The sequence below is a fragment of the Streptomyces sp. NBC_01454 genome, from assembly GCF_036227565.1.
Taxonomy (GTDB): Bacteria; Actinomycetota; Actinomycetes; order Streptomycetales; family Streptomycetaceae; genus Streptomyces.
Genome location: NZ_CP109460.1, coordinates 1 through 230,686, shown reverse-complemented (window position 1 = coordinate 230,686; position 230,686 = coordinate 1). Strand labels below are relative to the sequence as shown.

The following is a 230,686-nucleotide window of genomic DNA, read 5'->3' as shown; positions in this document are numbered from 1 at the left end:
GCTCCTCGCCACCTACGGCCAGGAACGGCCCGCGGAACGCCCGTTGTGGCTCGGCTCGGTCAAGTCGAACATCGGCCACACCCAGGCCGCGGCCGGGGTCGCCGGCATCATCAAGATGGTGCAGGCGATGCGGCACGGCGTGCTGCCCCGCACCCTGCACGCCGCGCAGCCGTCGCCGCACATCGACTGGTCGGCGGGGAACGTGCGGCTGCTGAGTGAACCGCAGGAGTGGGCACCGGGCGACGGCCCGCGCCGGGCCGGCGTCTCCGCCTTCGGCATCAGCGGTACCAACGCGCATGTGATCCTGGAGGCGCCGGAGTCGGAGCCGGAGCCGGTGGCCGTCGAGTCCGGCGCCGCGCCGCAGGACCGTCTGCCGGAGGGCGCTGCCGCTCCGGCGGCCGTCGTCCCCTGGCTGCTGTCCGCACGGGGCACCACGGCCCTGCGGGCCCAGGCCCGGCGGCTGGCCGCACACCTCGCCCGCAACCCCGGGCTCGCGCCCGCCGATGTCGCACTGTCCCTGGCCACCTCGCGCACCGCATTCGAGGACCGGGCAGCCCTCACCGGCCGGGACACCGGTGAACTGACCGAGGCACTCCGGGCGTTCGCGAAGGGCCGGGAGCACCCGAGGGTCGCTGTCGGCCGCGCCCGCCCCGGAAAGCTGGCCTTCCTCTTCCCGGGGCAGGGATCGCAGCGCGCCGGGACCGGACGGGACCTCTACGCGACCCACGACGCCTTCGCCGACGCCCTGGACGCGGCCTGCGCACACCTCGACGGCCACCTCGACCGGCCCCTGCGCGAGGTGCTGTTCGCCGAGCCCGGCACGCCCGACGCGGAACTGTTCGACCGCACCGTCTACACCCAGGCCGGACTGTTCGCCCTCGAAGTGGCCCTGTTCCGGCTGCTCGAAAGCTACGGCGTGCACCCGGACCTGCTGCTCGGCCACTCGATCGGTGAACTGGCCGCCGCACACGTCGCCGGGGTGTTCTCCCTGGCCGACGCCTGCCGCCTGGTCGCCGCCCGCGGCCGGCTGATGCAGTCCCTGCCCGCCGGCGGCGCCATGGTGTCCGTCCAGGCAGCCGAGGAGGACGTCCTGCCACTGCTCGCGCCATACGAGGAGCGGGTCGTGATCGCGGCGGTCAACGGGCCGGCCGCCGTCGTCCTCAGCGGCGACGACGACGCCGTCACCGAGGTCGCCGGACAGCTGACCACCGCGGGCCACCGCACCAAGCGGCTGCGGGTCAGCCATGCCTTCCACTCCGCCCACATGGACGCGATGCTCGACGAATTCGCCTCCGTGGCGGCCGAGTTGGCCTACCAGCCGCCGGCCGTCCCCGTCGTGTCGAACGTCACGGGTCGCCCGGCCACGGCCGAGGAGCTGTGCAGCCCCTCCTACTGGGTGCGGCACGTACGGCAGGCGGTCCGGTTCCACGACGGGACCCGGACCCTGGAAGAACTGGGCGCCCGGACACTGCTCGACCTCGGGTCCGGGGTGCTGACCGCCATGGCGGACGAGTGCCTCACCACGGACGGGATCGCCCTCGGCGCGCTGCTGCGCCGCGACACCGACGAGGCGGAGTCGCTCACCACCGCCCTCGCCCAGCTGCATCTGCACGGCCACGGCCCGGACTGGGACCGCTACCTCACGCCCACGGGCGCCCGGCGGGTGCCGCTGCCGACCTACCCGTTCCAGCGGCAGCGGTACTGGCTGGAGGCCGGCACCGACCTGACGGACGTCTCCGCCGCGGGACTGGAGGCCGCCGGCCATCCGCTGCTCAGCGCGGCCGTGCCGCTCGCCGGTTCCGACGGCGCCCTGTTCACCGGGCTGCTCTCGGCGGGCCGCCAGCCGTGGCTGGCCGACCACGCCCTGGACGGCACGCTGCTCTTCCCCGGCACGGGATTCCTGGAACTGGCCCTCCAGGCCTGCGCCCGGACCGGCGCCGGCCACGTGGAGGAACTCACCCTGCAATCCCCGCTGGTGCTCCCGGAGGACGGCACCGTGCAGCTCCAGCTCACCGTCGGGGACCTGGACGCGACGGGCCGCCGCGCGCTGTCCGTGCACTCGCGCCCCGCGACCCGCCCGGAGGACGAGGAAGCGCCCTGGACCCGGCACGCCGAGGGCACCCTCGCCGACGGCCCGCCCGAGACCGGGATACCCGCCGACCTCACCGCCTGGCCCCCGCCCGGCGCCGAGCCGGTCGACGTCTCCGACCTCTACGCGCGCACCGCCGCCAACGGCTTCGCCTACGGCCCCGCGTTTCGAGGTCTGCACACCGCCTGGCGCCGGGGCGACGAGGTGTTCGCCGAGGTCGCCCTGCCCGAGCAGTACCGCGACAACGGCTTCGTGCTGCATCCGGCGCTGCTGGACGCCGCCCTGCACACCGTCGCCCTGGCCGCCCCCGACACCGAACGGGCCGTACTGCCGTTCAGCTTCCGGGCGGTCACCGCGGCACCGGCCGCCCACCCGGATACCCTGCGGGTCCGTCTCGTCCGGCAGCCCGACGACACCTACGCGGTGCAGCTGGCCGACGCGTCGGGCGCCCCGCTCGCCGCGATACCGGCGCTCGTCCTGCGGCCCGTTGACCCCGCCCAACTGGCCGCCGCCGCACCCAGGTCGGCCGACCTGTACCGGATGGACTGGGCGGACCTGGCGCTGCACGGGCATCCGGCCGAGCCGTACGCGGTCCTCGGCACGGACGGGCTACCGGAGCTGCCCGAGGGGCACGGCACCCGGTATGCGGAACTGTCCGCGCTGGCCGCGGCCGTCGACGCCGGGGCCGAGGTGCCCGCAACGGTCCTCGTCGGCTGCCCGCCGACCGGGGGCGACCCGGCCGAGGCCACCCGACGGGCCGTGCACCACGCCCTGGAGGTGGCGCAGGCCTGGCTGAACGACGAGCGGTTCAGCGCCTCGCGGCTGGTCCTGTGCACCCGCGACGCCGTGGCCGACCGGGCCGGCGCGCCGGTCTCCGGACTGCCGCAGTCCGCCGTCTGGGGCCTGGTCCGCACCGCCAAGGCCGAGAACCCGGGCCGCTTCGCCCTGCTCGACCACGACGGCACGGCACCCTCCGCGGCCGCGCTGCCGGCCGCCCTGGCGACCGGCGAACCCGAGATCGCCCTGCGCGCCGGCACCGCCCGGGTGCCGCGCCTGGTACGGGCCCGCGCGGCCGAGCCGTTCCGGGGCCTCGGCGCCGGCGGCACGGTACTGATCACCGGGGCCGGCGGCATGCTCGGCCGGCTCGTGGCCCGTCATCTGGTCACGGCCCACGGCGTGCGCGGCCTGCTGCTCGCCAGCCGTCGTGGGCGGACCGCGGACGGGATGCCCGAACTGGAGAAGGAGCTGCGCGAACTGGGCGCGGAGGTCGACATCGTCGCCTGCGACCTCGCCGACCGGGACAACACCGCCCGGCTGCTGGCGTCCGTACCGGCCGAACGCCCGCTCACCGCGGTCATCCACACCGCGGGCGTGCTCGACGACGGGGTGCTCGGTTCCCTGACGCCCGACCGCATGGACACCGTGCTGCGGGCCAAGACGGACGCCGTCCTCCACCTCGACGAGCTGACCCGCGACCTCGACCTCACGGCGTTCGTTCTGTTCTCCTCGCTCGCCGGAACCTTCGGCGGCGTCGGGCAGGGCAACTACGCGGCGGCCAACGCGTTCCTCGACGCCTTCGCCCATGCCCGCCGGGCAGCCGGCCGGCCCGCCGTCTCCCTCGCCTGGGGCCTGTGGGCCGAACGCAGCGGAATGACCACCAAGCTGGACGAGAGCGACCTGCACCGGATGGCCCGGGGCGGGGTGCGCCCCATGCCGTCGGACCAGGCGCTGGCGTTGCTCGATGCCGCACTCGCCGCGGACGAGGCGTTCCTCGTCCCGGCCAGGCTCGACCTGGCGGCGCTGCAGGCCGCGGCCGGGGAGGTGCCCGCGCTGCTGCGGTCGCTGACCGGGACGCGGCCCCGCACCCCGGCCGGCCGGCCGGGCCCCGCGCCCGCCGCCGACGCCGCACCGCTCGGCACCCGCCTCGCCGCGCTGCCCGAGCGGGACCGGCACCAGGCGGTGCTCGATGCCGTCCTGGGCCAGGCCGCGCTGGTCCTGGGCCATGACTCGGCCGACGCGATCGACCCCGAGCGCGGCTTCCTGGAGCTGGGCTTCGACTCGCTGACCGCCGTCGAGCTGCGCAACCGCCTCACCACCGTGACCGGGACCAGGCTGCCCGCGACCCTGCTGTTCGACTACCCGGAACCGGGCGCACTCGCCGACCACCTGCTCGGCAGGCTGGCCGCCGCGGTGGAACAGCAGCCGGCCGCCGGCGATCCTGCCTCCGGTCCGCTCGACGCGTGGGAGGCCCAGACCGAGCGGCTCATGGACGACGCCGCCGCCCGGGCGGCGCTGCGCAGCCGGCTCCAGGGCCTCATGGACCGGCTGGACAGCCTTCCCGAGGACCCGGACACCGCGTTGGAGAGCCGGCTGGACCAGGCGTCGGACGACGAGCTGTTCGACTTCATCGAGCAGGAACTCGGCGGATCATGACGCGCTGAGCGCCCGCACACCGGCTCCGGCCGCCCGACGAGGGCTGCCGGAGCCGGTCTCGTCCGGAGCACGTACCGGGGGCCACCGTCCGCGGGCCGCGCTCCCGCACAGCGCACCGCCGGACGCCTCGGCGGATGCCCGGCAGCGCCCGTCGAGGCGGGCCGGACACCTCCTAGGGGTTCTCTTAGAGTCCCCGGCCAGCGCTCAATTCGGCCGACCGGCGGCCACAGAATGTGATCAGCGAGTAGAGATTCCAGCGTCGTGGTCGCCGGTGTGAGGCAGGCCGCCGGTCCGCCGAGCGGTCCGGGGAAGGGAGCTGAACGGTGAGCGAGGGAAAGCTCCGCGACTATCTGAAACGGGTGACGGCGGATCTCCACCGCACCGGCAAGCGGCTGCGCGAGATGGAGGCCCGCGAGCGCGAGCCCATCGCGATCGTCGCCATGAGCTGCCGCTACCCCGGCAATGTGCGCTCGCCCGAGGACCTGTGGCAGCTGGTCGCCGACGGCGCCGACGGCATCACGCCCTTCCCGGAGGACCGCGGCTGGAACGTGGACTCCCTCTACCACCCGGACCCCGCCCACCCCGGCACGTGCTACACCCGGGAAGGCGGCTTCCTCCACGACGCCGCCGACTTCGACCCCGACTTCTTCGCCATGTCGCCCCGCGAGGCGCTGGCGACCGACCCGCAGCAGCGCCTCCTCCTCGAAACGTCCTGGGAGGCCTTCGAGCGGGCGGGCCTGCGACGGCAGACCCTCAAGGGCAGCCCCACCGGCGTCTTCGTCGGCGTCATGTACAACGACTACGGCTCGCGGTTCACCGAGCCGCCCGCCGGACTCGAAGGACACCTCGGCAACGGCAGCGCCGCCAGCATCGCCTCCGGCCGGGTCGCCTACACCTTCGGCCTCGAAGGCCCGGCGGTGACCGTCGACACCGCCTGCTCCTCCTCCCTGGTCGCCCTGCATCTGGCCTGCAACGCACTGCGCCAGGGCGAGTGCTCCCTCGCCCTCGCCGGCGGTGTGACGGTGATGTCCACCCCCGTCACCTTCCTGGAGTTCAGCCGCCAGCGCGGGCTGTCCGCCGACGGCCGCTGCAAGGCGTTCTCCGACGACTCCGACGGCACCGGCTGGGGCGAGGGCGCCGGCATGCTGCTGCTGGAGCGGCTCTCCGACGCCCGCCGCAACGGCCACCGCATCCTCGGCCTCGTCCGGGGCACCGCCGTCAACCAGGACGGGGCGAGCAGCGGGCTGACCGCCCCCAACGGGCCGTCCCAGCAGCGCGTGATCCGCGCGGCACTCACCGCGGCGGGCCTCGCCACGTCCGACGTGGACGCCGTCGAGGCACACGGCACCGGCACCACCCTCGGCGACCCCATCGAGGCACAGGCGCTGCTCGCCACCTACGGCCAGGAACGGGAAGCCGGCCGCCCGCTGTGGCTCGGCACGGTCAAGTCCAACATCGGGCACACCCAGGCCGCGGCCGGGGTCGCCGGCGTCATCAAGATGGTGCAGGCGATGCAGCACGGCGTGCTGCCCCGCACCCTGCACGCCGAGCGGCCCTCCACCCACGTCGACTGGAGCGAGGGCGACGTCCGGCTGCTCACCGACGCCGTCGACTGGCCCGACACCGACCGCCCGCGCCGCGCCGGCATCTCGGCCTTCGGCGTCAGCGGGACGAACGCCCACGCCGTCCTGGAACAGGCCCCGCCCGCCGACACCGCACCGCAGGCCGACGGCCCCGACGCGGCGGAGCCCGCACCCCCCGCCGAGCAGCCCCCCGCCGAGCAGCCCGCCGCCGCGCCGCTCCCGGTCGTGCCCTGGGTGCTCTCCGCCCGCAGTGCGCCCGCCCTCCGCGCCCAGGCGGCCCAACTGCTCACCCACGCAGCCCAGTTGACCGACGCCCGCGCCGAGGACATCGGCGCCTCGCTGGCCACCACCCGTACCGCCTTCGAGGAACGCGCGGTGGTGCTGGGCGAGGACCGCGAGGAGCTGCTCCGGCACCTCGCCCGGTTCGCGCAGGGTGACGACACCGCGGCCGTCCGGGGCACGGCCGGCCGCGGCAAGACGGCGTTCCTCTTCGCGGGCCAGGGCGCCCAGCGCCTCGGGATGGGCCGTGATCTCCACGCGGCGTTCCCCGTGTTCGCGGCGGCCTTCGACGAGATCTGCGCCCACCTCGACCCGGAGCTGCCCCAGCCGCTCGCGGACGTCGTCTTCGGCCAGGACGCGGCCGCGCTGGACCGCACCGGCTTCACCCAGCCCGCCCTGTTCGCCTTCGAAGTGGCGCTCTTCCGGCTCGTCGCCTCCTGGGGGCCGGCCCCCGATTTCCTCCTCGGCCACTCCATCGGGGAACTGGCCGCCGCGCACGTCGCCGGCGTCCTCTCGCTGCCGGACGCCTGCCGTCTGGTGGCGGCTCGCGGCCGTCTGATGCAGGAACTCCCGGCCGGGGGCGCGATGTTCTCGCTCCGGGCCGCCGAGGACGAGGTGCTGCCGCTGCTGGCCGACGCCGGCGAACGGCTGAGCGTCGCCGCCGTCAACGGCCCCCGGATGACCGTCGTCGCCGGCGATGAGGAGGCGCTCGCCCCGCTCGTCCGGCACTTCGAGCAGCAGGGCGGCAAGGCCAGACGGCTCCGGGTCAGCCACGCCTTCCACTCCCCGCTGATGGCCCCCATGCTCGACGCATTCCGTTCCGTGGCCGAGAGCGTGACGTTCCATCAGCCCACCCTCCCGGTCATCTCCAATGTGACCGGGGAGCCGGCCACCGACCTGGGAACCGCCGACTACTGGGTACGGCACGTACGGGAGGCCGTGCGGTTCGCGGACGGCATCCGCGCCCTGGACCGGCGCGGCGTCACCCGCTTCCTCGAAATCGGCCCCGACGCCACCCTCACCGCCCTGGCCCAGGGCTGCCTCGACGCGGACCCCGGCCACCCCGGCCCCCTGCTCGTGCCCGCCCTGCGCAAGGACCGGGGCGAGGCCCACAGCCTCCTCACCGCGCTGAGCGCCCTGCACACCCGCGGCGCCGGCCCCGACTGGGACCGCCTCTTCCCCGGCGCCGACCGCGTCGACCTGCCCACCTACGCCTTCCAGCGCGCGCGCTACTGGCTGGCCCCCGAGGCGGCCCCCGCGCACCGCACGGGCGAACACCCCCTGCTCCCGACGGCCATCACCCTCGCGGACCGCAGCGCCGTCGTCTCCACCGGACTCCTCACCCCCTCCGCACACCCCTGGCTCGCCGACCGGGCACTCGACGGCCGCGTCCCACTCCCCACGAGCGCCTACCTCGACCTCGCCCTGCACCTCGGCGCGGTCGCCGGCTGTGAACACGTCGCCGCACTCACGGTGGACGCCCCCCTCGTCCTGTCCGAGCAGTCCGCCGTCGAGATCCAGGTGGTGCTCGACGCCGCCGCGGAACCGGACGGGCAGCGCACCCTCACGGTGCACTCCCGCCCCGCCGACCGGCCGGACGACGAGACTCCGTGGACGCGGCACGCCCACGGCACGCTCACCGCACAGCCGCCCCGGCTCCCCGGCCACGACCTGCGGACCTGGCCGCCCGCCGACGCCCGGCCCGTCGACACCGGCCTGCTCCGCGCGACGCAGGAAAGCGACGCGGCCCCGCACGGCCCGGGCACTGTATGGCGGCAGGGCGACACGGTGTTCACCGAGGCCGCACTGCCCGAGGACTACCGCGGCGACGCGGCCCGGTTCGCCCTCCACCCGGCGCTGCTCGACGCCGTGCTCCAGGCGCTCCCGGCGGCGGGACACCCCGACGCCGTCGCCGTGTCCTGGCGCGACTGCGTGCTGCACGCGGTGGCCGCGGAATCGGTGCGCGCCCGCCTCGCCCCCGCGGACGACGGTGGCCTGGAGCTCCACCTCACCGACGAACTCGGCGAGCCGGTCGCCTCGTTCGGCTCCGTCACGCCCGTACCCGCCACCGAGTTCGCACCCCCGCAGGACCCGGCCGGCCGCGACGATCTCTTCACCGTCGAGTGGACCGGGCTGCGGCCGCCCACCGCACGGCAGCGGCCCCGCCGGGTCGCCGTCCTCGGCGCGGAAGAGGCCGGGGCCGACGCGGACGCACCCGCGTTCCACCGTGAACTGGACGCGCTCGCCACGGCCGTGGAACAGGGCGCCGAGGTTCCTGACCTCGTCGTGGTGCCCTGGCGGACCGCCGAAGCCGCCGAGTCCGGTGAACCGGCCGACGCCGCCCACACCTCGGTCGTGGACGCCCTGACGCTGCTGCAGAACTGGCTCGCCCGGCCGGGCCTCGCCGACGCGCGGCTGGTCCTCCGCACCCGGGGCGCCGTCGCCACCGGCCCGGACGAGACCGTCACGGACCTGCCCGCCGCCGCGGTGTGGGGCCTGGTGCGCTCGGCGCAGTCGGAGAACCCCGACCGCTTCCTGCTGGTGGACGCCGACGCCGACACCGACCTGTCCGCCGCGGTCGTCGACGCGGCCATGGAATCAGGGGAGACCCAGCTCGCCGTTCGCGGCACGCGCCTTCTGGCCCCCCGTCTGACCCGGCTTCCCCCGCACTCCCGGACCACCGCGTCCACATCTCCCACGGCCGGAGCCCGCTTCGATTCGTTCCGTACCGTGCTGGTGACCGGAGCCACCGGGACCGTCGGCGCCGCCGTGACCAGACACCTGGTGACCGGCCACGGCGTACGGCATCTGCTGCTCGTCGGCCGACGCGGTGCCGCCGCGCCCGGCGCCGTCCAACTGGCTGAGGAACTGCGTGAGTTGGGCGTCCGGGTGACCCTTGCCGCCTGCGATGCCGCCGACCGCACGGCACTGGCCGACCTGCTGGCCACCCTCCCCGAAGCACACCCCCTGGGCGCCGTCGTACACGCCGCCGGGGTGCTCGACGACGGGGTGATCTCCTCCCTCACCCCCGAGCGGATCGCCACCGTCCTGCGCCCCAAGGCCGATGCCGCGGTCAACCTCGACCGGCTCACCCGGGACCTCGACCTGTCGGCCTTCGTCCTGTTCTCCTCGGCCGCCGCCACCTTCGGCGGCCCCGGCCAGGGCAACTACGCCGCCGGCAACGCCTTCCTGGAGGCGCTCGCCCACCGGCGCCGCGCCGAGGGCCGCCCGGCCCTCGCGCTCGGCTGGGGCATGTGGGCGGAGCGCAGCGAGATGAGCGCCCGCCTGGACGAGACGGACCGGCGGCGGATGGACCGTGGCGGCGTCGGCGCGCTGTCCACCGAGGCGGCGCTCGCCCTGTTCGACCGCTGTCTGGCCCAGGACCGGGCCGTTCCGGTCCCGGTGCCGCTCGATGTCGCCGCGATCCGCAGAAGCGGACCGGCGGTCGCCCCCCTGCTCCGGACGCTCGCCGGCCGCCCCGCCAAGCGGACCGCCGCCCCGGCGGCCGCACCCGGCAGCGACCCCGCGTCCCCGGCCGCCCACGCACTGGCCGCCCTGGCACCGCAAGAGCGCCACGCCCACGTCCTCGACCTGGTACGCACCGAGATCGCCACCGTCCTCGGTCACGCCTCGGCCGGGCGGGTCGACGCCGAGCGTGCCTTCGGGGACCTCGGCCTGGACTCCCTGACCTCCCTCGAACTGCGCAACGCCCTCGGCCGCCGCACCGGACTCAGGCTGCCGGCCACCCTGGTCTTCGACCACCCCACGCCCGCGGCCGTCGCCACCTATCTGCTGGCCGAACTACTCGGCGATGGCGAGGAGGTGGCGGCATCCGGAGCCGACCTCACCACGGCCGGTGAGCCCGTCGCGATCGTGGCGATGAGCTGTCGCTTCCCCGGCGGCCTGCGGACCCCGGAGGCGTTCTGGGAGTTCCTGGCCGCCGGCGGCGACGCCATCGGCGAGTTCCCCGACGACCGGGGCTGGGACACCGCGGCGCTCTACGACCCCGACCCGGAGCACGAGGGCACGACCTACACCCGCCAGGGCGGTTTCCTCACCGAGGCCGACCGCTTCGACGCCGGCTTCTTCGGCGTCTCACCCCGCGAGGCCCTGGCCATGGACCCGCAGCAGCGGATCCTGCTGGAGGTCTGCTGGGAGGCGTTCGAGCGGGCCGGTATCGACCCGCTGTCGCTGCGCGGCAGCCGTACCGGCGTCTTCGCCGGCACCAACGGGCAGGACTACACCACCGTCCTGGGCAACGCCGCCGAGTCCGTGGACGGATACCTGGGCACGGGCAACGCGGCGAGCGTGGTCTCCGGCCGCATCGCCTACTCCTTCGGCCTCGAAGGCCCGGCCGTCACCGTGGACACGGCCTGCTCCTCCTCACTCGTCGCCCTGCACTGGGCCGTCCGTGCCCTCCAGTCGGGGGAGTGCTCGCTCGCCCTGGCCGGCGGCGTCACCGTGATGTCCACACCCGCCGCGTTCCTGGAGTTCAGCCGCCAGCGCGGACTGTCCGCCGACGGCCGCTGCAAGGCCTTCGCCGACGGCGCCGACGGCACCGGCTGGGGTGAGGGCGCCGGCGTGCTGCTGGTCGAGCGGCTGTCCGACGCCCGGCGCAACGGGCACCCGGTGCTGGCCGTCGTGCGCGGCAGCGCCATCAACTCCGACGGCGCCAGCAACGGCCTCACGGCGCCCAACGGCCCCTCCCAGCAACGGGTGATCAGGGCCGCGCTCGCCGACGCCCGGCTCACGGCCGGCGACGTCGACGCCGTCGAGGCCCACGGCACCGGTACCACCCTCGGCGACCCGATCGAGGCACAGGCGCTGCTCGCCACCTACGGCCAGGAGCGCACCGGGGACCAGCCGCTGTGGCTAGGCTCGGTGAAGTCGAACATCGGGCACACCCAGGCCGCGGCCGGCGTGGCCGGGGTGATCAAGATGGTGCAGGCCCTGCGCCACGGCCTGCTGCCGCAGACGCTGCACCTAGACACGCCCTCCACCCACGTGGACTGGGCCGAAGGCGCCGTGGAACTGCTGGCTGCCCCCACCACCTGGCCCGACCACGGGCGGCCCCGCAGAGCGGCTGTCTCCTCCTTCGGCTTCAGCGGCACCAACGCCCATGTCATCCTCGAACACGTCACCCCCGAGACGGCCGGGCCCACCGACCCGGCCGACGTGACGCACCCGGCGCCGGGCACACAGGATGCCGCCGATGCCGCCCCGCTGGCCGTCGTCTGGCCGCTGTCGGCCCGCAGCCCCGAAGCGCTCCGCGCCCTGGCCACCGCCCTGCACACGCACGCCGCACACCACGCCGACCTGCCCGCCGCGGCCGTCGGCCACGCCCTGGCCACCACCCGCGCATCCTTCGAGCACCGCGCGGTCGCCCACGGCACCGACCGCGCCGGCCTGCTGACCGCCCTGAACGGGCTGGCCGCCGGTGAGCCGGCCACCGGAGCCGTGGACGGCGTTGCCCGGCCCGGCGCACGCACCGCCTTCCTCTTCACCGGACAGGGCGCCCAGCGCCCCGGCATGGGCCACGAACTGCACCGCACCTTCCCGGTGTTCGCCCAGGCCCTCGACGAGATCTGCGACCACTTCGCCGGCCATCTCGACCGGCCGCTGCGCGACGTCATGTTCCACGACACCGACGGACTGCTGCACCGCACCGCATACACCCAGCCCGCCCTGTTCGCCATGGAGACCGCCCTCCACCGCCTCGCCGAGAGCACCGGCCTGCACGCCGACCACCTGCTGGGCCACTCCATCGGTGAGGTGACCGCCGCACACGTCGCCGGCGTGTTCTCCCTGGCCGACGCCTGCGCCCTCGTCGCCGCCCGCGGCCGGCTCATGCAGGCGCTCCCGGAGACCGGCGCCATGGTCGCGCTCCAGGCGACGGAGGACGAGGTGCGCCCGCTGCTCGACGGGCTCGACCGGCAGGTCTGCATCGCCGCCGTCAACGGCCCCGACTCCGTCGTGATCTCCGGCGACCGCGCCGCGGTGACACGCATCGCCGACCGGCTCGCCGCCGACGGCCGCCGGACCAAGCAGCTCCAGGTCAGCCACGCCTTCCACTCACCACACATGGACCCGATGCTGGACGGGTTCCGCACCGTCGCCGAGACGCTCACCTACCACCCGCCGCGCCTCCCCGTCGTGTCCAACCTGACCGGCGAGCCCGCCACCGAACTGGACCTCCCCGACTACTGGGTACGGCAGGTGCGGGGAGCCGTCCGGTTCCACGACGGCGTCCGCGGGCTCGCCGCCCAGGGCGTACAGCGCTTCGTCGAGCTCGGCCCCGACGGCACCCTCTCCGCCATGACAGCCGCATGCCTGCCCCCCGACGCCACCGGCACGGCGGTCATCCCGCTCCTGCACGACCAAAAGCCCGAGCCGCACGCACTCCTCGACGGTCTCGCCCGCGCCCACGTCCACGGCGCCGACCTCGACTGGTCCGCCGTCGCCAACGCCCACCAGGGGCATCGGGCCGTCGACGGCCTGCCCACCTACCCCTTCCAGCGGCAGCGCTACTGGCCCACTCCCCGCGCCCACGCGACCGCCGGAATCAGCCAGGCCGGCCACCCGCTGCTGAGCGCCGCCGTCGAACTCGCCGACGGCAGCCGCCTGTTCACCGGCCGGCTCTCGGTCGCCGACCAGTCATGGCTCGCCGACCACGCCCTGGCGGGCACCGCCGTCGTCCCCGGCACGGCCTTCGTGGAACTCGCCGTCCTGGCCGGCGACCGGGCGGGCTGCCCCCGGGTGGCGGACCTGACCCTGGTCAGCCCGCTCGTCCTGCCCGAGGAGGACGCGGTGGACCTCCAGGCGGTCCTCGGCGCCGACGACGGGCAGGGCCGGCGCCCGTTCACCGTCCATGCTCGGCGCACCGACCCGGCTCCCGGCGAGCCCTGGACGCTGCACGCCACCGGCACCCTCACCGCAGCCCACCCGGAGCCCACGGCGCCCGCCCCGTCGGCATGGCCGCCCGCCGGCTCCGAGCCCCTCCCTGTCGAGGACCTCTACGCACAACTGAGCGCCGGCGGTTTCGACTACGGGCCGCTGTTCCAAGGACTGGGCGCCGCCTGGCGCCACGGCGACGGCATACACGCCGAGATCACCCTGCCCCCGCCCGCACACCAGGACGCGGACCACTTCGCCCTCCACCCGGCGCTGTTCGACGCCGCCCTGCACGCGACCGCGTTCCTGCCCACGGAGGACACCGACCACGGACGGCTGCCCTTCTCCTGGCGCGGAGTGCAGATCCACGCCACCGGTGCCACGCAGCTACGGGCCCGACTCGACCTGTCCGCACCCGACACCGTGTCCCTCGCCCTCACCGACACTGACGGCCGGCCCGTCGCCGACATCGAGGCGCTGACGCTGCGCGAGCTCTCCCCGGACCGCATCGCGCTCTCCGCCCGCTCCGCCGGCCCCCTCTACCACCTCGACTGGCCCGTGGCCCCCCTTCCCACGACGTCCCCCGAGGAGCCGGCCCGCCTCCTCGTCCTGGACAGCGAAGACCTCGCCGCCGACCTGGACGGCGCGGGCCTGCCCGCCACCCGGCTGACCGGCCCCGACCTCCAGGAGGCCACCGGCACCGTCCTCGTGGCGCTCCCCACCGCCGACCCGCACGAGGCGGCGACCGGCGCACTGGCGCTGGTCCAGCGATGGCTGGCGGACCCGCCCGCCGCGGCCCGCCTCGTCTTCGTCACCCGGGGCGCCGTCGACGCCCCCGGCACCACCCACCACGATGCCGCGGCCGCCCCCATCTGGGGCCTGGTGCGCTCGGCACAGTCCGAGCACCCCGGCCGGTTCGTCCTCGCCGACCTCGACGGCCAGGACGCCTCCTACGCCGCACTGACCGCCGCACTGGCCACGAACGAGCCGCAATTCGCCGTCCGCGGCGGCACCGTGCACCTGCCGAAGGTCGCCCCCGTCCACGCCGGCACGGCGCTGCGCGAGCCCGTCGACGGCACCGGCTGGCGCCTGGGCATGACCGGCAAGGGCACCCTCGACCACCTCACCCTCCTGCCCCACGACGACGCCGAACGGCCGCTGGAACAGGGCGAGATACGCCTCGCGGTCCGGGCGGCCGGGGTGAACTTCCGCGATGTGCTGAACGTCCTCGGCATGTACCCCGGAGACGCCGGCGCCTTCGGCCTCGAGGGCGCGGGCGTGGTCACGGAAACCGGCCCCGGCGTCATCGGATTCGCCCCGGGTGACCGGGTGATGGGGTTGTTCCCGTCCGCGTTCGGGCCGGTGGCGGTGGCGGATGAGCGGATGGTGGTCCGGGTTCCGGAGGGCTGGTCGTTCGCGCAGGCGGCGTCGGTTCCGGTGGTGTTCTTGACCGCGTACTACGCCCTGGTGGAGTTGGGTGGGGTGCAGGCCGGCGAATCCGTGCTGGTGCATGCCGGTGCCGGTGGTGTGGGGATGGCTGCGGTGCAGTTGGCGCGGTATCTGGGTGCGGAGGTGTTCGCCACTGCGAGCCCGGGCAAGTGGGGAACGTTGCGCGCGCTGGGCCTGGACGAGGCGCACATCGCCTCGTCGCGTGATCTGGACTTCGAGCGGTCGTTCCTGGCGGCGACCGGTGGCCGGGGCGTGGATGTGGTGCTGGATTCCCTGGCGCGGGAGTTCGTGGATGTGTCGCTGCGGTTGTTGCCGCGTGGTGGTCGGTTCCTGGAGATGGGCAAGACCGACATCCGTGATCCGGAGGAGGTTGCGGCCGGGTATGAGGGCGTGCGGTATCAGGCGTTCGATCTGATCGAGGCGGGGCCGGATCGGATCGGGGAGATGTTTGCGCATGTGCGGGAGTTGTTCGAGGGGGGTGTGCTGGAGCCGTTGCCGGTGACGGCGTGGGATGTGCGGAGGGCGCCTGAGGCGTTCCGGTTCCTGAGTCAGGCGCGGCATGTGGGCAAGGTGGTGCTGACGATGCCGGTTCCGCTCGATGCGGAGGGGACGGTGTTGGTCACGGGTGGTACGGGTGGTCTGGGTGCGTTGGTGGCCCGCCATCTGGTGGCCGAGCACGGGGTGCGGCATCTGCTGCTGGCCAGCCGTCGGGGCCCGGACGCCCCGGGTGTGGACGGTCTTCGTGAGGAGTTGGCGGGTCTCGGTGCCGAGGTGGAGGTCGTCGCGTGTGACATCGCCGATCGTGCGGCGCTGAGCGGTCTGCTGGAGGCGGTGCCGAAGCAGCATCCGCTGACGGCCGTCATCCACACCGCCGGCGTACTCGACGACACCGTCGTCACCTCGCTCACCCCACAGCGGCTCCACGCGGTCCTGCGCCCCAAGGCCGACGCGACGGTCCATCTGCACGAACTCACCCGTGACGAGGACCTGGCGGCATTCGTCCTCTTCTCCTCGACCGCGGGGGTGTTCGGCGCTCCCGGCCAGGCCAACTACGCCGCCGCCAACGCCTTCTGCGACGCCTTCGCCGCCGAGCGAAGGGCCGCCGGGCTGCCCGCCACCTCCCTCGCCTGGGGGCCGTGGTCCCGCACGACGGGCATGACCAGCGGACTCACGGAAGCCGATCTGCAACGCATGGCCCGTGCCGGGCTGCCCGCCCTGCCCGCCGACCGCGGACTCGCCCTCTACGACGCGGCGCTCGACCGGCCCGAGGCCGCGCTGCTGCCGATGCTGGTCGATCAGCGCGCCCTGGGCTCCGGCGGGCCTGTACCGCCCCTGCTGAGCGGCCTGTTGCCGACCGCGGCACGCCGCACCGCAGCGGCCGGCCCGGCACCGGCCGGACCGGGCTCCGCCGAGAGCCTGACCCGGACGCTCGCCACCCTGACCCGCGACGAGGCCCACCACGCCGTACTCGACGTGGTGTGCACCCAGGTCGCCGCCGTGCTCGGCCACGCCTCCGCGGCCGAGGTCGGTGACCAGCAGTCGTTCAAGGACCTCGGCTTCGACTCGCTGACCGCGGTGGAACTGCGCAACCGGCTCGGCACCGCGACCGGGGCCCTGCTGCCCGCCACACTCGTCTTCGACTACCCCACACCGCTGGCCCTCGCCGACCACTTGTGCACGGAACTCGTCCCCGAGCACCCCGCGGGGACGGCCGCCGCACCGGAGGACGAAGCGGCGGTACGCGACGCCCTCGCCGCCATCCCCCTCGCACGGCTGCGGGCGGCCGGGCTGCTGGACGACCTGCTGGCGCTGGCGCAGCCGGAACCGTCCGCCGCGGACCGCGAGCCGCAAGCCGATGACGCCCCCGACTCCGACGCCATCGAGAGCATGGAAGTCGACGACCTCGTGCGCCTCGCGTTCGGCGCCACGGACGGCTGAACACCGCCGTCCCGACGAAGCCACACCCCGAAGCCGGAATGATGGAGAGCTGACCAATGGCCACGTCCGCGGATCAGATCGTCGAAGCCCTCCGGGCCTCGCTGCGGGAGAACGACCGGCTGCGCAAGCAGAATCAGCAGCTGGTCGACGCCGCCGGTGAACCCCTCGCCATCGTCGCCATGAGCTGCCGCTTCCCCGGTGGCGTGCAGACGCCCGAGGAGTTCTGGCAGCTGCTCGCGGAGGGCACCGACGCGCTGTCCGACCTCCCCGCCGACCGGGGCTGGGACCTGGGCGCACTCGACGCGACGACCACCCGCGGCGGCTTCGTCCACACCGCCGACGAGTTCGACCCGCAGTTCTTCGGCATGAGCCCGCGCGAAGCCCTGGCCACCGACCCGCAGCAGCGGCTCCTGCTGGAGGTGTCCTGGGAGGCGCTGGAGCGGGCGGGCATCGACCCGATGACGCTGCGCGGCAGCAGGACCGCCGTCTTCGCGGGCTGCAGCAATCAGGAGTACGGCTCCGGGCTGCGCGGCAACGTCCCCGAGGGCGTCGAGGGGCACATTCTCACCGGCACCACGGGCAGCGTCGTCTCCGGCCGGATCGCCTACGCCCTCGGCCTCGAAGGCCCGGCGGTGACCGTGGACACGGCCTGCTCCTCCTCCCTGGTCACCCTGCACCTCGCCGCACAGTCCCTCCGCGCGGGCGAATGCGACCTGGCGCTCGCGGGCGGTGTGGCGATCATGTCCACCCCCGCCGCCTTCGTCGAGTTCGACCGGCAGGGCGGACTCGCCCGCGACGGCCGCTGCAAGCCGTTCTCCGACGACGCCGACGGCACCGGCTGGGGCGAGGGCGCCGGCATGCTGCTCGTCGAGCGGCTCTCCGACGCTCGCCGCAACGGCCACCCCGTGCTCGCCCTGCTCCGCGGCAGCGCCCTCAACCAGGACGGCGCCTCCAACGGCCTGACCGCCCCCAACGGCCCTGCCCAGCAACGGGTGATCCGCTCCGCGCTCACCGGCGCCGGACTGTCCGCCGCCGACGTGGACGCCGTCGAGGCCCACGGCACCGGTACGACACTGGGCGACCCCATCGAGGCGCAGGCGCTGCTCGCCACCTACGGCCAGGACCGCCCGGCCGACCGGCCGTTGTGGCTGGGCTCGGTGAAGTCCAACATCGGTCACACCCAGGCGGCCGCGGGCGTGGCCGGCGTGATCAAGATGGTGCTCGCCCTGCGGCACGGCGTCCTGCCGCAGAGCCTGCACGCCACCCGTCCCTCCACCCACGTGGACTGGTCGGCGGGCCGCGTCCAGTTGCTGACCGAGGCCGTGACCTGGCCGGACACCACCCGACCACGCCGCGCCGCGGTCTCCTCCTTCAGCATCAGCGGCACCAACGCCCACACCATCCTGGAACAGGCCCCGGAAGACCGGGACCGGACGCCGCAGGACGCTGAACAGCCCCCGGCCGAGGGGGAACAACCCGGGGCGGACGGGGAAACGGCCGCCGAAACCACCCCGCCCCCCACCGCGGCCCGCCTTCCGCACCTGCCGTGGGTGCTCTCCGCCCGCACCCCGGACGCCCTGCGGGCACAGGCCGGCCGACTGCGTGCGCACCTGGACAGCCACCCTGACACGGACCCGTACGATCTGGCCTACTCGCTCGCCACCTCCCGGTCGGCCTTCGAACACCGTGCGGTGCTGCTCGGCACCGACCCGGCCGCACTGCGCGGCGAGCTGACCACACTCGCCGAGGGGGGCCCGCACGCCGCGGGCGCCGTCAGCGGCTCCCCCCTCCGCGGCAAGACCGCCTTCCTGTTCACCGGCCAGGGCGCCCAGCGCCTCGGCATGGGCCGTGAGCTGTACGCGGCGTTCCCGGTCTTCGCCGAGGCCTTCGACGCCGCCTGCGCACACCTCGACCCGGAGCTCGAACTGCCGCTGCGCGACACCGTCTTCGGCGACGACCGGGCACCGCTGGACCGCACCGGCAACACCCAGCCCGCGCTCTTCGCCTTCGAAGTCGCCCTCTTCCGGCTGCTCACCTCCTGGGGCCTCAAGCCCGACGTCGTCATGGGCCACTCGATCGGCGAACTGGCCGCCGCGCACCTCGCCGGCGTGCTGTCCCTCCCGGACGCCTGCCGTCTGGTGGCGGCCCGCGGACGGCTGATGCAGGCGCTCCCGCCCGGCGGCGCCATGGCCTCCCTCCAGGCGACCGAAGCCGAGGTGCGGCCGCTGCTCGCGGACACCGCGGACCGCGTGAGCATCGCCGCGGTCAACGGCCCCGACGCCACCGTCATCGCCGGCGACGAAGCCGCCGTGGACACCCTCGCCGGCCACTTCCGGGACCTGGGACGCAAGGTCTCCCGCCTGCGGGTCAGCCACGCCTTCCACTCGCCGCTGATGGACCCGATGCTGGCGGACCTGCGCGCCACCGCCGACGCCCTCACCTACCGGCAGCCGCAGATCCCCGTCGTCTCCAACGTCACCGGCCGCCTCGCCACCGCCGACGAGCTGTGCAGCCCCGACTACTGGGTACGCCACGCCCGCGAGGCCGTGCGCTTCGCCGACGGCGTCCGCGCCCTCGCCGACCGCAACGTCACCCGGCTCGTCGAACTCGGCCCCGACGGCACCCTCACCGCACTGGCCGCGGCCTGCCTGCCCGACGGCGACCGTGTGCTGATCCCCCTCCTGCGCAAGGAGACCCCCGAAGCCCTCAGCCTGCTCACCGCGCTCGCCAGGCTCCACACCGCCGGCGTCCCCCTCGACTGGGCCGCCCTGCTGCCCGGCGCCCGCCGCGTCGACCTCCCCACCTACGCCTTCCAGCGCACCCGCTACTGGCTCCACGCCACCGCCCCCGAGGACACCCCCGCCGGCCGGCCGGCCGACTCCGCGTTCTGGACCGCCGTCGAGCAGCAGAACCTGCCCGAACTCGCCGACAGCCTCAGCCTCGACCGCTCCCTCCTCGAACCGGTCGTCCCCGCACTCGCGGCCTTCCACCGCGACCAGCAGCAGCACTCCACCGCCCGGTCCTGGCGCTACGCCGAACACTGGGAGCCCGTCGACCCCGGCCCCGCCACCACCGCACCGGCCCACTGGCTGCTCGTCGTCCCCGCCGCGGACCCCGAGCGGTACCACCACGTCGCCGACGCCCTCACCACCGCACTCGCCGCTCACGGCACGACCGTCACCACCCTGAGCCTGCCGCCGGACGCCGACGCCGACCACATCGCGCAACGCCTCGACGAGACCCGCGACCCGGACGGTGGCCCGGACGAGCTGAACGTCCTCTCCCTCCTCGGCCTCGGCACCGCCCGCGCCCCCCACCACCCCGACACCCCCGCCGCCCTCGTCCTGACCGGCGCGCTCGTCCAGGCACTGCTGCGCACCGACGCCCCCGTCCGGCTGTGGACCGCGACCCGGGGCGCCGTCAGCATCGGCCGCTCCGACCCGCTCAGCGCCCCCGAGCAGGCCACCGTCTGGGGCCTCGGCCGCAGCGCGGCCATCGAACACCCCGACCACTGGACCGGCCTCGTCGACCTGCCGGAACAGCTCGACGAACGAGCCCTGGACCGACTGTGCGCGGTGCTCCACAGCCCCGCTCACGCCACCGGCCACGACACCGGCCAGGACAACGAGTTCGCCCTCCGCGCCTCCGGCCTCTTCGTCCGCCGACTGATCCGGGCCCCCCGCCCCGAGCGGCCCCGTGACTCCTCCGCCTGGGCGCCGGACGGCACCACACTGATCACCGGCGGCACCGGCACCATCGGCTCCGCCCTCGCCCGCCAACTGGCCCGCGAAGGCGCCGCACACCTGCTGCTCATCAGCCGGCGCGGCCCCGACGCCCCGGGCGCCGAGGAACTCGTCGCCGAACTCACCGCACTCGGCACCCGTACCACCCTCGCCGCCTGCGACCCCGCGGACCGCGACGCACTGGCGCACCTCCTCGCCTCCCTCCCCGAAGACCAGCCCCTGACCAGCGTCTTCCACACCGCGGGCGTACTCGACGACGGCACCCTCGCCACCATGGACGCCGAACGGTTCGCCACCGTGCTCCGCCCCAAGACCGAGGCCGCCCACCACCTCCACGACCTCACCCGTGCACACGACCTGACCGCGTTCGTCCTCTTCTCCTCCATCGCCGGCACCCTCGGCGCGGCCGGCCAGGCCAACTACGCGGCGGCCAACGCCGGCCTGGACGCCCTCGCCCGGCACCGCCGCGCCCACGGCCTGCCCGCGACCAGCATTGCCTGGGGCCCCTGGGCACACGACGGCATGGCGGCCGACCCCACCCTGCGCGCCAAGCTCAGCCGCGCGGGCCTGCCGCCCATGGAGCCGGACACCGCACTGGTCGCCCTGCACCAGGCACTCGACCACGGCGAGAGCCACCTCGTCATCGCCGACATTGACTGGGAGCTGTTCCCCGCGGGCCGCAACGCGCTCTTCGGCAAGCTGCCCGAAGCCGCCGCCCAGAACCCCGGCCACGACACCCCGGCCGACGATGTCCGCAGCGTCCTCGCCACCCTGCGCACCTCCGCCGAACAGGAACAACACCTGCTCCGCCTGGTACGCCGGACCACCGCCGCGGTACTGGGATTCCCGGGCCCCGACGCTGTCGACACCACCCGCACCTTCCAGGAACTCGGCACCGATTCGCTCACCGCCGTCGAACTGCGCAACACCCTCTCCACGGCCGTCACCCTGCCCCTGTCCCCGACGCTCGTCTTCGACTACCCGACACCGCCGGCACTGGCGCGCCATCTGCGCGCCGAACTCCTCGGAGACCTCGGGGAGCAGCACACCGCCGCACTCGCGCTCCCCGTGCAGGCGGACGACGAACCGATCGCCATCGTGGGCATGGCCTGCCGCTACCCCGGCGACGTACGGTCACCGGATGACCTCTGGCAGCTGATCGCCGACGGCGGCGACGCCATCACCCCCTTCCCCGACGACCGGGGCTGGAAAATCGACGCCGTCTACGACCCCGACTCCGGCTGCCCGGGCACCAGTTACGTACGCGAGGGCGGCTTCGTCCGCAGCGCCGGCGACTTCGACCCCGGCTTCTTCGGCATTTCGCCTCATGAGGCCCTGGCCATGGACCCCCAGCAGCGGATGCTGCTGGAGATCTCCTGGGAAGCCATAGAACGGGCCGGCATCGCGCCACTGTCACTGCGGGGCAGCCGCAGCGGACTCTTCGTGGGCTGCGGCTACCAGGGCTACGGGTCGGGCCCTGTCGAGATGCCCGAGGAGATCCTGGGCCATCTGCTCACCGGAAGCTCCGGCGCCGTGGTGTCGGGCCGCGTGGCGTACGCCCTGGGCCTCGAGGGGCCCGCGGTGACCGTGGACACGGCATGTTCGTCGTCGCTGGTTGCCTTGCACCTGGCGGTGCAGTCCCTACGTGCGGGCGACTGCGACCTCGCCCTCGCCGGCGGCGTGACCGTGATGTCCACGCCCGGTGCGTTCATCGAGTTCAGCAGGCAGCGGGGCCTCGCCGCGGACGCCCGCTGCAAGGCGTTCGCGGACACCGCGGACGGCACCATCTGGGGTGAGGGCGCCGGGCTCGTGCTCGTGGAGCGCCTCTCGGACGCCCGGCGCAACGGCCACCGGGTGCTCGCGGTGGTCCGCGGCAGCGCCGTGAACCAGGACGGTGCGTCGAACGGTCTCACGGCCCCGAACGGCCCGTCCCAGCGGCGGGTGATCCGGCAGGCACTGGCCGGTGCGGGGCTCTCGACCTCGGACGTCGATGCCGTCGAGGGCCATGGGACGGGCACCACGCTGGGCGATCCGATCGAGGCCGAGGCGCTCCTGGCCACCTACGGCCAGGACCGCGACGAGGACCGGCCGTTGTGGCTGGGTTCCGTGAAGTCGAACATCGGCCACACGCAGGTGGCAGCGGGTATGGCCGGTGTCATCAAGATGGTGGAGGCCCTCCGGCACGGCGTCCTGCCGCGGACGCGGTACGCGGAGCAGCCGTCCTCGCACGTGGACTGGTCGGCCGGGCAGGTACGGCTGCTGGCCGAGGACGTGCCGTGGCCGGAGGGCGACCGGCCCCGCCGGGCCGGTGTCTCATCCTTCGGCGTGAGCGGCACCAACGCCCATGTCATCCTCGAACAGCCCCCCGCGTACGCGCCCCAGGACGCGTCCCACGAAGAACCCCAGGACGCACCCGCCCGGACGCCCGCACCGGCCCTCATACCCTGGGTTCTGTCCGGACGCAGCGAGGCGGCTCTCAGGGCGCAGGCCGAACGCCTGGCGGCGCATCTGACCGCCCACCCGGCACTCGACCCGCGGGATGTGGGACTCTCGCTCGCCACCACCCGATCGCCGTTCGAGCACCGAGCCGTCGTACTCGGGGAGGACCGGGAAACGCTGCTCGACAGCGTGCACGCCCTCGGCCGCGGTGAGCCACAGGGCAACGTCGCCACCGGCATGACCACCTCCGAAGGCAGCCTTGCCTTCCTGTTCACCGGGCAAGGAGCACAACGAACCGGAATGGGCCGGGAGTTGTACGCGGCCTTCCCGGTCTTCGCGGACGCCTTCGATGCGGTGTGTGCCCACTTCGACGGGCAGTTGGCGTCGCCCCTGCGGGACGTCGTGTTCGGCGACCATGACGATGCCGAGGCGCTGCATCGGACGGGGTTCACTCAGCCCGCGCTGTTTGCGGTGGAGGTGGCGCTGTTCCGCCTCGTCGAGTCCTTCGGTGTGCGCCCCGACCATCTGGTGGGTCATTCCATCGGTGAGTTGGTGGCTGCCCATGTGGCGGGGGTGCTGTCGCTGGCGGACGCCTGCCGCCTGGTGGCGGCGCGCGGCCGGTTGATGCAGGCGCTTCCGGCGGGTGGCGCGATGGTCGCCCTTCAGGCCGCCGAGGACGAGGTGTTGCCGCTGCTGGAGGGCCAAGAGGAGCGGGTGAGCGTGGCGGCGGTGAACGGTCCGCAGTCGGTCGTGATCTCCGGTGAGGAATCCGCCGTGGTGGAGATCGCCGGGCGTTTGGCGTCCGAGGGCCGGAAGGTGAAGCGGCTCAAGGTGAGCCATGCGTTCCACTCGCCGCTGATGGAGCCAATGCTCGACGAGTTCCGTACGGTCGCCGAAAGCGTGGCCTACGCGGAGCCCCGCATCCCGGTGGTCTCGAACCTGACCGGCACGCTCGCCACGCCGCAGGAACTGACGTCCCCCGACTACTGGGTGCGGCACGTCCGCGAGGCCGTCCGCTTCGCCGACGGCATCCGCTGGCTCGCGGACCACGAGGTCACCCGATACCTGGAGATCGGGCCGGCTGGCACGCTGACCGCCATGGCGCAGGGATGCCTGGACAGCGACGCGGGCGCGGCACCTCTCCTCGTCCCCGCCCTCCGCCAAGACCGTCCGGAGGCCACGGGGCTCCTCACCGCCCTCGGCCACGCCTATACCCGCGGCGTCCCCGTCGACTGGGCCACGCTCTTCGCCGGCACCGGCGTGCGGCAGGTCGAACTGCCCACCTACGCCTTCCAGCACCAGCGTTACTGGCTCGAGCTCACCCACACCCACGCCACCAATCTCGGTTCGGCCGGATTGCAGGCAGCCGAGCACCCCCTGCTCGGGGCCACCATGACACTCGCCGACTCCCACGCCGTCATCTTCACTGGCCGGCTCTCCGCGCAGGACCACCCGTGGCTGGCGGACCATGTCTTCGACGGCTCCCTCCTCGTTCCCGGTACGGCCTTCCTGGAACTCGCGTTCCGCGCCGCCGACCAGGCCGGTTGCGACCACGTCGAGTCGCTGACCATCGAAGCCCCCCTGGTGCTCCCGGAACACGAATCCGTCCAACTGCAAATGCGCATTGAGGAGCCGGACCTGCACGGCACCCGCGCACTCACCCTCCACTCCTGCCGCATCGGAAGCACCGGCGTCGCGGAGGAACCCTGGGTCCGGCACGCCACCGGCCTGCTCGGAGCGGCCGATCACCGCGAGACCTTCGACCTCGCCGTCTGGCCCCCGGAAGGAGCGCGGCCCGTCCCGACGGACGGTCTCTACGAGGCCTTCGCCGACGCCGGGATCGCCTACGGGCCCGCCTTCCGCGGGCTGCAAGCCGTATGGCGCAGTGACGCCGACGTCTTCGCCACGGTGGAGCTCCCGGAATCGCCGGAGGCATCGTCATTCGGGCTGCATCCCGCGCTGCTGGACACCGTCCTCCACGCCCTGGCGCTCGACACGGACGAGACCGCCGCCCTCGGACAACTGCCGGTCTCCTGGCAGGGCGTGAAGCTGTACGCCTCGGGAGCCACCGTGGTCCGGGCACGCATCTCCACGCATGCGGACGGCGCGGTGTCGCTCCAGCTGGCGGATGCCGTAGGACAGCCGGTGGCGGAGATCGCTTCCCTCACTCGGCAGGCGATGACGGCTGAGACGTTCAGCCGCGCCTGGCAGGGCAGCACCCACTCCGACGCCCTGTACCGGGTCGACTGGACCCGTGTGCCCGAGACCGCCGCGGAATCCGTCGACCTCATCGATCTCGCGGATCTCCATGACCTCGGCTCCGCACCGGACGATGCCATGCCCCCGTTCGTCACGCTGCGCCTCGACGACCTCACCGGAGAACCCGACGGAACTCCCGCGGCCGCACGGGCCGCCACGCATCGGGCGCTGGCCTGCATACAGGAATGGACGGAAGCCGAGCACCCCTCCGCCTCTCGACTCGTGGTGGTGACACGGAACGCCGTCCCGGCGGAACTGCAGCAGCCCGACCCCGCACAGGCCATGGTCTGGGGCCTCGTCCGAGCGGCGCGCGTCGAGCACCCCGACCGCTTCGTGCTCGTGGACGTCGACGGCACGGACGCCTCGCTGGCAGCGCTGCCGACCGCCCTGGCCTCGGGGGAGCCCGAACTCGCTCTGAGGGAAGGCACGGCCCATCTGCCGAGGCTGAGCATGAACATCCGGCGGGACGAGCTGTCGATACCGTGCCTGCCGCAGGACGGATGGTGCCTCGAAATCGCTGACGAGAGCACGCTGGAGGGCCTCCGCCTGGTGCGGCGCCCCGAGGCGAGGGACGAGTTGGAGCCCGGCCAGGTACGCATCGCGGTGCGGGCCGCCGGGCTGAACTTCCGTGATGTGCTCAACGTCCTCGGCACGTACCCGGGCGACGCGGAGGCATTGGGCCTGGAGGGCGCCGGCGTCGTGACCGAGACGGGCCCCGGTGTCGTGGGCCTGGTGCCGGGTGACCGGGTGATGGGGTTGTTCCCGTCCGCGTTCGGGCCGGTGGCGGTGGCGGATGAGCGGATGGTGGTCCGGGTTCCGGAGGGCTGGTCGTTCGCGCAGGCGGCGTCGGTTCCGGTGGTGTTCTTGACCGCGTACTACGCCCTGGTGGAGTTGGGTGGGGTGCAGGCCGGCGAATCCGTGCTGGTGCATGCCGGTGCCGGTGGGGTGGGGATGGCTGCGGTGCAGTTGGCGCGGTATCTGGGTGCGGAGGTGTTCGCCACTGCGAGCCCGGGCAAGTGGGGAACGTTGCGCGCGCTGGGCCTGGACGAGGCGCACATCGCCTCGTCGCGTGATCTGGACTTCGAGCGGTCGTTCTTGGCGGCGACCGGTGGCCGGGGCGTGGATGTGGTGCTGGATTCCCTGGCGCGGGAGTTCGTGGATGTGTCGCTGCGGTTGTTGCCGCGTGGTGGTCGGTTCCTGGAGATGGGCAAGACCGACATCCGTGATCCGGAGGAGGTTGCGGCCGGGTATGAGGGCGTGCGGTATCAGGCGTTCGATCTGATCGAGGCGGGGCCGGATCGGATCGGGGAGATGTTTGCGCATGTGCGGGAGTTGTTCGAGGGGGGTGTGCTGGAGCCGTTGCCGGTGACGGCGTGGGATGTGCGGAGGGCGCCTGAGGCGTTCCGGTATCTCAGTCAGGCGCGGCATGTGGGCAAGGTGGTGCTGACGATGCCGGTTCCGCTCGATGCGGAGGGGACGGTGTTGGTCACGGGTGGTACGGGTGGTCTGGGTGCGTTGGTGGCCCGCCATCTGGTGGCCGAACATGGGGTGCGGCATTTGTTGCTGGCCAGTCGTCGGGGCCAGGACGCTCCCGGGGTGGACGCATTGCGGGAGGAGTTGGCGGGTCTCGGTGCCGAGGTGGAGGTGGCCGCGTGTGACATCGCTGATCGTGCGGCGTTGAGCGGTTTGCTGGAGGCGGTGCCGAAGCAGCATCCGCTGACGGCCGTCATCCACACCGCCGGCGTACTCGACGACGGCATGCTGTCCTCGCTGACGCCCGCCCGCATGGACGCCGTGCTGGCGCCGAAGGTGGACGCGCTGGTGCACCTGGACGAGCTGACGCGTGGCGCGGACCTGGCGGAGTTCGTGGTGTTCTCCTCGGTAGCGGGAACCTTTGGCAGCGCGGGCCAGGCCAACTATGCCGCGGCGAACGCCTTCGTGGATGCCCTGGTGTGCCGACGCAGCGGGTCGGGGCTGCCGGCGCGGTCATTGGCGTGGGGTGCGTGGGCTCCGGACGCGGGCATGACCGGCGAACTGAGCGAAGCCGACGTCCAGCGCATGGCACGCGGAGGCATCACTCCCTTCACTCAGGAGCGCGGTGTGGAGGCGTTCGACGCCGCTCGGCACGCCGCCGTACCCGTGGTCGTTCCGGTGCAGCTGAACCACACGATGTTGCGGGAGCAGCATGCCGCGGGCGTCCTACCGCCGCTCATGCGCGGCCTGTTGGGGAGGAGTGCGCGTCGTACCGCCGCCTCCTCGGCGGTGGCGCTGTCACCGGCGGACGCCCTGCGGTCCCGGCTCGCCCCGTTGTCCGAGGACGAGCGACGAGCCGCGCTCCTGGAACTCGTACGCACCCGGTCGGCACTCGTCCTCGGCCACCCGGGCCCCGAGGCGATCGAGCCCACCCGCGACTTCCGCGGACTCGGCGTCGACTCCCTGACCGCCGTGGAACTGCGCAATCATCTGCAGGCAGCCACGGGACTGCCGCTGCCCGCCACTCTGGTCTTCGACTACCCGTCTCCGCTGGTGGTGGCCCGCCACCTGGAAGCCGAGTTGTCCGACGGGGACGAGACGGCCGATGCGGGAGCCGTGGCTCCGACGGCGAGGGCATTGCCGGATGAGCCGGTGGCGATTGTGTCGATGAGTTGTCGGTTCCCCGGTGGGGTGGGGTCGCCGGAGGAGTTGTGGGGGTTGTTGGTTGAGGGTGGGGATGGTGTGGTGCCGTTCCCGGTGGATCGTGGGTGGGATGTTGAGGCGTTGTATGACCCTGAGCCGGGTGTGCCGGGGAAGGTGTCGACGCGTGAGGGTGGGTTTTTGCCGGGGGTTGATGGTTTCGATCCTGGGTTTTTCGGGATTTCGCCGCGTGAGGCGGTGGCGATGGATCCGCAGCAGCGTTTGTTGTTGGAGGCGTCGTGGGAGGCGTTTGAGCGGGCGGGGATTGTTCCTGGGTCGTTGCGTGGTTCGCGTACGGGGGTGTTTGCGGGGACGAATGGTCAGGATTACACGGGGTTGTTGGTGGCGTCGGGTGAGGAGGATTTGGGGGGTTATATCGGTACGGGTAATGCGGCGAGTGTGGTGTCGGGGCGGTTGTCGTACACGTTTGGTCTTGAGGGTCCTGCGGTGACGGTGGATACGGCGTGTTCGGCGTCGTTGGTGGCGTTGCATTTGGCGGTGCAGTCGTTGCGTGCGGGTGAGTGTGATTTGGCGTTGGCGGGTGGTGTGACGGTGATGTCGACGCCGGGGTTGTTTGTGGATTTCAGTCGGCAGCGGGGGTTGGCTGCTGATGGGCGGTGCAAGGCGTTTTCGGATGCTGCGGATGGTGCGGGGTTTTCTGAGGGTGTGGGTGTGTTGGTGGTGGAGCGGTTGTCGGATGCGCGGCGTCATGGTCATCGGGTGTTGGCTGTGGTGGCTGGTTCTGCGGTGAATCAGGATGGTGCGTCGAATGGTTTGACGGCGCCGAATGGTCCGTCGCAGCAGCGGGTGATCCGGCAGGCGCTGGCGGGTGCGGGGCTGTCGCCGTCGGATGTGGATGTGGTCGAGGCGCATGGCACGGGGACGTCGTTGGGTGATCCGATCGAGGCGCAGGCGTTGCTTGCGACGTACGGGCAGGATCGGGGCGGGGCGGGGCCGTTGTGGCTGGGTTCGGTGAAGTCGAACATCGGTCATACGCAGGCGGCTGCGGGTGTGGCGGGTGTCATCAAGATGGTGTTGGCGTTGCAGCACGGCGTGCTGCCGCAGACGCTGCATGTTGATGCGCCGTCGTCGCATGTGGACTGGTCGGCGGGCGACGTGCGGTTGCTGACGGAAGCTGTGGCGTGGCCGGAGGGGGAGCGTCCGCGCCGGGCCGGCGTGTCGTCGTTCGGCATCAGCGGCACCAATGCCCACACCATCATCGAAGAGGCTCCGGCGACCGACGACATGGCGGAGAGCGCGGACAGCGCGGAACCGCTCAAGCTGCCGGCAGTGCCCTGGGTCATTTCCGGACGCGACGAGGCCGGCTTGACGGCACAGGCACACCGGCTCCTGGCGCACCTCGACAAGTTCCCGCTCGATGCCTCCGACGTCGGCTATTCCCTGGCAACTTCGCGGGAGATATTCGACCACCGTGCTGTGCTGCTCGTCGACGATCACGAGTCGGCCGTACAGGGGCTGACCGCGCTCACCGAAGGCCGAAAAGCTGCCGGCGTGGTGCGCGGCACCAAGGGGCAGGGGCGGACCGCATTCCTGTTCACGGGGCAGGGCGCACAGCGATTGGGTATGGGCTGGGAGCTCTATGACACGTTCCCGGTGTTCGCGGACGCGTTTGACGCGGTGTGCGCGCACTTCGAGGGCGAGTGGGAGTCGTCGCTTCGGGGTGTGGTGTTCGGTGAGGATGCGGAGGCGCTGAATCGGACGGGGTTCACTCAGCCGGCGTTGTTCGCGGTGGAGGTGGCGCTGTTCCGGTTGGTGGAGTCGTTCGGTGTGCGGCCGGACTTCCTGGTGGGTCATTCCATTGGTGAGTTGGTGGCCGCGCATGTGGCGGGGGTGTTGTCGCTGGAGGATGCGTGCCGGCTGGTGGCGGCTCGTGGTCGGTTGATGGAGGCGTTGCCGGCGGGCGGGGCGATGGTGTCGCTTCAGGCGTCGGAAGCCGAGGTGTTGCCGCTGCTGGAAGGGCTTGAGCAGCGGGTGAGTGTCGCTGCGGTGAATGGTCCGCAGGCGGTCGTGGTGTCCGGCGAGGAGTCGGCGGTTGCCGAGATTGCCGGGCGTTTTGAGTCCGAGGGTCGGAAGGTGAAGCGGCTGCGGGTCAGTCATGCCTTCCATTCGCCGCTGATGGAGCCGATGCTGGAGGAGTTCCGGGCGGTCGCGGAGAGCGTGGTGTTTGCGGAGCCGCGTATCCCGGTGGTCTCGAATGTGACCGGCGAACTCGCCGGGCCGGGAGAATTGGCCTCCGCTGAATACTGGGTGCGGCATGTGCGTGAGGCTGTTCGTTTCGCTGATGGTGTGCGGTGGTTGGAGCAGCAGGGGGTGTCCCGGTTCCTGGAGATCGGGCCGGACGGCACCCTGACCGCCATGGCGCAGGCGTGTGCGGACAGCCCGGACCTGCTTCTGATGCCCGCGTTGCGGAAGGACCGGCTGGAGTCGGAAGCCCTGGTGGCGGCGGTCAGCGGCATGTTCGTCAAGGGTGCGGAGGTGCAGTGGGATGCGCTCTTCCCCGGGGCACGGCGGATTGATCTTCCCACGTACGCGTTCCAGCATGAGCGCTTCTGGCCGCGCACCCCGGGGACGGTGGCGCGCACCGTCGCGGCTCAGCCGGCGGACGACGGGGCCGCCTGGTTCTGGGAGGCCGTCGAGCGCGAAGACCCGGACGCCTTGGCCGGGGAACTGGAGATCGCCGGGGACGCCTCGTGGGATGAGGCTCTGAGCGCCCTGTCCACGTGGCGGCGGCAGCGGCGTGAGCGGTCGGCGGTGGACGGCTGGCGGTATCGCGTGCAGTGGAAGCCGGTGGGTGCGGAAGCCGGCGAGAAGCTGTCCGGGCGTTGGCTGGCGGTGGTTCCGGAGGGCGTGACGGAGTCGGGCTGGGCTTCTTCGGTGTTGGAGGGGCTGGCGGCGTGTGGTGTCGAGGTCGAGCGGGTGGAGTGCGGCCCGGACGTGGACCAGGGTGCGCTGGCTGAGCGATGTGCGGAGTTCACCGGCGAAGCCGTCGCGGGTGTGATGGTGCTGCCGAGCGGGGTGGCGGGGGAAGCCGCTGGTGGGGTGCCGGCGAGTGTGTGGTGGACGGCTGTGGTGGTGCAGGCGTTGGGTGATGCGGGTGTCGGTGGGCGTGTGTGGGTGGTGACGCGGGGGGCTGTGGCCGTCGGTGGGTCGGATGGTGGTCCGGATCCGGTGGGTGCGGCGGTGTGGGGTCTGGGTCGGGTGGCTGCTTTGGAGTTCCCGGATCGTTGGGGTGGTCTGGTGGATCTTCCGGAGGCCGTGGACCGTAGGGCTCTTGATCGGCTCGTTGGTGTTTTGGCTGATGGTGGCGAGGATCAGGTGGCGGTGCGGTCGTCGGGTGTGTTCGGGCGGCGGCTGGTGCACGCTCCGGCTCCGGTTGGGGATGCGGCTGGTGGTTGGCGGCCGCGGGGGACGGTGCTGATCACGGGTGGTACGGGTGTGTTGGGTGCTCGTGTGGCGCGGTGGGTGGCCGAGCGGGGTGCGGAGCATGTCGTCCTGACGAGTCGTCGTGGCTTGGAGGCTCCTGGTGCGGTGGAGCTGGAGGCGGAGCTGTCGGCGCTCGGTGTACGGGTGACGGTGGCGGCCTGTGATGTCGCGGATCGGGATGCGGTTGAGGCTCTGCTGTCCGGGTGTGCGGTGGACGCGGTGGTCCATGCGGCGGGTGTGGTGGATTCCGTGCCGTTGGGGGATGCGGGTGCGGAGCACTTCGCTGAGGTGATGGGGGCGAAGGTCGGCGGTGCGGTGGTGCTGGATGAGGCGTTGCGGGATCGGGCGTTGGATGCGTTTGTGGTGTTCTCGTCGATTGCTGGTGTGTGGGGGAGTGGTGGTCAGGCGGCATATGCGGCGGGGAATGCCTTCGTCGAGGGGTTGGTGGAGGCGCGTCGTGCGCGGGGTGCGGTGGGTTGTTCGGTGGCGTGGGGCCCGTGGGGTGGCGGCGGCATGCTCGACGCGGAAGGCGTGGAGGAGCATCTGCTGCGGCGTGGGCTGAGGGCGCTGGATCCGGTCCTCGCGGTGTCGGCTCTGGAGTCGGCGGTCGCCGCGGGTGAGGGTTCGGTGGTGGTGGCGGATGTGGCGTGGGAGCGCTTCGCTCCGGCGTTCACAGGTGCCCGTCCGAGCCCGTTGCTGGAGGACCTGCCGGAGGTCGCTGACGCCGTAGGTGGCACGTCCACGGAGGTGGCTGAGGGCGAGGGACAGTCCTTCGTCGACCGGGTCGCGGGAGTTTCCCCGGTGGAGCGCGCGCAAGCCGTACTCGATCTTGTACGTGGCCACACGGCTGCCGTTCTCGGGTTCCGGGAGATGAAGGCCGTGGAGCCCGTCAGGGCGTTCCGGGACCTGGGCTTCGACTCGCTCACCGCGGTCGAGCTGCGTAACGGGCTGAACGCCGAGACCGGGATGCGGCTCCCCGCCACCCTGGTCTTCGACTACCCCACGCCCCAGCTTCTCGCGGAGCATGTACACGACACCCTGTTCGGTGCCGCGGATGCCGAGCCGGAGGCCGCCGTACTCGCTGACCTGGACCGTCTCGCCAGCGCGATTTCAGGATTTTCCCCAGAGAACACCGCCAGGGGGCTCGTCGAGGCCCGCCTTCGGAGCATCCTGTCTGAGCTGGGCGGGGCGGCCGAGGCCGATGCGAAGTTCGCCGTGTCCCAGCAGCTGGATGCGGCCTCGGACGACGAGATCTTCGATTTCATCAATCAGGAGCTCGGTCGTTCCTGAACGCCGCTGGTGAACCGTTCCGGTCTACAACGTATGGGGCAAGTTCCACATGGCGAATGAAGAACGGCTTCGGGACTACCTCAAGTGGGTCACCGCGGACCTGCATGAGACCCGTCGGCGCCTGCAGGAGCTGGAGTCGCAGCAGCAGGAGCCGGTCGCAATCGTCGGGATGAGCTGCCGCTTCCCCGGGGGTGTGAGCTCGCCGGAGGAATTCTGGCGACTGCTGCACGGTGGAGAAGACGCCATCTCCGAGTGGCCGCAGGACCGTGGCTGGGATGCCGACGCGTTGTACGACCCGGAGGCCGAGGGGTCGGGCACGAGCTATTCGTGCAAGGGCGGTTTCGTCTACGAGGCCACCGAATTCGACCCCGGCTTCTTCGGGATCTCGCCGCGCGAAGCGCTCGCGATGGACCCGCAGCAGCGACTGCTACTCGAAGCCTCCTGGGAGGCCTTCGAAGGCGCCGGAATCGATCCCCTCGGGCTGCGGGGAAGCCGCAGCGGCATTTTCGTCGGGGCCAGCGGCCAGGAATACGGCGCCGGCCTTCGCGACATTCCCGACGATGTCCGCGGTCATCTGCTGACCGGCAACTCGACCTCGGTCGTGTCGGGTCGTGTCGCCTACACGCTGGGGCTGGAGGGCCCCGCGGTGACCGTCGACACGGCCTGCTCCTCCTCCCTCGTCGCGCTGCATCTGGCGTCACAGGCCCTCCGGTCCGGCGAGTGCACGCTCGCCCTGGCGGGCGGGGTGACCGTGATGGCCACGCCGGGCGCGTTCATCGAGTTCAGCCGGCAGCGCGGCCTGGCCGCCGACGGCCGGTGCAAGGCATTCGCGGAGTCCGCGGACGGCACGGGGTGGGCTGAGGGCGTCGGCATGCTGGTGCTGGAGCGCCTCTCGGACGCCCGACGGAACGGCCACCGGGTGCTGGCGGTCGTCCGCGGCACCGCCGTGAACCAGGACGGTGCCTCCAACGGTCTGACCGCGCCGAACGGCCCCTCGCAGCAGCGGGTGATCCGCCAGGCGCTCGGGGCGGCCGGCCTGTCGCCCTCCGACGTGGATGCGGTCGAGGCACACGGCACGGGGACGTCCCTCGGCGACCCGATCGAGGCGCAGGCGCTGCTTGCGACGTACGGTCAGGACCGGGCCGAGGACCGGCCGTTGTGGCTCGGTTCGGTGAAGTCGAACATCGGGCACACGCAGGCGGCCGCGGGTGCGGCCGGTGTCATCAAGATGGTGCTGGCGCTCCAGCACGGCGTGCTGCCGCAGACCCTGCATGCCGAGGAGCCGTCGTCGCATGTGGACTGGTCGGCGGGCAATGTGCGGCTGCTCACCGAGGCCGTCGGATGGCCGGAGAACGATCGGCCGGGGCGGGCGGCGGTCTCCGCCTTCGGCGTCAGCGGAACCAACGCGCACGCGGTGCTGGAACAGGCACCGGAGGCGGAGCCCGCACCCGAAGAAGACCAGAAGGACGACGCCGCCGCATCCGTGCGGCTGCCGGTGGTGCCGTGGGTGCTCTCGGCCCGCACGGACGACGCCCTCCGCGAGCAGGCCGGCAGGCTGCTCTCCCACCTCGACGCCCATCCCGGGCACGACATCCGCGACCTCGCCCGCTCGCTCGCCTCGACGCGTGCCGCACTGGAGAACCGCGCCGCCGTCCTCGGCAGCAGCAGCGCGGAACTCGTCGCGGGACTGCACACCCTCGCGCGTGGCGAGCACGCCGAAAACATCGTGCGGGGGACGGACCGTCCCGGCACGAAGACGGCCTTTCTGTTCACGGGCCAGGGCGCGCAACGTGTGGGAATGGGCCGGGAGTTGTACGACTCCTTCCCGGTCTTCGCCGCTGCGTTTGACGCCGTCTGTGCGCACTTCGACGGGGAGCTGGCCTCGCCTCTGCGGGATGTGGTGTTCGGCGACGACGCGGAGCGTCTGAACCGGACGGGGTTCACGCAGCCGGCGTTGTTCGCGGTAGAGGTGGCGCTGTTCCGGTTGGTGGAGTCGTTCGGTGTGCGGGCTGACTTCCTGGTGGGGCATTCCATTGGTGAGTTGGTGGCTGCGCATGTGGCGGGGGCGCTGTCGCTGGAGGATGCCTGCCGTCTGGTGGCGGCTCGTGGCCGGTTGATGCAGGCGCTTCCGGCGGGTGGCGCGATGGTCGCGCTGCAGGCTACCGAGGGTGAGGTGTTGCCGCTGCTGGCGGGCCAGGAGCAGCGGGTGAGCATCGCTGCGGTGAACGGTCCGCAGTCGGTTGTGGTCTCCGGCGAGGAGTCCGCGGTGGCGGCCGTCGCCGACCGCTTCGAGTCCGACGGTCGGAAGGTGAAGCGGCTCCGGGTCAGCCATGCCTTCCATTCGCCGCTGATGGAGCCGATGCTCGACGAGTTCCGTAGGGTCGCGGAGAGCCTGACATTCGAGGAGCCCCGCATCCCGGTGGTCTCGAACGTCACCGGCACGCTCGCCACGCCGCAGGAGTTGACCTCCCCCGCCTACTGGGTGCGGCACGTCCGTGAGGCGGTCCGCTTCGCCGACGGCATCCGCTGGATGACGGAGCACAGCGTCGCCCGGTTCCTCGAAATCGGGCCCGACGGTACGCTCACCGCGATGGCTCAGGCGTGTGGGGACGGCTCCGAGCAGGTGGCGGTCCCCGCACTGCGGAAGGACCGGGCTGAGGCACAGCACGTGGTGACGGCCCTTGCGCAGCTGCACGCTCACGGCGCGGTACTCGACTGGGCCGCGCTGCTGCCCGGGACCCGGCCCGTCGAACTGCCGACGTATCCCTTTCAGCGTCAGCGCTACTGGCTGGCGGCGACCGGGACTGCGGCCGAGCACGGCGCGGCACACGCGCTCGACGGAGCCGACGCCGAACTCTGGGACGCCATCGAGCGCGGAGACGCGGCGGCGCTGGCCGGGGAACTCGCGATTTCCGGTGATGCCCCGTGGGATGAGGCGCGGACCGTGCTGTCGTCGTGGCGGCGGCAGCGGCGTGAGCGCTCCGTGGTGGACGGCTGGCGGTACCGGGTGGAGTGGAAGCCGCTCGCCGCGCAGTCGGGCGGGGTGCCTGAGGGCCGTTGGATCGCGGTGCTGGCAGCCGGGGACGCGTACGCCGAGGCCGTGGTGGAGGGGCTGGCGGCGTGTGGTGTCCGGGTCGAGCGGGTGGAGTGTGCCGCGAGGGAGACGGACCGGGGGCTGCTCGCCGCGCGGGTGCGTGCGGCGGCCGGTGAGGAGCCGGTCTCGGGCGTGCTGGCGGTCGGATCCGCGGACGCGGTGCGGACCGCGGTCCTGGTGCAGGCGCTGGGGGACGCCGGCGTCGGCGGGCGACTGTGGGTGGTGACGCAGGGGGCCGTCGCGATCGGTCGGTCGGAGGATGGACCGGACCCGGTGCAGGCGGCGGCATGGGGCGTGGGCCGGGTGGCGGCGCTGGAGTACCCGGACCGTTGGGGCGGTCTGGTGGATCTGCCGGAGGCCGTGGACCGCAGGGCGCTCGACCGCCTGGCCGCGGTGCTCGCGCACGGCGCTGAGGACCAGGTGGCGGTACGGCCCTCCGGCGTGTTCGGGCGCAGGCTGGCGCACGCCACGGTCCCCGCCGGCGACGACACGGCCGACGGCTGGCAGCCGCACGGGACGGTGCTCATCACGGGCGGCACGGGCGCGCTGGGCGCCCGCGTGGCGCGCTGGGTGGCGGAACGCGGCGCTGAGCACGTGGTTCTGACGAGCCGTCGTGGCCCGGCGGCTCCCGGGGCGTCCGAGCTGGAGGCGGAGCTGTCCGCCCTCGGCGTGCGGGTGACCGTGGCGGCCTGCGATGTCACGGACCCCGACGCCGTCGAGGCACTGCTCACCGAGCACCCCGTGGACGCCGTCTTCCACGCCGCCGCGGTACTCGAGGACGGCGTACTCGACTCCCTCACCCCCGAACGGTTCGCCGCCGTCATGCAGGCCAAGGCCACCTCGGCCCTGAACCTGCACGAGTCGACCCGCGGCCGTGACCTGTCGGCCTTCGTCCTGTTCTCGTCCTTCGCGGGCACCATCGGCGCCGCCGGACAGGCCAACTACGCAGCCGCCAACGCCTACTTGGACGCCCTGGCCGAGCGGCGAGCGGCCGACGGCCTGCCCGCGACCTCCCTCGCCTGGGGGCCGTGGGGCGAGAGCGGTATGGCGAGCGACGAGGCGATGGCCGAGCGCATGCGCCGGGGCGGAGTGTCCCCGCTGCGGCCGGACCTCGCCGTCGACGCCATGGCGCACGCGATCCGCTCCCGGACACCCGGCCTGGTGATCGCCGACATCACCTGGGCGGACTTCCGTTCCGCCTTCGCCACGGTGCGCCCGAGCCCGCTGATCGGCGATCTTCCGGAAATCCGTACCGCGGTCGAGCTCGCCGCTGGGAACGAAGACGACGACCGCCAGTCCGACCTGCACCGGCAGCTCGCGGGACGGGAGCCGGCCGAGCAGGAACGCGTACTCACCGATCTCGTCCGGTCGTACGCCGCCGGAGTGCTGCATTACGCGGGACCCGGCGAGGTGCCGCCGAACCGGCCCTTCCGGGACCTCGGGGTCGACTCGTTGATCGCCGTGGAACTGCGGAACGCACTCAGCCTGGCCTGCGGCATCACACTGAGCGCGACGGTGGTCTTCGACTACCCGACGCCGACGGAACTGGCCGGCTTCCTGCGCACCCGGATCGCACCGGCGCATGCGGACGCCGAGCAGGCGGTGGCCCCCTCCGCAGTCGACGGAGACCCGCTCGTCATCGTGGGGATGAGCTGCCGCTTCCCCGGCGGCGTCGACTCCCCGGAGGCCTTCTGGCAACTGCTGTCGGACGGCGCGGACGCCGTCGGCGCATTCCCGGCCGACCGCGGCTGGGACCTGACGTCGGTCTACGACCCCGACCCGGACCACTCGGGAACCACCTACGTCAACGTCGGTGGCTTCCTGAAAAACGTGGACCGCTTCGAACCGGCCTTCTTCGGCATGAGCCCCCGGGAAGCGGTCGCCACCGATCCGCAGCAGCGGCTGCTGCTCGAAGTGTCCTGGGAGGCGCTGGAGCGCGCCGGCATCGATCCGCACTCCGTGCGCGGCAGCCGGGCGGGCGTCTTCATAGGCACCAACGGCCAGGACTATCCCGCGCTCCTGGCCCATTCCCCGGACGACTTCGACGGCTACATCGGCACCGGGAACGCCGCGAGCGTGGTCTCCGGACGAGTCGCCTACACGCTCGGCCTCGAAGGCCCGGCCGTGACCGTGGACACGGCGTGCTCGTCGTCCCTGGTGGCGCTGCACTGGGCGGCGCAGGCCCTGCGCTCCGGCGAGTGCGACATGGCGCTGGTGGGCGGCGTGACGGTGATGTCCACGCCCGGAGCGTTCGTGGAGTTCAGCCGGCAGCGCGGACTCGCCCCGGACGGACGGTGCAAGGCATTCGCCGCGGACGCCGACGGCACCGGCTGGGGCGAGGGCGTCGGGATGCTGCTCGTGGAGCGGCTGTCGGACGCCCGGCGCAACGGCCACCGGGTACTGGCCGTCGTGGCGGGATCCGCGGTGAACCAGGACGGTGCATCGAACGGTCTGACGGCGCCCAACGGCCCTTCCCAGCAGCGGGTGATCCGGCAGGCACTGGCGAGCGCCGGCCTGACCCCCTCGGACGTGGACGCGGTCGAGGCGCACGGCACGGGAACGGCCCTCGGCGACCCCATCGAGGCACAGGCCCTTCTCGCCACCTACGGCCAGGACCGTGAGGCGGACCGGCCGCTGTGGCTGGGCTCGGTCAAGTCGAACATCGGACACACCCAGGCAGCCGCGGGCGTCGCCGGTGTCATCAAAATGGTGCTGGCACTCCAGCACGGCGTGCTCCCGCGCACTCTGCACGTGGACGCGCCCTCGCCCCACGTGGACTGGTCGGAGGGCAACGTACGGCTCCTCACGGAGCCCGTCGCCTGGCCGCTCGACGACGAAGCGGCGGGCCGTGTCTGCCGGGCAGGTGTGTCCTCGTTCGGCATCAGCGGCACCAACGCACATGTGGTCCTGGAAAGCGCCCCCGAACCGCCGGCCACCGCCGACGCCCTCCAGGCCGCCGCGCCGGAACGCCCGTCCCTCACACCGCTGGTGCTCTCGGCACGCACCGAGGCCGCCCTCCGCGCACAGGCGGCTCGCCTGCGCACGGCGTATGAGGACAACCCCGCACTGGACCTGGCGGATGTGGGCTTCTCCCTCGCCACGACCCGCTCCCTGCGCTTCGACCACCGTGCGGTGGTCCTGGCGGACGACCCGGCCTCGGCAGTCCACCGCCTGACCGCGCTCGCCGAAGACCACAGGACCCCCGGCCCCGGCGTCATTCGTGGCTCCCAGGCAGACGGCCCGCTGGCCCTGCTCTTCGCGGGCCAGGGCGCGCAGCGGCTGGGCATGGGCCGGGAGTTGTACGACTCCTTCCCGGTGTTCGCGGACGCGTTTGACGCGGTGTGCGCGCACTTCGAGGGCGAGTGGGAGTCGTCGCTTCGGGGTGTGGTGTTCGGTGAGGATGCGGAGGCGCTGAATCGGACGGGGTTCACTCAGCCGGCGTTGTTCGCGGTGGAGGTGGCGCTGTTCCGGTTGGTGGAGTCGTTCGGTGTGCGGCCGGACTTCCTGGTGGGTCATTCCATTGGTGAGTTGGTGGCCGCGCATGTGGCGGGGGTGTTGTCGCTGGAGGATGCGTGCCGGCTGGTGGCGGCTCGTGGTCGGTTGATGGAGGCGTTGCCGGCGGGCGGGGCGATGGTGTCGCTTCAGGCGTCGGAAGCCGAGGTGTTGCCGCTGCTGGAAGGGCTTGAGCAGCGGGTGAGTGTCGCTGCGGTGAATGGTCCGCAGGCGGTCGTGGTTTCTGGCGAGGAGTCGGCGGTTGCCGAGATTGCCGGGCGTTTTGAGTCCGAGGGTCGGAAGGTGAAGCGGCTGCGGGTCAGTCATGCCTTCCATTCGCCGCTGATGGAGCCGATGCTGGACGAGTTCCGGGCGGTCGCGGAGAGCTTGGCCTACGCCGAGCCGCGTATCCCGGTGGTTTCGAATGTGACCGGTGAACTCGCCGCGGCGGAGGAGTTGGCCTCTCCCGACTACTGGGTGCGGCATGTGCGTGAGGCTGTTCGTTTCGCTGATGGTGTGCGGTGGTTGGAGCAGCAGGGGGTGTCCCGGTTCCTGGAGATCGGGCCGGACGGCACCCTGACCGCCATGGCGCAGGCGTGTGCGGACAGCCCGGACCCGCTTTTGATGCCCGCGTTGCGGAAGGACCGCTCGGAGACGGAAGCCGTGCTGACCGCTGTGTCGCATGTGTTTGTGCTGGGCACGGAGGTGGACTGGGGTACGTGCTTCCCGGTCGCCCGGCGGGTGGATCTGCCGACGTACGCGTTCCAGCGTGAGCGTTTCTGGCCGACGCCTGCACCTGCCGCCGACCCGACCGAGGGCTGGCGGTATCGGGTGGAGTGGAAGCCGTTGGTGGTGCAGTCGGGTGGGGTGCTGGGTGGTCGTTGGCTTGCGGTGGTGGGTGCGGGTGAGGTGTGGTCCGAGGCTGTGGTGGAGGGGTTGGCGGCGTGTGGTGTGACGGTGGAGCGGGTGGAGTGTGTCGCGGGGGAGGTGGATCGCGGGCTGTTGGCTGAGCGGGTGCGTGAGGTGGCTGGTGAGGAGCCGGTTGCCGGTGTGCTGGTGGTGGACTGCGCTGATGTGGCGCGTAGTGCTGTGATGGTGCAGGCGCTGGGGGCTGCGGGTGTTGGTGGGCGTGTGTGGTGGGTGACGCGGGGGGCTGTCGCGGTGGGTCGGTCGGATGGTGGTCCGGATCCGGTGGGTGCGGCGGTGTGGGGTTTGGGTCGGGTGGCTGCTTTGGAGCTGCCGGATCGTTGGGGTGGTCTGGTGGATCTTCCGGAGGCCGTGGACGGCGGGGTGCTTGACCGGCTGGTCGAGGTGCTCGCGCACGGCGCTGAGGATCAGGTGGCGGTGCGGGCTTCGGGTGTGTTCGGGCGGAGGCTGGGGCATGCGCCGGCTCCTGCTGGGGGCAGCAGTGTCGACGGTTGGCGGCCGCGGGGAACGGTGCTGATCACCGGTGGTACTGGCGCGCTGGGTGCTCGTGTGGCGCGTTGGGTGGCCGAGCGGGGTGCGGAGCATGTGGTGCTGACCAGTCGTCGTGGCTTGGAGGCTCCTGGTGCGGTGGAGCTGGAGGCGGAGCTGTCCGGGCTGGGTGTCCAGGTAACCGTGGCGGCCTGCGACGTCGCGGATCGCAGCGCGGTTGAGGAGCTGCTGTCGGGGTGTGCCGTAGATGCCGTCGTTCACGCGGCGGGTGTGGTGGATTCTGTGCCGTTGGGGGACGTGGATGCGGAGCACTTCGCTGAGGTGATGGGGGCGAAGGTCGGCGGTGCGGTGGTGCTGGATGAGGCGTTGCGGGATCGGGCGTTGGATGCGTTTGTGGTGTTCTCGTCGATCGCTGGTGTGTGGGGCAGTGGTGGTCAGGCGGCGTATGCGGCGGGGAATGCGTTTGTCGAGGGGTTGGTGGAGGCGCGGCGTGCGCGGGGTGTGGTGGGTTGTTCGGTGGCGTGGGGTCCGTGGGGTGGCGGCGGGATGGCCGGCACGGAGGGTGCGGAGGAGCATCTGCTGCGGCGTGGGCTGAGGGCGCTGGATCCGGCTCTCGCGGTGTCGGCTCTGGAGTCGGTGGTGGGTGCGGGTGAGGGTTCGGTGGTGGTGGCGGATGTGGCGTGGGAGCGCTTTGCTCCGGCGTTCACCGGTGCCCGTCCGAGTCCGTTGCTGGAGGACTTGCCGGAGGTGCGGGCGGTGTTGGCTGCCGGCGCCGGTGGTGAGGGTTCTGGCGCTGGTGTGGTGCGGGAGCGTTTGTCGGGGCTGTCGGTTGTGGAGCGGGAGCGGGCGCTGCTGGAGTTGGTGCGTACGCATGCCGCGGCGGTCCTCGGTTACCACAAGCCTGCTGACCTCGAAACCGGCGTCACCTTCCGGGACTTGGGCTTCGACTCGCTCACCGCGGTCGAGCTGCGCAACGGGCTGAACGCCGAGACCGGCCTTCGACTCCCCGCCACTCTGGTCTTCGACTATCCGACGCCGAGCGACCTGGCCCGTTTCCTGGACGATGAGTTGTTCGGGACCGGGACGGACCTGGCGGCCAGTCTGCCGGCGCTGGCGTCCACCTCGGACGATCCGGTGGTCATCGTCGGCATGAGCTGCCGGCTTCCTGGTGGGGTGGCCGGCCCCGAGGACCTGTGGCGGCTGGTGGCCGGCGCCGAAGACGCGATCTCCGGCTTCCCGACGGACCGTGGCTGGGACCTCGATTCCCTCTTCGGGAACGACGCCGACCAGGCAGGTGCGAGCCGAACGCGCGCCGGCGGCTTCCTGCGCGACGCCGCCCAGTTCGATCCGGCATTCTTCGGTATCAGCCCACGGGAAGCGGTCGCGATCGACCCGCAGCAGCGGCTGCTGCTGGAGATCTCCTGGGAAGCCCTGGAACGCTCCGGCGTCAGCCCCACGTCGGTCAAGGGCAGCCGTACCGGCGTGTTCGTCGGTGCCAGCGCTTCGGGCTACGGCGCAGGGCTGCGGGAGGCGCCGGAAGGGCTCGGCGGTCACTTGCTCACCGGAAGCTCGGGCGCTGTGGTGTCGGGCCGGGTGTCGTATGCGCTGGGCCTCGAGGGGCCGGCGGTCACGGTCGACACCGCGTGTTCCTCGTCGCTGGTCGCCCTGCACCTGGCCGCGCAGTCTCTGCGTTCGGGGGAATGCGACCTCGCCCTGGCCGGTGGTGTGACGGTCATGGGCAACCCCGGAGCCTTCGTCGAGTTCAGTCTTCAGGGCGGCCTTGCTGCTGATGGCCGGTGCAAGGCGTTCTCGGACGCTGCGGATGGCACCGGCTGGGCTGAGGGCGCTGGTGTGCTGGTGGTGGAGCGGCTGTCGGATGCCCGGCGCAAGGGTCATCGGGTGTTGGCCGTGGTGCGTGGCAGTGCGGTGAATCAGGATGGTGCGTCGAATGGTTTGACGGCGCCGAATGGTCCGTCGCAGCAGCGGGTGATCCGCCAGGCGCTGGCGGGCGCGGGGCTGTCGCCGTCGGATGTGGATGTGGTCGAGGCACACGGCACGGGGACGTCCCTCGGCGACCCGATCGAGGCGCAGGCGCTGCTTGCGACGTACGGTCAGGACCGGGACGGTGACCGGCCGTTGTGGCTGGGTTCGGTGAAGTCGAACATCGGGCACACGCAGGCGGCCGCGGGTGCGGCCGGTGTCATCAAGATGGTGTTGGCGTTGCAGCACGGCATTCTGCCCCAGACCCTGCATGCCGAGGAACCTTCCTCGCACGTGGACTGGTCCGCGGGCAATGTGCGGCTGCTCACCGAGGCCGTCGGATGGCCGGAGAGTGGCCGACCGGGGCGTGCGGCGGTCTCCGCCTTTGGCGTCAGCGGGACCAATGCGCACGTGGTCATCGAGCAGGCTCCGGTGGAGGAGGGCTCGGAAGCCGGACCGTTGGATGTGCTCGGCGGTGTGGTGCCGTGGGTGGTGTCCGCGCGGAGTCGGGAGGGGTTGCGGGCACAGGCGCAGCGGTTGTTGGCGCATGTGGAGGCCCGGCCTGAACTCGGCCCGTCGGAGGTGGGGTTCGCCCTGGCCACGACACGTTCGGCGTTTGAACACCGGGCTGTCGTTCTCGGCTCCGAGCGCACGGAACTCCTTGCAGGTCTCACCGCTATGGCAGAGGGAACTGCTGCGGTCAACGCCGTAACGGGTGCGGTGGACACCGGAGGCCGGCTGGCTCTGCTGTTCACCGGGCAGGGTGCGCAGCGGCTGGGGATGGGTCGGGAGCTGTATGACGCGTTCCCGGTCTTCGCCGATGCTTTTGACGCCGTCTGTGCGTACTTTGACGGGGAGTTGGTGACTCCGTTGCGGGATGTGGTGTTCGGTGAGGACGCGGAGCGTCTGAACCAGACCGGGTTCACCCAGCCGGCGTTGTTCGCCATCGAGGTGGCGCTGTTCCAGCTGGTGGAGTCCTTCGGCGTCCGGCCCGACTTCCTGGTGGGTCATTCCATCGGTGAGTTGGTGGCCGCGCATGTGGCGGGGGTGCTGTCGCTGGAGGATGCCTGCCGGCTGGTTGCTGCCCGTGGCCGCTTGATGCAGGCGCTCCCGGACGGCGGCGCGATGGTAGCGCTGCAGGCCACCGAGGATGAGGTGTTGCCGCTGCTGGAGGGCCAGGAGCAGCGGGTGAGTATCGCCGCGGTGAACGGTCCGCGGTCGGTCGTGGTCTCCGGTGAGGAGTCGGCAGTGGCGGCCATCGCCGGGCGCTTCGAGTCCGACGGCCGGAAGGTGAAGCGGCTCAAGGTGAGCCATGCTTTCCATTCCCCGCTGATGGAGCCGATGCTCGACGAGTTCCGCACCGTCGCCGAAAGCGTGACGTACGCCGAGCCCCGTATCCCGGTGGTTTCGAACCTGACCGGCACGCTCGCCACGCCGCAGGAGCTGACGTCCCCCGACTACTGGGTGCGACACGTCCGTGAGGCGGTCCGCTTCGCCGACGGCATCCGCTGGCTGGCGGACCACGAGGTCACCCGGTTCATGGAGATCGGGCCGGACGGCACCCTGACCGCCATGGCACAGGGCTGCCTCGACAGTGATGTGGACGCGGATCTGGATGCGGACCAGGTCCTCATCCCCACCCTGCGTGGCGACGACCGCGGCGAGATATCCGCGGTACTGTCCGCCGCCGGGCGCGCATTCGCCCACGGCATCACCATCAACTGGCAGACTTTCTTCCCGGCCACAGCCACTGCCACCGCCACAGCCACAGCCACCGAAAGCACCACCGACGCCGCACCCGCTCCCACCCCCGTCGACCTCCCCACCTACGCCTTCCAGCACCAGCGCTACTGGCTGGAGATTCCGTCCACCACCGCGGATGCCTCGTCGATCGGCCTGGCTGCGGCCGGGCACCCGCTCCTCGGTGCGGCGGTGTCCCTGGCCGGTGGCCATGAGGTCGTGCTGACCGGGCGGCTCTCGCCCCGCACACAGCCGTGGCTTGCCGAGCACCGTATTGCCGGCGCGATCGTCGTCCCCAGCACCGCGCTCCTGGAACTGGCAGTGCGCGCAGGGGATGAGGTCGGTTGCTCCCACGTCAGGGAACTCGCCCTCGAGGCACCGCTGGTGCTCGCCGAGGACGGTGCGGTGCAGTTGCAGCTCCGCATCGAGGACCCGGACGCGTCCGGAGACCGGGCGCTCGGTGTGTACGCGCGTCCCGCGGCGGCCTCGGCCGATGCGCCGTGGACGCGGCATGCGAGCGGTGTCCTGGCGGAGAGCGGCCCGTCGGAAACCTTCGACTTCGCTGCGTGGCCGCCGGCCGGCGCGGAGCCCGTGGACATCGACGACCTGTACGACGGGCTGGCGGCGGCCGGCTTCGACTACGGTTCGGCCTTCCGCGGCGTGCGGGCCGTTTGGCGGGGCGCCGACGGACTGTACGCCGAGGCCGAACTGCCGGAGTCCGCTGCGGCCGAGGAATTCGCCCTCCATCCCGCGCTGTTGGACGCGGCGCTCCATCCGCTCGGCCTCGGTCTGCTGGACGGTGTGGCGACAGAAGCCGTGCTGTTCGCGTGGAGTGGCGCCTCGCTGCAGGCGACCGGCGCGACCGCACTGCGGATCCGGCTGGCCCGCCGCGGGCCCGACGAGGTGTCCTTCCAGGCCGCCGACGGCACCGGGCAGCCGGTGATCGCGGTCGAGTCGATGCTGATGCGCAAGACCGGTGAGCTGCGGAACGACCGGACGCCGTCGCTGCCGGCTTCGCTGCTGCGTCTCGACTGGGCACCGATCGCCGTGGAACGGGCCGGGGAGTCGGACATCGGCGAGGACGCGGCAGCGGACGCCGATGTGCCGCGGCTGACCGTAGTGGGGAGCGACCCGCTGGGCCTGGCCGGGACACTGGGCACACACGCCGCCGAGGCTGTGGAGGCGGCCGCCGACTCCACGTCGGCTGGGACGGCCGCGACGACGGGCACGGTGCTCGTGACCGGTGTCACCACCGTGGCCGAAGCGCGCACCACCCTCAGCGCGTTCAGCGAACGGCTGGGGCAGGAGTCGGCGCCGGCCCGTCTGGTGTTCGCCACCCGAGGCGCCATCGCCCTCGGTGTGGAGGCACCGGACGCGGAGGCCGCCGCCCTCTGGGAAGAGCTTCGCGTGGTCCAGGCCGACTACCCGGGCCGGATCGTGCTCGTGGACGTCGATGACGACCTCGATTCCCACCGTGTGCTGCCGGCCGCGCTCGCCACGGACGAGTCCGAGCTCGCTGTCCGCAGGGGCGAGGTGTCGGCCGCGCGGCTGGTCAGGTGCGCATCGAGCGCCGCCACTGCCCTGGACGTGGAGCCCGGAGGAACGGTCCTGGTCACCGGCCCGTTCGCCGAACAGGTCGCCGCTGCCCTCGAATCCCAGGCAGACGTGCAGACCGTGGCCTACCCGGACCCGGACCCGGACCCGGACCAGGGCGGGGACGGAGCCGGAAACCAGGACGCGGCAGCGTACGCGGACGCCAGCCAGAATCCACACAGCCTGCAAGCAGCGATAGTCGCGGCCCAGGCAACCGGACGCCCGCTCAGCGCCCTCGTGCACACCGCCGACCTCGGCCGGAGCCGCGACGTCGAGACGGCTCGCGCCCTCGATGAGCTGACGCGCCGCACCGGCGCGGACGGCGCCCCGTCCGCGCTCATCCTCCTCGGCATCGGCGGCCCGGCCGGCGCTGCGTCGGGCGGGCAACTGGCCGCGCTCGCCCACCGCCGGGCCGGCGCCGGCCTGCCGGTTCTGGCACTGCTCCCGCCGTCCGGCGCCGCCCCGGGGCTGTCCGCGGTGTCGGTGGAGGAGACCGCGGCGCTGCTGGGCGCCGCCCAGGCCACGGGCCGGACGGTGCTGCGTCCCGCGCGGGTGGACCGCGCCGCGCTGCGCGGCTCCGCGGGCCCGCTGCCGGCCGTCCTCAGCGCGTTGGCACAGGGCTCCGGGCGACGGATCGCCACACGTGAGCAGGCCACCGCGGCCTCCGGCCTGGCGCGCCGGCTCGCGGGGAAGGGTGCGGCCGAACGCGGCCGCGCGCTGCTCACCGTCGTCCGTACCCAGGTCGCCCACGTCCTCGGCTATGCCGGCCCGGACGAGGTGGAGCCCTCCCGGAGCTTCACCGACCTCGGGTTCACCTCCCTCACCGCCGTCGAGCTGCGCAATCAGCTCAGGGCGGCGACGGGCATGGCACTGCCCGCCACGCTGGTCTTCGACTACCCGACCCCGGTGGGGCTCGCCCGCTACCTTGACGCGGAACTCACCGGAGAGACAGGTGACTTGGCGCCCGTAGCGTCCGGTGCGCCCGTCGACAACGACCCCATCGTCATCGTCGGGATGAGCTGCCGCTACCCGGGCGGCATCCGTACGCCCGAGGAGCTGTGGGAGCTGGTCGCCGCGGGTGGCGACGGCATCTCCCCGTTCCCCGCCGACCGGGGCTGGGACCTCGCCGGCCTGTACCACCCGGACCCGGACCACCCGGGCACCTGCTACACCCGCGAAGGCGGCTTCCTGCACGACGCCAGCCACTTCGACCCGGGCTTCTTCGGCATCAGCCCCCGCGAGGCGCTGTCGATGGACCCGCAGCAGCGGCTGCTCCTCGAAGCGTCGTGGGAGGCCCTGGAGCGCTCCGGAATCGATCCCGCGGCCGCCCGCGGCACCCTCACCGGTGTCTTCGCGGGCGTCACCTACCAGGACTACATCGGCATCCTCGGCGGAGCGCAGGAGAGCTTCGAGGGATATGTCGGCACCGGGAACTCGCCCAGCGTGCTGTCCGGGCGGATCGCCTACACCCTCGGCCTCGAAGGGCCGGCGGTCAGCGTCGACACCGCCTGCTCCTCGTCCCTGGTCGCCCTGCATCTGGCCGTCCAGTCGCTCCGTCAGGGCGAGTGCGATCTCGCGCTCGCGGGCGGTGTGACGGTGATGTCCACCCCCGGCTCGCTCATCGAGTTCAGCCGGCAGCGGGCGCTCGCCGAGGACGGCCGCTGCAAGCCGTTCTCGGCCGACGCCGACGGCGCGAGCTGGGCCGAGGGCGTCGGCATGGTGGCCGTCGAGCGGCTGTCCGACGCGCGGCGCAACGGGCATCCCGTCCTGGCCGTCATCCGCGGCAGCGCCCTCAACCAGGACGGCGCCTCCAACGGTCTCACCGCCCCCAACGGCCCCTCCCAGCAGCGCGTCATCCGCCGGGCACTGGCCGCCGCCGGTCTCGGCCCCCAGCAGGTCGACGCCGTCGAGGCGCACGGCACCGGGACCACCCTCGGCGACCCCATCGAGGCCCAGGCCCTGATCGCGGCCTACGGCCAGGACCGCGACGAGGACCGGCCGCTGTGGCTCGGCTCGCTGAAGTCGAACATCGGACACAGCCAGGCCGCCGCCGGCGTGGGCGGCGTCATCAAGATGGTGATGGCGCTGCGCAACGGGCTGCTGCCCAGGACGCTGCACGCCGAGGAGCCCAGCCCGCACGTCGACTGGACGGCAGGCCATGTACGACTGCTCAACGAGGCCGTCACCTGGCCGGACGCGGACGAGCCCCGCCGGGCCGGCGTCTCCTCGTTCGGGATGAGCGGTACCAACGCACACGTCATCGTCGAGGAGGCGCCCCGGCATCCGGCCCGGCCAGGCACCCCGGCGGTGTCCGCGCTGCCCGTCGTGCCGGTGCCCCTGTCGGCGCGCAGCGCGGAGGCGCTGCGCGACCAGGCCGCACGGCTGCGCTCCCACCTGCTCGCCCGGCCCGCCGAGTGCGACCTGGCCGGCCTCGGCTTCTCGCTCGCCACGACACGGTCCGCCTTCGAGCACCGGGCGGTGCTCGTCGCGGCCGACCGGGAGGACCTCGATCGCGGCCTGCGCGAGATCGCCGAGGGCGCGATGGTCTCCGACGTGCCCCGCGGCATCGCCCGCGACGGCAGCGCCCGCCCCGTCCTGGTCTTCCCCGGCCAGGGCAGCCAGTGGGCCGGCATGGCACGCGAACTGCTCGACACCGCACCGGTGTTCGCCGACCGACTGGCCGCCTGCGAACGCGCCCTCGCCCCCTTCGTCGACTGGTCGCTGACGGCCGTCCTGCGCGGCGACGCCGACGCAGCCGACCTCGAACGGGTCGACGTCATCCAGCCCGCACTGTGGGCCGTCATGGTCTCGCTCGCCGAGCTGTGGCGCTCCTACGGAGTCGAGCCCGACGCGGTCGTCGGACACAGCCAGGGGGAGATCGCCGCCGCCTGTGTCGCCGGGGCACTGACTCTGGACGACGGCGCGCGGGTGGTGGCCCTGCGCAGCCGGGCGCTGACCGCCGTCACGGGAAGCGGCGGCATGATGTCCGTCCAGCTGCCCGCGGACGCGGTGCGTGCGCGCATCGAGCCGTGGGGCGAGCGGCTGTCCGTCGCCGCCGTGAACGGCCCCGCCTCCGTCGTGGTCTCCGGTGCCGCGGACGCGCTCGACGAGCTGTTCGCCGCACTGACCGCGGACGGTGTGCGAGCCCGCAAGGTGTCCGTCGACTACGGCTCCCACTCGGCGCAGGTCGAGCCGGTACGGGACCGGGTCCTCGACGCCCTCGACGGCATCCGCCCGGCCGAGGCCGCCATCCCGTTCTTCTCCACCGTCACCGGCCAGTGGCAGGACACCACCGGCCTCGACCCCGACTACTGGTACACCAACCTGCGGCAGACCGTACGGTTCGAGGACGCCATCCGCGGCCTGGTGGCCGCCGGACACCGTGCCTTCATCGAGGTCAGCCCGCACCCCGTGTTGTCCGGCGGGATCCGCGACTGCGTGGACGCGCTCGGCACGGACGCCGCCGTGCTCGGCACCCTGCGCCGGGACGAGGGCGGCCTCGGCCGGCTCCTCACCTCCCTCGCCGAAGCACACGCACAGGGCGTGGCCGTCGACTGGAGCACCGTCTTCGCCGGCACCGGCGCACCCCGCGTCGACCTGCCGACCTACGCCTTCCAGCGTGCGCGGTACTGGCCCCAGGCACGCGAACTGACCGCCGCCGACGCCCAGGACGGGCCGCTGTCCGACGCTGTCGAAGCGAAGTTCTGGGAGAGCGTCGAGAAGGAAGACCTCCAGGCGCTGACCGACACGCTCCACCTGGACGGCAATCAGCCGCTGAGCGCCGTACTGCCCGCGCTCTCCTCGTGGCGCAGGAACAGCCGCGAGAAGTCCACCGTCGACAGCTGGCGCTACACCGTGCGCTGGTCACCGCTCGCCGAGCGCAGCGCCGCCGCCCTGCACGGCACCTGGCTGCTGGTGGGCCCCGCACCGGCCTCGGACGACGCCGCCGGGCGGGTCGCCGCCGTACAGGACGCCCTCACCGCACACGGCGCCCGGGTACGCCTCGTCGGCCTGACGCCCGAGGACGGCGGCAGCCGCGAGCGGACCGGCGCCCGGCTGCGCGAGGCGCTCGGAGACGACGACCTCACCGGAGTCCTGTCGCTGCTCCCGCTCGACGAGCACGCCCACCCCGACCACCCCGCCGTGCCCGTCGGGCTGTCCGCGACCCTGTCCCTGGTCCAGGCACTCGGCGACCTCGGCATCGGCGCGCCCCTGTGGTGCGGGACCCGTGGGGCGGTCGCCATCGGCCGCTCCGAGTCCGTCACCCACGCCTACCAGGCCCTGGTCTGGGGGATGGGCCGGGTCGCCGCGCTGGAGCACTCCGACCGCTGGGGCGGCCTCATCGACCTGCCCGAGACGCTCGACAAGCGGGCCGCCGACCGCCTCTGCGCCCTGCTCGCCGACCCGGACGGCGAGGACCAGATCGCCCTGCGCGGCTCCGGCGCCTACGGCCGCCGCCTGGCCCGCGCCCCGCTGGCCGGCACACCGCCGCAGCGCACCTGGCGCCCGCGCGGCACCGTCCTCGTCACCGGCGGCACCGGCGCCGTCGGCGGCCACATCGCCCGCTGGCTGGCCCGCGAAGGCGCCGAGCACCTGCTGCTCACCAGCCGCCGCGGCGCCGACGCCCCGGGCGCGGCGCAACTCGAAGCCGAACTCACCGCGCTCGGCTCCCGCGTCACCTTCGCCGCCTGCGACGTCGCCGACCGCGACGCGCTGCGCGACCTGCTGGCAGCCGTCCCCGAGCAGTACCCGCTCGACGCGGTGATGCATGTCGCGGGCTCCCTCGACGACGGTGTGATCGACTCCCTCGACCCCGGCCGCATGGACACCGTGCTGCGCGCCAAGGTCACCGCGGCGCTCAACCTCCACGAGCTGACCCGGGACCGGGACCTGTCCGCCTTCGTGCTCTTCTCCTCCACCTCCGGCACCATCAGCGGCCCGGGCCTGGGCAACTACGCCCCCGGAAACGCCTTCCTCGACGCCCTCGCCGACCGGCGCCGCGCCGAAGGGCTGCCCGCCACCGCCGTCGCCTGGGGCCACTGGTCCGGAGACGGCATGGGTGAGGGCGCCGTCGGCGACCGGCTCCGGCGCTACGGCGTGTACGACATGCAGCCCGAACTGGCCTGCGGCGCACTCCGGCAGGCCCTCGACCACGACGAGTCCTACGTCTCCGTTACCGACCTCGGCTGGGACAAGTTCACCCCCGCCTTCACCGCCCCCCGGCCCAGCGCCCTGCTGCGCGACCTCCCGGACGCCCGGCGCGTCCTGGAGACGGCGCAGGACAGCGACGACACCGGATCCGACGCCGCCAAGCTGCTCCAGCACCTCGCCGGCCTCTCCGGGGCCGATCGGGCCGCCATGGTCCTGGACGTCGTCCGCAGCTATGTCGCCACCGTGCTCGGCTACGCCGGACCCTCCGCGGTCGACCCCGAACGGGCCTTCAGCGACCTCGGGTTCGACTCGCTCAGCGCCGTCGAGCTGCGCAACGGCATGAACGGCATCACCGGACTGCGGCTGCCCGCGACCCTCGTCTTCGACTACCCCACCTGCGCGGTACTCGCCGACTTCCTGCTCACCGAACTGTCCGACACGGCAGCCCAGGACGGGTCCGCGCCGGCGCCGGCCGCCGTGACGGCAGGACAGGCGGGGCACGACGAACCGGTGGCGATTGTGTCGATGAGTTGTCGGTTCCCCGGTGGGGTGGGGTCGCCGGAGGAGTTGTGGGGGTTGTTGGTTGAGGGTGGGGATGGTGTGGTGCCGTTCCCGGTGGATCGTGGGTGGGATGTTGAGGCGTTGTATGACCCTGAGCCGGGTGTGCCGGGGAAGGTGTCGACGCGTGAGGGTGGGTTTTTGCCGGGGGTTGATGGTTTCGATCCTGGGTTTTTCGGGATTTCGCCGCGTGAGGCGGTGGCGATGGATCCGCAGCAGCGTTTGTTGTTGGAGGCGTCGTGGGAGGCGTTTGAGCGGGCGGGGATTGTTCCTGGGTCGTTGCGTGGTTCGCGTACGGGGGTGTTTGCGGGGACGAATGGTCAGGATTACACGGGGTTGTTGGTGGCGTCGGGTGAGGAGGATTTGGGGGGTTATATCGGTACGGGTAATGCGGCGAGTGTGGTGTCGGGGCGGTTGTCGTACACGTTTGGTCTTGAGGGTCCTGCGGTGACGGTGGATACGGCGTGTTCGGCGTCGTTGGTGGCGTTGCATTTGGCGGTGCAGTCGTTGCGTGCGGGTGAGTGTGATTTGGCGTTGGCGGGTGGTGTGACGGTGATGTCGACGCCGGGGTTGTTTGTGGATTTCAGTCGGCAGCGGGGGTTGGCTGCTGATGGGCGGTGCAAGGCGTTTTCGGATGCTGCGGATGGTGCGGGGTTTTCTGAGGGTGTGGGTGTGTTGGTGGTGGAGCGGTTGTCGGATGCGCGGCGTCATGGTCATCGGGTGTTGGCTGTGGTGGCTGGTTCTGCGGTGAATCAGGATGGTGCGTCGAATGGTTTGACGGCGCCGAATGGTCCGTCGCAGCAGCGGGTGATCCGGCAGGCGCTGGCGGGTGCGGGGCTGTCGCCGTCGGATGTGGATGTGGTCGAGGCGCATGGCACGGGGACGTCGTTGGGTGATCCGATCGAGGCGCAGGCGTTGCTTGCGACGTACGGGCAGGATCGGGGCGGGGCGGGGCCGTTGTGGCTGGGTTCGGTGAAGTCGAACATCGGGCACACGCAGGCGGCTGCGGGTGTGGCGGGTGTCATCAAGATGGTGTTGGCGTTGCAGCACGGCGTGCTGCCCCAGACGCTGCATGTTGATGCGCCGTCGTCGCATGTGGACTGGTCGGCGGGCGACGTGCGGTTGCTGACGGAGTCGGTGCAGTGGCCGGAGACGGGCCGGCCGCGCCGCGCCGGTGTGTCGTCCTTCGGCATCAGCGGCACCAACGCCCACACCATCCTGGAGGAAGCCCCGTCCGAGAACGCCACCTCTGCCGCGGACATCGACCCTGCCGAGGGCATCGACCCGGCCGAGGACGTCCGGGCGGCAGCGGAGACCTCTCCCGCCCCCTGGGTGATCACCGGTAAAACCAGGTCCGCCCTCCGCGCGCAGGCCGCCCGGCTGCTCGCACACGTGGAGACCTTCCCGGCCCTGCGCACCGCCGACGTGGGACTGTCGCTGGCCACCACCCGGTCGGTCATGGAACACCGTGCCGTGGTCCTCGGGACGGACCGGGACGAGCTGCTCCGCGGTCTGGCCGCCGTAGCGGCCGACGAAACCGCGCCGAACGCCCTCACCGGCACGGCAAAGGCTGACGGCCGGCTGGCACTGCTGTTCACGGGACAGGGCGCACAACGTCTCGGAATGGGCCGGGAGTTGTACGACGCGTTCCCGGCATTCGCGGACGCCTTCGACTCCGTCTGCGCCCACTTCGACAGCGAATTGGCATCCCCGCTGCGGGGTGTGGTCTTCGGTGACGAGGCTGATGGGCATGCCGAGGGGAATGCCGAGGCGCTGAACCAGACCGGTTTCACCCAGCCGGCGTTGTTCGCGACAGAGGTGGCGCTGTTCCGGCTGGTGGAATCGTTCGGAGTGCGGCCCGACTATCTGGTGGGACATTCCATCGGCGAATTGGCGGCCGCGCATGTAGCGGGCGTGTTGTCGCTGGAGGACGCCTGCCGTCTGGTCGCTGCCCGCGGCCGGTTGATGCAGGCACTCCCGGCGGGTGGCGCGATGGTCGCCCTTCAGGCCACCGAGGACGAGGTGGTGCCGCTGCTGGAGGGCCAGGAGCAGCGGGTGAGTATTGCCGCGGTGAACGGCCCCAAGTCGACCGTGATCGCCGGTGAACAATCCGCGGTGGCGGAGATCGCCGGGCATTTCGAGTCCGCGGGGAGGAAGGTGAAGCGGCTCCAGGTGAGTCACGCCTTCCATTCCCCGCTGATGGAGCCGATGCTCGACGAGTTCCGCACCGTCGCGGAAAGCGTGTCCTACGAGGAACCCCGTATCCCGGTGGTCTCGAATGTCACCGGCACGCTCGCCACGGCCGAAGAACTGACCTCCCCCGACTACTGGGTGCGGCACGTCCGCGGTGCCGTCCGCTTCGCCGACGGCGTCCGGTGGCTGGCGGAGCACGAGGTCACCCGGTTCCTGGAGATCGGTCCGGACGGCACCCTGACCGCCATGGCGCAGGGCTGCCTCGACGGCGACACGGACGCGGACCACCTCCTCGTCCCCGCCCTCCGCAAGGACCGTCCCGAGGCGACCGGACTGCTCACCGCCCTCGCCCAGGTGTTCACCGCCGGGACGCCGCTGACCTGGGAGGCCGCCTTCACGGACGGCGACGCCCGGCGCGTCGGTCTGCCGACCTACGCGTTCCAGCGGCACCGCTACTGGCCCAAGCCGCCCGTCCTGCCGACCGGCGACATCAGCTCGGCAGGACTCGGCTCGGCGGACCACCCCCTGCTCGGCGCGGCCGTCGAGGTGGCCGGTTCGGACTCCTTCCTCTTCACCGGGAGGCTGTCGCTGCACACCCACCCGTGGCTCGGCGACCACGCGGTGACCGGGACCGTCCTGTTCCCCGGCACCGGCTTCCTCGAGCTGGCCGTCCGCGCCGCCGACGAGGTGGGCTGCGACCGCGTGGACGAGTTCACCATCGCGGCGCCGCTCGTCCTGCCCGAGCGCGGCGCGGTGCAGCTGCAGCTCGCGGTGGAGCCGCCGGACGAGTCCGGACGGCGGACGCTGAACCTGTACTCGCGGCCGGAGGACGAGCTCGCCGAGCAGCCGTGGGTACTCAACGCCAGCGGCGTGGTGTCCACCGGAGCGACCGCGGACCAGGGCGAGCCGTACGACTTCACGGTCTGGCCGCCGCGCGACGCGGACGCCACCTCGGTCGACGACTTCTACGGCCGTTTCGCCGAGGCCGGCTTCGCCTACGGTCCCGTCTTCCGCGGACTGAAGGCCGTCTGGCAGCGGGGCGACGAGATCTTCGCCGAGGTCGGACTGCCGGAGGAGCACGACGGGCTGGCCGGCGCGTTCGGGCTGCATCCCGCGCTGCTCGACTCCGCGCTGCACGCGATGATGTTCGTGTCCATGGAGGATGTCGGCCGCGGCCGGCTGCCCTTCTCCTGGAACGGCGTCTCTCTGCGGGCCGCCGGCGCCAGCGCCCTGCGCGTCCGTCTGGTGCAGTCCGGGCCCGAGGCGGTCTCCCTCGAACTGGCCGACCCCGCGGGCGGCGCGGTCGCCTCCATCGAGTCCTTGACGCTCCGTCAGGTCTCCGGTGAGCAGGTGAGCGGTGGCGCGGCCCACCACGACGCGCTGTTCCAGGTGGACTGGAACACCGTGCCGATGCCCACCGCGCAGCCGGACGAGCAGTGGGCGGTCGTCGGGGACATGGCTCTGGCCGTGGCCCTGGACGGCGCCGGCGTACGGGTGGAGGCTACGGACAGCCTGAGCGAGCTCGCCGACGAGGTGCCCCCCGTGGTGCTCGTCAGCTCCACCAGTACGGACCCGTCCGACGCGGCCGCGGGGGCGCACACCGCCGCCCACGACACGCTCGCACTGCTCCAGACGTGGCTGGCCGACGACCGCTTCGCCGCCTCCCGGCTGGTCATCCTCACGCACGGCGCCATGAGCACCTCGGACGCGGACCACCCGGACCCGGCGCAGGCCGCCGTCTGGGGCCTGGTGCGGGCCGCCGGGGTCGAGAACCCGGGCCGGTTCACGCTCCTCGACCTCGACGGCACGGCGGCCTCGGCCGCGGCCGTGCCCGGCGCGCTCGCGAGCGGAGAGCCCGAGACCGCAGTACGGGCGGGAGCGCTGCACGTACCGCGGCTGGCCCGGGTCGCGTCCACGGAGGCGCTGCGCCGGCCCGACGCGGACGGGGACGCCTGGCGGCTCGACATCGCCGACAAGGGCACCCTGGACAACCTGCTCCTGACCGCATGCCCGGACGCGGCAGCCGAGTTGGAGGCCGGACAGGTACGCATCGGGGTGCGTGCGGGAGGCGTCAACTTCCGCGATGTGCTCAACGCGCTGGGGATGTACCCCGGTGAGGCCGGCGCACTCGGCAGTGAGGGCGCCGGGGTGGTGCTGGAGGTCGGTCCCGGAGTACAGGACCTGCAACCGGGTGACCGGGTGATGGGCATGTTCTTCGGCGCCTTCGGGCCCCTCGCGGTGGCCGACCGCCGGCTGCTGGCCCGCATACCCGAGGGCTGGTCGTTCGCACAGGCCGCCTCCGTTCCCGTCGTGTTCCTGACGGCGTACTACGCGCTGGTGGAACTCGGCGAGGTGCAGGCGGGCGAGTCGGTGCTGGTGCATGCCGCCGCGGGCGGTGTGGGGATGGCCGCGGTGCAGCTTGCCCGGCACCTGGGCGCCGAGGTGTTCGGCACCGCGAGCCCGGGGAAGTGGGAGACGCTTAGGTCGTCGGGTCTGGACGACGCGCATATCGCGTCCTCGCGTGAGCTGGACTTCGAGCCGTCCTTCCTCGCCGAGACCGGTGGCCGGGGTGTGGATGTGGTGCTGGACTCCCTGGCGCGGGAGTTCGTGGACGCCTCGCTGCGGCTGCTGCCGCGCGGCGGTCGGTTCCTGGAGATGGGCAAGACCGACGTCCGTGACCCGCAGGAGGTCGCGGCCGCGCACGAGGGCGTGCGCTACCGGGCGTTCGACCTCTGGGAGGCCGGGCCCGAGCGGATCGGGGAGATGCTGACCGCGCTCCTCGACCTCTTCGAGCGGGGCGCCTTGCGGCCCCTGCCCGTGACGGCCTGGGACGTACGCCGAGCGCCGGAGGCCTTCCGGTACCTCAGCCAGGCCCGGCACATCGGCAAGGTCGTCCTGACCGTGCCGGCTCCCCTCGATCCGCAGGGCACGGCACTGGTGACCGGTGGCACCGGCGGGCTGGGCGCGCTGGTGGCCCGGCATCTGGTGACCGAGCACGGAGTGCGCCACCTCCTCCTGGCCAGCCGGCGCGGCGCGCAGGCTCCCGGCGTCGACGCACTGCGCGACGAACTCGCCGCCCTCGGCGCCGAGGTCACCGTCGCCGCCTGCGACAGCGCCGACCGCGAGGCCCTGCGCGGACTCCTGGACTCCGTGCCCGAGCAGCACCCGCTCACCGCGGTCGTGCACACGGCCGGGGTGCTCGACGACGGCATCCTGTCCTCGCTGACACCACAGCGGCTGGACACGGTGCTCGCGCCGAAGGTGGACGCGGTGAGCAACCTGCACGAGCTGACCCGGCACGAGGATCTGGCGGCGTTCGTCGTCTTCTCCTCGGTGGCGGGGACGTTCGGCAGCGCCGGGCAGGCCAACTACGCGGCCGCGAACGCCTTCGTGGACGCGCTGGCCTGCCGGCGCGGTGGACTGGGCCTCCCCGCACAGTCGCTGGCGTGGGGCGCCTGGGCTCCCGGCGTCGGCATGACAGGCGAGCTCAGCGAGGTCGATCTGCAGCGGATGGCCCGCGGCGGCATGCTCGCGCTCACCCCGGAACAGGGGCTCGGCCTGCTCGACACCGCGCGGGACCTGGCCCGGCCGCTGCTGCTGCCGATGAACCTCGACACGGCGCCGCTGCGCGCCCACCCCGAGGCCGTACCGCCGCTGCTGCGCGGCCTGGTCCGGGCACCCGCCCGCCGCCAGACCGCGACCGCCGCCGCGGCGAAGGGAGCGGAAGCGGCGCAGGATCTCGCAGCACGACTGGCCGCACTGCCTCCGGCGGACCGCGAACAGTATCTGCTCGACCTGGTCTGCACTCAGGTGGCCCTCGTCCTCGGGCACGGATCCGCCGAGGACATCGAACCCGACCAGGCCTTCAAGGAACTGGGCTTCGACTCGCTGACGGCGGTGGAACTCCGCAACCACCTCAACGCGGCGACGCAGCTCAGGCTGCCCGCCACCCTCGTCTTCGACTACCCGACGCCGCTCGTCCTGGTCCGCCATGTCCTGGACGAGATCGACCTGCCCGAGATCTCGGGTGCGCAGCCGATCCTCGGCGAGCTCACCCGGCTGGAGGCGGCACTGGCCGGGGCCACGGTCGGAGACGAGGAACGGGCCGAGATCGCCGACCGGCTGCGGGCCCTGGCCGCGCACTGGCAGGGCGACGGCAAGCAGGAGCAAGGCGCGGATCCGTACGCGAAAACCGATGGGGACGACGGCGAACTGGCATCGGCATCGACCGCCGGCGAACTGTTCGACCTCATCGACAAGGAACTGGGAACGTCGTGACCGGACGCGGGGAACCGCTCGGCTCTGTTCGAGGATGTGACGTTGGTGGCTGCTGACGACGAGAAGTACATGGAGTACCTGAAGCGGGTGACGACCGAGCTTCGGCAGACCCGTCGCCAGCTTCGCGAAGCCGAGGGCAGAGACCAGGAGCCCATCGCCATCGTGGCGATGAGCTGCCGCTACCCCGGCAGCGTGCGTAGTCCGGAAGACCTGTGGCAGCTGGTCGCCGAAGGGGGAGACGCCGTCTCCGACTTCCCGGTCGACCGGGGCTGGGACGTCGACGCGGCCTATGACCCGGACCCGGACAAGCCGGGCTCGATCTCTGTGCGCGAAGGCGGCTTCCTCCACGACGCGGGGTACTTCGACCCGGCGTTCTTCGGGATGAGCCCACGGGAGGCACTGGCCACCGACCCGCAGCAGCGACTGCTGCTCGAAGTGGCCTGGGAGGCCTTCGAACGCGCGGGCATCGACCCCACGTCGGTGCGCGGTTCCAACGGAGGAGTGTTCGTCGGCGCCGCCACCTCCGGGTACGGCATCGGCGTCGCCGACCTCCCCGAAGGCGTCCAGGGGCTGCTCCTCGCCGGAAACGCCACCTCCGTGGCCTCCGGCCGGATCGCCTACACCCTCGGCCTCGAAGGCCCTGCCGTCACGGTCGACACGGCCTGCTCCTCGTCGCTGGTCGCCCTGCACTGGGCCTGCCACGCCCTGCGCCGCGGCGAATGCGACCTGGCGCTGGCCGGTGGCGTCGCCGTGATGTGCACCCCGGCCATGTTCTTCGAGTTCAGCCGGCAGCGCGGCCTGGCCGCCGATGGCCGCTGCAAGCCGTTCTCCGACGACGCGGACGGCACCGGCTGGTCGGAGGGCGCCGGCATGCTGCTCGTCGAGCGGCTCTCCGACGCCCGGAAGAACGGCCACCCCGTGCTGGCCGTCGTCCGGGGCACAGCCATCAACTCCGACGGCGCCTCCAACGGCCTGACCGCCCCCAACGGCCCCTCCCAGCAGCGGGTGATCCGCTCCGCGCTGTCCCGGGCGGGACTCTCGCCGAGCGATGTCGACGCCGTCGACGCCCATGGCACGGGTACCTCGCTGGGTGACCCCATCGAGGCACAGGCGTTGCTCGCCACCTACGGAAAGGACCGTGCGGACCACGGACCGCTCCAGCTCGGGTCGCTCAAGTCCAACATCGGCCACACCCAGTCGGCGGCCGGCGTCGGCAGCGTCATCAAGATGGTCATGGCGATGCACCACGGGTCGCTCCCCAAGACCCTCCACATCTCCGAGCCGTCCCGCCACATCGAGTGGTCCTCCGGCGAGGTCGAGGTACTGACCGAGGCGAGGCCCTGGCAGCACGACGGGCGCCCGCGCCGCGCCGGCGTCTCCTCGTTCGGCATCAGCGGCACCAACGCACACGCCATCCTGGAAGAGGCGCCGGCGGACGAGGAGGCCCCGGCACCGGACACCGACGGCGAGCCCGTCCGCACGCTTCCCCTCGTCCCCTGGGTGGTGTCCGCCCGCAGTGCGGCGGCTCTTCGCGCACAAGCGGCACAACTGCTGACGCGGGTCAAGCAGGACGAGCTGGACCTGACCGACGTCGGCCACTCCCTGACCACCACACGGACCGCGTTCGAACACCGCGCCGTGGTACTCGCCGAGGACCGGGCCGCGGCCCTGCGCGGCCTGGAGGAACTGGCCACCACGGGCATCGAGGGACCGAACACCGACGTGCTCGGCGGCCGCACGACGCGCGGTGCCACCGCCTTCCTCTTCACCGGCCAGGGTGCCCAACACGCCGGAATGGGACGGGAGTTGTATGCCGCGTTCCCGGCCTTCGCCGCGGCATTCGACGAGGCGTGCGCCCTCCTCGACCCCCAGCTGGAGCGCCCCCTGCGCGATGTCGTCTTCGGCGAGGCCCCCGATGTCGACGCCCTCCACCGGACGGCCTTCACCCAGCCCGCGCTCTTCGCCGTGGAAGTGGCGCTCTACCGGCTGATCGAGTCCTGGGGACTCAAGCCCAAATACCTGGTGGGTCATTCCATCGGCGAGTTGACGGCCGCACATGTGGCGGGCGTGCTGTCGCTGAAGGATGCGTGCCGGCTGGTCGCGGCCCGTGGACGCCTGATGGAGGCGTTGCCGGCGGGCGGGGCGATGGTCGCGCTGCAGGCCACCGAAGATGAGGTATTGCCGCTGCTGGAAGGGCTTGAGCAGCGGGTGAGTCTCGCTGCGGTGAATGGTCCGCAGTCGGTGGTGGTGTCCGGCGAGGAGTCGGCGGTTGCTGAGATCGCCGGGCGTTTCGAGTCCGACGGTCGGAAGGTCAAGCGGCTTCAGGTCAGCCATGCCTTCCACTCGCCGCTGATGGAGCCGATGCTGGAGGAGTTCCGGGCGGTCGCGGAGAGTGTGTCGTTTGCGGAGCCGCGTATCCCGGTGGTCTCGAATGTGACCGGTGAACTCGCCACGGCGGAGCAGCTGACGTCCCCTGACTACTGGGTGCGGCACGTGCGGGATGCCGTCCGGTTCGCCGACGGTGTCCGTTGGCTGGCAGAACACGGCGTGACGAGGCTCCTGGAGCTGGGCCCCGGAGGCACCCTGACCGCCATGGCACAGGCCTGCCTTGCGGACGCGGGGGACGAGGGCACCGAGCGGGTATTCCTCGCCTCTCTGCGGACAAACCGGCCCGAGACCACGTCGCTGATGTCGGCGATGGCCGGCGCCTTCGCTTCGGGCGCACCGCTCGACTGGTCGGCGTACTTCGCGGGCACCGGGGCGCGGCGGGTGGATCTGCCCACGTACGCGTTCCAGCGCGAGCGCTACTGGCTGGAATCGACGGGCGCCACACCTGAGCCGCACGAGCAGTCCGCCGTGGACGGCTGGCGGTATCGGGTGGAGTGGAAGCCGTTGGTGGTGCAGTCGGGTGGGGTGCTGGGTGGTCGTTGGCTTGCGGTGGTGGGTGCGGGTGAGGTGTGGTCCGAGGCCGTGGTGGAGGGGTTGGCGGCGTGTGGTGTGACGGTGGAGCGGGTGGAGTGTGTCGCGGGGGAGGTGGATCGGGGGTTGTTGGCTGAGCGGGTGCGTGAGGTGGCTGGTGAGGAGTCGGTCGCCGGTGTGCTGGTGGTGGACTGCGCTGATGTGGTGCGTAGCGCTGTGATGGTGCAGGCGCTGGGGGACGCCGGTGTTGGTGGGCGTGTGTGGCTGCTGACGCGGGGGGCTGTCGCGGTGGGCCGGTCGGATGGTGGTCCGGATCCGGTGGGTGCTGCGGTGTGGGGTCTGGGTCGGGTGGCTGCTTTGGAGTTCCCGGATCGTTGGGGTGGTCTGGTGGATCTTCCGGAGGCCGTGGACCGTAGGGCTCTTGATCGGCTCGTTGGTGTTTTGGCTGATGGTGGCGAGGATCAGGTGGCGGTGCGGTCGTCGGGTGTGTTCGGGCGGCGGCTGGTGCACGCTCCGGCTCCGGTTGGGGATGCGGCTGGTGGTTGGCAGCCGCGGGGGACGGTGCTGATCACCGGTGGTACGGGCGCGCTGGGTGCTCGTGTGGCGCGGTGGGTGGCCGAGCGGGGTGCGGAGCATGTCGTCCTGACGAGTCGCCGTGGCTTGGAGGCTCCTGGTGCGGTGGAGCTGGAGGCGGAGCTGTCCGGCCTGGGGGTTCAGGTGACGGTGGCGGCCTGTGATGTCGCGGATCGGGATGCCGTGCAGGAGCTGCTGTCCGGGTGTGCGGTGGACGCCGTCGTTCATGCGGCGGGTGTGGTGGATTCTGTGCCGTTGGGGGACGTGGGTGCGGAGCACTTCGCTGAGGTGATGGGGGCGAAGGTCGGCGGTGCGGTGGTGCTGGATGAGGCGTTGCGGGATCGGGCGTTGGATGCGTTTGTGGTGTTCTCGTCGATCGCTGGTGTGTGGGGGAGTGGTGGTCAGGCGGCGTATGCGGCGGGGAATGCGTTTGTCGAGGGGTTGGTGGAGGCGCGGCGTGCGCGGGGTGTGGTGGGTTGTTCGGTGGCGTGGGGTCCGTGGGCTGAGGGCGGCATGCTCGATGCGGAGGGTGCGGAGGAGCATCTGCTGCGGCGTGGGTTGAAGGCGCTGGATCCGGTCCTTGCGGTGTCGGCTCTGGAGTCGGTGGTGGGTGCGGGTGAGGGTTCGGTGGTGGTGGCGGATGTGGCGTGGGAGCGGTTCGCTCCGGCGTTCACGAGTGCCCGTCCGAGTCCGTTGCTGGAGGACTTGCCGGAGGTGCGGGCGGTGTTGGCTGCCGGCGCCGGTGGTGAGGGTTCTGGCGCTGGTGTGGTGCGGGAGCGTTTGTCGGGGCTGTCGGTTGTGGAGCGGGAGCGGGCGCTGTTGGAGTTGGTGCGTACGCATGCTGCGGCGGTTCTCGGTTACCGCAAGCCGGAGTCGCTTGAAGCGCGTTCTGCCTTTCGGGATTTGGGTTTTGATTCGCTGACTGCTGTGGAGTTGCGGGGCCGGTTGAACACGGAAACCGGTCTGCGGCTGCCCGCTACCGTCGTCTTCGACTATCCGTCGCCGGTCGCTCTGGCGCGCTTCTTGGGCGATGAGTTGTTCGGGACCGGGGCGGAGGCGGTATCCGGTCTGCCGGTGTTGGCTTCTGTCTCGGACGATCCGGTGGTCATCGTCGGGATGAGCTGCCGGCTTCCGGGTGGGGTGGCCGGTCCCGAGGACCTGTGGCGGCTGGTGGCCGGGGCCGAGGACGCGATCTCCGAGCTTCCCCATGACCGCGGCTGGGACCTCGATGCCCTCTATGACCCGACCCCGGGCCGGCCTGGGAAGAGCTACTCGCGCCACGGCGGATTCGTCAGCGGAGTCGACCAGTTCGATCCGGCGTTCTTCGGTATCAGCCCACGGGAAGCGGTCGCGATCGACCCGCAGCAGCGGCTGCTGCTGGAGACCTCCTGGGAAGCGCTGGAGCGTACCGGCATAGATCCGCAGACGTTGCGGGGGAGCCGGGCCGGGGTCTTCGTCGGTTCCAACGGCCAGGATTACCCTGCCCTACTGCTGAGCACTCCGGAAGGCCAGGACGGCTACCTCGGTACCGGGAACGCAGCAGCCGTGGTGTCGGGCCGGATCTCCTATGCGCTGGGCCTTGAGGGGCCGGCGGTCACGGTGGACACGGCGTGTTCCTCGTCGCTGGTCGCCTTGCACCTGGCGGTGCAGTCACTGCGCTCGGGTGAATGCGATCTGGCGCTGGCCGGTGGTGTGACCGTGATGTCGACGCCGGGCGCGTTCATCGAATTCAGCCAGCAGCGTGGCCTTGCTGCTGATGGCCGGTGCAAGGCGTTCTCGGACGCTGCGGATGGCACCGGCTGGGGCGAGGGCGCTGGTGTGCTGGTGGTGGAGCGGTTGTCGGATGCCCGGCGCAAGGGTCATCGGGTGTTGGCCGTGGTGCGTGGTAGTGCGGTGAATCAGGATGGTGCGTCGAATGGTTTGACGGCGCCGAATGGTCCGTCGCAGCAGCGGGTGATCCGACAGGCGCTGGCGGGTGCGGGGCTGTCGCCGTCGGATGTGGATGTGGTCGAAGCGCACGGCACGGGGACGTCGCTGGGTGATCCGATCGAGGCGCAGGCGCTGCTTGCGACGTACGGCCAGGACCGGGACGGTGACCGGCCGTTGTGGCTGGGTTCGGTGAAGTCGAACATCGGGCACACGCAGGCGGCTGCGGGTGCGGCCGGTGTGATCAAGATGGTGTTGGCGTTGCAGCACGGTGTGCTGCCGCAGACCCTGCATGCCGAGGAGCCGTCGTCTCATGTGGACTGGTCGGCGGGCAATGTGCGACTGCTCACGGAGGCTGTGGCGTGGCCGGAGGGGGAGCGGCTGCGTCGGGCCGGTGTGTCGGCGTTCGGCGTCAGCGGTACCAACGCGCATGTGGTGATCGAGCAGGCTCCGGTGGAGGAAAGCGCGGTAGCCCAGCAGGTTGGTGAGGTGGGTGTGGCGCCGTGGGTGGTGTCCGCGCGGAGTCCGGAGGGGGTGCGGGCGCAGGCGCAGCGGTTGTTGGCGTATGTGGAGGCCCGGCCTGAACTCGGCATGGCGGAGGTGGGGTTCGCCCTGGCCACGACGCGTTCGGCGTTTGAACACCGGGCTGTTGTCCTCGGCTCCGAGCGCGCGGAACTGCTTGCAGGTCTCACCGGCGTGGCGGAGGGGACTGCTGCGGTCAACGCCGTATCGGGTGCGGTGGACACCGGAGGCCGGCTGGCTCTGCTGTTCACCGGGCAGGGTGCGCAGCGGCTGGGGATGGGTCGGGAGCTGTATGACGCGTTCCCGGTCTTCGCCGATGCTTTTGACGCCGTCTGTGCGTACTTTGACGGGGAGTTGGTGACTCCGTTGCGGGATGTGGTGTTCGGTGAGGACGCGGAGCGTCTGAACCAGACCGGGTTCACTCAGCCGGCGTTGTTCGCGGTGGAGGTGGCGCTGTCCCGGTTGGTGGAGTCCTTCGGCGTCCGGCCCGACTTCCTGGTGGGTCATTCCATTGGTGAGTTGGTGGCCGCGCACATCGCCGGAGTGCTGTCCCTCCCGGACGCGTGCCGGCTGGTGGCGGCTCGTGGCCGGTTGATGCAGGCGCTCCCGGCCGGTGGCGCGATGGTAGCGCTGCAGGCCACCGAGGATGAGGTGCTGCCGCTGCTGGAGGGCCAGGAGCAGCGGGTGAGTATCGCCGCGGTGAACGGTCCGCGGTCGGTCGTGGTCTCCGGTGAGGAATCGGCAGTGGCGGCCATCGCCGGGCACTTCGAGTCCGATGGTCGGAAGGTGAAGCGGCTCAAGGTGAGCCATGCTTTCCACTCGCCGCTGATGGAGCCGATGCTGGAGGAGTTCCGGGCGGTCGCGGAGAGCGTGGCCTACGCCGAGCCGCGTATCCCGGTGGTTTCGAATGTGACCGGTGAACTCGCCGCGGCGGAGGAGTTGGCCTCTCCCGACTACTGGGTGCGGCATGTGCGTGAGGCTGTCCGTTTCGCTGATGGTGTGCGGTGGTTGGAGCAGCAGGGGGTGTCCCGGTTCCTGGAGATCGGTCCGGACGGCACCCTGACCGCCATGGCGCAGCTCTGTCTCTCGGCACCTGATCTGCTGCTGCTTCCCGTTATGCGGAAGGACCGCTCGGAGACGGAAGCCCTGCTGACCGCTGTGTCGCATGTGTTTGTGCTGGGCACGGAGGTGGACTGGGGTACGTGCTTCCCGGTCGCCCGGCGGGTGGATCTGCCGACGTACGCGTTCCAGCGTGAGCGTTTCTGGCCGACGCCTGCACCTGCCGCCGACCCGACCGAGGGCTGGCGGTATCGGGTGGAGTGGAAGCCGTTGGTGGTGCAGTCGGGTGGGGTGCTGGGTGGTCGTTGGCTTGCGGTGGTGGGTGCGGGTGAGGTGTGGTCCGAGGCCGTGGTGGAGGGGCTGTCGGCGTGTGGTGTGTCGGTGGAGCGGGTGGAGTGTGTCGCGGGGGAGGTGGATCGCGGGCTGTTGGCTGAGCGGGTGCGTGAGGTGGCTGGTGAGGAGCCGGTTGCCGGTGTGCTGGTGGTGGACTGCGCTGATGTGGCGCGTAGTGCTGTGATGGTGCAGGCGCTGGGGGCTGCGGGTGTTGGTGGGCGTGTGTGGTGGGTGACGCGGGGGGCTGTCGCGGTGGGTCGGTCGGATGGTGGTCCGGATCCGGTGGGTGCGGCGGTGTGGGGTTTGGGTCGGGTGGCTGCTTTGGAGCTGCCGGATCGTTGGGGTGGTCTGGTGGATCTTCCGGAGGCCGTGGACGGCGGGGTGCTTGACCGGCTGGTCGAGGTGCTCGCGCACGGCGCTGAGGATCAGGTGGCGGTGCGGGCTTCGGGTGTGTTCGGGCGGAGGCTGGGGCATGCGCCGGCTCCTGCTGGGGGCAGCAGTGTCGACGGTTGGCGGCCGCGGGGAACGGTGCTGATCACCGGTGGTACTGGCGCGCTGGGTGCTCGTGTGGCGCGTTGGGTGGCCGAGCGGGGTGCGGAGCATGTGGTGCTGACCAGTCGTCGTGGCTTGGAGGCTCCTGGTGCGGTGGAGCTGGAGGCGGAGCTGTCCGGGCTGGGTGTCCAGGTAACCGTGGCGGCCTGCGACGTCGCGGATCGCAGCGCGGTTGAGGAGCTGCTGTCGGGGTGTGCCGTAGATGCCGTCGTTCACGCGGCGGGTGTGGTGGATTCTGTGCCGTTGGGGGACGTGGATGCGGAGCACTTCGCTGAGGTGATGGGGGCGAAGGTCGGCGGTGCGGTGGTGCTGGATGAGGCGTTGCGGGATCGGGCGTTGGATGCGTTTGTGGTGTTCTCGTCGATCGCTGGTGTGTGGGGCAGTGGTGGTCAGGCGGCGTATGCGGCGGGGAATGCGTTTGTCGAGGGGTTGGTGGAGGCGCGGCGTGCGCGGGGTGTGGTGGGTTGTTCGGTGGCGTGGGGTCCGTGGGCTGAGGGCGGCATGCTCGATGCGGAGGGTGCGGAGGAGCATCTGCTGCGGCGTGGGTTGAAGGCGCTGGATCCGGTCCTTGCGGTGTCGGCTCTGGAGTCGGTGGTGGGTGCGGGTGAGGGTTCGGTGGTGGTGGCGGATGTGGCGTGGGAGCGGTTCGCTCCGGCGTTCACGAGTGCCCGTCCGAGTCCGTTGCTGGAGGACTTGCCGGAGGTGCGGGCGGTGTTGGCTGCCGGCGCCGGTGGTGAGGGTTCTGGCGCTGGTGTGGTGCGGGAGCGTTTGTCGGGGCTGTCGGTTGTGGAGCGGGAGCGGGCGCTGTTGGAGTTGGTGCGTACGCATGCTGCGGCGGTTCTCGGTTACCGCAAGCCGGAGTCGCTTGAAGCGCGTTCTGCCTTTCGGGATTTGGGTTTTGATTCGCTGACTGCTGTGGAGTTGCGGGGCCGGTTGAACACGGAAACCGGTCTGCGGCTGCCCGCTACCGTCGTCTTCGACTATCCGTCGCCGGTCGCTCTGGCGCGCTTCTTGGGTGATGAGTTGTTCGGGACCGGGGCGGAGGCGGTATCCGGTCTGCCGGTGTTGGCTTCCGTCTCGGACGACCCGGTGGTCATCGTCGGGATGAGCTGCCGGCTTCCGGGTGGGGTGGCCGGTCCCGAGGACCTGTGGCGGCTGGTGGCCGGGGCCGAGGACGCGATCTCCGAGCTTCCCCATGACCGCGGCTGGGACCTCGATGCCCTCTTCGGGAACGATGCCGACCACACAGGTGGGAGCCGAACGCGCGCGGGCGGATTCCTCTACGACAGCGGTGACTTCGACGCGGACTTCTTCGGGATCTCGCCGCGTGAGGCGGTCACCATGGACCCGCAGCAGCGGCTGCTGCTGGAAATCTCGTGGGAGGCGCTGGAGCGGGCCGGCATCGACCCGGCGGCGCTGCGTGGCAGCCGCACCGGGGTGTTCGCGGGAACGAATTACCAGGGATACGGCTCGGCCGCACACACCCTGCCCGAGGGCACCGAGGGGCAGCTGCTCACCGGCCACGCCACCAGCGTGACGTCCGGCCGGGTCTCCTACGCCCTCGGTCTCGAAGGCCCCGCCGTCACCGTCGACACGGCCTGTTCGTCGTCGCTGGTGGCGCTGCATCTGGCCGCCCAGGCCCTGCGGCTGGGGGAGTGCGATCTCGCCTTCGCGGGCGGGGTGACCGTGATGGCCACCCCGGGCGCCTTCGTGGAGTTCGGGCGGCAAGGGGGACTGGCCGGCGACGGGCGGTGCAAGGCGTTCTCCGACGACGCGGACGGCACCGGCTGGGGCGAGGGCGCGGGCATGGTCCTCGTCGAGCGGCTGTCCGACGCGCGGCGCAACGGGCACCCGGTGCTCGCCGTGCTCCGCGGCTCGGCGGTCAACCAGGACGGCGCGTCGAACGGTCTGACCGCCCCCAACGGGCCCTCCCAGCAGCGCGTCATCCGGGCCGCGCTCGCCAACGCCGGGCTCGACGCCCATGAGGTGGACGCGGTCGAGGCACACGGCACCGGGACGTCGCTGGGCGATCCGATCGAGGCCCAGGCGCTGATCGCCACCTACGGCCAGGACCGCGCAGCGGACCGGCCGTTGTGGCTGGGCTCGCTGAAGTCCAACATCGGACACACCCAGTCCGCCGCCGGCGTCGCCGGTGTGATCAAGATGGTGCTGGCCCTCCAGAAGGGCGTCCTGCCCCGCACGCTGCACGTCACCGAGCCGTCCTCGCACGTCGACTGGTCGGCGGGTGAGGTGCGTTTGCTGACCCGGGCCGTGGAGTGGCCGCAGCACGAACTGCCGCGCCGGGCCGCGGTGTCCTCGTTCGGGATCAGCGGCACCAACGCGCATGTGGTGCTCGAACAGTACGGGGCGGTTGACGGCGGGCCGGAGGGAGCCACTGCGCTCGACGGCGCCGTGTCCGCCGACGCCGTGCGGGCCGCGGACGACGGGGCCGGTGACCTGGCGGGGCCCGTGGTCTGGCCGCTGTCCGCCCGGTCCGGGGCCGCACTCCGCGACCAGGCGAAGCGGCTGCGCGCCCACCTCACCGACCGCCCGGACCTGCCGGTGGGCGACGTCGGGTACTCGCTCGCCACCACCCGGGCCGCCTTCGACCACCGGGCGGCGCTGGTCGCCGAGGACCGGGACGCGTTCCTGAAGGGCCTCGCCGCGCTGGCCCGCGGGGAGGACACGGCCGAGCTGGTGCGCGGCCACGCGGACACCGGCGGGAAGCTCGTCTTCCTGTTCAGCGGCCAGGGGTCCCAGCGCGCCGGCATGGGACGCGAGCTCCACGCGCGCTTCTCCGCCTACGCGGCGGCCTTCGACGAGGTCTGCGCGGAGTTCGACCGCCACCTCGAACGGCCGCTGCGCGAGGTCGTCTTCGCGGACGAGGGCACGCCCGAGGCCGCGCTGCTCGACCGCACCGCCTACACCCAGCCCGCGCTGTTCGCCGTGGAAACCGCGCTGCACGCGCTCGTCACGTCGTGGGGCATCCGGCCCGACGTCCTGATCGGCCACTCCATCGGCGAGCTGACCGCCGCGCATGTCGCCGGGGTGCTGACCCTGGAGGACGCGTGCCGGCTGGTCGCCGCCCGCGGCCGGCTGATGCAGGCACTGCCGGAAGGCGGCGCCATGATCGCCGTACAGGCCGCCGAGGAGGAGGTCTTGCCCCTGCTGGAGGGCCTGGCCGACCGGGCCGGGATCGCCGCGGTGAACGGGCCGTCGGCCGTCGTCGTCTCCGGGGCACAGGACACCGTCACCGAGATCGCGGCACAGCTGGCCGAGCGCGGGCGAAAGACTAGGCGTTTGCGGGTCAGCCATGCGTTTCACTCTCCACTGATGGACACGATGCTGGCGGAGTTCGGCGAGATCGCGCGGGGTGTGCGCTACGCACCGCCGCGCGTCCCCGTCATCTCCAACCTCACCGGGGAACCGGCGGCCGACGCCGACCTGACCTCGCCCGACTACTGGGTGCGGCATGTCCGCGAGGCCGTCCGCTTCTGCGACGGCGTCCGCCGGCTGGAGGCCGACGGCGTACGGACCTACCTGGAACTGGGGCCCGACGGTGCCCTCGCCGCCACGGCGTGGGAGAGCCTGCGCGAGCCCGGCGAGGAGGCCGCCGCGCTGCCCGTCCTGCGGCGCGAACGGCCCGAGGTGCGCAGCGCCCTGCTGGCCGCGGCGCGCCTGCACGTCCGCGGTCTCGGCACGGGGCCCGCCGCGCTGTACGGCGAGCACGCGCGCCGCGTCGAGCTGCCCACCTACGCCTTCCAGCGCAGCCGGTACTGGCTGGAGCCGGCCGGCTCGCGGACCGGGGTCGAGGCGGCACAGTCGATCGACGACCAGTTCTGGGCCGCCGTGGAGAGCGCCGACCCGGGCGAGCTGGCCGAGCGCCTCCACCTGGCCGGTGACGCTCCGCTGCGCGAGGTACTGCCCGCGCTGTCCTCATGGCGCCACCAGCAGCGCGAACGCACCGTCGCCGACGGCTGGGAATACCGGGTCACCTGGCGGCCGGCCGCCGACGCCCCGGCTCCCGTGCTCTCCGGCACCTGGCTGCTCGCCCACCCCGCGGGTCACGGCGGCCGTGCCTGGGAGACGGCGATCGCGGCCGGACTCACCGCCCACGGGGCGGCCGCGGTCGTCCCGTTCGAGGTCGACTGCGCCCGGGCCGACCGCAAGTCGCTCGCCGACCAACTGGGCACACTGCTGGGCGAGTCGGGCCCGGTGGGCGGGGTGCTGTCCCTGCTGGGCACCGACGAGGAACCGCACCGCAGCCAGCCCGCCACGCCCGGCGGACTCGCCGCGACCATGGCCCTCGTCCAGGCGCTCGACGACCTGGGCACCGGCGCGCCCCTGTGGTGTGCGACCACCGGGGCCGTCGCGGTACGCGAGGGCGAGGCCGTGCCGTCCCCCGTCCAGGCCGCCGTCTGGGGCCTGGGGCGGGTCGCCGCGCTGGAGCAGCCGCAGAGCTGGGGCGGTCTGGTCGACCTGCCCACCGGGCCCGATGAGCGGGCCGTTGAGCGGCTGTGCGCGGTCCTGGAGGCCGGTCCGGGCGAGGACCAGGTCGCCGTGCGCGGCTCGGGCGTGTTCGTCCGGCGGCTGGTCCGGGTCCAGGCCCCTGGTGCCGCACCCCATACCGACGAGCCGTGGGCGTGCGCCGGCACCGTACTGATCACCGGCGGCACCGGAGCGCTCGGCGCACACGTGGCCCGCCGGCTGGCCGACCGGGGCGCCGAGCACCTGATACTGGCGGGCCGGCGCGGCGCGCAGGCCGAGGGCGCGGCCGAGCTGCGGGCCGAACTCACCGCCCGGGGCACCCGGGTGACGCTCGCCGCATGCGACGCCGCCGACCGTGACGCGCTCGCGCGGCTGCTGGCCGAACACCCCGTCGATGCGGTGTTCCACGCCGCGGGCGTGCTCGATGACGGGCTGCTCGCCGGACTCGACGGGGCCCGCCTGGACGCCGTACTGCGGTCCAAGATGGCGGCCGCCGCGCATCTGCACGAGCTGACCGACGGCCTCACGGCGTTCGTGCTGTTCTCGTCCTTCGCCGGCACGGTGGGGGCGACCGGCCAGGCCAACTACGCCGCCGCCAACGCCTATCTGGACGCCCTCGCCGAGCACCGGCACGCCCTCGGCCTCCCCGCCACCTCCGTCGCATGGGGCCCATGGGCCGGCGCCGGAATGGCGGCCGGCAGCGCGGGCGACGAGCAGCTGGCCGAGCGCCTCACCCGCGGCGGTATGGCCACGCTCGACCCGCGGCTCGCGGTCGACGCGCTGGAGCGGGCCGTCACCCGTGGCGACACCACCCTGACCGTGGCCGACGTGGACTGGGCGCGCTTCGTACCCGGCTTCACCTCGGTGCGGACCAGCGCGCTCTTCGCCGAGCTGCCGGAGGCCCGGCAGGCGACCCCGGAACGCGAGTCCGCGGACAGCGACGGACCGGGCGGTCTGCGGACGGTGCGCGCACAGCTGGCCGGGCGGAGCGAGACGGACCAGGAACGCGTCCTTGTCACGCTCGTGCGCACCCATGTCGCCGGTGTCCTCGGGTACGACGCGGTGGACGCGATCGATCCGAAGCGGGCGTTCAGCGAGCTGGGCTTCGACTCGCTCATGGCCGTCGAGCTGCGCAACCGGCTCTGTCTGGCCACCGGCACCCAGCTGCCCGCCACGCTGCTGTTCGACCACCCGACCGCCGCGGCTCTCGCCCGCCATCTGCGCAAGCAGGTCGCGGCGGGGGACGCGGCCGGGGCGCTGCCCGCGCTCGCCGAGCTGGACCGGCTGGAGGACGCGCTCGCCGAGGTGGCGCAGGACGATCCGCAGCGGGCCAGGATCGCCTCCCGGCTCCAGATGCTGCTCGCCAAGTGCCACGAGCGGGAGGACACCGACACGGCGGCGAACGACGACGCCGGGGTGAGCGACCGGATCAACTCCGCCACCGCGGACGAGATCTTCGACTTCATCGACAACGACCTCGGCATGTCATGACACGCCGGCCGCAGGACCCCCGGAACCGCCACGTGGATGAGGGTGTATGAACGAACAGAAGCTCCTCGAGTACCTGAAGAAGGTCACCAACGACCTCCACCAGACCCGCCAGCGCCTCCAGGAAGTGGAGGCCGGGCGCCAGGAACCGGTGGCGATCGTGGCGATGAGCTGCCGTTTTCCCGGTGGGGTGGGTTCGCCGGAGGAGTTCTGGCGGCTGCTTACGGGCGGGGTGGATGCGATCGGTGAGTGGCCGGCGGACCGTGGCTGGGACGTGGAGGCGCTCTACGACCCCGAGCCGGGGATCCCCGGGCACAGTTACACCCGTGCCGGTGGCTTCCTCGACGATGTCGGCGGCTTCGACGCGGGCTTCTTCGGGATTTCGCCGCGGGAGGCGGTGGCGATGGATCCGCAGCAGCGGTTGCTGCTGGAGACGTCGTGGGAGGCGTTCGAGCGGGCCGGGATCGACCCGGCGGCGCTGCGTGGCAGCCGCACCGGCGTCTTCGCCGGCACCAACGGGCAGGACTACACCGCGCTGCTGCTCGGCGCCGCGGAAGGGCTCGAAGGCCACATCGGCACCGGCAACGCCGCCAGCGTGGTGTCCGGCCGGGTCTCCTACGCGCTGGGCCTGGAGGGTCCCGCGGTCACCGTCGACACCGCCTGCTCGTCCTCGCTCGTCGCCCTGCACCTCGCGGCGCAGGCCCTGCGGTCGGGGGAGTGTGACCTCGCGCTGGCCGGCGGGGTCACCGTGATGTCCACACCCGGCCTGTTCCTGGAGTTCAGCCGGCAGCGCGGACTGGCCGCCGACGGCCGCTGCAAGGCCTTCGCGGACGCGGCCGACGGCACCGCCTGGGGCGAGGGCGCGGGCATGCTCCTCGTCGAGCGGCTCTCCGACGCCCGGCGCCACGGGCACCCCGTGCTGGCCGTCCTGCGCGGCTCCGCCGTCAACCAGGACGGCGCGTCGAACGGCCTGACCGCCCCCAACGGCCCCTCCCAGCAACGCGTCATCTGGCAGGCGCTGTCCGGCGCGGGCCTGGCCACCGCGGACGTCGACATGGTGGAGGCCCACGGCACCGGCACGACCCTCGGCGACCCCATCGAGGCCCAGGCGCTCCTGGCGACCTACGGGCAGGACCGGGACGAGCGGCAGCCGCTGTGGCTGGGCTCGGTGAAGTCCAACATCGGGCACACCCAGGCCGCCGCCGGCGCGGCCGGCGTCATCAAGGTCGTGCTCGCCCTCCAGGAAGGGCTGATGCCCTCGACCCTGCACATCGACCGGCCCTCGTCACACGTCGACTGGTCGGCGGGGAACGTCGCGCTGCTTTCCGAGGCCACCGCCTGGCCCGACCAGGGGCGGCCGCGCCGGGCCGCGGTCTCCTCCTTCGGCGTCAGCGGCACCAACGCCCACGTCATCATCGAACAGGCCCCGGACCGGGAAGCCGCCCCCGAGGCCGACGACGTCCCCGACACGGACACCGCCGCCCAGGACCTCGCCTTCCCCCTCTCCGCGCGCACCGCGGAATCGCTGCGCACCCTCGGCGCCCGGCTGCACGAGCGGCTCTCCGGCCCGACGCCGCCGCCGCTGCACGACCTCGCCTGGTCGCTGGCCACCACCCGCACCACGTTCGAGCACCGGGCCGCCGTGATCGCCGCCGACCACGAGGAGCTGCTCCGCGGGCTGGACCTGCTCGCCCGCGACGTCCCGGCCCCCGGAGTGGTACGCGGCACGAGCGGCGGGGACGGCCGTACCGCTTTCGTCTTCCCCGGCCAGGGCTCCCAGTGGGCGGGGATGGCCACCGAACTCCTCGACACCGACGCGGAGTTCCGGGCCCGCTTCACCGAGTGCGCCGAGGCCGTGGAGCAGTTCTCCGGCTGGTCCCTCGACGAGGTGCTGCGCGGCGCGCCGGGAGCACCGTCCCTCGACCGCGTGGATGTCGTCCAGCCCGCCCTGTTCGCCGTGATGGTCGCCCTGGCCGGGCTCTGGCGCGCCCGGGGGGTGGAACCGGACGCCGTCGTGGGCCACAGCCAGGGTGAGATCGCCGCCGCCTGCGTCGCCGGGGCGCTGAGCCTGGAGGACGCCGCCCGCGTCGTCGTCCTGCGCAGCCGCGCGCTGACCGCGCTCGCGGGACGCGGCGGCATGATGTCCGTCCTGCTGCCGCTGCCCGAGGTGGAGGAGCGCCTCGCCCCCTGGGGCGACGCCATCTCCGTCGCCGCCGTCAACGGCCCCCGCTCCGTGGTCGTCTCCGGTGCGGCGGACGCCCTCGACGAGCTGTTCGCCGCGCTGGAAGCCGACGGCGCCCAGGTCCGCCGGATACCGGTGGACTACGCGTCCCACTCCGCACAGGTCGAGGAGATCCGTGAGCAGCTGCTCGCCGACCTCGCACCGGTGCGCCCGCGCAGCGGCGCCACCCCCTTCTTCTCCACGGTGACCGGCGACTGGATCGACACCGGCCGGCTCGACGCCGAGTACTGGTTCCGCAACCTGCGCCGGACCGTGCGCTTCGAGCACGCCGTCCGCTCCCTTGCCGAACAGGACTACCGCGCCTACGTCGAGACCTCCCCGCACCCCGTGGTGACGACCGCCGTTCGCGAGACGCTCGACGCACTCGACCTCGCGGACGCCGCCGTCGTCGGCACCCTCCGCAAGGGCGAGGGCGGCCGGCGGCGGTTCCTCACCTCCCTCGCCGAACTCTCCGTCGCCGGCGGGCCCGTCACCTGGCGCACCGTCCTCGACCCCGCCGGAGCCGGCACCGCCCGGCGGATCGCCCTGCCGACCTACCCCTTCCAGCGGCGCCGCTACTGGCCCGAGCCCGCCCCCGCACTGCGCGGCGGCCCGGGCGACGCCACCGACTCCCGCTTCTGGGAAGCCGTCGAGAGCGGCGACGCCGACACCCTCGGCGCCGCACTCGCCCTGGACCCGGCCACCCTCGACGCACTGCTGCCCGCACTGACCGACTACCGCCGGCGCCACCGCGAAGGGGCCCAGGCCGACTCGTGGCGCTACCGCATCACCTGGAAGCCCGTCCCCGCCGGCACCGCTCCCGCCCCCCTCCGCGGCACCTGGCTGGTGCTCACCCCCGGCGACCCCGCCCCGGCCGACGAACTGACGACGGCGCTCACCGCGGCCGGAGCGCAACCCGTCACCGTGCCCGTGGACGCCGAAGGCGACCGCGCCGCCCTCGCCGGGACGATCGGCGCGGCGTTGCGCGGCACGGCCGCCCCGGACGCGCCGCTGCCCCCGGTCTCCGGGATCGTCTCGCTGCTCGCCCTGGACGAGGACGAGCACGGAGCCCACCCCGGCCTGCCCCGGGGCTTCGCCGCCACCGTCGCCCTCGTCCAGGCCCTGGACGACCTCGGTGTCGAGGCCCCGCTGTGGTTCGCCACCCGGGGCGCCGTGGCCACCGATCCGCTGCGGGGCGTCACCGCACCCCGCCAGGCCCTGGTGTGGGGCTTCGGCCGAGTCGTCGCACTGGAGCAGCCGGAGCGCTGGGGCGGACTGCTCGACCTGCCCGAAACATGGGACCCGGCCGCGGCCACCGCCGTGGTCCGGGCACTCGCCGGCATCGGCGACGAGGACCAGCTGGCGATCCGCCCGCACGGCATCCTCGCCCGGCGGCTGGTCCGCGCCGCCACCGGCGCACTCGACACCACCCGGCGGTGGACACCCCAGGGCACCGTCCTGGTCACCGGCGGCACCGGCGCCCTCGGACGGCACGTGGCCCGCTGGCTCGCCCGCAACGGCGCACCGCATCTGCTGCTCGTCAGCCGGCGCGGCGCCGACACCGCCGGAACGGCCGAACTCGCCGCCGAACTCGCGGAGTTCGGCACCCGGACCGACTTCGCGGCCTGCGACATCGCCGACCGGGACGCGCTCGCGGCCCTGCTCGACACGATCCCCGCCGACCGGCCGCTCACCGCCGTCCTGCACACCGCTGCCGTCCTCGACGACGGGACCATCAACTCCCTGACCCCCGCCCAACTGGCCGGGGTACTCCGGGTGAAGGCCGGCGGCGCACGCAACCTCGACGAACTGACCCGGTCACACGACCTGTCGGCCTTCGTCCTGTTCTCCTCCACCGCCGGCATCATCGGCGCACCGGGCCACGCCAACTACGCCCCCGGCAACGCCTACCTCGACGCCCTGGCCCAGCAGCGCCGGGCCGCCGGGCACCGGGCCACCTCCGTCGCCTGGGGCCCCTGGGCGGAAGCCGGCATGGCCGAGGGCACCGTGGGTGAGCGACTCCACCGGCACGGCGTACGCGTCATGGACCCGCAGTCGGCCGTCGCCGCGCTGCAACGCGCCCTCGACCACGACGACACCACACTCGCCGTCACCGACATCGACTGGGACACCTTCACCCACGCCTACACCACGGCCCGCGCCCGGCCCCTGATCGCCGACCTCCCCGACGCGCAGCGGGCCCGAGCCGCCGCCGCACCGGCGACCGAGGAGACCACCGAAGGCCCCGCACTCGCCCGGCAGCTCGCCGCCCTGGACGAGGCCGAGCAGCGCCAGGCCCTGTCGGAACTCGTCCGCGCCCATATCGCCGCCGTCCTCAACCACAGCGATCCCGACGAGATCGCCCCCCACCGGGCCTTCCGCGAACTGGGCTTCGACTCCCTCATGGCCGTCGAACTCCGCAACGCGCTCAGCACGGCCATCGGCAGCCGCCTCCCGGCCACCCTCATCTTCGACCACCCGACCCCGGCGGCACTGGCCACCCGGCTGCGGACCGAACTGCACCTCGACGAGGCGCCGGCCCCGGCCGCCCAGGCCCCCGCCCGGGCCACCGTCCACGAAGACGACCCCATCGCCATCGTGGCGATGAGCTGCCGTTTCCCCGGTGGGGTGGGTTCGCCGGAGGAGTTCTGGCGGCTGCTCGCGGGCGGGGTGGATGCGATCGGTGAGTGGCCGGCGGACCGTGGCTGGGACGTGGAGGCGCTCTACGACCCCGAGCCGGGGATCCCCGGCCGCAGCTACACCCGTGCCGGCGGTTTCCTCGACGATGTCGGCGGCTTCGACGCGGGCTTCTTCGGGATTTCGCCGCGGGAGGCGGTGGCGATGGATCCGCAGCAGCGGTTGCTGCTGGAGACGTCGTGGGAGGCGTTCGAGCGGGCCGGGATCGACCCGGCGGCGCTGCGTGGCAGCCGCACCGGCGTCTTCGCCGGCACCAACTACCAGGACTACTCCTCCCGTTCCCTCGCCCCGGCACCGGACGCCGAGGCCCACCTCGGCACCGGCAACTCGGCGAGCGTCATGTCCGGCCGCCTCTCCTACACCTTCGGCCTGGAAGGCCCCGCGGTCACCGTCGACACCGCCTGCTCGTCCTCGCTCGTCGCCCTCCACCTCGCGGCGCAGGCCCTCCGCGCGGGCGAATGCGATCTCGCGCTGGCCGGCGGCGTCACCGTGATGTCCACCCCGGGACTCTTCCTGGACTTCAGCCGCCAGCAGGGCCTGGCCCCCGACGGCCGCTGCAAGGCGTTCGCCGACCGGACCGACGGCACCGGATTCTCCGAGGGCGTGGGCGTCGTACTGGTCGAGCGGCTCTCCGACGCACAGCGCAACGGCCACACGGTGCTGGCGCTGCTCCGCGGCTCCGCCGTCAACCAGGACGGCGCCTCGAACGGCCTGACCGCCCCCAACGGCCCTTCACAACAACGAGTGATCCGCGAGGCCCTGGCCGGCGCCGGCCTGTCCGGGACGGACGTCGACGCCGTCGAGGCCCACGGCACCGGAACGACCCTCGGCGACCCCATCGAGGCCCAGGCAATCCTGGCGACCTACGGCCAGGACCGGGAGACCGACCGGCCGCTGTGGCTCGGCTCCGTCAAGTCCAACATCGGGCACACCCAGGCCGCCGCGGGTGTGGCGGGCCTGATCAAGATGGTGCTGGCGCTCCAGCACGGCGCGCTGCCGCCCACCTTGCACATCGACCGGCCGTCGACCCATGTGGACTGGTCGGAAGGGAACGTACGGCTGCTCACGGACACCGTGGAGTGGCCCGACACCGACCGGCCGCGACGGGCGGGTGTCTCCTCCTTCGGTATCAGCGGCACCAATGTGCACGCGATCCTGGAACAGGCCCCGGCCGCCCCCACCCCGCCACCGGCCGGCACCCCGTCCGTGCCCGTCACCTGGACGCTCAGCGGCACCACCCGCGACGCCCTCCGCGCGCAGGCCGGCCGGCTGCACACCCACCTCGTGGACCGGCCCGAACTCGATCCGCGGGACGTAGGACTCTCCCTGGCCACGACCCGGTCCGCCTTCGAACACCGCGCCGCCCTCGTGGGCGCCACCCGCGACGAGCTGCTGAGCGGCCTGAGCGCACTGGCGAACGGAGAGACCCCGGCACATGCCCGCACCGGGGTGGTACGCGGCGAAGGCAGAACAGCGCTGCTGTTCACCGGCCAGGGCGCGCAACGTGCCGGAATGGGCCGGGAGTTGTACGACTCCTTCCCGGTCTTCGCCGCTGCGTTTGACGCCGTCTGTGCGCACTTCGACGGGGAGCTGGCCTCGCCTCTGCGGGATGTGGTGTTCGGCGACGACGCGGAGCGTCTGAACCGGACGGGGTTCACGCAGCCGGCGTTGTTCGCGGTAGAGGTGGCGCTGTTCCGGTTGGTGGAGTCGTTCGGTGTGCGGGCTGACTTCCTGGTGGGGCATTCCATTGGTGAGTTGGTGGCTGCGCATGTGGCGGGGGTGCTGTCGCTGGAGGATGCCTGCCGTCTGGTGGCGGCTCGTGGCCGGTTGATGCAGGCGCTTCCGGCGGGTGGCGCGATGGTAGCGCTGCAGGCCACCGAGGATGAGGTGTTGCCGCTGCTGGCGGGCCAGGAGCAGCGGGTGAGCATCGCTGCGGTGAACGGTCCGCAGTCGGTTGTGGTCTCCGGCGAGGAGTCCGCGGTGGCGGCCGTCGCCGACCGCTTCGAGTCCGACGGTCGGAAGGTGAAGCGGCTCCGGGTCAGCCATGCCTTCCATTCGCCGCTGATGGAGCCGATGCTCGACGAGTTCCGTAGGGTCGCGGAGAGCCTGACATTCGAGGAGCCCCGCATCCCGGTGGTCTCGAACGTCACCGGCACGCTCGCCACGCCGCAGGAGTTGACCTCCCCCGCCTACTGGGTGCGGCACGTCCGTGAGGCGGTCCGCTTCGCCGACGGCATCCGGTGGCTGGAGGAGCAGGGCGTGACCCGGTTCCTGGAGATCGGGCCGGACGGCACCCTGACCGCCATGGCGCAGGAGTGCCTTGAGGGTGACCGGACGTTGATCCCCGCGCTGCGCAAGGACCGGCCCGAGACGCACGGGGTCATGGCCGCGGTCGGCGCTCTCCACACCTCGGGTGCCGGTCTCGACTGGGCCGCGCTGTTCCCCGGCGCCCGCCGTGTCGACCTGCCGACCTATGCCTTCCAGCGGCGGCGCTACTGGTGGGACGCGGTCGCCGCCGCGGGCGACCTCGACGCCGTGGGGCTGCGCGCGGCCGGTCACCCACTGCTCGGCGCGGCGGTCACCGTGGCCGGTGCGGAGTCCGTGGTGTTCACGGGGCGGCTGTCCCTGGCCACCCATGCCTGGCTCGCCGACCACGCGGTGCTGGGCAGGGTGATCCTGCCGGCGACGGCCTATCTCGACCTGGCGGTCAGCGCCGGTGACCGTACTGGATGCGACCATCTCGCCGAACTCACCCTGGAGGCGCCACTCGTCCTTCCGGAGCGCGGCGCGGTCCAGCTACAGGTCGCGGTGAGCGCACCCGACGACGCCGGGTGCCGGTCGTTCACCGTGCACTCCCGGCCCGTGGCGGAGGACGACGACGCGCCGTGGGCCCGGCACGCCCAGGGCACCTTGGCCACCGCTCCGCCGAACGAGCCCGAAATGCGCGGCAGTTGGCCGCCCGAGGGCGCCGAGCCGGTCGGAACGGGGGAGTGGTATGACGCCTTCGCCGAGGCCGGGTTCGCCTACGGGCCCGCGTTCCAGGGGCTCGGGCAGGTCTGGCGGCGCGGCGAGGAGCTGTACGCCGAGGCCGCCCTGCCCGAGCCGTACCGCGCCGACGCCGCACGGTTCACGCTGCACCCCGCGCTGCTCGACGCGGCCGTGCAGACGCTGCTGGTCGGTGGCCGGGACGCGGCTGACGGCGGTGCGGCTGACGGCGGTGCGGGGGACGGCGGTGCGATGCTGCCGTTCGCCTGGAGCGGGGTGACGTTCCATGCCGAGGGGGCCGATGCGCTGCGGGTCCGTCTGGCGCCCGCCGAGGGCCGGACAGATGCCTTCTCGGTGCTGGTCACGGACGTCTCCGGACGGCCCGTCGCCAGCGCCGACGCGCTGACCCTGCGCACGGTGACTCCCGAGCAGCTGCCCGCCTCCCCGCAGGCCGGGCCGGAGGCGCCGTTGCGCGTCGACTGGCGGGCCACCGCCCCTCTGCCCGCACGGTCGGGGGCCGCACGGTGGGTCGTGCTCGGCAGCCCCGCCGGCGCCACGTCCGGCGGATCCGCGGACGCCGGGATCACGGAGGCACTGGACGGCGCGGGTGTGCACACCGAGTCGTACGCCGACCTCGATGCGCTGGCGGCCGCGGTGGCCACGGGGATGACGATGCCCGACACCGTGCTGCTGGTGTGCGCCCCGGACACCGCTGCGGCCGCCCCCGATGTCCGGGGGCTGCTCGCCACCACCCTCGCCACCTGCCGCCAGTGGCTCGCCGAGGAGCGGTTCGCCGGCTCCCGGCTGGTGCTGGTCACCCGGGGCGCCGTCGCCGCCGCGCCCGGGGAGGACGTCGCCGACCTCGCCGGCGCGGCGCTGTGCGGACTGGTCCGCTCCGCGCAGCGGGAACACCCCGGGCGGCTGTGGCTGCTCGACCTCGACCACAGTGCGGCCTCCCGCGAAGCGCTCGCGGACGCCGTGGCTGCCGCCCCCGCACAGGCGGTGCTGCGGGCCGGCGAGCTGCGGCTGCCGCACCTCGCCCGCGTCGAGCCTCCCCGGGCCCCGCAGTCCCCGTTCGACCCGGACGGCACGGTGCTGGTCACCGGGGCCACGGGTGCGCTGGGACGGCTCCTGGCCCGCCATCTGGTCACCCGGCACGGCGTGCGGCACCTCCTGCTGGCGAGCCGTCGCGGCCCCGCGGCCGACGGGGCGGCCCGGTTCTGTGCGGAGCTGGCCGAGGGGGGAGCGGAAGCCTCCCTGGTGGCCTGCGATGTCGCCGAGCGGGCGGAGGTGGCGGCGCTGCTCGAGTCGGTCCCGGCGCAGCACCCGCTGACCGCCGTCGTGCATCTCGCCGGCGTCGTCGACGACGGTGTGCTGACCGCCCTCGACGAGGAGCGGATCGACCGGACGCTGCGCCCCAAGGCCGACGCCGCCTGGCTGCTGCACGAGCTGACGAAGGATCAGAAGCTGTCCGCGTTCGTGCTCTTCTCCTCCGCGGCCGGGACCTTCGGCTCGGCGGGCCAGGCCAACTACGCGGCCGCCAACGCCTTCCTGGACGGTCTGGCCGGGCACCGGGCGGCCCAGGGTCTGCCGGCCACCTCCCTGGCCTGGGGGCTGTGGGCCGAGGACGGCGGGATGACCACGGGGCTCGCCGACACCGACCGGCGGCGGATGGCCCGCGGCGGGATGCGGCCGCTCTCCGCCGACGACGGGCTCGCGCTGTTCGACGCCGCACTGGCGACGGGCGACCCCGCCCTGGTCACCGTGGGCCTGGGCAAGGGGGGACAGGCGGCACTGCTGGACGGTGCCGCTCCCGGCCGCACCCGGCGCACGGTCTCCGCGTCCGCGGCGGACAAGGACGATCTGCTCGCCCGGCTCACGGCCGCCGGCCCCGACGGGAGGGACGCGCTGCTGCTCGATCTCGTCCGGCGCCAGGTCGCGGCGGTCCTCGGCCACGGCTCGCCCGAGGACGTCGAACCGGACCGCGAATTCACCGAGTTGGGCTTCGACTCACTGACCGCCGTAGAGCTGCGCAACCAGCTCGGCACCGTCACCGGCCTGCGGCTCCCGCCCACCCTCGTGTTCGACGTCGCCACCCCGCAGGACCTCGCCGCCCGGCTGGGCGAGGAGCTGACCGCGGGGGCCCTCCCGCAGTCCCCCGCCGCGGGATCCGACGACCGGCCGTCCGCGCCGGCGCGGGCGCAGGACACCCTCGGCGCCCTCTTCCGGGGGGCCTGCGAGTCGGGTCGGGTGGAGGAGGGCTTCGCGCTGTTGCAGGCGGCCGCCCAGCTGCGGCCGACGTTCGACACGCCGCAGGACGCCGGGGCGCACTGCACCCCCGTACGCCTCGCGCGTGGCGGCGACGCCCCGGACACGCCCGAGCCGGCGCTGATCTGCTTCAGCTCGTACGTGGCACTCGCCGGGGTGCACCAGTACGCCAGGTTCGCCTCCGCCCACCGGGGCACCCGCGACGTCTGGGCGCTGCCCACCCCGGGCTTCGGGCGCGAGGAGCACCTGCCCGCCTCCTTCGACGCGGTCGTCCGGCTCCAGGCCGAGGCGGTGCTGCGGTGTGCGGACGGCGGCCCGTTCGTGCTGCTCGGCTCGTCCTCCGGCGGCATCCTGGCCCTCGCCGTGGCGCACCACCTGGAGAAGGCGGGGACCCCGCCCGTCGGGGTGGCGCTGCTGGACACCTATCTGCCGCGCGAGGACTCGCCGTTCACCCGGTTCGCCGGAGAGATGATCAGCGGGATGTTCGCCCGCGAGTCCCTGTTCGCGCACATGGATTCCGACCGGCTCACCGCGATGAGCTGGTACATCCACGTCGTCGGTGCCTGGTCGCCGGATCGGCTGTCCGGCCCGGTGCTGCTGGTGCGCTCCAGTGAGCCGCCGGTGAGCGCCGAGGAGGGGGAAGAGCTCGCACCGGAGGAGTGGCAGGCCTCGTGGGACGGCGCGGACGCCGTGACCGAGGTGCCGGGCAACCACTTCACGATGATGGAGGACCACGCGGCCTCCACCGCCAAGACCGTCGCCGCCTGGATGGAGGCCCTGCCGGGGCCGCAGCCGCGGGGCGACACGCCGTGATGAGCGGCGGGCAGCGGCCTGCGCCGCCCGGGGCCCCACGGCCCCGGGCCCATTGTCTGGGCGATTCACCAGACCCGGCCGGTGACCGTCGGCGGCGCGCCGCACAGCGGACACCATGGTCGGCAGGCCCACGGGCCCACGGGCCCATAAGACGAGGCCGCAGGGCCACGACACGAGGGAGAAGACACCATGAAGATCACGGTTGACCGGGACCGGTGTGTCGGCGCCGGGATGTGTGCGATGACCGCCGGTGAGGTCTTCGAGCAGCACGAGGACGACGGCCGTGTCGTGCTGCTGATGACCGAGCCGCCCGAGCGGTGGGCGGGCGACGTGGAAGAGGCGGAGCAACTGTGCCCGTCCCGGGCCATCACGGTGGACCCCGCCGCTTCCTGACCGGTGCGGCGAGGTCCGTCACGATGGGGTCAGGCGCGCCGGACCACCAGCGGCAGCCGCTCGGCGCCGAAGACATTGCTGCCGTGGAACGACAGCGGGGCGCCGGCATCCACCCGCACGGTGCGGAAGCGGTCCAGCATCAGCTCCAGCACGATCCGGCTCTCCAGCCGGGCGAGCGGGGCCCCGATGCAGTAGTGGATGCCATGACCGAACGCCGTCTGCCGGGAGTTGGACCGCTCCGGCACGAAGGCCGCGGGGTCGTCGAAGACCCGCTCGTCATGGTTGGCGGACAGCAGCCACAGATGGATCAGGGTGTTCGGCTCGATGACCTCCCCGGCGATCTCCACCTGCCGGGTCGGCACCCGCTCGACGCGGGTGAACGGCGGCCGGCAGCGCAGCGTCTCCTCGATCACCGCGGGTATCGCGGACCGGTCCGCGCGCAGCGCCTCCCAGCGCTCCGGCGCGCTGTCCAGGCACAGCAGGGTGTTGCCGAGCAGCACCGAGGTCGTGATGTGGCCCGCCAGCAGCAGCAGCGTGGCGAAGCTGACGATCTCGTCGTCGCACAGCCGCTGCCCGTCGACCTCCGCCTGGACCAGGGTGCCGATCAGATCGTCGTGCGGGGTGCGCCGGCGGGCGTCCACGAACTCCTGCAGGTACGCCGAGATCTCCTTGCCGGTCTGCTCCATGCGCCGCACGCTCTCCGGGTCCGACGCATCCGTGGCCAGCAGCTGCTCGCCCCACGCCTGGAACTTGCCGTGGTCGCGGAGCGGCACGCCCAGCATCGTCGCGATCACCATCACCGGCAGCGGATTGGCCACCGCGTCCACCAGGTCGAAGCGGTCAGCGTCGACCGCGTCGAGCAGCTCCCGGGTGAGGGTGGTGATCTGCGGGGCCAGTTCGGAGATCAGCCGGTTGGTGAACGCACGGCTGACCAGGCGGCGCAGCTTGCCGTGCTGCGGAGGGTCGAGCAGCAGCAGGACGCCGCTGGGTGTCTCACCGCCGCCGAGGCGCCCCACGGTGTCGGAGGAGTACAACCCCGGATCTGCCATGATGCGCACCACGTCCGCATGTCTGAAGACATGCGCGTTGCCCGACTCGTCCCGCCAGACCGGGCTTTCGTTCCGCATCCGGCGCATCCAGGCCAGCAACGTGGCTCCTCCGTCCGGTTCCACCGTCGGAGGCTGAACGACCTCCGGGCCGGGCGCCCACGGCGGGTGCGGCACATTCGGGAGGACGTTCGACATTTTCTGCGGCACCGGTGATTCCCCTTTCGCGCCGGCCCGGGCGCATACCGGAGCACGCGTCCTGCCGTCGAAGCCACCTCTTACAGGTAAGAACGAAGCTCAGCACGGCGGCGCGGCGCAGGACAGGAATGTGGCGAAGCGCTAGGGATTTCCCAATCCCGGGCCCGGCCACGGTGGAGTTTTGGTCCCACCCGGAGCCGCAGGGCAGTGGCGGCGTGCATCTGGCACCCGGGAGGCGGGCCGTGGGCCGGCAGGTCATTGTCTGGAGGAATCCCCAGACCATGGCGGCGCGGTACCGCGGTGCACTGTCCCAGACCACAGGATAAGCATCGACGCTATCCGCGCTTTGATCCGTGAAGGCGTGCCTCGCGGCCATGACGAGGCCACCCAAACTACGCGCGACCGAGAGGTGATCCCCCATGCGCGTGCTGTTCGCCGCACTGCCCGAGAGGTCCCATCTGTATCCCATGGTGCCGCTGGCCTGGGCGATGACCGCGGCAGGGCACGAGGTACGCATGGTGAACGCCCCGGCACTCACCGGCATCGTCACTGACACCGGCCTGGTCTCCGCTCCGGTCGGCCGTGATCACGGACTGCACGAGGCCATGAAACAGGCCCCCGAGTCACAGGACCAGGACGTCGCGAACTGGAGCCGACTGGGACCGGGGGAAGTGGACTGGCCCACCATCCGCGACCGTTACGAGACCAGCGTCCCCTACGGCTTCGCGCCCTACAACGATCCGATGATCGACGATGTGGCCGCCCTGGCAGTGAGCTGGCGGCCACATCTGGTCGTCCGGGACCCGCTCTGCTACGCGGGAGCCATCGCCGCCCGCGCCTGCGACGCCGTCCACGTCCGGCTGCTGTGGAGCGCCGATGTCTACAGCAGAGCACGTCAGACCTATCTCGCCCTGAAGGGCCAGGTCCCGCCCGAAGAGCGGGTGGACCCGCTTGCCGACTGGCTCGACAAGCGTGGCGCACCCTTCGGCGTCTCCTGCGACGAAGAGCTGCTCCACGGGCAGTACACCCTCGACACCCTGCCGCCGAGCATGCGGCCGCCCACCACACTGACGGCGCTGTCCATGCGCTATGTGCCGTACAACGGGGACGCGGTGTGGTGGCAGTGGCTGCGCGAGGCTCCCGAGCGGCCGCGAGTCTGTCTGTCCCTCGGAACGACCAACACCGAGGCATACGGCGGCGATTACGTCTCCGTCCCCGACATCCTCGGGGCGCTGGCTTCGCTCGACGTCGAGGTGGTCGCCGCGCTCCTTCCACAGCAACGGGAGGCGCTCGTCGATATCCCTGCCAATGTGCGCGTCGTCGAAGGCGTGGCGCTGCACACCCTGCTGCCCAGTTGCTCGGCCGTCATCCACCACGGTGGCTGGGGTACTTTCGCCACCGCCCTAGTCAACGCGGTCCCGCAACTCACCCTCTCCACCAATGTCGTCGACCTGGAGTGGCGGGGCCGGTCCCTGGAGCGCGCCGGCGCAGGTATCCACGCCCACCACAGCGAGGTCACCGCCGATCTGGTGCTCCGGCACACCCGGCAGATCCTCGAAGATCCGGGCTTCACCTCCGCCGCGCAGCGCTTGCGCGACGAGGCGGTGGCGATGCCCAGCCCGCGCGACATGGTCGCCACTCTGGAGCAACTGGTCGCGAAGCGCTGAACGGGCCCGTCGGCCGGCGACCGACAAACCCTCCCCCTGACACCACTCGCCCCTGGATGGAAACTGTGAAGGCTCTTGTGCTCTCGGGAGGCGCTGGTACGCGCCTGCGGCCCATCACCCACACCTCTGCCAAACAACTCGTCCCGGTCGCCAACAAGCCGATCCTCTTCTACGTGCTGGAGGCCATCGCCGAGACCGGCATCAGCGACGTCGGCATGATCGTCGGTGACACCGGGCCGGAGATCCGCGCGGCGGTCGGCGACGGCTCACAGTTCGGCCTGCGCGTGACCTACATTCCGCAGAGCGCCCCGCTCGGCCTCGCCCACGCCGTCGTCATCGCCCGCGATTTCCTGGGCGACGACGACTTCCTGATGTACCTGGGCGACAACTTCATCTCCGGCGGCATCACCGATCTCGTCGAGGGCTTCCGCAAGGAGCGCCCCGACGCGCAGCTCGTGCTCAGCCGGGTCCCCGACCCCACCGCCTTCGGCGTGGCCGAACTGGACGCCACGGGCAGGGTCACCGGCCTGGAGGAGAAGCCGCAGCACCCCAAGAGCGACCTGGCGCTGGTCGGCGTCTACCTGTTCACCCCCGCGGTGCACGAGGCGGTACGGGCCATCCGGCCGTCCGCGCGCGGCGAACTGGAGATCACCGACGCCGTGCAGTGGATGGTCGAGGCCGGCCAGGACATCCGCTCCGGCGAACTGTCCGGCTACTGGCGGGACACCGGCAGCGTCGTCGACATGCTGGAGGTCAACCGCATGCTGCTGGAGAGCCAGGAACGCTGCATCGAGGGCTCCGTGGACAGCGCGAGTGAGGTCCTCGGCCGGGTGCGCATCGGGCCGGGCGCGACGATCCGCGCCTCGCGCATCGTCGGGCCGGCCGTGATCGGTGCCGGCACCGTCGTCACCGACTCCTACATCGGCCCGTCCACCTCCATCGCGGAGGACTGCCGCATCCACGACAGCGAACTCGCCTCCTCGATCGTGCTGCGCGGCTCGTCGTTCGAGAGCGTGCGCCGGGTCGAGGCCTCGCTGGTCGGACGCAACGCCCAAGTGGCGCTCGCCCCGCAGCGCCCGGTGGCCCACCGGCTGGTCATCGGCGACCACGCGAGGGTCCACATCCAGTCCTGACGCCGCCCGCGCGGCGGGCTGACTCATCCCACCCGCACCGAACAACGGAAGGGGGTAGGCGCTCCACCGGCCTGGCTCCCAGGCCCCGCGCCACAACCTCGATGAGCCCCACGAGAATCCTGGTGACCGGCGGCGCCGGCTTCATCGGTTCGCACTTCGTCCGTACGCTCCTGGGACCCTTCGGGCCGGGCGACGTCCAGATCACCGTGCTCGACAGTCTCACCTACGCGGCGAGCCCGGCCAACCTCGATGAGGTCCGCCACCTCGACAGCTTCCGCTTCTTCGCCGGCGACATCTGCGACGAGGCACTGGTCGGCGAGCTGATCGCCCACCACGACCAGATCGTCCACTTCGCGGCCGAGTCCCATGTCGACCGCTCCATACGCAGCTCCGCGGAGTTCATCCGCACCAACATCCTGGGCACCCAGGTCCTGCTCGACGCCGCGCTCCGGCACGGCATCGACACCTTCGTCCACGTCTCGACCGACGAGGTCTACGGTTCGATTGCCACCGGGTCCTCCTCGGAGACCCATCTGGTCGAGCCCAACTCCCCGTACGCGGCCTCCAAGGCCTCCAGCGATCTGATCGCCCTCGCGTACCACCGCACCCACGGCATCGATGTGCGGGTCACCCGCTGCTCCAACAATTACGGGCACCGCCAGTTCCCGGAGAAGCTCATCCCGCTGTTCGTGACCAACCTCCTGGACGGCAAGAAGGTCCCGCTTTACGGCGACGGCCTGCACATCCGCGACTGGCTGCACATCGACGACCACGTCCAGGGCATCGAGCTGGTCCGCACCGCCGGCCGCCCCGGCGAGGTCTACAACATCGGCGGCGGCACCGAACTGAGCAACCGGGACCTGACCGATCTGCTGCTGGAGACCTGTGGCGTCGGGCCGGAGATGATCGAGTACGTCGACGACCGCAAGGGTCACGACCGGCGCTACTCCGTCAACTGGAGCAAGATCCAGACCGAGCTGGGCTACAAGCCGGGCAAGGACTTCGCCGACGGGCTGGCCGAGACGGTCGCCTGGTACCGCGACAACCGTGACTGGTGGGAGCCGCTCAAGCAACGCGCCGAGCTGCTCGCCGAGACATGCTGAGGGCGGAGCACGACAACGTGAGCACGGCGGAAGACCCGGACGGTAGCCACCGCCGGATCATCGTCCTCGGCGCGACCGGAGCCGTCGGCCGCCACGTCTGTGCGGCGCTACGCGCCGCCGGCGGGGAGCTGCTGACGGTGGCACGCCGGCCGGGCCCCGCGACCGGGGCAGGACGGTTCTTCCCGATGGACCTGATCGGCGAGGGACCGGACGGCCTGGCCCGCCTCATCGACGCTGAGCGGCCCCACGCCGTGGTGAACGCCGCCGGCGCCGCATGGCTGTGTTCGCCGGAGGTCATGTGGCAGGCCAACCACGTCCTGGTCGACAAGGTGCTGGCGGCCATGGCCGCCGCCTCCTGGCGCCCCAGGCTGGTCCACGTGGGCTCGGTGCACGAGTACACCCCGCAGCCGCCGGGCATCTCGTTGGACGAGCGGACGCCGACCCGGCCGACCACGCTGTACGGGCGGACGAAACTGCAGGGGACCGAAGCGGTCCGCACGGCCGCCGCGGCCGGGCAGGTGGCGGCGGTCGTCCTGCGGGTATCGAACACGATCGGCGCAGGCACCTCACCGGGCAGCCTGCTGGGGCGCGTCGCGGCGCAACTGAGGGCCGTGGAGACGGACGAGGAAGCAATAGTGCGGCTCAGCCCGCTGCGGGCGAGCCGGGACTTCGTCGACGCCCGGGACGCCGCGGACGCGGTGCTGGCGGCGGCGGCCCTGCCGCTCGGCAACGAGCTCATCAACGTCGGGCGGGGCGAGGCGGTCCCCGTGCGCACCATGGTGGAGCGGCTGATCGCCGTCAGCGGCCGGCAGGCACGGATCGTCGAGGAGGCGGAGCCCGACGCCCGGGCCGCCGCCGGGACCGACTGGATGCGGGTGGAGACCGCCATGGCCAGACGGCTGCTCCACTGGAATGTGCGCCACGGCATCGACAGTTCGGTACGCGACCTGTGGGAGGCCACCGCCCCCGGGGCCGAACCGTCGCCCCCGGACCACCCGGCAGCCGCCGTGCCGGCCTCGCCCCGGCCGGAGACCGCGGACGACCCCCGTTGTGGTGGCAGCACGAGCAGCTGGCCTCCGCCGATCCGCCCCCTACCGCAGCCCGAATGAAGGTGTCGATGTGTCAGCATTCGCAGCCACCCCCAGGCGGCATGTCGCCGTGTTCGTGTTCGCCGACTTCGGGCACATCAGCCCGACGCTCGGCCTGACCCGCGAACTCATCCGCCGCGGGCACCGGGTGACGTATTTCGTCGATCACCAGTACCGCGAGGTGGTCGAGCGTACCGGCGCCCGGGCCGTGGTCTACACGTCCCGGCGCGGTGCGTTCGCCAAGGTGCCCGACGCCGACGGGACCCGTATGGCGGCCGAAGGCCATGACCTGTTGGTCGAGTCGATGGAGCGGGTCTATCCGCTCGCGCTCTCCACCCTGGCGGCCGACCCGCCGGACATCGTGCTCTACGATTTCGAGTCGTTTCCGGCCGCGCGGATGATCGCGCACACCCTCGGCTGCGTCCCGACCGTGCAGCTGGGCATCAGCCATGCGGCGAACGAAGTGTTCTCCATGCGCAAGCTGCTGTTCGACCCCGACGCCCCGTCGATGCGCGAGGGCGGGGCGGCACTGATGCGGTTCGCCGGGAACAACGACCTCGCCCCGGACGGGCTGGACCGCTTCCTGCGGGAGTGGGACGACCGCAACCTGGCCTTCCTGCCGCGCGAGTTCCAGATCGAGGGCACCACGTTCGACGAGAGCTATGCCTTCGTCGGGCCCACGATCACCGAGCTCGAGGGGGACGTGCCGTGGTCGCCGCCGGCCGACGGCAGGCGGACCGCGCTGGTCTCCCTCGGGACCGAGTCCAACCGGCAGCGTGACTTCTTCCGTACCTGTGCGGATGCCTTCGACGGAGCCGAGTGGCAGGTGGTGATGACCCTCGGCCGTGAGGCGGACCTCGCCGGCCTCGGCGACCTCCCGCCGCATGTACAGGCCTACCGGTGGCTGCCGCACCCGGCGGTACTGCCGCACGCCGACGTCCTGGTCTGCCACGGTGGCATGAGCTGTCTCATGGAGGCGCTGCACTTCGCCACACCCGTGGTCGTGGTGCCCCAGGGCTTCGAACACATCCTGACTGCACGGCGCGTGGCGGAGCTGGGCCTGGGCCGGATGATCGACCGCGACCGGCTGACCGCGGACACCCTGGGCGCCGCCGTGGGCGACATCGTGGCCGACCCGGAGATCCCGGAGCGGATGGCCTGGATGCGCGCCAGCGTGCGCGGGGCAGGCGGCGCGGCACGGGCCGCGGGCCTGTTGGAGCAGTGGGCCGCCCCCTCCGCCTCGACAGTGGCGACCTGACCTCAGTCGTGCGCCCCGCGCGGCCGGCCGACGGGCGGAGCCCGACGCACCTCATGTGCGTCGGGCTCAGCCCGTCCTGGGCCTTTGTCAGGTGCGGGAGGTGACGAACTCGGTGATACTCCGGATGCTGTGGTCGATCATCTCGCCGGTCAGCCCGGGGAACACCCCGATCCAGAAGGTGCGCTCGGCCATGGTGTCGCTGTTGGTCAGCGGCCCGCTCACCCGGAACTCCCGTGACAGATAGGCCGGGTGGCGGATGAGGTTACCGGCGAAGAAGCGGCGGGTGGCCACCCGCCGGGACTCCAGGTGTTCGATCATGTCGGCGGTCGAGAAGGGCGCGCCGTCCCGGACGGTGATCACAAAGCCGAACCAGCTCGGGTCGCTGTCGGGCGTGGGTTCGGGAAGCAGGAGATGGGGCAGGCCGTCCAGCCCGGCACGCAGCCGTGACCAGTTGCGCCGCCGGGCGGCACCGAAATCCTCGATCCTGGTGAACTGCGAGAGGCCGAGCGCGGCCTGCAGGTCGGTCGACTTCAGGTTGTACCCGACGTGCGAGAAGATGTACTTGTGGTCGTAGCCGTGCGGCAGGTCGCCCATCTGCTGCTCGAACCGCTTGAAGCAGCGATTGTCCTCACCGGGCTCGCACCAGCAGTCGCGCCCCCAGTCCCGCAGTGACTCCACGATCCGGGCCAGCACCATGTTGTCCGTCACCACGCACCCGCCCTCGCCCATGGTGATGTGGTGGGCCGGATAGAAGCTCTCCGTCGCCACGTCCCCGAAGGTCCCGGTCAGCTTGCCGCGATAGGTACTGCCCAGTGCATCGCAGTTGTCCTCGATCAGGAACATGCCCCGCTCGTCGGCGATCTTCGCGACCTCCTCGACGGCGAACGGGTTGCCGAGCGCATGGGCGATCATGATGGCCCGGGTGCGCGGGCCGATGGCCTCCTCGATACGTTCCGGGGACGCGTTGTACGTACCGAGTTCGACGTCGATGAAGACCGGTACCAGACCGTTTTGAATGATCGGGTTCACCGTCGTGGGGAAACCGGCTGCCACCGTGACGACCTCGTCCCCCGGCATCAGCCGCAGATCCTCCAACTGGGGCGAGGTCAGCGCACTGAGCGCCAGCAGATTGGCCGACGAGCCGGAGTTGGTCAGATGCGCCTTCCGCAGCCCGAAGAACTTGGCGAGCGCACGCTCGAACCTGCGGGAACTGGTCCCGGCCGCGATCCGCAGGTCGAGGGCCGCTGCGACAAGGGCGACCCGGTCGTCCTCGTCGAGGACGGCGCCTGAGGCCGGCACCGGCGTCACCCCTGGCACGAATCCGGAAGCGACGTTCCCCTGGTGGTACTCGCGTACCAGCTCCAGAATGTCACTCTTGCTGTACCCCATCGACTGCCGCCTCCTGTGAGTGTCCTGCTCGAAGTTCCGTCGCGCTGCCCCAGGGTGTGATCCCGGTGCGCGGCGCCGCGCGCGAATGATCCGACGATTCGCCACGCGGCACACAGGCGTTGCGTATCCGGTCGGCTGATCGGGGGCCTTCACTTCAGCACGCCGCTCCGGCAGGGGCCAGATCGGCTCGTGAAGTCTAGGAATTGCCATAGAGCCGTGGCGGTGAACCACCATGCCCTTGCCCGGATCGCCGACGGAGCACACGGGATGAGCCTTTCCACATGATCGCGCTGCGCAGGAGTGCGGCCGGACAAGTCCTAGGGAATCTCCCACCATCGCACTGCAGATACTGGTGCCGGACAGGCAAGCGTTTCTCGCGGTCGTGTGCCGGCGGCGTAGGCCTTTGCCCGGCAGACGCGAGGGCGTTCCGCCGGGCCCGGAGCTGTGCCGGGCATCGGAAGTGCGGGCGGGAAGGTGCCGGGGGTGCCCGGGCGGCCCGTGTCGCCCCGATGCCGGAACCCCATTCCCCGATGTGTTGGGAGCGCCTGAGAGTGAGTGCCACGATGCGCACCGAACTGATGCGGCCGCCGGACGAGCCGCACGACGCCGGTGCGGCCCCCGCCGTGGGGGCCGCAGCCACCGAGCACCCCCTGCTGGGCGCGACCGTGGAGCTCCCCGACTCCGAGGCGGTGCTGTTCACCGGGCGCCTTTCGGCACCGACCCACGACTGGCTGGCCCACCACCGGGTGGCCGAGCGCACCGTTGTACCCGGCTCGGCGCTGGTCGAGCTGGCGGTCCGTGCGGGTGACGAGGTGGGCTGCGGCCTGCTGGAGGAGCTCTCCCTGGAGGCGCCGCTGGTCCTTCCGGAGCAGGGCGCCGTCCAGCTCCGGGTGATGGTCGGCGCACCGGACGTGACCGGCCGCCGGCCGGTCACCGTCCACGCCCGGCGGGACGACGGGGGCACCGGCCGGCCGTGGACCTGCCATGCCACCGGCACCGTCGCCGCGAGCGGTCCCGCCCCGTCGTGGCGCCTCGACGTCTGGCCCCCGGCCGAGTCCACCGCTGTGGAGACCACCGAGCTGTACCCCGCACTGGCCGCCGCCGGCCACGAGTACGGCCCTGCCTTCCAAGGGGTGCGGGGGGTGTGGCGGCGCGGCGACGACCTCTTCGCCGAGATCGCCCTTCCCGAGGAGCATCGCGCGCAGGCCGCGGCGTTCGGCCTGCACCCCGCCCTGCTGGACGCGGCGCTGCACCCGCTGTGGGCGCAGGGCGGCGACGACGACGCGCGAACGGCGAGGGAGCCGGGCCGGTGGCGGGGGGTGTGCCTGCACAGGGCGGGAGCGTCGGTCCTGCGCGTACGGATCACCTGGGCGCCGTCAGGGGAGTGCACTGTCGTTGCCGCCGACGCGACCGGCAGGCCGGTGCTCACCGTCGAGCACCTTGAACCGCGAGCGGTGTCCCCCCACGCCTTCCGGGGCGCGGGCGCGGCCCAGCAGGACAGCCTGTTCCGGGTGGAGTGGACCGATGCGCCGAGCGCGTCGGTCGCGGTGGACGTCCCCACCTCGTGGGCCGTCGTGGGCGACGACCCGCTCCGGGCGCGGTCCGGACTGATGCGGGCCGGACAGTACGCCGAGCGGTACCCGACGCTGGAGGCCCTGGCCAAGGAGATCGACGGCGGCGCGTCCGTACCGGACGTCGTGGTGGTGACCGCAAGCACGGAGACCGGCGGTGTCGACACCGCGGACACCGTCCACCGGCTGACCCGGCAGGCACTGTCCTGGGCCCAGGAGTGGCTGCGGACTCCCGCCTTCACCGCCGCCACGCTGCTCGTCCTCACCCGTGACGCGGTCGCCGCCTGGGACGAGACCACCGCGCCGGACCTCGCCGCGGCCGCCGTGTGGGGGCTGATCGCCTCGGCGCAGACCGAGGCGCCCGGCCGCTTCCGCCTCGTCGATACCGACGCGAGCAAGGCCGCCTGGCGTACCCTGCTCACCGTCGCCGGGTCCGACGAGTCCCAACTCGCGCTGCGCAAGGGCGCCTCACGTGTGCCCCGGCTGGTCCGGCGCGCCGCCCCGGCCGAGCGCGCGCCGCTGTTCGCCGGTCGGCGCGGCACGGTCCTCCTCACGGGCGGCACCGGCCTGTTGGGCGCAGCCCTTGCCCGACACCTCATCACCGAACACGGCGTACACGACCTGCTGTTGACCAGCCGCCGTGGACCTGACGCCCCGGGTGCCGCGGAACTGTGCGCCGAGCTGACCGCGCTCGGCGCACAGGTGACGCTCGCGGCGTGCGACGTGGCCGACCGCGGTGCGGTGGACCTCCTGCTGGCAACGCTGCCGGACGACCGACCGCTCACTGCCGTGGTGCACGCGGCAGGCGTCGCCGACAACGGGATCGTGCTGTCCCTGACGCCCGGCCGGCTGGAGGCGGTGCTGCGGCCCAAGGTGGACGCCGCGCTGGTCCTGCACGAGGCGACCAAGGGCCTGGACCTGTCGGCCTTCCTGGTGTTCTCGTCCATCGCGGGGGTACTGGGCGGCGCAGGCCAGGGCAACTACGCCGCGGCCAACGTCTTCCTGGACGCTTTTGCTCGGCACCGCCGGGCGCAGGGCGCCCCGGCCCTGTCCATCGCCTGGGGCCTGTGGGCCGGCCGGGACGTCCCGGCGCCCGGCTCCGCCCGGCTGCCGGTGCAGCCCCTCCCCATGGCCGAGGGCCTGGAACTGTTCGATGCGGTGCGCGGCCTGGACGAGGGCCATGTGGTCGCGGCACGGCTGGACGGCGCCGAAATCCGCGCCCAGGCCGCGGCCGGCGGCCTCCCGCCCCTGCTGCGCGCACTGGTGCGAAGGCCGGCCCGGCCGGTGGCGCAGGACGAGCCGGCGGAGGCGTCCGCGCTGCGCCACCGCCTCGCCACGATGACCGACGCCGAGCGGGACGAGACCCTCCTCGAACTGGTACGCCGGCACGTGGCCGCCGGCCTGGGCCAGGCCGCTGCCGAGGAGATCGGACCGGACCACGCGTTCCGGGATCTCGGCTTCGACTCGCTGACGGCCCTGACGGTCCGCAACGCACTGAACGAGGCCACCCAACTCGCCCTGCCCCCCGCGGTGGTGTTCGACTTCGCCAGCCCGCAAGCGCTGGCGCAGCACCTCAAGACAGAACTGCTCGCATGCTGACCGGCCTCGGCGCCACACGGAATGAGGAGATTGTTCGTGAAGGTGGATGACGTCTACATCGACTCCCTGGGAGTGTTCCTTCCTGAATGGCTGAGCGTGGAGCAGGCGGTCGCCGACGGCATCCTGGACCCGGAGATTCCCAAGACCAACGGACTCACCGGCACCTACGCCGCGGGGGACATCCCGGCGATGGACATGGCGGTCAGCGCCGCCCGGACCGCCCTGGAGCGCTCGAAGACGGATGTCGACGCCATCGACGGACTTATTCACAGTGCGGTCAACTACCAGGGACCCGTGGGGTCTTACCCGCCGGGCTACATCATGCGCGAGCTCGGCATCGGGAAGGCCACGGCGCAGTACCTCCGGCAGGGGTGCAACGGCATGCTGGGGTCCCTGGAGGTGGCCATCGGACAGATGACGGGTGCCGCGGAAGCCGAGGCGATACTGCTGACCTCGGGCGAGAACTTCACCGCGCCGGGAGCTGACCGCTGGAACGACGGCTTCGGTCAGTCGCACTTCTTCTCCGACGGCGGCATGGCGGTTCTGCTCAACGCCGACGAAGGGTTCGCCCAGGTGCGTTCCCTGAGTTCCGGCGTCCTGAGCCCACTGGAAAAGTGGCACCGCGGCAATGGGCCGCTGTTGGAGCCCGGGAGTCCCGAGGAAACGCAGAGCATGCCCGAGCGGGCGCAGCACTTCAATGAAACCGAAATGCCGCTGTCCGAGGCCCTGGAGAAGATCACGCACTTCAACATGGACGTCATTCACGAGTCCCTGGTGGACGCCGAGCTCAACGCCTCCGACCTCGCCAAGGTCGTCATGATCAATATGGACGGGCGGATGCTGGAGTGGGGGACGATGATGCCGCTCGGCCTCCCCATGGAGCGGTCGAGCTTCGATTTCGGGAGGTCGGTCGGGCACGTGGGAGGGGCCGATGTCTTCATTTCGCTGGAGCATCTGGTCCGTACGGGCGAGGTGGGTACGGGTGATAACGTCCTGTTGTTTTCCCAGGCGCCCGGTTGGCTCTGCACGGCGAGCGTGGTGACCGTGCTGAATCCGCCCCCGTGGGCCGTGTGACACCTCGGCGAACGACCGCACCGGGGGGGACGGGACCGAGGAAGAGACGGAACGGCGCACACCTGCCGTGCCGGGCCCGGGTGCCGAGCTCCTGTGGGGTGCTTGAGGGTGACAATGTGCAGTGGCAGAGGGTGTAGAGGGTGAGGAACGCTGTGGTGGCTACAGGTACAGTGGTGCGATTTGACGAGGTGCGCGGGTACGGCTTCATCGCCCCCGACGCCGGTGGCGAGGACGTCTTCGTCCATGCCAACGACTTGCGGGACGACAAGCACCTGTTCGGCAGTGGGCTCAGGGTCGAGTACACCACGGAGGTCGGGGAGCGCGGGCTCAAGGCCAGCGACGTAAAGCTGCTGGGGCCCGTGCGCGCGGCCGCGGTGCGGCGGCCGGCTCCGGTGGCCGGCGGTCCGGAAGGGCAGGGGAGCGCGGAGTCCGAGGCGGACCTGTTGTGCGATGTCCTGTCCCACGCCGAATTCCGGAACGAACTGACCGAGGCGCTGCTCGAAGCTGCTCCCTCGCTCACCGCGGCACAGCTCGTTCAGGTACGCAAGCGCGTCATGGAACTGGTCGCTGCGCACAATTGGACCGAAGCCTGATCCACCGCCCCGGCGACGGGCTGGAACGAGGCAGGGCGGAGGAATCAGTGCCGTCCCGGCGCCGCGAGCGTCGGACACCCGCTGATACCTCCGCCCTTCGGTGTGTCTCCGCCCCCTTGGTGACATCCAGCGCCGGGCGGCCGCTGCGCACACCATGAATCAACTAGTCATGCAGCGCCCTCGTTGACACCGCATTTCAGGACCCCGCACGCTCGCAAGGAAACCCGGATCCGGGTAGGGCCCGCCGGCCTGTCCGTGCTCAGCCGGAGTTCCCTGCGGCCCTGTACTCAACGAGGAGAAGCGTCGCCGTGTCCAGCCATATTGCTGTTCTCTGCATTCCCGCTCACGGGCATATGCGTCCCTCCCTGGCCGTCACCGAAGAGCTTGTGCGCAGGGGGCACCGCGTAAGCTTTCTGACGCCGGGAGGATTCACCGGGGCCGTCGAGCAAACCGGCGCCCGCGTGGTGCCCTACGATTCGCCGCTGGCCGAGGCGTTTACCGCCGGGCAGGACGTAGATCTCCCCCCTGACCAAATGGCCTGGTCACTCGTCATGCTCCAATACGAGAGCGAGGCAGTGATGCGGGCGGCCGAGGAACACCTCACCGACGATCCGCCCGATCTCCTCTTCCACGACACATCCCTTTCCTTCGCAGGCCGGGCCCTGGGACTGCTCTGGAACCGCCCCGTCGTGCAGTCCATCCCCGCCATGGGTTCCAATGCGCACTACTCGGACCTCGACACCATGTTCGCCATGATCGGCGTCCCCGAGGACCACCCGGCGTTCCCCGAAGTCTTCCGCCGCGCCGGAGAGGTCGCCGAGGAACGCGGGCTCTCCGCCACCGTCGAGGAACTGCTGGGCTGGCACCGGCCGGTGGACAGCGTGGTGTACGCACCCCGAGTGTTCCAGACCGCCCAGGAGACCTTCGGCGACGAGACCGCCTTCGTCGGGCCGTGCTTCCTCACGGAAGACCTCACTGCCACCTGGGACGCCCCGCAGGACGACACCCCCCTGGTCGTGATCTCCATGGGGACCATGTCCCAAGCGCAGTCGGAGTTCTTCCGCACCTGCGTGCGTGCGCTCAGTGGCCGGCCCTGGCGCGCCGTCATCACGGTGGGCAACGGCTTCGACACCACCACACTGGGGGCCGTGCCCGCCAACATCGAGGTGCATCCGTGGATCCCCCAGATCGCCGCCCTGGAACATGCCGATGTGTTCGTGACCTCCGGCGGCCTGGGAAGCCTCATGGGCGCGGTGCACACCGGCACCCCGATGATCATGGCACCTCATCTGCCGGAGCATCAGGTCACCTGCGCACGCGCGGCGGAGCTGGGGCTGGGAGTGCTGCTCGACCACCCCCGGGAGACCACTGAGGAGCAGATCGTCACCACCTTGCAGCACCTGATCGCCGACGAGGCCACACGTACCCGGCTGCGCCGTATGCGGGAGCTGACGGACGCCGCCGGCGGAGTGACCCGTGCGGCGGACATGCTGGAATCGCGGGTCCGGGTGGCCGGCTGAGCACATGTCACCGAAGGTGTGCCGCTGGACGGGCGAGGAAACCCGCTGCTGCTGACGGCTTCGGTGACCGTCCCCAAGAAGGCCGGAGCGCCGGGGCAAGCCCTTTGACGGGCTCGCCCCGGCGCTCCGGCCTGTGCCGCGGAAGAAGGCGGGGGTGCCGTCACTCCGCCCAGGTGGGGAGTTCGCTGATGGTGACGACGCACGCGGTGCAGATCCAGCCGGGGCCCTGGGAGATCAGCAGGACGTGGTCACCCGGGCCGACCTCCCGCGTGCGGACCAGATGCTCCAGCGAGAGGAAGACGTCCGCGCCGCCGACATGACCGACGCCCTTGCCGATGTCGAAGGACGACTTCGACATCGGCAACCCGAGCGGCGTCATGACCGAGAACTCGATCATCCGGCCGTCCATGTGGATCGGCACCACCTTGGCGAGGTCGGACGCGTTCACGTCGGCGTCGACCAGGGCCCGGTGGATGACGCCCAGGTCGAAGACGCTCAGCTTCTCCAGCGTCTCCGACAGCGACAGTTCCGTCTCGGTGAACCGCTCGGCCCGCTCCGCCATGTCCGCCATCGACCCGGGCTCATCGCGCAGCAGCAGCGGGGCGTCGCCGCGGTGCCACTTCTCCAGGGCGGGCAGCAGTCCGGCGTGCAGCGACCGCACCTCGGCGAAACCCTCCTCTGCGCTGAGCAGAGCGGCGGCGCCCCCATCGCCCAGGAAGTACGACTGGCCGTAGCCCGTCCACCGGTCGATCTCCGGGGAGGTGAAGTTCTCTCCCGTGGTCAGCAGCACGGCCTCCGTCTCCGAGGCACCGGTGATCTGGCCGATGGCCACCTCCAAGGCGCCCAGCATGCCGTTGCAGCCCTGCTGGAGGTAGAGCGCGGAGACACCCTCCAGGCCCAGCTCCCGCTGGATGTACCCCGGTGGATAGGAGCCCGCGGGCCCTTGGTAGTAGACCCCGCTGTGGAGGTGCGACGCTATCTCGTCGGGGTCGAGCTTCGAACGCTCCAGGGCGGTCCGGGCAGCCGACACCGCCAGGTCGACGGCCGGCACGTCCTTGGACACATGGGTTCCGGTGAGTCCGTTCGCCGCCGGCACCTCCGAGCCGAGGAGGCCGTCGGCCACGGCCTGTTCCGCGCTCACCCACTCGTGCAGAGTGACTCCCAGTGAGTTGATGTGGACGTTCTCTACCCTCATGCGGGATCTCTCCGTTTCCGTCCGGCCCCGGGGCCGGTTCAGGCGAGCAGCTGTTCCTTGATGTGCCGGGCCAGTTCGACGGGTGTCGTGAAGTCGAACGCCACGCCAGGAGCCAGGGGGAGCTTGACGACGTTGTTCAGGGCGTTGCGGAGGGTGAGCGAGGTCAGGGAGTCGAAGCCGAGCCCGTTCAGCTCCGTGGTCGCGGTCACCGAGTCTGCGGACGAGTACCCCAACACGGCCGCGATCTGTTCCCGCACAAGATCGGTCAGCGTCGCGTCGCGTTCCTCGTCGGTCATCGCGGCCAGCAGGTGCCGCAATTCCGACGGCTTTGCCGGGGTGTCCTGCGCCGACCGGCGCGCCGGGGCCGGCAGCAGCGAACGGAGCAGCGCAGGTGCCTCACCGGCCCTGGCCCGCTCGTGCAGCACACCGAAGTCCAGCCGGGCCGCGACGGTGAGCCCGTGCCCCAGCCCGCGCGCCGCGTCGAACAACTGGAGCCCGTGCGCCGGAGGGAGTTCCCCCACCCCCGGTAGCGCCAGCCGCGCCTTGCCCGCGGTGAGCAGGTCACGACCACCCCATATGCCCCAGGCGATCGAGGTAGCGGGGACTCCCTGGGAGCGTGCCTCGTACGCGAACGTGTCCAGGAAGGCATTGGCCGCCGCGTAGTTGCCCTGTCCCGCGCCGCCGAGGATGCCCGCGACCGACGAGAACAACACGAACGCCGACAGGTCCGCATCCCGGGTCGCCTCGCGCAGCGCGAGCACCGCGTCCACCTTGGGCCGCAGCACCGCGCTCAGCCGGTCGGGCGTCAGGGACGGAATGACCCCGTCGTCGAGCGCACCGGCGGTGTGCATCACGGCCCGTAGCGGACGGTCCGCCGGAATGCCCGCCAGCAGGTCGGCCAGTGCCTGGCGATCCGTCACATCGCAGGCGGCCACGGTGACCCGCGCACCCGATGCGGTCAGTTCCGCCTGGAGCTCGACCGCGCCCGGTGCGCCGAGGCCCTGCCGGCCCGTCAGCAGCACGTCCCGTACGCCGTGTTCCGCGACCAGGTGACGCGCCACCGCGGAGCCCAGCAGGCCCGTTCCGCCGGTGACCAGTACCGTGCCCTGAGCGCCTTCGGGCAGCGCCGCCGCACCGGCATCGCTCACGGGAGAGAGGCGGGCCAGCCGCGGCACCCGTACCGCCCGCTTGCGCAGGGCCCATTGCGGCTCGTCGGAGCCCACGGCTTTGAGCAGCGCACGCCAGGCCGGCTTGCCGCCATCGGTATCCACCAGCAGGAAGCGGCCCGGGAATTCGGTCTGCGCCGAGCGCACCAGTCCCCAGACCGCGGCCGCTGTGAGGTCGAGCCGGCCGCTCACCCCGCCGCCTTCCCAGGCGGGCACCGCACCCCGGGTCAGGAATACCATCCGGGACCGGTCGAACGCGGGTGTCGTCACCCAGGACCGTGCCCACTCCAGCGCCCGCCGCGTGGTGTCGTGGACGGCGCCCGCGAGTTCCCCGCCGGTCCGCTCCACTGCCCCCGACGCCTCGGACGCGCAGGTCACCACGACCACCGCGGGTGCTTCGGAGGAGTCACCGACGGCCGCGGACAACGCCGCCAGATCGGGGTACGTCTCGGCGTACTGGCCCGCTGACATCAGCCCCGACCGAACCCGCAGCGTGTCCTCGCCGACGACTGCCCACGTGGCGGGCGCCGCGCCGGCCACCGCCGCGAGGTCCACCTCGGTCCACTCCACGCCGAACAGCCCGTCCTGCTGGGCGGCGCCCGCCGCACGGACACCGCTCCGGGAAACCGGTCGCAGCGTCAGCGACTCCACCGTCAGCACCGGGGCGCCGGTGGCATCGGCCGCCCGTACCGAGAAGGAGCCGTCCGGCAGGGGGCTGATGCGCACCCGCAGGACGGAGGCCCCGGAGGCGTGCAGGGAAACCCCCTGCCAGTCCACGGCTCGCGACGGCCGTGCGGGCTCCGGCAGCACGTCGTCGATCGGCAGCAGATCCAGCGCCGCGTTGGTCAGGACCGGGTGCAGTCCGAACTCCGCTGCCTCCGCCCGCAGCTGCTCGGGCAGGGCGACTTCCGCGAAGAGCTCGTCGCCACGTCGCCACACGGCGGACACGACCGCCTCGGAGCTCCCTGGGACGTCCGCCCCTTCCGGGGCGGACGGTGCGTCCTCGGCCTCGGCCGGGGGCCAGGCCTCCAGGTCCCAAGAGGGCGTCGAACCTTCCTCGGTCAGCAAGCCCGTGGCATGGCACGTCCATGGCCGTCCGACGCCTTCGTCGCCCCGCCGTGCGTGCACGGACACCGGACGTGTCCCCGTCTCCCCGGGCTCACCGACCGTGACCCGGAGCTGGACGGCACCGGACTCCGGCAGTACCAGCGGGGTCTGCACCGTCAGCTCCGCCAGCTTCCCGAGGCCCACCTGATCACCGGCCCGGCCGGCCAGTTCGACCAGCACCGATTCGGGTACGAGGGGGGCACCGCCGATGTCGCGCCGGGCGAGCCAGCCGTAGCCGGCCGTCGACAGTCGTCCCGTGAACAACACCGCCTCGGAGTCGGGGAGTTCGACGACCGCCCCCAGAAGCGCGTGCTCTGCGCGCACCGCCCCGATACCGGCACCACCGCGGGACGCCCCTGGGGCCGCCTTCAGCCAGTGGTGGTGGCCTTGGAAGGGGTAGGTGGGGAGGTTGGGGTGGGGTGGTGTGGTGGGGGTGGGGTGGAGGGGGATGCCTTGGGTGTAGGCGGTGGCGATGGTGGTGAGGAGGTCGTTTTGGGTGCTGTGTTTGCGGGTGAGGGTGGGGAGGATGGTGTGTGGGGTGGTGGGGGGGAGGTGGTGTTGGAGGGTTTGTTGGAGGGGGAGGGTGAGGACGGGGTGGGGGCTGATTTCGAGGTAGGTGTGGTGGTGGGTGTTGAGGAGGGTTTGGGTGGCGGTGTGGAAGTCGACGGTGTGGCGGAGGTTTTGGTACCAGTATTCGGGGGTGAGTTCGGTGCCGTTGAGGTGTGTTCCGGTGAGGGAGGAGTAGTAGGGGGTGGTGGTGGGTTGGGGGGTGATGGGTGTGAGGTGGTGGAGGAGTTTGTCGTGGAGTTGTTCCATTTGGGGTGAGTGGGAGGCGTAGTCGACGGGGATTTGGCGGGCGCGGATGTGGTGGTGGTCGCAGTGGTGTTGGAGTTGGTTGAGGGCTTGGGGTGTGCCGGAGATGACGGTGTGGGTGGGGCTGTTGATGGCGGCGATGTGGGCGTCGAGGTGGAGGGTGTTGATGAGGGTTTGGGCGGTGTGGGGGTCGGTGGCGAGGGAGGTCATGGCGCCGTTGCCGGTGAGGGTGGTGAGGAGTTGGGAGCGGAGGGCGGTGATGCGGGCGGCGTCGTGGAGGGTGAGTGCGCCGGCGATGGTGGCGGCGGCGATTTCGCCTTGGGAGTGGCCGAGGACTGCGGCGGGTTGGATGCCGAGGGTTTGGCAGGTGGTGGCGAGGGAGACCATGACGGCCCAGAGGGTGGGTTGGACGACGTCGACGCGGTCGAGGGGGGGTTGGTGGGGTTGGTTGTTGAGGACGCCGGTGAGGGTCCAGTCGATGTGGGGGTCGAGGGCTTCTTGGCAGGCGTGGAGTTGTTGGGTGAAGGTGGGGTTGGTGTGGAGGAGGTCGAGGGCCATGCCTTGCCATTGGCTGCCTTGGCCGGGGAAGACGAAGACGGGGTCGGTGAGGGTGGGTCCGGTGTGGGTGTGGGTGTGGGGGGTTGGGGTGTGGAGGGTGCGTAGGGCGGTGGCGAGTTCGGTGTGGGTGGTGTGGGTGAGGGCTGCGCGGTGTTCGAAGGTGGTGCGGGTTGCGAGGGTGTGGGTGATGTCGTGGAGGGGGGTGTGGGGGTGGTGGTCGAGGAAGGTGGCGAGTTGTTCGGCGTGTGCGTGGAGTGCTTGTTGGTCGCGTGCTGAGATCACCAGGGGCAGGACGGTGGCGTCCTTGCCCGCCGGCTGTGTGTCAGAGCCGGTGCCGGCGTCGGTGCCGTTGTCGGGGCCGGACGGGGGTGCTGCGGGCGCGTCCGGCGACTCCTCCAGGATCAGATGGGCATTGGTCCCACTGATGCCGAAGGAGGAGACCCCCGCCCGACGGCGTCCGTGCGCAGCCGGCCAGGGCCCCTGCTCGGTGAGCAGTTCCACGGCGCCGGTGGTCCAGTCGACATGGGGGGAGGGCGCGTCGACGTGGAGGGTGCGGGGGAGGATGCCGTGGTGCATGGCCTGCACCATCTTGATCACTCCGGCTACCCCGGCCGCGGCCTGCGTGTGCCCGATGTTTGACTTCACCGACCCCAGCCACAGCGGCCGGTCGTCCGGGCGGTCCTGGCCGTATGTCGCCAGGAGGGCCTGCGCCTCGATCGGGTCACCCAGGGTGGTGCCGGTGCCGTGGCCCTCGACGGCGTCGATGTCGGTGGCCGACAGGCCGGCGTGTGCGAGGGCGGAGCGGATGACCCGCTGCTGGGCAAGGCCGTTCGGGGCGGTCAGGCCGTTGGAGGCGCCGTCCTGATTGACCGCGGAACCACGGATGACGGCCAGGACCGGGTGCCCGTTGCGGCGGGCGTCGGACAACCGCTCCAGCAGCACCAACCCCACACCCTCACCCCAGCCGGTGCCGTCCGCCGCTTCAGCGAACGGCTTGCACCGGCCGTCGGGGGACATGGCGCGTTGGGTGCTGAACGCGGTGAAGGTGCCCGGCGTCGCGATGACGGTCACCCCGCCGGCCAGTGCCAGGGTGCACTCACCCTGCCGCAGTGACTGCGCCGCCAGGTGCAGAGCGACCAGGGAGGACGAGCACGCCGTGTCCACTGTGAGCGCAGGACCCTGCAGTCCCAGGAAGTAGGACAACCGGCCCGAGGCCAGGCTGAGCGCGTTGCCCGTCAACAGCGCGCCGTCCAGGCCCGCCGGCGCCTCGTGCAGCAGGGTCGAGCCGTACTCCTGCGCCAGTGCCCCGACGAACACACCGGTCGCGCTGCCCTTCAGGGACGTCGGCTCGATGCCCGCGCGTTCGAAGGTCTCCCACGATGTCTCCAGCAGCAGCCGCTGCTGCGGGTCCATCGCCAGCGCCTCCCGCGGCGAGATCCCGAAGAACGCGGCGTCGAACCGACCCGCCTCGTCCAGGAACGCGCCCTCCCGCGCATAAGAGGTGCCGGGCTTGTCGGGGTCCGGGTCGTAGAGTCCATCCAGGTCCCAGCCCCGGTCGGAGGGGAAGCCGGTCACGGCGTCGGTCCCCGAGGCCACCAGGTCCCACAGCCCTTGCGGGGAGGCGACGCCCCCGGGATAGCGGCAGCCCATGGCCACGATCGCGATCATGTCTTCGTCGTCCGACCCGGCCGGCAGTGCCCGTACGGGCACTGCCGTGGACGAGGAGGTCCCGCTCCAGGTTTCCAGCAGGTGCGCGGCGAGGCTTTCGACCGTCGGATGGTCGAAGATCACCGTCGGGGCGAGCCGCAAACCGGTGAGGTCGTTGAGGCGGTTGCGCAGCTCCACCGCGGTCAGGGAGTCGAACCCGAGGTCCTTGAAGACACCGTCGGACGGCATCTCCGCCACGGACTCGTGTCCCAGGACCGTCGCGGCATGCGTGCGGACCAGATCGAGTAGCGCCCGCTCCGCCTCCGCCGTCGACAGCCCCGCCAGCCACTCCCCGGCGACCCCCTCATCCGGCCCGGCGCCCCCGGCCGCCGTACGCCTGGCAGGGGTCCGTACGAGATCCCGCAGCAAGGGCGGAATGGGGCCGGAGCGCCGGCGCAGCGTCCCGAAATCGAGTCGTGCGGCCACGAAGGCCGCCCCGTCGCGGGCGAGCGCGGCGTCAAACAGTGCCGCCCCCTGCTCGGCCGACAGGGCCCGTACACCATTGCGTGCGATCCGGCGCAGATCGGTGTCGCCCAGGTGGGCGGTCAGCCCGCCGTCCTCCCACAGCCCCCAGGCCACCGTCGTGGCCGGCAGGCCGAGGGCACGACGGTGCAGGCCCAGGGCGTCGAGGAAGGCGTTGGCCGCCGCGTAGTTGGCCTGGCCCGGCCCGCCGAGGACCCCGGCGACCGAGGAGAAAAGCACGAACTGCGCCAGGTCCGCATCCCGGGTCAGCTCGTGCAGATGCATCGCTGCATCGACCTTGGGCCGCAGCACGGTGTCCATCCGCTGCGGCGTCAACGCCGGAAGCATGGCATCGTCCAGTACGCCCGCCGTGTGCACCACGGCGGTGAGCGGGCGGTCCAGCCCGCCGAGCACCGCGGCCAGCGCCTCGCGGTCGGCCACGTCGCACGCCACGACCGAGACGCTCGCCCCGTGCGAGGCCAGTTCCGCCTCCAATGCGGCGGCGCCCGGCGCGTCCGGGCCGCTCCTGCTCAGCAACAGCAAATGGCGTGCACCGTGCGCGGTGACCAGATGGGTGGCCAGGATCCTTCCGAGCCCGCCGGTGCCGCCGGTCACGACGACGACCCCTTCGGGATCGAGCCCCGCATCCGGGCGTACCGCCGCCTCGGAGGCACGCGCCAGCCTGGGAAGCAGGAACGTGCCTGCGCGTACCGCGAGTTGTGGCTCGTCCGCGGCGACGGCCGCCAGCACAGCTGCGGCGTCCGTGTCGGAAGCCGCGGTGCCGGCCGGTTCCGTACCGGGGTCCAGGTCGACCAGGGTGATCCGCCCCGGATGCTCGGCCTGGGCCGACCGCACCAGTCCCCACAGCGGCGCGCCGGCGAGGTCGAAGACCTCGGCATCGGGGCCCGCCGCGACCGCCCCGCGGGTGGCCACGACCAGATGGGTCGCCTCGAAACGCGCGTCGTCCAGCCAGGCCTGGATGCCGGACAGGGCCCGGTGCACGGCCGTGCGGGCCGCTTCGGCCGGCGCGACGGCACCTCCTTGCACGGGTGGGAAGGAGAGGAGTACCACGTCGGTGGCCGGTGCCTCCTCACCGGGCTGTGCGCCGTCCGCCGTCCTCGGCACGTCCTGCAGCCGCTCATGGCCCCGTGCGTCGATGCCCGCGGCCCGCAGAGCGCCGGCCAGTTCCTCCGCATCGGGGCTCACCACGGACCAGTGTCCGGCCGCGGGGGCTGCCGACGGTGTCGGCGACAGCGGTGTCCAGTCCGTCCGGAAGAGCGACTGCCGGACCAGCTGGGCGACCGGCGCCTCCGTCCCGTCCGCCACCGGCCGGGTGTTCATCGCCGCGACCGAGAGGACGGGCTGCCCCGCCGGATCCACGGCGAACAGCGACACGCCTTCGGCACCCGACGTCAGACGAACCCGCAGTGCGGTCGCCCCCGATGCGAACAGCCGCACCGAGTGCCAGGAAAAGGGCAGGCGCAGCCCTTCGGAGCCGGCGTCCACCAGCTTGTCGAGGATGTCTGGATGCAGGGCCGAGTCCAGCAGCCCCGGATGCACGCCCCAGTCCGCCGCGGGGCCCTCCTCCGCGAGCGCGACCTCGGCGAACACCTCGCCGCCCCGGCGCCACATGGCCCGCAGTCCCCGAAAGAGCGGGCCGTATCCGTAGCCCGCACCACGCAGCTGCTCGTAGGCTCCCTCCACGGGCACGGCTTCCGCACCCCGGGGCGGCCACGGGCTCAGGGCCTCCGCGGTGTGCGTCGGGTCCGCCGTGTCCGCCGTGTCCGGCTCGTCCGGCCGCAGGAATCCACTCGCGTGCCGCAGCCACACAGGATCCTCCCCGGCGGCGCTCTCCGTAGCGTCCTGCGGTGCGGAGTGGATGCTCACCGCGCGCCGTCCCGACGCATCCGGTGCGCCCACCGCGATCTGCAGACTCACCGCTTCCTCAGCGGCCAGGACCATCGGGGCTTCCAGTACCAGCTCCTCCAGGGCAGCGCAGCCGACCTCGTCACCGGCGCGGATCGCCGCCTCGACGAAGGCAGTGCCGGGGAAGAGGACGGAACCACGTACCTCGTGATCGGCGAGCCAGGGATGCGACGCCATGGACACCCGACCGGTCAGTACCAGACCTTCCGCATCCGCCGTGTGGATCGCCGCGCCCAGCAAGGGATGCGTGACCATCCGCTGTCCGACCGATTCCGGGTCGCCACCGGCCGGAACGCTGCTCAGCCAGTGGTGGTGGCCTTGGAAGGGGTAGGTGGGGAGGTTGGGGTGGGGTGGTGTGGTGGGGGTGGGGTGGAGGGGGATGCCTTGGGTGTAGGCGGTGGCGATGGTGGTGAGGAGGTCGTTTTGGGTGCTGTGTTTGCGGGTGAGGGTGGGGAGGATGGTGTGTGGGGTGGTGGGGGGGAGGTGGTGTTGGAGGGTTTGTTGGAGGGGGAGGGTGAGGACGGGGTGGGGGCTGATTTCGAGGTAGGTGTGGTGGTGGGTGTTGAGGAGGGTTTGGGTGGCGGTGTGGAAGTCGACGGTGTGGCGGAGGTTTTGGTACCAGTATTCGGGGGTGAGTTCGGTGCCGTTGAGGTGTGTTCCGGTGAGGGAGGAGTAGTAGGGGGTGGTGGTGGGTTGGGGGGTGATGGGTGTGAGGTGGTGGAGGAGTTTGTCGTGGAGTTGTTCCATTTGGGGTGAGTGGGAGGCGTAGTCGACGGGGATTTGGCGGGCGCGGATGTGGTGGTGGTCGCAGTGGTGTTGGAGTTGGTTGAGGGCTTGGGGTGTGCCGGAGATGACGGTGTGGGTGGGGCTGTTGATGGCGGCGATGTGGGCGTCGAGGTGGAGGGTGTTGATGAGGGTTTGGGCGGTGTGGGGGTCGGTGGCGAGGGAGGTCATGGCGCCGTTGCCGGTGAGGGTGGTGAGGAGTTGGGAGCGGAGGGCGGTGATGCGGGCGGCGTCGTGGAGGGTGAGTGCGCCGGCGATGGTGGCGGCGGCGATTTCGCCTTGGGAGTGGCCGAGGACTGCGGCGGGTTGGATGCCGAGGGTTTGGCAGGTGGTGGCGAGGGAGACCATGACGGCCCAGAGGGTGGGTTGGACGACGTCGACGCGGTCGAGGGGGGGTTGGTGGGGTTGGTTGTTGAGGACGCCGGTGAGGGTCCAGTCGATGTGGGGGTCGAGGGCTTCTTGGCAGGCGTGGAGTTGTTGGGTGAAGGTGGGGTTGGTGTGGAGGAGGTCGAGGGCCATGCCTTGCCATTGGCTGCCTTGGCCGGGGAAGACGAAGACGGGGTCGGTGAGGGTGGGTCCGGTGTGGGTGTGGGTGTGGGGGGTTGGGGTGTGGAGGGTGCGTAGGGCGGTGGCGAGTTCGGTGTGGGTGGTGTGGGTGAGGGCTGCGCGGTGTTCGAAGGTGGTGCGGGTTGCGAGGGTGTGGGTGATGTCGTGGAGGGGGGTGTGGGGGTGGTGGTCGAGGAAGGTGGCGAGTTGTTCGGCGTGTGCGTGGAGTGCTTGTTGGTCGCGTGCTGAGATCACCAGGGGCAGGACGGTGGCGTCCTTGCCCGCCGGATGTGTGTCAGAGCCGGTGCCGGTGCTGTTGTCGTTGTCGGGGCCGGACGGGGGTGCTGCGGGCGCGTCCGGCGACTCCTCCAGGATCACGTGGGCATTGGTTCCGCTTGCTCCGAAAGAGGAGACCCCCGCCCGGCGCGGATGTCCGCTCTCCGGCCACGCCTGCGCCTCGGCCAGCAGCCGTACCTCACCGGTGGTCCAGTCGACATGAGGGGAGGGCGCGTCGACGTGGAGGGTGCGGGGGAGGACGCCGTGGTGCATGGCCTGCACCATCTTGATCACCCCGACGACCCCGGCCGCGGCCTGCGTGTGGCCGATGTTTGACTTCACCGACCCCAGCCACAGGGGCCGGTCGTCCGGGCGGTCCTGGCCGTATGTCGCCAGGAGGGCCCGTGCCTCGATCGGGTCACCCAGGGTGGTGCCGGTGCCGTGGCCCTCGACGGCGTCGATGTCGGCGCCCGACAGGCCGGCGTGAGCGAGGGCGGAGCGGATGACCCGCTGCTGGGCAAGGCCGTTCGGGGCGGTCAGGCCGTTGGAGGCGCCGTCCTGATTGACCGCGGAACCACGGATGACGGCCAGGACCGGGTGCCCGTTGCGCCGGGCGTCGGACAACCGCTCCAACAGCACCAACCCCACACCCTCCGAGAACCCGGTCCCGTTGGCGGCTGCCGCGTAGGCCTTGCACCGACCGTCGGCGGAGAGTGCGCCCTGGCGGCTGAACTCGACGAGCGCGGCGGGGGTCGCCAGGACGGTCACCCCGCCGGCCAGTGCCAGGGTGCACTCACCCTGCCGCAGTGACTGCGCCGCCAGATGCAGAGCGACCAGGGAGGACGAGCACGCCGTGTCCACCGTGAGCGCAGGACCCTCCAGACCGTAGGTGTAGGCGATGCGTCCGGAGGCGATACTGACGGCCGAGCCGTTGCCGAGGTACCCCTCCAGGTTCTCCGGTGCGCGGTCGTAGAGCCCGGGCCCGTAGCCGCTGTGCATCACCCCGGCGAAGACACCGGTGCGGCTGCCTTTGAGCGATGTGGGGTCGATGCCCGCGCGTTCGAAGGTCTCCCAGGATGTCTCCAGCAGCAGCCGCTGCTGCGGGTCCATCGCCAGCGCCTCCCGCGGCGAGATCCCGAAGAACGCGGCGTCGAACCGACCCATGTCGTCCAGGAACGCGCCCTGACGGGCCGACGACGTTCCGCCGCCGCCGAACTCCTCGTCCAGCAGCCGGTCCAGATCCCAGCCCCGGTCCGTGGGGAACGGGCCGACTGCGTCGGTCTCGGCCGTCAGCAGGTTCCACAGCTCCTGCGGGGAGTGGGCTCCGCCGGGGAGCCGGCAGCCCATCGCGACGATGGCCACGGGCTCATCCGGGGGGACGGGCCCGACGTCCGCGGTGTCGTCGGCCGGGGGCGCGGTGTTCAGCAGTGCACCCTCAAGGTAAGAGGCCAGGGCGGTCACCGTCGGATAGTCGTAGGCGAGGGCGGCCGACAGTTGCCGTCCGGTGGCGGCGGACAGCCGATCGCGCAGGGCCACCGCGGCCAGCGAGGTGAAACCGAGTTCGTGCAGCGGCCGGTCCGCCGGCACCTCCTGGACGGAGCCGAGCCCGAGGACCTCGGTGACAGCGGAGCGCACGAGGTCCAGCAGACCGCGGCCGCCGACCGGCGCTCCGTCGTCCGCGGGGAGGAGTGCCGGGCCGAAGACCTCCGGTGTGCCGGTGCCGCCTGTGGGGGTGGACACCTCCGGACGGAGACCGACCGCGGGATTGACGGTGAGCAGGGTGCCGGGACGGTCCGCCAGGCGCTGACGGGCGATTTTCCCTGCCGCGTTGCGGGGGACCTCGGCGATGCTGCGGAACTCGTCGGGCACCCTGAAAGCGGACAGCTCCCGCCGGCAGGTTTCCAGGAGCACCCCCGCGTCGATGCCTTCGGGGCCTGGGACGACATAGGCGACGGGCACTTCGCCGAGCACGTCGTGCGGCCGGCCGGCCACCGCGGCGTCCTGCACTCCGCGCACCCGCGTCAGGACTTCCTCGATCTCCCGCGGATGGATGTTCTCCCCGCCTCGGATGATGAGTTCCCTGACCCGGCCGGTGAGTGTGAGGAAGCCCGACGCGTCCTGGCGACCGAGGTCGCCGGTGCGGTACCAGTCGTCATGGAGCACCGCACGGGTTTCCTCCGGCTGGTTGTGGTAGCCGAGCATGAGCGCCGGGCTGCTGACCCACACCTCGCCCTCTTCGCCCGTGGCGACCTCCGCGCCGGTCCGGGGATTCGTCAGCCGCAGGGCGAGCCCGGGCAGCGGCTGCCCGCAGGATCCCGGCACCTTGGGGCCGTCCGGGACGTGCGTGGTGATGGCACCACCGGTCTCGGTGCTCCCGTAGCTGTCGAGCAGACGGATGCCGAAGGTGTCCTCGAAGGCTTCGTGCAGGGTGGCCGAGCAGGGCGAACCGGCTGCCAAGCAGACCCGCAGGAAGGGGAGTTCGCCGCCCCTCTCACGCCCGAGCTCCAGCATGCGGTGGAACAGGGTCGGTACGGCCACCAGGAAGGTGGCCCGGTCCTCCTGTGCCGCCTGCAGGATTTCGTCGGCCGCCGCGCCCACCATGAGGTGTGCCGTGGCGCCGACGGCCAGCACGCCCAGTACGGCGACGTTGTGCGATACGGCGTGGAACAGGGGCATCGGCCACAGCACCCGGTCCTCCGGGCCCAGGCCGAGTAGGGGTGCGGTGCAGGCCGCCGTAGCCCACAGTGAGGCACGTTGCGTCGACACCACACCCTTGGGACGCCCCGTGGTGCCCGAGGTGTAGAGCATCCAGGCAGGCTCGTCCAGGCCCAAGTCGTCACGCGCCGCGCTCTGGGGCTCGGTGGTCGCGAGTGACTCGAACCGCAGTGCTCCGCCCGGCACTTCGGAGGCCGCTGCGACCACCACGACGGTGCCGCCCGACGTCGTCCGTCCGATGACTCTGCGCACCTGCTCCGCCTGGGCGGCATCGCTGATCACCAGGACGGCACCGCTGTCGTCGAGATGATGGGCGAGCTCGGAATCCGTCGACTGCGGATTGAGCGGTACGCCGATGGCACCGGCCCGGACCACGGCCGTGTAGGACTCCACCATCTCGACGCGGTTGCCCATGCGCAGGAGCACCCGGTCACCGCGTGCCACTCCCAGGTCCACGAGATGGCCGGCCAGTTTGCGGGTGCGCTCTTCCAGATCCCCGTAGGTCACTGACCGCCGTGCGTCCCGGAATGCGATCTTCTCCGGAAGACGGCGGGCGTTGCGCGCAAGCAGCTCATGCAGCGGCCGGATGAGCTCATTCCGGAATTTGTCACTCACGCTTCTCGGATTCCAATCACATGGGGAACGGAGATGCGGTACCGCCGACGACCAGGCGGAGCCGCTTCAGGCGCTGCGATCGCCGCTCGGGCTGTGGACCCGGAAGCGCGGAAACCTGCCGGCACAGGCCAGTATGACCAGACCCCCTCTAGGGGTTTCCCTCGCGAAATCCACAGGAGCGGCGCGCGGTGCGGACCACGACGGGCAGGTGTCCGGCCGGTCAAAGGGCGTCAGCTGCCGAGGGAGGTGTACCAGCGGGCGGCGAGCACCTGCAGCCCGAGTCGGTGCCGGCCGGCCAGGCGGGCGGCACCGGCCCGGGCCGTGGCGTGTGTGGTCCGCCCGCTGCCCGGACGTGACGATCAGGGACAGCGGGCGGCACCGGTCGCGGGATTCCGCACCGGGTGCGGACCGAGGGGCAGTGGCGGCTAGGCTCCGGCCTTGCGGAAGATCCGGGCGCCGACGAAGACCGAGAGCGCGGCGAGTGCCCCTGCCACCAGTGCACCGCGGAGCATCGCGGTGCTGCCGTACTGGCCGAGGAACGCGGCCCGGACCGCTTCCACCAGATAGCGCAGCGGCACGAATCGCGATACCACGTCCAGCCAGTGGGGCGCGAGCGCCATCGGCAGCAGGATGCCGGAGAGCAGCATGACCGGCAGGTTGACGGTGTTGACCACGGGCGCGAACTCGTCGGGGGACTTCAGCCGCATGGCCAGCGCATAGGACAGCGAAGCCAGCGCCACCGTGAGCGCGGAGACGAACACAAAGCCGATGAGGATGCCGAGCACCGGGGCGCGCAGGCCCATCGCCACGCCCGCGAGCACCAGGAGCAGGGACTGGGCGAGCATCTTCACCACATCGCGCAGCACGCGGCCCATGAGCAGGGCCAGCCGGCTGACCGGGGTGACCTGCATCCGTTCGATCACACCGTGCTGCCGCTCGATGAGAATGTCGAAGCCGGCGAACGCGGCGCTGAACATGCCGAGTTGCACCAGAAGCCCGGGCACCAGCGTCTGCCAGGCGTCACCGCCGGTACCGAGTGGAATGCGCGTCAGCAGCGGACCGAAGAAGAGCAGTACGAGCAGCGGCATGAGGACGCCCACCACCAGGCCGAGCTTGGCGCGCATCGTCTGTCGCAGATAGCGCCCGAAGACCAGGCGGGTGTCGGCAACGAGTGCGGCCAGACCGGAGCTCTCGCGCCTGGCCGCATGGCGTCGGGACGGACCCTCCGCGGGCTGGGACGCCGTCGTCATGGAGGACGCGGCGGGGGACGGGTGCGGCACGTCAACCTCCGTGGGAGCGGGCATCAGACAGCGACCGGGGCGTCGGGAGCGAGGGGCTGGTGTCCCGTGATGGCCAGGAAGGCTTCACGCAGGCTGGCTGTTTCCGAGCCGGTGTACCGCAGCTTCAGGTCCTGCGGGGTGCCCTCGGCGGCGACCAGGCCGTCGTCGACGACAATGAGCCGGTCGGAAAGGACGTCCGCCTCGTCGAGGTAGTGCGTGGTGAGAAAGACCGTGGTGCCCTCGTCCCGGATGCGGCGCACCAGATCCCAGACGTCGGAGCGGCTGCCGGGGTCGAGTCCGGTCGTCGGCTCGTCGAGGAAGAGCACCTCGGGCCGGTGGGTCAGGCCCAGGGCGATGTCGAGACGGCGCCGCTGGCCTCCGGAGAGCGCGCGGGTGGGCCGGTCGAGGAGGTCTGCCAGGTCGAGATCCTCGGCGAGTTCCTGCGCACGGTTTTTGGCGTCGGCCCTGCCGAGCCTGTACAGCCGGCACTGGGTGACCAGTTCCTCGCGCACGCTGATGCCCGGGTCGACCCCGCTGACCTGGGCGACGTAGCCGATGTGCCGGCGTACCCCGGCCGGGTCGCGGGCCAGATCGTGCCCGGCGACGGTGGCACTTCCCCCGGTGGGGGGCAGCAACGTGGTGAGCATGCGCATCGTGGTGGTCTTGCCGGCGCCGTTGGGGCCGAGGAACCCGAGCATCTCGCCTGCGGACACCGTGAGATCGATGCCCCGCACCGCCTCGACCGGGCCCTTCTTTGTCATGAACGTACGGGCGAGCCCCGTGGCGCTGATGATCGGGGTCGTCATGGCGGCCTCCTGCCTCGCGGATGCGCGTCTCGCCGGGTTCTCCGCGCACTCCTGTGGTTTGCTCGCTCAAGCATATTCTTACATGGTTGAGCAAATTAGTTCGAGGTCCAGTCGCTGTGCGGACGAACTACGGGCAAATCCCCAGCGTTTGGGCCGTTGTGGAGCGTGCTCGTATGCCGGGATCCTGCCCGCGCGACGTACGACAGGGCCCACCCGCCGCTGCCCCGGCCGGTGGTACGCCGGCTGCGGCCGGTTTCGTGCCGGGGTCATGGGGAGTGGTGCGGGCGTCGGGTTCAGTTGCCGTTCCGGGCCGGGAGCGACTGGTCCGCGTGGACGGTGTCCCACATGGCCCGCATCGATTCCCGGATGGTGAACCGGGGCTGCCAGCCGAGGAGGCGTGCGGCGCGGGAGATGTCGACCTGGACCCAGTCGCCACCCCTGCCGTGTACCTCACCCGGCTGCTCCCGGATCGTCTCCGCCGGCAGCCCGGCCGCCGCGACGAGCTCGGTCACCAGCTTCCGTACGTTCATCGCCTGGCCGCAGCCGATGTTGACCAGCGGATCGGCGCGGGTGATCCGGGCCGCTTTGAGCACGGCGTCCACGGCGTCCCGGACGTCCACGTAGTCACGCTGGGCATCGGCGATGGTCAATTCGATGCCCGTGGCCGCGTCGGTCCCCCGGAGTCTGACCGCCAGGGAACCGAAGAAGCTCTCCAGTGCGGGGTACGGCCCCAGGGTGTTCGCCACCCTCAACACCACGCCGTTGAGTGCGCCGTTCCGCACGGCCTCGAGGACCATCCGCGAGGCGGTGAGCTTCGCCTTGCCGTAGGGATTGGTCGGAGCCGGCGGGGTGTCCTCGTGGATCGACGTGCCGGAGGGCACTTGGCCGTACTCGTGGATGGTGCCGAGGTGGACCAGTCGGACAGGGGTCTGCATCATCGCCAGCGCGCCGATGAGTCGTTCCACCAACTGCACGTTGGTGTAGTGCAGTTCGTCTCCCCAGCCGAGGGTGGCATTCACCACGACGTCGATGTGCTCATCGGCCAGCACCCGGGCGAGCTCTTCGCTCGCGCTGCCTGCGACATCGAGGGGCTGGAACCGGTGGGCGGCGATGCGCGGTGCATACCGGCGGGCGATCGCGACGACTTCATTCCCCTCGGCCGCGAAGGCGGTACAGACGTGCCGGCCCACACACCCGGTGGCTCCCAGCACCGCGACACGGAGCGGGCGAGGGGACGGCATCAACGGTGCCACGGCGGTTGCCCCGTCAGTCACGGTCGCGGACCCCCGACCGGTCGGGGTACACCGTCGGCACGGCCGGCAGGCAGTCGGCGTACTTCGGGAGCATCCCCTTGGCCTCGGCCTCGGCCAGACTGGGCGCCACGGAGTCCCGCGCGGAGAGGAGTGTCTTCATGTCGGTCGGCCAGGGCAGTCCGATCGCGGGGTCAAACGGATCGATCGCATGCTCCAGCTCCGCCCGGTAGGCACTGCTGACGAGATACGACATGACCGTGTCGTCCTCCAGCGCCATGAAGGCGTGGGCGAGCCCGTCGGGGATGTACACGGCCCGGAAGGACTCCGAGTCCATCTGGACGAGGTCCCACTGGCCGAAGGTGGGTGACCCCACCCGGACGTCGACGACGGCGTCCAGTGCCCGCCCCCGTGCGCAGTGGACGTACTTGACCTGGCCCGGGGGAGTGGCGGTGAAGTGGAGCCCGCGCAGCACACCTTTGGCCGACCTGCTGTGGTTGGTCTGTGCCACGGGGAACCGGTGGCCGACCGCCGCGACGAACGCCTCGTCCTGCAACGGCGAGACGAACAGCCCGCGGTGGTCCTCATGGATCTCAGGCGTGAACTCGAATCCGCCGGCGACAGCGAGCTCTCGGGTACGCATCCCGGATCACCGGCCCGTCGCGTCGTGTGCGGACGACGCCGCGGGGCACGCTAGGGGCCGCCGCGGCCGGATCGGTTCGGTGCTGCGCCTCATGTCACTCACGTTTTCGCGCTCCCACCACGTTAGGATTCAGGTTTGTGCCGTGGGCAGGCGGGTGCGGCTCAATGCGGCACCGCGCACGGTCCGTGTCTTCCGGTCGGAGGGACGGGCCGGACCCGGCTGTGGATCTCTCAGTATGGGCGGGGCCCATGTGGAAGATTCCCTAGTGCCGGATCCGGACGCCCCTGCCGGGCGGAGCGGCACGGTCAGACGACGGAGAGTTCGGGCAGCGGGAAGATCAGCTTGCCGCCGCCGGCCATGAAGGCGCTCTCCCGCTCGAGGAAGCCCTCCCGGTAGATCCAGGGAAGCACCAGCAGCTGGTCGGGCCGCCGGGACTTGGCTTCCTCCTCGGAAACGATGGGGATCTTCGTGCCGGGGGTGAAACAGCCGGACTTCTCCGCGTTGGGCTCGCCGATGCACGGCAGGTCGTCCTCGGTGAGCCCGCAGAACTGCAGGATGACATTGCCCTTGGTCGATGCGCCGTACCCGAGGGTCACCTTGCCTGCCTTGCGCGACTCGTCGAGGAAGTCACGAAGGCGGTCGCGATAGTCATGGACGCGCTTGCCGAACGCCTCGAACGGGGCCATGGTGTCCAGCCCGAGCGCGGATTCCCTGGCGCGGATGGCAGCCAGCGCGGCCTCGTCCACGGGGTAGCGGCCGGGCCGCTTGGCGAGCGTCACACAGAGGCTGCCGCCGTAGATCTTGGTGAGTTCGGCCTTGAGGACCGTGAACCCGACGCGCTCGGCCATCCACTCGATCTGGCTCAGCGCGTAGTACTCCAGGTGCTCGTGGCACACCACGTCGTAGGCGGTGCCCTCGATCATCGCCGGCAGGTAGCTCTGCTCCATCACCCAGATGCCGTCGTCGTCGAGGACGTCGTAGACGTCCTGCATGAACGCCATCGGCCGCGGCAGGTCGTAGAACATCGCGATGGAGGTGACCACCTTGGCGCGGCGCGAGCCGAACCGGTCGGTGAACTGCTCACGGGAGAAGAAGTCGGGGATCAGCTCGGCATCCGGCGGGTAGTGCTCACGGAACTTCGGCCCGGTCGGGTCGATACCGACCAGCGTCGGGCCGGGCGTCGGGTAGCCGCGCAGCAGCGTCGAGTCGTTGCTGCCGATGTCCACGACCAGGTCGTCGGGGCCGAGGTCGACCAGGTCGGTGATCGCCGCGACCTTGCCGTGGAGATGCTGGACCATGAACGGGCGTATCCCGGAGCGGTAGCCGTAATGGTCCCCGTACATCAGCCCGAAGTCAGCGGTGTGGCGGAGCTGGACGAGGCCGCAGCCGTCCGGTGAGCACTTGAGCAACTCCAGGGGGACCGTCGGGACGTCCTCGTCCCGGGTGCGGGGAAAGACGCCGGTGAGAGCCTGCGGGCCCAGGTCGAGGACCGGCAGCAGGTTGCGGTTGCCGCAGATACGGCAGTCTTCGGTGATCATGGATTCTCCAGGTCGCGTTCCATCATCGGCTGGACCGGATCGGAACCGGCGTCGTGATCCCACGCCAGGCGCGGCGAGCCCCGCCAGGTAACTGCCGGTGACCCTAATGCCGAAGGCTTGAGTCCTCGTGATTCCGGAGCGGATTCTGGAAAATGCTCCAGAACCCGTACGCCGGAGTCACTTACCTGACGGGCCGGTGGCAAGCTCTGCCCCCCGGAGCCGGTCCGCGCTACCGCACCACCGCGGCAAGGGGTCGCCGCACCTGCTTGTGTATGCTATTTTTTGCTTGGCTATGCAACTCACCGTGGGTATCTGGGTATCAGGGCTGAGGGAGCTCGGGTGACGCACTCTTTCGCAGAGTGGTCCGATCCCGTACGGACGAGCGGCAACAGACGAGTCAAGGAGCAGCAATGGCTGCACTGCGTGACGAGACCGAGTTGGCACAAGACAGCAACCAACGTGAGCAGACCGCAGTCCGCCGCCAGTTCGCGGTGACCCTGCTCTGCGATGTCGTCCTTCCCGTGGGGCTCTACTACGTGCTGCGCAGTGCCGGCTTCAGCGAACTGGTGTCCCTGCTGATCAGCGCCGCCGCGCCGGCACTCAACACCGGGTACTCCATCGTCAAACAGCGCAAGGTCGACAGCGTCGGACTCTTCGTCATCGTCATCCTCGTGCTCGCCGGCATCGGCTCCCTCATCTCCGGCAGCCCCCGCATGACCCTGGCCAGAGGCGGCTGGTTCACCGGGCTGATCGCGCTGTGGATCCTCGGGTCGCTGTTCGCCTCTCGTCCGTTCACCTACCGGGCGATGAAGACGCTGCTCCCGGGCAAGTCGGAGACCCTGGAAGGGCTTTGGCACACCGATCCGCAATTCCGCCGGGTCTGGCGCGGCCTGACCGTGCTGTGGGGGTGCGGGCTGCTCGTCGACGCGGCGCTTCGCGTGATCATGGCATACACCCTTTCCGTCGATACGGTGCCGGCGCTCGACGGAGCGCTGTATTTCGTGACCTACATCGTGCTCCAGGTGATCACACACATCATCCTGTACAAGGCCGGTGTGTTCCAGTTGCTCTTTCCCGGACGGGGGCGGGGGAGGCGGTCGGCCGGATCCCGGCCCTCGGCGGACATGAAGGGCGACGGGACGGCCTGACAAGAGCCGACCGGAAATTCAAACCCAGGTGGGCGATCACGCAGCAGAACGGCGTGTGACCGGCTTCCTGGGTATGGCGCTGTCACGCCCTTTCGCTGGGCTTTCAGGGGTCTGCGACCGGTACCCGGGCTTCCCTGTGCGGCGAATTCGAGAAGCCCAGAAGAACTCCTAGTCATTCCTGAACACACTTGCCGGGTGTGCACAGCGCGTGACCAGAATAGCGGCGATCGGTTCACCGTCATGGGAGAAGTTGATGCTGACCCACGTGCCGCTTCCGCAACGCCAAGAGCTCACCTCACGTGGCATCTTCCTGGCACACCCGCGCCTGCCGTGGCCGCTCAGGGCGATGAACGGGCTGCTCGGGCCGCTGGCGCAGCGGCTGTGGCCGCTGGAGCCCGAGGCACTCAAGCGCAAGGCGGCCCTCAGGACCAAGGTGCCGGCCGCGGCCTCGGAGGGCGCCTTTGAGGAGCCGCTGGCCCTGCTGTGCCACTCGCTCAACACCGAAGTCCAGCTGAGCGCGAACGGCCGGTTCATGCTCCACAGCCAGCTGGTCAAAAACCTGTCGACCCGGCTCCGACTGGCGGAACTGGCCGCACGGCGCCCGGAGATCTTCGACACCCCGGTACCCGAACCGCTCTTCATCACCGGCGCACCGCGCACCGGCACCACCTTTCTGCAACGGCTCATCGCCCGGGACCCGCGCTCCCGCTCCCTTCCGCTGTGGGAATCGACGCATCCCCTGCCCGACGGTGATCTGACTGCGCCCCGCAAGGACCCCGACCCCCGGATCAAGGCCAGCCGGGTCGAGGTCGGGATGAGCAACCGGATCCTGCCCGAACAGTCCGCGATGCACGAGTTGGTGCACGACGAGGCCGAAGAGGACAACCTCCTGCTCTCGCTGGGCCATTGCTCGCCCATGTACGAGGACCTCGGGCTGGTCCCCACGTACGCCCAGTGGTACACCAGCGCCGACCACACCGAGGGCTACCGCTATTTCAAGCGCATCCTGCAGTTTCTCCAGTGGAGCCGCCCGGCCGGTGACCGCTGGGTCCTGAAGTCCCCCGGCCACGCCGAAATGCTGGTGCCGCTGTTCGGAGCCTTCGGGGATGCCACGGTGGTGCAGACCCACCGGGACCCGGTGACCTCGGTCATCTCTTTCAGCAATATGGTCGCCTACGGCGCCAGGGCCTACTTCGACCACCCGAATCCGCATCTGATCGGGGCGTTCGCCGCCGACACGATCGAGCGGTCGCTGCGCGCCGCGTTGCGGGACCGCGCCGGCCACGAGCACCAGGTCGTGGATGTGTTCTTCCGCCCGCTCGTCGAGGATCCGATCCGCGAAGTGATCCGGGTGTACGAGGCGGCCGGCCGCGAACTGGACGACGTCACCGAGAAGGCCATGCGCGAGTACGCCACGGCTGAGAAGCACCGCAGCGGCCGTCACCGCTACGCCGCCGAGGACTTCGCCCTGAACGTCGCCGAACTCAGGGAACGCTTCGCCTTCTACTACGACCGCTTCGACGTACCTCAGGAGAAGCGCTGACATGACCAACGACGGTCTCAGGTGCGGATGCGCCGGCGCCACGGTGTGGTTCACCGGGCTGCCGGGCGCCGGCAAGACCGCCGTCGCGCAGGCCCTCGCCGGCGCCCTGCGCGCGCGGCGCCACCGGGTGGAGATCCTCGACGGCGACCCCCGGCACGCGACGCTCCCCACCGGACCCACCCGGGACGACCCCCACCGGCATACGGAGCGCACCGGCCTCGCCGCCGAGGTCCTGGCCCGCAACGGCTTCCTCACCCTGGTGTCCGCCACCGACTCCGGCGCGGCCGGCCGCGATGCCGTCCGCCGGCGCCACGAGGCGACCGGCACGCCGTACGTGGAAATCCACCTGGACGCACCGCAGTCGGTCTGCGCGAAGCGCCGCCCCGCCGGGCAAGAAACCGGCTCCGCCGTCCCCATGCCGCCGCCGGACGAGGCATACGAGCCACCGGCCCACCCCGACCTGCGCCTGATCACACACCACACGTCGGTCACCCAAACCGCGGCCGCCGTGTACGCCCTGCTGGCGGACAGAGGCGTGGTACGGTCCCGCTGCGCCGGCCCCGCCGACGGGAACGCACCTGATCCTGACCCCCTTGCCGGCCAAGGGCCTTAGCCGTCGCTCCGCGTTCCGCCCCGTCGACGCGTGCGAGCGGGCCAGCAGCCCGAAGCCCACCGATGCCGTGCCGCCTCCATGTCTTGCCTCCCCCTCCGGGAAGCATGACGGGAGAGCCGTGGCCTTGTTCGTGAGCGGTGAGAGCGCGCGCTCGTCGGCGGGCGTGCGATAGGTTCCCCGCCATGAGTGCATTAGGGTCCATCGCCTGGCCACCTGCCCCGATCAAGACCGCGCGGCTCGTGCTCCGTGAGTCCGAGTCCCGGGACCGTGCGGCGGTCATCGACCTGCTGGCCTCGCCAGAGGTGAGCGCCTACCTCGGCGGCCCGCAGCCGCGTGACGAGCTCGAGCGCACGACGCCCGAAGTACCCGAGCGGCGCCCCGGCCTTTTCATGGTCGATCTCGACGGAGCGATGATCGGTCAGATCATGCTCACCAGAGGAACGGGGCACCTGCGTCAGGCTGCCGGGAGAGTCGAGTTCGGCTACCTGTTCCTGCCGCAGGCATGGGGACGTGGGTACGCCGCCGAGGCGTGCGCAGCGGCACTCGACTGGTTCGCCGGCGCGCTTCCCGGCGAACCAGTGGTGCTTGCGACCCAGAGCGCCAACATCCGCTCGATGCGCCTCGCGGCGAAGCTGGGGTTCATCGAGGCAGAGCGGTTCGAGGCCTACGGCGCCGAGCAGTGGTTCGGAGTCCGGTCCCCGGTCACGCCGCCCGCTTGATCTCGTGACCGGAAGCGCGGGTGTGCCGACCGCCGGTGAACCGGCCTAGTACTGCAACCGCATGGGGCGGCTGCGAAGGGGCGTTGGTCGTGGTTGTTCCCCCACCGGTTGGTGTGCCGGTGCCAGGCATGGCTATGCCGAACGACCTATCAGGTGACATAAGGAGCAGGAGCGGTGACGGTGGGAATGAAGGCGGTGCCGCTGGTCGGCGGACCAGTGGAGTTACGGGGTGCATTGGATCTGGAGACCACAGAGGCGGGGGTGATGCCGCGTCGGCTGCCGGCGTGGACCAAGGTGCAGTACCAGGATCCCTCGGTCTACGGGGTGACCCTGATGCCCTCGGGGGTGCGGCTGGTGTTCCGTACCGACGCGCGCGAGGTGGAGTTGGACGTACTCACCTCCACGGGGCAGCTCGACACCGAACCTCAACCCCGCCCGACCGGGGTGATGGAACTCCTGGTGGACGGCGTGCCGTTCGGGCGGCAGCAGGCGCCGCTGGGCAACGTGCTGCGGATGGCGGGCCCCGGGGCCGAGCAGCGACTGATCCCGGGCAAACCGGGGGCTGTCCGGTTCGGCGGGCTGCCGGCCGGCATGAAGCAGGTCGAGCTGTGGCTGCCGCAGCAGACCCCCACGGAACTGGTGGGCCTGCGGGCCGACGGCGAGGTGTTGGCGCCGCTGCCGGACGGGCGACGCCGCTGGGTGCACTACGGCAGTTCCATCAGCCACTGCCTGGAGGCCGACGGCCCGACCGGCACCTGGCCGGTGGTGGCGGCAACGCTCGGGGGAGCGGAGGTGATCAATCTCGGCCAGGCGGGCAACGAGATGCTGGATCCCTATGTCGCCCGGACGATCCGCGATCTTCCGGCCGACCTGATCAGCCTCAAGGTGGGAATCAACATCGTGGGCCTGGCCGCCTTTCGGCAGCGGTCGTTCGGCCCGGCGGTGCACGGATTTCTCGACACGATCCGGGAGGGGCACCCGGAGACCCCGCTGCTGCTGATCTCCCCGGTGAGCTGTCCGACGTTCGAGGAGCGTCCCGGTCCGGTCGCGATGGGTGCGGACGGGAAGATCACAGCCCTGGGTGACCCGGCGGACGTGACCGGTGGGGCTTTGTCGCTGACTTTGGTGCGTGCCGAGCTGGCCCGGATCGTGGCGGCCCGGCGGGCGCACGATCCCCATCTGCACTATCTCGACGGACGCGAACTGCTCGGGCCCGACGAGGTGGCCGACCTGCCCGATGGCCTGCATCCCACCGCCGCCGCGTACCGCCGGATGGGCAAGCGTTTCGCCGCACACGCCTTTGTGGACGGCGGTCCGTTCGCCTGACCACCCTGGCTCCGGGCCCGCGCTGGGTGTGGGTGTGGAGCCCGGTAGGACGTGGCGCTGCAGTTCCGTGACGAGGCGCTGACGGGCCGACGGGGCCGCGGTCATCGGCGGACGGTCACAGACGGACGACGACGAGGGCGACGTTGTCGCGGGCGCCGCCCGGTCGGGATCCTTCCTCGTCCCAGTCAGAGAGGTTGAGCAGACGGACACCATCGGGACGCAGCTGCCCGACCTGCCCGGAAAGGGTCCAGCCGTTCATGTTCTCCAGCGGCGCGACCAGCCCATGGAGGTAGTCCAGCGCCCGCTCACGCCCCGGCACCACACGTCACGCCACATGCGGTTGCAGTACTGGGGCTCGTCCGGCGGATCATGGGCCGAGCCAGGGCCGGACCGAGGCGAGGGCCGGCCAGTGCCCTAATCGTGTTGACCGCCCCCGGCAGGCAGTGCTGGAGTCGGCACGTGGACAGCATCCCCGCCAACCGGCGGCTCTGGAACCAGATCAGCAGCGCCTACCAGCACGAGCACGACCCGCAAATCGGCGCCACACCCCGGCTGTGGGGCATGTACTCCATCCCCGACGCGCACCTGCACGCCCTGGGCGACGTCACCGGCAAGCGCGTCCTCGAACTCGGCTGCGGCGCCGGCCAGTGGTCCAGGGCGCTCACTGCCGAGGGTGCCACCGTGGTCGGGCTCGACCTGTCCGAAGCCCAACTCGCCGCAGCGGCCCGCGCGATGGGAGCGGCCCGCTACCCGCTAGTGCAAGGCGCCGCCGAACAACTCCCCTTCGCCGCCGACAGCTTCGACCTGGTGTTCTGCGACTTCGGTGGGCTCAGCTGGGCGCCCCCGCACCTGGCCGTCCCACAGGCCGCACGCGTCTTGGGCCGAGGCGGGCGCCTGGTGTTCAACGTCGCCAGCCCATGGTTCGAAGCTTGCTACGACGAAGCCGCCAGCCGCGTGACCACGACGCTGCAGCAGGACTACTTCGGGCTGAACACCATCGCCGAAGACGACGGCGCGACCAGCTATCAGCTCACCTACGGCGACTGGGTCAAGGTCCTGCGCGGCGCGGGTCTCATCATCGACGACCTCATCGAGCCGCGGCCCGAACTCGGAACACCCAACGGCTACAACGAAACCGCCCCACCCGACTGGGCACACCGCTGGCCGGCGGAACTGCTCTGGGTAACCCACAAACCGTAAGTCCGCCGCGCCGAGACGTGAAGGCATCCCTTTGCCGGACACCCCCTAGACCATCGAGTGCAGCTGCGCGAACCCGTCCGCGAGCATGCCCATCAGGACGAGATCGTGGTGCCGGCCGGCGAAGAACACGTGATCGCGAAGGCGCCCCTCCTCGAGGAAGCCGAGACGGCGGTGCAGGGTCAGCGAGGCCTCGTTGTGAGCGAATATCCGGGCCTCGCATTTGTGAAAGCGCCGCTCGGCGAACATGAAGCGCAGCAGCAGCACAGCGGCGTCCGCCGCGTAGCCCCGGTGTCGATGGTCGGCGCCGATGGTGACGCCGTACTCGAAACGGCCCGCATGGGGGTCGGCATGGTGCACGCCGACAGCACCGACGGTCTCCCCGGTCTCGACGGCTTCGATCGCCAACCGGAAGCAGTCTCCGTCGGGCCGGGCGAGTGCCTGTTCCTTCGCCCATTCGCGGAAGCTTTCGGCGGAACGGGGCGGGTGCAGCAAGTCGCCCAACCGCTCCTCGTCCTCGGCGAAGCGCAGGAACGCCTGCCAGTCGTCGGGCTCGATACCGCGCAGGCGTACCCGTTGGCCGGTCCAGAACGATGTCATCCTCCATTTGATCACGACGTGGTGAAATGCAGGTGAGTGAAGGGAAGTTGGACCCCTATCCTCCTGTGCATGAAGACGTCTGTGTATCCGCCCAAGCCCGTACCCGGTGACCGGATAGCGGTCATCTCGCCGTCCTCCGGCCTGCCGGGAGTTCTTCCGCTTCCGTATGAGCTGGGGCTGCGGCGGCTGCGTGCGGATTTCGGGTTGGAACCCGTGGAGTATCCGGCCACGCGGCGGATGGGATCCACGCCCCAGGAGCGGGCCGACGACATTCACGCCGCGTTCGCCGATCCGGCCATCAAGGCGGTGATGGCCAGTATCGGCGGTGACGACCAGATCACCGTGCTGCCCCTGCTGGACCGGGAGTTGATCCGCGCCCACCCCAAGCCGTTCTTCGGGACCAGCGACAACACCAATCTGCTGATGTTCCTGCACCATCTCGGCATGGTCGGCTATCACGGTTGCTGTGTGATGACCGAGATCGGCCGCCCGTACGCCCTCCACCCGATGACCGCGGATTCGGTGCGCGCCGCACTGTTCACATCCGGCCCCTATGAGCTCCGCCCCGCCGAGCGCTTCGGGGACTCGGGCCGCGACTGGGCGGACCCCGAGACCTTCCGTGTCGAGCCGGACTCGGAGCCCGCCGACGGGTGGATCTGGCACCGGCCCGAGCGGGTCGTCGAGGGCCCCTCCTGGGGCGGCAACATCGAAATCCTGTCCTGGTTGCTGATGGCCGACCGCGAGATCGACCGCGACCCCGCCGCGTACGACGGCGGTGTCCTGTTCCTCGAGACCTCGGAAGAGCTGCCGGCGGCGCAGGAGGTGTTCTACATCCTGCGCAGCATGGGCGAGCGCGGCCTGCTCGCCCGCTTCCCCGCCCTGCTGATGGGACGTGCCAAGGCCTGGTCCTTCGACCAGCCGAACGGCCCGGAGGCCAAGCGCCGCTACGTCGTCGAGCAGCGCGAAGCGGTCCTGCGCGCGTTGGCGGCGTACGCCCCGCAGACGATGGCGGTCTTCGGCGTGGACCTCGGCCACACCGATCCCCAGGTGGTGATCCCCTACGGCGGCACGGTGCGGGTGGACGGGCCGGCCCGGCGGATCACGGTGACGTACTGACCTCCGCTCCGGACGCCGTCGGCTCGTCGGCGGCGTCCGGAACGGCGGTTGCCGGTGGGCTCTCAGAGCTGGGGCTGCGGGTCCCCGGCGGCCGCCGCGCGGGAGAGGGCCACCACCCGGTCGAGCGTCGGGTCGCTGATGATCGTGGCGAGCTGGGCCATGAACACCTCTTCCCGGCCGGACTCCAGCACGTCGCGGCAGACACCGGCGACCATCGCGAGCAGCGACAGCGAGTCACCGCCCATCCGGTGGAAGTCGGCCTGGCCGTCGAGCCGGGAGCGCTCCACGCCCAGGGTGCGCGCCCAGACCCGAGCCACCGCCTCCTCCACCGGATCCACCGCCGCGGCCGCATCCCCGCGGACCGGTGCCCCGGCCCCCGGCTCCTCGGCGAACGGGTCCGGCAGCGCCTTTTCGTCCACCTTGCCGCTGACCGTGTACGGCAGCTCCGTCACCAGGAGCACCGCGGCGGGCACCATGTAACGGGGGAGCCGTTCGGCGGCGTAGGCGGTCAACTCCTTCGGCGTCACCTCCGCGTGGGACAGCACATACGCGAACAGCGACTTGCCGGGCCGGCCGGGCCTGGCCCGTGCCACCACCACGACCCGGTCGGCCGCCGGGTGGCCCTCCAGGCACTGCGCCACCTCCGCCGGCTCCACCCGGTGGCCCCGCACCTTGACCTGGTTGTCGATGCGTCCGATGAACTCCAGCCCACCCGAGGGAAGGACCCGGGCCAGATCACCCGTGCGGTAGACCCGGGTGCCGTCCGCCAGTACGGGGAAGCGCTCCCGGTCCAGGTCCGGGCGGCCGCGGTAGCCGCGGGCCAGCTGCACCCCGCCGAGATACATCTCGCCCACCTCACCGGGCGCGACGAACCGCCGTTGCGCATCGAGCAGGAACACCTGGGTGTTGTCGGCCGGCATCCCGATCGGCACCACGGCCCGGCTGCGGTCCTCCGCCGGCCGGAAGGTGTACGCCGTGCACCCGATGGTCGCCTCGGTCGGCCCGTACTCGTTGACGATCCGGCAGTCGGCCCCGAACATCTCCTGCGCCCGCGCCGCGACCTCCACCCGCAGTTGTTCACCGATCACGATGATGGTGCGGAACCCGGCCGGGTGCATGTCCAGTTGCCCGATCAGGTCGAGATGGGAGGGCGTGAGGTTCAGCGTATTGGCGCCCGAGTGCTCCAGCAGGCGGCGCAGCGAGAGGTGATGGGGCTCGTCGCGCAGGAGGATCACTTCACCGCCCGCCAGCAGGGGCAGGAACACGGACGTCCCCGAGACGTCGAAGGACGGCGAGGTGAGGAGCGGCAGGCGGGTTTCGGCATCCACCCCGAATTCCCGGGTCGCCCAGTGCACGTAGTGCTGGAGGTTGCGGTGCTCGATCTGCACGCCCTTGGGGCGGCCCGTCGAGCCCGAGGTGTAGATGATGTACGCCAGGTCGTCCGGCGCCACCTCGGCATCCGCGAAGCCGCCGTCGCCGGGACCTTCCTGCTCGGCCGCCGCGGCCATCAGCTCGTCCAGCACCAGCGGCACACAACCCTCCGGTACGCACGCGCGCTGCTCGTACGGCCGCTCCACAAGGCAGAAGGCGGCCCCCGCATCCGCGAGCAGCCCGGCCAGACGGACGTCGGGATGCTGTGCGTCCACCGGCAGATAGCAGGCCCCGGCCCGCAGCACCCCCCACAGCCCCGCCACACCCGCCACCGACCGGTCGGCGAGCAGGGCGACGACGCTGCCCCGGCCGGCACCGCGACGCGCCAGCTCCGCGGCCACGGCATCCGCGCGGCGGCTCAGCTCGGCATAGGTGACCGGCCCCTCCGGCCCGCTGAGCGCCACCCGGTCGGGTGTCCGCCGGACCTGCTCACGGAACAGCCGGACCATCGAACCGTCCGTCGGCAGCGCCCGCGCGGTGTCGTTGCCCGTCCAGTGGCGGTGCGCACGGGGCGACAGGGCCTCCTCCACGCGGTCGAGCAGCGCCTCGGCGCGCTCCGCGACTCCGGGGCCGTCCTGCCACGCCAAGGTGATCTCGGTGTGGCCCTCGCTCTCCATCATTTCGATCGACGGCGGGCTGCCCGGGCCGGTGCCGCCCAGCGTGTACAGCGTCCTGGCGCGGAAGCCGGCGGTGCTGAAGTCCTCCAGGCCGAAGGCGCCCAGATGTGTCACAAAGCCGAGGGCGGAGAACCGGCCCTTGCGGACGGCCGCCCGGTCGACCGCCGCCGACATCAGGCGCAGCACCGGCAACGGCGCCTGCAGCAGGCGGGGTTCGGTGCGCAGCGCCAGCTCCTCCTTCGCGGACAGCGCGGTGAGCATCCGGTGATGCGTCTCCTCCCACCCGTCCCCGGGGCCGACGTCCAGCACCAGCGCCTGGGACAGCCAGGCCGTGGACCGGACCGTCGCGTCATGGCGGCGCAGATCGACCGGCACGAAGAACTGACCCCTGCCGTCCGGCCCGTAGGCCGCGGCCAGCGCGCTGGTCACCTTGGCCGTGATCGCCGGGTGGCTGCCGTCGACGGTCCGGCGCCGCCAGAGCAAACCGCCCCGTTTTCGCGGCAGTTGGCCCAGAGGGGAGGGCCATGTCAGCTTCCCCACGCCCTGCGGGATCGGCGGCAGCCCGTCCGGAAGGTCGAGCTGTTGCAGAAACTCGTCACTGTTCAGCCGGTCGGGCGCGCCCAGCGGCTGCTCACCGCGCAGCACCCGGAACACATCGACGGCCCAGGGCAGCAGGCCCCGGGCATCGGTCACGGCATGGCAGGCCCGGAAGATCACGGTGGCCGGCTCGCCGGGAACGAGCAGCACCTCGCAGGTCGGCCCGGACGGGCTCAGGGGCTTGCGCAGCGCCGGGGAGTCGAGGAGCTGCCCGTCGAACGGGCCGGGCAGGATGTGCACCAAGGGGGCGGTCCCGCTGTCCACCCACTGGCGCCCCTGCCGCCGGAGCCGGGTGCCCGGGCACGCCTGCGAGGCGACCGCCACCGCCGCGCCGAGTTCCTCGGCGTCCAGCGTGCCGTCGCCCTCGATGACGTGCTGAATGGTGTTCCGGCCGCCCATGCCCACGTACAGCCATTCCTCGGCCGTCAGGGGTCTGGTGTAGGGCCGACGCTCGGAAGGGTCACGCATTCCTGGCCTCCGCGGAGAAAGCCGGCTCTGTCCTGCCGGTACGGCGCATATCATCCGCCGCCGGTGACTAGGGGGGACCTTAGTGTTCGCCGGATCGGGAACTATGGCATCGGGGGCCCGCGAAATCCCGCAACTACGGAGGGCCGGCGGAACCGTTCCTCACACGACCGTCTGCACGGTGATCCCGGTGGATCCCGCGAAGCTGACGTCACCGTTGTAGTTGCCGGTGACGGAGTGGCTCCCCTTGGGCAGCGGACTGAACGACACCGAGGCCGTCCCGCCGACCAGCGTCACGGTCTGGGGAGTGCGCCCGGTGATGGCGAGGGTGACGGTCCCGCTGGGTGTCCCCGCTCCGGGGGCCACCGGAACCACGGTCGCGGTGACCGTCACCCGGTCACCCGTCGTCGAGGGGTTCGGCGTGGAGACCACGGTCGTGGTGGTGGCGGCCTTGTTGACGGTCTGGGTGTCCGTACCGCTCGACGCGGTGAAGCTGACCTCCCCGCCGTAGGTGGCCGTGACCGTGAACGGGCTCCCCGTGGTGGTCGTGTAGGTGTGGGTGACGGTGGCGACACCGCCGGACAGCGTTGCCGCGACGGAGCTCGTGCCGTCCCCGAAGCTGAAGGTGACGGTGCCGGTCGGCGTGCCGCCCCCGGAGGAAACGGTCGCCCGGAGTGTGACCGGCTGGCCGACCACCGCGGGGTCCGGGGACGAGGTCACCGTGGTGGTCGTCAGGTTCTTGTTGACGGTGTGGGTGGTGGCCCCGCTGGACGCGGTGAAGCTGGCGTCTCCGTTGTAGGCGGCGGTGAGGGGGAACGGGCTGCCCGTTTTGGTGGCGTAGGTGTGGCTGACCGTGGCGAGGCCGCCGGAGAGGGGCGCGGTGGTGGAGCTCGTGCCGTCGCCGAAGCTGAAGGTGACGGTGCCGGTGGGGGTGCCGGCTCCCGGGGCGAGCGCGGAGATGGCCGCGGTGACGGTGACCGCCTGGCCGGCCGCTGACGGGTCGGGTGTGGAGGTCACGGCGGTGGCCGTCGCCGCCTTGTTGACGGTCTGGGTGTCGCTGCCGCCGGAGGTGATGAAGTTCGTCCCCCCGTTGTAGGTGGCGGTGAGGGGATAGGGGGTGGTGGAGGCGGTGGTGTAGGTGTGGGTGACGGTGGCGAGGCCGCCGGAGAGGGTGGCGGTGGTGGAGCCGGTGCCGTCGCCGAAGGAGAAGGTGACGGTGCCGGTGGGGGTGCCGGCTCCGGGGGCGACGGGGGGCACGGTGGCGGTGAGGGTGACCGGCTGGCCGGCGACGCCGGGGTCGGGGGAGGAAGCCAGGGCCGTGGCGGTGGCTGCCTTGTTGACCGTCTGGGTGTCCGAGCCGCTGGACGACGTGTAGTTGGCGTCCCCGTTGTAGGTGGCGGTGAGGGGATAGGGGGTGCCGGACGTGGTGGTGTAGGTGTGGGTGACGGTGGCGAGGCCGCCGGAGAGGGTGGCGGTGGTGGAGCCGGTGCCGTCGCCGAAGCTGAAGGTGACGGTGCCGGTGGGGGTGCCGGCTCCGGGCGCGACGGGGGTCACGGTGGCGGTGAGGGTGACGGACTGGCCGGCGACCGTGGGGTCGGGGGAGGAGACGAGGGCCGTGGCGGTGGCGGCCTTGTTGACGGTCTGGGTGTCCGAGCCGCTGGACGACGTGTAGTTGGCGTCGCCGTTGTAGGTGGCGGTGAGGGTGTAGGGGCCGCTGGAGGCGCTGGGGTGGGTGACGGTCGCCTGGCCGCCGGCCACCGGCGCCGTGACGGAGGGGGAGCCGTCGCCGAAGTCGAAGGTGACGGTGCCGGTCGGCGTGCCGGTCCCCGGCGCGACGGACGCCACGGTGGCGGTCACCGTCGTCGTCTGCCCGACGACCGTGGGATCGGGGGAGGAGACCACGGCCGTCGTGGTGGCGGCCTTGTTGACGGTCTGGGTGTCCGTCCCGCTGGACGAGGTGTAGTTGGCGTCGCCGTTGTAGGTGGCGGTGAGCGGATAGGGGCTGCCGGCAGTGGCGGTGTAGGTGTGCGTGACGGTGGCCGGACCGCCGGCCACGGGAGTCGTGACCGATGCCGTGCCGTCGCCGAAGTCGAAGGTGACCGTGCCCGTCGGGGTGCCGGTTCCCGGCGCGGCGGACGCCACCGAGGCGGTGATCGTCATGACCTGGCCGACGACCGTGGGGTCGGGGGAGGAGACCACGGCCGTCGTGGTGGCGGCCTTGTTGACGGTCTGCGTGTCCGTCGCGCTCGACGACAGGAAGCTCGCGTCGCCGTCGTAGAGCGCGGTCACCGTGAGCGGCCCGGTCGCGCTCGTATAGGTGTGGGTGACCCTGGCCACGCCACCGGAGACGGGCGCCGACGTGGTCGCCGTGCCGTCGCCGAAGTCGAAGGTGACGGTGTCGGTCGGTACCCCGGCTCCCGGCGCGAGCGCCGCCACGGTCGCGGTGAGGGTCACGGGCTGGCCGGTCACCGACGGGTCCGGTGCGGTGGTCACCGTCGTGAGGGTCGACGCCGGGGCGACGGTGTGGATGTCCGTGCCGGAGGAGGAGCTGAAGTTGGCGTCCCCGCTGTAGTGCGCGGTGACCGTGTAGGGGCTGCCCGCGGCACTCACATAGGTGTGCGTGACGGTCGCCACGCCGCCGGAGACCGGAGCCGTGATGGTCGCCGTGCCGTCGCCGAAATCGAACGCGGCCGTGCCGGTGGGCACTCCGGCGCCGGGCGGGGTCGGTGCGACGGTCGCGGTGAAGGTCACCTGCTGGCCCGTCACCGTGGGATCGGGGGCGGAGCTCACGGTGGTCGAGGTGGTGGCGGCGCCGGCCGACACCGTGTGGGGCTCGGTGACGGTGGCGGGGGCGAAGTCGGTGTCCCCGCTGTAGGCCGCGGTGACCGGGTAGGGGGTGTCGGACGCGGCCGCGTAGGTGTGGGCGAGGGCCGCGACCCCGCCGGAGACCGGCGCGGTGACCGGCGCGGTGCCGTCGCCGAAGTCGAAGGTGACGGTCCCGGTGGGCGCGCCCGCGCCCGGCGGCACGGCGGTGACCCGCGCGGTGAAGGTGACTTCCTGCCCGGCCACCGACGGGTCCGGGGAGGAGAACAGGGTCAGGCCGGCGGCGCCCTGGCCGACGGTCTGGGAACCGGTGCCGGTCGACGGGCTGAAGTCGGGGTCGCCGCTGTAGTCGGCGGTGACCGGGTACGGGCTGCCGGCGGTCCCGGCCCAGGCGTGCGTGAGGGTGGCCGTGCCCGCGGAGACCGCGGTGGTGACGGCGGGGGTGCCGTCGCCGAAGGTGAAGGTGACGGTGCCGGTGGGGGAGCCGTCGCCCGGGGCGACCGCGGAGACGGTCGCGGTGAGCGTCACCGGCCGGCCCGGCACGGATGGGTCGGTGGAGGAAGCCACGGCGGTGGTGGTCGCGGCCGCGGTGACGGTCTTGGTGCCGGTGGCCCTGGAGGGGGTGAATCCCGCGTCCCCGCTGTAGGTGGCGGTGAGGGTGTAGGGGCTGCCGGAGGTGCTCGACCAGACGTGGGTGGTGCTCGCCGTGCCGTCCGTCACGGGTGCGGTGACGGCCGTGCTGCCGTCGCCGAAGTCGAAGGTGACCGTGCCGGAGGGGGTGCCGTCTCCCGGGGCCTCCGCCGAGACCGTCGCGGTGACGGTCACCGGCTGGCCGGACACCGAGGGATCCGGCGACGAGCTGACCACCGTCGTCGACACCGCGGGCTGCACGGTGTGGATGTCGGCCGCCACCGAGGCGAGGAAATCGTCGTCGCCGCTGTAGGTGGCGGTGACGGTGAAGGGGCTGCCCGTCGAGGGCGGGTAGGCGTGCACGGCGGTCGCCACACCGTCCGTCACGGGAGCGACGACCGGCGTGGTGCCGTCGCCGAAGTTGTACGTCACCGTCCCGGTCGGCGTACCGTCCCCGTCGCCATCCGGTGTGACCCTCGCGAAGAACGTCACCGGCTGCCCGGTGACCGACGGCTCCGGAAGTCCGCTGACGGTGATGGTGGTGGTGGCCGGGGTGACGCTCTGATCGTCGCTGCCGGTGGAGGGGGCGAAGTCGGGGTCGCCGCCGTAGGTGGCCGTGACGGGGTAGGGGCTGCCGGAGGTGCCCGGCCAGACGTGGGTGGTGCCGGCCACGCCGTCCGTCAGGGGTGCGGTGACGGCGGGGCTGCCGTCGCCGAAGTCGAAGGTGACGGTGCCCGTGGGGACGCCGTCCCCGGGCGCGTTCGCCGTGACGGCGGCCGTGACGGTCACCGCTTGGCCCGACACCGACGGATCGGGGGAGGAGTCCACGGCTGTGGTGGTCGTGGCCGGGGCGACGGTGTGGGTGCCGATCCCGGTTGAGGGGGTGAAGTCGGTGTCCCCGCTGTAGCCGGCGGTGAGGGTGGAGGGGCTGCCGGAGGTGCCGGCCCAGGTGTGGGCCGCCGTCGCCACGCCGTGGGAGACCGGCGCGGTGACGGTCGCGCTGCCGTCGCCGTCGCCGAAGTCGAACGTGACGGTGCCGGTGGGGCTTCCGTCCCCGGGCGCCGCCGCCGAGACCGTCGCGGTCACGGTCACCGGCTGACCCGTCACCGACGGATCGGGCGAGGAGGTGACCGCCGTGACGGACGGGGCCTCGTCGACGGACTGGGTGGCGCCATCGCCGGACGCGGTGAAGTCGGTGTCCCCGCTGTAGGCGGCGGTCACCGCGTACGGGCTGCCGGACGTGCCGGAGAAGGCGTGCTCCACGGTGGCCACCCCGGCGACGACCGGCATCGCGACCGGCACCGTCCCGTCGCCGAAGTCGAACGTCACCGTCCCGGTCGGCGAACCGCCGCCCGCCACCGGTTTCACCGACGCGGTGAAGGTGACCGGCTGACCCACGACGGAGGGGTCCGGCGCGGCGGCCACCGTGGTGGTTGTGGCGTCCTGCAGGACCGTCTGGGCGGCGGTGACCACCGCGGAGGAGAAGTCCTCGCTCCCGTTGTAGGTGGCGGTGATCGTGTACGGGCTGCCGAAAACGGAGGCGTAGGTGTGCGTGAGGTGGACCGCCCCGCCGGCCAGGGATTCCGTCGTGGGAGCCGTGCCGTCGCCGAAGTCGACGGTGACCGTGCCGGTGGGGACACCGGCGCCCGGCGGCACCGGGGTGGCCGTGGCGGTGACGGTGACCGGCTCGCCCGCCACCGTGGGGTTCGGACCGGTGCTCACCGCGAGGGTGACCGCGGACTGGAGCACCGTCTGGGAGGTGGTGCCCGCGGAGGGGGCGAAGTCGGGGGCGCCGCTGTAGCTGGCAGTGATGCTGAAGGGGCTGTTGACCGTGGTGGTGTAGGCGTGGGTGACCGTCGCGAGACCGGCCACGGCAGGAGTGGTGACGGTCGGGGTGCCGTCGCCGAAGTCGAAGGTGACCGTTCCGGGCGGTCTGCCCGACCCCGGGGAAACGGCCGCGAGGGACGCGGTGATGGTCACCGGCTGGCCGGCCGTGGAGGGGTCCGGCGACGAGAAGACGGTGGTGGACGTCGCCGCCGGGTGCACGGTCTGGGTATCGGTGCCGGTCGAACCGGTGAAGCTGCCATCGCCGTCGTAGTCGGCGGTGACGGCGTACGGGCTGCCGGAGGTGCCGGTGTAGGCGTGGACGGCGGTCGCGGTCCCGTCCGCGAGGGGCGCCCTGACGGTCGCGCTCCCGTCGCCGAAGTCGAAGGCGACCGAGCCCGTCGGGGTGCCGGCGCCCGCATCGACCGTGGCGACGGTCGCGGTGAAGGTGACCGGCTCGCCGGTCGCGGAGGGATCGGCGGAGGACGTCAGGGCCGTCGACGAGGCGGCCTCGGAGACCGTCTGGGTGTCGAGGCCGGCCGAACCCGCGAAGTTGGTGTCGCCGTGGTAAACAGCGGTGACCGAGGCGGGGTTCGTCGCGGTGGTGTAGAGGTGGCCGGCCGTCGCCGTGCCCCCCACCAGCGGGGCGCTGACGGCCGTGGTGCCGTCGCCGAAGTCGAAGGTGACCGTGCCGGTCGGGGTGCCCGAGGCGGGCGGGACGGCCACGACCACCGCGGTGAAGGTCACCGGCTCGCCGACGGTGGACGGGTCGGGCGCCGAACTCACCGTCGTCGACGTGGTCGACACGCTGCTGTCCACGCGCTGGGCGGCCGTCCCGGAGGAGGCCGCGAAGTCGGCGTCCCCGCTGTAGGCGGCGGTGACGGTGTAGGGACTGCCCGCGGTGCCGGCGTAGGCATGCACCGCCGTGGCCAGGCCGTTGGAGACCGGCGCGGTGGCGGGCACGGTGCCGTCGCCGAAGTCGAAGGTGACCGTGCCGGTCGGGTCGCCGGCACCCGGCGGCACCGGCCGCACCCGCGCGATCAGGGTCACGCTCTGGCCCACCGCGGCGGGATCCCCCGACGAGGTCACCACGGTGGTGGTCGCGGCCGGCGCGACGGCATGGGCGATGGTGTCGTCGGACGGTGCGAAGTCGGCATCACCGCTGTAATGCGCCGCGATGGTGTACGGGCTGCCGGCCGTGCTGGTGTAGGCGTGGACGACGGTGGCCGTGCCCCCCTCCAACTGGGCGGTGAGGAGGGGGGAGCCGTCGCCGAAGTCGAAGACGGCCTGCCCCGTGGGGACGCCCGCTCCCGGCGCGCGGGGTGTCACGGTGACCCTCACCGATTCCCCCGTCACGGACGGATCGGGCGCCGCGGTGACCGTGGTGACGGTCGTGGCCTGCTCGACGACGTGGAGGTCGGTGCCCGCGGAGGCGAGGAAGTTGGTGTCCCCGCTGTAGGTGAGGGTGACCGCGTAGGGGCTGGCCGCCGCGCTGGTGAAGGCGTGGGTGGTGCCGGCGGTGCCGTCGGTGAGGGACAGCGTGACGGGTGTGGTGCCGTCGCCGAAGTCGAAGGTGACCGTGCCGGTCGGGGTGCCCGCGGCGGGCGGGACGGCCGCGACCACCGCGGTGAAGGCCACCGCTTGGCCGGTCATCGAGGAGGCGGGCGCGGCACTCACCACCGTCGTCGACACGGCCTTGGTGACCACTTGGGTGTCCGCCCCCGCCGAGGAGTTGAAGTTGTCGTCGCCGCTGTAGGTGGCGGCAACCGTGTACGGGCTGGCCGCCACGTCCGGATTGGTGTGGGTGACCGTCGCCGTGCCGCCCTCGACCGGTGCCGTGACGGGCGGGCTGTCATCGCCGAACTCGAAGGTCACCGTCCCCGTCGGGGCACCGGCCGCCGGCGCCTCGGGGGCGATCTTCGCGACGAATGTCGTCGACTGCCCGACGGTGGACGGGTCGGGCGCCGCGTCCAGGTTGACGGTGGTGTCGGCCGGCTGGACGGTCTGGCTGTCGGTGCCCGCGGACGTGGTGACGTTGGCGTCGCCGTTGTAGGTGGCGGTGACGGTGTAGGGGCTGCCCGCGGCATCGGTGTAGCTGTGGCTGGTGTCGGTGGCGCCGTCGGCGAGGAGGGCGGTGGTGGTGGGGCTCCCGTCGCCGAAGTCGAAGGTGACGGTGCCGGTGGGGGTGCCTGATCCGGGTGGGAGCGTGGTGACCGTGGCGGTGAAGGTGACCTGTTGGCCGACGGTGGAGGGGTCGGGTGTGGAGGTCACCGCGGTGCTGGAGGAGGCCAGTCCCACGGTCTGGCTGTCCGTGCCCGCGGAGGCGGTGACGTGGGCGTCGCCGTTGTAGGTGGCGGTGACGGTGTAGGGGGTGTCGGCGGCGTCGGTGTAGGTGTGGGTGGTGTCGGCGGCGCCATCGGTGAGGGGCATCGTGACGGGTGTGGTGGTGTCGCCGAAGTCGAAGGTGACGGTGCCGGTGGGGGTGCCTGATCCGGGTGGGAGCGTGGTGACCGTGGCGGTGAAGGTGACCTGTTGGCCGACGGTGGAGGGGTCGGGTGTGGAGGTCATCGCGGTGCTGGAGGAGGCCAATCCCACGGTCTGGCTGTCCGTGCCCGTGGAGGCGGTGAAGCTGTCGTCGCCGTTGTAGGTGGCGGTGACCGCGTACGGGCTGCCGGTGGCGCCGAAGGTGTGGGTGGTGCCGGCGCTGCCGTCGGTGAGGGGCGCCGTGACGGGTGTGGTGCCGTCGCCGAAGTCGAACGTGACCGTGCCGGTCGGGGTCCCCGCGCCGGGCGGGAGGGAGGTGGCCGACGCGGTGACGGTCACCGGCTGCCCGGCCACGGAGGGGTTCGGCGACAGGTCCACCGTGGTGGACGTCGACGCCTGTTGGACGGTCTGGGAGCCGGTGCCCGTGGACGGAGTGAAGTGGTCGTCGCCGTCGTACGTGGCGGTGACCGGGTACGGGCTCTCGGCGGCGTGCGCATAGGCGTGGGTCACCGATGCCGCACCGCCCGACACCGGCAGGGTGACCGGTGGGGTGCCGTCGCCGAAGTCGAAGGTCACCGTGCCGGTCGGCACACCGGCCCCCGGAGGGGCGGGAGCGACCCGCGCGACAAAGGTGACCGACTGCCCGGCCAGTGAGGGGGCGGGGGTGGGGGCCACCGTGGTGGTGGTCGGCGCCGCCTCCACGACCTGGGTGTCCGTGCCGGTGGACGGGGTGAAGAAGACGTCGCCGCTGTAGGTGGCGCTGACGGCGTAGGGCGAGCCCGACGGCCCGGTGTAGGCGTGGCTGACCGTGGCCGTGCCGTCCGTAACGGCCGCCGTCACGGCGGCGGTTGCGTCGCCGAAGTCGAAGGTGACGGTGCCGGACGGGGTGCCCGTCGTCGGCGGGACGGCCGTCACGGCAGCGGTGAAGGTGACCGGCTGGCCGACGAGCGCGGGATCGGGATCGGAGGTGACCTCCGTCGCGGAGGGCGCCATGTAGTCGAAGGCGGCGGGCAGCGTCGCACTGCCCCCGGGAGTGGTCACGGTGATGTCGGCGGGACCGGGGACCCCCGCGGGCGTCACCGCGACGATGAGCGTGTCCAAGTACGCGCGGAAGGACGTCGCGGGCAGCCCGCCGATGGTGACGCCGGTGACACCCGCCAGACCGGTGCCGGTCAGGACGACGGTGTTGCCGCCGGCGATCGGCCCGGCGGCCGGGCTCACACCCGAGACCGACGGGGCGGCCGCATAGGTGTAGAGCAGGCGGTTGCTCACGCCGCCGATGCTGGAGACATAGACCGGGACGGGGCCCGGCCCCGGGACCGGGGGAGCGGTCACCAGCAGCTGCGCGTCGGAGACCACCAGGGGGAAGGCGACGGCATCGCCGAAGTGCACCAGCTGCGCGGTGCTCAGGTTGGCGCCGCGGAGCGTGACGACATTGCCGCCGCCGACCGGACCCGCGGCCGGCACGATTGCCGACAGGCTGGGCCAGTACAGGTAGGAGAAGTAGCCGACGCGTGCGGTGCCCCCGGGGGTGGTGACCGTGACCGGAGCCGCCCCGCTGCCCGAGGGGGTCACCGCCACGATGGTCTGGTCGTCGAGGACGGCGAAGCTCGCGGCCGGGCGGGCACCGAAGTACACGGCGCTGGCGCGGCTGAAGTGGCTGCCGATGATCGTCACCAGGGTTCCGCCGGCGTAGGACCCCTGGCTCGGGAACACCCCGGAGTACCGGTTGAGGAGCCCGAGCGCGCCACCGGCGGTGCCGGCCCCCAGCTCCGCCGCGAGCGGGAGCTGCCCGCCGGGAGCGCGGACGACCTGGCCGGTCACCGGGTCGATGACGGCGACGCAGTGCCCGTCGCGGTCGGTGACGAGGAGGAGCCCGCCCGGGCCGTACGGGGTCAGCACGAAACTGCCCTGGTGCGTGCGGAGTTGGCGGTGGTCGCGCCGGCGGGGGCAGTTCCCGCGCGCGGCACCGGCAGAGGCGGGACGTGCACCGGGCTGACGGCACGGACAGCATGCATGACGGCTCCAGACCAGCGCGCGCGCCTGCCGCAGCACTCTGCGGCCGCACGCGTGTCGACAGGGCCGGTACCTGCTCGTCCTCCACGGAGGAGCGCTCGGGCACAGCGTGAGCACGCTGGGGATCCGAAACTGGCACGACGCCTTCCACTCCCCCGGAAAGGATGGGCGGCCCACCGGAATCGGACGGTCTCAGTAACCCAGCCCGGTGAGGCCGAGGCAACGTTCCGGAGACCTGCTCACCCGAAAGGGCGAGCGGAACCCGGCGCCACTTCACGACCCTTCAGGCGGCGCCCACCGCGGCGAAGGCCCTACACCCAGTGCGGCAGGGCGTGCCCCACGGGGGACATCTCCACCCCGAATTCGAGGATCGCCGAGATCGCCTGGGCGATGTCGTCCGGGGATTCCACCGGGATGACCGGGAACGGGTACCGGAGCAGATTCCTGGGCAGCGACGGCCCGAGGACGAGCCCGAGCCGGGTGCCGTGCGACGCCATCTCCTGTGTGAGCGCGCCGAGTTCGGCCGGCTGGACCACGTTCCGCACGAAGAGCTCACCGACCTCGTCCGCCGTACGCAGGGTCTTCGCCTCCAGCGCGGAGCACAGTGGCACGGCGGGGGCGGTGAACGGCAGCCCGCGCACCAGACGGCGCATCTCGTCGTGGGCTTCCCTGCCGAGCGGGCTGTGCACCGTGACGCGACTGCTCCCGCTGATCCGGACGGCGCCCTTCGGGGCCTCGGCGGCAAGCCGCGCCAGCGCCGCGCCGTCCCCGGTCAGCAGCACCACCCGGTACGTCCCACTGGTGTCCCGGCCCAGCGAGCCGCCGCACCGGACGTCACCGCCCACCGCGCCGCGATACCACTCGGGGTCCGCGCCGGCCGGCAGAAAGGCCAGCGCGACGGCCCCCGCACGGTCCGGGCCCTCGGCGCTGCCGGTGCCGGCCAGCGTCCGGATCAGCGCGTCGCGCGGGAGTGCGCCGGCCAGAGCGGACGCGACCATCGTCCCGATGCCCAGACCGCCCAGCACACCGGGCCGGATCTTGTGCACCGCGAGCACGTCGTGGATCCCGAGCATCGCCGTCGCCAGCGCCAGCCGGCCGATGAGGGTACGCTCGTGCGGCCCGGCCCGGGAACGGTCCCGGCCGAGCAGCCGCCCGGCGTCCACGCCCGTCCACTCGGCGACCTTGCGGTACCGGTGGCGCAGCACCGGAGAGCTGTCGTGGAACGCGGCCAGCCCGCCCGGGTCGTAGGCATCGAGATCGGTACCGCAGAGGAACGCGAGACCGGCGTGCGTCATCGCCGGACGGCCGTGCGGGCCAGCGCCGGCACCAGGACCACGGCCGCGACCAGATGCATGCACAGCAGCGTCACCTTGACACCGGTCGTCACCCCGCTCTGCAGCGGAGCGATCAGGGACAGGGCCAGCACCACGACCGCGATGACCGTCCACACCCGGCGCGCCCGCGGGGTGCGGCGCTCCAGCAGGGCGAGCAGCGCCCAGGCGGCGAATCCGGCGACGAGGCTGGCGAGGACGACCGTGGCCGGTCCGATGTGCTGGAGGGCGGCACCGGGCTTCATCCGCACATCGAGCTTCACGTCCAGCGCCACCGCGGCGATCACCCACACCACGAGCGTGGCGGCAGTGGTCCCGAGGACGGCCAGAACCCGGGCGGACCGTGGTGATCTCGCGGCCATGATGAACCAACCTCCTGAGGCGGACGTACAAGACCTGGCACGGCGGGCGCAACGGGTTGCCGAATCGCTGTCGTTCCTCGGGCAGCGACCGCTGCACCGTGAGGCTAGGCCCGCGGCGCTGTGCCGCGCCACCGGTCCGGTTCCCCCACCCCCGAGAACCGGGGAAACGCCCAGACTTCCGCCGTAACGGGCCGGTAGACCTTGTGCTGGTGGTCCGGGCCCACTGGATAGTGGCGGCAGTAAGTGTTTCCCGATCCGCTCGGGACGAGGGTGCCGGCCGCGGCGCGGCCGGGCCGGTCCACAGGAAAGGACGGATCACCACGATGAGTTCCCCCCTTGCGGACGACGGCCTGTGGTGCCGGCGGTTCCACCCGGCCCCGGACGCGGGCCGGCGCCTGGTGTGCTTCCCGCACGCCGGCGGCTCCGCGAGCTTCTACCACCCCGTCTCGGCCGCGCTCAGCCCCGGCGTGGACGTGCTCGCCGTGCAGTACCCCGGGCGGCAGGACCGCCGCCACGAACCGGCCATCGACGACATCGGCCTCCTTGCGGACCGGATCGCCGAGGCGCTGGGAGCCTGGACCGACCGGCCGCTGACCTTCTTCGGCCACAGCATGGGCGCACTGGTGGCCTTTGAGGTGGCACGGCGGCTGGAACGCGACGGGGAGGGCCCCGTGCGGCTGTTCGCCTCCGGGCGCCGGGCACCGTCCGCGTACCGCGACGAGCAGGTCCACCGGCGGGACGACGACGGCATCGTCGCCGAGCTGCGGGCGCTGAGCGGCACCGACTCCCGGGTCCTCGACGACGAGGAGATGCTGCGCATGGTGCTGCCCGCGCTGCGCAGCGACTACAAGGCCGTCGAGACCTACCGCAGCGAGCCCGGGGCCGTCGTGCGCTGCCCCGTCACCGTGCTCGTCGGCGACGACGACCCCAAGACGTCCCTCGTCGAGGCCCGGTCCTGGGACGCGCACACCGCCGGCGCATGCGACCTGCAGGTCTTCCCCGGCGGGCACTTCTACCTGGCCGACCGACCGAAAGAGGTGATGGACGTGCTCAGCGCCCACTTCACCTCCACCGCCCTTCCCCACCATGCGTAGGTGCCGCCCCGCTGCCCCGACCGAGCCCCCCTGGAGCCCTGACAGCCATGCCTGAACCGCTACTCACCGCGTCGGCCACGCCCGCACCGCGCACCGGGCGACGGCCCAGGGTCGGTCACATCGACTTCCTCAACTGCCTGCCCCTGTTCTGGGGACTGGCCAAGAGCGGCAGTCTGCTCGACATGGACCTGCGCAAGGACAGCCCGGACGGCCTGAGCGACGCCCTCGTCTCGGGCACCCTCGACATCGGGCCGATCAGCCTCATGGAATTCCTCAAGCACGCCGACGAACTGGTGGCACTGCCGGGCATCGCCGTGGGCAGCGACGGCCCCGTGGAGTCCTGCCTGATCGTCAGCCAGGTCCCGCTGGACCAGCTCGACGGCGAACCCGTCGCGCTCGGATCCACCAGCCGGACCTCGGTGCGGCTGGCCGAGCTGCTGTTCACCGAGTCGGTCGGCGTCCGGCCCGAATACTTCGTCTGCCCGCCCGACCTCGCGACGATGATGCAGCGGGCGCGGGCGGCCGTGGTCATCGGTGACGCCGCGCTGCGCGCCTCCCTGCACGACGCGCCCCGGCTCGGCCTCCAGGTGCACGACCTGGGCCAGATGTGGCGCGACTGGACCGGACTGCCCTTCGTCTTCGCCGTCTTCGCCGCCCGCAAGGACTTCCTCGCCAGGGAGCCCGAGACCGCGCGCCGCGTCCACGCGGACCTGCTGGCGTCCCGCGATCTGTCCCTCACCGAGGTCAAGGAGGTCTGTGAACAGGCCGCCCGGTGGGAGGCGTTCGACGCCCGGACGCTGGAGCACTACTACACCACCGCCCTCGACTTCAGCCTCGGCGAGCGCCAGCTCGCCGGAATCGCGGAATTCGCCCGCCGGGTCGGCGGCGGACAGGCCGGCTTCCCGCCGGACGTCCGCGTCGAGCTCCTGGGCACCGAAGCGATCAGCACGTGACATGAGCGGCAACGAGCCCGAAAACACCCCCGGAAAGGCCGTCGACATGCCCCGACCGTCCGAAGCCACCGACCGTGGCCTCCAGTCCGTACTGGACCGTGCCGCCGAGGGCGGCAGGGTGACCCCCGAAGAGGCGCTGGATCTCTACCGCCACGCCCCGCTGCATGCGCTGGGCTCGGCGGCCGACACGATCCGCCGCCGTCGCTACGCGGGCACCGAGCACATTGCCACCTACATCATCGAACGCAACATCAACTACACCAATGTGTGTGTGACGGCGTGCAAGTTCTGCGCCTTCTACGCGCCGCCGAAGGACACCGCCAAGGGCTGGACCCGTGACCTCGACGACATCCTGCGCCGCTGCGCGGAGACCGTCGAACTCGGCGGCACCCAGATCATGTTCCAGGGCGGGCACCACCCGGACTACGGCGTCGAGTATTACGAAGAGCACTTCTCCGCCATCAAGAAGGCATTCCCCGAGCTGGTCATCCACTCCCTGGGTGCCTCCGAGGTCGAGCACATGGCCCGGATCTCGAAGGTGTCCGTCGAGGAGGCGATCCGGCGGATCCACGCGGCCGGGCTCGACTCCTTCGCGGGCGCCGGCGCCGAGCTGCTGCCGGCGCGGGCCCGCAAGGCCATCGCCCCGCTGAAGGAGTCCGGCGAGCGCTGGCTGGAGATCATGGAGGTGGCGCACGGACTCGGTGTGGAGTCGACCTCGACGATGCTGATGGGCACCGGCGAGACCAACGCCGAGCGCATCGAGCACATCCGGATGATCCGCGACGTCCAGGACCGTACGGGCGGCTTCCGCGCCTTCATCCCGTACACCTACCAGCCGGAGAACAACCACCTGAAGGGGCAGACCCAGGCGACGGTCTTCGAGTATCTGCGGATGCTCGCCATCGCCCGGATCTTCCTGGACAACGTCGCGCACATCCAGGGCTCGTGGCTGACCGTCGGCAAGGAGGCCGGCCAGCTCGCCCTGCACTACGGTGCCGACGACCTCGGCTCGGTGATGCTGGAGGAGAACGTGGTCTCCTCGGCCGGCGCCAAGCACCGCTCCAACCGCATGGAACTGCTCCAGCTGATCCGGTCGGCCGACCGGGTCCCGGCACAGCGCGCCACGACCTACGAGCACCTGGTCGTGCACGACGACCCGGCCAACGACCCGGTCGACGACCACGTCGTCTCCCATCTGTCCTCCACCGCCCTCGACGGCCCGGACCAGGCGAGGAGCCACCCCGAGCTGAAGGTGATCGGGGCGAGCTGACCAGCTCCTCCTGCGTGCCGCGCGTGACGCCGGCTCCTCCCACACGGTGACCGGATCAGAGAGCTGATCCGGTCACCGTTGTGCTGTGCCGGCGCAGGGCACGACCGCGGCGTCATACCGGGGGACCTGCCCGGCCGGGAGCCGGACCGGCCCACGCCGACGGGCCGGTTCCCGAAGAGGTGTCTTCGGGAACCGGCCCGTGCGCTGCGTGTCCTGCGGCCCGCCGGCCCGGGTCAGGCCGACTCGGCCTCCGGTCCGTAGACCTCCACCGCGTCCTTGACGCGCCGTACGTGGATGCACTCGCCCGGGCACTCCTTGGCGGAGTCCGCGACATCCCGGATCAGATCCAGTGGCAGCGGCGCGGTCGCCCGGGGCGCCTGGCGCAGCTCGTCGTCCTCACCCTTCACATAGGCGAGCCCGTCGATGTCCAGCTCGAAGACCTCCGGCGCGTACTCCACGCAGATGCCGTCTCCGGTGCACAGGTCCTGGTCGATCCAGACCTCGAGTTCGTCGTTGTTCACGTTCACGTTGGTGGACATACCGCCTGCCTGCCGATCGTGGTCTTGGTCTGTGGTTTCGGGCGCTCGGGCCGGCGGGCTTCAGACCCGCATGGGCTGCGGCGACTCACGCCGCTCGGGGTCCGGGCCGGGGTACTCGCGGATCGTCTCATACCGGGTGTTGCGCTCGATCGGGCGGAAGCCCGCGTCCCGGATCAGGTCCAGAATGTCCTCGCGGGTCAGCTTGTCCGGCGTGCCGTAGTTGTCCGCGTCGTGCGTGATCTTGTACTCGACCACCGAACCGTCCATGTCGTCCGCACCGTGGTTCAGGGCCAACTGGGCCGTCGACACCCCGTGCATGACCCAGAAGACCTTGACGTGCGGGACGTTGTCGAACAGCAGGCGCGAGACCGCGAAGGTCTTCAGGGCCTCCGCACCCGACGCCATGGTGGTCCTGGCCTGGAGCTTGTTGCGGACCTTGCCGTCCTGCATGTCGACGAAGTCGTGCTGGTAGCGCAGCGGGATGAAGACCTGGAAACCGCCGGTCTCGTCCTGGAGCTCACGCAGCCGCAGTACGTGGTCGACGCGGTGGCGGGGCTCCTCGATGTGCCCGTAGAGCATCGTCGAGGGGGTCTTGAGGCCCTTCTCGTGGGCGAGGCGGTGGATGCGCGACCAGTCTTCCCAGTGGGTGCGGTGGTCCACGATGTGCTGGCGCACCTCCCAGTCGAAGATCTCGGCGCCGCCGCCGGTCAGCGACTCCAGACCGGCGTCGATCAGCTCGTCGAGGATCTCGGAGGCACTCAGCCCGGAGATGGTCTCGAAGTGGTGGATCTCGGTGGCGGTGAACGCCTTCAGGGAGACGTCCGGCAGCGCTTTCTTCAGCTCGCGCAGCGAGCGCGGGTAGTAGCGCCACGGCAGCGTCGGGTGCAGACCGTTGACGATGTGCAGCTCGGTGAGGTTCTCGTTCTCCATCGCCTTGGCGAGGCGGACGGCCTCCTCGATCCGCATCGTGTACGCGTCCTGCTCGCCCGGCTTGCGCTGGAAGGAGCAGTAGGCGCAGGAGGCGGTGCACACATTCGTCATGTTCAGATGGCGGTTCACATTGAAGTGGACGACATCGCCGTTCTTGCGCGTCCGTACCTCGTGGGCCAGCCCGCCCAGCCAGGCCAGGTCGTCGCACCCGTAGAGCGCGATCCCGTCCTCACGGGACAGCCGCTCTCCCGCATAGACCTTCTCCTCCAGCTCACGCTTGAGTCCTGCGTCCATCCCCAACTACCTTCCTGAGTGCTTGACTTGGCAAAGAGTGCGCTTGGGCGCTGCGGGCATCGTCGTCAGTAGATTCCTTCGGGCGCGGCCCGGGAGACCTGCAGCGGCTGGACGTTCGCCACCCCGTCGCAGGGCCAGTCGGCCGAGGTGCGGTACCGCGCGGCCTGGTCGCGTTCGAGGATGTGGGGCAGGAAGAGATCCTCGTGCAACACCGTGAGCCTGACCTGGCCCACCTCCCCGTAGTCCACCGTCCGCGCCGGGTCGTTCTTGTCGACGACGGCCATGGTGACCTGCGGGTAGTGCGGGACGTACGGAAGGACGTCGCCGTTCTGCTCCGCGGGCAGGCCCATGGCGCACCCGAAGGTGTTCCCGTAGGCCGTCCCGATCGGAGCGCCGCCCAGCGCCCCGGCGAACTCCCGGTACATCGCCGGCACGATCTGCGTGCCGCCGAGTCCGACGCCGTCGAGCCGCCCGACCAGTTCGGGACGCCGCCGCACCAGCGCCTGGAACAGCGCGGGTGTCGTCTCCAGGTAGTCGATCCGGCGGCTGCTCATGAGGTCCGTGATCTGGTCGACGACATGATCGACATAGTGGTTGACCTCGGCCAGCCGGCAGCTCCGGATGAGCTGCTTGATCCAGCGCGGGTCGAGGTCGATGCCGTAGACCACCGACGCATACAGATGGGCGATCTGCGCGGCGCCCTCGCCCACCACGTGCGGCCCCCCGGGAGTGGCGTACACCCAGCTGCGGCCCGGTTGGAAACCTGCCGTGACCAGGCCGAACCGGCGCCAGAGGGAGTGGTGGTCGAGCATCGAACCGGTGTAGAAGACGTGGCACGGTCGGCCGGTGGTGCCGCCCGAGTCGAAGACCCGGCCCGACAGCGGGCGCGGCACGGCCTGCGGGACCAGATCGACGGGGTCGAGGTCCCGCAGCTCGGCGAGTGTGAAGTGGCCGAACGCCGACAGTTCGGCGTAGCGCGTGATGTCGAACGGGTCGAAATCCAGCGTGTCACGGCGCTTGAGCCAATACGGACTCCCGGTGTCCGGAGCGAAGTGACGGCGTACGACATGCCGGGTCCACGCGTCGAGATCCATGGACAGCCAGCGCCCCATGGCGGAGGTGTCCAGTGGTGCGGTGGTCGGCAGCATCGCCGTTCCTTTCCTGCCGGGAAGGCCGCAGTCGCGCGCGGATCATGCGGGAGCCGGGCTGCCGCCCGCGTCTCCCGGCCGGACCGGCGCCGGGGTGACGGTCCGACGCGGCAACACCGGCGGCCCCTCTCATACTCGCCGAGGCCACTCTGGGGAATTCCCCATACCCACAACGGGTTTCCTGGGAGGGACGGCGCCGGAGCTCCGGGCCGGCGGCCCGAACGAACCCCGGCGGAGGGGACCCATGGCCCAGCGGCTGACGATCGCCCACTCACCATGTCCGAATGACACCTTCACCTTCCACGCCTGGTCCCACGGCCTGCTCCCGAGGGCGCCCGGACTCACGGTGACCATCGCGGACATCGACGTCACCAACGGCCTCGCGGAACGCGGCGCCGGGGATCTGCTGAAGATCTCCTACGCGGCCCTGCCGTACGTGCTCGACGAGTACGCCCTGCTGCCGTGCGGCGGCGCGCTGGGCCACGGGTGCGGGCCGCTGGTGCTCACCCGGCCCGAGGACGGTCCCGCCGGCCCGGAGCGGCTGGCCGGGCGCAGCGTCGCGGTGCCCAGCGTGCGCTCGACCGCGTATCTGCTGTTCCGCCTGTGGGCGGCGCGGGCCGTGCCGGGCGGAGTGGGCGACGTCGTGGTGATGCCCTTCCACGAGATCATGCCCGCGGTCCGCGACGGCGCGGTCGACGCGGGCCTGGTCATCCACGAGGCCCGCTTCACCTACCAGCAGTACGGGCTGCACCGCCTCGCCGACATGGGCGAGGAATGGGAGGCCGGCAGCGGCCGCCCGATCCCGCTCGGGGCGATCGTCGCCCGACGGGACCTCGGGGAGGAGCAGCTGCGGGCGGTGGCCCGCGCCGCGGCCGACTCCGTCCGCTTCGCCTGGGACAACCCCTCGACATCCCGGCCCTACGTCCTGGAACATGCCCAGGAGATGGCCCCGGACGTGATCGAGCAGCACATCGGACTGTATGTGAACGACTACACCGCGGCCCTCGGCGAGGACGGCTACGCGGCGGTGCGGGAGCTGCTCGGCCGCGCCGCCGCCGAGGGCCTCGTACCGCCGGTCGCTCCCGACGCCCTGGACTTCCCGGGCGTCGGCTAGCGGGAAACGAAACGGTCCACCAGGAGCGTGAGGCGGTCGGACACCCGCTCGGCGGGCAGCCGCCCGGCGCGGGTGAGGGTGACCAGTCCGTGCAGCGCCGCCCAGAACGTCTCGACGAACAGCCCCGGTTCATCGGGGTGCGCGTGGTCGGCGAGATGGTCCTGCAACACCCCGAACGCCTCGTGCAGCGGCGCCGGCGTGGTTTCGTCGGCGAAGGGGAGGCCGTTGTCGAGGCTGAACATCGCGTCGTACAGCGCGGGGTTGTCCGTGGCGAAGTCGGTGTAGGCGCGGGCCAGCGCGGCCACCGTCGCACGGTCGGCGGGTCCCTTCGGCGCCGCGGCGCGCAGCGCTGTCGTCAGCTCGGCGAACCCTTCCAGCGCGACCGCTCCCAGGATCTCCTTCTTCCCCCGGAAGTGGCTGTAGAGCACGGGCTGGCTGTACTCGATCCGTTCGGCGAGCCGGCGTGTGGTGACCGCGTCCCAGCCGTCGCTCTCGGCGAGTTCGCGGGCGGTGGAGACGATCAGCTGGTGGCGGTTGGCCCGCTCGCGTTCCTTGCGTTCACGTACCGACATGGCGCGATTCTAGCATCGCTAGACAATCGAGCGGCGACATGTCTAGCATTGACTCGATACCTAGCGCCGCTAGGTCCTGTCCTTGGGAGGGGACATGCAGAACGCACTGGCCGTCATCACGGTCGTCGTGGTCGGGCTGATGGGGGGCGTGGAGTTCGCGGTGGCGGTGTTCATCAACCCGATCCTCGACCGGCTCCCGAACGACGGAGGAGTCCACGCCCGCAGCGACGGCGCGCGCGTCCTCGGCCGGATCATGCCGTTCTGGTACATCGGCTCGGTCGTCCTCGGGTCGGTGTGGGCCGCGGTGGAGTGGGGTGGCCCCGGTGCCCCGCTCGTCGCCGCGGGCACAGCGCTGCTCGTACTGAGCGTGGTGATGTCGATCCTGCTGCTGGTGCCGATCAACAAGCGGGTGGCGACCTGGTCGCACGAGGGCGTGCCCACGGACTGGAAGCAGCAGGTAGGGCGGTGGGACCGGCTCCACTACCTGCGCGTGGGCATCATCGTGGGCGCCTTCGCGCTGTTCGCCGTCGCACTCGTCTGAACGCTTCGGGGACCTGGGCGCCGCCCGGGAAGCGGTGCTCGTACCGTCGGCACTGCCGGTACGAGGACCGCCTCCTGGCCCTCCCTGCCGCTACCCGTCGACGGTGACCCGGACGGCCTGCGCGCGGACCGCGTCGACCAGTTCCATCATGGCGACCGCGTCCTGCCGCCACCGGGCCTCCGCGGGGTCGGCCGCGGCGCCGCCGGTGGTCACGGCCGCGGCGAATCCGGCCAGGGACCGGTCCAGCTGGTCCGCCGCCGGGAGCGTGAACTTCTCGACGTGGTCCTGTTCCTCCAGCACCAACTCCGGCCGGTACCCGGCCGGCGGGGTGAACGCCCGGTCCACGGCGACCTTCGCCCCCGCGCCCCACAGGGAGTAGCACGAGCCGTAGGCGTGCTCGAAGCCGAACTCGACGCTCGCCAGCACACCGGACGGTGACACCAACAGCGCCTGGCCCGACAGATCCAGCCCGTCGGACCGCCGCACCCGCGCCGTGGCGCCCGCCACCCGCAGCCCGGGACCCAGCAGCATCGCGGCGGCCCGCAGCGGATACACCCCCGCGTCCAGCAGCGCACCGCCGCCGAGTTCGGGCACGTACCGGATGTCCTTCTCGGGCAGCGGCGGGAAGCAGAACGCGCCGTGGAACGCGCGCAGCCCCCCGAGCCGCCCCTCGGCGATCAGCGCCGCGACCGCGTCGTGCTGCGGATGGTGCAGGAACATGAAGTTCTCCCGCAGCACCAGGTCACGGTCCTCGGCCAGCGCCACCACGGTGCGGGCCTCGGCCGCGGTCGTGGCGATCGGCTTCTCGACCAGGACGTGCTTGCCCGCGTGCAGCGCCCGGGCCGCCCACTCGCCGTGCAGCGACGGCGGCAGGGAGATGTAGACGGCGTCGATGTCCTCGCGCTCCAGGAGCCCTTCCATGGTGGCCGCGGCGCAGCCGAACCGGTCGGCGAACCGCTGGGCGCGCTCCGGGCTGCGGCCGGCCACCGCGACGAGTGCGGTCTGCGGGCAGCCGGTCATCGCCGGGAGCACCCGCCGCCCCCCGAAGGACGAGGTACCCAGCGCGCCGAAGCGCACCGGACCCGCGCCGCCGGAGTCGGGGGCCGGCCCGGCGGGCGCGGACAGCTGCTGTGGGTGAGTGGTGCGCTGAGCTGGCACGGAGTCATCCAATGGAGGTCCTCGGGGGCTGAGGCGGGACGTCTGCCCCACCCCGGTGATCGGGGGGCGGCCCTGCGGCCACGGAACGCCGGCCCTGCCGTGACAGGCGGGCCCGGGGGGGGAGTCAGCCCCAGGTCACCGGCAGTTCGAAAACGCCGTAGTGAATCGCGGTCTCCCGCAGCGGCACTTGCTCCGCGGGCACCGCGAGCCGCAGATCCGGGAAGCGGTCGAACAGCTTCTGGAAGCCGATGCGCAGCGACGCCCTCGCGAGGTGCTGGCCGAGGCACTGGTGGATCCCGAAGCCGAACGCCAGATGCCGGCGCGAGGGGCGGTCGATGTCGAACTCGTCGGCGTTCTCGAAGTACCGCGGATCACGGTTGGCCGAGGGCAGCGAGAGCACCACCGTCTGCCCGGCCTTGATGGTCCGGCCGCCGATCTCGACATCCTCCAGCGCCACCCGGCTCGCCCCGAAGTGGGAGATCGTCAGATAGCGCAGCAGTTCCTCGACGGTGTTCTCCATCAGTTCCGGCCGCTCCCGCACCTTCGCCAGCTGCTCGGGGTGCTCCAGCAGCGCGAAGGTGCCCAGCGCGAACATGTTGGGAGTGGTGTCGAGTGCCCCGCCGATCGCGATCCAGGCGATGTTGAACATCTCCTGTTCGGTCAGCTCGCCGGTCGCGATGAGCTGCCCGAGCAAGTCGTCCCCCGGCTCACCCGCGAAGCGCTCGGCCATCATCCGCTCGAGCGTCGCGTTCAGCTCGGTGTTGTGATGGACGAACTCCTCGAGCGAGTACTCGATCCGCATGATGACCGAGAAGTGCTCCGCCAGGGCCATCAGATCGCTCTCCGACACCCCCATGATGGAGCAGGTCGACCTGGCGGGGATCTTCTCCGCGAAGACCTTCAGCAGGTCCACCGGAGGCTCCATCGCGGCCATCTCGTCGAGCACCCCGTCGATGATCCGCTCCAGCGTGGGCTCGTACTGCTGGATCTTGCGCACGGTGAAGAACCCGGTCAGCAGCCGCCGGTAGCGGGTGTGATCGGGAGCGTCCATCCGCACGAAGTTGCCCGGCGCGGACGGCTCGGGGGCGTACTCCTCGACGGGGAAGGGCGGCGAGTGCACCAGCGCCAGCAGCTCGCTGCGGTGGCTGAAGCGGGAGTCGGTCATGATCTGGCGGATGTGCTCATGCCGGGTGATCAGCCAGCCGTCCTTCTCGCGCGGCGACAGCTCGAAGGCCACCGGGCTGATCGGGTCCTCCTCGCGCAGCTGCGCGTACTCGGCTGCCGGATCGAAAGGGCAGGTGCGCTTGTACGGGATCACCGGCGCTTTCGGCTCGTAAACCATGACTCCTCCGTTGCTGTTGGTGGCCACTGGGGCGCCGCGCTCGGAGCCCGTGTGCGGCGAGCGGCCGCACCGGGTACGACGGGCGGTCGTCGCAGACCGAAGACAGTGGTCCGGTTCGGGAAGCGGGACAGCTCGCTGCCGTGCACCACGGGGCGGGCGGCGGCCGGTCGAGCGTGCCGTCGAGGGCAGGTCCGCACTACGTGATGCGCGGGCGGCGCCCCGGGGCCGTGGTGGATCCCATGGCGACTCCCCTTTCGGTGTGGGCCGAGCCCGATGACAGCCACAGCCCAGCACGGACCGGTCACAGGGAGCCAGTCCGGTGGGGGAACTCTAGGGAATTGCCAGTCAGGGACGGCGGGCGCGAGGGCACCATGAGAGTGCCACCCAGGCGGGTTCTGCGGGCGCTTCCACGCAACCCTGGAGGGGAGCATCCCATGCAGGGCCGCACGGCCACGACGAGGCGCCGTACGGCCCGTGTCGGCCCTCACGCGATCCCGCCCTACTGCGGAGGATTCCCGTGCTTGCGCGGCGGCAGCTCGGCCTGCTTGGTCCGCAGCATCGCAAAGGAACGGATCAGCACCGCCCGCGTCTCGCCCGGGTCGATGACATCGTCCACCAGACCGCGTTCGGCGGCGTAATACGGGTGCATCAGCTCGGACTTGTACTCCTTGACCATCCGGGACCGCATCGCCTCGGGATCGTCGGCTTCCGCGATCTCCTTGCGGAAGATGACATTGGCGGCACCCTCGGCACCCATCACCGCGATCTCGTTCGTAGGCCAGGCATAGGACAGATCCGCGCCCACGGAGCGGGAGTCCATGACGATGTAGGCACCGCCGTAGGCCTTCCGCAGGATCAGCTGGATCCGGGGAACGGTGGCATTGCAGTACGCGTACAGCAGCTTGGCCCCGTGGCGGATGATGCCGCCGTGCTCCTGACCGACTCCGGGCAGGAACCCGGGCACGTCCAGCAGCGTCAGCAACGGGATGTTGAACGCGTCGCAGTGCTGGACGAAGCGGGCCGCCTTTTCCGAGGCGTGGACGTCCAGCACACCGGCGAGCGACCGGGGCTGGTTCGCGACGACGCCGACGACCTCCCCGCCGAGCCGGGCCAGCGCACACACCACGTTCGTCGCCCAGCGCTCCTGGACCTCCAGGAACTCGCCGTGGTCGGCGATCTCCTCGATGACCTCACAGACGTCGTACGGCTTCTTGCCGTCCGCCGGGACCAGGTCCAGCAGGCGGTCGCAGCGGCGGCCGGCCGGGTCGGTGGTGGGCTCGGCGGGCGGCCGCTCCCGGTTGTTGGCGGGCAGCAGCGACAGCAGATAGCGCACATCGTCGAGGCAGGTGGGCTCGTCGTCGTAGGCGAAGTGGGCGACACCGGAGATCTCGGAGTGCACATCGGCGCCGCCGAGCCCGTTCTGGGTGATCTTCTCGCCGGTCACGGCCCGGACGACATCGGGGCCGGTGATGAACATCTGGGAGGTGTCACGCACCATGAAGACGAAGTCCGTGAGGGCGGGGGAGTAGGCGGCGCCGCCCGCGCACGGGCCGAGCATCACCGAGATCTGGGGGATGACGCCCGAGGCGCGCGTGTTGCGGTGGAAGATGCCGCCGTAGCCGGCCAGCGCGACGACGCCCTCCTGGATGCGGGCACCGGCGCCGTCGTTGAGGGAGACGAGCGGGGCGCCGGCCGCGAGCGCCATGTCCATGATTTTGTGGATCTTGGCGGCATGGGACTCACCCAGCGCGCCGCCGAAGATCCGGAAGTCGTGGGCGTAGACGAACACCGTCCGGCCGTGCACCCGCCCCCAACCGGTAACCACCCCGTCGGTGTACGGCCGGCGGGCCTCCAGACCGAACCCGCTGGCACGGTGCCGGCGCAATGGCTCGACCTCGGTGAAGGAACCCTCGTCCAGCAACAGCGCGATCCGCTCACGAGCGGTCAGCTTGCCCTTGTCGTGCTGCACCCGCGTCGCGCGCTCCCCGGGCCCGACCCGAGCCTGCTCGTGCAGGGCGTGGAGTTCGGCCACCCGCCCCCGGGCATCGTGCGGCACACGCTCGGCGGGGCTCTTCTCGCGGTAGGTCATCGGCAGCCAATCCACCTCTCCACATCGGCGCTTCCACGTATGTCCCCGGGCGTACCTACGGGTTCCGCGGCCGTGCGGCGGGTGACGGCACCGAGGCCGGACCGCAGAATTCCAGCGTGCCGTCCCGTCTCCAGCGGCCGAGCCGGCCCGAGGCCAGCACCGGCGCGGTGTCCTCGGCCAGGCAGGCCCCGTCGGCGCTGCGGATGCTTCCGTAGGGCAACGCGGGCCCCGTGGCATGGACTTCACCGGTCTGTCCGCTCGGCAAGGGGCTGCCGGCCGGGTCCACCACCTGCACATGGACGCCGGGCACCGGGCGGCTCGCCCCCGGATGCTCCGGCCAGGGGTTGTCGGGGCTGAATTCCCGGACCGTCCACGGCAGGGTGCCGTCCGCGGCGGCGAACTCCACCCACAGCGGCGCCCGGGGCAGCACCTCGAAATGCCGGTCGATCACCGTGCGCGGGCAGGCACCGCCGATCAGCACGGTCAGCCGAGGGGACACCGGGTGGGAGGCCAGGGAAGGGGGCTGCAGCAGCCGCGCGTACTCCTCCGGGCCGAAGACCGCGGCGGCCCTGCGCTTGGGCGCCGGCGAACAGGTGAAACCGCCGTAGCGGGACGGCACATGGAGCGTGCCCCCGCAGGCGAACGCCCACCACATCGCGGGCAGTGTCGTGGGGCGGACGGGAGGATGGTGGACGATCACCCCGTCGTGCGCACTGCCGGCCCGGCGGATCCTGGCGGACAGTGCCAGCTGCCATGCGCGGTGGTCGCTCAGATAGCCGCCGACCCCCTGGCAGTCGGTGTCGGAGACCAGCAGATAGGCGGCCTCGGTGTGCCCGGAGCGCGGCAGCGCGGGGTCCGGCGGCTGGGCGGCGATCTTTGTCCAGGTGGCCGGGTCGTCCAGCACCCACGACATACAGCGGTAGCTCCACACCGGTCGCGTCGCGGTGCTGCACAGCACCGTCCGGGCTCCGCTGACCTCGGTGATCCGGTCGAGCCGCGCACCGCGGGAGGCCGCGGGGACGGGCACGCACACCCCACCGGCCTTCAGCACCGCGAGCTGGCCCACGACCGCCTGCCGGTGGTCACCGCAGTGGACGATCACCGGGTCACCCAGCTGCACCCCGCCGCGCACCAGCGCCGACGCCAGCTGCCCGGCCCGCGCTTCGGCCTCTCCGTAGGACAGATGGTGCTGCCCTTCCTGGACGGCTCTGGCCATCGGGAACCTGCGGGCGATGCTGCTGAACATGCCGTCCAGGGTCAGCGGCAGGGTCTGCGGCAGCCGCCGCCGGTACGGCCGGGGCTCCACCTGCCCGGGCCTGCTGACGTCGGACAGTGTCTGCTGAGCGACCACTTCGTCCCCCTTTCGTGCCGGCAACCACAAAAGAACGTCCGAGTGACGTGCACGCCGCATTCCCGGCGTGCAGTCGTGGCTCGAACCGGCGCCCTGCCCGTACAGCGGAGGCCGGGAAAGGAGCTTCCGTCGGCCGCGGCACCACCGGACGGGCCGGCGCAGCCCCGGCCACACCGCCTTCCGCACCTCGCGGCAGCGGCGACCCCATCAGCAGCAGCCACTCCCACCAGGCGAACCATCGGCCGATCGCCAGCTTCGCCGCACGTTTTGCCTGCGGACAAGGCCGTTTGCGGGGAACTAGGAGAATTGCTGGTTGTCCGGGGGCGGCGGGGGAGGGGCGACGGGCGACCATCGATCAGTGACCTCGACCGCCAGGGCTAGGGTGACGCCAGGGATGTCGGACAACGCTGAGGACCCTCATGGTCGATGACACGCACTCCTCATCGGACCGCGCCGCCGCGTCCTCGCCCTTCTCCTCTGCGCCCTCATCCTTCTCCGCCGCCTACGACGCCGTACTGGCCGCATGGCCCGTCCCCGTCGAGCCGGTGGACGTCCCCACGGACCACGGCACCACCCGCGTCAACGTCTGCGGGCCCGCGGACGCGCCGCCCCTCGTGCTCCTGCCGGGCGGCGGTACGACGTCCACCGTCTGGTGGGCCAACGCCGCCGAACTGGCCGCCACCCACCGGGTGTACGCCCCCGACATCCTCGGCGATGCCGGCCACAGCCCCGCCGACGGCCCACGGCCCCTGCGGACATTCGCCGACCTCATGGACTGGCTCGACACACTCCTGTCCCACTTCGGCATCGACGCGGCCGACATGTGCGGCTACTCGTACGGCGCGCGGATCGCCCTCGGCTACGCCCTGCACGCCCGGCACCGCGTGCGCCGCCTCGCCCTCATCGACCCCAACAACTGCTTCGCCGGTATGAAACCCGGCTACCTCCTGCATGTGCTGCCCCTCCTCATCCGCCCCACCACCGCGCGCGCCCGCGCCCACCTCGCATGGGAGGCGGACGGTCTGCCGCTCGACGCGACCTGGCTGGAGCTGTACGCACGGGGCGCGGCCCGTACGCCACGCCCGAAGGTCGTCATGGCCCGCCGTCCACCCGCCGCCCTGCTGCGCGACCTCACCGTGCCCACGCTCGTGCTCCTGGCCGGGCAGAGCAAGGTGCACGACATCGCGCGTGTGCGGGCCGGGGCGGAGCGACTGCTGCCCGATGTCGAGTGCGCGGTCATCGACGGTGCCTCGCACCACGGCCTCCCGGTGGCGAACGCGGAGGAGGTCAACCGCCGGCTCCGGGCGTTCTTCGCGGGCTGCAAGCCGCGGTAGCGACGCCCGGCCGGCAGCCGCACGCCGCCACCGCCCACGTCAGCTCACGTCAGCTCACGTCAGACCCGCGAGACGACCGCTCGGCCGAGGTGCCGGCCGAAGAACCGGACCGCGCTGTCGGCCTCGAACCTCGGCAGCTCCTTGTGCGTGCCCGCGTTGGCGTGCAACGTCTTCTCCGTCGAGGCGAAGGCGTCGAACAGCGCGAGACCGGCCTCGCGCGGGATGTGCTCGTCGTCCCACTGGAGCACGAACTCGACCGGGATGGTGATCTGCTTCGCCGTCCCGGCCAGGCAATCGGGCCAGTGGAGACCGAAGACCGCGGCGGTGATCCTGGGCTCGACCGCCGTCAGCGGCACACCGATCGCGGTGGCCATGTTGAGACCGAAGTAGCCGACCGGCCCGACGGCGCCGAGCTCCGGACGTTCCTGGAGGGCGTCCAGGGTCGCCTGCCACTCGGGAACGGCCCGCTCCGCCAGGTGGGCGTTGTAACGGACGACGATCGGGCCTTCCGGCTCGCCCGCCGCCCTGGCCCGGTACAGCGCGGCGATCTCCTGCTCGTCGTGCGCGGTGCGCGGTCGGTCGCCGTGACCGGGCGCGTCGAGGACGGCGACATGGAAGCCGCAGCCGGTCACGAGGCGCTGTGCCCGGCCGACCATCGACGGATGCTTCTTGTGAGTGCCGCCGCCGTGGCCCATCAGGACCAGGGGCGCGCGATCGGCGCCGGAGGCCGGCGACCAGAGAACTCCGGGGACCTCGCCCACGGTGAAGTCGCGCTCGACCACACCGTTCGACGACGACTCGGCGGTGAACTGCAGGGAGTACATAGGCTGTTGCCTTTCGGGAGTGCCTTGTTGCCGAGGCGCTCCCGATGACACCTACGTCAATCGCCCGACCGTGACGACGAGGGGGAGCACCCACACGAATGCAGCGTTCATGGGTCTCACCTCCTCGGGCGGTATCACGGTCAACGGCAAGCTACAGCCCGAGCATCACCCCGCCCCACCCATTTTTCCGCGCCCCCGAACGACCCGGAAGCTCACCTGCACGCCGTAGAGCATCCAATAAGGCCCAACTAGCCTTCTGCATCGGCCAGTTGTTCCCGTGTTCACGGGATGCGGTGACCTCACTCATGCGCGGCATCGGTGTTCCGCCACTGTCCACTCCGGTTCCGACCAGCACACCGTCGCGGCCGCGTACCTGCAAAGCGGTGGCAGCCACCGCCAGTTCCGCGCATGCGGTCACCACGGCGGAGTCACGCGGTGCACGAGGTGGGCTCCCTAGGGACATGACGCTGCTCGGGCCGCCGGTGGTCTCGGCGTCGGCGGCCCGGGTCGGGGCGGGCCTGAGTGGTCCCGTCAGGACGTCGATTGTGGACTGCTCCCCGCACTGCGCACTGCGCACGGTGGCGCGGGGCAAGGCGTCGGATGGGCGCCGCGACGCCGTCAGCGCCGGGCTTCGGCCTCAAACCCGATCCATCCGGAGCCCCGTGCATTCACGCCGAGTTCCGGCCGTGCGGGGTCTCACGGTTTCGGCCGCGCCGGAAGAAGATCTGCGGCCGGGAACGGACCGCTTCGCGGAATATCCGGTTCCGCGGAGAAGTGCGCCGGGGCATGAGCACGATCGCCGCCGTTGAATCCTGCACCTTCGCCCAGGTGTTGTCTCGTTCGTTGCTTGATTCGCCGGTGCAACTTGATGATCCGTTCGTCCCTGCCAGCATGTGGCGGCGCGGGCCGACCTTCGGCCCGCCGGCTTCCAGCCCTCTGCGGCCCGGCCCCGGAGGGGGAGCCGAGACGAACAGAGGAGTGGACCATGTCGCGTCCCACCCGACGCCAGATGCTGTACGGCAGCGCCGCGGCCCTGACCGGAGCGGCGCTCGCCGCACCGGTCGCCTTTGCCGGCACCGCTGCCGCCCGTCCCGCCGAGGGCCACGGGCACTCAGCGGGAGACGGACACCCGGCGCACGACGGGCACTCCGGTGGCCATGACATGCCGGAGCCCTTCGACGAGATGTACCAGGGCCGCCACATAGAGGGCTGGCCGGCAGACGACGAAGGTGCAAAGAAGGGAAGCGCACAGAAGGCAAAGGCCCGGAACGGAGGTCACCGGAGCAGCGGAAGCCACGCGGAGCACCCCGCGGGCCACGCCGGCCCGCACGACGGCATGGACTTCGTCGTCCGCATCGACAACGAAGACCTCCATGTGATGCGGAACGCGGACGGCACCTGGATCAGCCTGGTGAACCACTACCAGACGTTCACCACGCCACAAGCCTTGGCGCGCGCCGCCGTGCGTGAACTTCAGGGCGCCGACCTGGTGCCCGTCGTCACCGGCTGAGGCCCGCCCCTGACCGTCCCCCCACCGAGGAGTCCTCGACATGGCAGTCCGGAAGAACCAGGCGGATCTCACCGCTACCGAAAAGCGGAACTTCGTCGACGCGGTGCTGGAGCTCAAGCGCAGCGGCCGTTACGACGAGTTCATCAGTACCCACAACGCCTTCATCATCGGTGACACCGACGAGGGAGAGCGCACCGGCCACCGTTCGCCGTCATTCCTGCCCTGGCACCGCAGGTTCCTGCTCCAGTTCGAGCAGGCCCTGCAGAGCATCACGCCGTCGGTCATGCTGCCCTACTGGGACTGGACCGCGGACCGCTCACCCAGCAGCTCCCTGTGGGGCGACGACTTCCTCGGCGGTGACGGGCGGAGCGGCGACGGCCGGGTGACCTCGGGACCGTTCGCCTTCGGCAGCGGGAAGTGGCCGATGAACATACGGGTGGACGGCCGGACGTTCCTGCGCCGCTCCCTCGGCACCGGAGTCCGCGAACTGCCGACCCGGGCCGAGGTCGACCGGGTGCTCGCCATGAGTGTCTACGACGCCGCGCCCTGGAACAGCTCCTCCGACGGCTTCCGCAACAACGTCGAGGGCTGGCGCGGCCCGAACCTGCACAACCGGGTGCACGTCTGGGTCGGTGGCCAGATGACCACCGGCGCCTCACCCAACGACCCGGTCTTCTGGCTGCACCACTGCTTCATCGACAAGCTCTGGGCCGACTGGCGGCGGATGCACCCCACCTCGGGCTATCTGCCGACCGGCGACACACCCGACGTCGTCGACCTCCACGACACCATGAAGCCGTGGAACGACATCACGCCGGCGGACCTGCTGGACCACACCAAGTTCTACACCTATGCGTGACAGGTTCATGACATAGGCGCCGCGGGCACGGCCACCACCCACCGCGGTGTGTGGCCGTGCCGGTGGGGGAGGCACGGACGGACCCTCAGTTTCCGCGGCCCCGCCAATCGGGCGGGCCTGTGGGACGGCCCCGCCCGGTGTGCGGGCCGAGGATCCTGCCGGCCCGCACACTGAGGGCCTTGGAGGAGGCAGGAGACACCGTGGATGCGCCCAGCCCGCAAGGGGCCCCGAACCCGTCCGCCGGCGCCGGTGGCGGCGCCCCGTACGGAGTCATCGGCATCGCGCTCGCCGCCGTACTGACGGCCGCCCTCGCCCAGGGCGCCTGGGGATGGTTCTCCACATACATCGGCGTGACGCTGCTCGCCGTGATTTTCTCCTTCTACCGGCTGCCGGCATGGGAGCCTGGCCTCCGGTCCGACTACGCGCGGAATCTGATGGCCTATGCGCTGATCGTGGGCCTGTGCGTGGCGATCATGGTGGCCCCCATGATGCAGCGCTGGGAGTGGCTGTTCCCGATGCCGGGCACCCGTGAAGGGTGTGTGCGGGTGGGCGCATACGAGAGCAGCCGTGTGACATCGGCGAACCCGGCCGGCGACCACCGGGCCGCATCGGCTTACGCGCACATCCAGCGGCATACCGACGTGGCGGACTGCCTGGCAGCCACGACAACCCGGTGGCTGCCCGTGTACGGGGCCGGCGCGGCCGTACTGGTGTGCCTGGCTGCCTGGTCCATCGGCCGCGCCCGGGCAAAGCGGAAGCCGCCCACACACCCTCCAAGCCCTGGTCGCCATTCCTGAGCTTCTGGTGTGACATCTGCGCTTGTCAGCCGATGTGTCGGTGCGTGCTGATCCCGGCCATGCTCAAGGCCGAGCGGGTCCGCTCCGGTGCGTCACGTGCGTACGTGCTCCAGGCCCTCGACGGCGGCCAGGCGCTCGATCAGGGCACGCATCTTGCCCCCCTCCACCGCTCTGCGGGACTCCGCTCCGGGTGACGTGCGCTTCACCGCTACGCCGGGTGTGTTTCAGCTAGGGTGGGGCCTGGAGGTGATCCTGTGGCCAACGAGCAGGACAAGCTGTTTGCCTCGGTCGATGCGCTGCTGGACCACGTGGCGGACCAGGACGCTCTGCCGGATCCGGCAGAGCGACGACGGCTGCGTGAGGCGGGGGGCCTGAGCCAGGATCAGGTGGCGCGTGCGTTGTCGGTACGGCGGGAGACGGTGACGAGCTGGGAGGTCGGCAGGACCGAGCCGCGGCCGCCTAAACGCGCCGCGTACGCCCGGCTCCTGGAGGGCCTCGCCGCCCGCTACCCCGTAGAGCCCAGCACGGCCGGCCTCCCCGCGCCAACGGTGCCGTACGCCTCCGCACCGACCACGCCGCAGACCGCCATCCCCGAACCGACCGGCTTCCCCGCTCCGGCGCAGGTGCCGGCCCCGGCGTACCCGGCCGCCCCGGCACAGACACCGTCCCAAGCCGGCGCCGCTACAGCCCCCCGCCCGGCCGACCCCACCGTGCCACCGCCCACGTCACAGCACCCACCCGCGAAGAACGCTCAACCAAAGAACTTCCCGTCAAAGCACTCCCCGTCAAAGAACTCGCCCCGCAAGAACTCGCCCCCCATGAAGGCCCCGTCGAAGAAGCCGGCCGACGCTCCGTCCGAGACCGACCCCCGCTTCGTCAACGGGCCGCTGGGGGTGCTGGACGACGACGGGTCGCTGTACTGCGTCGGCGGCCTGGTCCTCGACTGCCCGGCCAAGACCCTCCCGGCGCTGGTCGCATGGACGCTGACCGAGGCGAAGCTCGGCGCACCGCGGCTGCACCGCTCCGGCAAGGACTCCGACCCGCTGATCGTGCTGACCGCTGCTGCCGCCGAACTCCTCGGCCTACCGGCCGAGTTGGAGGATCGACGCGGACTGCGCCTGCCCGACGATCACCCCGTGATCAAGCAACTGGCGCGCGCGGAATGGCAGCTGACCCGGCGCGGCTTCGGTCCCTGGGCACGCGTCTACCGCCCCACGGAGGGCGGCAGGCGCCAGTGCGTGCAGCTGGCCGTCCTGCCCTGGGGCGCACTCGATGCGCGTTCCTGGGGTGCCACGGGACAGCTGCCGCCGGCCGACGTCGCCGCGGTCCTCGGGTCCTACGCCCAGCGCGTCATCACACCGCGCGGTTCGACCGCCGTATGCGGCCTGGAGCTGATGACCGCGCTGCGCCCGCCGACCCGCGCCGTCAGGAACGAGTCCGGATCCTGGGTGTCCGGCCCGATGCCGGGTGCGCTGACGGAAGCGGTGGATCCGGCGCCGCCCGAGGCCCCGATGGAACACCCCGTCGTCGCCGCCCGCTACCCCCGTTTCCACGAGCGCACCCCCGACCAGGTCGTCGACGAAGAGGCCTACGACTGGTTCCGCCCACTCACCGACGAGGAGTGCACCGCGGGCTATACCCACGCGGTCGGCCTGGATGTGAACATGGCGTTCGCCGCGGCCGCCAACCGCCTCGTCGTCGGCCTCGGCCCCGCCACACAGGAGAAGTACCCCGACTTCGACCCGAAGCTGCCCGGCTCGTGGCTCGTGGACCTCTCCCACCTCGACCTCGACCCCCGCCTCCCGTCCCCGTTCACCCCCAAGGGCGTCCGCCCGGACGGGCCGGCCTGGTACTCGACCTCCACCGTCGCCTACGCCGTGGAACTCGGTGCCCGGGTACAGCCGACGGAGGCGTACGTCCGCCACGACAGCGGCGCCTACCTCGACCCCTGGTACACCAGGCTGCGCGACGCCTATATGGCCACCATGGCCGACCTCGGCGTCACCACCGGCATGACCGACGAGGACTTCCTCGCCGCGATGGTGCACCACAAGGACGCCGATCCGGGCCGGGCCGCGGTCCTTTCCGCCATCAAGTCCAGCGTCAAGGGCGGCATCGGCAAGCTCCGCGAACGCCCGCAGAGCGCGAGGCACAAGCACGGTGAGCGCTGGCCGGCTCTGGAACGCCCGACGTGGAGCCCGCACATCCGGGCGGAGCTGATCGGCAAGGCCCGCACCAACATGCATCGCAAGATGACGAAGCTCGCCGCCTCCGGCCTGTTCCCCGTGGCGGTGCTGTCCGACTGCGCCGTGTACCTCTCCCGCGGCCCGTCGCCGCTCGACTTCCTCCCGTACACCCCGGAAGGCAAGCCGGTGCCGGGCGGGTTCCGCCTCGGGGTGTCCCCTGGCATGGTCAAGCACGAGGGCACCCAGGACTTCCTGTGGCTGGCGTCGATGATCGAGGACGAGCAGCTCAATCCCGCCCGGCACATCAAGGGCACCGACGCCGCCGCCGACGGAGAGTAGACCAGCGCGATGGGCATCATCCAGGACAGCCTCGACAAGGCAGCGGAACACACCACCACCCGCCCCATCCCGAAGTCGGGGCCTGCGCAGATGCGGTTCCTGGTCAAGGCGGAGAAGGGCTCCACCAGGGCTGTTGCCGAGCTGCTCGGCATCTCGCAGCGTACGGTCGAGCGCTACCTCAAGGCGCAACTCAAGCGGCCCCGCAAGGACCTCGCCGCACGCATGGAGCAAGAGGTCCGCAAGCGGTGGCAGCCACGGGTCCGCGAGCGGGCGAAGAAGCGGGCGGCGACCACCGACGGCATCGTCATCGAGACCCGGGCCCGCTTCGGCTTCACCGCCGCCCCCGGCTCCACCGACGACGGCCGGATCCGCCTCATCACCCAGGCCCTGCCCCCCGCTTATGCGGCCCGGCTGTTCGACGCACAGGCCGCCGGCGCCGCCGAGCAGGAACTGCAGAACATCGCCGCCGAGGGCCTCCAGGAGATCTACTTCAAGGACCGCGGCCGCCGCGCCGACGGCCTCCTGGTCGAGTTCACCGACATCGACTACGTGGAACTCGACTACTAGAGCGTGCCTTTCGGATCACCCCTGGGCCGCGGCTGTCTTAGCGCTTCATCTGGCGAGTGAGCAGTTCATCCGGCAGGGCTGAGCGCTCCAGTCGGCGAGCTGAGCACTGCGGCTGGTGAGCGAGTTGATCTCTGTTGGGCGACGGTGCCTGCCTCGTTGCAGAGCGGGTGCATAGGATCGCAGACATGGCACTGCGACCTGTTCAGGTGAACATCAAGGCTCTGGATGACTCGGCAGTCGGCCGGTTCTGGGCGGAGGCGCTCGACTGGAGTGTTTCCAGCGAGGGACCCGGCGTGACCAACGTGGAACCCGGCGGCGGCTTCGTCTGGCCGGACCCGGTCGCCGTCTGCATCGACGTCGTTGCCGTCCCGGAACCCAAGACAGCAACAAAGAACCGGGTGCACCTCGATCTCGCCACCACCTCTGCGGCCCATCAGGCGGAGTTGGTCGCGCGCCTGAAGGCTCTCGGTGCGACGCCCGCCGACGTGGGCCAGGGCGATGTACCGTGGACGGTCCTTGCCGACCCGGAGGGCAACGAGTTCTGCGTGCTGGAGCCTCGGGAGATCTACCGGGACACCGGGCCGATCGCCGCGGTGGTGGTCGACTGCATGGATCCGCAGGCCATGGCCCGGTTCTGGGGTGAGGCGATGGACTGGACCCTGCACGAGGTGACTGACGGCCACGCGGTGTTGCGCTCCGCCAAGAGCGTCGGCCCGTATCTCGAGTTCCTCCGCATGCCCGACGGGAAGACCGTGCCAGACCGCGTCCATATGGATCTGCTGCCGTACCCCGGTGATGACAGAGCAGCGGAGGTGAGCCGGCTGCGGGCCCTCGGCGCCACCGACCTCGACCTCGGCCAGGGCGACGTGCCGTGGACGGTCCTTGCCGACCCGGAGGGCCACGAGTTCTGCATCCTCGGCCCGTCCTGACGCGGAGCCTTGACGACACCAACTCGCCCACTGAAGCGCTAAGTGGTCGGCTCCGTAAATCCTTCGGGGGTTGACTCCGGAACCTGTGTCGTGCGTGGTGCCAGGGCAGGTGCTGCCGTGGGAACGGGGGTTGTGACGGTTCTTGTGAGCCATCGCCGCATTTCAGAGGGGCACCCGCGCTGTTCTGCCAGCGGCGAACCCCGGCCCGACCGGACGCGACGATCGCTACGGTCCAGTCTCATGACGACTATTACCACGCGCACGGTCCAGTACCCGGCCGACGGTCTGACGATGATCGGGCACCTCGCGCTCCCGGCCGGTGCCGACCGCCGGCCCGCGGTGCTGCTCGGACCAGAGGGCACGGGGCTCAGCGACGTCGAGCGACACCGAGCCGATGCCCTGGCTGAGCTGGGATATGTGGCGCTGGCCTTCGACCTCCACGGCGGGCGCTATTTGGGCAACCCCGAGGAGATGCTGGCCCGTTGCATGCCGCTACTCGCCGACCCCGACCGGATGCGAGGCATCGGCCACGCGGCGCTCGACGTGTTGCGCGCCGAACCGCGGACCGACCCCGACCGGATCGCCGCCGTCGGCTACGGCACCGGGGGCGCCATCGGGCTGGAACTCGGGCGCGACGGAGTCAACCTGCGCGCGATCGGGACAGTCAACGCGACTATCACGGGCCGACCGGGCGAGGCAGCGCGCATTCGCTGCCCGGTGTGGGCCGGGGTCGGCTCGGAAGACCCGATCATGTCCGCTGAGCAACGGGACGCGTTCACCGCCGAGATGCAGGCCGCGGACGTCGACTGGCGCCTCGTGGTCTACGGCGGCGCCTTGCACGCCTTCCACCACCCGCCGGTCGGCCATCCCGTGCGCCCCGGCGTCGGCTACCACCCACGGCACGCGCAGCGAGCCTGGCGCGATGTCGTCGACCTGCTCGCCGAGTGCCTGCCCGTGACGGAGTGATCTGGTCAGTCCAAGCTCGGGCGCCCGCTGACCGCCGCGACGCCTGGGCTCCACTGCCACGGCGGGCGGGGAAGGCTGCGGCTTGCCAGTGATCCACTTCCGCCGATCGGCTCGCCCGCCATGCCCCTCCGCACTGCCTGTCCGATAGCCCCGAGTGCCGCCGAACGCGCGCGGCTGAAGACGATGGCCTACGGTCACAAGGCCGAGCACCGGCTGCGGGTGCGTGCACAGGTGGTGCTGCACGCCGCGCGCGGACGCTCCAACGCGCGTATCGCCCAGGAGACGGGGCTGCACCTGGACACCGTGCGCCGCTGGCGTGGCCGGTTCGCCGAACAGGGCTTGCCCGGACTCAAAGACCGTCAGCGCTGCGGCGGCCCGACGGTGTTCACGCCGCTGCAGGTTGCCGAGGTCCGCCGCCCGGCTGGCGGCGGCGTTCCCCAACGCCGTCATGGTCCGCACACCCGTCCATGCCTCCTGGCTGAACCAGGCGGAGATCTACTTCTCCGTCGTCCAGCGCAAGGTCGTCCACCCCAACGACTTCACCGACCTCGCTCAGGTCAGGGACCGGCTCCGAGCCTTCGAAGACCGCTACAACGCCACAGCACGGCCGTTCCAGTGGAAGTTCACCACCTCCGACCTGGACGATCTACTGGCCAGGCTCGACCGGCACACCGCCGATCACCAGGAAGAAGCCTCTGTCGGACGGGCAACGTGATCAACCCCCGAAGGATTTACGGAGCCGACCACTAAGTCACAGCGGCGCCTGGCACCGCACCTCGCGGCGTGGTCGCTTTCGCTTCACCCGAGTACGCCCAGTAGGCATCGAGCGGCGGCACCATCTGCTGACGTGGCGCGCATGGTAGGCGGCGAGGCCGTGCTCTCAGGGTCTTAGGGGCAACCCGAGGTAGCCGTTCGGCCCCTCGGGCTGCCCTGACGCCTCTGGTGCGGGTATCGCCGGCCCTGTATCCAGAGGGAGCCGCATTCCGCCGTCAGATGAGGACCACGTGCACGACCGCCACAGGACGAGGACGACCGGCGCCGATACGAGCCGAGCGCCGGCCCGGCAGGCCGCCGCCGGACCACGGGCGGCTCCGTCAGGCCTCGCGGCTCTGCAGGCGGTTGCCGGAAACGACGCCGTGGTGCAGATGCTGCGCCAGGCCGGACACCTGTCCGCGGAGCAGCACCAGCACGGTGCCGGCTGCGGGCACCAGCAGCCCGAGGTGCAGCGCTCTGCCGTCCATGACGTGCTCCGTGCCCCCGGACGTCCTCTGGACGAGACCACCCGTACCGACATGGAGACCCGGCTCGGCGCAGACTTCTCCGACGTGCGGATCCACAGCGACGCGGCGGCCCGGTCCTCCGCGGCCGAGGTGGGCGCACGGGCGTACACCTCGGGCAGCCACGTCGTCATCGGGGAGGGCGGCGCGGACCGGCACACCCTGGCCCATGAGCTCGTGCATGTGATCCAGCAGCGCCGAGGCCCCGTCGCCGGGACCGACAACGGGGACAGTCTGAAGGTCTCGGACCCCGCCGACCGGTTCGAACGGGAGGCCGAGGCCACCGCGCAGCGCGTCATGGCGGGGCACGCGGCCGGGACGCACGACTCCGGTTCCGGTTCCGCAGCGCGTGCGGCGGCCGGCGGACCGGCCGCCGTGCAGCGGACCGTCAAGGTCACTCCCGGTATGTACCTGCGGGGAGTGGACGCCACCGAGCAGACACTCACCGCGCCCCAGCTCCTGCGGTATCTGGCAATCGCCGTGCAGGACGAGGTCAGCCGCGCCCAGAAGCTCAACCCCGAGGGCACGTTCGAGGCGGAACTCAGAGAGATCAAGCGGGGACTCAAGTCCGCCACCCCCGATGTGCCGGGGGCCCTCCGGCTGACCACCATGCTCGTCGGCGCGGTGAACACCTTCCTGGAGGACCAGCAGACCTACGCCTCCGACCACAATCCGCCGGACCACCCGGAGGGGCCAGGCGCCATGGTTCCGGTGCCGAACGCGGACACCCGGTACGCGACGCAGCCGAGCACCGAGGAAACCGGCTACTACCACTCGTCCCTCTCCGGGAAGACGGAGCCGTACTGGGGAAACGACGACACGATGCGGGAGAAGACCGGCCGGTCGCTCGGCCCGGTCGTCGCCGGGGGAGCCCAGCAGGAGCAGCCGAGGCTCCAGAGCCATGCACGGGGTGGGGCGAACCTGCCACTGACGCGGCTCACGCTGAAGCAGGCCGTCGACATGCTGCCGCGCCCGCTGCTCAACCTCATCTTCGACGTGCGCTACCAGTTGGAGACACCGGACGCGGGACAGCAGCAACCGGTGATCGACGAGCGGACCGAAGCGCAGAAAGCGGTCCGCGACAAGAGCCCCAACCAGCCCGGGACGCTGCGCAGTTGGCACCAGGACGACTACGGCAGACTGCCCGACAACCAGTTCGCCCCCGACGCCGTCCCCGCACACGCCCAGGGGCTGCACGCCCACTACACCGCTCACTCGCAGTCCGGCGCGGGCTCCTCGGTCCAGAACGCGGCCACGGCACCCCGCGGCTTCGCCGAGTACACCGGCACGGGAAGCGACTGGGAGCACAACGTCAAGGTGGTGCTGGACTACATCAACAAGCGCGTCTACCTCACCCTGACGCACTACCAGTACTGGGCGCTGATCCCTCCCGAGCACAACGGCAAGCCGTACACGTTCTGGCAGGGTCCGGGCCAGGACCTGCAATCCGCCCAGGCAGAGCTGGACCAGCAGCCGCGCGGCACGTCCGGAACCATGATGAGCCCCTGGCTGGAGATCGTCTTGTCCTGATCCGGGCGCGGGTCAGCAGGGACCCTGAGCAGCCGCAAGACGCGACCACCACGCCCACCGCCCTGGCCGGCTGGCCCCCGCGCACCTGCGCCCGCTGCTCGCCGCGCACCAGACGTTCGCCACGTCGGCGAAGCAGCCACCGGGCTCGGTCAGGGCACCGCCGATGCTGAGGTAACACTGCTCGACCTGCGCGGCGAGGTCGCCATCACGCGTCGCAGGGCCCCGACCGGATACCGAGTTCAGTGAACGGAGAGCCCGCCGTCGACGAAGAGCGCCTGACCGGTGACGTACGCGGAGGCGCGGCTCGCCAGGAACACCGCCGCCCCGGCGAAGTCCTCGGCCAGTCCATTGCGTCCGATCATCGTGCGCGCCGCCAGTACCTTGACGGTCTCGGGGTCGGACCACAACGGCTTGTTGAGCGGCGTCATCACAAACCCGGGCACCAGCGTGTTGCAGGTGACCCCGTACGGCGACCACGCCTCGGCCTGCGAACGGGCCAGCGACTCCAACGCGCCCTTGGACACACCGTAGGCGCCGCTCTGGACGAACGCGCGATGTGCCTGCTGAGAGGTGATGTGGATGATGCGGCCGAAGCCCCGTTCGGCCATACCGGGCCCGAATCGCTGTCCCAGCAGGTGCGGCGCTTCGAGGTTCACCGCCATCGTGGTGTCCCAGACCTCGTCGTCCAGTTCCCCCATCGGCGGCCGCAGATTGACCCCGGCAGAGTTGACCAGGATGTCCGGCTCACCGAACACCTCAGCCGCTTCCTCCGCCGCAGCGCGCACGCCGTCGCGGGTACCGAGGTCCGCGCTCACCCAGGCCGCACGGCAGCCCTGAGCCGTCAACTCATCGACTGTGCTGGTCAGTTCGGCCTTGCGCCGTGCTATGACCACCACGCTCGCCCCGGCGCGCGCGAGGGCTTCGGTGATGCCCCGGCCGATGCCGGAACTACCGCCGGTCACCACAGCCACCCGGCCGTCCAACGAGAACAATGCGGAGAGGTACGCCTGCGAAGTCATGCCTGCACCTTAATACCCCGGCGGCAGATCGTGATCTTGCTGGTGACGCTCCTGTCGGCGGGGGAGCCGGACCCTTCCCGCGGACCGTTGCCGGGCCCGTCGCCCCTGGCGCCCCGTCGTGTCCGTCCCGGCCATGAACCCGACTCCGTCCCCACCATGAATCCGACTCCGTACCCGCCACGAATCCGACTCGGAGCCGCCCACGAACTCGGCTCCCGTCCGGCCGAAATCCGAGACCCCGGACCCGGCGGCACATCCTGCGAGACAGTGACCGGAATATACCTGGAATCAGCCTCCCCACAGCTGACTACCGGTTCGGGCCTCCCGCCCTCGGATACTGTGATCACGCGCATCCCCATGGCGCATTCCCCCTGCCCCACCAACGCAACGGAGTCCGGATTCCATGGTTTCGCGTGGCGGAAATCGATGACCCCGACCGACCTTTGCTTCCTGGACGCCACCGATCTGGCGGCCCGCATCCGGACGCGCGAAGTGTCCCCGCTGGAGGTCGTCCAGGCGCACCTCGACCGCATCGACGAGATCAATCCGGGCCTCAACGCCGTGGTGACGGTGATCGCCGAACAGGCCCTCGACGCTGCCAAGTCCGCACAGGAGGCGGTCCTGGGCGGTGAGCCGCTCGGACCCCTGCACGGCGTCCCGTTCACCATCAAGGACTCGCTCGATTCGGCCGGTGTCCGGACCATGCGCGGCTCGCACCTCTTCGCCGGACACGTCCCGGACCGGGACGCGACCTCGGTGGCCCGCTTCAAGGCGGCCGGCGCGATCCCGATCGGGAAGACCAACCTGCCGGAGTTCTCCTACTGGACGGAGAGCGACAACCTCGTCTCCGGCCGCTCCCTCAACCCGTGGGACCCGGAACGGACCCCCGGCGGGTCGAGCGGTGGGGAATCGGCAGCCATTGCCGCCGGACTCTCGCCGATCGGCCTCGGCAGCGACGTCGCGATCTCGATGCGCGGACCGGCCCACTACACCGGCATCGTCGCCCTCAAGGCGACCCACGGTCGGATCCCGTTCACCGGCCACTGGCCGGACGTCCTGCGCCGCTACTGGCACGTGGGCCCGATGGCCCGCACCGTCCGCGACATCGCCACGGCCTACTCGGTACTCGCCGGCCCCGACGGGCTGGACGGCTACGCCGTGGACGCCCCGGACGCTGCCCCCGTCACCCCGGCCTCGGCCGGCACCGGGGGAGACCCGGCCCCGGGGGACGGCCTGCGGATCGGATGGCTGGTGCAGCCCGGCTTCGGGCCGGTGGACCCCGCGGTGTCGGCGACCGTGGCCGCCGCCGCGAAGGCACTGGGTGAGAGCGGCTGCCGAGTGGCCGAAGTGCGCCTGCCGGAACTGGAGGCCTGCGACTGCACGGCGCTGAGCGCGCAACTCTTCCTGCCGGAAATCCTTCCGTACTTCAAGGAGCACACCGCGGGCCGCGAGGACGAACTGCACGCGGTGCTCGCGCACACGCTGACGCTGCCGGACGTCCCGCTCGGCGACTATGTGACGGCGCAGCGCACCGTCGAAGACCTGAAGTCGGCATTCGCGGCGTACTTCGCACACTACGACGCACTGCTCTGCCCCGTGGTGACCATGCCCGCGCCCCCGCACGGCCGGAGGGAGTACGTCGTCGACGGGGTGACCGTCCCCGCCTGGAACGTCATGCGTGCCACGGTCCCGTTCAACCTGACCGGCCTGCCGGCGCTCTCCGTGCCCTTCGGCGCAAGCCCCGAGGGACTGCCGATCGGTGTGCAACTGGTGACGAAGTGGAACGCCGAGGACACCCTGCTCCGGCTTGGCAGCCTGCTGGAGTCCGTGAGTCCGGTCCGGGAACGGCGCCCGGCGCTCCGAAATCACCACGACACTCCTGCGTAGCGGGACGCCGCCGGCCCGGTAGGGGTCGGCGGCCACCCGGTGACCTGCACCGCACCCTGCGCAAGGTCTTGTCTCGGCCTCCGCTGACTGGTCTTCTGTACCCCGGGTAACCCGTCACACGTTCACCGTCCGGTTGCCCGCCCGGTCGGCAGGGGCACGGGACAGCGGACAGCGGACAGAGGCACGGGACAGCGGACAGAGGCACGGGACAGCGGACAGCGGAACGGGACAGCGGAGGAGAGCGGCGTGGCATCAGCGGCCGAGCAGGACATACGCGGCACGCTGCCCGAGGGGCTCGGCGCCGCCATCCGCGATACCGCCGAAGAGATCGCCGCGCTGCTGCGCCGGGACACCGACATGGCGCGTCCGATACCCGGGTCGAAGTGGAACGTCGGGGAGGCGGCAGCGCATCTGGCACAGGCCAACGAGCTGATGGCCGACGTCGCTGCTGGACAGGCCCGCCGCTACGGCGACGGCACGCCACAGAGCCTCGCCGCGGCCAATGAGCGAGCGCTCGCCGAATTCGACGAGCGCGGCGCCGAGCCGCTGGCCGCGATGATCGTGACGCAGGCCGACGCCTACCTGAAGGCGGTGCAGGCAAGCACCCCGGAGGAAACCGTCATCACCCCCCTGGGACCGATGAGCCCGGCCGTACTGGGGTCCTATCTCCTCACGCACATGCTGGGCCACGGTTACGACCTCGCCCGCGCACTGGGCCGGCCACACATGATCAACCGCACCCGTGTCGAGCTGACCCTGCCGTTCATGATCACGGCCATGCCCCGGGTGACCGACACCGCCCGCACCGCCGGGCTGACCGCCCGCTACGCGATCCGCCTGTGGGGTGGTGCCCGATTCGGGGTGACAGTGACCGACGGCGCGGTGTCCGTGGCCGCACAGCCGCCGGCCCGCCCGGACTGCAGCATCGCCACCGAGCCGGTCACCTTCCTCCTCATGGCACTGGGCCGCCGCAACCAGTGGAGCGCCATGGCCCGCGGCCACATCCTCACCTGGGGCCCCAAGCCCTGGCTCGCTCCCCGCTTCCCGGCCCTCTTCACGGCACCCTGAACGCGGCGGGCGCGGCAGACGGCAACCCGCCTGCACGAGACCGCATGCGGTACAGGTTTCGGCCGGAGTCCTGGGGGCGGTTCGCGCCGGCCCCCGCCGACGCGTGACAGGCCCTGGCCGTTCGGGATCAGCCACGCTCCGTCGCGTCACCGCACGAACGTCCCGGGCACCGCGACGACCCTAAGCGCCGGCCGGCCGCAGGGAGGTGAGGCGTGCCATCTCCTCCTCGGAGAGCCGCACCGCGCCGGCCGCCACGTTCTGCGCGAGGTGGTCCGGATCACCGGTCCCCGGGATCGCCAGCACATGCGGCCCCTGCTGCAAGGTCCAGGCCAGCCTGATCTGTGCGACGGACACACCGTGGGCACGGGCAACGGCACACACCGCCTCACTGGCGTCGCCGGCCGGACCCGCCACTCGCCCGGCCCCGGCGATCGCAAAGAACGGGACGAAGGCGAGGCCGAGCTCGCCGCAGGTCCGCAGAAGTGATCGCTCCTCGCTCAACGCACCGATCCCGTAAGGGTTCTGCACGCACACGAGCGGGGCGATGGCCCGAGCCTCGGCCAGCTGCTCGGACGTCACGTGCGAGACGCCGAGGTGGCGGATCAGCCCGGCATCGCGCATTTCGGCCAACGCGCTGAAGTGCTCGCCGATAGAGCCGGCCCGCCGGCTCGTCGGCACGCGCAAGTTCACCACATCCAGGTGATCGCGGCCGAGTTGGCGCAGGTTCTCCTCGACCTGGCCGCGCAACTGCGCCGGCTCGGCCCACCACCACGAACCCGAGGGATCACGGCCCGGCCAGACCTTGGTGGTGAGGACCAGGTCCTCGGGGTACGGCGCCAGGGCCCGGTTGATCAGCTCGTTGGCGGAGCGCGTCGCCGAGAAGTAGAACGCGGCGGTATCGATATGGTTCACGCCGAGCTCGACCGCCCGCCGGAGCACGCCAATCGCCCCCTCACGATCACGCGGCACACCGCCGTCGAAGGGCGCAGTACCCGTCAAGCGCATCGCGCCGAACCCGACACGGTTGACGGTCAGGTCCCCGAGCCGCCAAGTACCCGCGGCTGAAGCTGTGTTCGTCCTCGAGCTCATGACATGCATGACATGGATCTCCTCTTGCAGGCTGGGAACGGGATACCGATGGGCGAGCGCGACGCGCGTTCAGATCGCTCGGAGGGGCGAGCACCTCGAGGTGGTTCCGTCAGCGCCGCGGCAGGCGGCTGGGCCCCGGGCATGAAAAAAGCCTCCCCGGCGGATCGGAATCCGCACCGAGAAGGCTCACGTAATAGCCAGCATTCTAGCAGGGCAGATGGGGCATTCACCGATGGCTGAGGCGTCGGCATCTCCGTACGCACGACACCCGCACCGACCACATCCCGGCGGCTACCGAAAAGCGCACAACAGCGCAGCAGCGCGCGGGGAATGCGCCCAGCGCACACGCTGCCATGCTCCAGCCGAGGGTGATTCGGCAGGAATCGACCTGAGGTAGCTCATGGGTGCGGCCCATACTGGTGACGTTCCGCCGGCTGCCAACCCGTTTCCTGGCAGGCCATGGCTTTCTTGCTCGCAAACGGTCCTGCTCAGCCGGCTCGGAGCAGCGTGTGCGTTCCCACCAGCGAGGAAAAGGAGCTCTTTCATGCGTCGCATCCACTCGTTCGCCGTAGCCGCAGCTGCCCTGGTTGCCGCCTTCGGCGCCGTCCCCACAGCGGACGCGGCCCCCACGTCGTCCAGCAGCGTGGCGGCCTACAACTGCTCCCCCGGATACTTCTGCATCTACAGCGACTGGAACGGTGGGGGAACCCGCTGCCAGTGGTCGCAGTCCAAGAAGGCGAACACCGCCGATGACTGTTCCTTCATCCAGAGGGGACAGAACGTGCGCTCCGTATGGAACCGAACCGGACACCGCGTGCAGTACTACACGCAGACGAACTACCACGGACGCGTCGGGTCCACCCCCGCCAATGCGGGCGGCAACCTGCAGGGCAGCTACCAGATTCGTTCCTTCCAGCCCCAGTAGGGGCGCGCAGGCCGACGTGGCATCGGCGCTCTCGGGCCAGGTGCCGGGGACGCGAGCTGGCGCTGACGCTTGCTGATGCTCCCTTCCGGGCCGACGACAAAGTAGTGGCCCTGTTGCGCCGGGTGAGGGAACACATGCAGCCGGATCGCATGAGCCTTGCGGGAGCTGACCGACGAGGCCGGCTGCCCGCCCTCGATACGGCAGACCGGGCTGCGCGTCTTGGTGGTGATGCGCGGGAGCACGCAGTCCCCGGCTGGACACCCTCGTCCAGCCGGGGAGTTGTGCCTGCGGCGCCGCTGGCCCGGCCGCGCCGTTCACGCAGACGAGGGCATCCTGGTCCCAGCCATGTTCCGGCCCGGCCCTCAGCCGTGGCGGCAGGGACGGTGACCTATCCGGATCCGCCGAGAACGATGGCGCTCCCCGCCTCCTCACGCCACGTCCGGCCAGAAGTGCACCAGATACCGCTCAACGCCCTCCGGCACGCACTCCTGGGCCAGGCGCCGCACCTCTTCCCGCCCGGCGCAGTACACCCGAACCTGCCACGTGCCACCAGCCTCGGAGAGGTGTAGACAGGACTCCATCGGACCACCCGCCACACCCCACAGGGCCAACTCCCCTGAAGGGCAGTGGATGTGGGCCTGACCTACCTCGTCCCAATCGGCTCGGCCATCCTCACCTGGCGGCTGCGCATCCCACACCTCTGATGTAAGCGACGCGGTGTGCGTATGCCCGGCGCTTTCGACATCCAGGCGCCCCTCATGAACGGAGAGGAACCGCCCACGGGTCCGGCCTTCCGGATACCCGAGGGGAACCTGGCTGTCGTCCATCTGTCAATTTTGACCTTCCCACACGCCAGCGGCCACGGCCGCAGGCGGATCGTGCTCCCGTCACTTGCACGCTTAAGGACTACGAGACATCGAGTCGCGGGGCGAGGTGCGCGGATCGGATGCTTGGCATCGTCGCCACGAGTTCCAGCAGGAACAGCGTGTGGAACGGGTGGCCCCCTGTGCTTCAGCCGAGGTCCGGTGTGGTCAGGTGCTGGCGGTGAGTTCCTCGATGCGGGAGGCGAAGTCGGCTTCGGGGAGTGGCAGGTCAACGTCGTCGACGAATCCGAGAGCGTCGGGGACGTAGGCGATGACGGCGTTGGCTGCCGCGGAGACGCCGGCGTTCTCCTTGCGCAGGACATCCAGGATCCGTAGGGCGGCCACCAGATCACTGCAGTCGGCGAATTCCGGGGTGGCAGGGTCGTGGACTTCGAGTCCGGCCTGGTCACGCCAGAGTTTGGCTTCGTGCCGCTCTCCGAGGGCCATGTGGTGCAGATACAGGCAGCAGGCGGCCGCGAGGTCTCCGGCGCCGCCGGCGAACTGCCACCAGAACTGTGCGCTGTCGAAGCGGTGGGCCAGCCGCAGCACGCATCCCAGGACGCGGGCTGCTTCAGGCTCGAGGATGCGGCGGGACAAGAACGTGCTGAGCTTGTGCAGGTCCCGGGCGACGACGGTCTCGCACAGGGTGTTCAGGTGCCGGGTATGGGCCCGGTGGGGAAGACCGGCGCGCTCCGCGGCCCGGGCCGCGGCGGTACGGGCGGGCTCCATCTGGTCGTCGAAGGACAGCGCACCCTGCCACATACGTTCGTTGATGCGTGCGGTCAGTCGAGCCTCGGCCGCCGGCATCCCGGTGTAGGGACGCCGGGTCAGCCGGGCCTTGGCCAGCGCGCGGTCAAGTTCGTTCGATGTACTCATAGTTCCTCCTTCTCCAGGCCCAGGGCGCGCTGCAGCCGGTGCCGGGCGTAGCGGGTGGTCGACCGGACTCCCGCGGGGGTGACGCCGAGGATGTCGGCGGTCTCCTGGGTGCTGTAGCCCAGGCAGTACTGCAGGACGATCACATCGTGCTGCCGCTCCGGCAGGGCCTGGATCGCCGTGTAGATGTGCAGGCTCTCCGACAACTCGCCGATCGGGTCGACCGCGTCGCGCAGCGCCGCGGTCTCGAAGGCCGCCTCGTCCACCACAGTGGGGCGGCGGCCCCGTGCACGGGCATGGTCGATGGTGCGGTGCTTGACCACCACCCACGCGTACGCGTTGGGGTTCTCCTGCTCCAGCACTTCCGTCCACCTGAGGTAGAGCTGCTCGAAAGCCTCGTCCACGGCTTCCTCCGCGTCGGCGAGGTTGGCGAGATAGAGCTCGGACCAGTCGATGTAGACCCCCCGGAAAAGCTCGTGGAAGGCCCGGAAATCAGCGGGCAGCTCGGTCACCGGGAGCGCTCTGAGACGGCGGTAGCGGGTCACTGCTCACCTCCCTGGCCTTGACGGCGGACCCGCAGCTCGGACAGGCCCATCAGGACGCCGGCAGCAGCGGCGCGGCGCAGTACGGCCAGAGCGTCCCTGCCGAAGACACGCGCGGCCACTGCGGCCGTAAGCAGGTCGCCAATGAGATGAAGCTTCACGGACTCGGGAATCCCCTCCGGTGTGAGAGAGGCGCCACCCCCTACGCCTCAGAGGAACCTTGTTGTCCCTCTGCCCCTATAGCGTTCGCCGGCCCGGGATCGTGCAACGGGGAACCGGAAAATCTTATGAACGCCCTGCCTTTGCGCGCCTCTCCTCGCTCCTCCGAGCGGGACAGACCGGTTGCCTGGGTTCCTGGTCCGGGAGGTAGGACGATCGTTCGGCCGGCGTGAGGTCTCGGTGGAGTGCGCCGCAGATCTCGCTGATCGCAGGGGCCGGCTGGGGCAGCCGACGAAACCCGGGCCATCCCCGCCACCCGCCGGCAAGTCCCCCTCCCCGCCGCTGGGCACCTCGGCGTCCAGCACGCCGAGGTCTTGTGTCCGCTTCATGACCGAGGGGTGCGCGGTGGCGTCGGTGCGGGGAATGTTGGAGGAGCGGGAGGTGGCTGTCCGCGTGCGGGTGGAGGGCTTGCGTGAGGAAGTCCCGTGGTTGGCTGAGGTGTTGGAGGCCGCGGAGATCGAGTGGGACCGGCGGGTGATCGCGCGCGAGGAACTGGTCGAGGAACTGGTCGAGGCCCTGGCAGGCTCTGCTGGCGAGTCCACTGCCGTGACCACGGCCGAGGCAGAGGAGGAGGCGGCGCCGGCGTTCGCGCCGGTATCGGGCTCGACGGTTCCGCCGTGGCGGGAAGGGCTGCCCGTTACGGTTCTGGCACCGGACTATCAGCGGATTCTGGGCGTGCTGGAACAGCAGCGATCCACCCGGGGGGGGGAGGGCCGCTTCGAGCCAAGGAGATCGCGGTGGAGCTGGGTCTTGGGGCGACGTCGGCGAAGGTCGAGGGGCTGCGGTCGAAAGCCCGGCGCCTGGCGGAGCGCGGGTGGGCCCTCCTGGAGGCGTCGGGGGCATTCAGTGCAGGCCGGCGGTCCGTGGCCGTGCCGGACGCCGGCTCATCCGTGTGACCATCGACCACCGGATCATCGCCTCGCTGGTGGCGGGCAGGGTCTCGTAGTCCCGGCCCGGACTGCGGGAGTTCACCAGCCACGCGAACGTGCGCTCTGCCACCCACCGCCTCGGCAGGACCACGAACCCGGCCATGCCGTCGGTGCGCTTGACGATCTCCAAGGTCAGAGCGAGCTTGTCCCGGCACCAGCCGGCGAGGGAGCCGGCGTAGCCGCCGTCGGCCCAGACGAGGGTGATGTCGCGGTGCAGGCGGCGCAGCCTCGTCAGCAGGCCCGCCGCGGCGTCGCGGTCGCCGATGTTCGCGGCGGTGACCGCGACGACCAGGAGCAGGCCGGGGCAGTCGGTCACGATGTGCCATTTGCGGCCCGGCACCTTCTTGCCGCCGTCGTCACCGCGTGAGGCGGCCGGCACCGTCGCGGCGGCCCGCACGACTGCGCGTCGATGATCCCGCCGTGGGTTCGGCCTCGCGGCCCTCACGCTCACGCACCCGACCGCGCAGCCGGTCGTGGAACTCGGTGATCATCCCGTGCTCGCGCCAGCGGCGGAAGAATGCGTAAACCCGACCCCAGGCGGGGAAGTTCGCCGGCATCGCCCGCCGCGAGACCCACCCGCGACCAGGTAGCGGATCGCGTCCAGCATCTGGCGGTGGCAAGAGCCCTCGGGCTGCTCACCCCGTCCCTGAAGCCGGCCGGCACCGGCAGCAACGGCCGGACCGCCGCCCACTCCGCATCCGTCATGTCCGACGGATACCGGCGCACCCGGTCCGGATGATCGGCCGCATTGCTGTACACATGCGCGAAGCAATCGCACGACACGGCAGGCAAGTTGAACTCGGTTGGCTCGGGCGCGTACAAGAACGACAACAGGGCCTCCGGGAATCGCTCGGATGGGGATCGCACCCCCGAGCTACCAGGAGGCCCTGTCGTCATGCGCGCACCACAGGAAGATCACCCGACCAGGAACCCCGTTCGACCCACACGTTCCAAGGTCGATTGAGATACGGCTTGTCACACTACGAGTGAACGGCCCGGTCCGGAGCAGTGGAACCCGGCGTCCACTCGAGACGACACCCGCGCCCTCGGTCTGCCCGACCCCGGGCATCGGCAATAAAGGGCCGTCAACTCCGTCAACAGCCCGTCAAGGGCGAGCTGACGCAGTGCGAATCCGTGGTTCCCGTCGGCCGAGATCCCGCGGGGCTTCGGCCAGAGCGGTCATCCGTTCACCACTTCCCCGGCGGAGGGAGGAAGGGTTCCGATCGCTGCACACCTTTCCCAACCCGCCCGTGCGGCCCTTCTCATGTCACGGGCCGCCTCCAGCCACACTCTTGCTCCGCAGGCCGCTACTGCTGGTGCCACCTTTCATAGGCGGCGAAGGCGTTGCAGGCAGTTGTCTGCGGCTGGGTGCCGTCGGCCACGCTGCTGGTCGTCATGCACAGTCCGTCGGACACGTTCTGCCACACCTTGAACAGGCCCCCGGTCCCCTGGTAGAAGATTCGCCACTTCTGTCTGTCGGGGAGGAGGCTGCACTCGTCCATCCAGAGACCCGGATGTAGGGCGGCCGGCCCGCTGATGCACCGTCCGGTGTTCTGATTGACGAAGCGGTACATGCTGCCCGGGAGGAACTCCGCGAGCCACTTCTGTTCAGGCCCACCAGTGCACTTCCACATCTGAAGCTTCGCGGCGTTCTCGGTGGCATTGTCGAGGCAGCGGCTCGAGTTCCAGATACTGATCGAGCTGAATCCCGCGGCCTGCGCCGGCGCGCCGGCCAGAGCCATGACCGGCATCGTCAGCGCGGCGGTGACGAGCGCGAGCAGAGCGCGTCGTTTGGACATGGGTCAACTCCACTTTCCACTTGGAGATGAACAAGGTCTTGCGCGCTGCCGGTCAGCAGCACGCAACCATCCCGGTTGCTGTGTCCGGGGCGACCCCACGCACGGACGGCGCGGAACCGAAATTCCCGGCTCACAAGCCCTTTAGCGGAACGTCCAGTTCGGATTGGTCCAGCCGCTGCACGCCCACAACTGCACCTTCGCCTCGTTCGCCGGGATCGTGTCGGTGTCCCTGTCCAGACACTCACCACGGTCGACGTGGGTCTTCGTGATCCGATTTACCTGATGGGCACGGCGTCCTTGAGGTGACTGTCCACCGTCGGGATCTGTGGCGCCGGAGTCACAACGACGACGCGGGGTATGACCGTGCCGCCGTGTGCCGTTCCGGCGGTCGCCGGAGTTGCCGCAGCCGCGAACTCCCTCGATCACGCATTGATGTTCCCCCAGCCCCGGAGCAACCCGGGTCACACTCCGCCACCCAGCGCGGCAGAACAGGCAGCAGAGTAGACCTCACACCAGCGTATTGGCACGGACCCGTACAAAAGAGGCCGAAAGTTACCGTCCCGACCTCGTCCCCGGAACAGCTGGGCACCGGCCCTCACCAGCGCTCGTGCGCAAAGAGCAGGTAGACGTCTGAGGGGTGCGGGCACTAGACGAGGGCGCGATAGGTGAGGTCCTGGGGCACGGAGCGGGCGGCGGCCGCTGTCGATGACCGCTCCGTGGCCGTCCTCGCGATCGGATCGTCCAGTGGGTCACGTCGTGGCAGGCATCGGCGGTGGCAGGCAGCGGGTATGCCTGGGCTGCGCGGAGCCGGGCGGCGACGATCGGGCCGGCCGAGGTGCGCACCGGGTTCGGCAGCTGTCGGCCGGTAATGACATGGGCGCAGCTGCTCGGCGCTCCAACCGGTGTCCAACATCACGGTCGCCACGTGCCCTGATCCTCAGTGCAGGACCGGTCAGCAGCAGTCAGGACGGCTCGCCCCGATCGCCAGCAGCAGCCGGATGCCCGCGTGCGTCTCGTCTGCCGGAGGCGTCGGCGCGGTGTGGCGTCTGTCCTTGGATTCGGGCAGGCCCCGCCAGCCGGGCGCCCCCGTCGTGACGCGGAAGCGGCAGGTGTGATCATTTCCGGAAGGGACCGGGTGATTGGCCCCTTTGATTCGAGAACGGCGGGGGAGACGAGAGATGTCCAGGACGAAAGTCGACAGCACCCAGCGGGTGGACACGCCTCCACCGAGGGCTGCCCGGAACCGGCTGGTGGGTGTGCTGTTGATCATCACGTCCCTGGCGGCCGCGCTGGTCTGCTCTCTCGTTTTCACGACCTGGCTGCCCGGCGATCAGGCGCGGTACCGGGAGTACCAGGCGGCCGACGCGTGCCCCGGGCGCGCGGTGGTCCCCAGGTCGGAAGACTGCCTGCGCAAGGTCGACTTCACCGTCGAGAGCACCGATGACCGCATCAAGCACCTGAGTGCGACTCTGCTCGGCCCGGAGCCCTTCCCGAGGATGCATGTGTCGTTCGGCGACCCGGGGCCCGTGCTGAGCGAGCTTCAGCACGGGAAGAAGGTCACCGGCACCATGTGGCGCGGGGACGTCGTGGCGATCGCGCGGGGGGACGTCGGCCAGGCGTCCTCCGACGCTCCTCGCGACGAGATCCAGGCGCCCGCCGCCGCGGGAACGTGCGCGGGACTGCTGGCGGCGTTGGCGCTGATGTTCGGTGTGGTGCGTCTGACGAGGCCACGCGACCCCGGATTCTTCACCTGGCGCCCGTACGGCAAGTGGCTCGTCATGGTCACGGGAGGTAGCTGCGCGCTCGTGGGTCTGGTCAGCGTCTGGGCGGGTTTCCCGTGGCCGACCGTGCCCGCGGTCTGCGGGGCGGTCGTGGCGGTGACGGCGTTCTTCCTCCACCGCGATCTGCGGCTCGGACGGGTGGGGCAGGGGGCAGGACGCACACCACGGTCGGTATCACCGCGGAGCTGATCCGGGAAGTTCTGCGTGAGCAGCACCCCGACCTGGCCGCTCACCACCCGGCTGGGCGCACACCGGTGGGACCGCGGCAACGCGATCGCGCGATGTTCAAGGGCGGCGGGCGAGCAGATACCTCGAGGTAGGGAGGGATGCCCCGTCTTGTGTCCGCTTGCTGGCCGAGGGGTGCGCGGTGGCGTCGGTGCTGAGAATGCTGGAGGGGCGGGACGCAGCTGCCCGTGTGCGGGTGGAGGGGCTGCGGGAGGAAGTCGCGCGGCTGGCTGAGGTGTTGGAGGCCGCCGAGACCGAGCTGGACCGGCGGGTGATCGCGCGGGAGGAGCTGGTCGAGGCCCTGGCCGTCTCCGCGACCGAGTCCACTGCCGTGACCGGCAACGGCCGGACCGCCGCCCACTCCGCATCGGAACGAGGTGGAGCGGACGATCAACGGCCTCAAGAACTTCGGGGCCGTGACGACGAGGTTCGACAAGAGCGCCTACGTCTTCCACGGCACCGTCACCGTCACCGTTGTCTCGATCCGGCTATGGCTCCGGTCGTCGCGACCCACCGGAAAGACCTAGTAGTACCCCTTCGCCCCGTCGAGCAGCTCCCTCACGATATCCGCGTGCCCCGCATGCCGTCCGGTCTCCTCAACGAGGTGGATGAGCATCCAGCGGAGGTTGGCGTTGCCGGAGCGGTAGTCGGGGTGGCGGCCGACGTCGTCCAGGGAGGCCGCGGCCACGATCTCGTTGCTGCGGGCGCACTGGGCCTCGTACTCCGTGAGCAGCTGCTTCAACGGAACCCCCTCGGTGCGCCAGCTGGCGTCCTCGTCCGTCTCGTCAAAGGATGGGTTCTGAGTCTTGTCACCGCCCAGGAACAGCACCTCCAGCCAGGTGTGCTCGGTCCACCGCATATGGCTGAGGAGTCCGGCCATCGTCATCGCCGGCGAGGTCGGGATGACGGAGCGGTGCGCGTCCGCCTCGCTCAGGCCATCGCACTTCCATCTCAGGATCTGCTGCTGCAGATCCAGCCAGCCGGTGAGTGCGGTGCGCTCATCGGCCTGAAAGGGGGGACGCTCAAGTGAAGGTGCCATGCCTGCGGACATTAGGGCGTCCTGTCTCCGACTGTCGCCTGGTTTTCGGCTGGACACGGTATGGGCTCCCGCTCCACGGCCAAGCCGGCGACGACCTGTCCGTTGTCGTCCAACTCAGTCGTCGTGTCATCGAATGCCGAGGCGGTCCAGACCGCAATGCCCTGGGCCCGGTCGCGCGGCGTGTGGGTGCCGGCGGCCACCATGACGAGCGTGGTGGGGAACAGCGCCGCGGCGCCGAGGCCGCCGAGGAGCTGGCCTGCCCACAGCTGCGCGACACCCCCGGCGGTCGCCGCCACCACCTCGCCGGCGGCGAGCAGGCCCGCGCCGCCGATCAGCAGTCGTTTGCGGCCGAAGAGGTCGCCCAGCAGGCCGAAGGCCAGCTCCAGTACCGTCACGGGCAGCAGGAAGGCGTCGGAGATCCAGGTGAGTTGGGAGCCGACGGGGTGCAGGCTCTCCTGGAAGAGTCCGTTCAGGGTCGCGGGCATGGCCAGCGCGATCTGGGCGAGACACACCGCCAGGCAACTCGTGATCAGTGTGGCCTCAGGGCTGGGCCGGGCGTGCCTGCGCTGGTCCTCAGCGGCCTCGGTTCCGGTGCTGGTCACGATGTCACTCGCTTCCACGCGTCGCCGCCCGCCCGGCCGGCCTGCCGTTCCGGTCCATGAGCACGGCCCGCACCGCATTCAGCCGCCCGACGGTCCGCAAGGGCGCAGGCCACCTGTCCGGCCGGCGTCGCCGTGCTGATCAGCACGGCGCGGCGCGCTGCCGCACTCCGTCCCCCGGTCGCCGCGGATACGGCCGCCACCTCCGGCCCCACGCGCTGGCACAACTCCCACCGGCTACCGGTGTACAGCTCGAACGACATCCCACACAGCGCCTTCCGACCGCCCAGAACTCTGTGGCCCGGGTACCGGTGGCGGCGCTGCTCATCACCGGGCGTCGATGTCGTCGGGAATATCCTGCTCCGTCCAGATGATCTTGCCGGCCGTCGTGTAACGGGTGCCCCATCGCCGGGCGAGCTGGGCCACGATCAGCAGGCCGCGTCCTCCCTCGTCGGTGGTCCGGGCATGGCGCAGGCGCGGCGAAGTGCTGCTGGCATCGGAGATCTCGCAGATCAGGCCGCGATCCCGGATCAGGCGCAGACTTACCGGTCCGGTCGCATGGCGGATGGCGTTGGTGACCAGCTCGCTGACGATGAGCTCCGTGGTGAACGTCAGATCGTCCATGCCCCACTCCGCCAACTGCCGGCCGGCGAGGGCGCGGGCGTTCGCCACGGCCGCCGGTTCGCTGGGCAGGTTCCACGACACGACCCGGTCCGGAGCCAGGAGGCGGGTCCGGGCGAGGAGCAGGGCCGCGTCGTCGGACGGCGGACCCGTCAGCAGGGCGTCGACTGCACCCAGGCCGACCTCCTCCAGCGTCTGCCCGGGCACCACGAGGGCGTCGCCCAGTCGGGAGAGACCGACGTCGAGATCCCGGTCGAAGGTCTCGATGAGGCCGTCGGTGTAGAGGGCGATGAGGCTGCCTTCGGTCAACTCCAGTTCGACGGACTCGAAGGGGAGGTATCCGAGGCCGAGTGGCGGTCCGGCGGGCAGATCGAGGACGTCGGCGGTGCCGTCGGGGCCGACGATCACGGGTGGGAGGTGGCCGGCCCGGGCCAGCGTGAACCGTCTGCTGACCGGGTCGTACACCGCGTACAGACAGGTGGCACCCAGGAACGCGGCACCCGCGGTCTCGTCCTCGGCCTCCGCCGGACCCATGAGGCCGATGACCAGGTCGTCCAGATGAGCCAGCAGTTCGTCCGGGGGGAGGTCCAGATTGGCGAGCGTGCGTACCGCGGTGCGCAGACGCCCCATGGTCGCCGCCGCGTTGATGCCGTGTCCGACGACGTCCCCGACTACCAGTGCGACCCGGGTGCCGGAGAGCGGAATCACGTCGAACCAGTCGCCGCCCACACCGCTGGGGGCGTCCGCCGGGAGATACCACGACGCCACCTCCAGTGCGGACCCTCCCGTGAGGTCCTGCGGCAGCAGGTAACGCTGCATGGAGCGGGCCGCTGTGCGCTCGCGAGTGAAGCGGCGCGCGTTGTCGACGCACAGCGCCGCGCGGGAGACGAGTTCCTCGGCGAGTCGCACATCGTCGTCCTCGAAGGGCCCCCGACGCCGGGAGCGGGCGAACGTCGCCACGCCAAGGGTGACGCCGCGCGCCCGCACCGGAACCACCATCAGCGAGCGGATGTCGAACTTGGCGATGGAGGCGCCCAGTGACTGGTCTTCGGTCACCCAGGCGCTGGTGGAGCGGTCCAGGATCCGTTCCACGAGACTCCTGCTTTCCCGCAGGCAGCGGGTCACGGGCGACGAGGGAGCACGCCGGACCGCTTCGCCCACGGCCAGCGTCGACTCCGGGCAGCCCGCACGCACCGACTGCTGCCCCGCTCGGCGGATGACGGGCGTGATACCGACCGGTCCGGGGGCCGGCTCCTCGCCCCTCATCACCGAGTCCAGCAGGTCCACGGCGACGAACTCGGCGACGAACGGTACGGCCTCGTCGGCCAGTTCCTGCGCGGTCCGCGTCACCTCCAGTGTGCTGCCGATACGGGCACCGGCGTCGTTCAGCAGCGCCAGGCGTTCCTGAGCCCGCCAGCGCTCGGTGGCGTCGATGGCCATGTACCAGATGCCCACGTACCGGCCCTGACGGTCCTTCATGGCGAAGAAGGAGGCGGAGAACGCGCGCGTGCGGTCGGGATCGGTGTAGCTGGGGCCGCGGATCTCGTAGTCCAGCACCGGGTCCCCCGTCTCGAGAACCCTGCGCATCAGCTCCTCGAAGGCTTCCGCCTCCGACCTCGGCAGCACTTCCCCCACCTGCCGCCCCAGTCGTTGTTCGAGGGGGATCAGGCGGTCCAGTTGCTCGTTCACCCAGACGTAGCGCAGATCTGTGTCCAGGACGGCCATGCCGACCGGTGCGTGGGTGAGGAACGGCGTGAGCATCAGCTGGCTCACCCCGCCTCCCGGCATCCGCCAGAAAGCCCGTTTCGGGGGCCGGCCGACGAACCTGCCGAAGACCAGTGCGGCCACCGTGGCTACCAGTACACCCGGGACCATTTCGTAGATACCCGACTCAAGTGGCCCGAGCAGTGGATTGATCTTCTTCCAGAGAAGCACCGTGGTCGCACCCGACACGATCCCGGCCATGGCCCCCGCCCAGGTCATCCGCGGCCAGTACAGCGAGAGGAGGACGACCGGCCCGAAGGCGGCCCCGAAGCCCGCCCAGGCGTAGGCGACAATGCCCAGGAGGCCGCCACCGTTGAGCGCGATGACGACGGCCACGAGGATTACCGCGACGATGGCGCCGCGACCGACCCACATCAGCGCCCGGTCCGAGGCACGCCGGTTGAGGAACGCGCGGTAGAAGTCCTCGGTGAGCGCGACGGACGAGACGAGAAGCTGGCTGTCCGCGGTTGACATGATCGCGGCCAGTACGGCGATCAGCATCACCCCGGCGATCCAGGGATTGAGCAGGAGGCGGCTCAGGACGATGTACACCGTCTCGGGGTTGTGGAGCGGCGTGCCGAGCCGCCCGATTCCCGCGAGGCCGACGAGCGTGGCGCCGGCGAGTACGACGATGACCCACCCCGTTCCGATACGGCGGGCCGCGGGGATGGCGCGGGTACTGCGGATGCCCATGAAGCGGGCCAGGATGTGCGGCTGGCCGAAGTAGCCGAGCCCCCAGGCGAGCAGCGAAATGATCGCGACGGCGCCGAGCGACCCGCCGGCCGACCACTTCCCGTCGGCATAGCTGACCTCTGCCCCCATGTCCAGCAGGCCCGGCGCCTTCTTGTCGAGGGCATCGCCCAGTTCCCGGAAGCCTCCCAGGGCCCCGATACCGGTCAAGGGGACCACGAGCAGGGCGAGGAGCATCAGCGTCGCCTGCATCACGTGCGTCAGGCTCACGGCGAGGAAGCCGCCCAGGCCCGAGTAGATGACTATCACCAGGGCCATCAGGGTCACCCCGAGCCCGAAACGGATGCCGAAGACATGCTCGAACAGCAACCCGCCGGCCACCAGACCACTGGCGACGTAGACGGTGAAAAACACGAGGGTGACCGCCGCCGAGACCATCCTGAGCATCCGGGTGCGGTCCTCGAACCGCTCCTCCAGGTAGGCCGACAGGCTCACGGCGTTCTTGGCGCGCTCGGTGTAGGTCCGCAGCCTCGGCGCGACGAACCGCCAGTTGAGGTAGGTGCCGACCGCCAGGCCGATGGCGATCCAGCTGGCGCCGATCCCGGCCGCGTAGACCGCTCCGGGAAACGCGAGAAACAGCCAGCCGGACATGTCGCTGGCGCCTGCGGACAGGGCGGCGACCACCGCGCTGAGCCTGCGGCCCCCCAGGGCGAAGTCGGTGAAGGTGTGAGTGCGGGTATATGCCCAGACACCTACTCCGATCATGGCGACCGCATACACGAGGAACGTGGTCACGATCGGCGCACTCAAATTGAACATATTCTCCTCGCCCGCGAGGTTCATGAGCACCGGGCGCGACCAGAGGCGCGCCTGGGAGCCCGGTCTACCCTGGCGGGTAAATGTACCGATTTGATCCGCCATGCGGTGGCCGCCACCTCGGCGCCGGTGTCGAACGGCCTATCCGTAACACAGCCGCGCGCAACACCGCACAAGGTGCAGCTCTCGCTGCACCGGCGCAACGAGCTCGCCGAACCGCCCGCCTGAGCCCTTCCCCCTCCGGCCTGCTGTCCGGGAAGTGGGGCATGGGTGAGAGCCACCGCCGACAGCGGCAACGTTGCGTGAGAGGCTGGCCGACACGGCACCGAGTGACGTCGACGATCGGGCCACCTCGCTCCCGGCCGGCGTCCGCCCGCCGCTCTGCGCGGGCTCAGGGGGTGGCAGGGCGAGCACTCCTCGGGCAGCCGTCAGTACCGTCGACTCAACCGCGGCGGCGACCGGCAGGCCAACGCCCCCCTGCACCGGATCGTGCAGACCCGGCTGCGCTTCGACCCGCGCACACGTGACTACTACGAGCGCCGCATCAAGGATGGCTCACCTCCACTCGCGGGGAGAGCACTGTTCCTTACCCTCACCCTCCCCGAAGGGCTACGCAGCCGGTTCACCTCCGCCTGTGGGGAGAGCCCCCTTCGCGACCTGCGGCGTCAGAAGCGCATCGCGCACGAGAACGGAACGGATCCGCATGCTCGTGATGCTCGTTCACAGATCTGGGTGCTTCGTCGCGACGTGGTAGTACCCCGAGTGGAACACCAGAGGGGCACCGCCGTCGGCCTCGTACTCTTCGACCTCGCCGAGGAAGATGATGTGGTCGCCGGCGTCGAGGCGTTGGACGGTGCGGCATTGGAAGCGGGCGACCGCGCCGTCCAGGAGGGGGGTGCCGGCGATACCGGCGGTGGTGGGGGTACCGCGGAATTTGTCGTCGGCCGGGGTGGCGAACTGGCGGGAGAGGTGGTGCTGGTCGGCGGCCAGTACGTGGACGGCGAAGTGCGAGGCGTCGGTGAAGTCCGGGAGACTCGGGCTGTTTTTGCCGGGGCACCACAGGACGAGGGGCGGCTCCAACGAGACGGAGGCGAAGGAGTTCGCGGTCATGCCGACGTTGCGGCCGTCTGGGGCGCGGGCCGTCACCACGGTCACGCCGGTGGCGTACTGGCCCAGTGCGCGGCGCAGCTCGCGGCCGTCGAAGCGGGCGGCGTGCTGGGCGCGCTTCTCGGCGAGGAAGCGGTGTGCTTCTGCCTCCTCGAACCACCAGCGGTAGAGGGTGCGCGGGTCGTCGAATCCGGCGGCGAGGGCGCCGGCGACCGAGGGGATCTCGGCCGCCGCGGTCAGGAGGTCGCGGTGGTGGGGGCTCAGGTCGGTCAGGAGGGAGTTGGTCCAGCCGACGGCCCATTGAGCCCAGCCGCGCCAGAAGTTGTCGAAGGTGCGCTGCATCCACTGCGGGGTGAATTCGGCGGTGCCGTGGCGGAGGATGCTGTCGAGGTAGTGGGTCGCGGCCTGGGCCGCGTTGTTCGAACCCTGGCCGGTGATCGGATCGTTGAGGACGACGGCGTCGGCCATGCCGAGGACGTGCCTGCCGGAGGCCAGGCGGGCGACGGGGTGCCGGACGGTCGGCGTGATCCTGCCGCGCAACACCCCGCCGTTGTCGGTGAGCCGGGCGTGCCGGCAGCGCTCGTATTCGTCGGGGAAGAACCGGTGGAGGATTTCCAGTGAGCGGGTGAGGTGGCCTTCAGGCGTGCGGACGTCTTCCCAGCAGTCCATCGGGCCGCCGGGGACGCCTTCGAAGACCATGATGTCGCAGGGGCCGGTGGTGGTGAGGGCCGGGAAGGAGAAGTATGCGCCGACGCCGGGGACCAGGCGGTAGTGGACGGCGTCCTCCCCCTCCCGCGGTGCCGTTCCCGTGACGTACGTGAGGGCCAGCGCACGGCGCGGCCGGTCGTACGGGGAGAGTTCGGAGTTGCGCGGGAAGAGTTGGCTCAGCTCGCCCTTGCCCGTGGAGACTACGACGAGATCGTGCGTTCGGGCGTACCATTCGAGGTCGTTGACGCCCGCCTCGTGCAGCACGATCTCGCCGCGGCCGCCGTCCGCGAACTGCTCGATCCAGGCCGCACACTTGACCCGCTGGTCGACGGAGTGGGCAGGGCCCTCCAGTGGCGCGCGCCAGGAGACGTCCGGAGTACCGTGCGGACCGATGAGAGAGAGCGCGATGCCGGAGATGTCCGGGGCCTGGTCCTCCCAGTGGTGCAGGCCGAGTTCGCGCTCACTCTGCAGCGCGGTGTCGAACATGCACTGGCTGGACATGACCGGGCCGCGACGTATCTCGTCGGGGTCGCGGTCGGTGACCAAGGTGACGTCATAGCCGTGCGCCTGAAGTCCCAGAGCGAGTTGGGCACCCGCCTGCCCGGCTCCAACCACCGCGATCCTTCTCATGCCCTGCTGTCCTGTTCCTGTTCTCGTACGTCAGATCGCTGACATGGTGTCAGTTTGCTGTGCCCAGCTCCCGACGATCAGTCAGGCGCCCGCCTCCGTCAGGTAGTTCCTCGCGGCGACCGGGTCCAGGAACCAGTGGTGCACATCGCGCGGGTCGTCGAAGCCGTTGACGAAGCGGGCGGAGATACGGGAGTTGGCGCTCGCCGCGCCGAAGATCTCCAGGACGTGCTGCGGCGGGGCGCCGAGCATCGCGTTGGTCCAGGCCGTGGCGGATTGCGCGTTGTCCCAGAAGCGGCCGAAGGCCAGCTCCATGAACGCGGCGTCGTACGGGCGCTCGCCGTGGTCCAGGATGGTGGCGAGGTAGGAGGCCGCGCACTTCGAGGCGTTGTTGGACCCCTGGCCGGTGATCGGGTCGTTGAGGACGACGACGTCGGCGAGGCCGAGTACCTGCGCGCCAGAGGGCAGCGTGGCGACAGGCTTGCGGACGGTCGGCGCGAAGCGGCCCGCGAGGGTGCCGTTCCCGTCGGTGAGCGTGACATCGGTGCAGCGCTCGGCCTCCCACGGAATGTACGTCCGCAGCAGTTCCTGGAACTTCGCCAGCTGCTGGTGGGGGGTGAGCCCGTCGAAGCAGTCGAGCGGGCCACCCGGGATGCCCTCGAAGAACATGATGTCGCAGGGGCCGCTGGTGGTGAGGCTGGGCATGGTGAAGTACTCACCCACACCGGGGATGACGTTGAAGCTGACGCCGGGGCGGTCGGGCAGCGCTGCCATGCCGGTGACGTACGCCAGGGCCAGCGCGCGCTGGGGCGCGTCGTACGGGGAACGCATGGCGTCCCGCTCGAACAGCCCGGCGATCGCACCCTTGCCGGCCGCGACGATCACCAGGTCGGACTCGGCGGCGTAGCGCTCCAGGTCCTCGATGCCGGCCTCGCAGAGCTCCAGACGGCCGCCGCGGCGCGCGAACTCGCCCATCCAAAGTGGCATTTTGACGCGCTGGTCGATGGAGCGGGCGGTGGCCTCGAGGCGGGCGTCGAAGGAGAGCGCCCGGCCGCCCTGGCCGTCGGCGATGCACACGCCGAGACCGTCGATCGACGGGCAGGCGTTGCCCCAGAAGTCGAGGCCGAGGTTGCGCTCGTGGGCCAGTGCGGTCCCGAACATGGCCTGGCTGGACATGACCCGGCCCTCGCGGATCTGGTCTCCGGTGCGGTTGGACACGAGGGTGACGTCAAAACCGTGGTCGATCAGGCCGATGCCGAGCTGAAGACCGGCCTGGCCGGCTCCGACGATGGTGATCTTGCGCATGAGGGGGATCTCCGGGGGTTGGGCGTGCGGTTTGTGAGCGGTGCCGTGCGGTGCCGTGCAGTGCCGTGCACTGTGCGGCGTTTCGGCACGTGGCGGCGTCAACGAGTGGGCGGCGGTGGTGTGGAATGCGGCTGCCCGCCGGAGGGGGGTTGGCGGGCAGCCGCGGGAGGCCGGGGCACCCGTAGGGCCGGGGGATGGACCCCGGGTAACCCGGCCGGCTAGAGGGGCCCGGCCGAATCGGCGGGCCGGGGCAGCAGCGGCAAGGGTGCCGCGACGTGCGGGGGTACGGCCTTGGCGGCCCTCGCCGCGCCGGTCGCGCGTCATACGCGCAGCGCGCATGCGACGGGCTGTCCGCTGGGCGTGACTCCGCCTCTGACGAGCGCAGTCCGGCCCGGCACTCCCTGCATTGTTGATTCCCAGGATTCTCTCGGGGCCGCGGCGGTCGGGGATCAATCTTGGTATGGCAAGATCACCTCCGCTATCCGGATCACGCGGGTTGCTGTCCCGATCGCGCATCTCGGCGGTGGAGGTTCACATGCCCGCTGAAGAGTCCCCCCTCGCAAATCACCAGCGGTTCCATACAACGGACATCTGGGAGGCGCGGGCCGAGGTCGGCCGCGCCTTCTGTCCGCATGAGCTGCGCATCGTGCGGCGCTCGGCGACACTCGACGCCCGGCTGCACGGCGCACCCTTCGATCGGACAGGTCTCTATTACCTCGATTACGGCACGGAAGTCCGGATCACGCCGGGCGATCTGGAGAGCTTTTTCCTTGTCCAGATCCCGCTCGCCGGTTACGCCGAAATCACCTGCGGCCGCGAGGAGATCATTTCCTCCCCAGAACTCGCTTCTGTCCCCTCTCCGACCGGAAAGTTGGACATGCGCTGGGGTGACGGCAATCCGCAGCTGATCGTGTGGTTCGACCGATCCTCACTGGAATCGCACCTGGGCAGTTTGCTCGGCCGCGCCGTGCGCCGCCCGATCTTCTTCTCGCTCGGCATGAACCTCACCACACCGGGCTCCCGATCCTGGCTCAACATCGTCGACCTCATGCGCCGGGAGGCGGAGGGGCCTGGTGGCATGACGAGCCAGCCCGTCGTGACAAAACAGCTTGAATCACTCCTCATGACCCAGCTGTTGATGGCCCAGCCCAACAACTACACGTCGGCGCTGCTCGGCGAGCAGCCGCGCGTCGCACCGCCCGCGGTCCGCCGCGCCATGGAGGTCATCGAGGGACATGCCGACGAGCCGCTCACGGTCGCGGAGATCGCGGAATGCGTCGGCGTCGGCGTACGGGCCCTTCAGGACGGCTTCCGCCGGCATCTCGACACGACACCGCTCGCGTACCTGCGCGAGGTCCGCCTGGATCGCGTACGCAAGGAACTCCTGGCCTCCGACCCGAGTGCCGCGACCGTCACCGCCGTCGCCTCTCGCTGGGGCTTCCTGCACCCGGGCCGTTTCTCACTCTCGTACCGCGAACAGTTCGGGGAGTCGCCTTCGGAGACGTTGCGGGCATAGGAGGAATTCGGAATCCGGGTGCCGGGCGAACGCCGGCTCCCTTTCGTGCCGGGGCGAACGTGCCGACCTGGTGGTCTGGCACGGCGTCAAGTTGAGAAATTCCCAGTGCGCTTGGGGTTGCGCGCTGCTGAGCCATTTCCCCCAGTTCTGCAGTGCTGGTCTGGGTAGAAGGCTGGGATGACTCGCCCTGAACTGACCGATGCGGAATGGAAATTGACAGGCCGTACCTGCCGATCGGGCGGTACGGCCCCTGTTGTCTACGTGCCGTCGCCGGTCCCGCGGTAGATGCCGTATTCGTCTGCGCGGAGAGCACACACCGATCAGGATGGGGTGGAGCCTGCCAAGCGGCCCACCTCCGCCTGCGCGGAGGGCACCCTTCGCCACCTGCCGCGTGTCCTTCGCTCCACGCCGGTGTCGAGGCGTCGCCGCCGGTGATCCATTCCCCGCTCATGAGCCTCTCCCTTCCGAAACGAGCGGGGGGGGCCGGCAGAGCCACCCTCCCCGAATTGCCGTGCGGTCGCGGTCACTCGAACCACATGGCGCCGCTGTTGCCGCCGTCTTTGTTCGGCTGCCGGCCGAGGGTCGCGCCCTCCACGGAGAAGTTGTCGGTGAGCGTGATGGCCGGAGTGGCGCCTGCGGCGGCGGGCTTGTCCGCCCCGATAATGACCACCGGCCGGCGGCCCGGCTGGCGGCCCTTCGGCACCCTCATCACATCGCGAACGGCCGTGGCTCAGAAGGTCCGAAGCTGGGACCTTCCTGGCATCGGGCCCTGCCCTCGTTTTAGTGGTCATAGGCGGTCAGTGCGCGCATGACCGGCTGGCCGCGCATGAGGCTAGCTCCCCTCATCAGGCCCCTTGGATCGATCATCTAGGCTGGCGCGGTGACTGATGAGCAGGAGCGGGTGCAGCCGTCGGGAGTGTGGGCCACGGCGGTGGGAGTGGCCAGGGTGCGGGCGCTGGAGACCGAGCGGGAGAACGCGCTGTTCCGCGACCCACTGGCACAGGCCTTCGCCACCGCCGGTGGCCTGTGGCCCTCCTCGCCGCCGCTGCCCGATGACGAGGCCGCGCGACGCCGCCGGCTGGCCGTGTCGTTCTCCATCGTCATCAGGACGAAGTTCCTCGACGACCTGTTGCAGCAGGCCTCCGCGTCCGGAGTCCGGCAGGTCGTGCTGCTCGGCGCCGGCATGGACAGCCGGGCCTTCCGGATGGACTGGCCCGAGGGCACCCGGCTGTTCGAGGTCGACACCGCCGCGCCACTGGACTTCAAGGCTTCGGTGCTGCGCCAGGAGCGGGCCGTCGCAGGCTGCGAGCGGATCGCTGTCGCGGTGGATCTGCGTGAGGACTGGCCAGGCGCGCTGGCCGCCGCAGGGCACGACCCGGCGGTGCCGACCGTGTGGATCGCCGAAGGACTGCTGATCTATCTGCCCGAGGACGCGGTGGAACTGCTGCTGGCCCGGATCAGCGCGCAGTCGGCGGCAGGCAGTCGGATGGGGCTGACATTGGGCTCGCGCGGTGTGATCGAGCGCTTCGGCGCGGACGCCGTGCCGGGATCGGCGGCATCCATGTGGGTCTCGGAGATGCCCGACGACCCGGTGGGCTGGCTGGCCGGGCACGGCTGGGAGGCCAGCTGCCACACCCTGCGCGAGCGTGCTGCCGCCTACGGCCGCCCGATCAGCACCCCGCCGCAACGTGAGGAGCGGCCCGGCGGACTGATCTCGGCGGTCCGCCGGTAGAGCGCCTCCCGGTTCCCTAGATGATCGATTTCAAGTGGCCTGATGAGTGGAGCCAGGTTCATGCGCGGCCGGCCAGTCATGCGCGCCTGACCGCCTACGGCCAGTGAAGTCCGCCCGAAAACCGCCTGGCTGGACGGTGGTGTGGTCGGCAGCCCTTCGCCGTGAACGAAGTGCTGCCGCAGTTGAACGAACTGCTGTTTTCCCCGCTCGAGGGCGTGTTGGTGGAATCGGTCGAGGTGATCGACACGGGTCGTCCGGATCGAGGCCCGTACGACCGCGGGACGGGCGGCCTGTCCGGGGTGCGGGTGCTGGTCGGGGCGAATTCACGGCTCCCGCCTGCGTCTTCCTCGTGATCTGCCGACGGCGGGCAAGTTCGTCGTGGTGTCGTCGCGGGTGCGGCGGTTCGTCTGCGATGAGGAATCCTGCGAGCGCATGACCTTCGCCGAGCAAGTACCCGGTCTCACGCGCAGGTTCGGGCGACGGGCCGAGCGGCTGCGGTCGACGCCGGTGTCGGTCGGTCTTGCGCTCGCGGGCCGGGCCGACGCCCGGATGAACGTCCGCGCAGGAGCGGTATTCGTCAACGGCAGACTGGTCGGGCGCCCCGGCGAGGTGGCGGCGTGATGCGGCGAGCAGACTCCTGCCGTGACGTGGCCGTCGAGCCGGCTGCCTGTCAGGTTCGCCCTCCTTCACGGTCAGCGGCTCCATCTCTCGCTTCGTCCCCTGCTCAGCTCCACGTTCCGGGCCACATTGCGTGGCAGTTCGTCCTCTCTTACGGCGTGCCCGGGTTGGGCTGCGCATTGGTCTGTCCGGGTGAAGTCGAGTCAAGGGTGTGGTGTCGTATTGGTTATTTCGGGTTAATGGTGGTGACCGTTTTCCGGTGGGTTGCCCATCTCTCCGGGGAGAGAGGCAACCCCTGTGGTGCGCGGATGCGTGGCACGGCTCGGTGTGTCCTTCCTCTGTCCCGGTGTGCAAGCGGTGATCCGGTTCGCGTATACCGGCGTCGTGCGACGCGGGCCCCGGTGGGATTTCTTGGGCGACCCTCTCAACTGAGAGAGGTTTGTCATGGAACCGACTACGAGTTGGTTGGCAGCTCCGGCGGTAGCCGGCGGGGTTCGGCCGGTTGTACCGGCCGGTGGATCTGAGGTGGCCGCGGTACGGGGGCTTGCGCCCACGCTGTTCAGTGCGGCGTTCTCCACGGTGACGATCCCGGCGGGCACGAGCCCGCTGGCGGTGGCCGTGGCGCCGAACGGCAACGTCTACGTCGGCAACGCCAATTCGAACAATGTGACGGTGATCAGCAGCGTCACGAACACCGTCCTGGCCACGGTCCCCGCCGGCTCAGGCCCGGCCATGATTGCGGTGGCGCCGAACGGCAACGTCTACGTCACCAATCAGAGCTCGAACAACGTGACGGTGATCAGCAGCGCCACGAACACGGTCCTGGCCACCGTCCCCGTCGGCGGGGGCCCGTTCGCATTGGCGGTGGCGCCGAACGGCAACGTCTACGTCGCCAACAGCACTTCGAACAACGTGACGGTGATCAACAGCACCACGAACGCCGTCGTGGCCACCGTCCCCGTCGGCGCGGTCCCGGACGCGGTGGCGGTGGCGCAGAACGGCAACGTCTACGTCGCCAACCGGAACGCTGGCACCGCGACGGTGATCAGCAGCGCCACGAACACCGTCATTACCACCCTCCCCACCGGTGGGTTCCCGGGCGCGGCGGCGGTGGCGCAGAACGGCAACGTCTACATCGCCAACCAGACCTCGAACAACGTGACGGTGATCGACAGCGCCACCAACACTGTCGTGGCCACCGTCCCCGCCGGCACGGTCCCGGGGGTGATCGCGATCGCGCCGAACGGCAACGTCTACGTCACCAACACCGTTTCCAACAACGTGACGGTGATCAGCAGCACCACGAACACCGTCCTGGCCACCGTCCCCACCGGCGGGGGCCCGTTCGGGGTGGCGGTGGCGCCGACCGGCAACGTCTACGTCGGCAACAGCAGTTCCAACAATGTGACGGTGATCAGCAGCGCCACGAACACGGTCCTGGCCACCGTCCCCGTCGGCGCGTTCCCGTTCTCGGTGGCGGCGGCACCGAACAGCAACGTCTACGTCACCAACGCCAATTCGGCCAGCGTGACGGAGATTTCGCCGTTGACGGTGACGACCTCGCCTGCGGCGCCGGTGTGCGGGCAACCGGTGACGTTCAGCATTTCCGGGGGGACTCCGAACGGGACAGCGGTGGTGGACTTCGGGGACAGCAGCCCCACGGTCACCGTCCCCCTGGACGCCACCGGGAGCGGGCAGACCACCCACACCTACACCGCCGGTACGTTCACCGCGACCGTGAACGGCAATCCCACCCCCGTCACCGTGAACTCCAACCCCACCACGACGACGCTGTCGGTGACGCCGAACCCCTCCACCTGCGGTCAGAGCGTGACGGTATGCGCCACCATCACCCCGGCGCCGGCCACCACCACGGTGCCGACCGGCACGGTCACCTTCACCCTCCCCAACGGCCAAACCCAGGTGGTCCCCGTCAACGCATCGGGGCAGGCATGCTTCACCACCACCGCCCTGACCACCGGCACCCTCACCGCCGCCTACGGCGGTGACAGCTGCTTCACCGGCTCCAACGCCAGCACCCCCGTCACCGTGAACCGCACCCCCACCACGCTGACCGCGCAGCCAGGCACGATCCGGCTCCGGCTGACCCCGCTGCCCGAGTTCTACATCCCCACCCTCAGCGCCACCCTGAGGACCACCTCGGGGATGCCGGTGGCCGGTCAGCCGGTGACCTTCACCGCCACCACGCTCTTCGGCCCGGTCAACCTCGGCACCGCCGTCACCGACGCCAACGGCACCGCCACCATCCACAACGCCATCGTCCCCGTCTTCGCCATCGCCACCCCCTTCTACACCGCCACCTTCCCCGGCAATGCCTGCTACACCGCCGCCACCGCCCACGGCATCCTGCTGTTCATCCCCCTCCCGGGCTGATCTCACCGGCGCCGAAAACCCACGTCACCTGGCCTGCTGCGACGGGAGGAACACGCCGTGACCCAACTGGACGAGCTGGCCGACCAGTCGAGGGGTTGGGCGGCAGGCCTGGATTCCAGAGGCGGGGCTCCGGCCGTGAGGGCGGCTCCAGCATCGGCACGGATCCAGCAGACCACGGTGCAGGAAGGTCGGCAGAACAAGCCGACTCCACCCTCACGAGCTGCGCTTGGTCGGTGCCCCAGCGACGGTGATGACAGCAACGACGGCACACATCGGCTGCCAAACGTCCACTCTGACAGCACAGCCTTGAAGAGCGGGAGGTCATGCGTAGGAACTCTCCCGACCCTACTGATCCACAGGTATTGACAATTGCTCCCGCCCGGCTGACGAGCCCGTGCACGGTAGGCGGTGAGACGGCGAGCCTCCGAGTGATCGCAAGTCGTGGGGCCTGGGTATACCGATTGATGTACCCGCGCGCTGGTCTCTGGCTCGTGAGAAATCGGACCTGGACGTCCGGCTTGTCCTTCGTCGATCGCCATCGCGGAGTGTGCTGCTGCCGGGCTGCTGAGGCGTGTCCCGAGGCGAGTCGTGCCGTGAACTGGGCACTGTCTCACTGCTGACCGCCTCGACGGCTCGGTGGCGAGGGCCGGCAGGCTCACACAGCGGGAGGTGCGCCATGACGTGTATCCCAAGTCGCAGAATGCGGACGCGTGTTGTGGACGAGGTGGTCCTGGTACTCCAGCCGTAGATCGTGATCTTCATGTCTGATTCGCGGCTGTCGTCGGTAATGGCCGGCTTGGGCTCGGGCCTGGTGGCGGCGTCGCCAGACTGGAAGGTCCCCTCCACCCGCCACCGTGATCCAGCGACGCGGACCAGGGTGTTCTGGGGCGCCGGGTCGAGTGAGAAGTAGCGGTAGTAGGCGAGTTCAGCGGTGGTGCGGCCCCGGCCGACAGCGTCTGCCAGGCCCGCTGGGGCACCTTCGCGGCCAGGGCATCCGCGTGGAACGTCCCGCGCCGGTGGTGCTTCATGCCGGCAGGCGACGGCGATCACGTAGCCGACCTGGCGCTCTTCCAGCGCGGAGCACAGCTGTGGGTTGCCGCCGTAGACCTCGTCTGCCGCGACCCATCCGGCGCGGTGCCCGGCATCGAGAAATCGGCCGATCATGCGGGCGGCCAGCTCCGGCCTGGTCGCGAAAACGGTGTCCTCGTGCAGGCCCGCGGCTCGGCAGCGATCTGGGTCGCGCGTCCAGGAGCGCGGGATGTACGGCTCCCGGTCCACTGCCGCGTGCCCGTGCAGTCCCGCACCCTCGTCTGCAGATGCTCCAGGACGTACTCGCGCACGTCATCGCGCACGGCGTCGGCATCCCATCGGGCCCGGCCGAGCAGGTGCTGCAGGCCGTCCGGGGTGGCCTATCCGGCCCACTCGGCGATGCTCCAGCAGTTTTTGCCTGGCAGGTCCGACAGCAGCCCCAGCATCAGATCCCGTACCCGACGCCGGGGTTCAACCCGGGCGAACCGGCCGGCTGTCCGGCTCATACGGCTGGAGGTCGCGCTGGTACCAAGTGCCTGACTTGCCGCCGAGATCGGCCGGGGTGGCAGGGCCAACCGGGACGAACCCGGCCTTGGCCAAGACTCTCCGGGACGCGGCGTTGTCGTGGGAGGTGGCCGCCCGCAGTGTGCGCAAGCCGTGCATCGCTGTCGCCATCCGGCACAGCTCCCGGACGGTCGCGGTCGCCACGCCGCGGCCGGCGACCCGCTCCGCGACCCGGTAGCCGAGTCTGGCAGTGCCGTCCTCCAAGTCGTACAGGTTGAACCTGCCGAGTACCGAGCCGTCCGCGGCGACGAGCACGTAGAAGGCGCAGATGCCGGCCTCCTGCTCGGCCAGCGAGGCGTTGTACCGGTCGGTGAACTGGTCGAAGAAGTCGTCGCCGCGTCCCGGAGAGTCTTGGCCAAGGCCGGGTTCGTCCCGGTTGGCCCTGCCACCCCGGCCGATCTCGGCGGCAAGTCAGGCACTTGGTACCAGCGCGACCTCCAGCCGTATGAGATCGAAGCAGCGAAGTAGGTGCGGTTCGCCAGCTCGAAGGCCAGGACTGCCGGGGTGTGGCCGGCATGCAGCCGCTTCAGCTCGGGCATTGCCCGACTCTACCCAGATCGTGCGCGGAGGCCACCTGAGTTGCTGCCAGCGGCAGACACCCCCAAGGCCAGGGCACATCACGCTCTACGGCTGGTGTACTGGGAACAGCGTTCATCGACGGGTTGCGACAGCAGTTGAAGATGAACGAGATCGTGGATGTTCTCTGGAAATGAAGGTGCTGGGGGGCTGCGGCTGCTTGGTCGGGGCCTTGCGGAGCGGCTGCTGGGTAGGCGGTTACGGCCCTAGGGAGGCCAATGCTGATCTTGAAGAACGGCAGGTCCCGGCTCACTGGCCGGGGCCTGCCGTGTGAGGTCCGGCTGCCTGCATGCCGCTGTGCATCGGTCATTCGGGGGCAACGGCTGCGGCCGTGGCGGAGTTGGTGAGGCTGTCGAGTCGGGCGGCGATGTCGGGGTGGTCGGTGGTCAGGTGGGGGCGGGTGGCGTTCAGGGGGTGGATGAGGGCGGCGGCGTCGTCCTGGGCGAGGGCGGCGTCGAGTTGGCTGAGGGGGAGGCGGGCGGTGGTGGGGAGGTCGGTGAGGGCGGTGATCTGGCCGGCGATGCGGCGCAGGTCGGCGGCGTTGTGGCGGGCCCAGGTGGCGATGGTGCGGTCGGCGGCGCGGCGTTCGCGGGTGGCCTGGACGCGTTGTTCGCCGGTGGTTCCGGGGCCGGGCCTGTTGCGCAGGTAGCGGCGTTCGGCGGCTTGGCGGCTGGCGACGCCGAGGGGGTGGGCGAGGTCGGCCCAGCTGGCGCCTGCATGGCGGGCTGTTTCGATCAGATTGGTTTCCCACCCGGCGAGCTGCTCACGCACCTGTCGCAGCAGCAGGAGGGAGGCCAGGGCCTGCTCCGGACCGGTGCCCTCGCCGCCGGGGGCCTCGTGCTGGGCGGCGCGCAGGGCGCTGTTGATGGTTTCCAGGGCCGCCGCCGCAGCGAGGAACGAAGCCGGGCTCTGGGCGTCAGTGCTGGAAGAGACCGGCTGATCGGCTGCTGTCATGGGCACCTCCTTCCAAGTTGTCATCGTTTCGACGACAGAATATTTGTCATCCACTCGATGACATGTTACAACGGTGTCAGTGAAGCGCATTGGCGGGTACAGCCCAAACCTTCTGGAGGTGTTTCGCGATGTTGATGCGCACTGACCCTTTCCGTGAACTCGACCGCCTCGCCCAACAGCTGACCGGCACCGGCACTGGCACCGGTACCTGGACGCGGCCCTCTGCGATGGCGATGGACGCCTACCGTGAGGGCGACGAGTACGTGGTGGCCTTCGACCTTCCCGGCGTCAGCGCGGAGGCGATCGACATCGACGTCGAGCGGAACATGCTGACCGTCAGGGCGGAGCGCCGGCCCGTGGCGAAGGCCGACGACGTGCAGATGGAACTGTCGGAGCGGCCGCTGGGCGTCTTCTCCCGCCAGCTCGTGCTGGCCGACACGCTGGACACCGAGCGCATCAAGGCCGACTATGACGCCGGGGTGCTGACCCTGCGCATCCCGATTGCCGAGCGCGCCAAGCCCCGCAAGATCTCCGTCGGCGGGGAGTCCTCCCGCAAGGAGATCTCCGGCTGAGTCCGGCGACCCGGGCCGGCCCGCGGCGCAGGACGGGCACCTGATCTCCCCCTCCGCCCGTCCTGCGCACCGCTCAGACCAAGAGAGGCGGTGGCTGACGTGACCCTGCGATGGGAAGCCTTCCTCGATCAGGTGAAGGAACGCGGCGAGTACGAGAGCGTCCAGGAAGCGGAACGCGCGGCCCGCGTGGTTCTCGCCCTGCTCGGCGCCCACCTGGTCGGCGGCGTGCGTGCAGAACTGGCCGCACGTCTGCCGGAAGCGTTCGCCCTGATCCTGCTCAACCCGCTGCAGAGCGCCGAACCACTCCCGCCCGAACGGTTCGTGCGGGCGACGGCGGCATGGATTGAGGGGGCCACCGAAGCGACCGCGGCCTGGGACGTCAGCGCCGTCCTCAGCACCGCTGCCGACGCGGCCGGCGACCGCCTGATGACGCAGATCCTGCTCCAGCTGCCCGTCGGCTATGACCTCCTCTTCGGCCGCCCCCAGTCCACCTGACCGCCCCCAGTCCACCTGACAGCCCACCCACCTGGTGCCCGGGCCCGCCGGGCACCCCCACACCACGACCTCGACCACGAGAAAGGCAACCACCGCAGTGACCTCCGACCGGCCCGCACCGCTCCAGCACCTGCCCCAGATGACATTCGAGCAGATGCTGGAAAAGGTCCGTTACGAAGGCGCCTACCCCACTCGGGAACGGGCCAAGGAAGCCGTCCGCCTGGTCCTTGCGGGACTTGGACGCCAGCTGACGGGCGACGAGCGCGTCGAACTGGCCACCCGCCTGCCCCTGGAGGCCGCACGCATCCTCACCGAACAGATCCCCAACACCCAGCCCCTCACCGGCTGGGCCTTCGTCAAGGACCTCGCCGCCCGCACCGGCGCCACCCTGGCCGCCACTCGCTGGGACACCGGCTCCGTCCTGGCCACCGTCGCCTTCCTGGCCGGCCCAGAACTGCTCACCGGCATCCTGCGCCAACTCCCCTCCGGCTACGCGCTTTTGTTCGGCCGCGCCGAACTCACCCAAGCCGCCTGAGGAGCTGTGCGACATCAGCACATGGCCCGGGTAGCGCGAGGGAAGGCCCAGCGGCCGAGTTGATCTGCCGCCCACGCTGAGGCATCGGCACCAGCGAGAGCGGTCCCGGTCCCGGTCCTGGTCCTGGTCCTGGTCCTGGTAGGACCTTGGTGGCGCTGGGCTTGGCCTTGAAGAGGAGTAGGTCCCAGCCGACTGGCCGGGACCTACTCCATGACACGGCGTAGCCGCATCTTGTCCACGGCTCGTTGGGCGAGGACGGCGGGGGCGACGCCGCCCTTTGCGGGCGTCCCGCACGAGCTGATCGGCTGGACCGCCCGACGCGGTGAACAGATCGCCGCCTGCCGACAGGAGCTGGGGCACGAGTACGTCACCGCGAAGGGCGAGGACGGGGAGCCGAAGTTCCTGCCCGTGGTCTCCGAGCGGGCCCGGGTGAAGCTGAACCGGATCGCGGTCCGATCGACCCGCCCGCCCAAGCAGCAGGCGCGGCCGCCCCCGCGAGCCCGGCCTGGACGAACAGATCGTGGATGCCGTGCTCGCCACGCACTGCAACGACATCACCCACGGTCGATGTCCAAACGCTGCGCACTGATCTGCAGGCCCTGGAGCTGACCGCCGACCAGCTGGCGCGGATCACGAAGGCGTTCACCGCACTCGCCGCCGACGCCCAGCAGGCACGCGAGCGGGGCACACACCAAGAACCAGGCGCCACCGCACCATGTACGCAGCCCCCGAAAATCACCAGACCCCGACCCGACCCGCCCCGGGGCCCCAACACGGCCCCGGGTCCAGGCGGTGACCTCCGGCGTTACGGGTGGTGCACACCCGCCTCAAAGTGCGCCTCGCTCGCGGCCCCGCCATGCGTTCGTCTCGCATCGCCTCCAGTGCGGGTGACGTCCTGCGGGGAGTCGGCAAGGATCTGGGCGGCGAAGTGCGTGATGCCCCGCAGCGCGGTTCCGGGGCAGGCGTCGTTCCACCCGTCTCTCGCCATGAGGAGGACGACGCCGAGTTCGTCCACCACGAATGAGTCAGCGGTGACGTCGTCCATGTCGTCGGACAACGCGGTCACCGGGAAGACAGCAACGCCGTGGTGCGCATGTGGGGTGGTCCGCAGGGCGGAGGGGCGAGTCAGACCAACGGGGGAGCGGGGTGCGCCTGGGGGCTGAGGCGGAGGGGGCGCGGGCGCGGGAGGATGGGATCTCCAGCGGAGGGGGACATGATGGAGCGTTGGGACCGGATCGGGCGTGCGGCGGCGTACGGGATTGTGGCGGCCCTGGTGCCGTATCTGGTCATCAAGGTGTCGTGGGTGGTCGGTTCGTTACTGGGGCTGCTGCCGGTCGGGCGGGGGTTCAGCCTGGGCGGTTGGCTGGTGCTCAACACCGTCACGATCGGGATGGCTGCGGCCGGGATCACGCTGGGGCTGGCGTTGGTGCGGCCGTGGGGGATGCGGATCCCCGGCTGGCTGGTGGGATTCTTCGCCTGGGTCGGGTCGGGGTTCTTGGTGTCGATCCTGCCGTTCGTGGTCGTCAGCGCGCTTGTGAACTCCGGGACGGGCAGTTCGGGAGGCTCGGGGAGCCCGGGGGGTGACGCGGCGATGCCGGGCTGGGAAGCGGTGCTGCTCCAGTGCAGCTTCGTGGGAACCGGGCTTGCGCTGGCTCTCGCGCTTCCCGCCTATCTGTGGCGGCGTTGGCCCCACGTGCTGCGCCGGCCGGAGCGACCCCGCACCCGCACCTCCTCAGGACCGGTGTGGCCCGCGGTGACCGGCGCCGTGACCGGCCTGGCCTGGCTCTACTGGGCGGCCGGTGGCTCTCTGGGCATCGCGCACCGCGATGAGCGGCCGGTCAGTTGGCATGTGCTGGTCGGGGTCAGCGCGGGCTGGGCTCTCGTCGTGTCCGCCGCCGTGCCGGCTCTCGTCCGGCGCCGGTCGACCCGGCTGCCGTATCCGCTCCTGCTTGCGCTGGCGTGGCTGGGATCGGGCTCGATGTTCGCGTGGAGCGGCTGGAGGCTGCCGGCCACGGTGTACGTGGCGCTGGCGCACCCGAGCGACGTCAGCTACCCGGAGAACGTCGCGGTCACTGTGGCGCTGCATGTCACGGCCGTGCTGACGGGGGTGGGCATCATGCGGACGCTGGTACGCGGCGAACGTAGGCGGGTGAGCGTGCCCGACAGCGCCCAGCAGTCCGCCGAACGGGTGGGCCGTCGCCCGTGAACCTGCCAGTTCAGGAAGGCCTTTCACCAGGACCACCTCGATGCTCCCGGGGCAAGGCCAGCAGTGACTTCAAATGACGGCACTGCTGTCAGAGATCGCGTGTCGTCTCGCTCATGTCAAGACGACGCATCCCCGTCGCTCGAGTTCGGTCAGCAGCGGCAGGGAGGGATCGATGTCGTTCCATCGCAGATCCAGCTTCTCCAGTGATGGAAGCAGGGTGAGCCAGTCTGGTAGGTGGCTGAGGCGGTTGCTCCGCAGGTCGATCTGACGGAGCCGCGGCAGGCCGGCCAGTGACGGCGGCAGCTCCGCCACGGAGTTCTCGCGCAGATCCAGGTGACGAAGTTGGTGCAGTTCCGCGGTCGACGGCGGCAAGTGTTCGATCGTGTTTCCTCGGAGCCAGAGTTCACGCAGGTCGCGGAGCCGGCCGAGGGAGTCGGGCAACGTGGTCAGCCGGTTGTGCTGTGCCCTGAACTCGATGAGGCCGGCCATCCTCCCGATGGCCTCGGGGAGGGTCGTGAGGAAGTTCTCGCCGATGTTGAGGTATCGCAGCCTGGTCAGCTTTCCCACGGCGTCCGGAAGCCGTGACAGCTGGTTGTCATGCAAGTAGAGGCAGTTGCTGAGCTCCGTCAGCCTGCCCAGCTCGTCGGGAATCGACGTGAGCGCGTTGTGGCCCACGTCCAGGGTCATCAGCCGGTGCAGTCGTTCGATCCCTGGTGGGAGGGCCGTGAGTCCGTTGTCGGCAAGGATCAGGACGCGGAGTTCGGTCTGTTGCCAGACCGAGTCGGGCACTTCTCCGAGTTCCTGACGCCATAGGTTCAGTGCGTGCCTCACGGCCTTCTCACCTTCGTCAGTGGTCTTGGGCCTCGATTCTCGCCCGGGACTTCGGGCCAGGCAGCCGGTTCGTTTTTCTCTTCGCGCTCGGTCAGCACCTGGAAGAGGAGCCCGGCGTCGTGCCGGTCGAGTTGCATGTAGCCGAGCTCATCAATGCAGAGGAGGCCGACGCGGCCGTAGCGGACGATGGTCTTGTTCAGCCGCTTCTCGTCGGCCGCCTCGACCAGTTCGTTCACCAGCTTCGTGGCCAGCGTATAGCGGACCCGGTAGCCCTTTCTGCCCGCACGGCGTGCCCCTGCTGCGCGCCCTACCGTTTCCCCTACCGACCCTCCTACGCCGCGCTCCCGAGATTCAGGGGATAAAGCCACCGGTCAGAGGGCCTTGGCAACCGGCTCAGGCACATCGACAGTTACGCGGTGAAGGTCACAGACACCGTCGCCGCGTTCCTGCAGACCCCACCCGAGCCGACCCGCCGCGTACCCCGCAACCGCCCCCACCCCGCCACCAGCACGCCCACCAGTGCACCGGCGGGCAATGACACCTCCGCTGCCCCAATGGCCGCGCCGGAGCGCCCCAGGGGTGGGGCCAGATCAGCTCCTGGGCGACGGAGGTGGTGCTGCCGGTCTCCGGCACGCTCTCGACCCCCGGCAAGAACAGCCCCCGCGCCGACGCGGTGCTCGCCGCGCCGGAGGCCGGGCTGCCGGTGATGTGCGTGGAGGTCGACAACGGCACCGAAAACCCGGTCGTCCTGTCCTACAAGGCCGCAATCTATCGTGAAGCACCCAAAACGTCGGCACCTCCGGGTGTCGAGAATGGGGCACCCGCTCCGTCCCAGGGGTACCAGTGGCCAGAACGGACTGCGAGACGAAGAAGGAGCAACCCCGTGACGATTCAGCGGATGGACAACGTAGGCATCGTCGTCGACGACCTGGAGGCTGCCATCGCCTTCTTCACCGAGCTCGGCATGGAGCTGGAAGGCGAAGCGCAGATCGAGGGAATCTGGGCAGACCAGACGGTCGGCCTCGACGGGGTCCGCAGCGCCCTCGCGATGATGCGCACCCCGGACGGCCACGGCAAGCTGGAGCTGACGAAGTTCCACGCCCCCGCGGCGATCACTGCCGGACCGCTCAACCCGCCACCCAACACTCTGGGCCTGCACCGTGTCATGTTCGCCGTCGACGACATCGACGACACGATCACCCGCCTGCGCCGCCATGGCGCCGAACTCCTCGGCGAGGTGGCGCAGTACGAGAACGTCTACCGACTCTGCAACCTCCGCGGCCCCTCGGGAATCATCGTCGCTCTGGCCGAACGGATCAGCTAGTTGCCCCTCGGCCCGACGCCAGTGGCCAGCTGCGGGGCGCCCCTCTTGCCGATTGACCTTCGGCCACACGGGATTCGGACGGCTGAAACCTTCCCTTGCGGCTGCCGGAGTGCGGTCGTAGGCAGTGCGGCGCGAGGCGGAGGGGACGGTATCTGTGCAGCTCACCGTTGTGTCGGCCTACGCTAGTCGGCGCAACACGTGTGGTGCCACCGCTAGTTCGGGTGAAGGTTTGACAGACGGGCTTGGGCCGACTTGAACCAGCTGCTCGGGCAGGTTGAAGCAAGCGTTCGGCGCCTCCCGGCCCTACCTGTAGGAACAGTTCCTCACGCATGGGGGGAGGGGCAGGTGACCTCCCAGGCCGCCTCGATCATCTGGAAGATCTCGTCCACCGCGGCCTCCGGATCGGCCGCCTCACGGGCCAGCGCATAGGCGTCGATCACGAACCTCGCGATCGCCCGGCAGGCCGTTGTGGTCGGTGACAGGCCGGGGTCGTCGGCAATGGCAGTAGCCAGCGCCTCCGCATGGCGCAGCCGCATCGAATCCTCGTACTCCCGCAGGGCACGTGACTCTTCGATCATGCGCCAGATCGGGGCGGCGCCGGCCGCCGTGCAATGGCGCACCATGGCGTGGATCTCGCGGCGCAGCGCGGGGATGAGCGGCTGGTGCGGCGCCCGGCCGGTGACCGCCTGCGTGAGGCGTTGCTCGAAGTTCTCGTCCTGCTCGAACACCAGGGCCTCTTTCGAGGCGAAGTGAGAGAAGAGCGTGGTGACGGCCACGTCGGCTTCGGCGGCCACGTCACGGATGCCCACCGCGTCGTACCCGCGTTCCAGGAAGAGCCGCAGGGCGGTGTCAGCGACCTTCTGGCGGGTCGCGGCCTTCTTGCGCTCACGGCGTCCGGTCGGCACGGTCATGCCGTGATGCTAACAGATACAAAGACATAACAGTTCCAAAAGGCTAACGGTTAGTGCTACGGTCGCCGCATGAAGAAAGTGAGCTTCGCCGAGTTCGGCGGTCCGGACGTCCTGCACCTCATAGATGCCGAGGAGCCCCACGCGGGCCCCGGTCAGATCCGCGTCGCCGTGCGGGCGGCGGGTGTGAACCCTGTCGACTGGAGGGTCCGAGAAGGCCAGGTGTTGGGGGCCCATCCGATCGAGCTGCCCGCCGGGGTCGGGCTGGACGCCGCCGGGGTGGTGGACGAGGTCGGTGAGGGTGTCGAAGGTATCGAGGTCGGTGACCATGTGTTAGGCGAAGGGGCCGACACCTATGCCGAGTTCGCCGTGCTGTCGGCCTGGGCCCGTATGCCCGAGGGTCTGACGTTCGAAGAGGCGGCCGGGTATCCCTCCGTGGTGGAGACCGCGCTGCGCATCATCCGCGAGGTCGGTGTGCAGTCCGGGCAGACGCTGCTGGTCAGCGGCGCGTCCGGGGGAGTCGGATCGGCGGTGCTGCAGATCGCCCGCGACCGCGGCATCACGGTGATCGGCACGGCTGGGGCCGCGAACCAGGACTATCTGCGGAGCCTGGGCGCCGTCGCCACGACGTACGGCGAGGGTTGGGCGGAGCGGGTGCGGCATCTCGGCCGCGTCGACGCGGCTCTCGATCTGGCCGGCTCGGGTGTGATCCGCGAGCTCGTCGAGCTGACCGGGGATCCGCAGAAAGTGATCTCCATTGCCGATCTCGGTGCGCCGGAGCTCGGTGTCCGATTCTCCGGTGTGGCCGGGAGTGTGCCGGACGCGCTCGCCGAGGCCGTCGGCCTCATCTCGCGGGGGAAGCTCCACATCCCGGTCGAGAAGTCGTACCCGCTCGCCGAGGCCGCGGCGGCGCACATCGACAGCCAGGCCGGTCACACGCGCGGACGCAGGGTCGTGGTCGTCTGAACCGTTTCAGACAGGCGACCGTCGCTCAGCGAAGAGGCGCGATGCACATCGGACGTCTGCCGCTCCCGTAGCGGGGTCGGGGCGGGGTTCCTGTCCCGACCCCGCAGCGGTGCCTACGCGACGGCCGGGGCCTTGGCCCGCCGGACTTCGATCTTCGCGCGGCACTGGGTGCACAGCGGATTCTCTGGGGCGGCGATTGTGGCGTGAGGCAAGTCGTGCAGCTCAACGCCGATTCTGGCGAGCATATCGAGTGCAACAGATGTGGCACCAAGATGGCGGTGCGGGTAGCAGGGGTGGACCGCGAAGGGGCGCTCGCGGCCAAGACTGACCGTTTCGGAAGGCCCAGTTCTGGGACGAGCTGCCCTTGGATGAGCAGGTCGCCCTCATCGGCCCCGGACTCCTCTCTGGGTGAGTGCATCCCACTGGTCGCGGGTCGGGCCGTCGTGCGTTGGCGAGAAGTCTGGGTGGGCGGCCAGCCAGTCGGTGACGGCTCGGTCCACTTCGTCGGTGCCGTAGGCGTCGTCGGCCGGTTGCAGGAGATGGCGTACCCGGGCTCGGGCTCGCATGACGACGGGATCGTCAAAGGCGCAAGCGGCCAGGGCAGCAGCCCGCCGATCCGAGGACGGTGAACTCTCGGTGAGGCGTTGCTCGTTGCCGCGGTCGGCCGTCACCTGCGCGTCGAACCACGGGCGAAGGACCTGTGCCGTCCAGGTGTGGTAGCCGATGGGGTCTGCGGCGATCTGGTCGACATGGGTGGCGAGGTGCTGGGCGGCAAGCAGGCCGAGGGCCACGCCATGGCCCAGGGTGGGGTTGGTGTGGACGAGGCTGTCCCCGGCGTTGACCAGGCCCCTGACGACAGGTCCGTCACCGTCGACGAGGGAAGTCCAGCGGTTGTCCAGGCCGGCCATCGCCAGGACGGCTGTCTGTGGTTCGGGGGCCAGGTCGAGCCAGGCGGCGGTGGCGGGGAAGCGGCGGGCGACGGCCTCGAACACGGCAGGGTCGGTGAGCGCGCCGCGGGTCGGATCGCCCGTGGAGAGCACCAGGCTCACCGCGAAGGTGTCATTGTCAGAAGGGAAGACGCCGGCGAGCGCGAACGGTGCGGCCGAGCCGGTCTTCACTCGTCCGGGGTCACGTGGGCCGTCGGCGCGCAGGCGGTACCAGCGGCACAGGTAGGTGATTCCGGTGCGGTGGCTGTCGACCACGGGCGGGCGGCAGCCGGCCGCGGTCAGCCAGTCGGGGACCGGCGAGCGGCGACCGGACGCGTCGACGACAAGGTCCGCCTGGTGCCTGTCCGCGCCCACCTGCACGCCGGTGACCCGGGCAGTGCGGCCCTCCTCGAAGGTGAGGGCGCTCACCCGGCAGCCTCGCCGCACCTCAACTGTGGGTTCCCGCCGCACGGCCGCGGTCAGGGCGGCCTCCAGCACGATGCGACGGGTGCGCAGCGTCACCAAGTCCTCATCACCGGCCCGATGCGGCGGATGCTCACCGAACCAGTCGAAGTCGTGGTATTCGCGGGCTCCGCGTGCCAGCAGATCCAGGTAGACATCAGGGGTCTCGGTCCGCAATACGGTGCGGACGGGGGCGAGAAACGAATGGGGATGATTGGCCTGCGGGACTCGGGGCCTGTTCCAGTGAAGGAAGTCCCGGTGCAGGTCCTCTCCGGCCTGCCGCGCGTTCTGCTCGAACAACGTGACCGTGTGGCCCCGCCGGCCAAGCAAGAGCGCCGTCCCCAGCCCGCTGATACCCCCACCGATCACCGCAACCCGCGCCACCGATCTCCCCTTCGCGTCGTGTTGCGGAATGAGCCTACTGCTCGGCGATTTCCTGTTCGAAACCAGCTTCGTCCGTCGCGGTAGGGGGCACGGTGGCGGCCGATGCCAAGTCGAGATCCCCTTGCCTCCGTGCCCGAAGCGGTGGCAGGGCTGCCGGCAGGTCGCGCAGCGGCCGTCCTCTTTGGCCGGGCAGGACAGCGGCACGGGGGTCGGTGCAGCTGTGGGCACGGCGGAACCTTGCTTCTCAGCCACAAAATCCACCCGCTGTCGTCCACGTTCCCGCCCCCACGGTCAGTCGAGCTGGAGTTCCCGGTCCGGGCGGCACAGCGCGCATGGCTCCACACCTGCTGTGAGCGCCTCGTTGACGCCCTGTCGGGGGACCGGCCGCAGGCGGGGCCGGCGGCCGGCGGTGCACTCGCCGTGGTGAACGGCCACCGGCCGCGGGTCGGCGCTGACGTTCATTTGTACCGTCCAGTCGGGCGGGGGGAGGGGCACGCCGAGGCCCGGTGGGTCATGCCAATGCTCAACCTCGGTCACACGCTGCTGGACGCGGTCGAGCTGCAGCCGCAGGTATGTCACTGTCGCCTGCAGGTGAGGCAGGTTCGACCACCCGCATGCCATCGCTGTATCGGTGACCGACATGCCGTTGGTGAGGTGGCCCAGGGCGTGGTGGATGCGAAGCGTGGTGCGCCACTGGTGGGAGCTCATGCCGAGTTCGGTGTGGAAACAGGCGACTCAGGGTGCGTTCACTGGCTCCCGCAGCGCGTCCCAGCCCGGCCAGAGTCGCAGGCCGCGCAGGATCGGAGTGCAGGAGGTCGGTGACGGTGCGCAGCCGGTCGTCGCTGGATTCGGGCAGGTGCAGCGACTGCTCGGGAGTATCGCAGAGCTCGTCGATCACCACGGCGAGCAGTCGTCAGCGGGCGCCGGGGCGGACCTCTGACCGCTCGCTGTCAGCGCCAAGACGGCCTCGCGCAGCAGCGGGCTGACGGAGAACACGCTGGGGTGGTCGACGAGTTCGCCGCACAGGTCGATCGGGATGGTCAAGAGGCGGACGTCGGTGCGGCCGTAGAAGCGAGGGGAGAGGGCGAAGCCGGGGGCGTCCACGTCACCCGGTTGGCCGGATCGACCCAGGTTCCGCGCTCGGTCGTGGTGGCCAGTGTCCCGGCGGCTACGTAGACGAGCTGACCCCGGTCATGGGTATGGGGGTCGAGGTGGTAGCCGTGCGGCAGCCACCCAGCCCCGCTGGGCAGGGGCTGCGGTTCTGAGGCCCCCGGAGGGGGCCGGCAGGTTTTCAGCATCAGATGACAGTCTGCCGGTGGCGCGTCACGCGGTGCAGGTCGGACAGTAGCTGTGCAACGCCTGCTCCGCGTGTTGGGGCATGGTGGCTTCGAGGGCGCCGGCGGGGCGCTGTTGTACGGGTTCGGGGAGCTGGCGGCACCGACTCCCACCTCGGGGCCGCACTTGCGGACATGACTCCCAATCGCCGACGGTGGCGGCGAGCATTCCGCCGACCGTGCTCGGGGGAGGGCAGGGCAGGCCGACCTGGATCCCCTGGGGTGGCACCGTGGCGGAGTGGATAAGCATTGCCAACAGGCGGTCGCCGACGTCGAGTTTGTGCTTCGCACCGGCACCCACGGCCCGGCTGCGGGAACGAGCGTGAGCACGGCCTGATGCCGCTGGTGCCACAAGGGGCCGCTCTCAGCGCCGAGTTCAGCGATCACATCGGGCGTGAGCCCTGTGATCCGCTGACTATGGATGATCACTGCACGCGCCCGCTTTCCCACCACACAGACCATGATCAACGATCACAATCCTCGACGCGACACCGCCAACCACGCACGAGCTCGTCAGGGCGTGTTTGGAGTTGTGATCAGTCTGGTCTGATCCGGGGCTTGAGGTCGTGCTGGGCTGCTGAAACGCTCATGTGACGCGACGTCACCCGTAGTGCCCGTGAGCGGGAGTTGATCGAGCCAGTTGCTCGGCGTACGGTCCCTGCCCGCAGGAATGAGACCACCCCGCCGTCCGCACCGCCTCCGACTCGCTAGGCTGACGGCCGACCGAACGAATGGGGGCGGTGCGGATGCTGGTCGCCCAGTGGATACCGCGTAACGGGGAGCACTTCGGATCCATCTCGACCGGGCCTGCCGTGGCCCTACTCGGGGTCGGCGGGGTGGTCGTCGTGGCAGCCGGCGTGGTGGCCGCGCTGTCGCGGCAGGAGCGCGGTTCCGGACGCTTGACCGGCTGGCTGTTCGGGCTCGGTCTGACCATGTGCGTTCTGGGCGGGCTCGGGCTGCTGGTCCGTCGCTCCGAGGACCAGCAGACGAGCGACGGGCTGCACGCGGCTGGTCAGCAAGTCATCAGCGCGGCACTGGACTCGGCCCGGAGCTGCGCCACTGCCGCGCCGGAACCCACCTACGTCTACCCGAGCGGACTGATGCCCGGCGGCGCGGCCACGTACGCTCCGCCGCCGTGCAGCACCTCGCCGCGCGACGCACTCCTGGGCTCGACGGTGCTGACCTCCTTGGGCCTGTACCGGGCGGAGGAGGCGGCCTCCTTCGACACGAGCGGGCAGGTGACCGTGACCGACCCGAACAGCGGGAAGCAGGTCTGCGCCACCGTCCCGGACACCGCGGACAGCGCCGGCGCTGTTGCCGACGGCCCATGCGGGGGCTAGGCAGTTTCGTTCGGATCAGTCGGTCGTTGGTCCGGGCGTGCCGTTAGCAGATGTGCAGTGGGCGCGAGTCGAGCCGTTGCTTCCGGACCGGACGCCGAAGCGGGGTGATCGCTGGCGAGATCACCGGGAGTGATCGACGCGATCGCCTTCAAGTTCCAGCCAGGAACGCAGTAGGTCCATCTGCCAGAGAAGTACGGCAACTGGCGAGGCGTCCACAACCGGTCACGGATGTGGGCCTCGACGGCACCTGGGAGAGCGTCTTCTCCCGGCTCACGGGCTGGCTGATGGCGGTCGACAATGTCCTGGACGCACCGGATGCAGTGGACTCCGCGGGCCCGGACGGGACCCAAACCCGCGTCCGGGCCTGGCACGGGGTGCTCGTGGGGCGCGGCAGCGACGGCGGCAGCGACGATCCCATGACGCGCGCTCTGGCGGAGATCGCCCGGGGCCTGCACCGCGAAGGCCGACCGAACTCACCGCCGTCTGGCGGAAAGCATGCATCAGACGCTCATCGGCATGCGATGCGAACGCGAGACGGCCCGGACAGCGGCCGCCGGTGGCGGCGTGCCCCGGCTGACGGACCATCTTCGGCACGGCGCCTGGACCATCGGCGTCGAACAGCAGGTCACCGCCCTGTGGTGGCAGAGCTCTTCGACCGGCTCGAACCGGTCGACACCGATCTCCTCCTCGGCACCTGGCAGGGTGGCGGGCTCGAGCACACCAGCGAGAACGCCGCGCTGCTGACGAAGATGCGGTGGTACGGCAAGCGGTTCGTCGACGCCGATCGCGTGGAGCCGCTGCTGTGCCGCGACGAGGACGGGACGGTCTTCTGGTACGAGGAGATGGGCCTCGCAACGTTGCGTGAGGTCATCTACCGCGGCAAGCAGTCCACGGCGATGGTCTATGACCAGCTGCCCATCATCGACCATTTCCGCCGGCTCACCGACAACGTCCTGCTGTGCGTGATGGACAAGAAGGAAACCCTTACGGACTTCCTCTTCCACCTCACTCGTGTTCCCGCATCGCTGCCCCAGCCATCCGGCGACGGCAGATAGCGAGCCGACGATCAGGGTTGGTGTCAGCGCCGCGACGCGTCAGGGCGATCCCACCGCACCGAGGAACCCGCCCGAACGGCACGGATGGACGCGGCGAGTGCCGTGCCCATCCGTGCGGTGAGAGTGACCGAGATCCGTCTCCTGCGCGGCCCCCGGTGGCCTCAGAGGGGCGGTTGAGCAGAGCATCGATGGCTCCGGGCCCCTCGCCACCGACCTGCCGGTGGTGCAGTTCGGGCTGCGGCGGCACGTTGGCCGACGCTGTTGACCGCTGTGCGGTGGTGCGGGCAACCACCGCAGGCCAACCGGTGGCCGCCACAGGGCTGTGTGCCCAGGCTCTGGTAGGACAACCGGAGCGTGCTGCTGCTCGCCCTGGTCGCCATGGGGGCCGCCTGCGGCGCGCTCGGCGAACCTGCCCGGCGCACCTGCCCGGCGCACCTGCCCGGCGCACCCTCCCAGTCCGTCTGCTGCCGGCCGACCAGGTCGCGGCCGGGCCTCTCGACCATCGCGGTCGGGGGGCCACAGCCGGCGTCTGACGGGAACGGCGCGGGCGCTACGGCCATCTCTGTGGCTGAAGGGCCCGGGGTCACTGCCCCGGTACCCCACGCCGTTGGCCCTGTGGAGGAGCCCATGAATCGTGCACGATCCACCCGCAAGCGCCGCCGGAAGCGCGCCGCACTGCAGATGAGCGCCGTCGTCGTGGCCACCGCCGCGCTCGCTGCGTCGGGGGCGATGGCCGGACCGGCGACTGCCGCCACGGGAGGCCCGACACCGGTGCCGGCTCAGACCGCCGGCAGTGCCACCGCGACGGGCCATGGCATTCGCGTCGGCACGGTCAAGATCACCACTCGCCTGCGCAACGGCCGCTACGAACTCACAGATCCCACCCGGGGTGGCCTGACCATCAAGGACTACCTGAACAACGAGTACTTCGGTGACCTGGAGCTCAGCAAGCCCTTCACTGGCAAGGACAACGAATGGGGTAACGGCACCACCAGCAGCCGCGAGTCGGCGGCTGTTGACGCCCAGTTCGCCGCCGAACAGGCTTGGGACTACTTCAAGAACACCTTCCACCGCCTCGGCCCACGTGGCGACAACAAGGGTCCCACCCTGTACGTGCACTTCAAAAAGAACTTCAGTCACGCTCAGGCCATCGACGACCCGATGGCCGCTCTCTTCGGCGACGGGAAAAACAACAAGAAGCCCATCACGTCGCTCGACGCGGTCGCTCACGAATACACCCACCTCGTCAGCGACGCCACTGCAAAGTTCGGCTACTCTGCCGAGTCGGATGCCCTCAACGAGGCAACCTCCGACATCTTCGCCGCCATGGTGGAATTCCAGGCGAGCCTCCCCAGTGACCCCCCGGACTACCTCTTTGAAGAGAAGGTATACGGAAAGTCCAGCCCCATGCGCTACATGGACAAGCCATCACGTGACGGCAAGTCGCCAGACTTCTGGAAGCCCGGGATAACGAGCGGCAAGAACGGCGACACCCACTTCCAGGCCGGCATAGCCAACCATTTCTTCTACCTCCTGGCGGAGGGAAGCGGCAAAAAGACTATCAACGGCGTCGCCTACGACAGCCCGACCATCGACGGCCGGAAAGTCGCCGGTATCGGCCGCACCAAGGCGGCCCGTATCTGGTACGAAGCGCTCACCACCCAGTTCAACTCGACCACGGGATACAAGCAGGCCCGGGCCGGCACCCTCAAAGCCGCTGCCAGGCTGTACGGAACGCCTAGCCGCGAGTATGCGGCCGTCCAGAAGGCATGGGCCGCAGTCAATGTGAAGTAGACAGCCGGAAAGGGCCACCTGCGGCTCCACCGATTCGGGACGGTCTCTGACGAGCTCGTGCGTGGTTGGCGGTGTCGCGTCGAGGATTGTGATCGTTGATCATGGTCTGTGTGGTGGGAAAGCGGGCGCGTGCAGTGATCATCCATAGTCAGCGGATCACAGGGCTCACGCCCGATGTGATCGCTGAACTCGGCGCTGAGAGCGGCCCCTTGTGGCACCAGCGGCATCAGGCTGTGCTCACGCTCGTTCCCGCAGCCGGGCCGTGGGTGCCGGTGCGAAACACAAACTCGACGTCGGCGACCGCCTGTTGGCAATGCTTATCCACTCCGCCACGGTGCCACCGGACGACGTACTGGCCTGCTGGTTCGGCGTCGACCACTCCACATCACGCGCGCAATCGGTGAAGTACGGCCACGGCTGGCGAGGCGCGGCTGCACCGTGCCCCCGCCAGCCGCGCTGGCCACGCCCGGTCAGGGGCGCAGCCCGGCCCCGGCGATGACGGTGACAACGCCGGGGCCGGCTGCCGCGGAAGGGCCGGTCCGAACACCGTGGACGCCGCCGGGGCCGGTCCGGTGCGCCTGGTGGGGCGCTCGCAGCCCTCGCGCGCGCATACTCAGGTTGGACTCGTGGGGGTGGGCTGTGCGATCAGTCCGAATTCGATGATCAGTCCGGTGCCGGCGAGGCGGCCGTCGGTTTCACGCTCCACTTTCCGGAATCTTCGTCGCCGATTGGGGTGATTAGGGGAGGGTCTGGATCGCAGGCGAATCCAGTGGAAGTATGGGCACCTCGTCGGGTGGCGCTCAGCCACCTCGCAGATTCCCATGGGGGAAGCATGCGGATGGGTACTCGGATGCGCGCGGCCTCTGCTGCGCTGGCTGTTCTTGCGGGCAGCCTCACGTTCGCCACTGTTGGCGCCGGAACAGCTCACGCCACCACCAGCTGCGCCTCGGTGCTCGGCCCCATTCAGAGCATCAAGGTCGGTTCGCAGACGATTGGTCAATTCTACCTCGCGTGGAACTACTGCGACTCCAACAACAAGGTGGCGTACACCGAGGTCAACCTCTGGAACACCAACTACGTTAACGCCAACTGGAGATCCGGGCAGATTGACGTGCGGTCCAGCTCGGACTTCAAGTCGGCTGGTGGCTCGCCGCAGCCGAACGCCGGCACGTGGTGGTGGGACTCCCCGTTCACCAAGGTGGCCCCGAACGTTTACAACACCCGCCTCTACTACGGTCGCTGGAACTTCACGGCCGGCGGTCACTCGTGCTCCGGGGAGACCCCGACGTGGAACTTCTCCAACGGCACCCCTGACACCAGCGGTATGTACTCGTCCTGCAGCTGAAACAGAAGTCCGCCCGGGTGGCCCCGTTCCACTGGAGCGGGGCCACCCGCTGGCGTGTGAGCCCGTCCGTCCGGCCTCATTGCCACCGATCACAGCGGTCACATGCAGCACGTGTCCACCACGGGTCCACCACGGGTGCTGCGCACCGCAGCAGGCCGTTGCGCAGCACCCGTGCCCAGCCGTGTCCGCTGTGATCATCGTCGTCGACCGATACCGATCGCCGCCGACGACCACGCCTGCGCACGCGCGGCGAGGGCGAAGGGACCGCCACGGTAGTTCTCATCGGACCCGTGGCAGGTTTGCGACTCCACACCGACAACCACCACCGATGCCACACCGAACTCGCAGGCCAGCCACCCATCAGCCGAGTTGACAACGCTCCAGGTCAAAACAGAACAGCAACACCACACGGAAGCTGAACTCTCACTCGCAGCATGAACCCCTGTGTCCACATTCCGGGGGTCACCTCGCTGGCCGCCGTCGCCGCCGAAGACTACGGCGTCATTTGCTGTTCCGTGTCCGAGCGAGTGTGGCGCTTGCCTGGGCGGATGGCGGCATCAGGGGCAGTCCCAGGCCGCTCTTCTGGATCCGCCGCAGCAGGGCCAAGCCGGGGTCTGAGGAACATCCGTGTCAGATCGTGCGCTAAGTGGCTGTTGTCGTTCCGAATGTGAGGGCAGCGTTTTCGCTGGTCAGGCATAGCGTGGGTGACTCGGTGGAAGTGGTGGCATGTCGTGTCGTCGCTTTCCGGGAGGTTGCGGATGCCGTCGGTCGTCGGACTGCTGGAACGGCATGAGCTGGCCGCTCGCCGTCGAGTCGACGGGTTGCGTGAGGAAGCCGACCGCATCCAGGCGGAGCTGGCTGCGGCCGAGCGGGAGTGGGAGGAGTGGGCGATCGCCCGCAGGCGAGTGGGCACGGTCCTGGCTCCGGACGGCGGCAACATCGCTGATGAGGAGACCGCCTCCGGCCCGCGGGACACGGACGCGCCCCCGGCGCCCAGGCAGGCGGCGAGACCGAAGTCGCAGGTGCCGGTGTGGCGTGAGGGGCTGGCCTGGTCGGTGCTGTCGGTGGACTATCAGCGCATCCTCGAGGCCCTCGCGAGACGACACCGGCTCCATCAAGGGCCGCTGACCTGCCAGGAGTTCGCCGTGGTGTTCGGCCTGGACGCGGTGCCGGCCAAGGTGGAGGCACTGCGGTCGAAGGCGAAACGCCTGGTCGCGCGGGGCTGGCTGGCCGAGCGACAGCCGGGACAGTTCACCCTCGCCCAGGGCCCGGCCGGGCAAGGCGACGCGTCATGAGCAGGGTCATCGACCAGTAGACCATCGCCTCGGCACTGGCGGTGCGGCGTTCGAAGTCGCGCACCAGACGGCGGGTGCGCATCAGGTGGCGAAGAACCGCTCGACGATCCACCGCTTGGGCAACACTACGAAGCCGCGCATGTCATCGCTGCGTTTCACGATTGCCAGGACCAGCGCGAACGCGACCAGGCAGTGCTCGACGAGGCTGCCGGTGTAGCCACCGTCGGCCCAGACCAGCTCCAGCCGGTGGTGCACGTCGGCGACCTGCCCGAGCAGCACGTGGGCGGCGGTGCGGTCGCCGGTGTCCGCGGCGGTGACCATCACGCCCAGCAGCAGGCCGAGCGTGTCGACTACGACGTGCCGCTTGCGGCCGTTGACGAGTTTGCCGCCGTCGAAGCCGCGGCTGTCCGATCCGACGAATGCGTCCGCCTTGACCGACTGCGAGTCGATCACACCGGCCGTCGGTGCCGCGTCGCGGCCCAGTTTCTCGCGGACCTGTCCGCGCAGCCGGTCGTGGAACTCCTTGACCAGGCCGTGGTCGCGCCAGCGGCGGAAGAACGCATATACCCGGTCCCATGGTGGGAAGTCCCCGGGCATCGCACGCCACTTGATGCCGTTGTCGACGAGGTAGCGGATCGCGTCCAGCATCGCGCGGTGGCAATACGCCTCCGGCTGCCCACCCCGGCCGCGCAGCCAGGCCGGCATCGGCAGCAGCGGCCGGACCGTCTCCCACTCCGCGTCCGTCATGTCCGACGGATACCGCCGAACACGCTCCGGGTGATCGGCCGCATTCCCGAACCGGTGAGCGACACAATCACACGACAGTGCAGTCGAGTTGAACTGAACTGGCGCGAACGCGTACAACTGCGGCAACAGGGTCTCCTGGATCTCGGTTGGCTTCGCAACCCCGAGCTACCAAGAGGCCCTGCCTTCATGCCGACGGCCAGCGGCGATCACCCGATCGAGACTCCCGTTCGACGCACACCCCTCAAGATCGGAACGACAACAGCCACTTAACGCGCCAACTGAAGCGCTCAGTCACATCAGGCGCCACCGTGAACCCATCGATTAACGGAGGCCTCTGACCTCCCGGGGCGGAGCTCACTGGGCGTCCGACTGTATTCGGTATCAGTAATTCCGGTATCCAATCCGCCCCCTACCTTCCGCCCGTCAAAAATGCGTTAAATTTCGGCGTGTCGGCCAAGAGGCTTGAGTTTGAGTCACGATCTGAAAAATCGTTCGACGGGGGTCCATCATGCTGCTACAAATGATCAAGCACTATCCGCACGAGAAACGGGGAAAAGTGAAAGGCAAGTTAGCCAACGGGGGACTGTCGCGTCTTAACGCTTCCCGTACCGTCAAGATAGCCATCGCCACCGCCATCGCCACCGCCATCGCCACGTCGGGAATGATGATCCCGGCAGCCAGCTCCGCGAGTGCCCAGAGCAACAAGGCCACAAGCGTCGAAAGTGGCGCCACCAGCTCCGCCACGGCAGCCGAGCACAACAGCCTTCAGGACGGCAGTGGAAGCTTCACCGCCGAGGTCGCCAAAATCGCCCCCAAGACTGGTGCAACGCTCAAGGCAAAGACCGTTCTGTGCGAGTGGAACGCTGACTGGAAGTGGGGAGCAGGGACTGTCTCCCAAGTCACGGGCAGCACCAGGTTCTACTGCGCGGCCGTAGGTCCCGATGGCCCGCAGTTCACCGGGGAATCCCGCGCACGTCTCATGGACGACCACAACAAGGTGATCGCCAACGGGGAGCGCACCGTCATCCAGCCGCTCGACCCGACGCCCACCATCTCGGAGGTGACGGCGAAGGTGAAGCGCCCCAGAACCCTGCACGTACAGCACGACATGTGGGCCAACTTCCTCACGCCAGGCTGGGTGTGGCAATCGCACCCGAAGGGCTGCGGCGGCGCCGGCACGACGGCGATCAAGTGCACCATCGACTACAAGAACTTCAAGATCTGACGAAGGATCAACTAAGAAGCCGGATCCAGGATATCCTGGATCCGGCTTCCGGCATTCAAAACCGAAGATGCGGGGAAAATATGTGGTCAGGGAAACACGACAGCTACTTCGAGGCAACAGGAAGAGCGATCGATGAACAGTTACAGCGAAGCCGTGCCAGGAAACGCGCCAAGGCCGCCAAGTACAGCAGAGAGCAGATAGAGCAGAGTCACAAGATATCCCATGACTCCGAGGCTGCCGAACTGGAAAGACTTGCGGTTCTCGGGCAAATCCCAATGGCCGAATATAAGGCCCGCATGGCCGCCCTCAACGAAAAGGCCGAAGAGGAAACCAGCCAGTAGCGTGGACACTGGCGACAGGCGTCTCCTGGAGCTCCATCATCCTCCGCCGCCCTCCAAACCAGCCCCTCGCCAGGCGTTGCCAGGCCCTGTGACGAGAGGGGTGGCGGCGAGAACGTGCGGGAGATCCATTTCAAGGACTGTGGCCGCCCGCCATCGGTCTGCTGGCGGAGTTCACCGACATCGCGTACGCAGAACTCGACTTCTGAAACGGTGGTGTGCTGAGGGCCTGGAGCTCACTTTGTGACTGAGTGCTTCAGTTGGCCGGTTAGCGTTCGATCTGCCCAGTTGAGCATCGGCGTTTTCCCTGGTCAGCGGGGCGCCGCCCTCCGGACTCCATTCCGCGGAGAGCGGCTTCGGGCACCGTCGCTGGTCAACGGCTTTGCTCAACTCGCCAACTGAAGCGCTCAGTCACACCGACTTGTGACTGAGCGGTTCGCTTGGCGGATGCGCGCTTGAGTTGGCGGGAAGGTGCCAAACGTGAGGCGCGATCACCTGCCGGTGTGAGCCGCTACCAGGTCAGGCGGAGGTCAGCGGCGGACCCGGGTTCCGCCCCCGCTGGTCAGGTAAGTCGTCTCCGTCTGCCCGTGATGCCGCTGACCAGACTGCTGGCGGCGGTGCCAGGTATTGAAGCTGGTGGTTGTTGGCGGAAGGGGTCGGGTCACCGCACCTCTTCGGGTGGTTTGAGGCGCGGATGGCGGACTGGTCCCCGGCACGGCGAAAGAGTGTGGTCGTCCGGGTACGCGGCGCATGTTCCATGGATGCGAGCGATTCACGTGAGTGGGCATGTGCGCCGTGCTGCGCCAGTACCTACCGCGCAGCAGCCGCAAGCAAGCACCTGATCATCCCCCGCCGTACCCGTGAGATCCTCGACTACTTCCACGAAGGTCGAGAACAAGCCCGTCGCGCCGCCAACGCCCGCCTTACCTGTAAAAGGTCAGCCCGACAGCGACGAAGTTCGCTCCGTCCATAGGGCGCTCAAATCGCGCTCCGCAGGGCCGGTGGCCTACGACGCCGGCAGTGTGGAGATCACTGACCCGCGTTCGTACGCAGGCCAGAGCACGTGCAGTCACCTTCGAGGGCCTGGAGATCGCAACCCGCGCCAAGTCCGGACTCACTGCTGCCGGCAACACCTTCGCCCTCGGCCGCAGGCGCTAGTTCACCGTCTGCACCTCTCCGCGGCAGCGGCCCGAACCCTCATACCAGACCGACGGAGCGACGGATCACGGGCTGGCATCCACGCGCTTCAGCGGCTCTAACGGGGCCTAATTCCCAGTGAGGTGCTCGCGTGATTTCCCATTCGGCGCCGCAGGATCTCGTACCGGGTGTAGAAATGGGCGGGCCCCTCATCGTCATTCCACGGGCGCTGCCCTCCAATTCCGACATGAAATGCGAGGCCGCCTGGTGAGCATCTCGCCCCGCCGACTTCCCCGATCTGCCCCCACGCCACAAGCCGGCCGGCCGCCGGTCGACCCGGCGGCGGTCGGTCGCCGCTCGGTGCGCCGCCGCGCCGCCGCGCCACCGGGATGACGCACGCGGAGGCGGCGGCCTGGCTGGAGGACGCCTACTTCTTCGCCCGGCAGGACTCCCGCCACGAGGATCTGGCTCAGGACAAGCGCGGCCCGGCCGAACTCGCCGAGTGGGAGCGCATCGTCCGGCTGCTCTCCAAGACCGGCGGCATCTACGACCCGGCCGCCGACGCTGCGGTCCAGGACGAGCGCGCCGCCGACGTCGCAGCCGCCGCACGCCACGAAGCCGCCGCACGGGAAGCGCAGCGCGTGACCACCCGCGCCGATGAGCTCCAGGCGCTGCGCGATCGGGGCACGCTGGAGCAGACCGAGCCCCGAGAGGGCGACGAAGCCGTCCGGGACGAACTCACCCGCCGCGGGGGCGGGTACGCCCCAGGCCGACGTCGACGGATGGCTCGCGCAGCCCTCGCCGCGCACCTCGGGCACTACCGCGACCCTGGCGCGCAAGAAGCCGCCGCCGGCCTCTTGCCGCCGCCGCTGCTCGCCCACGCCGCACTGCCCGCCGAACTCGCCCACCTCGCCCCGGGCGCCGACATCGGCCAGCTGGCGTTCGCAGCCCGGGTCGCCACCACTGAACCTGAGGCCGCCGGCGACCTCGCCGCGTTCCTCGCCCGCGCCCGGTCCCGGCAGACCTCACTCTCAGCACTCCGAAACGGCGGCACGGCAGCTGGCCCGGTGGCATGTAACCCCGGCCGGCCCGCCCCCAGGACCGGTTCATCCGGAGTGGCCCCCGGGCCCCGCACGCCGATACCGTGGACACAGACGCCAGTTCCGCGCCCCTGGAGGCCCGAGGAGCGACCAACCGGCCCCCGCCGACACCGCCGCCCGGCAGCAGCTGCACCCCGCGGCCGCCGAAGCGGTCCGCGCGTACGCCGCCCGCACCCGGGCCAACGCCGACCAGCTCGCCGGCGTCTTGGAAGACATCGCCACCAACGGCCTGCCCGACCCCGAGCAGTGCACGCCGTGGGAGGAGCTGCGCGAGGCCCACCTCACCCGCCTCGCTGACCAGCGCCCAGCCGTCGCCTGATGGCCCCGCAGCAAAGCCCGCGCCGCGCCAGGATCGCCTTCTCCGACTCCGCCGCCAAACAGCTGGAGAACATCACCAGCGAGGCGGACATCCACGCCCTGGACCGCGCCCTGGTCGTCATCTCCGTCGCCCCGGACGTCGGCGAGCCGATCCCCGGCGACACCGCCGGCCCCCAGCTGCGCCAGTACACCGACGAAGTCGAAGCCGTCCGCGTCCTGTACTTCGCCACCGCGCTGCGCACCGTGGTGTCGTCGCGTACATCGAGGTCTAGCCGCTCAAGGAGCCCGCGTGCCGACCACCCTCACCCAGCTCAGCGCCGACCGGCAGCTCACCGCCCTGCGCCGCCCGCTCCCCTGCGAGGGCACAGCGACCGTGCTCCGACAGGGCCCAGCCACGGAGCCCGGCGGGGCGCCGGCCTGGCTGCTGTTCCTGTGCTCCGAGCACTCCGAGAACCTGCCGGACTGGCCCGGGACCGTGGCCGACACCGCGGACCGACTGACGCTGTCGTGCGGGGCCGCGCTGGACTACCGGACCACCGAGCAGGTCCTCCAGCCACACGCCGACCTGTGGCTGACGCCGATGACCGGCGTGGACCCGGCAACGTACGACGACGGCTGGCACGAGATCCTGCATCGGGCCCACCGCGTCCTCGCCGAACGACCGGCGGAGGCCGGTGGCAAGGGCGAGACGCTCCACAGCCTCACGATGATGCTGGGCATCGCAGCCGAGTATGCGGAGGGCGACGACCTCTACCAGGCGACCGTGCCGCTCGGGTACTGCGAGACGCTCTCCCGGAACCTGTAGCCGCTGCTGCTCGTGCCTTCGCACGACCCAGGCGGCACACGGCTGCTCTTCGTGCAGCAAGCCAGCATCGCCGGGCAGCGGATTGCCGCGCCAGCCGGATCGGCTAAGTGCGTGTCTTCAATCCTCAAGAGCGCAGCTCAACGATCTGCGGCGGAGATGGCCAGAGATTGCCACCTTTCCTCCAACGGTCACCGTGACCGATCTGCGAACGGATTCCCAGGAACGTGGTGCTCCTGTCACAGGGGGAGAAGGCTTGCATATGGCGAAAAATGGGCCTGTGCAACAACCAGCCGCCCCACAAACCTTGTTACGTGGCTAGCTGGCGCCGGAGGACTTCGACGGTTCCGGTCGACCATTTACTACATGCGCAGACACGAAGGGAACTCGCATGGTCAACCCCACCCGCTGGCAGTCTCTACGCCGGCTTCTCGTGGCTGCTGGAGCCCTCACCGCCGTAGCACTGTCCACGGCCCCATCGAGCGCTGCGCAGCCTCAGTCCCCGCCAGCTGACTGCCCCAAGGGATACTTCTGCGGCTACAAGCAGAGCAATTTCCAACAGCTCGGATTCCGCTTCAAGGACTGCTACAAGCAGGAAATTCCCGACGGCATGGGTAGTGGAGGTTCCTGGTACAACAACCAGACAGCGGGCACGGAGACGGGGTTCTACGACAAGTATGGGATCTACCTCTCCGCGGCCCCCGGCGCCCCCTCCTCGGACGCCTACGGACACTGGGGCCCCGTCTGGTACGTCTGGAACTGGTGCTGAGTGCCTCGGGGATCGGTCACAGCGACCGATCCCCGAACGCTCGTGCAAAGCTCCTATTTCGAACCAACGGCCTTTTGGCCTCCGGGTTCGGGGTTCAGAAACAGGCACTAAGCTTGTTCTTTATGGTCGGCGACTTCGTTGAGGTCAGCAGTGCACGCGGGCGGTGTCACCGTCGATACGGACGATGCACTCTTTGAAGAGCGCCATGCGCTGACCTTCGTCTTCGGGAACCAGCGTTAGTCCGAGGTCCATGATGGGCTTGATGGCCTGTGCTGTTCGAGAGCCGTCGGGGTCCGGGCCGTGCAGAGCCGCCCAGCTCTCGAACAGCACACGGACCCCTTCCCACCCGGGCCCCGGGATGAAGTGGCAGAGGAACGTTGGCTGATCAATTGCGTACTGCCGTAGCTCGCCGATCCGGGTGTCGCCCTGTGTGAGCCACCACCTCCCGTTCACTACCGCTCCCTTCGGCTCTGCCACGACTTCAAGCGGGTTGCCTGGGCTCCCGAGCTCCGTAGTGTCGAATTGTCCGTCGAACTGGCTCCCTCACGCGGAATTTCATCAGACGCGTGGGCGGCCTCCGTCCGATTCTGTGCTCCGACCAAGGAATGCACCGAACCAGAACGAAGGCCGTGGGGATGAGCCTGCCGCACCTCGATGTCCCGGGGGAAGCGTTCGCCGAAGCGTCACGCTTCCGGGACGACTTCTTCGACTGCCTGACCGCCCGCAGGGACGAGCTGTTCGAGCTGGCCGACGCGCCGCTGTGCGCGGACGGTCCGGTGACCTCGCCGGTGGACCTGACGCTGGTGGCTGAGCACCGGCGTGGGCACGGTGCGATGTACGGGGCGTTGAACCACAGGAACGTGGACGTGCCCCGGCTGCGGCAGGTGCTGGCCGGTCTGCCGATGCCGCGGGCCGCCGACGGGCGCCTGGTTCTGGCGGTCGACGTCAGCAACTGGCTCCGTCCCGACGCGCCGACCAGCGCGGAGCGTCTGTTCTGCCACGTCTACGGCCGCAGCGGACGGTCTTCGGATCAGTTCGTGCCCGGCTGGCCGTACTCGTTCGTCGCCGCCCTCGAATCGGGCCGGACGTCCTGGTGCCAGCTGCTGGATGCCGTCCGTCTCGGGCCTGAGGACGACGTCGCCGAGGTCACGGCCACCCAACTCCGCCGTGTGGTCACGGACCTGATCGAGATGGGTCGCTGGCACTTCGGTGACCGCGACATCCCCATCGTCTTCGACGCTGGCTACGACGCCCGCGCATGGCCCACCTCCTCGACGGCCTCCCGATCGAGGTGCTGGGACGGATGCGCTCCGACCGCGTCATGCGACGGCCGACTCCATCGCTCAAGGAGTACGCCCTGTCCTATCCCCAGGGCGGGCGACCGCCGAAGCACGGCAAGGAGTTCCGCTTCGCCAAGCCGGAGACCTGGGGCGAGCCGGACGTGGCAACCGTGCAGGTCACCGACCGGTACGGCGCCGCCCGCGCGATGGCCTGGGACCGCATCCACCCCCGTCTGACCACCCGCTCCGCCAGGATCGACCACGTCGGCGAACTCCCCATCATCGAGGGTACGCTGATCCGCCTCCAGGTCGACCGCCTGCCCGGCGGAGGCGACCCGCTTCCGCTCTGGCTGTGGTCGTCCGCCACCGGCCTGAACAGCGAGGACGTCGACGTGCGCTGGCAGGCGTTCCTGAGGAGGTTTGACATCGAGCACCTCTTCAGGCTGATGAAACAGACCCTCGGGTGGACCCGTCCGAAGCTGTGAATCCCCGAGGCCGGCGAGCGCTGGACCTGGCTGATCATCGCCGCCCACACCCAGATCCGCCTTCTGCGCGAGGCCGCCGCCGAACCAGCGGGCCGCCACCCGCTACGACGTGGGCAAAACCGTGAAACGACCCGAGAGCCTCATCGAACGAAGCCGGCTCAGACCATAAAGAACAAGCTAAGCGCTCGCTGCGATCTCTCGGCTTGGTGTCGGTGGTGGTGAGAGTCGGTGGGGCTGGTCCCGGGGTGGAGGGATTCGGTGCTGATCAGTGGGGTCTTCAGGGTGGGGCTGGCGCTGTCACAAGGTGAGAGATTTCGCGTGGGTATTGCTGTCGTGGGGCTTTATCGCATGCTGGGTGATGCTGTCTCAGGTTCACGAGTTCTTACGCGGTGAGGTGGGCAGGCCGGTGTGATCGGGTGGTGAATCAAGAGGTAAGGGCCGGCCGGGGGCTGGGTTGCCCAGGGCGTTGGTGGTGCCTCGTCTGCTGGAGCGGCAGCAGGCGGGGGAGTTGTCGACGCGGCATGTGCGTGCGGTCGCTGAGACGGTGGGTGTTTCGGAGCGTACGGTCTGGCGCTGGCTGGAGCAGGCGAAGGCGACCGGGCGGGCAGAGGCCCCGGTCCGGCAGGGATGCGCGGTGTCGGACGAGGTGTGGGAGCTGCTGGGTGAGGCGGGGGCAATGTCTCGAAGCTGAGGCGTCGGCTGGTGGCTGCCGGCGGTGAGGTGCCAGTTCCGTCGATGTCGACGTTGTGCTGGATGATCCGCAGGGACCGTCGGGCGGGGCGGACTTTGCTGCACGCTGGCCACCCTCCGGGTGGAACCCTGGTGCGCAGTCAGCAGAAACCGTAGGCGGGCCCCGGTGCTGGAGGGAATGGGCCGGGTACGCAACGCACGCTCCAACCCCTGCGCGATCTCTCCCAAGTCTGGCCTCCAAGCAGCTAGCCGCCAGGGCCAGCTTCCTGGGGCCCAGCGTCTCGTCCGGCGTCGGCTACGTGAGCCCGCATGAGCGCCGCCGAGGGAGCCCGCGTCGCGACGGCGCGTGTCACGCCCAGGCCACGCCCAGCTCCCGCAGCGCGTGCAACTGCTCGGGGGTGAGTTTGCCCCGCCTGGATCTGGTGTTGGAGACCCATACGCCCAGCTTCACGACCGCCGGCTCCGCCTCACTGCCGCCCTCGCCGTCAATGGTGATCTCTTCGCTGTGGCCGCGGGGCACTGGCCGATCGCCTTCCCGCTCCACCCACTGTGCGAGGGCTGCCAGGCCCCGCTGGAACGCCTGCTGGGCTTTACTGGGGCCCGTGGGCGCGCGCTTCGTTGCCGGAGCGGGAGAGGGCACCTCAGCAGGCTGTACACCCAACCTGGACAGCCGCCGCTGCTGCTGCTCGGTGGACAGCTGCGCCCAGGTGGCCGGATCCTTCTGCCGCTGGAGCCACTTGCCGAGGTCGTCGCCGTCGAAGAGCACTCCGGGCGGGATGTCCGGCAGGTGGCCGTCGGCGTCGACCAGGTCCGCCAGGATGCGGTGGTGGCGTTGCCAGTCCAGCGGCCAGGGGCAGTTCCAGTCCTCATCGATCGCGACCAGCTGCTCCGCGCGCACGGCGGCCCGCTCCGCGTCCTTGCCGAGACCGCCTTTGCGGCGGAGGTTGGCCATCAGCTGCCCGATAGGCACCATCGCCTCGCCCTCGCCCCAGACCGCATCCTGCCGCGGGGCGAGATGCCCGGTGGCCCGCCGGTACGAGCGGAGCGCGGCGAGCTTGGCCTCCCACGCTTCCTCGCCCGGCTCCCAGACCATCCCGGCCTCCGGCGCGTCCAGGAGGACCTTGCGCCGGTCCTCCAGCTCCCCGGCCCGCAGGGCTTTGCGCTGCTGGTGCACCCACCGCCCGAGTGGGAAATTCTTCGTGACGCCGACCTCGGTCTCCGTGTCGTACGGGACGGCGTGCAGGCCGGTGATCTCGTTCTCCGCCCGCCACCGCAGCAGGGCCTGGTAGCCCTCCAGCCACACCAGCGATTCCGGCCGGTAGACGCGGGTGCGCAGGAACGCGGCGACCGTGGCCGCGTCGCGGGGGGAGGAGAAGTGCAGCAGCGCCGACTCGACGGCGGCCTGCGTGTCGTCCTGCTCCTGGTCCTTGCCGTCGCCTTCTCCGCCGCCGCCGGCGCCGACGATTCGGCCGTTCTCATCGCGCTGGACGTGCACCTTGCGCTCGTGCCGGCTGCGGGTGAGGGCGCGGGAGGCGAGCTGTTCCACCAGGCGCTCATCGTGCGAGCGCAGGCCCTGGAGGACGGCGACGAGGGGGCGGAACGAGGCGGAGGCGACCATGTCCGTGGGGTCTTCCTCGGGCTCCAGGAAGACGGGCACGATGATGCGGGCGATCTTCGTGGTGCCATCACGGTTGAGCCGGAGCGCCCGGCCGATGTTTTGCACGATCTCCACCTGCGAGCCGCGGGTGTCGGCGAAACACACGGCCTCCACGCCCACCTCGCCGGTGATGTCGACGCCTTCCCCGAGCACGCGCACAGAGGCGAGGAAAGCGCGGTTGACCCGGTGGCCGGCCGCGTCCAGGCTGTTCGCGAACTGCCCCAGGACCTCGCGCCGTTCGCTGACGAGGTGGTCGCCGCACAGCCACGCCGACCACACCCGGTGCGGCCGCACGTGGCGGCCGGCCTCCAGCTCGTACAGCCGGGCGTCGATCGACGACTCCGGCATCCCCTCCGCTGCCGCCAGGGCCTCGTCCGGAGCCTCCGTGGCGTACAGCTCCGCCGCCGTCTCCGGCAGCTTCTCCGCGAACGCCTGCGCTTCCTCGACCCGCTGGTGGAACGTCATGACGGTGCGAAGGTTCCACCTTGCGGAGTGCTCCAGCAGTGCCGTCTGCAACAGCGCCAGGCGCCGGCCGCGCAGCGCCTCCTCCGACAGCCCGAGAACCGGTGAGGGGTCGCGGATCTCCAGAACATCGATCTCGAAGCCGGCGAGAATTTCGCGCTCGATCGCCTCCGAGAGCCCGAGTTCGGCCAGCCACTCGCCGTACGTCCCGTCCGGGTCGCTGGCCATGCTCGCGATCTCCACCTCCTGGCCGCCGCCCTTCTGCGGCTGGGCCGCGCCCAGGATGCGCGGGGTGGCGGTGAGGTAGAGCCGGAAGTCCGCGGGGATGCGGGCGTTGTCGTGAATCGCCGCCCACGGACGACCGAGATCACCGGCGGTTCCGTGAGCCTCATCCACGATCGCGAGGTCGAAGCCCGCCATCTGCTGGCCGTACAGCCGCTCCCCGCCCGCCAGAGCGGCCTCCAGCGGCCCGCGCACCTTGCGCTGGCCCTCGGGTGCCTCGACGTCCTCCCGGTCCACCAGAGAGGCGTACGTGGCGAACACGACCACCGGCCCCGCCCCCGCCCACACGGCGAGCTGAATCGGATTGGTGGTCGTGCGCACCCCCAGCCGCTCCAGAACCTCGTCCTTCTCCAACGAGCACACCGCGACCATGGGGGAGCGGTGACCCACCAGGCGCCACGCCTCGACGGTCTGCACCAGCAGATCCAGGGTCGGCACCATGACCAGAATCCGCCCGCCCGGGAAGCACTCCAGCGCGGACACGGCGGCGGTGAACGTCTTCCCCGATCCGGTCGCGGACACGAGGGTTCCCCGGCGCCCCTGAGCGGGCACCGAAGAACGTGCAGAAAATCCCGCCCACTTCCGGAAACTCGCTTTCTGCTCCACCTGATGGGGCCGAAGGTTAATGCCCGTCATTGAAGAACCTCCGCTAACTCGGTTTCCAAGGGAATATGAGAACTCATCGGGACGGGGCGAACGGCGGAACGGAAACGGTGCCGTCCTCGCTCACGGCCATCCGCTCCGCCAACTGCGCCAACACCTCGTCAGGCCGCAGGCCGGCCCGCGCGGCCGCCGCCCGGATCAGCCGGCCGGGACCGGCCGACAGTCAGACCTGCGTGCGCAGTTCATCCGCCGCATCCCGCCGCTGCGCCTCGAACGCGGCCCGCGCCTCCAGGGCCGCCGCACGCCGTTCCTCATGCTCCCGGGCCCACGCCGCACCCTTCACGTCCCCCTCCGGGGCGTAGACCTCCCAGCCGGCCTGCGCCACGACGTCCCTGACACGCCGCCACTCCGCAGCTTTGGCCGCCCAGATCTCGGCCAGGCGCTCCACGTCCTCGAACGCGGCGGACACGCCCAGCCGGGCATCCTGCGCCGTCTCCTGCCGACGGCGGTCAGCCTCCGTGACTTTCTCGTCAATGGCCGCGATATCCAGCCCGTTCGCCTGGCGCCTGACCTGGTCCCGCGCCACATCCTCAGCACTCCACACGCGAATTTCCTCCCTGCCGCTCCAGCGGCCACAGACCATGGGTAGGGTGTGCCCTACTTCCGCCAACGCTACATGGTGCATCAGTTGATGCGCAGGACTTTGCCACGAACGAGCGACACCCCACCTCGTAGCCAGCTTGGCCCGCGGCAGCGGGCCCGAGGGCCTGGAGGCGAAGCCGGAGGGCCCGTTGGCGGGGGAGCGGAGCGGACCCGCCGACCGGGGATGGAGCGCAGCGGAATCCCCGGTAAAAGGGGCGCAGCCCTGTCCGCTGCGGGAGCGGAGCGGACACAGCGTCAACCCGGCGGCGAAGCCGCC

The 230,686-nt window shown here is 70.9% G+C and carries 117 protein-coding genes and 9 pseudogenes (1 of these 126 cut by a window edge); 70 read left to right on the top strand and 56 right to left on the bottom strand.

Features of this window, described 5'->3' with window-relative positions; all coding sequences use genetic code 11:
* The 7 genes from OIU81_RS00635 to OIU81_RS00605 all read left to right on the top strand — a co-directional run.
* On the top strand, nucleotides 1–4,522 hold the end of the coding sequence (locus OIU81_RS00635) for a type I polyketide synthase (protein ID WP_329141957.1). It extends 10,421 nt beyond the left edge of the window; 4,522 of the gene's 14,943 nt are visible here — the last part of the coding sequence; its start codon lies beyond the left edge, outside the window; the stop codon is at nucleotides 4,520–4,522.
* A gap of 323 nt (nucleotides 4,523–4,845) precedes the next feature.
* Entirely contained in the window at nucleotides 4,846–16,662 is an 11,817-nt protein-coding gene (locus OIU81_RS00630; RefSeq protein ID WP_329141955.1) for an SDR family NAD(P)-dependent oxidoreductase, read from the top strand.
* 56 nt (nucleotides 16,663–16,718) lie between these two features.
* Complete coding sequence (locus OIU81_RS00625) at nucleotides 16,719–32,510, top strand: type I polyketide synthase (RefSeq protein ID WP_329141953.1); 15,792 nt, start codon at nucleotides 16,719–16,721, stop codon at nucleotides 32,508–32,510.
* A gap of 49 nt (nucleotides 32,511–32,559) precedes the next feature.
* Nucleotides 32,560–58,005 (top strand): type I polyketide synthase, encoded by a 25,446-nt coding sequence (locus OIU81_RS00620; RefSeq protein WP_329141951.1) that lies wholly within the window; start codon nucleotides 32,560–32,562, stop codon nucleotides 58,003–58,005.
* A 45-nt stretch (nucleotides 58,006–58,050) separates the two neighbouring features.
* The gene (locus OIU81_RS00615; protein WP_329141949.1) at nucleotides 58,051–71,868 is read left to right on the top strand and encodes a type I polyketide synthase; all 13,818 of its coding nucleotides are present in this window, start codon (nucleotides 58,051–58,053) and stop codon (nucleotides 71,866–71,868) included.
* Nucleotides 71,869–71,914: 46 nt separating this feature from the next.
* On the top strand, nucleotides 71,915–82,849 hold the full coding sequence (locus OIU81_RS00610; protein WP_329141947.1) for a type I polyketide synthase: 10,935 nt from the start codon (nucleotides 71,915–71,917) through the stop codon (nucleotides 82,847–82,849).
* Between the two features lie 189 nt (nucleotides 82,850–83,038).
* The gene (locus tag OIU81_RS00605; protein WP_329141945.1) at nucleotides 83,039–83,242 is read left to right on the top strand and encodes a ferredoxin; all 204 of its coding nucleotides are present in this window, start codon (nucleotides 83,039–83,041) and stop codon (nucleotides 83,240–83,242) included.
* Between the two features lie 29 nt (nucleotides 83,243–83,271).
* Here OIU81_RS00605 and OIU81_RS00600 read toward each other — a convergent pair whose 3' ends face one another.
* The gene (locus OIU81_RS00600) at nucleotides 83,272–84,414 is read right to left on the bottom strand and encodes a cytochrome P450 (protein ID WP_329141943.1); all 1,143 of its coding nucleotides are present in this window, start codon (nucleotides 84,412–84,414) and stop codon (nucleotides 83,272–83,274) included.
* Nucleotides 84,415–84,905: 491 nt separating this feature from the next.
* On the opposite strand from OIU81_RS00600, the gene OIU81_RS00595 reads away from it, so the two are divergent.
* The 5 genes from OIU81_RS00595 to OIU81_RS00575 all read left to right on the top strand — a co-directional run bounded on the left by OIU81_RS00595 (nucleotide 84,906) and on the right by OIU81_RS00575 (nucleotide 90,735).
* The gene (locus OIU81_RS00595; protein ID WP_329141941.1) at nucleotides 84,906–86,153 is read left to right on the top strand and encodes an activator-dependent family glycosyltransferase; all 1,248 of its coding nucleotides are present in this window, start codon (nucleotides 84,906–84,908) and stop codon (nucleotides 86,151–86,153) included.
* Between the two features lie 65 nt (nucleotides 86,154–86,218).
* Nucleotides 86,219–87,286: a glucose-1-phosphate thymidylyltransferase gene (locus OIU81_RS00590; RefSeq protein WP_329154771.1), complete on the top strand. Its 1,068-nt coding sequence runs from the start codon at nucleotides 86,219–86,221 to the stop codon at nucleotides 87,284–87,286.
* Between the two features lie 101 nt (nucleotides 87,287–87,387).
* A complete protein-coding gene (gene rfbB / locus OIU81_RS00585) occupies nucleotides 87,388–88,389 on the top strand; it encodes a dTDP-glucose 4,6-dehydratase (protein WP_329141939.1) in 1,002 nt (333 codons plus the stop codon).
* Between the two features lie 17 nt (nucleotides 88,390–88,406).
* Nucleotides 88,407–89,498, top strand: a complete 1,092-nt coding sequence (locus OIU81_RS00580; protein WP_329141937.1) for an NAD-dependent epimerase/dehydratase family protein — start codon at nucleotides 88,407–88,409, stop codon at nucleotides 89,496–89,498.
* 10 nt (nucleotides 89,499–89,508) lie between these two features.
* The gene (locus tag OIU81_RS00575; protein ID WP_329141935.1) at nucleotides 89,509–90,735 is read left to right on the top strand and encodes a macrolide family glycosyltransferase; all 1,227 of its coding nucleotides are present in this window, start codon (nucleotides 89,509–89,511) and stop codon (nucleotides 90,733–90,735) included.
* 87 nt (nucleotides 90,736–90,822) lie between these two features.
* Here the strand turns inward: OIU81_RS00575 and rfbH are convergent, their stop codons facing one another.
* Nucleotides 90,823–92,124, bottom strand: coding sequence for a lipopolysaccharide biosynthesis protein RfbH (gene rfbH / locus OIU81_RS00570; protein ID WP_329141933.1), 1,302 nt, complete (start codon nucleotides 92,122–92,124; stop codon nucleotides 90,823–90,825).
* A gap of 551 nt (nucleotides 92,125–92,675) precedes the next feature.
* Here rfbH and OIU81_RS00565 point away from each other — a divergent pair.
* The 4 genes from OIU81_RS00565 to OIU81_RS00550 all read left to right on the top strand — a co-directional run bounded on the left by OIU81_RS00565 (nucleotide 92,676) and on the right by OIU81_RS00550 (nucleotide 98,481).
* Nucleotides 92,676–95,294 (top strand): type I polyketide synthase, encoded by a 2,619-nt coding sequence (locus OIU81_RS00565; protein ID WP_329141931.1) that lies wholly within the window; start codon nucleotides 92,676–92,678, stop codon nucleotides 95,292–95,294.
* A gap of 36 nt (nucleotides 95,295–95,330) precedes the next feature.
* Complete coding sequence (locus tag OIU81_RS00560; protein ID WP_329141929.1) at nucleotides 95,331–96,368, top strand: ketoacyl-ACP synthase III family protein; 1,038 nt, start codon at nucleotides 95,331–95,333, stop codon at nucleotides 96,366–96,368.
* 155 nt (nucleotides 96,369–96,523) lie between these two features.
* On the top strand, nucleotides 96,524–96,961 hold the full coding sequence (locus tag OIU81_RS00555; RefSeq protein ID WP_329141928.1) for a cold-shock protein: 438 nt from the start codon (nucleotides 96,524–96,526) through the stop codon (nucleotides 96,959–96,961).
* Between the two features lie 308 nt (nucleotides 96,962–97,269).
* Nucleotides 97,270–98,481: a macrolide family glycosyltransferase gene (locus OIU81_RS00550; protein ID WP_329141926.1), complete on the top strand. Its 1,212-nt coding sequence runs from the start codon at nucleotides 97,270–97,272 to the stop codon at nucleotides 98,479–98,481.
* A 160-nt stretch (nucleotides 98,482–98,641) separates the two neighbouring features.
* On the opposite strand, the gene OIU81_RS00545 is transcribed toward OIU81_RS00550, so the two are convergent.
* The 7 genes from OIU81_RS00545 to OIU81_RS00515 all read right to left on the bottom strand — a co-directional run bounded on the left by OIU81_RS00545 (nucleotide 98,642) and on the right by OIU81_RS00515 (nucleotide 117,867).
* Entirely contained in the window at nucleotides 98,642–99,676 is a 1,035-nt protein-coding gene (locus OIU81_RS00545) for a ketoacyl-ACP synthase III family protein (protein WP_329141924.1), read from the bottom strand.
* Between the two features lie 38 nt (nucleotides 99,677–99,714).
* On the bottom strand, nucleotides 99,715–112,350 hold the full coding sequence (locus OIU81_RS00540) for an SDR family NAD(P)-dependent oxidoreductase (RefSeq protein WP_329141922.1): 12,636 nt from the start codon (nucleotides 112,348–112,350) through the stop codon (nucleotides 99,715–99,717).
* A gap of 425 nt (nucleotides 112,351–112,775) precedes the next feature.
* Nucleotides 112,776–113,531 carry an ABC transporter permease gene (locus OIU81_RS00535; RefSeq protein WP_329154769.1) on the bottom strand — a complete coding sequence of 252 codons (756 nt, stop codon included), beginning with the start codon at nucleotides 113,529–113,531 and terminating at the stop codon, nucleotides 112,776–112,778.
* Nucleotides 113,532–113,653: 122 nt separating this feature from the next.
* Nucleotides 113,654–114,436: an ABC transporter ATP-binding protein gene (locus OIU81_RS00530; protein ID WP_329141920.1), complete on the bottom strand. Its 783-nt coding sequence runs from the start codon at nucleotides 114,434–114,436 to the stop codon at nucleotides 113,654–113,656.
* A gap of 293 nt (nucleotides 114,437–114,729) precedes the next feature.
* Entirely contained in the window at nucleotides 114,730–115,677 is a 948-nt protein-coding gene (locus OIU81_RS00525) for an NAD-dependent epimerase/dehydratase family protein (RefSeq protein WP_329141918.1), read from the bottom strand.
* A gap of 25 nt (nucleotides 115,678–115,702) precedes the next feature.
* The gene (locus OIU81_RS00520; RefSeq protein ID WP_329141916.1) at nucleotides 115,703–116,329 is read right to left on the bottom strand and encodes a dTDP-4-dehydrorhamnose 3,5-epimerase family protein; all 627 of its coding nucleotides are present in this window, start codon (nucleotides 116,327–116,329) and stop codon (nucleotides 115,703–115,705) included.
* Between the two features lie 305 nt (nucleotides 116,330–116,634).
* A complete protein-coding gene (locus OIU81_RS00515; RefSeq protein WP_329141915.1) occupies nucleotides 116,635–117,867 on the bottom strand; it encodes a class I SAM-dependent methyltransferase in 1,233 nt (410 codons plus the stop codon).
* A 410-nt stretch (nucleotides 117,868–118,277) separates the two neighbouring features.
* Here OIU81_RS00515 and OIU81_RS00510 point away from each other — a divergent pair, with 410 nt between their 5' ends.
* From OIU81_RS00510 to OIU81_RS00490, 5 genes are all read left to right on the top strand, one after another.
* Nucleotides 118,278–119,015, top strand: a complete 738-nt coding sequence (locus OIU81_RS00510; RefSeq protein ID WP_329141912.1) for a VC0807 family protein — start codon at nucleotides 118,278–118,280, stop codon at nucleotides 119,013–119,015.
* Between the two features lie 253 nt (nucleotides 119,016–119,268).
* Entirely contained in the window at nucleotides 119,269–120,558 is a 1,290-nt protein-coding gene (locus OIU81_RS00505; protein ID WP_329141910.1) for a sulfotransferase family protein, read from the top strand.
* A 1-nt stretch (nucleotide 120,559) separates the two neighbouring features.
* Entirely contained in the window at nucleotides 120,560–121,171 is a 612-nt protein-coding gene (locus OIU81_RS00500; protein WP_329141908.1) for an adenylyl-sulfate kinase, read from the top strand.
* Nucleotides 121,172–121,353: 182 nt separating this feature from the next.
* The gene (locus OIU81_RS00495) at nucleotides 121,354–121,890 is read left to right on the top strand and encodes a GNAT family N-acetyltransferase (protein WP_329141906.1); all 537 of its coding nucleotides are present in this window, start codon (nucleotides 121,354–121,356) and stop codon (nucleotides 121,888–121,890) included.
* Between the two features lie 186 nt (nucleotides 121,891–122,076).
* The gene (locus tag OIU81_RS00490; RefSeq protein ID WP_329154767.1) at nucleotides 122,077–123,216 is read left to right on the top strand and encodes a GDSL-type esterase/lipase family protein; all 1,140 of its coding nucleotides are present in this window, start codon (nucleotides 122,077–122,079) and stop codon (nucleotides 123,214–123,216) included.
* 163 nt (nucleotides 123,217–123,379) lie between these two features.
* Here OIU81_RS00490 and OIU81_RS00485 read toward each other — a convergent pair.
* Nucleotides 123,380–123,526 (bottom strand): annotated as a pseudogene (locus OIU81_RS00485) (IS701 family transposase); the annotation flags it as partial.
* 149 nt (nucleotides 123,527–123,675) lie between these two features.
* Here OIU81_RS00485 and OIU81_RS00480 point away from each other — a divergent pair.
* Nucleotides 123,676–124,416, top strand: coding sequence for a class I SAM-dependent methyltransferase (locus tag OIU81_RS00480; protein ID WP_329141901.1), 741 nt, complete (start codon nucleotides 123,676–123,678; stop codon nucleotides 124,414–124,416).
* A 45-nt stretch (nucleotides 124,417–124,461) separates the two neighbouring features.
* On the opposite strand, the gene OIU81_RS00475 is transcribed toward OIU81_RS00480, so the two are convergent.
* The gene (locus tag OIU81_RS00475) at nucleotides 124,462–125,013 is read right to left on the bottom strand and encodes a GNAT family N-acetyltransferase (protein WP_329141899.1); all 552 of its coding nucleotides are present in this window, start codon (nucleotides 125,011–125,013) and stop codon (nucleotides 124,462–124,464) included.
* A gap of 69 nt (nucleotides 125,014–125,082) precedes the next feature.
* Between OIU81_RS00475 and OIU81_RS00470 the strand changes: the two genes are divergently transcribed.
* The gene (locus tag OIU81_RS00470) at nucleotides 125,083–126,129 is read left to right on the top strand and encodes a S66 family peptidase (protein ID WP_329141897.1); all 1,047 of its coding nucleotides are present in this window, start codon (nucleotides 125,083–125,085) and stop codon (nucleotides 126,127–126,129) included.
* A 62-nt stretch (nucleotides 126,130–126,191) separates the two neighbouring features.
* Here OIU81_RS00470 and OIU81_RS00465 read toward each other — a convergent pair whose 3' ends face one another.
* The 4 genes from OIU81_RS00465 to OIU81_RS00450 form a co-directional block, all read right to left on the bottom strand.
* Nucleotides 126,192–129,242: a non-ribosomal peptide synthetase gene (locus OIU81_RS00465; protein ID WP_329141895.1), complete on the bottom strand. Its 3,051-nt coding sequence runs from the start codon at nucleotides 129,240–129,242 to the stop codon at nucleotides 126,192–126,194.
* Between the two features lie 159 nt (nucleotides 129,243–129,401).
* A complete protein-coding gene (locus OIU81_RS00460; protein ID WP_329141893.1) occupies nucleotides 129,402–138,902 on the bottom strand; it encodes an Ig-like domain repeat protein in 9,501 nt (3,166 codons plus the stop codon).
* A gap of 425 nt (nucleotides 138,903–139,327) precedes the next feature.
* Nucleotides 139,328–140,311, bottom strand: coding sequence for an ACP S-malonyltransferase (locus tag OIU81_RS00455; protein ID WP_329141891.1), 984 nt, complete (start codon nucleotides 140,309–140,311; stop codon nucleotides 139,328–139,330).
* On the bottom strand, nucleotides 140,308–140,709 hold the full coding sequence (locus tag OIU81_RS00450) for a DUF6069 family protein (protein WP_329141889.1): 402 nt from the start codon (nucleotides 140,707–140,709) through the stop codon (nucleotides 140,308–140,310). The genes OIU81_RS00455 and OIU81_RS00450 overlap by 4 nt, the downstream gene beginning before the upstream one ends.
* Before the next feature lie 323 nt (nucleotides 140,710–141,032).
* Between OIU81_RS00450 and OIU81_RS00445 the strand changes: the two genes are divergently transcribed.
* From OIU81_RS00445 to mqnC, 3 genes are read left to right on the top strand one after another with little or no spacing between them, the layout of a single operon-like run.
* On the top strand, nucleotides 141,033–141,803 hold the full coding sequence (locus tag OIU81_RS00445; RefSeq protein WP_329141888.1) for a thioesterase II family protein: 771 nt from the start codon (nucleotides 141,033–141,035) through the stop codon (nucleotides 141,801–141,803).
* 47 nt (nucleotides 141,804–141,850) lie between these two features.
* The gene (locus OIU81_RS00440; protein ID WP_329141886.1) at nucleotides 141,851–142,756 is read left to right on the top strand and encodes a menaquinone biosynthetic enzyme MqnA/MqnD family protein; all 906 of its coding nucleotides are present in this window, start codon (nucleotides 141,851–141,853) and stop codon (nucleotides 142,754–142,756) included.
* A gap of 46 nt (nucleotides 142,757–142,802) precedes the next feature.
* Nucleotides 142,803–144,026, top strand: a complete 1,224-nt coding sequence (gene mqnC / locus OIU81_RS00435) for a cyclic dehypoxanthinyl futalosine synthase (protein ID WP_329154766.1) — start codon at nucleotides 142,803–142,805, stop codon at nucleotides 144,024–144,026.
* Nucleotides 144,027–144,259: 233 nt separating this feature from the next.
* Here the strand turns inward: mqnC and OIU81_RS00430 are convergent, their stop codons facing one another.
* The 3 genes from OIU81_RS00430 to OIU81_RS00420 form a co-directional block, all read right to left on the bottom strand.
* Nucleotides 144,260–144,565: a ferredoxin gene (locus tag OIU81_RS00430; RefSeq protein ID WP_329141884.1), complete on the bottom strand. Its 306-nt coding sequence runs from the start codon at nucleotides 144,563–144,565 to the stop codon at nucleotides 144,260–144,262.
* 60 nt (nucleotides 144,566–144,625) lie between these two features.
* A complete protein-coding gene (gene mqnE / locus OIU81_RS00425; protein WP_329141882.1) occupies nucleotides 144,626–145,789 on the bottom strand; it encodes an aminofutalosine synthase MqnE in 1,164 nt (387 codons plus the stop codon).
* Nucleotides 145,790–145,854: 65 nt separating this feature from the next.
* The gene (locus tag OIU81_RS00420; protein ID WP_329141879.1) at nucleotides 145,855–146,937 is read right to left on the bottom strand and encodes an arylcarboxylate reductase; all 1,083 of its coding nucleotides are present in this window, start codon (nucleotides 146,935–146,937) and stop codon (nucleotides 145,855–145,857) included.
* Nucleotides 146,938–147,181: 244 nt separating this feature from the next.
* Between OIU81_RS00420 and OIU81_RS00415 the strand changes: the two genes are divergently transcribed.
* Entirely contained in the window at nucleotides 147,182–148,051 is an 870-nt protein-coding gene (locus tag OIU81_RS00415; protein ID WP_329141876.1) for a 1,4-dihydroxy-6-naphthoate synthase, read from the top strand.
* Here OIU81_RS00415 and OIU81_RS00410 read toward each other — a convergent pair.
* A complete protein-coding gene (locus OIU81_RS00410; protein ID WP_329141874.1) occupies nucleotides 148,048–148,623 on the bottom strand; it encodes a TetR/AcrR family transcriptional regulator in 576 nt (191 codons plus the stop codon). The genes OIU81_RS00415 and OIU81_RS00410 overlap by 4 nt on opposite strands.
* Nucleotides 148,624–148,717: 94 nt before the next feature.
* Between OIU81_RS00410 and OIU81_RS00405 the strand changes: the two genes are divergently transcribed.
* Nucleotides 148,718–149,164 (top strand): DUF1772 domain-containing protein, encoded by a 447-nt coding sequence (locus OIU81_RS00405; protein WP_329141872.1) that lies wholly within the window; start codon nucleotides 148,718–148,720, stop codon nucleotides 149,162–149,164.
* A gap of 90 nt (nucleotides 149,165–149,254) precedes the next feature.
* Here OIU81_RS00405 and OIU81_RS00400 read toward each other — a convergent pair whose 3' ends face one another.
* The 4 genes from OIU81_RS00400 to OIU81_RS00385 all read right to left on the bottom strand — a co-directional run bounded on the left by OIU81_RS00400 (nucleotide 149,255) and on the right by OIU81_RS00385 (nucleotide 155,104).
* On the bottom strand, nucleotides 149,255–150,322 hold the full coding sequence (locus tag OIU81_RS00400; protein ID WP_329141870.1) for a Gfo/Idh/MocA family protein: 1,068 nt from the start codon (nucleotides 150,320–150,322) through the stop codon (nucleotides 149,255–149,257).
* A gap of 124 nt (nucleotides 150,323–150,446) precedes the next feature.
* A complete protein-coding gene (locus tag OIU81_RS00395; RefSeq protein WP_329141868.1) occupies nucleotides 150,447–151,664 on the bottom strand; it encodes a cytochrome P450 in 1,218 nt (405 codons plus the stop codon).
* 499 nt (nucleotides 151,665–152,163) lie between these two features.
* Nucleotides 152,164–153,753: an acyl-CoA carboxylase subunit beta gene (locus OIU81_RS00390; RefSeq protein ID WP_329141866.1), complete on the bottom strand. Its 1,590-nt coding sequence runs from the start codon at nucleotides 153,751–153,753 to the stop codon at nucleotides 152,164–152,166.
* 55 nt (nucleotides 153,754–153,808) lie between these two features.
* The gene (locus OIU81_RS00385) at nucleotides 153,809–155,104 is read right to left on the bottom strand and encodes a class I adenylate-forming enzyme family protein (RefSeq protein ID WP_329141863.1); all 1,296 of its coding nucleotides are present in this window, start codon (nucleotides 155,102–155,104) and stop codon (nucleotides 153,809–153,811) included.
* Nucleotides 155,105–155,523: 419 nt separating this feature from the next.
* On the opposite strand from OIU81_RS00385, the gene OIU81_RS00380 reads away from it, so the two are divergent.
* The gene (locus OIU81_RS00380; RefSeq protein WP_329141861.1) at nucleotides 155,524–156,438 is read left to right on the top strand and encodes an alpha/beta fold hydrolase; all 915 of its coding nucleotides are present in this window, start codon (nucleotides 155,524–155,526) and stop codon (nucleotides 156,436–156,438) included.
* Between the two features lie 59 nt (nucleotides 156,439–156,497).
* Here OIU81_RS00380 and OIU81_RS00375 read toward each other — a convergent pair whose 3' ends face one another.
* The gene (locus OIU81_RS00375) at nucleotides 156,498–157,262 is read right to left on the bottom strand and encodes an alpha/beta hydrolase (RefSeq protein ID WP_329141859.1); all 765 of its coding nucleotides are present in this window, start codon (nucleotides 157,260–157,262) and stop codon (nucleotides 156,498–156,500) included.
* 985 nt (nucleotides 157,263–158,247) lie between these two features.
* Here OIU81_RS00375 and melC1 point away from each other — a divergent pair.
* The 9 genes and pseudogenes from melC1 to OIU81_RS00330 all read left to right on the top strand — a co-directional run bounded on the left by melC1 (nucleotide 158,248) and on the right by OIU81_RS00330 (nucleotide 166,130).
* Nucleotides 158,248–158,772 carry an apotyrosinase chaperone MelC1 gene (gene melC1, locus OIU81_RS00370; RefSeq protein ID WP_329141857.1) on the top strand — a complete coding sequence of 175 codons (525 nt, stop codon included), beginning with the start codon at nucleotides 158,248–158,250 and terminating at the stop codon, nucleotides 158,770–158,772.
* A 40-nt stretch (nucleotides 158,773–158,812) separates the two neighbouring features.
* Nucleotides 158,813–159,631 (top strand): tyrosinase MelC2, encoded by an 819-nt coding sequence (gene melC2 / locus OIU81_RS00365; RefSeq protein WP_329141855.1) that lies wholly within the window; start codon nucleotides 158,813–158,815, stop codon nucleotides 159,629–159,631.
* A 200-nt stretch (nucleotides 159,632–159,831) separates the two neighbouring features.
* The gene (locus OIU81_RS00360; RefSeq protein ID WP_329141853.1) at nucleotides 159,832–160,428 is read left to right on the top strand and encodes a hypothetical protein; all 597 of its coding nucleotides are present in this window, start codon (nucleotides 159,832–159,834) and stop codon (nucleotides 160,426–160,428) included.
* A gap of 254 nt (nucleotides 160,429–160,682) precedes the next feature.
* Complete coding sequence (gene tap / locus OIU81_RS00355; RefSeq protein ID WP_329141851.1) at nucleotides 160,683–162,953, top strand: telomere-associated protein Tap; 2,271 nt, start codon at nucleotides 160,683–160,685, stop codon at nucleotides 162,951–162,953.
* Between the two features lie 9 nt (nucleotides 162,954–162,962).
* Complete coding sequence (gene tpg, locus OIU81_RS00350; protein WP_329141849.1) at nucleotides 162,963–163,520, top strand: telomere-protecting terminal protein Tpg; 558 nt, start codon at nucleotides 162,963–162,965, stop codon at nucleotides 163,518–163,520.
* 185 nt (nucleotides 163,521–163,705) lie between these two features.
* Entirely contained in the window at nucleotides 163,706–164,449 is a 744-nt protein-coding gene (locus tag OIU81_RS00345) for a VOC family protein (RefSeq protein WP_329141848.1), read from the top strand.
* A gap of 240 nt (nucleotides 164,450–164,689) precedes the next feature.
* A complete protein-coding gene (locus OIU81_RS00340; protein WP_329141847.1) occupies nucleotides 164,690–165,415 on the top strand; it encodes a dienelactone hydrolase family protein in 726 nt (241 codons plus the stop codon).
* A 120-nt stretch (nucleotides 165,416–165,535) separates the two neighbouring features.
* Nucleotides 165,536–165,781: pseudogene (locus OIU81_RS00335) on the top strand (helix-turn-helix domain-containing protein); the annotation flags it as partial.
* Nucleotides 165,782–165,815: 34 nt separating this feature from the next.
* The gene (locus OIU81_RS00330) at nucleotides 165,816–166,130 is read left to right on the top strand and encodes a hypothetical protein (RefSeq protein ID WP_329155609.1); all 315 of its coding nucleotides are present in this window, start codon (nucleotides 165,816–165,818) and stop codon (nucleotides 166,128–166,130) included.
* Between the two features lie 379 nt (nucleotides 166,131–166,509).
* Here OIU81_RS00330 and OIU81_RS00325 read toward each other — a convergent pair whose 3' ends face one another.
* Nucleotides 166,510–166,656: a hypothetical protein gene (locus tag OIU81_RS00325; protein WP_329141844.1), complete on the bottom strand. Its 147-nt coding sequence runs from the start codon at nucleotides 166,654–166,656 to the stop codon at nucleotides 166,510–166,512.
* A 3-nt stretch (nucleotides 166,657–166,659) separates the two neighbouring features.
* Here OIU81_RS00325 and OIU81_RS00320 point away from each other — a divergent pair, with 3 nt between their 5' ends.
* Nucleotides 166,660–168,222, top strand: a complete 1,563-nt coding sequence (locus OIU81_RS00320) for an eCIS core domain-containing protein (protein WP_329141842.1) — start codon at nucleotides 166,660–166,662, stop codon at nucleotides 168,220–168,222.
* A gap of 111 nt (nucleotides 168,223–168,333) precedes the next feature.
* On the opposite strand, the pseudogene OIU81_RS00315 reads toward OIU81_RS00320, so the two are convergent.
* A pseudogene (locus tag OIU81_RS00315) lies at nucleotides 168,334–168,429 on the bottom strand (RidA family protein); the annotation flags it as partial.
* A 32-nt stretch (nucleotides 168,430–168,461) separates the two neighbouring features.
* Nucleotides 168,462–169,241, bottom strand: coding sequence for an SDR family NAD(P)-dependent oxidoreductase (locus OIU81_RS00310; RefSeq protein WP_329141840.1), 780 nt, complete (start codon nucleotides 169,239–169,241; stop codon nucleotides 168,462–168,464).
* Nucleotides 169,242–169,667: 426 nt separating this feature from the next.
* Here OIU81_RS00310 and OIU81_RS00305 point away from each other — a divergent pair, with 426 nt between their 5' ends.
* The gene (locus OIU81_RS00305; RefSeq protein WP_329141838.1) at nucleotides 169,668–171,128 is read left to right on the top strand and encodes an amidase; all 1,461 of its coding nucleotides are present in this window, start codon (nucleotides 169,668–169,670) and stop codon (nucleotides 171,126–171,128) included.
* A 246-nt stretch (nucleotides 171,129–171,374) separates the two neighbouring features.
* Complete coding sequence (locus OIU81_RS00300; protein ID WP_329141836.1) at nucleotides 171,375–172,196, top strand: maleylpyruvate isomerase family mycothiol-dependent enzyme; 822 nt, start codon at nucleotides 171,375–171,377, stop codon at nucleotides 172,194–172,196.
* Nucleotides 172,197–172,376: 180 nt separating this feature from the next.
* Here OIU81_RS00300 and OIU81_RS00295 read toward each other — a convergent pair whose 3' ends face one another.
* Nucleotides 172,377–173,285 carry an aldo/keto reductase gene (locus OIU81_RS00295; protein WP_329154763.1) on the bottom strand — a complete coding sequence of 303 codons (909 nt, stop codon included), beginning with the start codon at nucleotides 173,283–173,285 and terminating at the stop codon, nucleotides 172,377–172,379.
* 544 nt (nucleotides 173,286–173,829) lie between these two features.
* Here OIU81_RS00295 and OIU81_RS00290 point away from each other — a divergent pair.
* On the top strand, nucleotides 173,830–174,210 hold the full coding sequence (locus OIU81_RS00290) for a peptidase inhibitor family I36 protein (protein ID WP_329141834.1): 381 nt from the start codon (nucleotides 173,830–173,832) through the stop codon (nucleotides 174,208–174,210).
* A 428-nt stretch (nucleotides 174,211–174,638) separates the two neighbouring features.
* On the opposite strand, the gene OIU81_RS00285 is transcribed toward OIU81_RS00290, so the two are convergent.
* The 5 genes from OIU81_RS00285 to OIU81_RS00260 form a co-directional block, all read right to left on the bottom strand.
* Nucleotides 174,639–175,037: a hypothetical protein gene (locus OIU81_RS00285; protein WP_329141832.1), complete on the bottom strand. Its 399-nt coding sequence runs from the start codon at nucleotides 175,035–175,037 to the stop codon at nucleotides 174,639–174,641.
* A gap of 204 nt (nucleotides 175,038–175,241) precedes the next feature.
* Complete coding sequence (locus tag OIU81_RS00280; RefSeq protein ID WP_329141830.1) at nucleotides 175,242–175,949, bottom strand: hypothetical protein; 708 nt, start codon at nucleotides 175,947–175,949, stop codon at nucleotides 175,242–175,244.
* Nucleotides 175,946–176,491, bottom strand: a complete 546-nt coding sequence (locus OIU81_RS00275; RefSeq protein ID WP_329141828.1) for an RNA polymerase sigma factor — start codon at nucleotides 176,489–176,491, stop codon at nucleotides 175,946–175,948. Before OIU81_RS00275 ends, OIU81_RS00280 begins: the two co-directional genes overlap by 4 nt.
* Nucleotides 176,488–176,649, bottom strand: a complete 162-nt coding sequence (locus OIU81_RS00270; protein ID WP_329141826.1) for a hypothetical protein — start codon at nucleotides 176,647–176,649, stop codon at nucleotides 176,488–176,490. Before OIU81_RS00270 ends, OIU81_RS00275 begins: the two co-directional genes overlap by 4 nt.
* A gap of 901 nt (nucleotides 176,650–177,550) precedes the next feature.
* Entirely contained in the window at nucleotides 177,551–178,033 is a 483-nt protein-coding gene (locus OIU81_RS00260) for a transposase (RefSeq protein ID WP_329141825.1), read from the bottom strand.
* Nucleotides 178,034–178,249: 216 nt separating this feature from the next.
* On the opposite strand from OIU81_RS00260, the gene OIU81_RS00255 reads away from it, so the two are divergent.
* Nucleotides 178,250–178,375, top strand: coding sequence for a hypothetical protein (locus OIU81_RS00255; RefSeq protein WP_329141823.1), 126 nt, complete (start codon nucleotides 178,250–178,252; stop codon nucleotides 178,373–178,375).
* A gap of 568 nt (nucleotides 178,376–178,943) precedes the next feature.
* Here OIU81_RS00255 and OIU81_RS00250 read toward each other — a convergent pair.
* Nucleotides 178,944–179,435, bottom strand: a complete 492-nt coding sequence (locus OIU81_RS00250) for an RICIN domain-containing protein (protein ID WP_329141821.1) — start codon at nucleotides 179,433–179,435, stop codon at nucleotides 178,944–178,946.
* A gap of 1,178 nt (nucleotides 179,436–180,613) precedes the next feature.
* On the opposite strand from OIU81_RS00250, the gene OIU81_RS00245 reads away from it, so the two are divergent.
* Nucleotides 180,614–181,405 carry a hypothetical protein gene (locus OIU81_RS00245; protein ID WP_329141819.1) on the top strand — a complete coding sequence of 264 codons (792 nt, stop codon included), beginning with the start codon at nucleotides 180,614–180,616 and terminating at the stop codon, nucleotides 181,403–181,405.
* A 413-nt stretch (nucleotides 181,406–181,818) separates the two neighbouring features.
* The gene (locus OIU81_RS00240) at nucleotides 181,819–181,968 is read left to right on the top strand and encodes a hypothetical protein (protein ID WP_329141817.1); all 150 of its coding nucleotides are present in this window, start codon (nucleotides 181,819–181,821) and stop codon (nucleotides 181,966–181,968) included.
* Here OIU81_RS00240 and OIU81_RS00235 read toward each other — a convergent pair.
* The 3 genes from OIU81_RS00235 to putP all read right to left on the bottom strand — a co-directional run bounded on the left by OIU81_RS00235 (nucleotide 181,965) and on the right by putP (nucleotide 186,973).
* Nucleotides 181,965–182,480: a DinB family protein gene (locus tag OIU81_RS00235; protein ID WP_329141815.1), complete on the bottom strand. Its 516-nt coding sequence runs from the start codon at nucleotides 182,478–182,480 to the stop codon at nucleotides 181,965–181,967. The genes OIU81_RS00240 and OIU81_RS00235 overlap by 4 nt on opposite strands.
* An 11-nt stretch (nucleotides 182,481–182,491) precedes the next feature.
* Complete coding sequence (locus tag OIU81_RS00230; protein WP_329141813.1) at nucleotides 182,492–183,082, bottom strand: MFS transporter; 591 nt, start codon at nucleotides 183,080–183,082, stop codon at nucleotides 182,492–182,494.
* A 324-nt stretch (nucleotides 183,083–183,406) separates the two neighbouring features.
* Nucleotides 183,407–186,973, bottom strand: a complete 3,567-nt coding sequence (gene putP, locus OIU81_RS00225) for a sodium/proline symporter PutP (RefSeq protein ID WP_329141811.1) — start codon at nucleotides 186,971–186,973, stop codon at nucleotides 183,407–183,409.
* A gap of 405 nt (nucleotides 186,974–187,378) precedes the next feature.
* Between putP and OIU81_RS00220 the strand changes: the two are divergent.
* Nucleotides 187,379–187,525 (top strand): annotated as a pseudogene (locus OIU81_RS00220) (transposase); the annotation flags it as partial.
* 165 nt (nucleotides 187,526–187,690) lie between these two features.
* On the opposite strand, the gene OIU81_RS00215 reads toward OIU81_RS00220, so the two are convergent.
* Nucleotides 187,691–189,415 (bottom strand): styrene monooxygenase/indole monooxygenase family protein, encoded by a 1,725-nt coding sequence (locus OIU81_RS00215; RefSeq protein ID WP_329141809.1) that lies wholly within the window; start codon nucleotides 189,413–189,415, stop codon nucleotides 187,691–187,693.
* A gap of 81 nt (nucleotides 189,416–189,496) precedes the next feature.
* Nucleotides 189,497–190,717 carry a styrene monooxygenase/indole monooxygenase family protein gene (locus tag OIU81_RS00210; protein ID WP_329141807.1) on the bottom strand — a complete coding sequence of 407 codons (1,221 nt, stop codon included), beginning with the start codon at nucleotides 190,715–190,717 and terminating at the stop codon, nucleotides 189,497–189,499.
* Nucleotides 190,718–191,252: 535 nt separating this feature from the next.
* Between OIU81_RS00210 and OIU81_RS00205 the strand changes: the two genes are divergently transcribed.
* The gene (locus OIU81_RS00205) at nucleotides 191,253–192,233 is read left to right on the top strand and encodes an AraC family transcriptional regulator (RefSeq protein ID WP_329141805.1); all 981 of its coding nucleotides are present in this window, start codon (nucleotides 191,253–191,255) and stop codon (nucleotides 192,231–192,233) included.
* A gap of 523 nt (nucleotides 192,234–192,756) precedes the next feature.
* Here OIU81_RS00205 and OIU81_RS00200 read toward each other — a convergent pair.
* The gene (locus OIU81_RS00200) at nucleotides 192,757–192,936 is read right to left on the bottom strand and encodes a hypothetical protein (protein ID WP_329141803.1); all 180 of its coding nucleotides are present in this window, start codon (nucleotides 192,934–192,936) and stop codon (nucleotides 192,757–192,759) included.
* Between the two features lie 213 nt (nucleotides 192,937–193,149).
* On the opposite strand from OIU81_RS00200, the gene OIU81_RS00195 reads away from it, so the two are divergent.
* The 4 genes from OIU81_RS00195 (at nucleotide 193,150) to OIU81_RS00180 (ending at nucleotide 196,977) form a co-directional block, all read left to right on the top strand.
* Entirely contained in the window at nucleotides 193,150–193,965 is an 816-nt protein-coding gene (locus OIU81_RS00195) for a class I SAM-dependent methyltransferase (RefSeq protein ID WP_329154762.1), read from the top strand.
* A gap of 161 nt (nucleotides 193,966–194,126) precedes the next feature.
* Nucleotides 194,127–194,318 carry a hypothetical protein gene (locus OIU81_RS00190; RefSeq protein WP_329141801.1) on the top strand — a complete coding sequence of 64 codons (192 nt, stop codon included), beginning with the start codon at nucleotides 194,127–194,129 and terminating at the stop codon, nucleotides 194,316–194,318.
* Nucleotides 194,287–194,586, top strand: coding sequence for a hypothetical protein (locus OIU81_RS42195; RefSeq protein ID WP_443074106.1), 300 nt, complete (start codon nucleotides 194,287–194,289; stop codon nucleotides 194,584–194,586). The genes OIU81_RS00190 and OIU81_RS42195 overlap by 32 nt, the downstream gene beginning before the upstream one ends.
* A gap of 522 nt (nucleotides 194,587–195,108) precedes the next feature.
* On the top strand, nucleotides 195,109–196,977 hold the full coding sequence (locus OIU81_RS00180; RefSeq protein WP_329141797.1) for a virginiamycin B lyase family protein: 1,869 nt from the start codon (nucleotides 195,109–195,111) through the stop codon (nucleotides 196,975–196,977).
* A gap of 822 nt (nucleotides 196,978–197,799) precedes the next feature.
* Here the strand turns inward: OIU81_RS00180 and OIU81_RS00175 are convergent.
* The 4 genes and pseudogenes from OIU81_RS00175 to OIU81_RS00160 form a co-directional block, all read right to left on the bottom strand.
* Nucleotides 197,800–198,512: pseudogene (locus OIU81_RS00175) on the bottom strand (transposase); the annotation flags it as partial.
* Complete coding sequence (locus OIU81_RS00170; protein WP_443074105.1) at nucleotides 198,478–198,840, bottom strand: GNAT family N-acetyltransferase; 363 nt, start codon at nucleotides 198,838–198,840, stop codon at nucleotides 198,478–198,480. The gene OIU81_RS00170 and the pseudogene OIU81_RS00175, both read right to left, overlap by 35 nt.
* 176 nt (nucleotides 198,841–199,016) lie before the next feature.
* Nucleotides 199,017–199,109, bottom strand: a pseudogene (locus tag OIU81_RS00165) (GNAT family N-acetyltransferase); the annotation flags it as partial.
* Between the two features lie 343 nt (nucleotides 199,110–199,452).
* On the bottom strand, nucleotides 199,453–200,100 hold the full coding sequence (locus tag OIU81_RS00160) for a type III effector protein (RefSeq protein WP_329141795.1): 648 nt from the start codon (nucleotides 200,098–200,100) through the stop codon (nucleotides 199,453–199,455).
* A 128-nt stretch (nucleotides 200,101–200,228) separates the two neighbouring features.
* On the opposite strand from OIU81_RS00160, the gene OIU81_RS00155 reads away from it, so the two are divergent.
* The 3 genes from OIU81_RS00155 to OIU81_RS00145 all read left to right on the top strand — a co-directional run bounded on the left by OIU81_RS00155 (nucleotide 200,229) and on the right by OIU81_RS00145 (nucleotide 201,702).
* Nucleotides 200,229–200,672: an Hsp20/alpha crystallin family protein gene (locus OIU81_RS00155; protein WP_329141793.1), complete on the top strand. Its 444-nt coding sequence runs from the start codon at nucleotides 200,229–200,231 to the stop codon at nucleotides 200,670–200,672.
* Between the two features lie 99 nt (nucleotides 200,673–200,771).
* Nucleotides 200,772–201,167, top strand: a complete 396-nt coding sequence (locus OIU81_RS00150) for a DUF2267 domain-containing protein (RefSeq protein WP_329154760.1) — start codon at nucleotides 200,772–200,774, stop codon at nucleotides 201,165–201,167.
* A gap of 139 nt (nucleotides 201,168–201,306) precedes the next feature.
* Nucleotides 201,307–201,702, top strand: coding sequence for a DUF2267 domain-containing protein (locus OIU81_RS00145; RefSeq protein WP_329141791.1), 396 nt, complete (start codon nucleotides 201,307–201,309; stop codon nucleotides 201,700–201,702).
* Nucleotides 201,703–202,507: 805 nt separating this feature from the next.
* Here the strand turns inward: OIU81_RS00145 and OIU81_RS00140 are convergent.
* A complete protein-coding gene (locus OIU81_RS00140) occupies nucleotides 202,508–202,768 on the bottom strand; it encodes a hypothetical protein (protein ID WP_329141789.1) in 261 nt (86 codons plus the stop codon).
* A gap of 147 nt (nucleotides 202,769–202,915) precedes the next feature.
* On the opposite strand from OIU81_RS00140, the gene OIU81_RS00135 reads away from it, so the two are divergent.
* Nucleotides 202,916–203,908, top strand: coding sequence for a hypothetical protein (locus tag OIU81_RS00135; protein WP_329141787.1), 993 nt, complete (start codon nucleotides 202,916–202,918; stop codon nucleotides 203,906–203,908).
* Nucleotides 203,909–204,019: 111 nt separating this feature from the next.
* On the opposite strand, the gene OIU81_RS00130 is transcribed toward OIU81_RS00135, so the two are convergent.
* Nucleotides 204,020–204,739, bottom strand: coding sequence for a leucine-rich repeat domain-containing protein (locus OIU81_RS00130; RefSeq protein ID WP_329141785.1), 720 nt, complete (start codon nucleotides 204,737–204,739; stop codon nucleotides 204,020–204,022).
* A 62-nt stretch (nucleotides 204,740–204,801) separates the two neighbouring features.
* Nucleotides 204,802–205,023: pseudogene (locus OIU81_RS00125) on the bottom strand (ATP-binding protein); the annotation flags it as partial.
* Between the two features lie 599 nt (nucleotides 205,024–205,622).
* On the opposite strand from OIU81_RS00125, the gene OIU81_RS00120 reads away from it, so the two are divergent.
* Nucleotides 205,623–206,063 carry a VOC family protein gene (locus tag OIU81_RS00120; RefSeq protein ID WP_329141783.1) on the top strand — a complete coding sequence of 147 codons (441 nt, stop codon included), beginning with the start codon at nucleotides 205,623–205,625 and terminating at the stop codon, nucleotides 206,061–206,063.
* A 323-nt stretch (nucleotides 206,064–206,386) separates the two neighbouring features.
* Here OIU81_RS00120 and OIU81_RS00115 read toward each other — a convergent pair whose 3' ends face one another.
* Nucleotides 206,387–206,974 carry a TetR/AcrR family transcriptional regulator gene (locus tag OIU81_RS00115; protein ID WP_329141781.1) on the bottom strand — a complete coding sequence of 196 codons (588 nt, stop codon included), beginning with the start codon at nucleotides 206,972–206,974 and terminating at the stop codon, nucleotides 206,387–206,389.
* Nucleotides 206,975–207,043: 69 nt separating this feature from the next.
* On the opposite strand from OIU81_RS00115, the gene OIU81_RS00110 reads away from it, so the two are divergent.
* Nucleotides 207,044–207,937: an NADP-dependent oxidoreductase gene (locus tag OIU81_RS00110; protein ID WP_329141779.1), complete on the top strand. Its 894-nt coding sequence runs from the start codon at nucleotides 207,044–207,046 to the stop codon at nucleotides 207,935–207,937.
* Between the two features lie 383 nt (nucleotides 207,938–208,320).
* Here OIU81_RS00110 and OIU81_RS00105 read toward each other — a convergent pair whose 3' ends face one another.
* The 3 genes from OIU81_RS00105 to OIU81_RS00095 form a co-directional block, all read right to left on the bottom strand.
* The gene (locus tag OIU81_RS00105) at nucleotides 208,321–209,709 is read right to left on the bottom strand and encodes an FAD-dependent oxidoreductase (protein WP_329141777.1); all 1,389 of its coding nucleotides are present in this window, start codon (nucleotides 209,707–209,709) and stop codon (nucleotides 208,321–208,323) included.
* 291 nt (nucleotides 209,710–210,000) lie between these two features.
* Complete coding sequence (locus tag OIU81_RS00100; protein WP_329141775.1) at nucleotides 210,001–210,417, bottom strand: DUF6233 domain-containing protein; 417 nt, start codon at nucleotides 210,415–210,417, stop codon at nucleotides 210,001–210,003.
* Between the two features lie 186 nt (nucleotides 210,418–210,603).
* Nucleotides 210,604–210,813 carry a hypothetical protein gene (locus tag OIU81_RS00095; RefSeq protein WP_329141773.1) on the bottom strand — a complete coding sequence of 70 codons (210 nt, stop codon included), beginning with the start codon at nucleotides 210,811–210,813 and terminating at the stop codon, nucleotides 210,604–210,606.
* Nucleotides 210,814–211,855: 1,042 nt separating this feature from the next.
* Here OIU81_RS00095 and OIU81_RS00090 point away from each other — a divergent pair.
* The 5 genes from OIU81_RS00090 (at nucleotide 211,856) to OIU81_RS00070 (ending at nucleotide 217,872) form a co-directional block, all read left to right on the top strand.
* Nucleotides 211,856–212,383, top strand: coding sequence for a hypothetical protein (locus OIU81_RS00090; protein ID WP_329141771.1), 528 nt, complete (start codon nucleotides 211,856–211,858; stop codon nucleotides 212,381–212,383).
* Between the two features lie 638 nt (nucleotides 212,384–213,021).
* Nucleotides 213,022–213,438 (top strand): DUF4334 domain-containing protein, encoded by a 417-nt coding sequence (locus OIU81_RS00085; RefSeq protein WP_329141769.1) that lies wholly within the window; start codon nucleotides 213,022–213,024, stop codon nucleotides 213,436–213,438.
* Nucleotides 213,439–214,065: 627 nt separating this feature from the next.
* Nucleotides 214,066–215,232 carry a M4 family metallopeptidase gene (locus tag OIU81_RS00080; RefSeq protein ID WP_329141767.1) on the top strand — a complete coding sequence of 389 codons (1,167 nt, stop codon included), beginning with the start codon at nucleotides 214,066–214,068 and terminating at the stop codon, nucleotides 215,230–215,232.
* 838 nt (nucleotides 215,233–216,070) lie between these two features.
* Complete coding sequence (locus tag OIU81_RS00075) at nucleotides 216,071–216,577, top strand: hypothetical protein (protein ID WP_329141765.1); 507 nt, start codon at nucleotides 216,071–216,073, stop codon at nucleotides 216,575–216,577.
* Nucleotides 216,578–217,335: 758 nt separating this feature from the next.
* Nucleotides 217,336–217,872: a hypothetical protein gene (locus tag OIU81_RS00070; protein WP_329141763.1), complete on the top strand. Its 537-nt coding sequence runs from the start codon at nucleotides 217,336–217,338 to the stop codon at nucleotides 217,870–217,872.
* Between the two features lie 81 nt (nucleotides 217,873–217,953).
* Here the strand turns inward: OIU81_RS00070 and OIU81_RS00065 are convergent, their stop codons facing one another.
* Nucleotides 217,954–218,619, bottom strand: a complete 666-nt coding sequence (locus OIU81_RS00065) for an IS5 family transposase (RefSeq protein ID WP_329141761.1) — start codon at nucleotides 218,617–218,619, stop codon at nucleotides 217,954–217,956.
* 520 nt (nucleotides 218,620–219,139) lie between these two features.
* Between OIU81_RS00065 and OIU81_RS00060 the strand changes: the two genes are divergently transcribed.
* Together OIU81_RS00060 and OIU81_RS00055 are read left to right on the top strand one after the other, a co-directional pair.
* Nucleotides 219,140–219,844, top strand: coding sequence for a hypothetical protein (locus OIU81_RS00060; protein WP_329141759.1), 705 nt, complete (start codon nucleotides 219,140–219,142; stop codon nucleotides 219,842–219,844).
* Complete coding sequence (locus OIU81_RS00055; protein WP_329141757.1) at nucleotides 219,811–220,185, top strand: hypothetical protein; 375 nt, start codon at nucleotides 219,811–219,813, stop codon at nucleotides 220,183–220,185. Before OIU81_RS00060 ends, OIU81_RS00055 begins: the two co-directional genes overlap by 34 nt.
* A gap of 1,349 nt (nucleotides 220,186–221,534) precedes the next feature.
* Here the strand turns inward: OIU81_RS00055 and OIU81_RS00050 are convergent.
* Entirely contained in the window at nucleotides 221,535–222,200 is a 666-nt protein-coding gene (locus OIU81_RS00050; RefSeq protein ID WP_329331830.1) for a hypothetical protein, read from the bottom strand.
* Nucleotides 222,201–222,546: 346 nt separating this feature from the next.
* Between OIU81_RS00050 and OIU81_RS00045 the strand changes: the two genes are divergently transcribed.
* The 4 genes and pseudogenes from OIU81_RS00045 (at nucleotide 222,547) to OIU81_RS00030 (ending at nucleotide 224,308) form a co-directional block, all read left to right on the top strand.
* Nucleotides 222,547–222,738 (top strand): hypothetical protein, encoded by a 192-nt coding sequence (locus OIU81_RS00045; protein ID WP_329154758.1) that lies wholly within the window; start codon nucleotides 222,547–222,549, stop codon nucleotides 222,736–222,738.
* Nucleotides 222,738–223,009, top strand: a pseudogene (locus tag OIU81_RS00040) (hypothetical protein). Before OIU81_RS00045 ends, OIU81_RS00040 begins: the two are co-directional and overlap by 1 nt.
* A gap of 17 nt (nucleotides 223,010–223,026) precedes the next feature.
* Entirely contained in the window at nucleotides 223,027–223,542 is a 516-nt protein-coding gene (locus tag OIU81_RS00035; RefSeq protein ID WP_329141756.1) for a hypothetical protein, read from the top strand.
* A gap of 388 nt (nucleotides 223,543–223,930) precedes the next feature.
* Nucleotides 223,931–224,308, top strand: a complete 378-nt coding sequence (locus OIU81_RS00030) for a hypothetical protein (protein ID WP_329141754.1) — start codon at nucleotides 223,931–223,933, stop codon at nucleotides 224,306–224,308.
* Between the two features lie 144 nt (nucleotides 224,309–224,452).
* Here OIU81_RS00030 and OIU81_RS00025 read toward each other — a convergent pair whose 3' ends face one another.
* Nucleotides 224,453–224,785 carry a hypothetical protein gene (locus OIU81_RS00025; protein ID WP_329141753.1) on the bottom strand — a complete coding sequence of 111 codons (333 nt, stop codon included), beginning with the start codon at nucleotides 224,783–224,785 and terminating at the stop codon, nucleotides 224,453–224,455.
* A 158-nt stretch (nucleotides 224,786–224,943) separates the two neighbouring features.
* On the opposite strand from OIU81_RS00025, the pseudogene OIU81_RS00020 reads away from it, so the two are divergent.
* Both OIU81_RS00020 and OIU81_RS00015 read left to right on the top strand, forming a co-directional pair.
* Nucleotides 224,944–226,242, top strand: a pseudogene (locus OIU81_RS00020) (NF041680 family putative transposase).
* 303 nt (nucleotides 226,243–226,545) lie between these two features.
* Complete coding sequence (locus tag OIU81_RS00015) at nucleotides 226,546–226,764, top strand: helix-turn-helix domain-containing protein (RefSeq protein WP_329141751.1); 219 nt, start codon at nucleotides 226,546–226,548, stop codon at nucleotides 226,762–226,764.
* A 348-nt stretch (nucleotides 226,765–227,112) separates the two neighbouring features.
* On the opposite strand, the gene OIU81_RS00010 is transcribed toward OIU81_RS00015, so the two are convergent.
* Both OIU81_RS00010 and OIU81_RS00005 read right to left on the bottom strand, forming a co-directional pair.
* Nucleotides 227,113–229,800, bottom strand: a complete 2,688-nt coding sequence (locus OIU81_RS00010) for a DEAD/DEAH box helicase (protein ID WP_329141749.1) — start codon at nucleotides 229,798–229,800, stop codon at nucleotides 227,113–227,115.
* Between the two features lie 190 nt (nucleotides 229,801–229,990).
* Complete coding sequence (locus tag OIU81_RS00005; RefSeq protein WP_329330618.1) at nucleotides 229,991–230,410, bottom strand: hypothetical protein; 420 nt, start codon at nucleotides 230,408–230,410, stop codon at nucleotides 229,991–229,993.
* Nucleotides 230,411–230,686: the final 276 nt, after the last annotated feature.

Excerpts from the sequence above, each read along its gene's own strand:
- OIU81_RS00455 (WP_329141891.1), bottom strand. The coding sequence starts at position 140,311 with ATGACGCACGCCGGTCTCGCGTTCCTCTGCGGTACCGATCTCGATGCC.
- OIU81_RS00380 (WP_329141861.1), top strand. The coding sequence starts at position 155,524 with ATGGTCGATGACACGCACTCCTCATCGGACCGCGCCGCCGCGTCCTCG.
- rfbB (WP_329141939.1), top strand. The coding sequence starts at position 87,388 with ATGAGCCCCACGAGAATCCTGGTGACCGGCGGCGCCGGCTTCATCGGT.
- OIU81_RS00305 (WP_329141838.1), top strand. The coding sequence starts at position 169,668 with ATGACCCCGACCGACCTTTGCTTCCTGGACGCCACCGATCTGGCGGCC.
- OIU81_RS00520 (WP_329141916.1), bottom strand. The coding sequence starts at position 116,329 with ATGCGTACCCGAGAGCTCGCTGTCGCCGGCGGATTCGAGTTCACGCCT.
- OIU81_RS00525 (WP_329141918.1), bottom strand. The coding sequence starts at position 115,677 with ATGCCGTCCCCTCGCCCGCTCCGTGTCGCGGTGCTGGGAGCCACCGGG.
- OIU81_RS00420 (WP_329141879.1), bottom strand. The coding sequence starts at position 146,937 with ATGCTGCCGACCACCGCACCACTGGACACCTCCGCCATGGGGCGCTGG.
- OIU81_RS00135 (WP_329141787.1), top strand. The coding sequence starts at position 202,916 with ATGATGGAGCGTTGGGACCGGATCGGGCGTGCGGCGGCGTACGGGATT.
- OIU81_RS00080 (WP_329141767.1), top strand. The coding sequence starts at position 214,066 with ATGAATCGTGCACGATCCACCCGCAAGCGCCGCCGGAAGCGCGCCGCA.
- OIU81_RS00205 (WP_329141805.1), top strand. The coding sequence starts at position 191,253 with ATGCCCGCTGAAGAGTCCCCCCTCGCAAATCACCAGCGGTTCCATACA.
- OIU81_RS00115 (WP_329141781.1), bottom strand. The coding sequence starts at position 206,974 with ATGACCGTGCCGACCGGACGCCGTGAGCGCAAGAAGGCCGCGACCCGC.
- OIU81_RS00595 (WP_329141941.1), top strand. The coding sequence starts at position 84,906 with ATGCGCGTGCTGTTCGCCGCACTGCCCGAGAGGTCCCATCTGTATCCC.
- OIU81_RS00405 (WP_329141872.1), top strand. The coding sequence starts at position 148,718 with ATGCAGAACGCACTGGCCGTCATCACGGTCGTCGTGGTCGGGCTGATG.
- OIU81_RS00465 (WP_329141895.1), bottom strand. The coding sequence starts at position 129,242 with ATGCGTGACCCTTCCGAGCGTCGGCCCTACACCAGACCCCTGACGGCC.
- OIU81_RS00145 (WP_329141791.1), top strand. The coding sequence starts at position 201,307 with ATGACATTCGAGCAGATGCTGGAAAAGGTCCGTTACGAAGGCGCCTAC.
- OIU81_RS00510 (WP_329141912.1), top strand. The coding sequence starts at position 118,278 with ATGGCTGCACTGCGTGACGAGACCGAGTTGGCACAAGACAGCAACCAA.
- melC1 (WP_329141857.1), top strand. The coding sequence starts at position 158,248 with ATGTCGCGTCCCACCCGACGCCAGATGCTGTACGGCAGCGCCGCGGCC.
- OIU81_RS00310 (WP_329141840.1), bottom strand. The coding sequence starts at position 169,241 with ATGACTTCGCAGGCGTACCTCTCCGCATTGTTCTCGTTGGACGGCCGG.
- OIU81_RS00470 (WP_329141897.1), top strand. The coding sequence starts at position 125,083 with ATGAAGACGTCTGTGTATCCGCCCAAGCCCGTACCCGGTGACCGGATA.
- OIU81_RS00515 (WP_329141915.1), bottom strand. The coding sequence starts at position 117,867 with ATGATCACCGAAGACTGCCGTATCTGCGGCAACCGCAACCTGCTGCCG.
- OIU81_RS00475 (WP_329141899.1), bottom strand. The coding sequence starts at position 125,013 with ATGACATCGTTCTGGACCGGCCAACGGGTACGCCTGCGCGGTATCGAG.
- OIU81_RS00490 (WP_329154767.1), top strand. The coding sequence starts at position 122,077 with ATGAAGGCGGTGCCGCTGGTCGGCGGACCAGTGGAGTTACGGGGTGCA.
- OIU81_RS00530 (WP_329141920.1), bottom strand. The coding sequence starts at position 114,436 with ATGACGACCCCGATCATCAGCGCCACGGGGCTCGCCCGTACGTTCATG.
- tpg (WP_329141849.1), top strand. The coding sequence starts at position 162,963 with ATGGGCATCATCCAGGACAGCCTCGACAAGGCAGCGGAACACACCACC.
- melC2 (WP_329141855.1), top strand. The coding sequence starts at position 158,813 with ATGGCAGTCCGGAAGAACCAGGCGGATCTCACCGCTACCGAAAAGCGG.
- OIU81_RS00110 (WP_329141779.1), top strand. The coding sequence starts at position 207,044 with ATGAAGAAAGTGAGCTTCGCCGAGTTCGGCGGTCCGGACGTCCTGCAC.
- mqnC (WP_329154766.1), top strand. The coding sequence starts at position 142,803 with ATGCCCCGACCGTCCGAAGCCACCGACCGTGGCCTCCAGTCCGTACTG.
- OIU81_RS00415 (WP_329141876.1), top strand. The coding sequence starts at position 147,182 with ATGGCCCAGCGGCTGACGATCGCCCACTCACCATGTCCGAATGACACC.
- OIU81_RS00100 (WP_329141775.1), bottom strand. The coding sequence starts at position 210,417 with ATGAGCTCCCACCAGTGGCGCACCACGCTTCGCATCCACCACGCCCTG.
- OIU81_RS00345 (WP_329141848.1), top strand. The coding sequence starts at position 163,706 with ATGGCACTGCGACCTGTTCAGGTGAACATCAAGGCTCTGGATGACTCG.
- OIU81_RS00430 (WP_329141884.1), bottom strand. The coding sequence starts at position 144,565 with ATGTCCACCAACGTGAACGTGAACAACGACGAACTCGAGGTCTGGATC.
- OIU81_RS00235 (WP_329141815.1), bottom strand. The coding sequence starts at position 182,480 with ATGGCACCTTCACTTGAGCGTCCCCCCTTTCAGGCCGATGAGCGCACC.
- OIU81_RS00010 (WP_329141749.1), bottom strand. The coding sequence starts at position 229,800 with ATGACGGGCATTAACCTTCGGCCCCATCAGGTGGAGCAGAAAGCGAGT.
- OIU81_RS00030 (WP_329141754.1), top strand. The coding sequence starts at position 223,931 with ATGGTCAACCCCACCCGCTGGCAGTCTCTACGCCGGCTTCTCGTGGCT.
- OIU81_RS00545 (WP_329141924.1), bottom strand. The coding sequence starts at position 99,676 with ATGAGGGTAGAGAACGTCCACATCAACTCACTGGGAGTCACTCTGCAC.
- mqnE (WP_329141882.1), bottom strand. The coding sequence starts at position 145,789 with ATGGACGCAGGACTCAAGCGTGAGCTGGAGGAGAAGGTCTATGCGGGA.
- OIU81_RS00285 (WP_329141832.1), bottom strand. The coding sequence starts at position 175,037 with ATGGACGACAGCCAGGTTCCCCTCGGGTATCCGGAAGGCCGGACCCGT.
- putP (WP_329141811.1), bottom strand. The coding sequence starts at position 186,973 with ATGTTCAATTTGAGTGCGCCGATCGTGACCACGTTCCTCGTGTATGCG.
- OIU81_RS00375 (WP_329141859.1), bottom strand. The coding sequence starts at position 157,262 with ATGTACTCCCTGCAGTTCACCGCCGAGTCGTCGTCGAACGGTGTGGTC.
- OIU81_RS00610 (WP_329141947.1), top strand. The coding sequence starts at position 71,915 with ATGAACGAACAGAAGCTCCTCGAGTACCTGAAGAAGGTCACCAACGAC.
- OIU81_RS00390 (WP_329141866.1), bottom strand. The coding sequence starts at position 153,753 with ATGACCTACCGCGAGAAGAGCCCCGCCGAGCGTGTGCCGCACGATGCC.
- OIU81_RS00340 (WP_329141847.1), top strand. The coding sequence starts at position 164,690 with ATGACGACTATTACCACGCGCACGGTCCAGTACCCGGCCGACGGTCTG.
- OIU81_RS00620 (WP_329141951.1), top strand. The coding sequence starts at position 32,560 with ATGGCGAATGAAGAACGGCTTCGGGACTACCTCAAGTGGGTCACCGCG.
- OIU81_RS00450 (WP_329141889.1), bottom strand. The coding sequence starts at position 140,709 with ATGGCCGCGAGATCACCACGGTCCGCCCGGGTTCTGGCCGTCCTCGGG.
- OIU81_RS00395 (WP_329141868.1), bottom strand. The coding sequence starts at position 151,664 with ATGGTTTACGAGCCGAAAGCGCCGGTGATCCCGTACAAGCGCACCTGC.
- OIU81_RS00325 (WP_329141844.1), bottom strand. The coding sequence starts at position 166,656 with ATGGACGGCAGAGCGCTGCACCTCGGGCTGCTGGTGCCCGCAGCCGGC.
- rfbH (WP_329141933.1), bottom strand. The coding sequence starts at position 92,124 with ATGGGGTACAGCAAGAGTGACATTCTGGAGCTGGTACGCGAGTACCAC.
- OIU81_RS00065 (WP_329141761.1), bottom strand. The coding sequence starts at position 218,619 with ATGACGGACGCGGAGTGGGAGACGGTCCGGCCGCTGCTGCCGATGCCG.
- OIU81_RS00495 (WP_329141906.1), top strand. The coding sequence starts at position 121,354 with ATGAGTGCATTAGGGTCCATCGCCTGGCCACCTGCCCCGATCAAGACC.
- OIU81_RS00060 (WP_329141759.1), top strand. The coding sequence starts at position 219,140 with ATGATCAAGCACTATCCGCACGAGAAACGGGGAAAAGTGAAAGGCAAG.
- OIU81_RS00075 (WP_329141765.1), top strand. The coding sequence starts at position 216,071 with ATGGGTACTCGGATGCGCGCGGCCTCTGCTGCGCTGGCTGTTCTTGCG.
- OIU81_RS00160 (WP_329141795.1), bottom strand. The coding sequence starts at position 200,100 with ATGACAGCAGCCGATCAGCCGGTCTCTTCCAGCACTGACGCCCAGAGC.
- OIU81_RS00410 (WP_329141874.1), bottom strand. The coding sequence starts at position 148,623 with ATGTCGGTACGTGAACGCAAGGAACGCGAGCGGGCCAACCGCCACCAG.
- OIU81_RS00295 (WP_329154763.1), bottom strand. The coding sequence starts at position 173,285 with ATGAGCTCGAGGACGAACACAGCTTCAGCCGCGGGTACTTGGCGGCTC.
- OIU81_RS00625 (WP_329141953.1), top strand. The coding sequence starts at position 16,719 with ATGGCCACGTCCGCGGATCAGATCGTCGAAGCCCTCCGGGCCTCGCTG.
- OIU81_RS00445 (WP_329141888.1), top strand. The coding sequence starts at position 141,033 with ATGAGTTCCCCCCTTGCGGACGACGGCCTGTGGTGCCGGCGGTTCCAC.
- OIU81_RS00440 (WP_329141886.1), top strand. The coding sequence starts at position 141,851 with ATGCCTGAACCGCTACTCACCGCGTCGGCCACGCCCGCACCGCGCACC.
- OIU81_RS00005 (WP_329330618.1), bottom strand. The coding sequence starts at position 230,410 with ATGGTCTGTGGCCGCTGGAGCGGCAGGGAGGAAATTCGCGTGTGGAGT.
- OIU81_RS00215 (WP_329141809.1), bottom strand. The coding sequence starts at position 189,415 with ATGAGAAGGATCGCGGTGGTTGGAGCCGGGCAGGCGGGTGCCCAACTC.
- OIU81_RS00500 (WP_329141908.1), top strand. The coding sequence starts at position 120,560 with ATGACCAACGACGGTCTCAGGTGCGGATGCGCCGGCGCCACGGTGTGG.
- OIU81_RS00605 (WP_329141945.1), top strand. The coding sequence starts at position 83,039 with ATGAAGATCACGGTTGACCGGGACCGGTGTGTCGGCGCCGGGATGTGT.
- OIU81_RS00280 (WP_329141830.1), bottom strand. The coding sequence starts at position 175,949 with ATGAGTACATCGAACGAACTTGACCGCGCGCTGGCCAAGGCCCGGCTG.
- OIU81_RS00155 (WP_329141793.1), top strand. The coding sequence starts at position 200,229 with ATGTTGATGCGCACTGACCCTTTCCGTGAACTCGACCGCCTCGCCCAA.
- OIU81_RS00290 (WP_329141834.1), top strand. The coding sequence starts at position 173,830 with ATGCGTCGCATCCACTCGTTCGCCGTAGCCGCAGCTGCCCTGGTTGCC.
- OIU81_RS00210 (WP_329141807.1), bottom strand. The coding sequence starts at position 190,717 with ATGCGCAAGATCACCATCGTCGGAGCCGGCCAGGCCGGTCTTCAGCTC.
- OIU81_RS00505 (WP_329141910.1), top strand. The coding sequence starts at position 119,269 with ATGCTGACCCACGTGCCGCTTCCGCAACGCCAAGAGCTCACCTCACGT.
- OIU81_RS00250 (WP_329141821.1), bottom strand. The coding sequence starts at position 179,435 with ATGTCCAAACGACGCGCTCTGCTCGCGCTCGTCACCGCCGCGCTGACG.
- OIU81_RS00245 (WP_329141819.1), top strand. The coding sequence starts at position 180,614 with ATGTCCAGGACGAAAGTCGACAGCACCCAGCGGGTGGACACGCCTCCA.
- OIU81_RS00070 (WP_329141763.1), top strand. The coding sequence starts at position 217,336 with ATGCCGTCGGTCGTCGGACTGCTGGAACGGCATGAGCTGGCCGCTCGC.